Raw genomic sequence first — 226,072 nt, forward strand, 5'->3', positions numbered from 1 at the left:
CGTCGACCGCGACACGCGGCGGATGCCACGATCTTCCTGCATTCGAGGGCGGCTCAGCCGCGGACGACCGCCGGCACGCCCGGGTCCGGGAGGTCGGCGTCGACGGGAAGGACGGTGGCCTCGGACGGGGCGCCCACGAAGCGCGCCGCGTCGGAGACGGCGGCGGCGAGCAGCGCGACGAGTCGATCGTCGGGGTCCGCGACGCACGCTCGTGCGATCCCGTCGACGGCGCCCGTCACGATGCCCCGGCACTGCCGCGTCGTCATGCCCGGACGACGTCCGCGGCCGATCTCGTCGATGAACCGGGCGGCCCACTCGTCGGCGGACGGGGCGACCTGGAGCGCGGACTCCGCGAGCTCCCGCGAGTCCGCGACGACCGCGTCGTCACGATCCGCGAGGACCTCGAGGGCGACGCGCAGCCCGACCGCCTGCGAGCGCTGGCGCTCCTCGGCGGCGATCGGCAGGGCGGCGCTCGCGGCCCGCACCGCGAGGAGCACGTCCAGCAGCGGGTCGTCGCTGGTCAGCCCGATCACGGTCGGAATGAGCGGCGTGAGCCTCGCGCGGGCCGGGTCGCTCGTTCGGTCGTTCACCAAGCGGGCGAGGTGCGCGAGCGTGCCGTTCGTGCAGGCGGGATGGTCGCTCCAGCGTTCGCCCGCGAGGTACGACGCGAACTCCATGAAGCAGGCCCCGCGCCGCGGTGAGTGGTGCCGGCCCGGGGAGAGGATCGGCATGACAACCGGGTGAACCATCGAGTCGCGCATGGGACCTCCCTCGCTCCCTCCACTGTGCGCTCGTCTCGGCCGGGATTCAAGGGGGCGGGACCGGATATCGCGCGCCGCGGCCGACTAGACCTCGATCGCGCCGCCGCGCTCGGTGAGGTGCCGGCGCAGGGTGAGCTCGGGGTCGGCCGCCTGCCGCGCGCGGTAGCCGGCGAAGTCGAGTTGGGCGCGCAGGCTCTCGCCACGGCGCATCCGGTCGGCTTGGGCCGTCTCGGTCCGCTGGATCGCGAGCGCGGTCTCGACGATGGCGTCGACGTGCACGGATGCCACGACGAGCACGCCGTCGTCGTCGGCGAACACGTGGTCGTCCTCCCCCACCGCGACGCCGTCGAGCACCGCGGAGGCCATGCGGCGACCGGCCGGCGGCACCCGCCGCGGACCGTACGGGCACGCGCCGAGGCTGAACACCGGGAGTCCGATCTCGCGCAGCTGCGCGGTGTCGCGGTGCAGGCCCCAGATCACCATCCCGGCGAGCCCTGCGCGCTCGGCCTCGAGCACCATGAGGTCGCCGACGCACGCCTCGTCGAGCCGTCCGCCGTTGTCGACGACCATGATCGCGCCGGGCGGCGCGTCGTCGATCGTCTCGAGCAGCACGTCGACGCTGCCGAGGTGCGTCACCGGACGCGCGGGCCCGGCGATCGGCGGGGTCGGCAGCAGGGGCCGGAGCGACACGGGCGCGAGCCGGGCCTCGACCCCGAGGCGGAGCGCGGCGTCGGCGACGGCGGCGGTGGGCGGCACGATCTCGGTGGGCATGCCGCGATGCTACTGAGCGAGCGCGTGGCGGCAAGGCCCGCGCCTGCCGCCCTCCGTCGGCTTCCCGCCATCGCCGCGCACGGACGATTCGCACGCGTTGCAGGAACAATCGGCCGACCTGCCGAGCGCGAGTCGCCCGCGAACGGGGTGTCGCGCAGAAGTTCCTGCGGTTCGTCGGGTCCGACGCCCGCACGAGGAGGGGCCGGGAGTCGAACCCCCGGCCCTTCGTGTCGCGAGCGACGTACGCTCCTACGCCTGCGCGTTCGCGGCCGCGAGCAGCTGCTCCACCTGCTCGCGCCCGAACGGCATGCCCGGGAACGACGCGAGGCGCCCGATCGGGAACGACGCCATCATCTTGAACATCGACGGGTCGGCCATGAGCGATCCGGCCGTCGAGTCGCCGCCGGCGGCGAGCGCCTGCTGGATGAGCTGCGACGCCACCGGGTGCGCGAGCACCTCGCCCATCGACGACTCGAGGTCCAGCGGCACGCGCACGGCCTCGCCCTCGACGTCGACCGACGCGGTCGAGCGGATGTCGCGGCTCGACGCCCCGACCTCGACCGCGTACGTTCCGGGCTCGACGACCCATGCGCCGATGCGCGTGTCCCAGTACGCCAGGTCCTCGCGGCGCACGTGGACCACGACCTCGCGCGACTCGCCCGCCGCGAGGGCGACCTTCGCGAAGGCCTTGAGCTCGCGCGGCGCGCGGACCACGGCCGAGCCGAGCAGCGAGGTGTACACCTGCACGACCTCGGAGCCGGCGCGGTCGCCGGTGTTCGTCACGGTCACGCGCGCGGTGAGGCCCGCGTCATCCGATTCGACCGTCGCGTCGCCGTAGGCGAACGACGTGTACGAGAGCCCGTGCCCGAACGGGAAGGCGACCTCGAGCTCGCGCGCGTCGTACCAGCGGTAGCCCACGAACAGGCCCTCGCCGTAGCGCACGTGCGAGTGCTCGCCCGGGAAGTCGAGGTACGCGGGGCTGTCGGCGAGCCGCACCGGGATGGTCTCGGCCAGCCGGCCCGACGGGTTCACGACGCCGTACAGCACGTCGGCGATCGCGCCGCCGCCGGCCTGTCCGAGCAGCCATCCCTCGACGATCGCGGGCGCCGTCGACGCCAGGTCGGTGAGGCGCACGACGCCGCCGTTCGAGAGCACGACGACGGTGCGGGGGTTCGCCGCCACGACCGCCTCGGCGAGCGCGAGCTGCGCCGCCGGCAGCTCGATGTCGTCGCGGTCGAAGCCCTCCGACTCGAGGGCGGCGGGCACGCCGAGGAACAGCAGCACCGTCTCGGCCGCGGATGCCGCGGCGACGGCGTCGGCGACGAGCTCGTCGGAGACCACGCCGTCGTCGGCGTACCCGGCCGCGAACGGCACCTCGGCACCGGCGAGCAGGCGGATCTCGTCGAGCGCGCTGTCGAGGCGCGTCGGGATGATCTGCGAGGATCCGGCGCCCTGGTAGCGCGGGGAGCGCGCGAGCTCGCCGATGACGGCCACGGATGCCCCGGCCGCGAGCGGCAGCACGGCGTCGTCGTTCTTCAACAGCACGATCGACGCGCCGCCGACCTCGCGGGCGAGCGCGTGGTGCGCGTCGGCGTCGTACCCGGCGGTCCCCGAGCCCGTCGAAGGGCCGGCCTCCGCCGACCCGGTCCCTGAGCCCGTCGAAGGGCCGGCGCCGCGCACGACCTTCTGCACGAGCTCGACGTTGCGGCGCGCCGCCTGGTCGAGCAGGCGCTCGTCGAGCACGCCCGATCGCACGGCCGCCACGAGCTCGGCGTCGGTGCGTCCGCCGCTCGCGGGCATCTCGAGGTCGAGACCGGCGGCGAGCCCGGTGACGCGCTCGTTGACGGCGCCCCAGTCCGAGACGACGAGGCCCTCGAAGCCCCACTCGTCACGCAGCACTGTCGTGAGCAGCCACGGGTCCTCCGACGTGTACACGCCGTTCAGGCGGTTGTACGAGCACATGACGGTCCACGGCTGCTCGTCCTCGACCACGCGCTGGAAGCCGCGCAGGTAGATCTCGCGCAGCGGGCGCTCGTCGATGTCGGCCGAGACGCGCATGCGATCGGCCTCCTGGTTGTTCGCCGCGAAGTGCTTGAGCGACGCGCCGACGCCCTGCGACTGCAGGCCGCGCACGAGCGCGGAGCCGAGCACGCCCGACACGAGTGGGTCCTCCGAGAGGTACTCGAAGTTGCGGCCGCAGAGCGGCGAGCGCTTGATGTTGATGCCGGGGCCGAGCAGCACGCCCACGTGCTCCGCGCGTGCCTCCTCGCCGAGGGCGACGCCGACGCGCTCGAGCAGCTCGGGGTCGAACGACGACCCGAGCGCGACGGCGGGCGGGAAGCACGTCGCGGGAACGCTGTCGCCGATGCCGAGGTGGTCGGCGTCCTCGCGCTGCTTGCGCACGCCGTGCGGCCCGTCGGTGAGCATGATGGCGGGGATGCCCGCGCGCTCCAGTGGCTTGGTGGTCCAGAAGTCGGCGCCGCTCGTGAGCGAGGCCTTCTCCTCGAGGGTGAGGTCGGCGACCACGTCGGCCGCGGTCCGGTCGATGGCGGATGCCGCGGCATCCGTCGTGGGGTCGAGGGTGTCGGTCATGGTGCTCCTTCGATTGCGGGTGCGGGGTCGGTGACGGCGGTCGGTGCCGCCGACGGTCGGGCCGGCGCGGAGCTCGCGCGCCGGAAGAGGGGCCTGCCGTAGTCCTTCGCGAGCAGGGTCGAGAACGCCCACCAGATCACGAGGGTCGCGCTCGCGCCGCCGATGACGCCGACGACGGCGTCCGAGAACCAGTGCGCGTTGATGAGCGTGCGCTGCCAGACCATGCCGACGACGACGAGGGTGCCGACGATCCACCACACGAGCCGCTTCGCGGGCGGGAGGATCGCGGCGACGGCGATGAGCAGGATGCCGGCGCTCACGGCGTGGCCCGACGGGAACGACCCGTGGTCGACCGAGAACAGCGGACCGTAGAGCTGGTTCGCGACGTCGTCGGCGGGTCGCGGACGATCGACGAGGTTCTTCGTGAGCTGCGAGACGACCATGGTGCCCGCGAGCTCGGCCGTGAGGAAGAACAGTGCCGAGCGCCAGCGCCGCACGATGAACAGCCACGCAGGGATGAGGAGCAGCGTCAGCACGGCGCCCGGCAGCTCGCCGAGGTACTGGAAGAACATGGGCACGACCCAGCTCACCTGGTCGAGCGCGCTCGCGCCCACGAGCCGGCGCCAGGCGTCGTCGAGCGGCTGGGTGAACGGCTGCTCGACGTCCTGGAACACCGCGAGGCCGAAGGCGACGAACACGGCCAGGCCGATGAGGCCGACGATGAGCAAGGCCGGCGGACGGGCCGGTCGCGACGGCGTCGACGCGACGGGAACACGCGCGCTCGCGGCATCCGCTATCACTTCACCGCCTTGATGGGCCAGACCGCGAGCGCACCGAGCACCGAGAGGGCGATGCCGACCGGGAAGAGCGCGGCGTAGCCGCCGAACGCGAGCACGATCGCACCGCCGACGGCCGGGGCGAGGGTCTGCGGGAGGGTCGCGGCGATGTTCACGACGCCGAGGTCCTTCGCGTACGAGTCCTTCGACGGCAGCACCTCGCTCATGAGGGCCTGGTCGACCGACTGGAACATGCCGAAGCCGATGCCGGCGACGATCGTGTAGACGAGCCAGCCTTCGAAGGTCGGGCTCACGAGCGGCACGACGAGGGCGAGGCCGACGAGCACCGACGACGCGAAGACGAAGATCTTCCGGCGTCCGAGCTTGTCGGAGAGGGGCCCGCCCACGAGCATGGCGGCGATCATGCCGACGAGGCCGACGAGGCCGAACAGCGGGATCGACGCGACGGCGGCGTCGCCGAGCCCCACGTAGTCCTGGAGGATGAAGAGCTGGTAGCCCGTCACCGCGAAGTAGCCCGTGTAGAGCAGCAGGCGGCCCGTGAAGGCCCAGAAGAAGTCGGGGTGCTTGACCGGGTTCACCCAGAACGTGCCGAGGAAGACCCGGAGCGAGAACGGCGGGTTCTGCTGGTCGCGGCTCGAGTGGTCGGGGTTGAACACGACGAAGAGCACGGTGACGACGAGCGCGAGGCCGGCGAGGCCGAGGTAGGCCGCGGGGATGCTCGACGCGAGCGCGGAGCCGGCGACCTGGCCGCCGAGCGCGCCGAGCATGGCGCCCATTCCGGCGAGCGCGGCGAAGGTGCCGCGGGCGGCGCGGGGAACGCGATCGGGCAGGATGGCGCTGAGCGGGCCCTGCGCGAAGTTGTAGGCGACCTGGACGATGGTCCAGGCGATGGCGATCTGGGCGATGCCGTTCGCGAGCGCCATGCCGACGAGGGCGAGACCGCCGATGAGCACGCCCGCGACCATCCACGGCGCGCGGCGTCCGAAGCGGTTGCGCGTGCGGTCGGAGATCATGCCGGCGACGGGCTGGGCGATCATCGCGGCGAACGCGCCGATGGTCGTCACGACCGCGAGGTTGGCGACCTTGTTCGCCGGGTCGATGCCGGTGATCTGCAGCGGCAGCAGCACGCCGGGGATGGCGCCCCAGAGGATGAAGATGGCGAGGTTGGCGGGGATGATCCAGCCGAGCAGCCGCTTGACGGAGCCGCGGACGAGGGGGCGGGGTTCGTCGGTGCCGTCGGGCTCGACGAGTGATGCAGGCGCTGACGTCGTCGTCATGGTGGGGGTCCTTTCGACGCCTCTTCGGTGAGGCGGTCCGCAAAACCATACATCGCTCGGTTTTCGTTTGCAACGGCGAGTCCGTAGCATGCAGGTATGGCACGCAGGGGTTCGTACGCGAAGGGCATCGCGAAGCGCGAGGAGATCCTCACCGCGGCGCTCGACGTGATCGCCCGCAACGGCTACCGCCGCACCTCGGTGCGCGAGCTCGCCGACGCGGTGGGACTCAGCCAGGCCGGCCTGCTGCACTACTTCTCGTCGAAGGAGGAGCTCTTCCAGGAGATCCTCCGCAAGCGCGACGAGGTCGACGCCCAGGCGTTCGAGGGCCTGAACGAGACGCCGATGGAGGGGTTCTTCGCCGTCATCCGGCACAACTCCGAGGTCCCCGGGCTCGTCCAGCTCTACGCGCAGGTGTCGACGGAGGCGGGCGACCCCGACCACCCCGCCCACGACTTCTTCGTCGAGCGCTACGAGCAGTTCCGCGCGATGTTCTCGCAGCTCCTGCGCGACGAGCAGGCCGCGGGCCGCATCGACCCCGGGCTCGACCCCGAGCGCCTCGCGAACCTGTTCCTCGCCGCCGCCGACGGCCTGCAGACCCAGTGGATGCTCGACCCGTCGATCGACATGGCCGAGCACGTCGCCTACCTCTGGCAGCTCGTCACGCGGGCCTGAGCGGATGCCGCGCCGCAGCCTCGACTCCGCCGAAGTGCGACGACACAACCTCGGCCTCGTCGCCACCACGCTCGCCCGGCTCGGACCGCGCTCGCGCAGCGAGCTCGCCGACGCGACCGGACTCACCCGCGGCGCGGTGACGAGCCTCGTCGGCGCACTCGTGGACGCCGGGCTCGTGCGCGAGGCCGCCTCGGTCGCGGCAGAGGGCCGCGGTCGTCCGCGCACACTGCTCGAGCTCACGGGCGACGACCTCGCGCTCGTCGCGGCCGCAGTCGACGCCGATCACGTCACCGCGGTCGCCTCGACGCTGTCGTCGCAGCGCCTCGCCGACCACCGGCGGCGGCACGGCCGGCCGATGGGCGATCCGGCACCCGTCGCCGACGCGCTCGCCGCGGTGATCGCCGACACGCTCGACGACCTCCGCGCGTCGGGCCGACGGGCGGTCGCGCTCACGGTCATCGCGTACGCGCCGGTCGGCGGGGACCCGCCCGTCGTGCTCGCCGACACCGACCTCGCGTGGGGACAGGTCGACCTCGTCGGACTGCTGCGCGAGCGGCTGCCCGACCTCGACCCGACGCTCGCGGGCGGCATCCGCCTGGTGCCCGACGCGACGGTCGCGGCGCTCGCCGAGCACGCGGCCCAGGGCTCCCCCGCCGACCTGCTCTACCTGAAGAGCGACTCGGGCATCGGCGGCGCGCTCATCGCGGGTGGCGAGCTGGTGACAGGCGCGCACGGCATCGCGGGCGCACTCGGGCACCTGCCGATCGTCGCCGACGGCGTCGCCTGCGAGTGCGGCCAACGCGGATGCCTCGTCACGGTGGCCGGCCCCGACGTCGTGCTGGCCGCGGCCGGCCTCGACGCGCTCGCACACACCGACGGCCTCGATGCCGCACTCGTCGAGCTCGTGCAGCGCGTGCGCACGGGCGAGCCGCTGGCCGCAGCCGCGTGGGACGACGCCGCGGCGTGGATCGCGCGGGCGATGCAGGTCCTCGCCATGGCGACGGATCCCGGGCGCATCGTCGTGGGCGGCTACTGGGCCGAGCTGGCCGACGACCTCGCCGTGCGCTTCGCGGCGAACCGCCCGCGGGTCGACGGCCGCGGGCTCGACGGCCCGGCCGTCGTGCCGAGCGCGTTCGGCACGGACGCGCCCATGGTGGGGGCCGAACGGGCCATGCGCATCGCGGTGCTCGAGGACCCGCTCGCGCTCACGGCGCCAACGAGTTCTTAGTTCACGACTTGAACTTTTTCGTGAGCGGGGTCACAATGATCCCGAACAACGCTCGGTATTCGGATGCCGCGTGCGCCGCGGCCCCCCGCCGCATCGCACGACCGCCTCCGGTCCGGCCGAACGACCGCTCGACGAAGAGGAGTCCCGTTGTCCCTGTCCCCCGCCCCGGCCGGCGACCCCGCCGCCGCCATCGCCCCCACCGGCGCGATCAGCTCCACCGGTCCGATCGCCGGCGAGCCGCCGCAGAGCCCGCCGCCCACGCGGTCGCTGCTGCCCTCGATCCTCGTCGCGTCGCTCGCCCTGTTCGCCACCTACGCCGGCCTCATCGCCGTGCTCCTCCCGAACCAGGTCGCCCTGCTCGACGATGAGAACAAGGTCGGCAACCTCGCGATGGTGACCACGGTCTCGTTCGTGTTCACGCTCTTCGCGCAGCCGATCGTCGGCGCGTTCAGCGACCGCACCCGCTCGCGTCTCGGCCGACGCGCGCCGTGGATGCTCGGGGGCGCGATCATCGGCGGCGCCTTCCTCATGGGGCTGGGCTCGCTCACCTCGCTCGTGTGGATCACGGTGTTCTGGGTCGTCATCCAGGTCGCGCTGAACGCCCTCCAGGGCCCGCTGACGGCGATCACGCCCGACCGCTTCCCGCGCGAGCGACGCGGTGCGGCCAGCGCGATGGCCGGCGTCGGCATGCAGGTCGGCTCGACCATCGGCATCATGGCCGCGGGCGCGCTCGCGGCGAGCGTCGGCATCGGCTACACCGCCTTCGGTGTAGCGGTCATCGTCGTCGCGATCGTGTTCGTGCTCGTCAACCGCGACTGGTCCTCGAAGGACGCGAGCATCGAGCCGTGGAGCTGGAAGGCGTTCCTCGCCGGCTTCTGGATCGATCCGAGGCGCCACCCCGACTTCGCCTGGGCGTTCGCGGCCCGGTTCCTGTTCATCCTCGGCTACTTCGTCGTCACGGCGTTCCAGCTCTACATACTCACCGACTACATCGGCCTCAGCCTCGACGAGGCGAACGGCGCCATCGGCACGCTCGCGCTTGCCGCGGTCGTTCCCACCCTTTTGGCGATCGTGCTCGCGGGCTGGTGGAGCGACCGCGCCGGCCGCCGCAAGGTCTTCATCTACGCGGCATCCGCGGTCATGGTCGCGGCGCTGGCGGTGCCGCTCGTCATGCCGAACCTCACCGGCATGATCGTCATGAGCGTCGTGAACGGCGTGGGCTTCGGCCTCTACATGGCCACCGACACCGCGCTCATGACCGAGGTGCTGCCCGGCGGCGGCGCGGCCGCGGGCAAGGACCTCGGCATCCTCAACGTCGCCACGAACATCCCGCAGGCGATGAGCCCGGCGATCGCGGGCCTCATCATCGCGTCGTTCGGCGGCTACCCGATGCTGTTCGTCTTCGGTATCGTCGCGGTGGTCGCCGCGGCGCTCGTCCTCATCCCCATCAAGAGCGTCCGTTAGGAGCATCACCGTGACCCAGACCAGCACCGAGACCCTCGTCGAGGTCGACACCCGGGCGGGCCGCGTCCGCGGCCGGTGGCGGGCGGCGTTCCCTGAGCCCGTCGAAGGGGCGGCGCCGGTCGACGGGGCCGCGGGCCACCGCTCGGCGGCCTTCCTCGGCGTCCCGTTCGCCGAGCCGCCGGTCGGCGAGCTCCGGTTCGCGGCGCCGGCGCCGAAGGCACCCTGGGACGGCGTGCTCGACGCCCTCGAGTTCGGCGCGACCGCGCAGCGCGGCGACCCCGGCGTGACGCTCATCCCCGAGCCGTCGGTGCCGGGCGAGTCGACGCTCAACGTCAACGTCTTCACGCCGTCCCCCCTGGAGGCGGAGCCGGGCGAGGCGCTCCCGGTGCTGGTCTGGATCCACGGCGGCGGGTACTTCGCGGGGTCGCCCGCGAGCCCCTGGTACGACGGGCGCGCCTTCAACCGCGACGGGGTCGTCACCGTGACGATCTCCTACCGGCTCGGCTTCGACGGGTTCGGCTGGATCTCCGACGCGCCGATGAACCGCGGCGTGCTCGACTGGCTGCTCGCGCTCGAGTGGGTGCGCGACAACATCGCGGCGTTCGGTGGCGATCCCGGCCGGGTCACGATCGCCGGCCAGTCGGCCGGCGGCGGGGCGGTGCTCACGCTGCTCGGGATGCCGCGCGCCCAAGGCCTGTTCCACGGCGTCTACGCGATCTCGGGCGCCACCGCCGACGTCGCCGCCGATCGCGCTGAGCGCATCGGCCGCCGGGTCGCCGAGCTCGGCGGCGTGGAGCCGACCCGCGCCGGACTCTCGACGCTCGATCCCGACCGGATCATCGAGCTGCAGCAGCAGGCGACCCGGCCCGACGGCGACGACGCCTCCCAGCTCGGCGCCCTGCTCGAGGACGGCCTGACGCTCGGACCGGCCGTCGACGGCGACCTCATCCCGCGCCCGACGCGCGAATCCATCGCGGCCGGCGTCGGCGCAGGCATCCCGCTCGTGCTCGGCGCCACCGACGACGAGTTCACGATGGCGTTCACGCCCGCGAAGGCCAAGCTGCGCTGGGTCCCCGCCGGCCTCGCGCTCCGCCGCATGGGCATGCCGACGGCGACCCGGAAGGCGTGGCTCGCCGCGAACCGCGACGTGCGGTCGCGGGGCACCGCGTTCGTGCTCGGGCGCTACGTCACCGACCGGGTCTTCCGCACGACCGTTCCGCAGGTCGCGAGCCTGCGCGCGGATGCCCCGACCTGGGTGTACCGCTTCGCGTGGCGGTCGCCGGAATTCGCGGCATCCGTGCACTGCCTCGACGTGCCGTTCTTCTTCGACTGCCTCGACTCGGAACGCGTGGAGCCGCTCGCCGGGCCGAATCCGCCGCAAGCGCTCGCCGATTCCGTGCACGCGGCCGCCGTCGCGTTCGTCACGCGAGGGAACCCGGGGTGGGCGCGGTGGACCGATTCGGCACGGGTCATCCGCGTCTGGGACGACCCGGACATCGTCGACGCACGCGACGGCTACGCGGAGGTCTCGGCACTGCTCGACGCCTGACCCCCTGAACGGGGTACGTGACCGGCGGTGATGCGCGGTTGCATGCTTGCGACATGACGAACGTCGGCGAGACATCCGTTCCCACGTCGACCGGCCCGCTGGGCGTCCATCGGGAGCACTCCACCCTCGTCCTCGAACACCTCGTGGCCCACGGCAGTGCCACGCGCAGCGAACTCGCCCACGCGACGGGCCTCGGACGCGGGGCGATCGCCGGACTCACGGCCCGACTCATCGAAGCGGGCATCGTGCGACCGGTCGAGCATGATCCCACGGGCGACGGGCGGTCGACCCCGCTCTCGCTCGCCGCAGGCGACCACGTGGTCGTCACGAGCGTGCTCCGCGTCGACGAGGCGGTGGCGACGGTCGCCAGCCTGTCGGGCGACGAGCTCGCCCGGTTCGACGTCGCGATCGTGGTGGTCGACGACGAGCCCGCCCCCGTCGACGCCCCGCCCATGCCACCGGCGCCGCCGGCCTCGGCCCTCGCCCTCGACGCGAACGGCATCGCCCTGGCGCGAGCCCTCGGCTGGGCCGAGCGCGCCGAGCGCCCGATCGCCGACGTCACCGTGCTCGTCGACGGTGCGGTCGCGGGCACGCCGCCCGTGGTCGTGAACGACGGCAGGCTCGGCCCCGAGCCGGTCGACGTGCTCGGCGAGCTGCGCGCCCGCGTCCCGGGCCTCGCGCCGGTCGAGCCGTCGCTCCTCCTGCCCCTCACGCTGCAGTCGGCCGCCGTCGCGGCCGCGGTGGCCGAGCACGCCGAACTGCCCGGCGTCGACGACGTGCTCTACGTCTCGGGCGACACGGGCGTGACGGCGGCGGTCGTCGCGGGCGGTGTCCCGCTGCTCGGCGCACACGGGCTCGCCGCGACGTTCGGGCACCTGCCCGTGCTGCAGGACGGCGTGCGCTGCGAATGCGGTCAGCGCGGATGCCTCGTCACGGTCGCGTCGCCCGACGTCGTGCTCGAGCGGGCCGGACTCGACCACCTCGCGGCGACGCGCGGCCGCACGGCGGCGCTCGAGGAGCTCGTGACGCGCATCGCGGCCGCCGAGGACCGGTCGCGCTGGTCGTGGCTCGACGCCGCGCACTGGATCGGCCGCGCGCTGCAGCTCGTCGCCCCGACCGTGGATCCCGCGGTCGTCGTGGTCGGCGGCTACTGGGGCCGACTCATCGCCGACATCGACACCGCGTATCGCTCGAACCGCCCTGCGATCGGCGGCGGCGCGCTCGAGGCGATCCCCCTCATCGCGGCGGCGCGCGTCGGACCCGACGCCGCCCTCGTGGGTGCGCGCTGGCAGGCACGCGAGCGGCTGCTCGCCGAGCCGCTCCTGCTGGCCGGCTGAATCGCCGCGAACGCGTCAGGTGCGCGAGCGCCCGGCCGAGCCGCTGTTGTTCGCGGGCTGCGGGCGGCGCCCGAACAGCGACGTGAGCCCCCAGCCGGTCACCCGCAGCATCGCCTCGATCACGATCGCCGGACTCATCTTCGAGCTACCGAGCTTGCGCTCGACGAACGTCACGGGCACCTCGACGACCGTGAGGCCCGCCTCGCGGGCGTGCCAGAGCATGTCGACCTGGAACCCGTAGCCCCGCGTGTGCACGTCCTCGAGCCGGATGCGGCGGAGCGCGTCGGCGCGGAAGGCCCGGTACCCGGCCGTGGCGTCACGAGTGTCCAGCCGCAGCACCATCCGCGCGTAGGCACTCCCCCACCGCGACAGCAGCTCGCGGTGGCGCGGCCAGTTCTCGATGGACCCGCCCGGGATCCATCGAGAGCCGATGACGAGGTCGGCGCCGCCCGCGGCATCCGTCGGCTCGAGCGCCGCGAGCAGGCGCGGCAGCTGCTCGGGCAGGTGCGACCCGTCGGCGTCGAGCTGCACGATCGGGTCGAATCCGCGCTCGAGCGCCCAGCGGAACGCCTCGAGGTAGGCGGCGCCCAGGCCGTCCTTCGCGCTCCGGTGCAGCACGTGCACGGCGACGTCGGCGGCGGCGAGCCCGTCGGCGAGCTCGCCCGTGCCGTCGGGCGAGCTGTCGTCGACCACGAGCACGGATGCCTCGGGCACGGCCCCGCGCACGCGGGCGATCGTGTCGGCGAGGCTCTCGCGCTCGTTGTAGGTCGGGATCACGACGAGTGTGCCGGCCATTCGCTCCCTCACCTCGGCGGGCGTTCCGCGCTATCGTAGCCGCCCGCGGCATCCGCTCGCTGACCGCCCGGCGCCGGTGGGCCGGGCCGGTGGTCGCCGCCGGGCCCGCGCGGTACCATCGGCACGTCGGGGGGAAGTCGCCGACGAGCCCGAGGGGGGCCCTCATGAACCGGATGCTCCGTGCTGCCGTGGCGGCAGCGGCCACCGTCCTCGTTGCGGGCGCGCTCGGCGGGTGCGCGTTCCTCGCCCCGCCCAAGACCTTCAGCGATACGGCGACCGTCGAGGACGCGATCGCGACCGTCCAGATCTCCGACAACCAGGGCAGCGTCACCGTGCGCGGCGCCGAGGGCGCGACGGAGACCACCGTGGCGCGCAAGGTCTCGTACCGGGGCGAGCGCCCCGAGGGCGAGACCCACTCGGTGCAGGGCGACACGCTCGAGCTGCGCGGCTGCGGCCCCCGGTGCTCGGTCGAGTACACGATCGACGTGCCCGCCGGCGCCGACGTGCGCGGGCAGACCTCGAACGGGGCGATCAAGCTCCGCGACGTGGGCCAGGTCGAGGTGGGCACGAGCAACGGCCGCATCGAGCTCGAGGACGTCCAGGGGACGATCGACGTCGAGACCTCGAACGGGCGCATCGAGGGCGACGACCTGAACGGCGACGGCATCCGGGCCGAGTCGTCGAACGGCGCCATCGACCTGGAGCTCGGCACCGCGCAGGACGTGGAGGCGCGCACCTCGAACGGCGCGATCGAGCTCACCGTCCCGGCCGACAGCTACCGGATCGCGACGGAGACCTCGAACGGAGGCACCGACCTCCAGGTCGCGAACGATCCCGACGGCCGGTTCACGCTCGACCTCCGGACCTCGAACGGGTCGATCACGGTGCGGGAGGACTGAGCCGGGGACAGCGGCTCAGGCGCCCCGCAGCTCGTCGAGCGCCGCCTCGAGCTGGTCGACCGCCCAGTCGAGGTCGGCCGGCTCCACCACGATGGGCGGCGCGAGCCGGATCGTCGAGCCGTGCGTGTCCTTCGCGAGCACACCGCGGCGCATGAGTGCCTCGCACGCCCGCCGGCCGGTCGCGAGCTCGGGGTCGATGTCGATGCCCGCCCAGAGCCCAGCGCCGCGCAGCGCGACCACGCCGTGCCCGACGAGGCGCTCGAGGCGCGCGTGCAGGTGGGCGCCGAGCTCCCGTGCCCGTGCCTGCGGTTCCCCCGTCGCGAGCATGCGGACGACCTCGAGGCCGACCGCCGCGGCGAGCGGGTTGCCGCCGAACGTCGAGCCGTGCTGCCCCGGTCGGAGCACGCCGAGCACGTCGGCGTCGCCGACCACGGCCGAGACGGGCACGATGCCGCCGCCGAGCGCCTTGCCGAGCAGGTACAGGTCGGGCACGACGCCCAGGAGGTCGCACGCGAACGTGGCGCCGACGCGCCCGAGGCCCGACTGGATCTCGTCGGCGATGAGCAGCACGTTCCGCTCGGTGGTGATGCGGCGCACCTCGGGGAGGAAGTCGGCGGGCGGGACGATGATGCCCGACTCGCCCTGGATCGGCTCGACGAGCACGGCGACGGTGCTCTCGTCGATCGCCGCCGCGATCGCCGCCGCGTCGCCGTAGGGCACCATCCGGAAGCCGGGCGTGTACGGCCCGAAGTCGTCGTGCGCGTCGGGGTCGTCGCTGAATGAGATGATCGTCGTGGTGCGCCCGTGGAAGTTGCCGGCCATCACGATGATGTTCGCGGCATCCGGCGCCACGCCCTTCACGCGGTAGCCCCATGCGCGGGCGACCTTGATCGCCGACTCGACCGCCTCGGCACCCGTGTTCATGGGCAGGACCAGGTCCTTGCCGCAGAGCGCGGCGAGCTCGGTGACGAACGGCCCGAGCCGGTCGTTGTGGAACGCGCGGCTCGTCAGCGTGATGCGGTCGAGCTGCTCGCGCGCCGCGGCGACGAGACGCGGGTTGCCGTGCCCGAAGTTCACGGCGGAGTAGGCGGCGAGGCAGTCGAGGTACCGGCGGCCCTCGACGTCGGTGACCCACGCACCCTCGCCCGAGGCGACCACGACGGGGAGGGGGTGGTAGTTGTGGGCCGCGTGCTGGTCCTCCAGGGCGATCGCGTCGGCGGTCCCCGAATCGGTCCCTGAAGCGGTCCCTGAGCCCGTCGAAGGGGTCCCTGAGCTCGTCGCGGTCCCTGAGCTCGTCGAAGGGCGGTCGAATGCGGTGGTCATCGGCGCAGCTCCAGGGTGCAGCACTTCACGCCGCCCCCGCCGAGCAGCAGCTCGGAGAGGTCGACGCCGATCGGGTTGTAGCCGTGCTCGCACAGCTGCCGCTCGAAGTCGATGGCGCGCGAGGCGATCACGACGTTGCAGCCGTCGCTGAACGAGTTGAGGCCGAGCACCGCGGCATCCGTCTCGTTCACGATGATGGCGTCGGGGTAGCGCTCCTGCAGCACGGCGAGGGATGCCCCGTCGAACGCGCTCGGCAGGTAGGCGATGTGCTCGCGGCCGGGCGTGCCGTCGAGGACGGCGACCGCGGTGTCGAGGTGGTAGAAGCTCGGGTCCACGAGGCGGAGGGTGACCACCTCGCGGCCGAAGATGCGCTCGAGCTCGCCGTGCGACTGCGAGTCGCTGCGGAAGCCCGTGCCCGCGAGGATCACGTCGCCCACGAGGAGGAAGTCGCCCTCGCCCTCGTTCACCTCCTCGGGCTCGCGCACGTCGAAGCCCTGCTCGCGGAACCACCGCATGTACGCGGGTCCCTCGGGCTGGCGCTCGGGGTGGGTGAACTTCGCACCGTAGGCGATGCCGTCGATCACGAACCCGCCGTTGGCGGCGTAGACCATGTCGGGCAGCCCCGCGATCGGATCGATGAGGTGCACGTCGTAGCCGAGCTCGAGGTACGTGTCGTGCAGCACCTGCCACTGCGCCAGCGCGACGTCGGTGTCGGTCGGCTCGGCCGGGTTCATCCACGGGTTGATCCGGTAGACGACGGTGAAGTGCTCGGGGCGGCACATCAGCACGCTGCGTCCGGTGGGGCGCCGCTCGGGCCGCGTGGCCGCCTGTTCCTCGGTCTCGATCACGCTCGACATCTCACTCCTCAGGGCTCTGCGGATGTCACGGCGCACCGTTGCGGGGCGACATCGGCACTGTTCGCAATGTCGGCGGACCAGGTCGCTCTTGCGAGCCCCGACGACGATGTTCGGGTTGCACCGCCGTCGGGACGCCACTCTCAGTGTGACGCCGAAGTCGCCGAAGTTCCGAGCGTCACGCGCAATGTTCCTGCCCGTTCCGACCCGTTTCGCCGCTTTCGTGCGTATGCCGCACGGCGGATGCCGCGGGGCCCGCGTGAGAGCGGTTGCTCACGCGCCCGGAGTGGTGCATCCTGTTGGGCGACCCGGCTCCCTTCGGCCGGACGGACCGATGGAGGCCGCACTTGGACGATCCCGCCCACGACGATCGGCTGCGGCATCTCCAGCGGATCGCGTACGGCGCCGTCGCGAGCAGCGGGGAGCGGGCAGCCGCGCTGGCCGAGCTCGACGCGCTGCGGCACGCCGCCGCGGCCGCGGCCGCGGCGGACGGGCGGGACGGCGCGGCATCCGAGGCGCCCGAGCCCGTCCGGGAGAAGACGCCGACCGGCTCGACGCGTGCCGTATCCGAGTGGATCGCGGCGTCCGACGCGGCATCCGTGCGCCGGTTCCGCTGGGCGGTCGCGGCGGGCACGGCAGCCCTGCTCGTCGGCATCGCGGTCGGCTGGCAGCTCGGCACTCGCACGGCGCCATCCGAGCCCGCAGCCGTCGGCCAGCCCGTCGGAGCGGCAGCATCGATCGGCACGGGCACGCCCGACGGGTCCACGCTGTCGGTGATCGAGACGCCCGCGTACCGGGTGTTCGACCGGGCCGCGGAGCCCGCGGACACGCCTCCCCCGACTGCGGAGGAGGGCTGGGCCGACGGATGGCTCGACACGTCGACCCTGCGGCTGCTCGCGACCACCGCCGACGGCGTCGGCGTCTACGGCGCGAAGCCGGTGCCGGGCGGATCGTCCGGCGGCGGCCCGGACGACCTGTGCCTCCTGATCGTGCGCGACGGCGGAGCAGGCGGGACCTGCACGCAGCAGGGCGTCTTCCGCGACGGAATGCTCTGGACGGAGATGGGCATTCCTGGCCACCGCTCGGTGCGCGCCGAATGGCACGCCGACGGCGCCGTGCTGGTGACCGTGCCGGCCGACTGAGCGAGCGCGGCGGACCCCCTTGCCGCGGACCGCCACGCGAGGCATCCTGATCGCATGGCCGGTCCCTTCACCGGTCGGGACGACCGGAGCGGCACCAGCGGGCCGAGGCCGCCGGGGTGGGCGATCGCCGTGTTGGCGACCGCGCTGCTGCTCGGGGCGCTCGTGGGCTGGACGACGTCCCAGTCGACACCGTCGGGCGGTGAGGCCGCCGTCGTGCCGATCGCCGAGACGGCCGTGCTGAGCCCGTACGACGCAGCGCCGACGTCGGCGGACGCGCCACGCGACGCGTACCCCCGCGACCCCGTCGCGCCGACGGACTACCGACTGCTCCGCACGCGTCCCGACGGCGTCGCCCTCTACATCGCGCGACTGCGCGGCGGCTCCGCGGTCTGCGCCGTCATCTCGCGGCCCGGGCGGTTCACCACCTCGAGCTGCACGCACGACGGGCTGTTCCCCGTCGGTGGGCTCGAGGTCGAGGCATCCGTGCCCGGCAGCGGGCTCGTTCGCGGGATCATCCGGCCCGACGGCACCGCCGAGCTGACGCCGCGGTGACGCCGACGACCGCCCCGGTCAGCCGTTCTTCGCGTCGCGCCACGCGAGCCACTCGGGCACCGCGGACAGGTCGTAGCCGGGGCCCGAGACGCCGAGCGTGAACAGTCGCACGCCGGCGTCGTAGAGCGCATCGGCGTAGTCGAGGTCGACGTGGCGGCGGGTGAGCTCGTTCGACACCGTGATCTCCGACACGTCGCGGCCCACCTCGTCGCCCCAGCGCTTCAGCACGTCGAGCTTGTGGCCGAGCTCGTCGGGTGAGACGAACGAGTGCCAGATGTCGGCATGCCGCGCGACGATCTTGAGGGTCTTCTGCTCGCCCTTGCCGCCGATCATCACCGGGATCTTGCGGGTCGGCGCCGGGTTCAGCTTCGCCCAGCGGGCCTCGACCCGGGGCAGCGCCCTCGCGAGCGCGTTGAGGCGGGTGCCCGGCGTGCCGAACTCGTAGCCGTACTCGTCGTAGTCGCGTTCGAACCAGCCCGACCCGGTGCCGAAGATGAACCGGCCGACGCCGTCCTTCGCCGAGATGTGGTCGAGCGTGCGGGCCATGTCGGCCTGCAGGTCGGCGTTGCGGTACGAGTTGCAGCTCACGAGCGTGCCGAACTCGACGCGCTCGGTCTGCTCGGCCCAGGCGCCGAGCATCGTCCACGCCTCGAAGTGCAGGCCCTCGCGATCGCCCGAGAGCGGGAAGAAGTGGTCCCAGTTGAAGACGATGTCGACGCCGAGGTCCTCGAGGCGCAGGACGGTGTCGCGGATGGCCGGGTAGTGGGCGTGCTGCGGCTGCACCTGGATTCCGAGGCGCACGCGGGAGTCGACGGGCATGCCGTCCAGCCTAGGCGCGTTCCGGAAAGCGGCTGCCGGGGTTGCCATCGAGCGCAATGCAGGAAGAACCGGTCGACACGCCGGTGAAGCGGTGGGCCGCTCCGGCGTGTCGCAGGATTCTTCCTGCATTCGATCTCGCGCTCGAGCCCATGAGCGACACGGATGCCGCAGGCACACGGATGCCGCGAGCTCACGGATGCCGCAAGCAGACGGATGCCGCGGGCGCACGTCGGCCCGCGGCATCCGTTCCCCGCTTCCCCCGGGCCTACTCCTTCAGGTCGAGCATCGGCGTCGGACGCCGGAACCCGCGCGTCACGATCGCGAGCAGCACCACGCCGATCGCGAGCCACGACAGGCCCACGATGAAGGTCTCGACCGAGAGACTCGTCCACAGCCACACGGTGAGCGCGAAGCCGATGAGCGGCAGCACGAGATTGCGCAGCACCTGGATGCCGGCGCGCTCCTTGCGGTCGAGGTAGTAGTGCTTGATGACCGAGAGGTTCACGACCGAGAACGCGACCAGGGCGCCGAAGCTGATCATGCCGGCGAGGAGGCCGAGGTCGATCCAGATCGCGAGCAGCGACACCGCGGACACGCAGAGCACGGCGACCACCGGGGTCTTGAACCGCGCCGAGAGGCGGCCGAAGACGCGTGTGGGCAGCACGCCGTCGCGGCCCATGGCGTAGATGATGCGCGACACCGACGCCTGCGACGTGAGCGCCGAGCCTGCGGCACCCGCGACGTACGCCGCCGTGAAGAACACCGCGAGGAACTCGCCGCCCGCGGTCTGCATCACGTCGAGCGCGGCGGAGTCCACGTCGGTGAAGACATTCGACGGGAACACCAGCTGCGCGAGGTACGACAGCCCGATGAAGATGACGCCCGCCGCGATGGTGGTGATCATGATCGCGCGCGGCACGGAGCGGGTCGGCTCCTTCGCCTCCTCGGCGAGCGTCGACACCGAGTCGAAGCCGAGGAACGAGAGGCACAGCACGGCGGCGCCCGCGAAGAGCACGCCCGGTCCCTCGACCGTCCCGTCGCCGATGAACGGCGCGAGCGGGTCGACCTGCTGACCGGACAGCGACGCCAGGCCGAACACGACGAACGCGCCGATGAACACGGCCTGCACGGCGATGATCACGACGTTCGCCCGCGCCACCGAGACGATGCCGATGACGTTCAGCACGGTGACGATCACGATCGACGCGAGGATGAACACCCACGCCGGCACCGCCGGGAAGGCCGCCTCGAGGTAGATGCCGATGACGAGGTAGTTGATCATCGGCAGGAACAGGTAGTCGAGCATGAGCGACCAGCCCGCGAGGAAGCCGACCCCGCCGCCGAAGCTGCGCTGCGTGTAGACGTAGGCCGAGCCGGCGTAGGGGTACGCGACCGACATGCGGGCGTACGAGCGCGCCGTGAACAGCATGGCGACGAGGGTGATGAGGTACGAGACGGCGACGCGGCCGCCGGTCATCTCGGTCACGATGCCGTAGGTGGTGAACACCGTGAGCGGCACCATGTAGACGAGGCCGAAGAGCACCAGCGACGGGACGCCGAGTACTCGCTTCAGCTTGGGCGCGGCATCCGTTCCGACGTCGGTGGCGGGGATCGCGGCCTGGGACATGGGTGGTGACCTTTCAGGGGGTCGGGAGGCGTTCGCCTCGGTATCGGGGGATCCCCGCGAGCCAGGTCGCGCGCACGGGGAGGTCGGGGAGTTCGGCGGGATCGAGCTCCCGCGGGTCGGCCGCGAGGTGCACGAGGTCGGCGGCGGCGCCGGGCTCGATGCGGCCCCACGGGGCATCCGTCGCGTCGGCGAACGCCTGGTGCGCGACGGCGGTGCTGTACGCGTCGAGGGCGAGCGCCACGGGCAGGATCTCCTGCGGCGTCCACCCGCCGGCCGGGTCGCCCTCGGGCGTGCGGCGGCTCACGGCCACGGCGATGCCCTCGCGCGGGTCGCCCGACGAGACGGGCCAGTCCGAGCCGAACGCGAGCCGGGCACCGGATGCCTCGATCGAGCGCATGCGGTACTGCTTGTCGGCGCGCTCCGAACCGAGCCGCGGCACCGTCAGCACGGTCATGAGCGCGTCGAGCTGGGCCCACAGCGGCTGCATGTTCGGGATGACCCCGAGCCGCGCGAACCGGTCGAGGTCGGCGTCGTCGACGAGCTGGGCGTGCGCGATGACCGGGCGGCGGTCGCGCGGCCCGTTCGCTTCGACGGCGTGCTCGATGGCGTCGAGCGCCTGCCGCACCGCGGCGTCGCCGATCGCGTGGATGTGCACCTGGAGGCCGGCCGCGTCGACCGCGCGCACGGCCTCGGCGAGGTCCTCGGCGCTCCAGACCGACATCCCGTGCTTGTGCAGCGCCGAGCAATACGGCTCGAGCAGGGCACCCGTCTCGTTCTCGACGACGCCGTCGGCGAAGAACTTCACGGTGTTCGCAGTGAGCAGGGGCGACGCGGCATCCGTCACCCGGCGACGCGACTCGACGAACGCGGGCAGCTGGGTCGCGAAGCGGCGCGGGTCGGCGTAGAGCGCGAGGTTGAAGCGGATGCGCAGCCGGTCGCGCGCCGCGGCCTCGAGGTAGGTGTCGAGCTCGGCCGGCTCGACCCAGGCGTCCTGCACCCACGTCACACCACGAGCGAGGTAGTACTCGGCGGCGCGCTCGAGCGCCCGCAGGCGCTCCTCGACGGGACGCGCTGACGCGACATCGGTGACGAGCTCGACGGCGCCCCACTCGCGCAGCGTGCCGAACGGCGACCCGTCGGCGCGACGCGGGATCTCGCCCAGCACGGGCTCGGGGGTGTCGGCGTCGATGCCGGCGAGCTCGAGCGCTCGCGAGTTGCACCACACCGTGTGGTAGTCCCAGGCGCGCAGCACGACCGGACGGTCGGGCACCGCCTCGTCGAGCCAGCGCGCGTCGAAGAGGCCGTCCTCGGCGAGGCTGCCGTCGTACGAGGCGCCCTGGATCCACGCGACCTCGGGGTGGGCCTCGGCGTAGCGCCGCACCTCGTCGACGATCGCCGCGATGGAGGTGCACGAGCGCACGTCGGGACCCTCGGCCTCCAGCCCGCCGAACAGCGGGTGCGCGTGCCCGTCGCCGAACGCCGGCATGAGGAAGCCGCCGTCGAGGTCGACCTGCTCCACCTGCTCCCCCGCCGCCTCCGCATCGACAGCGAGGCGACGGGCGGCGGCGTCGAGCGCCTCGACGATGCCCTCGCGGACGAAGACCGCCGCGGCCGTCGGCTCGTCGGCTCCGCGCCAGATCGTGCCGCCGTGGAAGAGGGTCGAGGTCACTGCACCGGGTCCTTCGCGTTCATACGAACAGTGTTCGTATTCGAGTGAAGGTGACTGTACACTCTCGCCTCAAGCGAGGGAAGACCGAGGATGGAAATCGTGACACGTGTCAACCGCGACCAGCTCGTCACCACGGCGCTCGAGCTCATCGACGAGGAGGGCGGCGAGGCGCTCTCGATGCGCGCGCTCGCGAAGCGCGTCGACCGCCAGGTCTCCTCGCTCTACAACCACGTCGCGAGTCGCGGCGACCTCATCGAGGCCGTGCGCGCCCGCATCGTCGAGGAGATCGACACGAGGGCCTTCGCAGCCGAGCCGTGGGATGCCGCGCTCGAGGCCTGGGCCCGGTCGTACCTCGCGGCGTTCGCGGCGCACCCGAACGTCATCCTGCTGCTCGCGACGACCCCGATCCGCGACGTCTCCACGCTCGGCATGTACGACCGCGTCATCGGTGCGCTCGTCGAGGCGGGCTGGCCGGTCGGCGACGCCGTCGCCGTGATGCGTACCGTCGAGGCGCACGTGCTCGGCTCGGCGATCGACATCGTGGCGCCCGGCGACCTGCTCGAGCAGGGCTCGGTGCCGTCCGAGCACGCGGCGTTCCGGGCGGCGCTCGACCCGTCGCTCGGCGACGCGTTCGGCGCCCGCCGCGCCTTCGAGATCGGCCTCGCCGCGTTGCTCGCCGGCCTCCGGGTGCGGCACGCCGCCGGCGCGGGTCTCCACGCCTGACCAGGGGCGGTAACGTCGGCAGCCGCTTTCCGACGCGCCACGCAGGAATCCGGCGTCAACCCCTGGGTGAGCGCAACGAATCGGCGTACACTCCGAAGCATGGACAACCTCGACCGCGCCATCCTCGACCTGCTCCGACAGAACGCGCGAGCGGGGTACGGCGACATCGGGTCGTCCGTGGGCCTCTCGGCGTCGGCCGTGAAGCGTCGCGTCGACCGCCTGGTCGCCGACGGCGTCATCCGCTCGTTCACCATCCAGGTCGACCCGACCGTCGACGGCATGAGCACCGAGGCGTACGTCGAGCTGTTCTGCCGCGGCACCGTCGCGCCCGACGAGCTGCAGCGCATCCTGCAGGGCGTGCCCGAGGTCGTCTACGCCGGCACGGTCACCGGCAGCGCCGACGCGATCGTGCACATGCGCGCGCGCGACATCACCTCGCTCGAGGATGCGCTCGAACGCGTGCGCATCGCCCCCAACGTCGACCACACCCGCAGCGCGATCGTGCTCTCGCGACTCGTGAACCGCAACCGGGACTGACGATGGCGGATGCCGCGGGCGGCGCGGTCTCGTTCACGATCCGCCACGACGACGACGTGCCGCCCTTCGAGCAGCTGCGTCGCCAGGTCGTCGACGGCGTGGCATCCGGAGCACTCGCCCCAGGCACGCGGATGCCGACGGTGCGCGCCCTCGCGGTCGAGCTCGACCTCGCGGTGAACACCGTCGCGAAGGCCTACCGCGCCCTCGAGTCCGACCACGTCATCGAGACCCGCGGACGCGCCGGCACGTTCATCGCCGCGACCGGCGACCCCGCCACGCAGGAGGCGCAGCTCGCCGCGCTCGCCTTCGCCGACCGCGTGCACCACCTCGGCGTCGACCGGGCGACGGCCCTGGCGCTCGTCGCGTCCGCGCTCGACGCCCCGCGCTGAGCGCTGCCGGCCGCGGCATCCGCTCAGACGGCCTCGGGGATCGGCTCCTTCGGGAGCTTGCGCACCTTGGCGCGGCGGCGGCGGCGCTCGGGGATCATCGAGCGCATCTCCTCGAGCTTGCCGAAGCAGAGCAGGCGGTCCTCGGACTCGAGCACGACGCCCTTGCGCGGGTTCGGGATGACCGTCGTGCCGCGGTGCAGCGTGAGCACCGTGATGTCGCGGTCCCAGAGGCCCGACTCCCCGAGCGTCTTGCCGACGAGGTCGGCGGCGCCGTGCACGAGGAGCTCGGCGACGCCATACCCCGTCGAGACCGTGAGCCGCTGCCGCACGTCGATCTCGGGGAACGCCACCTGGTTCGCGATGTAGTCGATGATCGCGCCGGCCACGTCGAGCTTCGTCGCCGTCTCGATGCCCTGCAGGCCGGGCGACGAGTTCACCTCCATGACGAGCGGCCCGTCGTTGCCCTCGAGCATGTCGACGCCGGCCACCTTGAGGCCCATGATCTGCGCCGAGCGCACGGCGGCCTGCTCGTAGTCGGGCGTGAGCTCCACGGGCTCGACGGTGCCGCCGCGGTGCACGTTGGAGCGGAACTCGTCGCCGCTCGCGACGCGGCGCATGGCCGCGACGACTCGGTCGCCGATGACGAGCGCACGGATGTCTCGACCGCGGCTCTCCTTCACGAAGCGCTGGATGAGGACGTTCTGCTTCGTCGAGTGCAGCGTCTCGATGATCGCCTCCGCGATCTTCACCTCGGGCGCGAGGATCACGCCGATGCCCTGCGTGCCCTCGAGCAGCTTGATCACGACGGGCGCACCGCCCACCAGCTCGATCGCCGGGCGCACGTCGGCGCGGTTGCGCACGAACGCCGTGGCGGGCATGCCGATGTTGTGGCGGCTCAGGATCTGGTTCGCGCGGAGCTTGTCGCGGGCGTTCGTGATGCCGTTCGCGGTGTTCGGCGTGTAGACGTCCATCTGCTCGAACTGGCGCACCACGGCGGTGCCGAAGTACGTGATCGAGTTGCCGATGCGCGGCAGGATCGCGTCGTAGTCGGACAGCGGACGGCCGCGGTACTGGAGGTCGGGCTCGGGGCCCGTGAGGTCGATCGCGAAGCGCAGCGTGTTGAGGACCTTCACCTCATGCCCTCGTTGCTGCGCCGCCGCCCGGAGTCGCTGCGTGGAGTACGCCTGCGGGGCGCGCGAGAGGATCGCCAGTTTCATCCTTGAGTCCCTGCGAAGATGTTCGGGTGACAGAGCCCCCCTATTCAACCACCATCGTCGGATGGCGCGAATGGGTGACCCTGCCCGGTGCGGGAGTCCCATGGATCAAGGCGAAGATCGACACGGGGGCGCGCACGTCGTCGCTCCACGCGTTCGACGTCGAGGAGTTCCGCGCCGACGACGGCACCGATTCGGTGCGGTTCGGCGTGCGTCCCTGGCAGGAGAGCGACGAGGACGCAGTCGTCGTCGAGATCCCCGTGCACGACCGCCGCACGGTGCGCAGCTCGTCGGGCCACTCCGAGGAGCGCATCGTCGTGCTGATGGACGTGACGCTGCACGGACGCACGCGGACCGTCGAGATGACGCTCAGCAACCGCGACGAGATGGGCTTCCGCATGCTCATCGGCCGTGAGGCGCTGCGCGACGGGTTCCTCGTCGCCGCCGGCGAGTCGTTCCTCGGCGGACGCGCCCCTCGACGCGTCCGCCGCCAGAACCGCGGTCGCTGACCCTAGATCACCCCGTCGCTCAGCGTCGTCGGGTTGCCGAACCGGTGGTTCGTGATCGACACGGCCTGCTCGTGGAGGAACGGCAGCAGCTCCACGCGGCCCGAGGGCGTCACGGGGTGCGACCACACCGCGACATCCGGGGTGCCGCCGAGCGCCGTCGCGAGCTGGGACGCGCCACCGCCGATGAGGCGGACGCGGGTCGAGCCCACGCCCTCCCTCGCGACGCGCGCGAGCCACGCGGCATCCCCCTCGCGGATCAGCCGCATGTCACGGGCCTGGAGGAGCGTGCGCACGCCCTTCGGCAGCTCGATCGCCGTCGACACGGTGAGGTGCGACTTCGCGAGCAGGCCGGCCGCGATGACGCGCAGGCCCTCGGCGAGCGTCGACGCCTCGCCGATGCGCACGGTGACGGGCAGCGACCGGTAGCGGAACACGTTCCGCTCGACGCCGACGCCCGAGACGTCCTTGACCGTGCCGTACTCCTCGGCCCAGGCGACCTCGTCGGACAGTGCCGACCGGCGCAGCACCTCGAACGCCTCGTACTCGAGCGCCGGCTGCGACGCCTCGATGAGCTCGGACACGCGCTTCTCGAGCCCGCGCAGGTGCAGCGTGCTCGACATGGCGCCGTGCTGCGGCATCCACTCGCCGAGGCCGAACAGGTAGTTCGGGCCGCCGGCCTTGGCGCCGGCGCCGACGGCCGAGCGCTTCCAGCCGCCGAACGGCTGGCGCTGCACGATGGCGCCCGTGATGCCGCGGTTCACGTAGAGGTTGCCCGCCTCGACGCGGTCGAGCCAGTGCGCGACCTCCTCGGAGTCGAGCGAGTGCAGGCCGGCGGTGAGGCCGTAGTCGACGGCGTTCTGCAGGCGGATCGCCTCGTCGAGGTCCTTCGCGTGCATGACGCCGAGCACCGGGCCGAAGAACTCGGTGAGGTGGAAGTACGACCCGGGCGCGACGCCGTCGCGGATGCCGGGCGACCAGAGGCGTCCGGTGCCGTCGAGCTGCTTCGGCTCGACGAGCCACTCCTCGCCGATGCCGAGCTGGGTGAGCGCGTGCAGCAGCTTGCCGTTGGCGGGCTCGATGATCGGGCCCATGACGCTCTGGGGGTGCTCGGGGTAGCCGACGCGCAGCGACGTCGCGGCGTCGACGAGCTGGCGGCGGAACCGCTCCGACTTCGCGACCGAGCCGACCAGGATCACGAGCGACGCGGCCGAGCACTTCTGGCCGGCGTGGCCGAAGGCGCTCTTCACGACGTCGGATGCCGCGAGGTCGAGGTCGGCCGACGGCGTCACGATGATCGCGTTCTTGCCGCTCGTCTCCGCGAGCAGCGGGAGGTCGGGGCGGAACGAACGGAACAGCTGCGCCGTCTCGTACGCACCGGTGAGGATGACGCGGTCGACCGCGGGGTGCGAGACGAGCTCGCGGCCGAGCTCGCGCTCGCCGATGTCGACGAGGGCGAGGAGCTCGCGCGGCACGCCGGCCTCCCAGAGCGCCTCGACCATGACGGCGCCCGAGCGCTGCGCCAGCTTCGCGGGCTTGATGATGACCCCCGAGCCCGCGGCGAGCGCGGCGAGCACGCCGCCCGCCGGGATCGCGACGGGGAAGTTCCACGGCGGCGTCACGACGGTGAGCTTCGGCGGCACGAAGACGGCGCCCTGCACGTGGTCGAGCTCGCGGGCGCGCTCGGCGTAGTAGTGGGCGAAGTCGATCGCCTCCGAGATCTCGGGGTCGGCCTCGGCGATGGTCTTGCCGGTCTCGGCGGCCATGACCTCGATGAGGCGGTCGCGGTTCGCGGCGAGCGCGAGACCCGCACGGTGCAGCACCGCGGCGCGCTCGGCGCCGGGCAGCTCGCCCCACGCCCGACCGTTGGCGGCGACGGTGGCGATGATCGACTCGAGGGTGGCCTCGTCGTCGACGCGGGCCCGGGCGATGGTCTCGAGGCCGAGGCGCGTCTCGGGAACGCGGGCGAGGATGCGCCGGCCCCACTCGCGGTTCGCGGCGAGGGCCGGATCGGTGTCGGGCTCGTTCCGGAAGCCGGGGGTCGCGCCGGAGCCGGCCGCGCTCGGGGCCTCGAGGTCGCCCTCGATCTCGCCCGTGTCGCCGAACAGGCCCGGCTCGCCGCGGGAGCCGCGGGTGAGCTCGAGCACGGTGCTCGTGAGCGATGCGTCGTCCTCGTGCTCGGTGCCGGGCGCCGGGGCGTCGGGCACGGCGATGGCGGCCGCGAGCGACTCCTGCGACCACTCGGAGCGACGGTTCTGCGTGCGGTTCGGCGCGGGCACCCGACCGGAGTCGCCCTCGAGCGCGGCAAGCGAGCGCTCGTAGCGGCGCCGCTCCCGCTCGAAGAGGCCCTGGTCGCTGTCGAGCTCGAACACGGCCGACATGAAGTTGTCCTGGCTCGCGTTCTCCTCGAGCCGGCGGATGAGGTAGGCGATCGCCACGTCGAACTCGGTCGGGTTCACGACGGGCGTGTAGAGGAGCAGGTTGCCGACGTCGCGGCGCACCGCCTCGGCCTGCCCGGTGGCCATGCCGAGGAGCATCTCGAACTCGACGCGCGACTCGACGCCGCGCTCGCGGGCGGTCAGCCAGGCGTGCGCGACGTCGAACAGGTTGTGGCCTGCGACGCCGAGCTTCACGGCGTCGGTGCGCTCGGGGGTCATCGACCAGTGCAGCACGCGCTTGTAGTTGGTGTCGGAGTCCTGCTTGGTGCCGTAGGTCGCGGTGGGCCAGCCGTGGATCGCGGCGTCGACGTGTTCCATGGCGAGGTTCGCGCCCTTCACGACGCGCACCTTGATGGGAGCGCCGCCGGCCTGGCGTCGCGCGATCGCCCACGCGGTGAGCTCCTGCATCGCGCCGAGCGCGTCGGGCAGGTAGGTCTGCAGCACGATGCCGGCCTCGAGGCCGCGCAGCTGCGGCTGGTCGAGCAGCGTCGTGAAGACCGCGATGGTGAGGTCGAGGTCGCGGTACTCCTCCATGTCGAGGTTGATGAACTTCCCCCGACCGCCGGCTGAGCCCGTCGAAGCCTTGGCGGCGAGCTCGTAGAGCGGCGTGAGCTTCGAGACGACCTTCGTGACGGCCTCGTCGAACGACCACATCGAGAGCTGGCTCACGACGCTCGACACCTTGATCGACACGTAGTCGACGTCGTCGCGCGCGAGGAACTCGTAGGTGCCGCGCAGTCGGCGGTCGGCCTCGTCCTCGCCGAGGACGGCCTCGCCGAGCAGGTTGAGGTTGAGGCGGTTGCCGGACTCGCGCAGCATCGCGATCGAGGGGCCGAGCTTCGCCGGGGTGGCGTCGAGCACGAGGTGGCCGACCATCTGCCGCAGCACGCGGCGCGCGATGGGGATGACGGCCCACGGGAGCACCGGGGCGACGACGCCGCCGACGCGGATGGCCGCGCGCAGGTACCAGGGCAGGAACTTCGGCGTCAGCTTCGCGACCTGCTCGAGGTTGCGGCCGGCGACCCCGAGGTCTTCGGGGCGCATCACGCCGTCGACGAAGCCGACGGTGAAGGCGAGCCCGTTCGGGTCCTTCAGCACACCGGCCAGGCGCTCTGCGGCGGGGTCGACGGGGTGCTCTGCGCTCTCGGCGAGCCAGCGTCGCACCAGTGCGACGACGTGGTCGGTGGCCGGCGCGAGTCCCGTGGCGGCGTTGGTCATGGTCACGAGGCTAGTCTCCGTTGCTCCGGGCGCGCCGTGGTTCGCGCGCCTTGTCGCCTACCAGTGTGCGGTGCGATGTCTGTTCGGTACAGCGAACGAATCCGACGCATACTGTTCGGTATAGTCGAATGATCCGGTGAGGCTCCAGGAGGTCGCGATGCTCGACGTGCGACGGCTGCGACTGCTCGTCGAGCTCAGTCGTCGCGGCACGCTCGCGGCGGTCGCCGAGGCCCTCTCCTACAGCCCGTCGTCGGTGTCGCAGCAGCTGAGCCTGCTCGAGCGCGAGGCCGGCGTTCCGCTCCTCGTGCAGGTGGGCCGGCGGGTCCAGCTCACGCCGCAGGCGCTCGTGCTCGTCGAGCACGGCAAGGCGGTGCTCGACCGGCTCGAGGAGGCCGAGGCGGAGGTCGCGCGGTCGCTCACCTCGGTGGCCGGCACGGTGCGCATCGCGGTGTTCCAGTCCGCGGCGCACGCCGTCATGCCGCAGGCGCTCACGCTCCTCGCCGACGCCCATCCCGGCCTGCGCGTCGAGGTCACCGAACGCGAGCCAGAGGCCGGGCTGTTCGAGGTGGCCGCACGCGACTTCGACCTGGTCGTGGCCGAGCAGTACCCGGGGTACGCACGTCCGCGGCATCCCGAGCTCGACCGCGTTCCCCTCGCATCCGATGCGATCCGGCTCGCCGTGCCCACGAACACCCGGGAGGAGCGCCCGGCGGAGCCGGACGCTTCTCGAGACCCGAACGTTGCCCTCGCCGCGACGGCCGGGCGCCCGTGGGTCATGGAGCCCGCCGGCACCGCGTCGCGGGTGTGGGCCGAGCAGCTCTGCCGCGCGGCCGGGTTCGAGCCCGACGTGCGCTTTGAGACCGCCGACCTCATGGCGCACATCCGCCTCATCAGCTCGGGCAACGCCGTCGGGCTGCTCCCCGACCTCCTCTGGGCCGACGAGGGTCCGAGCGTGCTGCTCGCTCCCCTGCCCGGCGACCCCCACCGCGAGGTCTTCTCCTCCGCGCGTCACGCGGCGGCCGGACGACCCGCCGTGGTCGCCGTGCGCGACGCGCTCGCCCGCGCCGCGGCCCGCACGGGCCCGCCCCGGAACGGCCACGACGCCACCGCCGCCCACGCGTGAAGTGCGGGCCGGTCAGGTCTACGCTGCGAGCATGGCCAGCAAGCGGAAGTTGATCGGAGCCGGCGTCGCCGTGCTCGCCGTGCTCGCGCTCGCGGGCTGCCTGGGGGAGCAGGGTTCGGCCCGTGGCGGCTCGGTCGATGCGACCGGCACGTGGGGGGATCCGTCGAAGGACGCGTCGCCGTACCTCGAGCTCGAGGACGACGGCAGCTTCAGCGGCAGCGACGGTTGCAACAACCTGACCGGCTCCTGGTCGGTCGACGAGGGCGAGCAGGTGCTGTTCGAGGACGTCGCGTCGACCATGAAGGCGTGCGAGGACGTCGACGACTGGCTCGCCCACCTCGACGCCGCGACCATCTCGGGCGACACCATGACGGTGCTCGGGCAGGACGGCTCGGAGATCGGGCAGCTCGAGCGCACCTCGGACACGCCCGCCACCTAGTCCGGCCGAGGCCGTTCGCGCCCTCGTCGCAACCCGGCGGGTGCTCGCGGTGCGCCGTGCCCGCCGGACTACGCTGCGGCCATGACCAGGATGCGCAACGTCATCATCGGGGCCGGCGCGGCGATCGCCCTGCTCGCGCTCACGGGCTGCCTCGGCGTCCAGGGATCCGCCAAGGGCGGCGACATCGACCCGGTCGGCACCTGGGGCGACCCGTCGAAGGAGTCTGAGCCGTTCCTCTCGCTCGCCGACGGTGGAAAGCTCAGCGGCAGCGACGGCTGCAACACCCTGTCGGGCTCGTGGTCGGTCGACGAGGGCGAGCAGGTGCTCTTCGAGGACGTCGCCATGACGCGGATGTTCTGCGAGGGGGTCGACGACTGGCTCTCGGGCCTCACCGCCGCGACCATCGCCGACACGACCATGACCGTGCTCGGCCAGGACGGTTCGGAGATCGGGCAGCTCGAGCGCACGTCGGACGAGCCGACGGTCAACTAGGCGTGCCCGAGGCCCGCGCCGCCGTCGTCGAGCTCGGGGTCGTACCCGATCATCACGTTCCCTGCGGGCTCCACGTCGTGCATCCATGGCGTGTAGCTCACGCCGACGAGCAGCCCCTCTGGACTCATCAGGCGTGACGTCGTCTGCCCCCACGACTCCTCGTGGGCGCCGACCAGGATCTCGTGCCCGCCCGCGCGGAGCTCCTCGACCGCCTCGGCCACGGCCGCCGGCGAGTCGACGTCGAACTCGATCCACGCCTGCGGCACCGGGCGGTCGGCGGGCCACTCGGTGGTGCCGAAGGTCGCCTCGGCGGCCTGGCTCAGCGGCCAGATCGCGAACGCGTTGACGCCCCCGAGCTCTTCGGTGTGGAAGTACCCGCCGTCCTCGCTGAACGGGATCCCGAAGGCGCCGCGCCAGAAGTCGGCCGATGACGAGTCGGCACTGCCGATGGGGCCGAAGCCCGCCACGAATGCGATGTCCATGCGGCCAGCCAACGCCCAGCCGCCGACATCCGCAAGACATGTCGACTGACGAGCGAGCTCAGTCGGATGCCGCGGCCGCCGCGAACCGCCCGGCCTGCTCCGCGAGGAACGCCAGCACCTCCGGCGGCCCCTCGACACGGTAGGCCGCGCCGCGCGGCAGCCACATGAGCGCCATCACGAGGTTCTCGACCGCGTCGGCCTCGAGCGGCCAGACGCAGCGGTCGGGCCCGTCCTCCACGACGTCGCGGCCGTACCACCCGAGGCGGTCGACGAGCTCCGCTCGCGACAGCTCCACCACGACCCGGGCGCGCACGGTGCGGTCGCGGTAGCGGATCGCGGACTCCACCCGGGCGCGCGCCGCCTCGTCGGTCATCGGCCGCGGCTCGAAGTGCACGCGGGTCTGGAACACGTCGCTGATGCGGTCGAGCCGGAACGTGCGCCAGTCCTCGCGCTGGCGGTCCCAGGCGAGGAGGTACCAGCGCCGGGCGACCGGCACGAGGCGATACGGCTCGACGACCCGCGAGCTCGGCTCGCCCGCGGCATCCGTGTAGTTGAAGCGCAGCCGCTCGGAGTCGCGGCACCCGAGCGCGAGGAGGCCGAGGAGCTCGGTGTCGATCTCGGGGGCCGGGCGGCCCCTGCCGCCATCGCCGCCCGGTGCCCGGCCGACCGCGACCGTCGCGTGCGACTGCAGCGCGTCGATGCGCCGGCGCAGCGCGGGCGGCAGCACCTGCTCGATCTTCGCGAGCGCGCTCAGGGTCGTGTGCTCGGCGCCGCGGAGTCCGGCGGTGGCCTGCGAGCGCAGTCCGACGGCGATCGCGACGCCCTCGTCGTCGGTGAGCAGCAGCGGCGGGAGCCCGGTGCCGGCCTCGAGCCGGTATCCGCCCGCGCTCCCCCGCATCGACTCGATGCCGTAGCCGAGCTCGCGCAGGCGCTCGACGTCGCGGCGCAGCGTGCGCTCCGAGACGTCGAGCCGGTCGACGAGCTCACGAGCCGACCAGTGCCGATGGCTCTGCAGGAGGGAGAGGAGCTCGAGGGTCCTCGAGGTGGTCGCGGCCATGTTCCGAGTATCTCGCGCATCCGGTCAGAAAGTGACCGGATGCCTCGGAAGACTGGCGATATGACCGAACGAACGAACCAGATGATCACCGCCCGAGGCCTCACGAAGACGTTCCGCTCCAAGGGGCAGGTCGTCGAGGCCGTCCGAGCCGTCGACCTCGACGTGGCCGACGGCGAGCTCGTCGCCTTCCTCGGCCCGAACGGCGCCGGCAAGTCGACGACGCTCCGCATGCTGACCACGCTCCTCCCGCCGACCTCGGGCGAGGCGACGGTGGCCGGCTGCGACATCCGCCACGACCCCGCCGGCGTGCGCCGCCGCATCGGGTACGTCGGCCAGGGCAGCTCGGGCGGCCACACCCAGCGGGTGCGCGACGAGCTGCACGCGCAGGGCGCGTTCTACGGCCTCGGCCGTCGCGAGACCCGCGCGCGGGCCGCCGAGCTCATCGAGTCGCTCGAGCTCGGGCAGGTCGCGAGCCGCCAGGTGCAGTCGCTGTCGGGCGGCCAGAAGCGCCGGCTCGACATCGCGCTCGGCCTCATCCACCGGCCCGAGCTGCTGTTCCTCGACGAGCCGTCGACCGGCCTCGACCCGCACAGTCGCGCGAACCTGTGGGAGCACATCGTCGACCTGCGCCGCAGCACCGGCACCACGATCTTCCTCACCACGCACTACCTCGACGAGGCCGACCAGCTCGCCGAACGGGTCATGGTGATGGACCACGGCGCGGTCATCGCCGACGACACGGCATGGTCGCTCAAGGAGTCGCTCGCGGGCGACCGGGTCACGCTCGCCTTCGAGCGTGCGACGGATGCCACGGCCGCCGCGGCCCGCATCGGCGGGTCGGTCGACGGGGCCGTCGTCACCCTCACCGCGCCGGGCGGCGACCGCGCCCTCCCCCGCTGGATCCGCGAGCTCGCCGACGCCGGACTCGACGTCGTGGCGGCGACGCACCGCCAGCCCACGCTCGACGACGTCTTCCTCGCGCTCACCGGTCGCAGCCTCCGCGAGGAGGCGGCCTCGCGCGAGCCGGCCGCCGAGCCCGTGGACGCCGCGGCGTGACCCGCTCATCGATCACCACTTGCACCGCACGCCATCGAGTCACGTGTTCTCGTCGCTCGACCCGGCGCCAACCGACCATTTCCCGTGACTCGACGACTGATAAGCAACGAAGGAGCACATCCTCATGAACACCATCAGCCCCGCCGCCGCCCAGGCCGCCGCGATCGAGCGGCCCGCGGCATCCGCCCGCCCCACCGGGTTCGTGCACGACACCATGACGGTCTTCGCGCGCGAGTCGCGCCCGCTCGTGCGCGACCCGTTCAGCGTGGTCTTCTCGCTCGTGCAGCCGCTCGTCTTCCTCGGCCTGTTCGGACCCCTGCTCGTCGGCGCGGCCGGCGGCGACGTCGCGGCGACCCTGCAGTGGTTCGTCCCCGGCATCCTCGTGATGGTCGCGCTGTTCGGCACCGCGTCGACGGGCGCGAACCTGCTCTTCGAGATGCAGACCGGATCGCACGAGCGCACCCTCGTCGCGCCGCTCTCACGCAGCGCACTGCTCGTCGGACGCGCGCTGAAGGAGGTCGTGCCGCTCGTCATCCAGGGCACGATCGTCGTGCTCGTCGCCGTGCCGTTCGGGTTCCGGCTCGACGTGCCGGGCCTCGTCGTCGGCCTCGCGGTGCTCGCGGTGTTCGGCATCGGGTTCGGCGCCCTGAGCTACACCCTCGCGCTCGCCTGCCGCAACCGCGACTGGATGTTCTGGATGGTGCACCAGACGCTGCTGTTCCCGCTCATGATCCTGTCGGGCATGCTGCTGCCGCTCGAGGACGGCCCCGACTGGATGAAGGTCGCCGCCGCGGTGAACCCGCTGAGCTACCTCGTCGCGGCCGAGCGCGCGCTGCTCGCCGGCGACCTCGGCAGCCCGGCGGTGATCGGCGGCGCGATCGCCGCGATCGCGACCTGCGCCGTCGGCGTGTTCGTCGGCGTGCGGGCCATGCGCCGCGCCAGCTGATCGCCCCGGTCGTCGAGTAGCGCGCCGCTCAGCGGCACGCGTATCGAGACGCAGCGGTCCGGTCTCGATACGCGTCCGGCTCCGCCGGGAACTACTCGACCACCGGATCCAGACGGCGGATGCCGCGACCCACCGCACGAGGCGGGGGCCGCGGCATCCGTCGTGCCCTGCCCTACGGCGTCGGGTAGCTCACCACCGGCGACGTGCCGAAGCCGCCGACCACCGGCGCGCCGGTGTCGTTGATGGTGTGCTCGATGCCGCCCGAGCCGCTGAGGAACACCGAGATGAGCGACTCGAACTGGATGCCCGGACCGACCGGGGTCTGGATGCCGCTCGCGGCGCGGATGTCCTGGCCCTGGTTGAAGAACGAGTACACGCCCATGCCCGTGGCGTGGTGCTCGCTGACGCCGTCGGCCACGCGGTACGACGAGTACCCGAGGCGGTCGCCGTCCATCCACTCGGCCTGGCTCGGCACCTCGTAGGGGATCTCGGACTGGTAGAACACGGTGCGCCCGCGCTCGCCGTTCCAGATCACCTGGTTCTGCTGGTAGTGCTCGACGAACAGGCCGGTCGCGGTGACGTCGTCGCCGTTCACGATGAGGCCGTGCGCGCCGGTCGAACCGGTCCACGTGCCGCTGCCGTCGAGGCCGTGATCGCCGCGCCATGCCCAGATGTGGTCGAGCAGCACGTCGTCGCTGTTGACCTCGATCGAGGTGACCGCGTCGCCCGCCCACGGTCCGCCGACGCGGATGAACACGTCGGAGAGCGTCGTCGGGTCGGACGCGTCGGACTTCTTCGCGCCCTTGGGCCCGACCTTCACGAGCACGTCGGACTCGACGAGCCCGGCGTCGACCGTGATGCCCGCGATCTTCACGCCCGGGACGTCGGCGACCTCGATGGCCGCGTTGCCCTTCGTCGGGGTGAGCGATGCGTAGCCGAGGCCGAGCACGACCGTGTCGGCGCGCTTCACGTTGATCGGCTTGTCGAGGCGGTACACGCCCGGCGTGAGCAGCACGTGCTGCTTCTGCGAGATCGCGCGGTTGATCGACGTCGCGGTGTCGCGGTCGGCGTGGGCGATGTAGAAGTCGCCGATCGGGATGGACGTGCCGACCGAGGCATCCGTCGACCAGTCGACCCCCGCGCTCTCGGTGCGTGCGTTCGGCACGAACACCCTGTAGGCGTCGCCGTCGAGGTAGAGGAACGGCGCGGGCCGGCTGAGCGGGGTGGCCGCGAGGGTGGTCTTGTTGCCGACCGTGCCGTCGGCGTGCGGGCCGAAGTCGGTCGCGGGTGCGCCCTGCACGCCCGAGAACACCATGTTCCAGACGCCGCCGTTCCACGAGCCGACGCTCGAGTCGCGGGTGTACCACTGCTGCTGCGAGCCCGAGACGACCTGGCCGTCGATCACGGAGTCGGCGAGGTAGCCGCCCGACGAGTAGCCGCCGAAGCGCGGCATGAGCGTCAGGTTCCCCTGGATGTGCACGCGGCGCATGGGCGCCGCCTGCGACACCGCCCACCGCAGCTGGCCGGGGTCGGCCACGCCCTCGGGGAGCATGATGCCGGCGGGGTTCTCGGCCGACGGGAAGCAGACGCCGTAGACGCCGGTGTCGCCCTCGACGGGCCGCTGGATCGGGTTGATCGAGACGTTCGACAGCGAGCGCCAGAAGTTCGTGAGCGCGGTGTCGGCCTCGCCGCCGCCGTCCCACGGGCAGGAGGTCGCGGGCGGGCGACCCTCGGCGTGGATCGCGCCGTTGATCACCACGTCGTCGGGCGACGCGCCGAGGCCCGAGACCTGCGTGTAGTAGCCGACCTGGCCGTTCACGATGTCCGGCGCGGTGGCGGGGTCGGCGGCGCCCGCTGCGCTGCCGTAGACGCCGGGCTTGAACAGCACGGCGTGGCGGTTCTGGCTGAACTCGGGCTCATTGTCGATCGCGGCGAAGATCGCGTTGATCTCGTCGGTCGGCATCGACGGGTCGAGCACGACGACGTTCGGGCCGAAGTCGGGCTCGTCGGCCGCGACGGCGGGGGTCGCGGTGATGACGGCTCCTCCGAGGGCGAGTGCGGCGATGGCGGCGCCGGCGGCGAGGCGGCGGGCGCGGCGGGCGGGTCTCGCGGCGATGCTCGCGATCGGTCGGGCGGGCGGATGCTGCGCCCTGGTGCGGTGGGTCACGGGTTCTCCTTCGAACGTGGCCGGCCGGGGCGCATCACGCCTTCCGGCCGGTGACCGGATCAGTGCGGATGGTGCACGCCCGACGCCGTCATCGGCGTGGTCGCGAGCGTCAGCATAGCGAACGCTTACTTACTTGTCAGTAACTTTGTCTCGATCGCTCGGCTGCAGCGGCTCCTGCGCGCGCAAGGCCGCCCTCACCCATCACGTACGCTCGTGTGATGCCCCACGACGTCGTGATCATCGGCGGCGGCCACAACGGCCTCACCGCCGCCGCCTACCTCGCCCGCGCCGGACGCTCCGTGCTCCTCCTCGAGCGCGACGACCACCTCGGCGGCGCGGCGGTCTCGGCGCAGGCGTTCGACGGCGTCGAGGCGCGTCTCTCGCGCTACTCCTACCTCGTGAGCCTGCTCCCGCAGCGCATCATCGACGACCTCGGGCTCGACATCCGGCTCGTCCGCCGCCGCTACTCGTCGTACACGCCCGACCCGGCCGACCCGTCGCGCGGCCTGCTCGTCGACCGCGAGGCCGACGCCGAGGCATCCGCCGCCGCCTTCGCCCGGGTCGACGCCGAGGGCGACACCGCCGCGTGGGACACGTTCTACGGCGAGACCTCGCGCCTCGCCGAGCGGCTCTTCCCGACCCTCACCGAGCCGCTGCTCACCCGCTCGGAGGCCCGCGACCTCGTCGGTGACGACCGCATCTGGACCGACCTCGTGGAGCGCCCGCTCGGCGAGGTCATCGACGAGCGCTTCGCGAGCGACCTCGTGCGCGGCGTCGTCGCGACCGACGGCCTCATCGGCACGTTCACCGACCTCGACGATCCCGCGCTCGACGCGAACCGCTGCTTCCTGTACCACGTGATCGGCGGCGGCACGGGCGACTGGGACGTGCCGATCGGCGGCATGGGCGCCGTGAGCGGCGAGCTCGAGCGCGCCGCGCGCGAGGCGGGCGCGGAGCTGCTCGTCGACGCGGAGGTCGTCGCCGTCGGGCCCGACGGCCGCGTGCGCTACACGCGCGGCGGCGAGGACCAGGTCGTCGAGGCCGGCACCGTGCTCGCGAACGTCGCACCCGTCGTGCTCGATCGCCTGCTCGCGGCCGGGGCGACGGCGTTCCCTGAGCCTGCCGAAGGGGCCGCGGCGCGCGCCGCCGCGCAGCCCGTCGCGCCGCGCGACGAGCGCCCCTTCTCGCACGACGGACCGGTCGCCGTGCCGCCCGTCGTGCGCGAGCGCCTGCGCCGGCTCGCCGAGCCCGAGGGCGCCCAGGTCAAGGTGAACCTCATGCTCACGCGCCTCCCCCGGCTGCGCGACACCGAGGTCGCGCCCGAGGCGGCGTTCGCGGGCACCTTCCACATCAACGAGCTGCAGACCCAGCTCGACGCCGCGTTCGCGACGGCCGCGCGCGGCGGCATCCCCTCGCCGCTCCCGTGCGAGATCTACTGCCACACCCTCAGCGACCCGACGATCCTCGACCCCGAGCTCGCCGCCACGGGCGCTCACACGCTCACGATCTTCGGCCTGCACGTGCCGCACCGCCTCGTCGAGCGGTTCGGCAACGACGAGCTGCGTGCGCGACTGCGGGACGCGGTGCTCGCCTCCCTCGACTCGGTGCTCGCCGAGCCCATCGCCGACGTGCTGGCGACGGATGCCGCGGGCCGCCCCTGCGTCGAGGTGAAGACCACGCTCGACCTCGAGCACGCCCTGCGCATGCCGGGCGGCAACATCTTCCATGGACCGCTCTCCTGGCCGTGGGCCGAGGACGACGCCCCGCTCGCGACCCCCGCCCAGCGGTGGGGCGTCGCCACGGCGCATCCCCGGATCCTGCTCTGCGGCTCGGGCGCCGTGCGCGGCGGCGCGGTGAGCGGCATCGGCGGGCACAACGCGGCGATGGCCGTGCTCGAGGCCGCGGAGGACTGAGCCACCGCGCGGCATCCGTCAGCTGCGGGTCTTCGGCGGCTTCCGCGCCTTGGGCGCCTTCGGCGGCAGCGCCGCGACCTCCTCGAACGCGCGCGCGACCTGCTCGGCGATGCGGTCGGGCTCGTCGTCCCAGGCGACGGGCACCGAGACGTAGCCACCCATCGGCCGCTCGTCGGGTCCGAACGGCCCGGCGCCGTCGACCGCCGCGAGCTCCGCGCGCGCCGACTCGTCGAGGACGCGCACTCCGATGCGGTCGCCGAAGAGCCCGGCGAACATGTTGCCGTTCACGAACGCGCCGAGGTTGCCGAACATGGGCTTGACGACGACCCGCGGGTCGTCGGGCACCACCGATGCGAAGCGCGCCTTCGCGGCATCCGAGGCCTTGGGCACCTGCATGGCACCACCTCCCCGGATCAGGACCGGCCTCCCGGATCAGGACCGGTTCAGGACGGGATCAGAAGACGAACAGCTGGCCGAGCACCAGGACGGCGATCACGAACAGCGCGACCACCGCACCGAAGATCGCGAGCGAACGGCCCGAGAGGCGCGCGACCGCGTAGCCGACGAGGAACGGCAGCACGAAGAGGAAGATCGTCACGATCCACCAGAACGCCTGGTAGCCGCCCTGCGTCGCCTCGGAGAGCCGGCCGCCGAACAGCTGCTGCGTGCGCGGGTTCGTCGCGAACGCGAACGCCGCCGACAACGGCACCGCGATGAGCGCGAAGGTGAAGAGACCCGCAAGCGCCCCCCAGAGGCCCGACTTGCCCTCGGTGACGTTCATCGTCTCCTCGTGAACCTGTCCGCCGGACGGATGATTCGGCTTGCGCTTCGCGCCCCCACTCGATCCCATGGCGCCAACTCTAGTGGTTTGGCGTAGACCGGGTTTAGCCTGATTTCACGACGAGCGGGGGTAGAAGATGACCGCGAAAGCGACTGGCCACTACACGTTGAAGCCCGACGGGCTCTACCTGCAGTACGACCGCCTGTTCCATTCCCCGATCGAGGAGGTTTGGTTCAGCCTGACCAATCCGACGGCCATGCAGGCATGGATCGGCACGTACACCGGACGCCCCGAGACCGGCGCCGTGCGCTTCCGCATGACGTTCGAGGGCGAGGGCTCCGAGTGGATGAACGTGGGCATCCTCGAGTGCGATCCGCCGCACCGCTTCCTCGCGCATTCGGGTGAGGGCGCGACGGCCATGCGGGTGTTCGCGCACCTGCGCGAGGCCGGCGGAATGACGACGCTCACGTTCGGCCAGCGACTCGCGAACCCGGCGGATGCCGCGACGATGGGTCCCGGCTGGGACTACTACCTCGACCGGCTCGCCGCCGTGCGGCTGAGCCGTCCGCTCCCCGAGTGGGAGGCCTACTACCCCGCCCTCGCCGACCACTACAAGGAGCTGCACGTCCCCGAGGGCGCGCGCAACTGACGACGTCTCCGGGCCGGCTCGCGTCGGCGCGGGCCAGTGGAGCGCGGCTCGCCATGGCGCGGGCCGCCCCGGCGCGCTTCCCGGGTACGAGGCATCCTCAGCCCTAGGCTGGCGCCCGTGAAGAGCATCGAGCGGCGTGCCCGCGAGCACGCCACGGGCACGGGCGGCGGCCCCGACAGCGGGCGCGGGCGGGGCAGGAACTTCATGTCGGAACGGCCTCTCGTCTGGTCGTTCATCGCGACCCTCGGCGTGCTCTTGGGCCTCGCGCTCGCCTGGACGCTGCTCAGCCTCTCGGGAGTCCTCTTCTCCGTGTTCGCCGCGATGTTCATCACGCTCGGCCTCGACCCGCTCGTGCGCTGGTTCCAGCGCCGCGGCATGAAGCGCGGCGTCGCGATCCTCACCGTGATCATCCTGTTCATCCTCGTGATCGCGGGCCTGCTCTGGATCGTCCTCCCGCTCGTGATCACCCAGGCGGTCAGCCTCGTCCAGGCGCTCCCCCAGATGTACGCCAACCTGCAGCAGCAGCAGTGGTTCATCGACGCCTCCTCGGGCTCGGGCGGCGTCCTCACGACGATCTACAACTGGGTGGTCGGCGTCCTCAGCGATCCCAACACCTGGGCCACCATCGGAGGCGGCGCGCTCAACGTGGGCCTCGCGATCGTCGGCGGGATCTCGTCCGCGTTCTTCATCTTCATCCTGACGATCTACTTCATCGCCACGCTCGACGCCTCCAAGGCCGCCATCTACACGCTCATCTCCGCCTCGCACCGGGCGCGGGTCGTCGACTACGCCGAGCGGATCATGCAGAACGTGGGCCGCTACCTGAGCGGCATGGTCATCCTCGCGTTCTTCAACGCGACGTTCAGCTTCATCATCCTGCTCATCGCGCAGGTGCCGTTCGCGCTCGTGATCGCGGTCTCGGCGTTCTTCATCACGCTCATCCCGCTCATCGGAACGGTGCTCACGACCATCGTGATGACGGTGCTCGCGCTCTTCGTCTCGCCGCTGTCGGGCATCATCGTGCTCGGCGCGATGCTCGTCTACATGCAGGTGGAGGCGTACATCCTCACGCCCCGCGTCATGTCGAAGGCCGTACAGGTGCCCGGCTCGATCGTGCTCATCGCGGCCCTCGCCGGCGGCACGCTCGCGGGCCTCCCCGGCGCGCTCGTCGCGATCCCGGTGGCGGCCGGCATCCTCCTCATCATCAAGGAGGTCGTGGTCCCGGCGAAGGCGCGCTCGTAGCCTCCGGTGATCGAGTAGCGCCCGGCGAAGGCGCGCTCGTAGCCTCCGGTGATCGAGTAGCGCCCGGCGAAGCCGCGCTCGTAGCCTCCGGTGATCGAGTAGCGCCCGGCGAAGCCGGACGCGTATCGAGATCCGGCGACCGGATCCCGGAACGCGTGTGCGTCTCGATACGCGGCGCCTGCGGCGGCGCTACTCGACGACCGGCGGGGTCCGCGTCGCGATACGCGGCGCCTCCGGCGGCGCTCCTCGACGACCGGCGCGGTCTGCGTCTCGATACGCGGCGACTGCGGCGGCGCTACTCGACGACCGGCGGGGTCAGTGCCAGACCGAGGGCGCCTCGGCTCGCGTGGCCGGCAGCGCGACATCCTCGCCCCACCGCTCGATCCACTCGGGGATCCGCTCCCCCTCGAGCGCGCCGAACTCGGCCATGAGCTCTGACACGGGCACCGTGCCACCCGACTTCCGCAGGAAGCGCGCCCGGATGAACCCCTGCGCGTACACCTCGGCGGTGCCGTCGGGGCCGGGACGCACGAAGCGCTGCTCGACGTAGACCGCCTTGTCGTCGTAGCCGACGAGCTTCGACTCGATCGTGAAGCGCTGCCAGAGGCTCAGCGACTTGCGGAACGTGATGGTCTCGCTCGCGACCACCGGGTACCAGCCCTTGTCGCGGAACGCCCGCCACACGCCGTTCCGCACGAGCATGTCGAACCGTGCGACGTCCATGATCGAGAAGTACACGCCGTTGTTCATGTGCCGGTTGATGTCGAGGTCGGTCGGCAGCGTGATGAAGTTCGTGCGCGCGACGTCGTAGTGGTTCAGGTCGGGCTTGCGTCGCGCGAGGAAGAGCACGTGCAACAGCGTGCGGAACAACATGTGCATAACGCACGACTGTATGCCCGATCCATGGTCGATCCTCCATCGTTGGGGGGTCGCCACAGGTCGGCCGCGGATGCCGCGCGCCCGCCTTGTACGAAGCGTGAAGCCGCTACGGGCGCACCTTCGCCGTCGCCGCGCTCGTCTTCACGACCGAGGTGTACCCCGGCAGCGAGGCGGTGACGCGGACCTTGATCGCGGCGTTCACGTCGCTCGCGACCGGCGTGTACGTCGGTCCGACGGCGCCCGGGATCGGCACGCCAGCCCGCAGCCACTCGTACTGGAGGTCGACCTCCGGCGGCGTCCACGACCCGGGCGCGGCGACGAGTTCCTGGCCGACGAGCGGCGCGCCGCTGATCGACGGGAGCACCGTGTTCGTGATCTTGCCCGCGAGGATCGATGCTGTCGGGGCGCTCTCGCGCATCGCCGTGAGGTACCCGAGCTTCTGACCCGTGACGCGGACGGCGAGGGACGCGCCCACGTCGTCGGCGGTCAGCGAGTACGTGGCCGCGGTCGCATCGTCGATCGGCTGCCCGTTCCGCAACCACTGGTACGTCAGGACCACCGGGGCGGGACCCCACGTTCCCGTGGCGACGGTCAGCGGCGGGCTCCCGAGCCGCAAGGTGCCCTTGACGGCCGGCACGGGTGCCTTCGCGAATGCGGCCTCGGCGACCGGAGCCGTGGACGCGCTCGTTCGGCTGGTGACCTGGTAGCCGGGCTTCGACGCGGTCACGGTCACCGTGAGCTGCGAGCCCGCATCGGCGCCCTTCGGCGTGTAGCTCGCCGCCGTGGCCCCCGCGATCGGCGCCCCGTCGGCGTTCCACTGGATCGCCTTCGTCGTGGCCCCCGGGCCCCACGTGCCGACCATCGCCCGCAGCGGAACGCCGACCTGCGACGTGCCGCTGATGGTGGGCACCGGCGTCGGCGCCAGCGGCAGGAGCGTCGAGGCGGCGACCGGGCCGACCGGCGGTGTGGAGACCGACCGGTCGAAGTACCCGAGGAGCTGGGTGAACCGGGCGGTGGCCGTGATCGTGCCTCCCGCGGCGCCCGGCGGAACGGTCAGGCTCCTCCGGTGCTCTCCGGGCAGCGCGACGCCGTCTCGCCACCACTGGATGCCGCTCAGCACCTCGCTCCCGAGGAGGTCGGCCGAGTCGAACGGCAGTGGCGCGTCGAGCACGAGGGACAGCACGCCGCCCTCGACCGGGTCGCCCGAGATCGTGAGGAACTCGCCGGGCGTCGCCTCCGGGTCCGGCACGCCGAAGTGGGCGTCGAGGGCGGCGCGACCACCCGTGCCGTCCATCGCGAGCACGGCGGCCCGGCTGCGGTCGTCCTCGAACGGCCACCACTGCTCTGCGCCGTCCTGCGTGAATCGGAGCTGGAACTTCCCGTTCGGGACGTCGTCGAACACGTACGTGCCCTCGACGGTGGCCTGCGACATGAGCGGCGTCGCGGACCCGACCCGGAAGAGATCGACTTGGGCGTCGCCGTCCAGGTTGTCGTCGGCGGTGATCACGATCCCGCCGATGAAGGCGGCGGACCGACTGGCGAGGGCCACGACATGCGCGGGCTGGTCCGTCGACTCGTCGTCGGCCTCGACCTCGAGCACGGGCGCCGAGGCGAACGTCACGGTCGGGTGCAAGTCGTAGAACGCCGGAACGATGCCGGCGAACTGGTCGGGGGCGTCCGGCCCGCCGTCCTGCACGAGGCCGGCCCAGGCCGGGAGGTAGCCGTCCACGACCGTCCGGACCTTGTAGCGGCCGTCGGGCAGCGTGAGCCATTGCGTCTCGCCGAACAGCCCCTGGGCTTCGGCAGGCGTCGTCATGACCGGGCTCGATCCGTCGCCGTCGGCGTCGTAGACCTCGATGGTCGCCGCCGGCGCCACCCAGTCGGGCTTGCCCGCGCCGCCGAAGAAGTCCGACGAGGCGGGCATCACCGACACCCCGACGTTGCCGTCGGCGGCCTGCGCCGGCGACGAGATGCCCACGACCGCGACCGCGATCCCCGTGGCACCGATGACGGCGAGGACCCGACGCGATCGGCTCCCGGTTCGTGACCGACGATCGGACATGGTGCGACCCCCTGGGAGGTCCCGGACGGACGTCGGGTCGGCGTCGACCGCTGGCGGAGACGATACTCCGCTTCGCGAAGGCGCATGTCCCCCAGATCGGGGCGCAACGGCGCCGGCTGCGCGCAGCGGCGTGCGTCAGGCGCCGCGTTCGACGCGGTAGCGGAGGTGCATCGCCAGCGCCCCCTGCTCGGCGCCGAGCGGCTCGAGCTCGATGCGGCGTCCGGTCGCGTCGGGGAACAGGCGCGTGCCGCCGCCGAGCAGGATGGGCACGAGGTGGAGGCGCACCTCGTCGACGAGGCCCGCGGTGAGCGACTGGCGCGCGACATCCGCCCCGCCCATGATGCAGACGGATGCCGCGTGCGCGACGGTCATCGCGCGGTCGACCGCCTCGCCCACGCCACCCGTGACGAACTCGAACCGGGAACCGCCGCGCTCGATGGGCTCGCGGCCGCGGCTCGTGACCACGAAGACCGGACGGCCCTCGAACGCCTCGTCGTCGCCCCACGGCACTTCGCCGACATCGAATGTGCGGCGTCCGATCACGAACGCGCCGGTGGTGTCGAACATGCGGGCGGCCACGCTGAGGTCGATCTCGTCGGGCGTCGCGTCGGCCGCGCCCTCGGGGCCGAGGCCCACTTCCGCGGGGCCGTCGCCCCCGCGCAGCCAGTCGTGCACGCGCTCCCCGCCGATGCCGAGCGGATGCTCGATGCTGACGCCCGGTGCGGCGGTGAACCCGTCGAGCGTCATCGTCATCTCGAGGAAGACGTGCGACATCCGCTCAGCCCTTGACGGGGACGTGCCGTTCGTCGGGCCCGTTGTACACCGACAGCGGGCGGATGAGCGCGTTGGCCGCGAGCTGCTCCATGACGTGGGCGGTCCACCCCGTGACGCGGCTCGCCACGAAGAGCGGCGTGAACATCTCGGTGTCGAAGCCCATCAGGTGGTACGTGGGGCCGGCCGGGTAGTCGAGGTTCGGCTTGATGTTCTTGCGCTCCGCCATGGCGTCCTCGAGCGCGACGTAGAGCTCGAGCAGGTCGGGCCGGTCGTAGTACTCGACCATGCGCTCGAGCGAGTCGCGCATCGTGGGCACGCGCGAGTCGCCGTGCTTGTAGACGCGGTGACCGAAGCCCATGATCTTGCGCTTCTCGGCGAGCGCGGTGTCGAGCCAGGCGACCGCGCGGTCGGCGCCGCCCTCGCCCGGGCCGATCTCCTCGAACGCGTGCATGACGGCCTCATTGGCGCCGCCGTGCAGCGGGCCCTTGAGCGCGCCGATCGCGCCCGTGACGGCCGAGTACAGGTCGGACAGCGTCGACGCGATCACCCGCGCGGTGAACGTCGACGCGTTGAACGAGTGCTCGGCGTACAGGATCATCGACACGTCGAAGGCGTTCACGACGGGCAGTTCCTGCACCTCGCCGAAGGCCTGCCAGAGGAAGTTGGCGGAGTAGCCGAGGTCGTCGCGCGGCTCGACGAACTCGAGCTCGTGGCGTCGGCGCTGGTCGTACGTCACGATCGAGGGCAGCTTCGCGAACAGGCGGATCGCCTTGTCGAGGTTCGCCTCGGGCGAGTCGTCGGGCGTCATCGGGTCGCTCGCGCCGATGACGCTCACGGCGGTGCGGAGCACGTCCATCGGGTGCGCCGTCACCGGGATCTCGTCGACGATGCGCTTGGTCACGTGGTCGAGGCCGCGGAGCGAGCGCTCGCGCTCCTCGAACGCGGCGAGCTGGTCGTCGTCGGGCAGTTCGCCGTACCAGAGCAGGTACGCGACCTCCTCGAAGGTGACGGATGCCGCGAGCTCCTGCACGGGGTAGCCGCGGTAGAGCAGCGAGTTCGTCTCGGGGTTGACCTTCGAGATCGCGGTGTAGTCGACGGGGACTCCCGCCAGGCCCTTGTAGATGACCGGCTGCTGCGGTTGCGCGGCCTGCGTCTGGACGTCGCTCATCGTGCTCCTCATGGGATCTGCGGTTCGCCCCAGCGCGTCCGCCTGACCAGCCTACGGCGCGACCGCCGATCGTGCCGCCACCGGTGCCGTCAGCCCTGCGACGCGGCGCGGTTGGCGCGGGCGGCCGCCTCGGCCAGCGCGCTGAGCAGCGGGGGCACGTCGAGCGGCGGCACCACGGCCTGGATGACGGTGAGCCCGTCGCCCCGGGCGTCGTGCCGCGCGAACGCGTCGGCGACCTCGGCGGCGGTCGTCGCGCGCACGCCGACCGCGAATCCCGTCGGGTCGAACGCCGCGGGGAGCGCGGCCCAGTCCCAGCCGGCGATGTCGTTGTAGGCCGCGGTGCGCCCGTGGATGGCCCGCTCCACGGTGTAGCCGCCGTTGTCGACGACGAGGACGGCCGCCGGCACCCGGTCGCGGGCGAGCGTCCCGAGCTCCGCGATGGTGAGCTGGGCGGCGCCGTCGCCGATGAGCACGATCGGGCGGCGCGAGCGGTCGGCGAGCGCCGCGCCGAGCAGGGCGGGCAGCGTGTACCCGATCGACGCCCAGAGCGGCTGCCCGATGAACGTCACGCCCGCGGGCATCCGGTGCGTGCCCATGCCGTAGAACGCGGTGCCCTGGTCGGCGATCACCACGTCGCCGGCGCGCAGCTGCGCCGAGACGGCGTCCCAGAGCGCGGCCTGGGTGAGTGGGGCATCCGGTTCGTCGGATGCTGCGGGGCCGGTGCCTGCAGTGACCGGAGCAGTCGCGGCATCCGCTGCCGTCGTCGTCGAAGCCGCCGACGCCGACGTCGCCGCGCTTGGCAGCACGAGCCGCCCGGCCGCCCGGGCGTCGTCGATCGCGTCGGCGACGACGCCGAGCGCCTCGGCCATCGGGACGGGTCCGAACTCGCGGTCGCCGATCCGGGTCCGCCGCGGGCCGATGTCGATCGTGGTCTCGGGCAGGTGCTGGGAGAAGAACCCGGACATGAGGTCGGTGAACTGCACGCCGGCCATGACGAGCACGTCGGCGTCCTCGACGACGGACCTCGCGGCAGGTTCGCTCACCGCTCCGACGTAGGGGCCCGCGTAGTGCGGCACGCTCTCGTCGACGACCCGCCGGCCCCAGAGGGAGACCGCGTGCGGCACCCCGAGCGCGAGCAGGTCGTGCAGGGCGCGCTCGGCGCCCACGCGCTGCACGAGGATGTCGGCGAGCACGGCCACCGACGACGCACCCTCGAGCGCGGCCGCGACGGCGTCGCGGAGGTCGGCGAGCACCTCGGCGTCGGCGGCCTCCTCCTCGACGGCGGCGAGGTCCGCCGAGGGCGCGGCGAGCGGCGCCGCAGCGACGTCGGCCGGGATGAGGAGGTAGCCGGGGCGGCGAGCGGCCAGGGTTTCGCGGATGACCCGGTCGATCTCCTCGGCGGCGTTCTCGACGGTCAGCACCGCCTGCGCGTGCGTGACCTCGGCGGCCATGCGCGCGAAGTGGCCGAAGTCGCCGTCGCCGAGCGTGTGGTGGGTCGCCCGGGCGGCGGCCTGGGTCGCGGTGGCCGGCGAACCGACCACGTGCAGGACCGGCACGTGCTCGGCGAAGGCGCCGGCGACGGCGTTGATCGCGCTGAGCTCCCCGACGCCGAACGTGGTGCAGACCACGCCGAGCCCCCGGACGCGCGCGTAGCCGTCGGCGGCGTAGCCGGCGCCGAGCTCGTTCGCGCAGCCCACCCAGGCGACCGTCGCGTGCGCGTCGATGTCGTCGAGCATCGCGAGCGTGAAGTCGCCCGGGACGCCGAAGATGCGATCCACCCCGGCGGCGGCGAGGCGGTCGAGCAGGTACGTCGTCACGTTCGCGTCGCTCATGGGTTCATGATCGACGCGGGCGCGGGCAGCGTCAACGACGGACGTGCGCCTCGACGCCGGCTCGGTTCACGGGAACGACGGCACGGCCGACTCGGGGCGCGCCTGCTCCCACCACGACGTGAGGGCGAGCACCTGCCGGTCGGCGAACCGCGGACCCGCGACCTGCAGCGCGATCGCCCGCCCGTCGGGCGCGAACCCCGCGTTGATGCTCGAGGCCGGCTGGCCCGACATGTTGTACGGCATGGTGAACGCGATGTGCGCCATGCCGCGGTCGTCGTGGCCCCACGGCATCGGCCAGTCGGCGGGGAAGGCGAGCATCGGCGCGACCGGCGAGAGCACCGCGTCGAACGGCGCCGTCGCGAGCACCGTGCGGCGCCGCAGCTCGCCGATCGCCTCGTACGCCTCGAGCGCGCGGGTGCCGCTGACGTCGGCGCCCTTCGCCACCCACTCGACGATGTACGGGAGCACGAGCGCCCGCCGCGCGGCGCCGAGCTCGGCGTAGGTGCGCCAGAACCGCACCCGCCAGAACGTGTCGACGTCGTCGAGCACGCCCTCGTCGATGAAGCCGGGCAGCTCGACGATCTCGGCGCCCGCGTCGGCGAACCGGTCGGCGGCCGCGACCACGGCGGAGCGGATCGCGGGGTCGACCGGCATTCCGGCGCCGGCGTCGAGGTGCAGCGCGATCCGCAGGCCGGCCGGGTCGATCGCGAGGTCGTCCCAGTCGATGTCGGCGGGCGGCAGCGAGGTGTAGTCGCGCACGTCGGGTCGCGAGACGACCGCCATCCCGGCGGCGAGGTCGGCGACCGTGCGCGCGATCGGCCCGGCCGCGCGGCCGAGGTAGGGCGTGTCGATCGGGATGCGTCCTGCGCTCGGCTTCAGCGCCGCGAGCCCGAGCCAGGCCGCCGGGAACCGCACCGACCCGCCGATGTCGGTGCCCATGTTCACCACGCCGAACCCGGCCGCCGCGGCCGCACCGGCGCCGCTCGACGATCCACCCACGGTGAGGTCGCGGTCGAGCGGGCTCCGGGTGACGCCGTGCAGGCTCGAGACGCCCGATGACAGCATGCCCCAGTCGGGCATCGTCGTCGACCCGACGATCACGGCGCCGCCCTCGAGCAGGCGCGCGACGATCGGCGAATCCGCCTCGGGCACCACCGGGCTCGAGCCCGCGGTGCCGCCGCGCGCCGGGACGCCGGCCCGGTGCATGTTCTCCTTCACGGTGACCGGCACGCCGTCGAGCGGGCCGAGCGTCTCGCCCCGACGCCACCGGGCGGCGCTGGCGCGTGCAGCGGCACGCACGGATGCCGCGTCGAAGTCGGCGAACGCGTTCACCTCGTGCTCGCGGGCGGCGACGCGGGCGAGCACCTCCTCGGCGACCTCGACCGGACTCGTCGAGCCCGTCGCGTACGCCGACGCGAGCGCACCGGCGGTCTGCGGGAGCGGAGCGGCGCCGGTCATGTCGGGGTCAGCGGGCGACGTCGAAGTTGAAGATCGAGGTGTCGAACCGGTTGTAGCCCTCGTAGTCGATGAGCTCGTAGAGGTCGGCCCGGTGCTGCATCTCCTCGAGCTTCGCGTCGAGCGAACCCGTCGCCTGGAGTTCGTCGAGGGCACGCACGGAGGCGCCCATCGCGAGCCGGAGCAACGACACCGGCCAGATCACGATGTTCATGCCGATGTCGGCGAGCTGCTGCACCGTGAAGAGGTCGCTCTTGCCGAACTCGGTCATGTTGGCGAGCAGCGGCACGTCGACGGCCGCGCGGATCGCGGCGAACTCCTCGAGCGAGGCCATCGCCTCGGGGAAGATCGCGTCGGCACCGGCGTCGGCGAGCCGCTTCGCGCGGTCGACCGCGGCCTGCAGCCCGTCGACGGCGCGCACGTCGGTGCGCGCCATGATGAGGAAGTTCGGGTCGCGTCGCGCGTCGACCGCGGCGCGCACGCGCTGCAGCGCGGTGTGCTCGTCGACGACCTGCTTGCCGTCGAGGTGCCCGCAGCGCTTCGGGTTGACCTGGTCCTCGATGTGCAGCCCGACGAGCCCGGCGTCCTCCATCTCCTGCACGGTGCGGGCCACGTTCATCGGCTCGCCGAAGCCCGTGTCGGCGTCGACGATGGCCGGAAGCTCGGTCATCCGCGTGATCTGCTTCGCACGGCCGGCGACCTCGGTGAGCGTCGTGAGGCCGATGTCGGGCAGGCCGAGGTCGGCAGACAGCACGGCACCCGAGATGTAGACGCCCTCGAAGCCCTTCCGCTCGATGAGGCGGGCCGACAGCGGGTTGAACGCGCCGGGGAAGCGCATGATCCGCCCCGTGTCGAGCCGCTCTCGGAAGAGGCGGCGCTTCTCGGAAGGGGACTTCTGGGCGTAGAGCATGGTTGGGCCTCCTCCGATCCACCCTAATCGCGTGCGGGCGACGACCGGCCGGCTCGGTAGGGTTCGCACATGAGGCCTCCGGTGACGGTACGCCGCGCGCGCCCCGAGGACGCGACGGAGATGGCGCGGGTGATCGTGCGCTCCTGGCGCGAGACCTACCGGGGGCTCGTCCCCGACCACGTGCTCGACGACCCGAGCTTCGAGTCCGCGCGCGAGCGGTTCTGGACGGCGGCGCTCACCGACGAGCAGTACCGCCGGAACCGCATCGCGGTGGCCGAGCGCGGCGGCGAGGTGATCGGCGTTGCCATGTCGGGCCCCGTGGACGACCCCGCGCTCGAGTGGGACCACCACCTCTACGTGCTCTACGTCGTGGCGGCCGAGCACGGGTCGGGCGCGGGACTCGCGCTGCTCGACGCCGTCGTCCGTCCCGACGAGGACGTCGCGCTCTGGGTGGCCGACCCGAACCCGCGCGCGCAGGCGTTCTACCGCAGGCGCGGGTTCGTCGCCGACGGCACCGCGCAGGTCGACGAGAACGGCGTCCGCGACATCCGGATGCTGCGCCTCAGCGCGGACCGTAGGCCCGCATGATCGCCCAGTCGAACGCCCGGTCGGTCATGAGCCAGCGCAGCGCGAGGAGCGCCTTCGCGCCGAACGGCACCGCGTAGCGGATCCGCGGTCGGCGGTCGGTCGCGGCCCGCGCGATCGCCAGGGCGACGACCCGCGGCGAGGCGCCGACGCCCGGGCGGTCGGCGAGCTCGTACACCTGCGCGAGCCGCTTCGCCTGCCGCGCATAGGCGGTGCCGCCCGACCTGGCGGTCGCACTGTCGGCCGCGATCCCGCCCCACTCGGTGCGGATCGTGCCGGGCTCGATGATCACGACGTGCACGCCGAACGGGCGCAGCTCGAGCCGGAGCGAGTCGCTCAGCCCTTCGACCGCGAACTTCGTGGCGTGGTACCAGGCGCCGAGCGGCTCGTAGAACTTGCCGCCGATCGACGAGACGTTGATGATCCGGCCGCTCCGCTGCGCGCGCAGGTGCGGCAGGACGAGCTGGGCGAGCCGCGCCGGCCCGAACACGTTCACCTCGAACTGGCGGCGCGCCTCCTCGATCGGCACGTCCTCCAGTGCGCCGTACGATCCGTACCCGGCGTTGTTGACGAGCACGTCGATGCGGCCCTGCTCGCGGAGGATCCGCTCGACGCCCGACGCCATCGACGCGTCATCCGTGACGTCCATCTCGAACACGTGCACGCCGTGCGCGGTCAGGCCGGCCATGCGGTCGATCCGCCGCGCGACCCCGTAGACGGTGAAGCCGCGCGCTGCGAGCTCGAGCGCCGTCGCCTCGCCGATGCCCGAGGATGCCCCGGTGATCAGCGCGACGCGGCCCTCGGTCATGGCTAGAACAGGCCGGTCGGGATGTCGACGCCGACGAGGGCGCCGGGTGCCGCGGTGAAGGTGAGGCCACCGAGCTCGTCGGGGCCCAGCTCGGGCAGGCGCTGTGCCAGGTCGAGGAAGCGCTCGATCTCGGCCTCCTCGAGCACCCATTCCGCGAGCGTGCGGAACTTCTGCACGTACTGCTCGCGCGCGAACGGACGAGCTCCGAGCGGATGCGCGTCGGCGACGGCGATCTCGTCGACGATCTCGCCACCGTCGGCGAGCGTGATGACGACCTTGCCGCCGAACGCCTTCTCCTCGATGTCGTTCGAGTGGTAGCGACGCGTCCACTCGGGGTCCTCGACGGTCGACACCTTCTTCCACATGTCGACGGTGTCGGCCCGGTGCGCCCGCTCGGGCGTGTACGAGTCGTGGTGGTGCCAGGTGCCGTCCTGCAGGGCGACCGCGAAGATGTACGGGATCGAGTGGTCGAGCGTCTCGCGCGACGCGTCGGGGTCGTACTTCTGCGGGTCGTTCGCGCCCGAGCCGATCACGTGGTGCGTGTGGTGCGACGTGTGCAGCGTGATCGACTCGATGCGATCGGGGTCGTCGAGGATGAGCGGGTACTCCTCGTGCAGCTTGCGCGCGAGGTCGATCCACGCCTGGGCCTGGTACTCGGCCGAGTGCTCCTTCGTGTAGGAGTCGAGGATCGCGCGCTTCGCCTCGCCGGCCTCGGGCAGCGGCACCTCGTAGGTCGCCTCGGGCCCGCCGAGGAGCCAGGCGATCACGCCGTCCTCGCCCTCGTAGATCGGCACGGGGCTCGTCTCGCCGCGCATCGCGCGGTCGACCGCCTCGACCGCCATCTTGCCCGCGAACGCCGGGGCGTGCGCCTTCCAGGTGGAGATCTCGCCCTTGCGCGACTGACGCGTGGCAGTGGTGGTGTGCAGGGCCTGGCCGATGGCCTGGAAGATCGTCTCCTGGTCGAGGCCGAGGAGCGTGCCGATGCCGGCCGCGGCCGACGGTCCGAGGTGCGCCACGTGGTCGATCTTGTGCTTGTGCAGCGAGATCGCCTTCACGAGGTCGATCTGCACCTCGTAGCCCGTGGCGATGGCGCGCACGACGTCGCGGCCGGTGAGGCCGCGCCCGGCGGCGAGGTGCTGCGCCACGGCCACGATCGGCGGGATGTTGTCGCCCGGGTGCGAGTAGTCCGCGGCGAGGAACGTGTCGTGGAAGTCGAGCTCGCGCACGGCGACGCCGTTCGCCCAGGCAGCCCACTCGGGCGACGTGCGGCGCGCGGCATCCGCGCCGAAGACCGTGGCGCCGTCGCCGCCGATCGAGACCGGGTGCGCGAGCGCCTGGCTGCGGGCCGAGACCACGGGCTTGCGGGCGAGCGAGGCGGCCGCGACGGCCGCGTTGTCGATCACCCGGTTGACGACCATGTCGACGACCTCGTCGTCGAGCTCGACGGGATCGGTGGCGACCCCGGCGAGCTGCCAGGCGAGCTGGCCATCGCGGGCGAGGTGCTCGTCACTCCGGTGGGTGCGCAGGTGATGGTTCTTCACGCCCACAACCGTATCCCGTGGTCCCGGTCGTCGAGTAGCGCCGCCGGAGGCGACGCACCCCCCGGTCGTCGAGTAGCGCCGCCGCAGGCGACGCACCCCCCGGTCGTCGAGTAGCGCCGCCGGAGGCGACGCGTATCGAGACGCGGCGAGTTCCGGGGCCGGGTCACTGGGTCTCGATACGCGTCCGGCTTCGCCGGGCGCTACTCGACCACCGGGGGTCCGGCTCCGCCGGGCGCTACTCGACCACCGAGGTCCGGCTCCGCCGGGCGCTACTCGACCACCGGGGGTCCGGCTCCGCCGTGCGCTACTCGACCACCGGGGGTGTCCGGTCGGGCCAGACCGGCTCGTGCACCTGCGCCGTGATGACGTCGGACGCGAGGTGCGGGTCGACGCCCTCGAGCGTCGACGGGCTCCACTTGGGCGAGCGGTCCTTGTCGATCACCTGCGCGCGGATGCCCTCGCGCAGGTCGTGCTGCTCGATGAACCACGACACGAGGCGGAACTCCTGCTCGAGCGCGTCCTCGAGCCGCGGCAGCGTGCGGGCGCGGCGCACGGACTCGAGCGTGACGGTCAGCGCCGTGGGCGACAGGGTCTCGAGCTCGTCGGCGGCCGCGCCGGCGTACGCGGATGCCGCGGGGTCGAGCGGATGCGCCGGGAACGAGCTCGACGCAGCATCCGGCGTGCCCTCGGCGAATGCGCGCAGCCGCGTGATGATCTCGCGCACGGTGGGCGCGGAGTAGCAGGCGTCGACCCAGTCGCGCGCGAGCGCGAGCGCCGACGGGCCGGGGGTCTCGTCGAAGAGCATCACGATCTCGGCGGGGCTGCCGGGGTCGGCGCGCTCGGCGAGCGCCTGCAGCAGGTGCGGCAGCCGCTCCGACGGCACGAAGGCGTCGGCGAAGCCGGCGTGCAGTGCATCGGCGGCGTCCATGGTGCGCGAGTTGAGCGCGAGGTGCACGCCGAGCTCGCCCGGCGCCCTGGCCAGGAGCCACGAGCCGCCGACGTCGGGCGTGAAGCCGATGCGCGTCTCGGGCATCGCCACGCGGGAACGCTCGGTGACGATGCGGATCGCGGCGTGCCCGGCGAGGCCGATGCCGCCGCCCATGGTGATGCCGTCCATGATCGCGACGACGGGCTTCGGGTACCGCGCGATGAGCGCATCGAGGCGGTACTCCGACCGGAAGAAGTCGCGCGCCTCGCCCGCGTTGCCGTCGACGGCGTAGCCGTAGAGCTCGCGGATGTCGCCGCCGGCCGAGAAGCCCCGCTCCCCCGCGCCGTCCAGCACCACGATCCCGACCTCCGAGTCGTCGACCCACGACTCGAACACGTCGGTGAGCTCGTGGATCATCTCGTAGCTCAGGGCGTTGAGCGCCTGGGGGCGGTCGAGGGTGACGTGCCCGACCCCGTCGGCCACCGTCACCGAGATCTGGTCGCTCACGGTGCCACCGTAGCCGCATCCCCGCCGGTCGCGTAGCCTCCAGTTCTGGAGGAGGAGTCATGATCGAATCGGCGTTCCCGATCCTCGAGGTGTCCGACGTTCCGGCGGCCCTCGCGTTCTACCGCGACACGTTCGGCGGCGTGGTGACCTACGAGTTCCCGGGCGACGACGGCACACCGGTCTACGTCTCGCTCGCGGTGGGCTCCTCGTCGCTGGGGATCGGCCTCGCCGAGCAGCCGCCCCCGCCGGGCAACGTGCTGCTCTGGTTCTACGTCGACGACGTCGATCGGATGACGCGCGAGCTCGCCGCGGCCGGGGCATCCGTCGTCGAGGAGCCCGTCGACCAGCCGTGGGGCGAGCGCACCTCGCTCGTGACTGACCCGTTCGGCACGCGCATCCGGCTGGGCGCAGCGATCTCGCCGCCGCCCGAGGAGGAGTAGGCGAAGTTCGCGGCCCGTCGGCTCAGACGCCGGCGCCGGGGACCAGCCGCACGACGCCGACGTCGGTGCGCAGGCGGAAGCCGAGCCGCTCGTACAGGCCGATGGCTGCGGCGTTCGACGCGTACGCGTGCAGGAACGGCGTCTCGCCGCGGGCGAGGATGCGCTCGGCGACCGCCGTCGAGAGCATGGCCGCGTAGCCGTGCCCGCGATGGTCGGGGTGCGTGCAGACGCCGCTCACCTCGGTGAACCCCTCGGGCTTCATGCGCTCGCCGGCCATGGCGACGAGCCGCCCGTCGAGCTTCACGCCGAGGAAGCCGCCGAGCTCGTGCGTGCGCGGGCCGAACGGCCCGGGCTCGGTGAGCGTCGCGAGCGCGAGCATCTCGGGGGCGTCGGCTGCGCCCAGCGGCACGAGGTCGACGGATGCCGCGACGGGCGCCAGGCGGTCGAGCACGAGCTGCACGCCGGGGGCGTCGAGGGTGGTGCGCGTGCCGGGCGGGCGCGGGACCTCGCCGCGCTGCAGCAGCACGACCGGCCCGTGCGCGTCGACCAGCGCCGACAGCGCATCGAGGTGCGCCGCGTCGTCGTCGCCGATCGCGGCGAACGGACCGACCTCGCCGACGAAGCGGCGGGCGAGGCCGTCGCCGATGGAGAAGCCACGCTGCCGCGTCGCGAGCGCGCTCCAGATCGGCCGGTCGAGCGGATGCCGCGTCACCGCGCCACCTCCCCCGCGAGCGGCGCACCCTTCGCGAGCCGTGCCGCGCGGCGGTCGACGGGCTCGGCATCGAGCCGGGCCTCGAGCTCGGCGAGCTGCGCGAGCAGCGGACCCTCGAGCCCGGCGCAGGCCTCGGCGACCGCTGCCTCGACGTGCGGCCACACGGCCGTGCGGGCCCGGGACACCACGTCCTCACCGGCCTCGGTGAGCTGCACCGATCGGCGCCGACGATCGGATGCCTCGCTCGCCACGGTCACGAGTCCGTCGTGCGCGAGCCGCGTCACCGTGCGGGTGACGGCGGGCTGGCTCACGCCGATGGCGTCGGCGAGCTCCCCCACGGTGAGGCCGCCGGGACGATCGAGCGCGGCCAGGAGCGGGAATGCGCTCGCGGGCACCGCCAGGCCGTCGGCGGCGATGAACCGCGTGGTCTCGCCCTGCAGCCGCTCGCCGATGCGCTTGAGGCGGGTGCCGAGCGCGAGGTGGCCCAGCTGCTCCACGACGTCGTCGACCATCTCGCCTCCCTGCTCGATCGGTTACTGCATAACACGTTATATAACCTGTTATGTGAATGCAAGGGCGCGGAGATACCATGCTTCGGTGGTCCCCCTCGAGAACCTGGGTGCGTTCGTCCTCGCGTCGATCGTGCTCATCGTCATCCCCGGTCCGAGCGTGCTGTTCGTGATCGGGCGCTCCCTCGCGCTCGGGCGACTCGGCGGCCTGCTCAGCGTGCTGGGCAACGCCCTCGGCATGCTGCCCCTCGTGGCGGCCGTCGCCCTCGGCGTGGGCGCCATCGTCGCGCAGTCGGTCGTGATCTTCACGGTCATCAAGTTCGCCGGCGCGCTCTACCTCGTCTACCTCGGCATCCAGGCCATCCGGCACCGAGCGGATGCCGCGGCCGCCGTCAACGGCGAGGTCCCGACCCGCTCGCACTGGCGCCAGCTCGGCGAGGGATTCGTCGTGGGCATCACCAACCCGAAGACCATCGCGTTCTTCGTCGCGGTGCTGCCGCAGTTCGTGGACTTCTCCGCGGGGTCGATCCCGCTGCAGCTGTTCGAGCTCGGCGTCGTGTTCGTCGTGCTCGCCCTGCTCTGCGACTCGATCTGGGCCATCGCGGCGAGCGCCGCACGCGACTGGTTCGCGCGGTCGCCGAAGCGCGCCGCCCACCTCGCCGCGACCGGCGGCGTCATGATGATCGGGCTCGGCGGCGTGCTCGCCCTCAGCGGGAACAAGCACTGACCCACCACCGGAGGGAGCGGTCATGACCGACACCGAACCGCAGGACGTGGCACCCGGCGTGAAGAAGCCCGGGCGCCCGCCGAAGCGGACCTGGAAGGACCTCACGCCGCAGGAGCGGACCGGCTCCATCCTCACGGGACTGATCCAGCTCACGCTCGCGGCGATCGCGTGGACGGACCTCGCGCGGCGGCCCGCGAAGTACGTGCGCGGGCCGAAGCCCCTGTGGGCGCTCGCCATCACGATCAACTTCGTGGGGCCGGTCTCCTACTTCATCTTCGGACGGCTGCCCGATCGCGCCGCGCAGCGGCGCAAGCGTCGCGCGAAGCGCTGAACGACCGGTGGTCGAGGAGCGCACCGGTGGTCGAGTAGCGCCCGGCGGAGCCGGACGCGTATCGAGACCCGCTGGCTCGACCGGACCGTCATCACGTCTCGATACGCGTCGCCTCCGGCGGCGCTACTCGACGACCGGGTGCGCGTCGCCTTCGGCGGCGCTACTCGACGACCGGTGAACGCGTCGCCTTCGGCGGCGCATCTCGACGACCGTCATGAGCTCCAGAGTGCGGGCACGAGCACCCAGATGACCTCGGCGCCGCCGCCGTCGGCGACGCGCCAGCTGTGCGGCTCGTGCCCGTTGAACGTGAGGCTGTCGCCGGGTCCCAGCTCCCAGTCCTGGTCCGAGAAGCGCACCTCGATGCGGCCCGAGAGCACGTGCAGCACGTCGACGTCGGCGGCGACCGCGTAGAGCTCCTCACCGCCGTGCCCGCCGGGTTCGATCACCGAGCGGATGACCTGCACCCGCGACTCGGAGCGCGGCGAGAGCAGGCGCTCCTCGGTGTCGACGCCGCCGAGGTTGATGCGTGGACCCGTGCCGGCCGGCACGAACTGCACGTCGGGCGCCTCGAAGAGCGACCCGACGGAGATCGAGAGCACGTCGCACAGCGTGATGAGCGACGAGACGCTCGGCGAGGTCATGTCGCGCTCGACCCGAGAGAGGAACCCCTTGGTGAGCCCGGTGATGCGGGCGACCTCGTCGATCGTCAGCTGCTGCGTCTTCCGCGCCGCGCGCAGGCGCGATCCGATCGCCACCCGGCGGGTGTTCGGTTCCAGCGGCATCGGGCGCATGATGCTGCCACGCTAGCGGGTCAGTCGCGCGTGGCGGTGGGCGTGAGGATGCCGCGCGCGATCCCGTGGAAGAAGCACCGCGACCCGAGCTGGGCCGAGGTGGCCTCGGGATCGAGGTCGAGGCTCGGCACGTCGAGCGCGTGCACGACGAAGTGATAGCGGTGGACGCCCGTGCCGCGCGGCGGCGCTGCGCCGATGAAGCCGCGGGTGCCGTCCTCATTCCGCAGCACGATGACGCCGTCGGGGAGGGCCGGCCCGCCGGCGGACCCGGCACCCGACTCGAGGCTCGTGACCGACACGGGGATGTTCGCGACGGCCCAGTGCCACCATCCCGAGCCGCTCGGTGCATCGGGGTCGAGGCACGTGATCGCGAAGCTGCGGGTGCGCTCGGGGAACCCCGACCACGAGAGCTGCGGCGCGCGGTCGACGCCGCCGGCGGCGGTGCTCCACTGCGGGCGGGCGAGGGGTTCGCCTTCCGCGACATCGGTGCTCGTCACGGTGAACGACTCGACCGGTCGCAGTCGCTGGAGTGCCTCGTAGGGGTGGACGTCGAGCATCGCGAGCCTCCTCATCGGATGGGCGGGTGCCGTCGTCGCCAGCCTACGTCGCAGGCTCCGCGTCCGGGAGGCGGGCGCCGCGGGTCGGCGGATTCGCCGCGGGATCGCACCCACGCACCCGCTCGCACCCGCTCGCACTCGGCCGGCTCGCGGCATCCGCTCGTATGATCGCGGGATGCCCGTCGCGAAGATCCTGCTGTACTACGCCTTCACGCCGCTCGCCGACCCCGACGCCGTGCGGCTGTGGCAGCGCGACCTCGCCGAGTCGCTCGGGCTGCGCGGGCGCATCCTCGTCTCGAAGGACGGCCTCAACGGCACCCTCGGCGGCGAGCTGGGCGCACTCAAGCGCTACGTGCGCAAGACCCGCGACTACCCCGCGTTCAAGCACGTCGACTTCAAGTGGAGCGAGGGCACGGGCCTCGACGAGTCGGGCGCGAGCCTCGACTTCCCGAAGCTCAGCGTGAAGGTGCGCGACGAGATCGTCTCGTTCGGCGCGCCAGGCGAGCTGCAGGTCGACGACGACGGCGTGGTCGGCGGCGGCGCACGCCTGTCGCCCGACGATCTGCACGAACTCGTCGCGACGCGCGGCGACGAGGTCGTGTTCTTCGACGGGCGCAACGCACTCGAGGCGCAGATCGGCCGGTTCCGCGACGCGATCGTGCCGCCCTCCGAGACGACGCGCGACTTCGTCGGCTTGCTCGACGCCGGCGCGTACGATCACCTCAAGGGGCGGCCGGTCGTCACCTACTGCACCGGCGGCATCCGCTGCGAAGTGCTCTCGAGCCTCATGGCGAACCGCGGCTTCGGCGAGGTGTACCAGCTCGAGGGCGGCATCGTGACCTACGGCGAGCGCTTCGGCGACCGCGGCCTCTGGGAGGGCTCGCTCTACGTGTTCGATGGCCGCGGCTCGGTCGACTTCAGCGACGACGCCGCGGTGATCGGCCGCTGCGTGGGCTGCGACGAGCCGACGAACCGCACGGCCAACTGCCCGGATGCCGCGTGCCGCCGCCAGTTCGTCGTGTGCGCGTCGTGCGACACGGTCGCCTGCCACGAGCACGCGGGCTCGATCGTCGGCGCCACGGCCTGATCCCCGGCTGAGCTCGAGGAACCGGAGCGCGTCGGTGCGATCGACGGTATACGGCCGGTTCACGAGCGGATGGGCGCGGGCCGTGCCGATCCGCCGGATGCCTGCTCGCGGCCTGTCCCTCAGCCATCGGCGAACGCATTCAGGTAGCGCAGCGCATACTCCGAGACATCGGTGTCGGAGTTCACCAACACGATGGACGCATGACCGGCATCGCGGTCGATCAACAGGGCGGCCGAGAAGCCGTTCGTGAAGCCCAGCGTGTACGTGATGGTGCGTGCCGGCTCCTCCTGCACCTCCCAGAGGTAGCCGACGCTCGTGGGCCACTGGCCACCGGTCTCCGAGGCGGGATCTATCGCCGCGCTGTCGCTCATGGCGCCGTCGAGCACTGCCTCCGCCAGCGCGATCAGGTCGGGCAGGGTCGCGGTGACGCCGAGTGCCGGGCCGTAGGCGCCGACGACGGTCGGCTCGACTTCCGCCCCATCGACGTAGTGTCCACCTGCGTGCTCACTCGGCACCTCGTCGTCGGTTTCGACCACGATCGCGCCCTCCATTCCGAGCGGGCTCAGCACGCGCTCCTGCAGCAGGGACTCGTAGTCCGTGCGGGCCGCTGCGGCGAGCGCGTGGCCCAGCAGGGCGGCGCCGAACTCGCTGTACAGCGATTGGCCGGGATCCGTCACGGTCTCGAGTCGCGCCAGCTCGATCAACTGGTCGAGGGTGTACGAGAACGGATTGCCGTGCGTGGCGGCTGCCTCGTCGATCGCCGCTTCCGTCGCGGCATCCGTGGGGTGGCGCGGGAGCCCGCTCGAGTGGGTCGCGAGCGATCGCAGCGTCACGCCCGAGGCCGGCGTGTCGCCGAGCGGCAGGTAGGCGCCGAGCGGGTCGTCGGGGGCGACCTCCCCACGCTCGACCGCGATCGCGAACAGCTCGCCCGTCAGCGCCATGCTGATGTTGCCGATCTCGTAGACCGTCGTCTCGTCGGCCTCGACGAAGATCGCCTCGGTGCCGTCGCCATCGATCACGGCGACGGCCGCGCGTTCCCACGGCTGATCGAAGGTCGTCCGGACGTCGCGCTCCAGACCCGATTCCGCGTCGGTCGCGGCGGCTGACGACTCGGCAACCGGATCGGCCGGCGACGCGAAGCAGCCTGCCAACGCGAGCATCCCGGCCACCAGCACACCGGCGGTCGCGATGCGACGGAATCGATCAGTGCCGAACGTGCCCATGCGCCCTCAGTCCTCCGCGTAGCGGACCAGGTACCGCAGCGCTGGCTCGATCGGATCCGTGATCTGGTTCACCAGCAGGATCGAGGCGGTCCCGGCCTCGCGGTCGATGAGCAGCGCGCTCGAGAATCCGCCCGTCTGGCCCTCGTGGACGGTGAGGACGCGGGCCGGTCCGTCCTCGATCCACCAGAAGTAGCCGAACTGCCAGTTCTTGTTCCAGCCGGGCGCGATCGGCTCGAGCGCCGCACTGTCGCTCAATGGCCCGTCGAGCACGGCCTGTGCGTAGGTCACGAGGTCGTCGAGCGTCGCGTCGATTCCGCCAGCCGGGCTGTAGGCACCGATCGCCCACGCCTCCACGGGTCGGCCGTCCTGCCGGTGACCGCCGGCATGCATCCCGGGAACGTCGTCGGGCGCCTGGACCAGGACGGCGTCGTCCAAGCCGACCGGGTCGAGGAACCGCTCCTGCAGCAGGGTGTCGTAATCGGTCCCTGCGGCTGCGGCGAGCGCCTGCCCGAGGAGCGCGGCGGCGAAGTTGCTGTAGACCGGCTCGTCGGACGGCGTAAGGGTCTCCGTCCGCGCGAGCGCCAGCAACTCATCGAGGGAGTACTCGAAGGGATTCGCGCCGCTGACCTCCGCCTCCGTGAGCGCCGCGGTCGTCACAGGATCGGTGGGGTCGGTGGGAAGACCGCTCGAGTGCGTGGCGAGCGAGCGGAGCGTGACGCCGGCGGCGGGGGCGTCACCCAGCGGCAGGTGGTCGCCGAGCCGGTCGTCGAGGGTCACTTCGCCGCGATCGATCGCCTCGGCGAGCAGTTGACCGGTCATCGTCTTCGTGATGGAGCCGATCTCGAAGACGGTCTCCTCGTCGGCCCCGACGAACGCCCGCTCGACGCCGTCCTCGTTGATGACGGCGGCCGCCGCCTCCCGCCACTCGAAGCCGTCGTATTGGGTGCGCACGTCGCGCTCGAACTCCGATTCGGCGTCGGAGGCCGGGGGCGAGGACTGGGCGACGGGTTCGGCCGGCGACGCGACGCAGCCCGTGAGCGCGAACGCCCCCGCCACCAGCACCGCGGCTGCCGCGGTGCGCCGGATCCGATCGGCACGAGACGTGCCCATGCGCCGGATGCTACTCCCGCACCCCGTAGGCCCGTCAGCACGCGAACGAGTGACATCGTGCGGCCCGGGCCGCCAGCGTTCGGATGCCGCGGAGAGCGACGGTCGTCGTCGGTAACATCGCCCGCATGGTCGTCGAGCTGACCCTCGAGCAGGCGCGACGCATCGCCGTGCGCGCGCAGGCGCTCGAGGCGAAACGTCCGGCGGGCGTGCTCGACGCCATCGATCGACTCACGTTCGTGAAGGTCGATCCCGTGTCGGCCGTCGCACCCAGCGCCGACGTCGTGCTCTGGAGCCGGCTCGGCGAGGCCTACGACCCCGCCGACGTGACCGCAGGACTGGAGGTCGACCGCACGCTGTTCGAGCTGGACCTCATGGTCCGGCCGATGGACGACCTGCGCCTCTTCCGCCCGATGATGCGCCGCTGGCCGAAGCACGAGCGCACGCGGAACTGGATCGAGGCGAACGACGCGTTCCGCCGCGACATCCTCGTGCGGCTGAACGGCTCGGGCCCGCTGCCCGCGACCGAGATCCCCGACACCGCGGCCGTGCCGTGGTCGTCGACGGGATGGACGAACGACCGCAACGTCACGATCATGCTCGAGTGCCTCATGATGCGCGGGGACCTCGCGATGTCGGCCCGTCGCGACGGGCAGCGACTGTGGGATCTCGCCGAGCGCGTCTACCCCGAGGTGCCCGAGCTCGAGGCATCCGACGCGTACGTGCAGCGGAACGAGCGACGGCTCGCGTCCCTCGGCATCCTGCGCGAGCGCAAGGCGGGCGGATCTCCGGCCGAGCCCATCGACACGCGCGGCATCGGCGAGCCGGCGCACGTCGAGGGCCTCCGCGGCACCTGGCGGGTCGATCCCGGCGCACTCGAGCACGTCGACGAGCCGCTCGCCGAGCGCACCGCGCTGCTCTCGCCGCTCGATCGGCTCGTGTTCGACCGCAAGCGGCTCGAGGAGCTCTTCGGCTACGAGTACGTGCTCGAGATGTACAAGCCGCGCGACCAGCGCAGATGGGGGTACTGGGCGATGCCGATCCTGCACGGCGACCGGCTCATCGGCAAGGTCGACGCGACCGCCGACCGGGCCGCCGGGATGCTGCGGGTCGACGCGATCCACGAGGACGAGCCGTTCACTCGTGACCTCGTCGAGGCGGTGTTCGAGGAGCTCGACTCGCTGGCCGGATGGCTCGGGCTGGAGGTCGGCGGCCGGGCGGTGGGACTCGCGTGAGCGCGGCATGCGCTCGCGGCATCCGCCCGCTCAGGTCAGCAGCCCCCTGGCGGCGAGGTTCCGGTACAGCGCGTCGATGCCGAACGTCCACGGTGCCGCGGCCTCGCTCGACCGGACACGGTTGACCAGCGTGCCGAGCCTCGGCTCCGAGATGCGCACGAGGTCGCCGTCGTGGTGGGTGAAGCCGCGGCCGGGCGCGTCGCGGTCGTCGACGGGCGCGAACATCGTGCCGAGGTAGAGCACGAACCCGTCGGGGTACTGGTGGTGCGCACCGATCACGTGTCGCGCCAGGTCGGCGGGATCGCGGCTGATCCGGGCGAGCTCGCTGACCCCCTCGAGACGGAAGCCGTCATCCCCCTCGATCTCGAGTCGCACGACGGACTCGCGGAGCGCATCGAGGTCGTAGGACTCGTCGAAGAGCCGGACGAACGGCCCGACGGCCGCGGACGCGTTGTTGTCCTTCGCCTGGCCGAGCAGCAGCGCGCTGCGCCCTTCGATGTCGCGCAGGTTCACGTCGTTGCCGAGCGTCGCGCCGACGATGCGGCCATCGGATGCCACGACGAGCACGACCTCGGGCTCGGGATTGTTCCACTCCGACACCGAGTGCACGCCGACGTCGACGTGCGCACCTACCGTGGAGAGCACGGGCGCCTTCGTGAACACCTCCGCGTCGGGACCGATCCCGACCTCGAGGTACTGGCTCCACCAGCCGCGATCGACGAGGAACGCCTTGAGCTGGGCCGCCTCGGGGGACCCGGGTCGCAGCGCGTCGAGCGACCCGCCGATCGTCGCACCGATCTCCTCGCGGATCGCGGCCGCCGCATCCTGGTCGCCGCGGGCGCGCTCCTCGATCACGCGCTCGAGCATCGAGACCGGGAACGTCACGCCCGCCGCCTTCACGACGTGCAGGTCGATGGGCGACAGGAGCCAGGGCCGGTCGGGCCGCCGCAGCTCGGGCGGCGTGTTCGCCGCGAGCTCGTCGAGCGAGCCGAGCACCGGGCCGTCGGCCGCGCGCACCGCGGCCGACGGATCCGGGTGCTCGGTGAGGCTCCGCATGGTCGGGAACGTCGCCGACACGTCGACCACGCCGGACTCCCGCACGACGACGACGCTCGGGCCTGCGGCATCCGGCACCCACGCACGCCCCACGAGCGTGCCGGCGGAGCCGTCGACGGGCAGGAGCTCGGCTCCCGCCGGCCACGCGGTGGTCGAGGGCGTCGTCATCGTCGTCTCCGTTCGTCGGGTCGAGTCTGCCAGACATCCGATCAATCAGAGTCCCTGCACCGAAGATCACAGCCGACCGGCCCGCCTGAGCGCGAAATGGTCAGGCCGACGCCGTCGCCCGAGCCAGCCGCCGATCATTGCGCCGGGCGTAGTCGCGTGCGGCGCGGCTCGAGAGCGCCAGCATGATGAGGATGTCGAGCGCGAGGGTGAACAGCGTCTGGTCGAGCGCGATGTTCTGGTCGCCGGCCCACCAGGCCGCGAACACGCCGGTGATGCTCAGCGTCGAGAACACCATCACGACGATGCGCGGCCAGTTGAAGCCCAGGTAGATCAGCACCGCCATGACGAGGTCGAACAGCAGCAGCACGCCGCCGAACGCGAGGACGAACCACAGCGCGGCGCCCACAGCCGGGTCGTCGGGGTCGATCGGCACCTCCACGAACTGCTCGGCGATGAGGTCGTTCCACTGCGCGGCGAGCGCGATCAGCCAGGCGATGCCCGCGAGCACGCGCAGCAGCACGAGCGCGGCGCCCATGGTCGTGGGGACCGGTCGACGCATCCGCGGGTCGCGAGGCCCGGCCTGCGCGAGCTCCGACGCCGGCTCGAAGGCCGGTCGCTTGGTCGTGTCGCGGCTCACGGGGCGCCCCCGGCGACGGATGCCTCGGCGGGCTCGCCCACGCCAGCGGCATCCATCACCCCGACCTCGCGGAGGTCGATGACGGGCAGGTCGCCGTCGGTGCGGATCGTGTCGCCGCCGCCGTTGCGCGAGTGGTAGCCCGACGAGAAGTCCTTCAGCACGGTGACCGCGACGGCCGGATCCGCCGCGCCGAGCGTGGCCATGATGTGGTCGCGTTCGACGTCGGTGTCGGCGTCGATCTTGTGCGTCACCTGCAGCGTGAACAGCGAGAGGCCGACGGCCCGGTCGAACGTTCCGGCGGCGAGCCAGTCGACGCGCGCGCCTCCGGGAAGGAGCCAGCCATCGGGGCACCGCCAGAAGCGCACGTGGTGGCGCTTGGCGGGATTGCCCTCGACCTCCTGCTGGAACGCGTAGTCCTGCTTGCGCCCGAACAGGAAGAGCGGGCTGACGGGAGCCTCGTCGTAGCTGCGCCGCGTGATCGTGGACATGACGATGCGCCAACTCGACCTCAGGGTCACGTCGTCGGCGCGCGTCCACTTCGCCGCGTCCATCGCGGCCAGCAGTTGCGCGTCGTCCCCGAGCAGCGCGAGGTTCACGGGGTCGCCGAGCAGCCCGTCGCTCGTGCGCGTGCGGCCCATGAAGTAGTCGGGCACGTAGATCGTCGTGAGGATCCGGTGGATGCGCGGCAGCACGAGGTAGGCGAGCACGAGCCAGAACGCGAGGAAGACGAGGATGCCCCACCAGCCGAACGCGAACGACTCGCTGAGCAGCAGGTAGGCGAGCCACAGCGACGCGAGCCCGGCGAACACGAAGAAGAAGCCGTCGAGCATCGCGTTGAACGAGAACCGACGCCGCCGCGCCGGTTCGACCGTCGCGCCGTTCCCCTCGGCGCCCGCCCCGCCCATGCCTGCATCGTAGCCCCAGTCGGGGCGTGAGCCGGGGGTCGTCGTAGGCTCTCGCTCATGGCCTACGACGTCGCGCGCATCCGATCCATGTTCCCGTCGCTCGAGAGCGGCTGGGCTCACTTCGACGGGCCGGGCGGCACCCAGACACCGCGGCCGGTGGGCGACGCCGTGGCATCCGTGCTCACCGGGCCGCTCTCGAACCGCGGCACCGTGGGCGAGTCCGAGGAGCGCGCCGAGGCCGCCGTGCACGGCTTCCGGCTCGCGATGGCCGACCTGCTCGACGCGCACCCCCGCGGCATCGTGCACGGTCGCAGCGCGACCCAGCTGATCTACGACTTCTCGCGGAACCTCGCGCGCGACTGGCGCGAGGGCGACGAGGTGATCGTCACCCGGCTCGACCATGACGCGAACGTGCGGCCGTGGGTGCAGGCGGCCGACCACCGCGGCGCCACCGTGCGCTGGGCGGAGTTCGACCCGGCCACGGGCGAGCTGCCGACGGATGCCGTCGCCTCCCTGCTCTCGGATCGGACGCGTGCGGTCGCCGTCACGGGCGCCTCGAACCTGATCGGGACGATGCCCGACATCCCCGCGATCGCCGCGGCAGCACATCAGGCGGGCGCGCTCGTGTTCGTCGACGGCGTGCACCTGACCGCGCACGAGCTGCCCGACGTGGAGGAGTTCGGCGCGGACTTCTTCGTGTGCTCGCCGTACAAGTTCCTCGGGCCGCACTGCGGCGTGCTCGCGGCGCGCCCCGAGCTGCTCGAGGGCATCATGCCCGACAAGCTGCTGCCCGCCACGAACGTCGTGCCCGAGCGGTTCGAGTACGGCACGCTGCCGTACGAGCTGCTCGCGGGCGTCACCGCCGCGGTCGACGTGCTCGCGGGCCTCGACCCCGAGGCCGCCGAGGCGGCGGAGTCGCGGCGGGAACGCCTGGCGGCGTCGTACGCGTCGCTGCACGAGCACGAGGAGATCCTGCGGGCACGGCTCGAGGCCGGCCTGCGCGAGCTGCCCGGCGTCGACATCCGCTCGCGCGCGGGGCGGCGGACGCCCACCCTGCTCGTCACGTTCGAGGGCCGCGCGGCATCCGAGGTCACCAGCTCGCTCGCGGCGGGGAAGGTGCTCGCACCCTCCGGCAACTTCTACGCGCTCGAGGTGTCGCGGCACCTCGGACTCGGCGACGAGGGCGGGCTGCGCATGGGCCTCGCCCCGTATACCGACGAGTCCGACGTCGACCGGCTGCTCGAGGGGCTCGCCGGCGCGCTGCGCTGACGGCGCCGACGGCGCCGTCGTCGGAGGCGCCGCCTAGGCTATGCGGATGACCCTCGCCGACACCGCCCGAGAACTCCGCCGACTGCACGCCGACCCCGAGTTGCTGCAGGTCGTCAACGTCTGGGACGTGGCGACCGCAAGGGCCGTCGCCGCGCTGCCGGGCACGCGCGCGATCGCGACCGCGAGCCACTCGATCGCGGCCGCGTTCGGGTATCCGGACGGCGAGCAGATCCCGGTCGACCTGATGCTCGACATGGCCGGGCGCATCGCGCGGGCGGTGGACGTGCCCGTGACCGCCGACCTCGAGGCGGGGTACGGCGACGCGGGCGAGACGATCCGCCGCGCCGTCGGCGAGGGCATCGTCGGCGCCAACCTCGAGGACGAGCTCAAGCCGATCGCCGAGTCCGTCGCCGCGGTCGAGGCCGCCATCGCCGCCGCGGAGGCGGAGGGCGTGCCGTTCGCGCTCAACGCGCGCACCGACGCGTTCGTGCACGGACGCGATCGCGGACGCGACGCATGGATCGCCGACGCGGTCGAGCGCGGGCGCGCCTACCTCGACGCGGGCGCGACCACGGTGTTCGTGCCCGGGAACTTCGGCGAGGACGTCGTCGTCGAGCTCGTCGCCGGACTCGGCGAGCAGCGGGTGAGCCTCATCGGGCTGCCCGACATCCCCGCGCCCGCGCGCCTGCAGGAGCTCGGCGTCGCCCGCGTGTCGTACGGACCCCTCCCGCAGCGCGTCGTGCTCGCCGAGCTGCAGGACCTCGCGAGCTACCTCTACGACGGCGGCACCCTGCCGCTCGCACCCCGTCCGCGAGGCTGAGGCCCGCGGCATCCGCCCGCTGTTCGGGCCCGATTCGACCGGTCGCTCGCGCCACACTCGCCCGCTCGGCGGAGGCGACCTTCGGGTCTCCGCCGCGCGACGGATGCCCCGCGCCCGCGACCCTCGCTAGGGTGGCGATCATGGCGGCGGGTATCCCCATCGAGGTCACGGGGCTCAGCAAACGATTCGGACCGGTGACCGCGGTCGACGATCTCAGCTTCACGGTTCGACCGGGGCGGGTCACCGGGTTCCTCGGACCCAACGGGGCCGGCAAGACCACCACCCTGCGGGTGCTGCTCGGCCTGGTGCGTGCGAGCTCCGGCACGGCGACGTTCGGCGGCACCCGCTACCGCGACCTGCCCCGCCCGCTCGAGACGGTGGGTGCGGCGCTCGATGCGAACTTCCACCCCGGACGGACGGCGAAGCAGCACCTCGCCGTCTACGCGACCGCCGCCGGCATCCCGAAGTCGCGCGTGCCGGCCGTGCTCACGATGGTCGGGCTCTCGGAGTTCGCCGGCCGGCGCGTCGGCGGGTTCTCGCTCGGCATGCGCCAGCGCCTGTCGCTCGCGTACACGCTGCTCGGCGACCCGGGCGTGCTCGTGCTCGACGAGCCGATCAACGGGCTCGACCCCGAGGGCATCAAGTGGATCCGCGGCTTCCTGCAGAGCCTCGCCAAGGAGGGGCGCACGGTGCTCGTGAGCTCGCACCTGCTCAGCGAGGTGCAGCAGAGCGTCGACGACGTCGTGATCATCTCGCGCGGCCGGCTCGTGCGCAGCGGGCCGCTCTCGACCCTCCAGATCGGCGCCGCGCCGCGCACCGTCGTCGAGTCGCCCGACCTGCTCCGTCTCGCCGCCGCGCTCGACCAGGCCGGCCTCGAGTACGCGGAGGAGGGCGCCGGGTTCCTCGTTGAGGAGCCGGATCCGGGCCGGGTCGGGCACGCCGCGTTCGTCGGCGGCGTCGAGCTCAGCGGCCTGCGCCAAGTGGCGGAAGGGCTGGAGGACTCGTTCCTCTCGCTCGTCGGCGACGGCGGGAGCGAGGGCACGCCCGACATCGAACCCGTGCGCGTCGGCGGAGAGGAGCGATGACCGTGTTCCGTTCGATCGCCGCCGAGTTCCAGAAGGTCTTCACCACGCGCATGTGGTGGCTGCTCGCGATCCTGCTCGTCGTGTACGTCCTGTTCCTCGCGGGCGGCTTCGGCGCCTTCCTCGGGTGGGCCGTCGAGAACCCCGACGCCGCGGAGAACGTGGGCAACACGCAGCTGCCGCCCGGCATCCAGCTCGGCCCGCTGCTCTACAGCTTCGCCTCGTCGATCGGCTACGTCTTCCCGGTGCTGCTCGGTGCGCTCGCCGTCACGGGCGAGTTCCGGCACAAGACGCTGACGCCCACGTTCCTCGCCGTGCCGCACCGCTCGGTCGTGCTCGGCTCGAAGTACGTGTCGGAGCTCGTGCTCGGCGCGGGCCTCGGCGTCATCGCGTTCGCCACCTCGGTCGCCGGCGGGGCCGCGGCCCTCTCGGCGTTCGGCCTCGAGACGGGCCTCGACGATTCCGACACGTGGGCGCTCATCGGCCGCGGCGTGCTCGCGATGGCGCTCTGGGCCACGATCGGCGTCGGGCTCGGAGCGCTCGTGCCCAACCAGGTCGCCGCGATCGTGATCGTGCTGGCGTTCACGCAGTTCGTCGAGCCGATCCTCCGGCTCGGGGCATCCCTCAACGACGTGACCGCGCAGATCGGGCAGTACCTGCCGGGCGCGGCGAGCGACGCGCTCGTCGGCGCCTCGTTCTACACGATCGCCTCGGTCGGGTCGTCGGAGACGCTCGACTGGTGGCAGGGCGGCCTCGTGCTCCTCGCGATCGGCGCCGTCGCGACGATCATCGGCGGCGCGACCACGTGGCGGCGGGACGTGACCTGACGGTGGACCTCGCCGAGCTGCGGACGCTCCGGCTCCGTGTCCAGGGACTCCGGGCGCCGTTCGACGCCTCGGGCCCCGAGGTCGTGCGCCGGTTCGCGGCCGTGCAGGCGCAGGAGTTCCTGCCCGCGCAGTGGGGGCTCGCGGCTCGGGTTCCCGATGAGCGGCGTCCGGATGCCGCGACCCTCGCCGCGTCGCTCGACGACGGTGAGATCCTCCGCACGCACGTGCTCCGGCCCACGTGGCACTTCCTGCACCCCGACGATGCGCGCTGGATCATGGAGGTCTCGGCCGAGCGGGTCTACGGCGCAAGCCGCACCTACATCCGCCGCACCGGACTCGAGGGCGAGACGGGCGCTCGCGGCCTCGCGATCGTGGCCGCCTCGCTCGACGGCGGGCATCGCACCCGCGCCGAACTGAGCACGGCCCTCGAGGCGGGCGGCATGCCCCTCACCGGCCTCGCGTTCACGTACCTGCTCATGCTCGCCGAGTTGGAGCGCGTCGCGATCAGCGGTGCGAACGCCGGCAAGCAGCGCACGTACGCCGCGTTCGACGAGCGGGTGCCGGCGTCGGCGCCGCGGCCGCGCGAGGAGGCGCTGGCCGAGCTCGCCGCGCGGTTCATCGCGTCGCGGGGTCCGGTGACCGAGCGCGACTTCGCCGCGTGGTCGGGCTTCACGCTCGGCGACGCGCGTCGCGCGTTCGCCGACGCGGCCGATCCGCAGGGCCTGGGCGGCGGACGCGTCGAGGAGCTCGACGTCGACGGTGCGGTGCACGTGGTCGACGCGGCATCCGTGGCCTCGCTGGAACCGGTCGAGCCGGTGTCGGATGCCGCGGAGCGCGGGCCCGTCGTCGACCTGCTGCAGGCGTACGACGAGTACATCATGGGCTACGCGCCCCCGCGCTCGTACCTGCTGCCGTCCGGTCGCTCGGACCCCGTGCACCCCGAGTTCCCGCTGCACGCCCTCGTGATCGACGGCACCATGGCCGGGCGCTGGGCCCCGGTCGTCGAGGCGAAGCGCGCCCGGGTGCGGATCGTGCCGTGGCGCGAGTTCACGCGTGCCGAAGAGCGCGGGCTCGCGGCATCCGTCGCCGAGGTCGAGCGGTTCCTCGGGCTGCCGGTCACGGTCGAGCGCGAGCCGATCCCGTCCCTCTGACCCCCCGGACCCGCGCTGGCAAGCGTTGGGTCAGACCTTCCCCAGGCCTCATGTCGGATCCGCCTCACATGAGGCGGACTTCACACGTGCGATCGGGGAACGCGACGGCGTGCGAGAACATCCCGCGGGTTGAGGAGGCGCGCAGCGCCGTCTCGAAACCCGCACGCGCGGCACGCGCCCGCTACGATCGCGCCATGGCCGTCATCGCGAGCATCTTCGTCGCCCTCGCCGCGCTGCTGCACGGCTACATCTTCCTCATGGAGAGCGTGTGGTGGACGCGCCCCTCGACGTGGAAGCGCTTCGGCGTCGCCGACCAGGCGGCCGCCGACACGACGAAGCCGATGGCCTACAACCAGGGCTTCTACAACCTGTTCCTCGGCATCGGCGCGACGCTCGGCCTCGTGCTCTACTGGGCGGGCGCCATCGCGCCCGGCAAGACGCTCGTCCTGTTCACGATGGCCTGCATGGTGCTCGCCGCCGCCGTGCTCACGACGACCGGGCGGGGCTACATCCGGCCGGCGCTCATCCAGGGCACGCTGCCGCTCATCGGCTTCGTGCTGTTCGTCTTCGCCTGACGCGCCTCAGTCGCGCGGCGAGTCGGCCTCGGTCGGGGGCTCGGAGAGCTTCAGCTTGTCGATCAGGTTCGCCGACTGGTTCGTGCTCAGGATGATGCGGGTGAACTCGCCCGCGGCGAGCTCGAGCACGACCGCCTGCCGCTTGCCCTTGATGATCACGAAGTCGGTGCCGCCGTGGTACTTCCACACGCCGACCGCCACGACGAGCGGGATCTCGGTCCCCCGTCGACGGATGCCGCGGATCCACACCCAGGGATCGTCGGTGATGGTCGCCGACCGGATGTCGTCGCGCTGCACCACCAGGTCGTCCGAGCGCAGCGCGAGCGTCTTCTCGGCCGGAGTGAGGTGGACCTCGATCCGGTCGCTGTGCACGCGAAGCTGGGCCATGCTTCCATCCTGCCCGAGGCGGCCGACGCGCGCCGTGTCGCCACCCCACAAAGGCGTAACGGTTTCGCTGGCAAGGAGCCTCCGGTGGTCGAGTAGCGCCCGGCGAAGCCGGACGCGTATCGAGACCTGCGTCGGCGTCTCGATACGCGTCGCCTGCGGCGGCGCTACTCGACGACCGGGTGAGCCGGTTACCCGGGCCGAGCGGATGCCGCGGCGCGTGCGGCCGCGGGCAGCGCATCCACGATGCGACCGATAGCCGCGTCGTCGTGCGCGGCCGTGACGAACCACGCCTCGTACACCGACGGCGGCAGCGAGACGCCCGCGTCCAGCATCGCGTGGAAGAACGGTGCGTAGCGCCATCCCTCCTGCCGCTGCACGCCCGCGTAGTCGGTGACGCCGGATGCCATGTCCTCGCCGAACACGAAGCTGAAGAGGTTCCCCGCCCGCTGCACGGCATGCGGGACGCCCTCGGCGGCGAGCGCGTCGGAGACGGCGGAGCCGATTGTCGCGGCGGTCTCGTCGAGGTGCGCGTAGACCGCGGCATCCGCTGCTCGCAGGGTCGCGACGCCGGCGGCGACGGCGACGGGGTTCCCCGAGAGCGTACCGGCCTGGTACACCGGACCGACGGGCGCGAGCTGCTGCATGATCTCGGCGCGACCGCCGAGCGCGGCCACGGGCATGCCTCCGCCGATCACCTTGCCGAAGGTGAGCAGGTCGGGCGTGTACTCGCCGGCGGTGCCGCGCTCGACGCCCCACCAGCCGGCCTCCGAGACGCGGAAGCCCGTGAGCACCTCGTCGGAGATGACGAGCGAGCCGTTCGCGTGCGCGAGGTCGACGAGCGCGCGGTTGAAGCCGGGCTGGGGCGGCACGACGCCCATGTTCGCGGCGGCGGCCTCGACGATGACCGCCGCGATGCGGTCGCCGTACTCGGCGAACGCGGCGCGCAGCGCGTCGAGGTCGTTGTAGGGCAGCACGAGCGTGAGCGCGGCGATGTCGGCGGGCACGCCGGCCGAGCCGGGGAGCGCGAACGTCGCGAGGCCGGAGCCCGCCTCGGCGAGCAAGCCGTCGGAGTGGCCGTGGTAGTGCCCCGCGAACTTCACGAGCAGGTCGCGACCGGTGAAGCCGCGCGCGAGCCGGATGGCGCTCATCGTCGCCTCCGTGCCGGTCGACACGAGGCGGAGCTGCTCGACGGGCGCCACCCGCTGCTCGACGAGCTCGGCGAGCTCGGTCTCGGCGGGCGTCGAGGATCCGAACGAGAGGCCGCGGCGTGCGGCATCCGTCACCGCCTCGATGACGCGCGGGTCGGCGTGACCGAGGATCGCGGGACCCCAGCCGGCGACGAGGTCGACGTACTCGCGGCCCTCGGCGTCGGTCACGTACGGGCCGCGCGCCGACACGAGGAAGCGCGGCGTGCCGCCGACCGAGCGGAACGCGCGCACGGGCGAGTTCACGCCGCCCGGGATCGCGGCCCGCGCGCGGGCGAACAGGTCGGCGTTCGTCGTCATTCCGTGTCCCCGTTCCGGATCCAGCCGGCGAGCTCGGTCGCCCAGTACGTGAGCACCACGTCGGCACCGGCGCGGCGGATGCCCCGCACGGACTCGATCACGGCGCGCTTGCGGTCGATCCAGCCGTGCGCGGCGGCGGCCTCGATCATCGAGTACTCGCCCGACACCTGGTACGCCCAGACCGGCACCTCGGATGCCGCGGCGACGTCGGCGAGCACGTCGAGGTAGCTGCCCGCGGGCTTCACCATGACGACGTCGGCCCCCTCCTCGATGTCGATCATCGCTTCGCGGAGGCCCTCGCGACGGTTGCCGGGATCGAGCTGGTAGGTGCGGCGGTCGCCCTCGAGCGTCGATTCGACCGCGTCGCGGAACGGCCCGTAGTAGGCCGACGCGTACTTGGCCGAGTAGGCGAGGATCGCGACGTCCGTGTGCCCCTGGTCGTCGAGCGCGTCGCGCACGGCGGCGACCTGGCCGTCCATCATGCCCGAGAGGCCGAGCAACTGCGAGCCGGCGCGGGCCTGCTCGAGGCCCATCGCCCGGTAGCGCTCGAGCGTGGCGTCGTTATCGACGACAAACCCGGTCCCTGAGCTCGTCGAAGGGCTGAGCACCCCGCAGTGTCCGTGGTCGGTGAACTCGTCGAGGCACAGGTCGGTCTGCACGACGAGCCGGCCCGCGGATGCCTCGACGGCGACGCGCGTGGCCACGTTGAGGATGCCCTCGGGATCGGTCGCCCCTGAGCCGCGGGCGTCGCGCACCTCGGGCACGCCGAACAGCATCACCCCGCCGACGCCGGCCGCTGCAGCCTCGTCGATCGCGTCGGGCAGGCTCTCGAGCGAGTGCTGCACCACGCCGGGCATCGACGCGATCGGCATCGGGGCGGTGACGCCCTCGCGCACGAACAGCGGCAGCACGAGCTCGGACGGGTGCAGGCGGGTCTCCGACACGAGCCGCCGCAGCGCCGGCGTCCCGCGAAGACGGCGCGGACGAACTCGGGGAAGGGGCGTGGAAGTCACCCGAACAGCCTACGTTGCGCCGGCTGGGCGCTCGCCCGACGGGGGCGGGGCCGTCGCGGCATCCGCTCGGGTTGTACGCAATTCAGGTGCGGAGGCGTGTCGCAGGCCCGGATGCCGGCGCGTCGGCGCGACGCGCCGTGCGCCGACCTGAATTGCGCACCACGGGAACGCGCGTGGCGGGAGTCACCCAGAGGGGACGGGGCGGAGCGTCAGGCTCGCGCGGTGGCCGCCTCGACGAGCGCGTCGATGAGGGACTCGGCGCTGCGCTCGCGGGCAATGACGTCGACGCGGAGGCCGATCTGCGCGGCATCCCGCTGCGTCTGCGGGCCGATGGCCGCGACGAGGATCGACTCGGGAATGGGGCCGAGCTGCTGCTGCACCTGCTCGGCGACGCTGCCCGACGTGACGAGCACGGCGTGCACGTTGCCCGCACGCACGTCGTCGATCACCTTCGCCGCGACCGGCACGCCGATCGTGCGGTAGGCGACGACGGCCTCGACGTGGTGGCCGATGCGGGCGAGCCCGATCGAGAGCACCTGCTTCGCGATCGCGGAGCGCAGCGCGAGCACGCGCAGACCCTTCTCGCCCTCGGTCGCCGCCTCCCACTCCTCGAGCAGGCCGCGGGCGGAGTTGTCTTCGGAGGGGACGATGTCGGCGTGGTAGCCGGCCGCGACGAGGGCGGCCGCGGTGGTCTCGCCGACCGCGGCGACCTTCGTCGAGGCCGGAATGACCGCGCCGTACGACGCCAGCACGTCGACCGTGGTGGCGCTCGTGACGGTGACCCAATCGAATCCGCCGCCGGCGAGCTTGGCCAGGGCCGCCTCGAGGGCGGGCTGGTCGTCGGTGGGCGCGAAGTTGATCATCGGCGCCACGATCGGGGTCGCGCCGCGCGCGCGCAGCGCAGCGGCGACGCCGTCGCCCCAGGGTCCGCCCCTGGGCACGAGCACGCGCCATCCGGCGAGCGGCTTGCCGTCGTGGAACGGCAGTCCGATCGCGCCGGTCCATTCGAATTCGCTCACGGCGACTCCTCACGAGGTGCAAGATCGGCGGCGCCGTTGCCGAGGAGTTCTGCGACGACGCGATCGGCGACGTCACGGGCCGCGTCCGCCAGATCGGCGGCCGAGCGGCTGTCGGGGGTGGCGGCATGCGAACTGGTCAGCTGCCGCGTCCCGTCGGCACTGTACACGCTCGCGGACAGGAACAGAAGTTCGTCCTCGATGAACGCGCTTGCACCCACGGGGGCCGCGCAACCCGCCTCGAGGCCCGCGAGCACGAGCCGCTCGGCGAGCACCGTGGCGCGCGTCGTGGCGTGGTCGACGGCCTCGAGCCCGCGCTCCAGCGCGCGGTCGCCGCGCTCGCGCCGGACCTCGATCGCGAGGGCGCCCTGGCCGGGTGCCGTGGGCCACGAGCCGAGCGGGAGCAGCTCGGTCGCGGCATCCGATCGCCCGAGCCGGCCGAGGCCCGCGGCCGCGAGCAGGACGGCGTCGAGTTCGCCCGAGGCGACCTTGCCGAGCCGCGTGTCGACGTTGCCGCGGATGTCGACGGCGACGACGTCGGGGCGGGCGGCGGCGAGCTGCGCGATGCGGCGCGGCGACCCGGTGCCGACGCGGGCGCCCTCTGGCAGGTCGGCGAGCACGAGGCCGTCGCGGGCGCAGAGCGCGTCGCGGGCGTCGGCGCGCTTCGGGATCGCCCCGATGCGCAGGCCGGGGTGGTCGGCCGTCGGAAGGTCCTTCAGCGAGTGCACGACCATGTCGACCTCGCCGCGCAGCAGCGCCTCCCGCAGGGCCGCGGCGAACACGCCGGTGCCGCCGAGCGACGCGAGCGAGGCGCGGGAGGTGTCGCCCTCGGTCGTCACGGGCACGAGCTCGATGTCGGCCGTGGCGGCCTTCGCGATGCGCTCGGCGATCTGGGTCGTCTGCGCCATGGCGAGCGCGCTCGCGCGGGTGCCGACACGGATCACGTTCGAGCCGCTCACGGCGCGATCCCCGCCAGCGCCGGACGGAAGCCGAGGCGCACGTTCTCGCAGCACCCGGGGCGGCACACGTCGTACCAGGGACCGAGCTCGGTCATGGCTGGACGGTCGGCGACGGGCGTGCCCTGCACGCGCTCGAGCACGAGGTCGACGAGCCCGGCGACGTACGCCGGGTGGGTGCCCGGCGTCGGCACGCGCACGGCGGCGAGGCCGTGCTCCCCCGCGGTCTCGAGCGCCTCGTTGTCGAGGTCCCAGAGCACCTCCATGTGGTCGCTCACGAACCCGAGCGGCACGATCACGACCGCCTTGCGCCCCTCGGCGGGAAGCTGCTCGATGGCGTCGTTGATGTCGGGCTCGAGCCACGGCATCGAGGGCGGCCCCGACCGCGACTGGTAGACGAGCTGCCAGGGCACGTCGGTTGCGCCGGCCTCGCGCATGACCACCTCGGCCACGGCGCGGTGCTGGGCCGCGTAGGCGCCGCCCTCGCCGAACCCGCGCTCGGCGGGACCCGACTTCGCGGCATCCGTCGACGGGATCGAGTGCGTGGCGAACAGCACCTCGACCTCGGTCGTGCGGTCGAGACCCGGGTGCTCGGCCACGAGGCCGGCGATGCCGTCGCGCACGCCCTCGATGAACGGCTGCACGAAGCCGGGGTGGTCGAAGAACTGGCGCACCTTGTCGATCTGGATCTCGTCGCCGGCACCGGTGTCGGCCAGCGCGTCGGCGAAGTCCTCGCGGTACTGGCGGCAACTCGAGTACGAGCTGTAGGCGCTCGTCGCGATGGCGATGAGCTTCGCGAAGCCGCGCTCCCTCGCCTCGGCGAGGGCGTCGTTGAGGTACGGGTCCCAGTTGCGGTTGCCCCAGAGGACCGGCAGGTCGACGCCGCGCTGCGCGAGCTCCGCCTCGAGCGCCGCCTTCAGCTGTCGGTTCTGCTCGTTGATCGGGCTGACGCCGCCGAAGTGACGGTAGTGGTGCGCCACCTCCTCGAGCCGCTCGTCGGGGATGCCGCGGCCGCTCGTGACGTTGCGCAGGAACGGGATGACGTCGTCCTGGCCCTCGGGCCCGCCGAAGCCGGCGAGGAGGATCGCGTCGTAGGCGACGGGCTCCGTCACGTGCTCGGCGCCGCCCTGTGCGGCGGGCGTCGCGCCCGGCACGATCGCTCCGGGTGCACAGGGTGCGGATGCCGCGGGGGCGGGCTTGCGACCGCGATGCGCGGTGCTCGCCGCATCCGCTGCGCCCGTGGAGCCGAGGTTGACCGCCGCCATTACTGCAGCACCTCGACGAGCTCGGCCGTGGTGACGCGACGGCCCGTGTAGAACGGGACCTCCTCGCGCACGTGCCGGCGGGCGTCGGTGGCGCGCAGGTCGCGCATGAGGTCGACCAGGTCGGTGAGCTCGTCGGCTTCGAGCGGCAGGAGCCACTCGTAGTCGCCGAGCGAGAACGACGCGACGGTGTTGGCGATGACGCCCCGGAAGGCGGCGCCCTTGCGGCCGTGCTCGGCGAGCATGCGGCCGCGCTCCTCGGGCGCCAGGAGGTACCACTCGTAGCTGCGCACGAACGGGTACACCGTCAGCCACTGCTTCGGCTCGAGGCCGCGCAGGAAGCCGGGCACGTGCGCCTTGTTGAACTCGGCGTCGCGGTGCACGCCCATGGCGTTCCACGTCGGCAGGAGCGCGCGGAACAGGCGCGAGCGGCGCAGCTGGCGGATGCCCCATTGCAGGCCCTCCGCGGTGGGCCCGTGCAGCCACAGCATCACGTCGGCATCGGCGCGGAGTCCCGACACGTCGTAGATGCCGCGCACGGTGACGTCCTCGTCCTCGACGAGGGCGATGACCCCGTCGAGCTCTTCGACGAATCGGGGAACGTCGTGTCCGTCGAGGTCGTCGGGTCGTGCGGGGTCCTTGCGGAGCACGACGAACACCGTGTAGCCCTCGGGAGACTGCTCGGCGGTGGAATCGGTCTGGAGCGCGTCGGCTGCCGCTTCGGCAGCGGGGGAAGACATGCCTCCAGTCTCCCCCTTCCGGCCCCATCGGCCAAAAGGGGGCCGGCGTCAGGCGCCGAGCTCGTCGAGCGCGCCGGCAATCCGGTCGGCGACCTCGGCGGCCCCGATCACGTGGTCGGCGTCCGTCACGACGGCGAGCCAGAAGCGCCCGTCGTACGACGCGGCCGTCACGCCGATGCGCACGTTCCCCGCGAGGGGGCCGAGCGGCAGCAGCTCCACGAGCGGCGAGCCCGCGAGCGCGAGCCGGCGGCTCGGGCCGGGCACGTTCGACACCACGGCGGCGATGAGGTGCTGGTGCCGCGCGAACGCGTCGAACCCGCGCGCGGCCCTCGGGGAGCGGATGACCGTGCCCGCGGCGCGCGCGACCGGCTTGGCCGCGGTCGTCGTGCGCGCGATCCGCCGCATCGCGTCGGGCATCGTGCCGCCGAGCGGCACCGGCACGATCATCACGCCGACCGAATTGAGCTGTCCGTCGCGCGAGGCCAGGCGCACGGGTTGCGAGACCGTGATCGTCGCCGGCACGCGCTCCCCCGCCGCGCGCATCGCGTGCGCGAGTCCGCGTCCGACCGCGGCGAGGAACGCGTCGCCGATCGTGCCGCCGGCGGCGTGCGCCGCGTGATGCAGTCGCTCCAGGTCGACGGATGCCCCGGCCGCGTCGCGGCGCGGCCCGAGCGGGCCGAGCAGCGTCCGCGAGCGGATCCACGGGCGCACGAACTGGTGGATCCGATAGGCGAGCACGGCGGTGCGGGACGGCCGGCGGGACGGAGGCGCGGTCGGGGCCGTGCTCGGGGCGGCGGCCGGAGCTGCGGCTGGGGCGGCCGTCGGGCTCGCCGCCGGTCCGCCGGGCGGCTTCGCAGAGTCGTCCTCGGCGGGGTCGAAGAGCCCCTCGACGAGCGCCACCGCGTGCGCGCCGTCGGCGATCACGTGGTGGAAGCGGATCACGATGCCGCAGCCGCCGGGGCGGGCGCCGGGCACGAGCACGATCTCCCAGAGTGGGCGATCGGGCGGCAGCGGCCGCATCAGGAGGCGCCCGCACACCGCCTCGAATCCGCGAGCTCCCGGCCCGGGCTCCTCGACCCGCACGTGCGCCGCGAGGTCGGGATCGCGCGGCTCCCACCACCACGCGCCGTCGCGGAGCGCCGCACGCTGCGCGAGCCCCCGAACCGCCCCGATGCGGCCGGCCAGCAGCCGACGGATCGCCGCGGCATCCGGTCGCCCGGCCACGTCGACGTGCTCGCCCGGACCGAGGACGCCCGCCAGCGTGATGAAGTACGGCTGGCCGCCGTGCACGCTGATGCCCAGCGTCGCCGCGTCGATCGGCGAGATGCGTTCCGCCGCCTCGCTCCCCACGCGCCGGAGCCTACTCCGGCGGTGTCCGGGCCGCCGCCGCGCCACGTCCACGCGCATCGCGCCACCTGTACGGGCGCAGACCACGTCGAAATGGCGCAGCGGATGCCGCGGCCGCCCGTCAGTGCACGAGCCGCGTGAATCGGAACAGGGCGAAGCCCTCGATCGGCAGCTCCTCGATGCGCGAGAACCCGGCCCCGGTCGCGTACCGCTCGAGCGTGGACTGGCGCATGACCGTGCCGGTGCCGACCGAGCCCGGCGTCGCGAGGCTGTCGGGCAGGCACATGAGGATGCTGTACCCGTACATGAGCCGCTCGACGTCGTCGCCGTCGGGGGCGAACCCGGGTGCGACCGCCTCGTCCATGATCACGACCGCGCCATCGTCGCGCACGGCCCGACGCATCGCGTCCAGCACCTCGACGGGCCGCGGCATGTCGTGCAGCGCCTCGAACACGAAGGCGGCGTCGAACGCGCCCGGTTCGCTGAGCTCCTCGCCGCCCGCCAGCCGGAACTCGACCCGATCGGCGAGCCCCGCGGCCTCCGCGTTCTCGCGCGCGGCGGCGATCGAGGGCTCGTCCACGTCGATGCCGACCACACGCGCCGACGGGTACGCACGGGCGAGCGCGAGCGTCGACCAGCCGTGCCCGCAGCCGACGTCGGCGATGCGAGCGCCGGGTCGGGACAGCACGGCGTCGAGCTCGGCGACCGACGCGACGGCGTCGCCGAGGCGCCGCTCGAACCAGGGCCGGTTGACGTCGGCCTGCGACTCGTGGGCGTCGTCGCCGAACTGCTCCCACGTGACGCCGCCACCGCCGCGGTACGCCTCGACGAGCGACGCGGCCCGCATCCCGGCCGCCGTGATCATGCGCGCGACGGGCGCCAGGTAGTCGAGCGACGCGGCGTCGGTGAGCACCTCGGCGTGGGCGGCGGGCAGCGCGAACCGGCGCTCGGACGCGGGCGCCGCGGCATCCGCGTCGTCGACGGTGAGGATGCCGTTCACGGCCTGCTGCTCGAGCCACTCGCGGGCGTACCGCTCGACGGTGCCCGTGCGCTCGGCCAGCTCGGTCGACGACAGCGGCCCCGACTGGTCGAGCGCGCGGTACCAGCCGAGCCGATCGCCGAGGTGGATGCTCAGCAGCTCGATCGCGCCGAGCACCGAGCCGAAGACCCGGTCGGCGAACGCCTGGGTCGCGGCTTCGTCAGGGCGGCCGGGTGCGGCCCCGCCGGATGCCGCAGCGGAATCGTCGGTCATGTCGATCTCCTTCGATCGGGACGCCCGGGCGCGGCGTCAGTCCTCGACGAGCAGGCGCGTGGAGTGCTCGAGGTGCTCCCGCACCGACTCGGGGCCCTCGGACTGCACCGCGTCGAGCAGGTCGCGGTGCTCGACCACGAGCGACTCGATCGTGTAGTGCGGTCGCACGTGCAGCAGGAACAGCAGCAGCTCGCTGCCGAGCGCGGCGTGCGCCTCGATGATGCGGGGGCTCCCGGATGCCGCGACGAGCGCCCGGTGGAAGTCCGCGTGCACCCGCTCGGCCTCGAGCCAGTCGGCGGATGCCCCGAGCCGCTCGAGCGCGTCGCGGGCGGGCGCCAGCACGGCATCCGGCCAGTCGCTGCCGTAGCGCTGCCGCGCGATGCGCACCGCCTCGACCTCGAGCGCGGCGCGGAGCTGCTGGAGCGCCACGATCGTGTCGCGGTCGAAACTGGCCACGCGCACCCCGCGGTAGGGCAGGGCCACGGCGAGCCGCTCGGCCACGAGCCGTTGGAACGCGGCGCGCACGGTGTGCCGCGAGACGCCGTAGCGGGCGGCGGCGGCCTCCTCGCGCAGCGGAGCGTCGGCCGGGAGCTCGCCGCTCAGGATCTCGGCGCGCACCGCGTCGGCCACGCGCTCGACGGCCGTCGGCGCGGGATGCACGGCTTCAGCGCCCGTGGCGTCGAGCGGCGACATCGCGGCATCCGCTCGTCGGGATCAATTGTCGGAGACGACGGCGCGCACGATCAGCCAGACCGCCACGCCGACGACCGCGGCGACGGTCACGCCGGTGGCGATCGCCGCACCCGGCTGCTCCTTCGCGAAGCGGCGGAACTCGACCTTCGCCCGCGCGGTCTTGATGCGCACCTGCTTGGGCACGTTCAGCTTGTCTTCGAGCGCGTCGAGCGTGCCGGCGAACTCCTTGCGGGCGCGCTCGGAGTTGGCGCGCGCCTCGAGGCGCGTGAGGTTGCGCTGGCGCGTCTTGGCGTCGCGCCCCTTGACCTTGCCGGCGTCAGTCGCGGTCATACTCGCCCGTTCCCTTCACCACGTCGAGGTCCTTGCGCAGGCTCTCGATGGACTCGAGCGGCTCGCTGCCGCGCTTGAAGTTGACGACGCCGATCCAGACGAGGATCGCGATGATCAGCACCAGGATGCCCGAGACCGTCAGCGCGGCGGCCCAGGCCGGCATCACGAGCGCGAGCGCGAAGATCGCCGCCACGATGAGCGTGAAGAGCAGGAAGATGCCGACGACCGCCGCGGCGGCGAAGAGGCCCGACCCGATGCCGAAGTGCTTGAGCTTGTAGCTGATCTCGGCCTTGATCTGGTCGAGCTCGGCGCGGACGAGGTCGGAGACCCGGTCGGGCAGCTCGCCGACGAGGGTGAACAGCGAACGATCGTCGTTCGACGGTGCTGACATGATCGCCTCCGGGGGTCAGGAGCCGGACGTGGTCGAGCCGCGCGACGAGGAGTCGCCCTTCCCGGTCGACTTCGAGCTCGACGAGCCCGACGTCGAGGTGCCCGACGCAGCGGACTTCGATGCCACCTCGGCGGCGCCGTCGACGGCGTCCTCGAGCTTCGAGGCGGCGTCGTCGACCGCCGAGCGTGCGGCGGTCGCGGCCTTCGAGATGTTCTCCTTCGCGCTGCGTGCTGCACGGTTCACGTCGGCCTTGCTCGCTCCGGAGCTCTTCGTGGCGTTGCCGATGAGCCCCTTCACGTTGTCGAGCACCGTGTCGCTGAGGTCGCCGACGCGGCTCATCGCGAACTCCTTCACGGTGCCCACGCCCTGCTGCACCGTCGGCGCGTTCCAGACGTTCTCGGCCGCGCGCTTGATCTGCTCGTAGCGTTCGCGTCCGGCGCGCGTGCCAAGCACGTAGCCCACGCCGAGCCCGACGACGAAGAGGACCTTGCCCTTCATATGCACCCCATCTCCCCCTGCGGCCGGCCGTTGGATGACCACAGCGACCCCTCCAGCGTAGACCCCGAGCGAAGTGGCGCAAGGGGGTTGCGGAGAAAGTATGCCGTTCCGGCTATGCGTCGCCCGTCGAGCGGTCCCTCGGCGTCTCCCGGGCCGTGTCCGGCGCGTCGCCGGGGTTCACGGCGAGGTGGCGGATGCGGCGTGCCGCCTCGAGCGCGTGCGGGATCACTGACGCCAGGCCCGTGCCGGCGACCCACGAGCCGGTCGCCTCGATGCCGGGCTCGGCGGCGAGGACGTCCTCGAGCGCCCGCACGCGATCGCGTTGGCCGATCGTCGCCTGCGAGAGCGCGTCGCGCCACGCGCTGCGGCCGGACGCCAGGAGCATCGAGGCGTCGAGCGGCGTGCCGAGCAGGGCGCCCGCATCGGCGAGCGCGAGCTCCGCGACCTCGTCGTCGGTGCGGCCGTCGAGCGGGTTCGCCTCGCCGGCGCGCCCATACGACAGGCGGACGACGTGGCGCCCGGCGGCGAGTTCCGCGAGCCACGACCACTTCGCGGTCGAGTGGGTGAGGGCCTTCGCGGTCACGCCGGGCGTGCCGGCGGCGACGAGCACGCCGGTTCCGCGCGGTGCCGCGTCGAGCGCGGGCGCGTCGAGCACGAGCGTCACGAGCTCGACGGATGCCGCGCGCGGCCAGTCCGCGGCGTCCGACCACCCCAGCGCAGCTTGATCGAGCAGCCGGCGCGAGGCGTCGGCCGGCGCCGCGAGGATCACGTACGGCGCGTCCAGCACGAGCTCTCGCGGCTCCGCGTCGACGGGCTCGCCCGCGACGAGGACCTCGCCCGTCGCCGAGGGCTCCGCCGGTGCGGCGAGCGCGGTCGCGCGCACGCGCCATCCGGTCGACGCGGCCCCTCCTCCGCCCAGTCGTTCGAGGTCGGTCGCCTCCGGGCCGGTGCGCACGTCGACGCCGAAGCGCTCGAGCTGCGCGGCGAGCGCGTCGACGAGCGTGTGCATCCCGCCGCGGAGGCCCTGCACGGCGCCTCCGGCGCGGCGTTCCTCGACGAGCTGGCCGACGCCGCCCGACAGGGAACCGGTGCGCGTCATCGCCTCGTTGAGGCCCGGCGCGACGACGTCCAGGTCGAGGTCGTCGGGGTTCGTCGAGTACACGCCCGCCGAGATCGGGGTGACGAGCCGCTCGAGCACGGCGTCGCCCATGCGGCTGCGGACGAGCTTCCCGAGGCTGTGCGCCCGGCCGATCGTGAGGATCGGCATGAGGCGGTCGGCATACGCGCGCCAGGCGCCGCGCCACCCGATGATGCGGCGCACGTCGTCGCCGAGCGGGTTCGCGGGGATGCCGAGCATGCCCGTGCGCGGCAGCGGCGCGGCGTCCAGGCGGCGGCCCGATCCGGGCCACACGAGCCAGGCGCCGGCGGCGTTCGGCGACTCGACCGCGTCGGACAGTCCGAGCGACTCGACGAGCTCGGCGACCGTGCCGCCGCGGGTCGCGAACGACTCGGCCCCGCTGTCGAGCGAGAGCCCGTCGAGCTCGATGCGGCCGACGCATCCGCCGATCGACGCGCGCCGCTCGAGCACGGTGACCCGGAGGCCGACCTTCGCGCACTCGAGCGCGGCGACGAGGCCCGCGATGCCGGCGCCGACGACGATGACGTCGGCGGTGACGTCGGCGTCGGGTCTCGATACGCGTCCGGCTTCGCCGGGCGCTACTCGACCACCGGATGCTTCGCCGGGCGCTACTCGACCACCGGATCCTTCGCCGGGCGCGACTCGACCCCCGGTGGCGTCGCGACTCTCGGGGTCCGTCATGCGCCCGCCTCGTGCACGAGCTCCACGACCCGCGTGAGCACCGTGGGGTCGGTCTCGGGCGGCACGCCGTGGCCGAGGTTGAAGACGTGCGCCGGCGCCACGCGACCACGGGCGAGCACGTCGCGCACCGCGGCCTCGAGCACGGGCCACGGGGCCGCGAGCAGCGCCGGGTCGAGGTTGCCCTGGAGCGGCACGTCGCCGCCGACGCGCTGGGAGGCCACGTCGAGCGGCACGCGGTAGTCCACGCCGACGGTGTCCACGCCGATGCCGTGCATGGCGCCGAGCAGCTCACCGGTGCCGACGCCGAAGTGCACGACGGGCACGGCGCGGGTCACGGCGGCGCCAGCGGCATCCGCAGTCTGGTACTCGAGGTCGTGCACGTGGGCGAGCGCCTTCGCCGACGCGGGGGCCACGTGGGTCTCGTAGTCGGCGAGCGAGAGCGCGCCCGCCCAGGAGTCGAAGAGCTGCGCGGCCGAGGCGCCCGCGAGCACCTGGGTGCGCAGGAAGCGGCCGGTGAGCTCGGCGGTCCAGTCCATGAGGGCGCGCCAGGCGCCCGGATCGGCGTGCATGAGCGTGCGGGCGGCGAGGTGATCCTTCGACGGGCCGCCCTCGGCCAGGTACGCCGCGAGCGTGAAGGGCGCGCCCGCGAAGCCGATGAGCGGGGTCGCGGTCGCGGTCGCTGAGCCCGTCGAAGCGGACCCACCCCCTTCGACGGGCTCAGGGGGCGTGCGGTTCAGCTCCGCGACCGTGCGCGCGACCGCCTCGGTGATGGGGCCGGATGCCTCGTCGAGGCGTGCGGGGTCGACCGCCGTCAGCTCGGCGACGCCCGCGGCATCCGCGTACCCGCGCCCGAAGACCGGGCCGCGGCCGGGCTGGATCTCGACGTCGACGCCGACGAGCTTCAGCGGCACCACGATGTCGCTGAAGAAGATGCCCGCGTCGACCCTGTGCCGGCGCACCGGCTGGAGGGTGATCTCGCTCGCCATGGCCGGGTCGAGGCAGGCGTCGAGCATGCGCGTGCCGACGCGCAGGTCGCGGTACTCGGGCAGCGAGCGCCCGGCCTGGCGCATGAACCACACGGGCGTGGTGTCGCTGCGCTCCCCTCGGTAGGCACGCACGAGGCGCGAGTCGCCCGTGAGGCCGGCGGACAGGGGATGCTGCGGCGAGAGGATCACGCGTGACATTGTCGCGTATCGGGCTGGGCGTCCCGCCCTGCGGCCGGTCGGGCTGTGATCGGCGGTCGGTCGGGCTGTGATCCGCGGCCGCTCGCTGGGAGGATCGAGCATGGCCCGCGAACCACGGATGCTGCAGCCGCCCATCGAGCTCCCGGCGGATGCCGCGCTTCCGCCCGGCACCGTGCTGCGCCGGCCGCGCGTCGCCGACCACGCCGCTGTCGTCGACGCGATCCCCGAGTGGTGGGGCATGCCCGGTACGCCGCTGCCCCTGCTCCTGCCGCCGCTGTTCTTCCAGCACTTCAGCGATACGAGCCTGCTGGCCGAGGATGCCGCGGGGCTCGCCGCCTTCCTCATCGGGTTCCGCTCCCACGCGCAGCCCGGCGTCGCGTACGTCCACTTCGTCGGGGTGCGTCCCGACCTGCGCGGGAACGGCCTCGCCCGAACGCTCTACGAGGTGTTCTTCGCCGAAGCGCGCGCCGACGGATGCCACCGCGTCGACGCCATCACGGGCGTGCCGAACCGCCGATCGCAGGCGTTCCATGCCGCACTCGGGTTCGCGGCATCCGGCGACACCGACTTCGACGGCGTGCGCGCGTGGCGGGACTACGACGGGCCTGGCGAGCATCGGGTGGCGTTCTCGAAGGCGCTCTGAACCCTCGCCGGGCCGCTTCCGCTTCGCGGCGGAACGAGACTGAGGCTTCCTCGTCAAGAACGGATTCGCGCGTCGACCGGCACCATGACACGCGATTCCCCCCTGTTGCATGAGAGCGCTCGCACGATACAGTCGGTCACGTCGTGTCTCCCCGCACGACGACGTGCCGTCGCAGGCGCGCCTCCGCCCCCCACGGAGAAGAAGAACGACGTGTCCCCGATCGTTTCGAACACCAGGTCCACCATTCGTCGCGCTGCCTGGATGCGGCGAAGGCACCTGACGGCGGGGGGCGGAGGGGGCCGATGAACCCGGCCGCCCACCGTGTCAGCCTCACCGTCCTCGTCGCGCTCGCCGCCGTCGCGGTGGTCGCCGGCATCGTGGCCGGCACCCCGATGCTCGAGCAGCAGGTGCCGAGCATGCCGCCCGTTCCCACCACCCGGGTCGCCATGATCCTCGTCGGGATCGGCGCGATCGTGGTCGTCACCTGGGCGATCGCCCACCTCGGCCGGGCGACCCGCACCCGGGCCCGTCGCACCGCGCTCGAGTCGTCCGTCCGCGGCGAGCTCAGCTGCGGCATCCGGAGCCGGCTGCTCGGGCAGCGCCTCAACGAGCTGGCCGACGAGCGCGTGCGGCTCGGCGCGCGCTACTCGATCGTGGTCGACGAGCTCGGCATCGCGTTCTGGAACGGCGGTCGCCGTCCGCGCCGGGCCGCGCACTTCCCGTGGCGCGAGGTGCGCACGATCCGCGCCGACACGATGGTCGTCGGCGGCTCGAAGGTGCAGGTCGCGGCGCTCCGCATCCGCCACCACGGGCACAGCATCGAGCTCCCGATCATCCTCGCGTCCGACCGGGTGGGCCGGTACGCGCTCGCCGACGCGCCGTTCTACGCGACCGTCCGGAGCTGGAAGGCCATGCACCGAACGGCCCTCGCGTCCGAGGGGCTCGAGCTTCCGCCGCTCACGGCGCCGATCCCGATCATCACGCCGGCCATGCAGGCCGCCGCGTCCGCGAATCGCCGCTGAGGAGTCCTCGGCTTCCGAGTCGTTCAGCGTCCACCCTGATTCGAACCCCCGTTCGACGGCGGGTAGAATCCCCTTCGTGCTCATCTGCCTCACCGCGAGTCACAAGAACGCCGGGTTCGACATGCTCGAGCGTCTTTCGGCGAACGCGGAGCACGCCGCACCCCGCATCCTCGGCGGCCACGATTCGCTCCAGGGCGCGGTCGTCGTCGCGACGTGCAACCGATTCGAGGCCTACCTCGACCTCGACACCCCCGAGGGCGCCTCGCCCGTCGCCGCGGTGCACGAGGCGATCCGCGCGGTGGGCACGGTCGCGGGGCTCGAGGCCGAGGAGCTGCGCACCACCTTCGGCTTCGTGCACGGCAACGCTGTGGCCGGGCACCTGTTCTCCGTCGCCTCCGGGCTCGAGTCGGTCGTCGTCGGCGAGGGCGAGATCGCCGGCCAGGTGCGCCGCTCGCTCGAGCAGGCGCGCGCCGAGGGCACCACGACCCCCGAGCTCGAGCGCCTCTTCCAGCGCGCCTCGCAGACCTCCCGCCGCGTGAAGAACGAGACCGGCATCGGCGGCGAGGGCCGCTCGCTCGTGCGCCTTGCCCTCGACCTCGCCGAGAGCCGCGTCTCCGACTGGGCGCAGACCCGCGTGCTGCTCGTCGGCACGGGCCGGTTCGCCGGTGCCTCGCTCGCAGCCCTCCGCGACCGCGGCGTCACCGACGTGCGCGTGCACTCGCCCTCGGGTCGCGGCGCGAAGTTCGCGGCCAACCACGGCATCGCCGCTGTTCCGGGTGGCGAGTTCGCCGCGGCGGCCGCCGACGCCGACATCATCGTGACCTGCACCACGGCCGAGCACCACGTCGTCGACCGCGCGCTCATCGCCGTCGGACGCGAGGAGCTCGCGGCATCCGCCGGCACCGTGGCAACACTGCCCGGTGTGGCCTCGGCCGCCGACCCCGCCTCGGCCGCCGAGTCGCGCCAGCTCGTGATCGACCTCGGGCTCCCCCGCAACGTCGCCCCCGACGTCGTCGACATGCCGGGCGTCGAGCTGCTCGACCTCGAGACGATCAAGATCCATGCGCCGCTCGAGGAGCTGGGTGCCACGGATGCCGCGCGCGCGATCGTGGACCACGACGCCCGCGCGTTCGGCGACACCGGCGAGGAGCGCGACCTCGCGCCGGCCGTCGTCGCCCTGCGCCGCCACGTCTTCGACCTCATGGACGCCGAGATCGAGCGCGCGAAGTCCCGCGGCGACGACGACGGACGCACCGAGGCCGCCCTGCGCCACATGGCCGGCGTGCTGTTGCACACGCCGATGGTGCGCTCCCGCGAGCTCGCCCGGGCCGGCGAGCAGGCCGCCTGGATCGACGGGCTCGAGGCGCTCTTCGGCGTGAAGCCCGACGCGGGCGCGCAGGCGGTGCGGGCGGATGCTTCGGCGACGCCTTCGTCGACGCCCGGTTCGGCTGGTGCCGCATCGACGGATGCCGCGGGGCGGGCCGAGCAGGCCGACGCCTCGTGACCGGAGCGAAGTCCACCTCCGACCTGCTCGCCGATCCCGAGCGCCCCGCCGCGGCGGCCGCCGACGGACCGCCCGCCCTCCGGTTCCCGTTCGACGCCGCGACGCTGACCGAGCAGCCACTCCGGACCGAGCGGCTCGTGCTGCGGCCGCTCGAGGCATCCGACGCGGCCGAGGTGTACGAGTACCAGCGCATCCCCGAGGTGCTCCGCTACCTGCCGTGGCCGATGCGCGAGCGGGCCGAGGCCTACGCCCACACCGCGCGCCGCGCCGCCGGCCGGATGCTCGCCGCCGACGGGGACTTCGTCTTCCTCGCCGCGATCCTGCCGGCTGCCGCCGCCGACGGACCGGTGCCGGCCGACCGTGACCGCCTGATCGGCGACTTCATGATCCGCGTCTCGAGCGTGCAGCACGCGCAGCTCGAGCTCGGATGGGTGCTGCATCCCGACTTCCAGGGCCGCGGCTACGCCCGCGAGGCGGCGACCGCGGTGCGCGACTTCGCGTTCGAGCACCTGAACCCGCACCGCGTGCAGGCCTTCCTCGACGCGCGGAACGCGGCATCCGCTGCCCTCTGCGAGCGTCTCGGGATGCGTCGCGAGGCGACCCTCCTCGAGGAGGAGTTCAACGACGGCGAGTGGCAGGACACCGCGGTCTACGGGATCCTCCGCCGCGAGTGGGCGGCGCTGCGCGCGTAGCTTGGCGCGGAGCCGCAGCCGCGGAGCCCGCGCGCCGCGGCTCCGCTTGGGCGTCCTTGACCGACGTTGTGCGCGTGGAGCGCGGCGTTGGGCGTGGACCCAGTTCCCGATTCAGGCAAACGTCCGCGATCAGGCAGAAACCGATGCTTGCTGCCTGAATCTCGTTAGATCGCCTGATTCGCGCGGGAGTATCCGTCCGCAGAACCGGTAAACACGTCGACTTGTCGATCAGTCGACTTGTCAGCAAGTCGACGTGTCGAGGAGTCGATTTGTCGACTTGTGGCCGGATCGACCGATCAACCGGTTCCGCGAAGAGGAACTCCGCCGCCGAGCACCTCGGTGCGACGCCGCCGGGGCGGAACGAAAAGACGCGCCGCCCCGCTACGCGCCGAGCAGGCGCGCCGCGAGGTACCCCTCGAGCTCCGCGATCGGCACGCGGTCCTGGCCCATGGTGTCGCGCTCGCGCACGGTCACCGCGTCGTCGTCGAGCGAGTCGAAGTCGACCGTGACGCAGAACGGGGTGCCGATCTCGTCCTGGCGGCGATAGCGACGGCCGATCGCGCCGGCGTCGTCGAAGTCCACGTTCCAGTGCTTGCGCAGCGAGGCGGCGATGTCGCGGGCCAAAGGCGAGAGACGCTCGTTGCGGCTCAGCGGGAGCACGGCGGCCTTGACGGGCGCGAGACGCGGGTCGAGGCGGAGCACGGTGCGGCTGTCGGTGCCGCCCTTCGCGTTCGGCACCTCCTCGACGTGGTACGCGTCGACGAGGAACGCCATGAGCGAGCGGGTGAGGCCCGCCGCGGGCTCGATGACGTAGGGGACCCAGCGCTCGTTCTTCGACTGGTCGAAGTACGAGAGGTCTTTGCCGGAGTGCTCGGAGTGCGTCGAGAGGTCGAAGTCGGTGCGGTTCGCGACGCCCTCGAGCTCGCCCCAGTCGCCGCCCTGGAAGCCGAAGCGGTACTCGATGTCGATCGTGCGCTTCGAGTAGTGCGACAGCTTCTCCTTCGGGTGCTCGAAGAGCCGCAGGTTCTCGGGGTCGATGCCGAGGTCGACGTACCAGTTCCAGCGCTGGTCGACCCAGTACTGGAACCACTCGTCGTCGGTGCCGGGCTCGACGAAGAACTCCATCTCCATCTGCTCGAACTCGCGCGTGCGGAAGATGAAGTTGCCAGGCGTGATCTCGTTGCGGAACGACTTGCCGATCTGGCCGATGCCGAACGGCGGCTTCATGCGCGACGCCTGCAGCACGTTCGCGAAGTTCGTGAAGATGCCCTGCGCGGTCTCGGGGCGCAGGTAGTGCAGGCCGGACTCGTCCTGAACGGGCCCGAGGAACGTCTGCAGCATCATGTTGAAGTCGCGCGGCGGCGTCCACTGGCCGCGGGTGCCGCAGTTCGGGCACACGATGTCGGCCATGCCGTTCTCGGGCTCGCGGCCCTTCTTCGCCTCGTAGGCCTCGATGAGGTGGTCCTCGCGGAAGCGCTTGTGGCAGTGCAGGCACTCGACGAGGGGGTCGGTGAAGACGCCGACGTGACCGGATGCCACCCACACCTGCTTGGGCAGGATGACGCTCGAGTCGAGGCCGACGACGTCGGCGCGGCTCGTGACCATCGTGCGCCACCACTGGCGCTTGATGTTCTCCTTCAGCTCGACGCCGAGGGGTCCGTAGTCCCACGCGGACCGGGAACCGCCGTAGATCTCGCCGGCCTGGAAGACGAAGCCCCGGTGCTGGGCGAGGGCGATGACGGACTCGAGACGGCTGGGTGCGGCCACGGTGGCTCCAATGGTGCGGGGATCGGGCGAATTGCCCGGAGACGACACGGTTCCACCATCCTACGGGCGCTACGCTGTGCCCCATCACGTCCGGTGTCCGAGGGGGGCGACGGTGTGGAACTTCCTGCTTGACGTCAACATCGTCGACGGACCGTTCCTGTACACGGTGTACGCCATCGCGGCAGCCGTGTTCATCTACCTGCTCGGCCGCGGCCCCGGCTGGTCGTGGGTGCTCACCGCCATCGTCGTGCTCATCGTCGGCGCCCTCGTGGGCGCGGGCATCCTCTGGGTCAGCGTCAACGTGCTCGGCGCGATCCCCGGGCCGATCCTGCCCGAGGTCTGGTTCTGGGTGGCCGGCGCCTTCGCAGGCTGCGCGCTCGCCATCTGGAACCTCTGGTACTCCCGCTGGTGGCGCAAGCTGATCGCGATCCTCGCGGTGCCGATCTTCTCGCTCGCGGCCCTGTTCGGCATCAACGCCGCCTACGGCCTCGACCGCACGCTCGGCGCCCTGCTCGGCATCTCGACGGCGGGCACGATCGACCTCGACGACCCGAACGCGAGCCCGTCGGCCGACCCGACCGAGCCGCTCTACCTCACCTGGACGCCGCCCGCCGGGATGCCCGAGCAGGGGCGCGTCGGCACGCCCGAGGGCGGCGTGCCGAACACGCAGTCCGGGTTCGCCGCGCGCGACGCCGAGCTGTACCTGCCGCCCGCAGCGCTCGTCGACGACCCGCCGCGCCTGCCGCTCGTGATCATGATGATGGGCCAGCCGGGCGATCCCGACGCATCGTTCATCGCCCAGGTGCTCGACGACTTCGCGTCGCGCAACCAGGGCCTCGCGCCGATCGCGCTCGTCGTCGACCAGCTCGGCGATCCCAACGTCGATCCGCTCTGCCTCGACACGAGCATGGGCCACGTGGAGACGTACCTCATGCAGGACGTGGTGCCGTGGGCGAAGTCGCACCTGAACGTGCTGCAGGGCCCGCAGTTCACCACCGTCGCCGGCTACTCGAACGGCGGGCAATGCGCCGCGTACTTCGGGGCGAAGTACCCCGAGGTGTTCGGAAACCTCCTCGCCGTGTCGCCCACGGAGTACCAGGGCGCCGAGCAGCCCGCCGACGTGCTGGCCTCCGTGTTCAACGGCGACCAGGCGGCCTACGACGCCGTGAAGCCGTCGACGATCATGGCGCAGAAGGCGCCGTATCCGAACACGGTGGCGATCTTCACCGTCGGCGCGAACGACGGCACGTTCGCTCCCGGCGCGCAACGGCTGTCGGATGCCGCGCTGCAGGCCGGCATGCAGACGACGTTCTACCTGGTGCCCGACGCCGACCACGGCGTGAGCGGCCTGCTCGGCGGACTCGACAAGGGATTCGAGGTCCTCTACCCACGACTCGGATTGGCGGCCCCGTGACCGAGACCGACCCCACGATCACCGACGTCGAGCCGAAGGGGCGACTGCGCACGACCGGCGAGACGCTGGCGGGCTTCGCGCGGCGCGTGCCCTTCAGCATCGCGTTCGCGGTGCTGCTGCTCGTCACCTCCATCGTCACCGGCACGATCGTCGGCGAGGCATCGGATGCCACGGCGAACGCCTGGGCCGCCGGGGTCGTCACGACGATCGACGGGGCGCAGTGGTGGACCGTCGTCACGGCCCTGTTCATCCCGTTCGACCCGTTCCAGCTCGTGTTCGGCGTCGTGCTGTCGTTCCTGCTGCTCGGCATCGCCGAGCGCCGCATGGGCACGTGGCGCGCGATCGTCGCGTTCCTCGTGACCGGCATCCTCGGGGTCGCGCTCGGCACGTGGCTGCAGTGGTTCGGGTCGCTGTACGGCGAGTGGTGGGCGACGGGCACGTCCGCCGACCTCACGCTCGATCCGCTCGCGGGCATCGTCGGCGCGCTCATCACCTCGACGGCGTTCATGGGCGTCCTGTGGCGACGCCGCATCCGGATCGTGACGTTCGCGTTCATCCTCGTGTTCGTGCTCTACGACGGTGACTCGTCGAACGTCTACCGGCTCATCGCTGCGATCGTCGGCCTGTTCCTCGGGGCGCTCCTCACGCGCGACGCCTCCACGCTCCGGGCCCGCCGCAGTTCGCACGCCGAGACCCGAACGCTCGTCGCGGCCGTCGTCGCGGTGACCGCGATCGGTCCGATCGTCGCGTTCGTGAATCGCACCGAGCTCACGCCGTTCGGGTTCGGCTCCTACCTCTACGACGACGACCCGGTCGACATCGACGTGGTCATCTCGCAGTGCGGGGCCGCGGCATCCGCCGTCACCGAAGAGTGCCTGAAGCAGCTCGCGGTGCTGAGCTCGCAGGGCTTCGGGATGTTCCTGCTTTCGTTCGTGCCCGTGCTGCTGCTCCTGCTCGCGGCGTGGGGACTGCGCGCCGGCCGCCGCTTCGCCCGCTGGCTCGCGATCTCGGTGAACGTGGCGATCCTGCTGTTCGCCCGCACGGCGTTCGACGTCACGGTCACGACGGCCGACGTGGAGAGCGGCGATTGGACGGTGTTCGACATCGGCGAGCTGATCGTCTGGGCGCTGGCCGTGCTCGCGCTGCCGATCGGCATCATCGTGATGCTCACGGTGACCCGGCGGCATTTCCAGGTCCGTTCGCCGCGCGGCTCCTTCGCGCGGTTCGTCACGACGGTCGTCGTCTCGTTCGTCGTGCTCGCGGCGGCGTACTACGCGATCGGGTTCGCGACGATCGGCGAGTACTGGCCCGCGGCGAGCCCCGTCGACCTGCTCGTCGACACGCTCAAGCGGTTCGTGCCGCCGCACTTCCTCGCAGTGGTCGACCCGATCGTGATCCCGGCGCACGACCTCACGAGCATCGCCTACCAGGTGGTCGGGCCGCTGTTCTGGGCGATCTTCATCGTCGCGGCGATCCGGCTGATGCGGCACACGAAGGCCGAGCTCGGCTTCGCCGACCGCCTGAAGCTGCGCGCGATCATCCGGCGCAACGGCGGCGGCACCCTCGGGTTCATGGGCACCTGGCCGGGCAACGTGCCCTGGTTCAGTGCCGACGGCGAGTCGGCGGTGGCGTACCGCGTCATCACCGGGATCGCGATCACGATGTCGGACCCGATCTGCCGCCCGGAGGAGGCCGGCCGGGTCATCCGCGAGTTCGCCGCGTTCTGCGACGCGAACAGCTGGCTGCCCGTGTTCTACAGCGTGCACCCGCAGTACCTGCCCGTGTTCGAGGAGCTCGGCTGGCAGCACACGTCGGTGGGCGAGGAGACGCTCGTGCGGACGACCGGCCTCGAGCTCACGGGCAAGCCGTGGCAGAAGGTGCGCCAGGCGCTGAACCGCGGCATCAAGGAGGGCATGACCACGGTGTGGACGACGTGGGACGGGCTCCCACGGCCGACGGTCGCCGAGATCACCGCGATCTCCGAGGAGTGGGTCTCCGAGAAGGAGCTCCCCGAGATCGGCTTCACGCTCGGCGGCATGGACGAGCTGAAGGATCCCGACGTGCGGCTCATGCTCGCGGTCGGGCCCGACGGCCGCATCCAGGCGATCACGAGCTGGCTGCCGGTGTATCGCGATGGCGACGTGGTCGGCTGGACGATCGACTTCATGCGGCGCACCGACCACAGCATGAACGGCATCATGGAGTTCCTCATCGCGTCGGCCGCCCTGCACATGAAGGAGGAGGGCCACGAGGTCCTGAGCCTGTCGGGTGCGCCGCTCGCGACGAAGCCGCTCGCCGCCGGCGATGAGCCGCCCGAGCCGACGGCGATGACGCGCCTGCTCGAGTTCCTGGGACGCACGCTCGAGCCCGCCTACGGGTTCTCGTCGCTGTTCCGGTTCAAGGCCAAGTTCAATCCCGACTACGAGACCATCTCGATGGCCTACCCCGATCCGCTCGCACTGCCGACCATCGGCGTCGCGATCGGCCGGGCGTACCTGCCCGAGGTCTCGCCGAAGGAGGCGGTCGCACTCGTGCGGACGCTGACGAAGTAGCCCACGGACGCCTGGGAGGACGCATGGGAGACCTGACACGACGCGCGGCGCTGGCCGTGGGCGCATCCGCGGCGCTCGCCGCCCTGTCGGCGTGCGCGACGCCCGTCGCCGTCGGCGAGACGACCACGTCGACCGGGCCCGCGCCGCAGCCCACGATGCCGGATGCCCCGCCGCCGATCGCGGTCGAGGCCGGACCGCCGCCCGCGGTGCCGCCGCAGGGCGCACCGTCGATCGCGAAGGTCCCCGCGCCGTCCGGGACGATCGATCGACTCCCGGGCGAGGGCTCGCTGCTCGCCTGGACGATCGACGACGGCACCGACGCCGCGGTCATCGCCGCGTACGCCGCGTTCGCGGCCGCCACCGGCATCCGGCTGACGATGTTCGTGACCGGCACCTACTTCGCGTGGGACGAGAACGTCGGCACGCTCGCGCCGCTCATCGCGTCGGGGCAGGTGCAGCTCGCGAACCACACGTGGTCGCACCCCGACCTCACGACCCTCGACGACGCGGGCATCGCCGACGAGCTGCAGCGGACGCACGACTTCATCGGCGAGTCCTTCGGCGTCGACGCGCGGCCGTACTTCCGGCCGCCGTTCGGCTTCCACGACGAGCGGGTCGACGCGGTCGCCGCCGGCCTCGGCTACACCGTGCCGACGCTCTGGTACGGCTCGCTGTCGGACTCGGCCGAGCTCCCGCCCGAGAAGATCGTCGAGCTCGCGAACCAGTGGTTCCTGCCGCAGCACATCATCATCGGGCACCTGAACTGGAAGCCCGTGACGACAGTGTTCGACCAGCTCCGCTCCATCATCGTCGACCGCGGGCTGACGACGGTGACGCTGAACGACGTGTTCTCGAGCCAGTACCACCCGTGATCGGCGCGGGGCCGCGGGCGTCCGCGTCAGCCCGCCGCCCGCTCAGCCCGCCGCCCGCAGCATCTCGGGTCCGAGCTCGGCGACCGAGCGGTGGCCGGCGAGCCCCAGCGTGAGGTCGAGCTCGGCGATGTGGTTGCGCACGACCTCGCGCACGCCGACCTGTCCGGCGACGGCGAGCCCGTAGGCGTACGGGCGTCCGATGCCGACGGCCGTCGCGCCGAGCGCCAGCGCGATGGCGGCGTCGGCGCCGCCGCGGATGCCGCTGTCGAGCACGATCGGCACGCGGCCGGCGACGCGCTCGACGATGTCGGGCAGCGCGTCGAGCGTGGCGACCGAGCGGTCGACCTGGCGCCCGCCGTGGTTGGACACGACGACGCCGTCGACGCCGTGGTCGAGCGCCCGGCTCGCGTCGTCGGGATGGAGCACGCCCTTGAGGAGCACGGGCAGCGACGTCCACTCGCGCAGGCGGGCGAGGTCGTCCCAGGTGAGGCTCGGGTCGGAGAACACGTCGAGGAACGTCTCCACCGCGGCGCGCGGCAGCGGCGAGCGCAGGGCGTCGCGCACGCCGCCGTCGACGAGCTTCGTGCCGACGGCCGAGCGCGCGATCGAGAACGCGGAGCGGAGCAGCGTCGGCGTGACGCGCGGCCGCTCCCCCGGCCCGGTGGTGCGGGCGACGCGTTGGCGCACGAGCTCGGCGAAGACGGGGTCGCTCGTGTACTGCGCGATGCCCTGGCCACGCGTGAACGGCAGGAACGCGGCATCCAGGTCGCGCGTGCGCCAGCCGAGCAGGTGCGTGTCGAGCGTCACACGACGATCGCTTCGCAGCCGGCCGCCTCCGCACGGCGCAGGAACGAGGCGTTGAGCTCGTCGGACGCGCTCCAGTAGAGCTGGAACCACCGCGAGCCCTCCCCCATCGCGGCGGCGACCTCCTCCATGGGCCGCGACCCCTGGTTCGAGAGCACGTAGGGTACGTCGAGCTCGGATGCCGCGCGCCCGACGGCCACGTCGGCGCCGGCGTGCGCGAGCTCGGCGACGCCAATGGGCGACAGGATGAACGGGGTCGCGCGGCGCTTGCCGAGCAGCTCGATCGACAGGTCGCGCTCCGCGACGTCGCGGAGGACCCGCGGCCACACCTGCCAGCGTGAGAAGGCGGCACGGTTCGCCGCCATGGTCGCCTCGCCGCCCGCGCCGCCCGCAAGGTACGCGAACGCCTCGGCCGAGACGGCCTTGCGCGCGGCCTGCTCGAGCGCGGTGTTATCGACCGGCACGGCCGGCTTCGTGCCGCCCACGCCCGCGCGGTACACCTCCGACTGCACGACCCGTGCGTACCCGCGCTGCGCATCGCCCATCGTCCGGCTCCTCCGCTCCGACACCCAGTCGCCCCGTCGCGACCGGACTGCGAGCCAGCGTAGCCGCCGCCTAGGGTGGAGTGGATGTCCCAGCTGCCCGACCTGCTCGTCGCCGCGATCGCGCTCGTGCGCGACCGTCGCGTGCTCATGGTCACGGCGCGCGACCGCGACGTGCACTACATGCCGGGCGGCAAGATCGACCCCGGCGAGACGGCCGCCGAGGCGGCCGCCCGCGAGGCGTTCGAGGAGGTGGCGCTCGAACTCGATCCCGACGCGCTCGTCGAGCTCTTCGAGGTGGTCGTGCAGGCGCACGGCGAGCCCGAGGGCCGGCTCGTGCGCATGCGGGTGTTCCAGGCCGAGACGGATGCCGCGCCCGCCGCGTCGGCGGAGGTCGGCGAGCTGCACTGGGTCACGACCGCCGATGTCGACCGCTGCCCGCCCGCGGGCGCCGAGGTGCTGCGTCGGCTCGCGGCATCCGACGTCATCGACTGACGCGCGCCTAGACTGCGGTCATGTCGCCGACCCGCGAGTTCCGCCGCGGCGAGGACGTCGTCGTGATCCACGAGTCGGGCCGGCCCGACGGACCCGACTACGTGCTCGTGCACGGACTCGGCATGGCGCACGACTACTGGTCGGAGCTCGCCGGGGTGCTCGAACCGACGGGCACGGTGCACGCGCTCGACCTGCCCGGCTTCGGCGACGCGCCCGAGCCCCGCGAGCCGTTGAGCATGCCGGCCGCGGGCGAGCTCCTCGCGGAGCTGCTCGTCGCCGAGGGCATCGACCGGCCGGTGCTCGTCGGGCATTCGACGGGCGCTCAGGTCGCCGCGGAGACGGCGGCGCGGCATCCGGAGCTCGTCGACCGACTGGTGCTCATCGCGCCGACCGTGAACCCGCGGGAGCGCACGCTCGGCAAGCAGACCATGCGGTTCCTGCAGGACATCGCCCTGGTGCGTCCGAAGGCCCTCGGCTACGGCATCGCGCTCTACGCGAAGGCGGGCCCGCGCTGGTACGCGGCGAACCTGCGGCCGATGCTCGACCACAGGATCGAGCTGATCCTGCCCGAGATCGTGGCGCCGACCCTCGTCATCCGCGGCGAGCATGACCGCATCGTGCCGCGGGAGTGGGCGGAGGAGGTCGCGCGGCTCGTGCCCGACGGCCGCTACGCGGAGGTGCCGGGCCGCGGGCACGAGACCATGATCCGGGCCGGACGGCGCGTCGGCGAGCTCATCGTGCGGCACGCGCAGGGACTGCCGGCCGGGCGTCCCGTCTCGCTGGTCGACGCGCCCGCCGACGAGGCGCCGCACCTCGGCGTGCCGGCCGCGCTCGGCGTGATGGCCCGCGACTACGCGTTCGCGGGATGGCATCAGCTCGCGGTGTTCGGCGCCGGGCACGAGCCGGCCGGATGGCGCCACGGCGACCCCGGCAAGCCCCAGATCGTGCTGCTGCCGGGCGTGTACGAGCACTGGTCCTTCATGCGTCCCCTCGGCGACGCCCTCCACGCCGCGGGGCATCGCGTCGTCGTCGTGCACGGCATGCGCGCGAACCGGCGACCGATCGCCGAGACCGCCGCGCGGGTCGCGAAGGCGCTCGCGAGGTCGGCCCCACCGCCCGCCGGACGCGTGATCGTGGCGCACAGCAAGGGCGGGCTCATCGGCAAGCACGTGCTCATCGACGACGAAGGCGAGGCGCTCGGCGTGCGCGGGGTCGTGGCGATCTGCACGCCGTTCGCGGGCGCTCGGCGTGCGCGGCTCTTCGCCGACCCGAGCATCCGGGGGCTGCTGCCCAGCGACGAGACGATCGTGATGCTCGGGGACGCGGCATCCGTGAACGCGCGCATCGTCTCGGTGTTCGGCACGTTCGACCCGCACGTGCCCGACGGCAGCGCGCTCGAGGGCGCGACGAACGTGCGGGTGCCGGTCGCGGGCCACTTCCGCGTGCTCGCGGCGCCCGAGACACTGGAGGCGGTGCGCGAGGGGATCGCGTTGCTCACGCAGGACCCGACGCGCGCGGACGCGGCAGCGGGCCCGTCGTCGTCGCGGTGACGCGACGGCTCAGTGCACGTACTCGAGCAGGTCGAGCCCGACCTGGCGCATGCCGTCGAGCACGGCGAGACGCGAGGTGAGCATCGTGTCGGCGAAGTACATCGACACCGCGTAGGCGACGCTCGCACGCGGGCCGCGGAGCACGCCGACCTCGCTGCGCACGCCGCCGTCGGTGCCCGTCTTGTTCATGAGCAGCACGCCGTGGTCGGGCATGCGGTGCGCGAGCGGGTCGAGGCCGAACGCCGACGCGACCATCGAGAGGTCGGCGTTGAGCGACAGCCAGCCGACGACCCGCTGCGACACCTCGGGGCTCACGACCTCCCCGCGGGCGAGCGACGCGAAGAGCCACGTGAGCTCCTTCGCCGAGCCGATCGAGAGCTGCGGGGCGTCGTCGGGGCCGCGGTGGTCGCGCACGAGGTCGAGGAGCGCCGTTCGGGTGAGTCCGAGCGCCTCGGTGCGGGCGCGCACCGCCTCGAGGCCGACGTGGCGGATCAGGACGTTGGTGGCGAGGTTGTCGCTCGAGGCGCCGATGAGCGCAGCGAGGTCGGCGAGGGGCAGCGAGGGCGACTGCATGTGCTGCCAGATGCCCGAGTCGCCGACCGCGTCACGCGGTGCGCGGTCGAGCACCGTGAACGCCTCGGCCGTGGCACCTGCCAGCCGCGAGGCGACCTCGACGAGCAGCAGGACCTTGCCGATCGACGCGGTCGGCATCACGACGTGGTCGTCGACCGAGAAGAGCACCTTGCCGGTGGCGAGGTCGGTCGCGCGCGCCGAGACCTGCACGCCCGCGAGCGCGAGTTCGCCAAGCGCGTTGAACCCGCGGGTGAAGTCCTCGTTGTGCTCGTCCGTGCGGTGTCGTCCCCTCCGGATGTTCGCGTGGCGCGCTCGCCGCTCGGAGTTCTGCGACGACGTCACCACGGTGATTGCACGCTCTTCCTCGGACGGTCGGCGCTCCCCCACCGCGGTCAGCGGCGCGCTCGAGAAGGTCGGATGGGTTGGTTCTTCCGGGTGGCCTACCAGATGGTCACCCGCTCGGCCGGATCGAGCCAGAGGGCGTCGTCGTCAGTCACACCGAAGCCAGTGTAGAACTCGTCGATGTTCCTCACGATCTGGTTGCACCGGAACTCGTTCGGCGAGTGCGGATCGATCGCGAGGAGGCGGATGACCTCCTCGTCGCGACCCTTCATCTGCCACGCCTGCGCCCACGAGAGGAAGAACCGCTGGGCCCCCGAGAGGCCCTCGACGGCAGCCGGCTTCTTGCCGTCCAGCGACAGCAGGTAGGCCTTCCAAGCGATGGCGAGCCCCCCGAGGTCGCCGATGTTCTCGCCGATGGTGAGGGCGCCGTTCACGTGGTGATCGTCGCCGCCCTCGCCGTCGAGCTGTGCCGGCGTCAGCGCGTCGTACTGCGCGATGAGCGCCTTCGTGCGGTCCTCGAACGCGGCCCGGTCGGCCTCGCTCCACCAGTCGGTGAGCCGGCCGTCGCCGTCGTACTTCGAGCCCTGGTCGTCGAACCCGTGCCCGATCTCGTGGCCGATGACCGCGCCGATCGCGCCGTAATTGGCGGCGGCGTCGCGGTCGGCGTCGAAGAACGGGTACTGCAGGATGGCCGCCGGGAACACGATCTCGTTGAAGCCCGGGTTGTAGTACGCATTGATCGTCTGCGGCGTCATGAACCACTCGTCGCGGTCGATCGGCTTGCCGATCTTGCCGAGCTCGCGGTTGAACTCGAACTCCGCGGTCGCGCGCACGTTGCCCACGAGGTCGTCGGCGTCGATCTCGAGCGTCGAGTAGTCGCGCCACTTCACGGGGAAGCCGATCTTCGGCGTGAACTTCCCGAGCTTCTCGAGCGCCTTGGCGCGGGTCTCGTCGCCCATCCAGTCGAGCGCCGCGATCGACTCGCGGTAGGCCTCGACGAGGTTGGCGACGAGGTCGTCCATGGCCTCCTTCGCCGCGGGCGGGAAGTGGCGCTCGACGTAGATGCGGCCGACGGCCTCGCCCATGGCGCCCTCGACGAGCGAGACGCCGCGCTTCCACCGCTCGCGCATCTGCGGCGTGCCGGTCAGCGTGCGGCCGTAGAAGTCGAAGTTCGCCTCGACGAAGTCGTTCGACAGGTAGGCCGCCGTCGAGCGGATGACCTGCCAGGCCAGCCAGTCCTTCCACGCCTCGAGCCGCTCCTCGGTGAGCAGGCCGCCGAGCGCTTCCACGAACGACGGCTCGCGCAGCACGAGCTCGGCGAACGCGCCCTCGGGCACGCCCATGGCGTCGCGCCACACCTGCAGGTCGAGCAACGACGCGGCCGCGGCATCCGCCCACGCGTAGAGGTTGTAGGTCTTCTCGCTGTCGCGCGTGTCGACGTTGTTCCAGTGCGCCTTCGCGAGGTCGGTCTCGAGGTCGAACACGCGGACCGCGCGGTCGGCGGCGTCGGGGAGCTTCGCCAGCGCGAACATGCGCTCGAGGTGCGCGCCGTAGGCCGTGCGCACGGCGGCGAAGCGCTCCTCGCGGAAGTAGCTCTCGTCGGGCAGGCCGATGCCGCCCTGCTCGACGAAGACGAGGTAGCGCTCGGGGTCGCCCGGGTCGTTGTCGACGTAGAGCTGCACGAGCCCGGCCACGCCCTGGCGCTCGAGCCGGCCCAGCGTGTCGAGGAACGACTCGACCGAGTTCACGAGCGAGACCTCGACGAGCTGCGCGGCGATGGGCGTGGCGCCCAGCAGGTCGGCGCGCTGCTCGTTCATGAAGCTCGCGTAGAGGTCGCCGACCTTGCGGGCCTCGGTGCCCGACTCGGCCTGCTGCGCCTCCTCGATGATCTCGCGCACGGCCTTCTCGGCCTCCTCGTGCAGCACGAGGAACGAGCCGTAGCGGGCCTTGTCGGCCGGGATCTCCGTGCGTTCGATCCACTTGCCGTTGACGTGCCGGAAGAGGTCGTCCTGCGGGCGCACCTCGTCGTCGAGTTCGTCCTTCGCGATGCCTGAGGGGAGCTTCGTCATCCCCACAGCCTACGGTGGCCTCGGTGCCCGGCGGATGCCCCGACGGCGCGTCTCTCGGCGCACTCGCAGCCTCGGGCTCACCCGGTGGTCGAGGAGCGCCCGGCGGAGCCGGATCCGGTGGTTGAGGAGCGCCCGGCGGAGCCGGATCCGGTGGTTGAGGAGCGCCCGGCGGAGCCGGACGCGTCTCGAAACCCGTATACGCGCCGCCCAGCATCAGCCTCGCGGCATCCACTCGCTCAGCGCAGCTGCGCGAACCCCTCGGCCTTGCGCGTCGGCCCCACGATGAGGATCGTGTCGTCGGCACCGAGCACGGTCTCGGCGTCGGCGTTCGTCCAGTCGGCGCCCGGCTTCTTGTAGGCCGCGATGGTCACGCCGAACTCCTTGCGCAGGCCGGTCTTGCCGAGCGGGATGCCCCACAGGCGCTCGGGCGGCGCGGACTTCACGATCGCGTACCCGCGCTCGATCTCGATGTAGTCGAGCGCGGCGCCGCGCACGAGGTGCGCGACCTTGCGGCCCATGTCGCTCTCGGGCTGCACCACGTGGTGCACGCCGATCTGCTCGAGGATGACGGCGTGCTCCGCGCTGTCGGCCTTCGCCCAGATCGACGGCAGGCCCATCGAGAGCAGGGCCGACGACGTGAGGATCGACGCCTCGAGGTTGCCGCCGATCGCCACCACGACCCGGTCGAATTGGTCGATCGAAAGCTGGCGCAGCACCTCGGGCTTGGTCGGATCGGCGCGCACCACCTGCGTGAGCTGGCCGTTGAGGCTCTGCACGTTGTCCTCGCGGATGTCGACGCCGAGCACCTCGGTGCCGCCCGCCATGAGCTCGAGCGCGAGCGACCGGCCGAACCGGCCGAGCCCGATCACCGCGACCGAGTCGGCCTCGGCGATGCGTCGCGTGTACCCCTGGTCGCCGAACAACGATCGTCTAGCCAACGACGGGCCTCTCTCTCGGGAACTCGTACAGGATGCGGCGGTCGCGCAGGATGAGCGCGCTGCCGAGCGTGAGCGGACCGACGCGGCCGAGGAGCATGAGCAGGACGAGCAGCACCTTGGCGGAATCGGGCAGCTCGGGCGTGATCCCGGTCGACATCCCGGTCGTGCTGAACGCCGAGATCACCTCGAACAGGATGCGGTCGAGCGAGATCTCGGTGAGCTGGAGCAGCAGGAGCGTGGGCCCGACGACCGCGGCGACGGCGACGAGCACGACCGTGATGGCCTGGCGGTGCACCGCGCGCGACAGCCGCTTGCCGAAGATGTTCACCTGCGCCTCGCCGCGGAACTCGGCGATCATGACGAAGAACAGCACGAGGAAGGTGGTGATGCGGATGCCGCCGCCGACGCTCGCGGGCCCCGTGCCGATGAACATCAGCACGTCGGTCGCGAACCAGCTCTCGCCCGTCATGGCGTTGATGTCCACCGTGTTGAACCCGGCCGACCTCGTCATGACCGACGCGAAGAACCCTGCGAGCAGCTTCGTCCCCGGATCGAGCGGGCCCAGGGTGCCGGGATTCGACCACTCCACCGCCGTGAAGTAGGCCCACCCGCCGACGAGCAGCAGGATCGTGCCCACGACCACGAGGTTCGTGTTCATGCTCCAGCGCAGCGGACGTCGCCAGTCCTTCCAGAGCTGCACGATGACGGGGAAGCCCAGGCCGCCCAAGATGACCGCGGCGCAGACCGGCAGGCAGACGAACGGGTCGCCCACGAAGCCCATCATGCTGTCGGACTGCAGGGTGAAGCCCAGGTTCGTGAACGCCGAGATCGACGTGAACGAGGCGTTCCAGACGGCCTCGCCGACGTCCCAGTCGTAGTAGGTGACGAAGCGGAGGAACAGCAGCGCGGCGACGACCGCCTCGATGAGCAGCGTGATGCCGATGACCGATCGCACCAGGTGCCGCAGGTCGGTGAACCCCTCGGCCCGGAACTCGCCGGCGGCGTTCAGCCGCGTGCGCAGCGAGAGACGGCGCGCGAGCAGCACGCCGACGAGCGCCGCCGACACGAGGATGCCGAGGCCGCCGAGCTGGGTCAGCACGATGATGGTGAGCTGGCCGAGGAAGGTCCAGTGCGTCGCGGTGTCGACCGAGTTGAGCCCGGTGGTCGTCACGGCGGATGCCGCGGTGAACAGCGCGTCGACGAACGTCGTGGAGCGGCCGCGCATCGTCATCCCCGGCAGGAGCAGCAGCAGCGTGCCCGCGGTGATGGCGCCCAGGAACCCGACGACCACCACCTGCGCCGGGTGCAGTCTGAATCGACGGCGCAGTTGCTCTGCCGGGCCTTCTTCGGCCCGCCTGCGGGTGGCCACGGGCACACCATACGCCCGCGGGCGGACGTTCGGCAGCAGGTTGCCGCCGTGCCCGTCGGGCGAGCGGGTCGTCGGATGCCGCTCGGTATGCGTTTGCCGCGGGCTTCGACATCTCGCCCGAATTCGGGTTGACTGGGGTGCATCCGCATGGCCGCGGGTCGACGCCGGACCGGCGCTCGGCGGCGGTCCGGCGCATCGAACGAGGGAGCGGGATGACGGCGACGGGGCGACCACTGCGGCTTGGATTGGTGGTCGTGCTCGCACTCGGCCTGACCGCGTGCACGGTGGGCGGCGAGCCCGCATCGACCGATCCGGTCGTGCAGCTGGGGGCTCCCGGCCAGCCGAACCGCACGCTCACGCCCGAGGAGGCCGCGGAGCTCGAGGTTCCGGAGCACGTCGACGCCGACGTGACGTTCATGCTCGACATGATCGACCACCACTCCCAGGCACTCGTGATGACCGGCTACGTGAAGGCGCGCACCGACGACCGTGACATCCGGCTGCTCGCCGAGCGCATGGAGGTCAGCCAGGAGGACGAGATCGACCAGATGGCGCGCTGGCTCCAGGACCGCGCGCAGCCGCTGCGCGAGAACGGCCACGACGGTCACGGCGCGGGGCACGAGATGCCGGGCATGCTCACCGAGGAGCAGCTCGCGAAGCTCGAGGCGGCGAAGGGCGACGCGTTCGACACGCTGTTCCTCGAGTACATGATCCAGCACCACGAGGGCGCCCTGCAGATGGTGCAGGACCTCTACAAGGCGGGTGGCGGCCAAGAGGCCTCGATCGGCCAGTTCGCGTCGCACGTCGAGGGCGACCAGGGCATCGAGATCGCCCGCATGCAGTCGATGCTCGCGGAGCGCGCGTCCTGAGTCACGGCGACACGTGAAAGGAGGCCGGGCACGAAGCCCGGCCTCCCCTCATCCGATCAGTCGGACCCGGTCATCAGCTCGCCGCGGCAGCGAGCGCGTCGAGCGCCTGCACGAGGTTCGAATCGGCGGGCTGGCCCGACGTTCGAGCCGCGTTGCCGAGGTGCGTCGCGACCGCGTTGGCGCTCGCCGATCCGCCGGCCGACAGCTTCTCGGCCTGGTCGATCGACTTGCGCACCTGCTTGAGCGCGTTGCCGCTCAGGCTGCCGTCACGCTCGGCCTGGTCGACGAACGACCGCACCACCGCGAAGCTCGGGTCGTGCACGAGCTTCGACTGCAGCTGGGCGTTGAACTCGTCGAGCTGGATCTCCCCCGCAGCGGTGATCTCGTTGGCCGACAGGTGCTCGCTCGGCGTGAACGCCAGGCTCTCGAAGCCTCGCGCGATCTCGCTGCCGAGCACGTTGCCGTTGTACCAGTACGTCGACCAATACCCGCCGAGGTTGATCCCGCTCGGGTTCGGCTCGTCGATCGGCCCGCGGTCGAAGTATGCGATCTCGACCGGCTCGGCGGTGTCGGTGAAGTCGATCACCGACACGCCGCCCTGGTACCAGGCCTGCACCATGATGTCGCGACCCGGCACCGGCACGATCGAGCCGTTGTGCGCCACGCAGTTCTCCTGGACGGTCTGCACCGCCGGGAGCTTGTAGTAGCTCTGGAACACCATCTTGCCGTCGACGATGTCGAACAGCGCGTCGGCGCCCCACTCCGGACGGTCGGTCGCCCGGCAGCGAGCCGACGTGCCGCCGCCCCACTCGTCGGTGAAGATGACCTTGGTGCCGTCGTTGTTGAACGTCGCCGAGTGCCAGTACGAGAAGTTCGGATCGGCGACCGCGTCGAGGCGCACCGGGTTCACCGGATCGGAGATGTCGACGAGGATGCCGTTGCCCTGGCACGCGCCCGCGAGGAGCCCGATCTCGGGGAACGCCGTCACGTCGTGGCACGTGTTGGTGTTCGGTAACGGGCTGTACGCCGTGCCGCTCGGGTGCAGCGTGCCGGTCGGCGTGTTCTGCAGCCCGTTGAAGGCGCCCGTCGCCGGGTTGGTGAAGATGCGGGGCTGGCTCACGATCGCCGCCGTCTGGGGCGCCGCGAGCGGCACCTTGATGACGTCGATGCGCCACTGGGTCGGGTTGCCCGACGTGACCGGCGTCTGCGTGTTCGTGTTGGCGTTCTCGCAGCCCGCGAGCTCCGCGGCCGGCCGAACTCCCGAGGTGCCCGAGTTGTAGATGTACACGTTGTTCGGGTCGTCGGGGTCGGTCACGAGCGTGTGCGTGTGCGATCCGCGACAGGTCTGCACACCCGGCAGCTGCACCGGGTTGGAGATGTCGCTGATGTCGAAGATGCGCACGCCGCGGAACCGATCGGGATTGACCGTGCCGGTGGCGCCCTGCGAGCCGCAGTCGATGCGGCCGCGCGTCTCCTCGACCGACATGAAGAGCAGGTCGCCGTAGACGGAGACGTCGCCCTGGCCGCCCGGACACACGAACGACGACTGCAGGGTCGGCTCCGCGGGGTCCGAGATGTCGTAGACCTGGAACCCGTTGAAGTTGCCGACGATCGCGTGGTCGCCCGTGAACGCTAGGTCGGAGTTCACGAAGCCGAAGTTGCCGGGGGCCGCGTCGAACGGCGCCACGCGAGGCAGCTTCGCCAGCACATCGAGGTTGCTGATCGCTTCTCCCGCGTCGTGATACCCCGGCGCAAGGCCCTCGCGTGGGTCGTCCTCTTCGGCGCTCGCGCTCGTGGCGGCGAACAGCGACGTCCCGAGCACGAGTGCTCCGGCCGCCGCAAGCGCTCGTCTGCGCCATCGGACGGGTGTGGGTGATGTACTCATCGGTGGTGCCCTCTCTGTACTCGTGCGTTTCGTATCTTGTTCGCAGCGATCGACGCCCGCAGACGAGCGAGCGGCACCTCGTCGTGCCGCTCGCGGCCCGAAGGCCGACCTCGCATCAACGTATCGAGGAAAGCGGTTCCAATGCATCCGTTTTCAGATGATTGCGTTTCCCCACGCAGGATTTCGTCGTCGGCGCACGATTCGAGCGCAGAGCTCGGCGTCGGTCGCCGTCACGCGGTCGGTGGAGCGTCTCGTCCTCGACATCCGCCTGTCGCCCGACGCCCCGCCCGGCTGTCGGCGCCGACGCCTAGGCTCGAGAGCACATGAGCACCACCCTCTCCCGCCGCGCGGTCGACCGCGACATCCTCCGACTCGCCGTTCCCGCGCTCGGCGCCCTGATCGCCGAGCCCCTGTTCCTCCTCGCCGACACCGCGATGGTCGGACACCTCGGCGCGACCCCGCTGGCCGGGCTCGGCCTGGCGAGCGCCGTGCTGCAGACCATCATCGGGCTGATGGTGTTCCTCGCCTACGCGACGACGCCGTCGGTGGCGCGCCGACTGGGCGCCGGCGATGAGCGCGGTGCCGTGGCATCCGGAGTGGACGGGCTCTGGCTCGCGCTCGGGCTCGGCGCGGTGCTCGCGCTGGCCGGCTGGGCGGCGACGCCGTGGCTCGTCGAGGTGTTCGGGGCATCCGCCGAGGTCACGGCCGCGGCATCCACGTACCTCTCGATCTCGATGGCCGGGCTGCCGGCCATGCTCGTGGTGTTCGCGGCCACCGGCCTGCTGCGCGGCCTGCAGGACACGCGCACGCCACTCTGGGTCGCCGGCATCGGCTTCGCCGTGAACATCGCGCTCAACGCCCTCTTCATCTACGGGTTCGGTTGGGGCATCGCCGGGTCCGCCATCGGCACGGTCGTGGCGCAGTGGGGCATGGTCGCGGTGTACCTCGTGGTCGTCGCGCGGCACGTCGGCCGCGTGGGCGCGAGTCCGTGGCCGCATCACGCCGGCGTGCTGCGCGGAGCGGTGTCGGGCGGCTGGCTCTTCCTGCGCACGGCGAGCCTGCGCGTGGCGCTGCTGCTCGCGACGTGGGCGGCGACCTCACTCGGGTCCGACGAGCTCGCGGCCTACCAGGTGGCGATCACGATCTACTTCACGCTCGGGTTCGCGCTCGACGCCCTCGCGATCGCGGCGCAGGCGCTCATCGGCAAGGGCCTCGGCTCGGGCGACGTCGAGCAGGTGCGCGCGGTCCTGCGTCGCTGCGTGCAGTGGGGCATCGGCTCGGGCGTCGTGCTCGGCGCCGTGGTGATCGCGACGGCGTGGGTGCTGCCGGCGCTGTTCACGTCGTCGCCCGAGGTGGCGGCGCTCCTGCCGCCGTCGCTCGTCGTGCTCGGGCTGTCGGCGCCGCTCGGGGGGCTCGTCTTCGTGCTCGACGGGGTGCTCATCGGCGCGGGCGACGCCCGCTACCTCGCCTGGACCGGCCTCGTGAACCTCGCCGCGTTCGTGCCGCTGGCGCTCGGCACGGTCTGGTGGGCGGATGCCGCGGGCCTCCCCGGCGCGGCCTCGCTCGCGTGGCTCACTGCGTCGTTCGCGATCGGGTACCTCGCGGCGCGCGCGGTGACGCTGTCGCTGCGGGCACGCGGCACGCGCTGGATGGTCGTCGGCGCCACGGCCTGAGGCGCGGCGCGGCGCCTGCGGGCACTGTGCAACTCAGGCGATTCGGGGATGTGGGTCCCGCACGGAGGCACAGTTCGCGGATTCCCCTGAGTTACGAACCGTCCGCGTCAGTTGCGGCTGAATCGGCGCAGCAGCACGACGGCGAGCGTCACGATCGCGACGGGCACGAGCACGACGGCGCCCACGATCACGAGGTGCCAGCCGAGGAAGCCTTCGAGCATGTGCCGAATGTAGCGCCTTCCGTGTGCCCGGCAGGCGGACGTCCCCGTGCGGGGCCTTCGCGAAATGCATGAGATTCCGGGTCATGCGCCCGTATACGGACCCAGTGGGCCGATTCTCATGCAAACGCGTGCCGGCGTCCGTTCGATCGCGCGCCGTGGCCCTGGTACGACGCGGCGCCACCGCTGACGCGGCTGTGCGGCGACTCCCGCGCCTGCCCGGTCCGGGCTCAGGTGCGCGGCGGCGCCGTCGTGCTGCCGACGTGGAGCGTGCTCGTGAACTGCACCGATTCGGCGGGTTGGCCGGGCTCGCCGTCGAGCAGGCGCACGATGGCCTCGCCCGCGGCGCGGCCCTTGGCGACCGACGGCTGGACGAGCGTCGTGAGGTCGTGCTGCAGTCCGTCGACGCGGATGCCGTCGAAGCCCACGACGCTGAGCTCGGCGGGCACCGCGATACCGAGTTCCTCGGCCGCCCAGATCACGCCCGCGGCGAGCAGGTCGCTCTGCGCGAGGATCGCCGTCGGGCGATGCGACGGGTCGGCGAGCAGGGCGCGTCCGGCCTCGAGGCCCTCCTCGATCGAGCTCGCTGCGGTGACGCGGCCCGTCGCGTCGGGGAACACCTCGCGCGCACCGCGGAGTCGCTCCGTGGCGGTGTCGGCCGTGCTCGAGTCCACCAGCGTCGAGGTGAGCGGGCCACGCGTGCGGGCGGCGTCGAACGGGAGCGTGACGAGCGCGACATCCGTGTGCCCGAGCTCTCGCAGGTGCTCGGCGCCGCGACGCGTGGCGGCGCGGTTGTCGATGGAGATCTGCGGCACGTCCTCGCCGGGGTCGCCCTCGATGGCGACCGCCGGGATGCCGCGACGGCGGAGCGCGTCGACGGAGTGCCCGAGGCGCGGGCTGCAGCCGATCAGCACGACCGCGTCGACCGGCGCGGACTCGATGCCGACGGCGTTGCCGCCCGCCTCGCCCGTGTCGGTGAGCAGGAGCAAGCCGGCGCCGAGCGGCGCGATGCCCTCGGTGATGCCGTCGAGCATCTGGATCTTCACGGGGTCGAGGAAGGCCGCGCGGACGCGTTCCTCGAGCACGACGCCGACGATGCCCGAGCGGCCGCGGCGCAGCGAGCGCGCCCGCGGGTCGGGGCCGGCATAGCCGAGCTCGGCGGCGGCGGCGAGCACGCGCTCCTTCGTGGCATCCGACACCGGGCCGGAACCGCTGAAGGCGAGCGACGCGGTCGACGCGGAGACGCCGGCCTTCGCCGCGACGTCAGCGAGGGTGGGACGCGTTGCGGTCTCGGTCATGGGTCTGGTCGCTCCTCGGCGGCCGGCGGAACCGGCCTTCGCCCCTGATTGTAGGCCGAATCGATTCGATCCCGGCTGGAAGGCGCGGCTCGGGCGCGGCGAAGCGTCGAATCCTGCGGAGATACGATCCGGCGCGCCGGTGGAGTGAGGCCCCGGCCGGGGTGTCGGATCGTATCTCCGCCGTTCTCGACTCGCGGGCGCCCTCCGCCCGCATGCTCACTCGCGCTCGGCGAGCTCCTTCAGCTTCGCGAGCGCCGAGTCCCACATGCCCTGGGCGTGGTCGCGCGCCTCGGTGGTGCGGTTGCCGTCCTGCGAGAGCGTCAGCACCGTGCCGTCGCCGGCGTCCTCGAGCGTCCACGCGAGCGTGTGGTGGTTCTCGGGCACGTCCGCGTCGCCGCTCAGCGGGCTGAAGTGGGTGTTCACGAGCCGCCGCCCGGGCTCGCACTCGACGATCACGCCGTGGTCCGAGTACTCGCGCCCCTCCCAGACGCCGTGCCAGCGGATCGGCCCGCCGACCGTCCAGTCGGTCTCGAGCGTCGTCCCGAACATGAACTCGCGCGTGGCGACCGGGTCGGTCAGCACCGCCCAGACGCGCTCGCGCGGCGCATCGATCGTGATCGTCGACGTCGCGACGAATCCCTCGGACATGGTCGGCTCCCTTCGATCGGCCCCATCGGATGCCACGACGTCGCGTCGCGGCATCCGTCACCATCACGAGGCGGCGGCCATCACCTCGTCGCGCGCCGCGGCGAACGCCTCGACGCAGCGGCGGATCTCGTCCTCGGAGTGCGCCGCCGAGAGCTGCACGCGGATGCGAGCGAGCCCCCGCGGCACCACGGGGAAGCTGAACGCCGTGACGTACACGCCGCGCTCCTGCAGCGCGGCGGCGATGCGGGCGGTGAGCGCGGCGTCGCCGAACATGACGGGCACGATCGCGTGCTCGCCGGGCAGCAGGTCGAAACCGGCATCCGTCATCAGCGACCGGAACAGCGCCGCGTTCGCCTTCAGCCGCTCGCGCAACTCGCCCGACGACTCGAGCAGGTCGATCGCCTGCAGCGTGCCCGACACGATCGCGGGCGCGAGCGTGTTCGAGAAGAGGTACGGCCGCGCGCGCTGGCGCAGCAGGTCGACGATCTCCTGGCGGGCCGCGACGTAGCCGCCGGATGCTCCGCCGAGCGCCTTGCCGAACGTGCCGGTCGCGATGTCGACCCGGCCCTCGACGCCGCAGTACTCGGGCGTTCCGCGGCCGTGCTCGCCGACGAACCCGACGGCGTGGGAGTCGTCGACGAAGACGAGCGCGTCGTACCGCTCGGCGAGGTCGCAGATCTCCTGGAGCGGCGCGATGTATCCGTCCATCGAGAAGACGCCGTCGGTGACGATCACGCGGCGGCGCGCGCCGGATGCCTCCTGCAGCTTCGCCTCGAGGTCGGCCATGTCGCGGTTGCGGTAGCGGAACCGCTGCGCCTTCGACAGGCGGATCCCATCGATGATCGACGCGTGGTTGAGCTCGTCGGAGATGATCGCGTCATCCGGTCCGAAGAGCACTTCGAAGACGCCGCCGTTCGCGTCGAAGCACGACGAGAAGAGGATCGTGTCGTCGTAGCCCAGGAAGCCCGAGACCTTGCGCTCGAGCTCGAGGTGCAGCTCCTGCGTGCCGCAGATGAACCGCACGCTCGCGAGCCCGTAGCCCCAGTCGTCGAGGCCGCGGCGCGCGGCATCCTTGATGCGCTCGTCGTTCGCGAGGCCGAGGTAGTTGTTCGCGCAGAAGTTCAGCACGTCGCGGCCGGCGACCTCGATCTCCGAGGACTGCGGTCCGTGGATGCCGCGCTCGCGCTTGGTGAGCCCGGCGGCCTCGATCTCGTCGAGCTCCGCCCGGAGCTGCTCCTTCACCGATCCGTACACGCTCAGACCTCCGTCCAGTCGAGGATGACCTTGCCGACGCCGCCGGACGCGGCCGCGTCGAACGCCGCCCGCCACTCGTGCGCCGGGTAGCGGTCGCTGATGATGGATGCCACGCGCGAACGCAGCTCGGCGCTCGTCTGCAGCATCGCGCTCATGGAGTTCCACGTCTCGAACATCTCGCGCCCGTAGATGCCCTTGAGCGTGAGCATGTGGGTCACGACCTTGCCCCAGTCGATCGCGTAGGGCTCGCTCGGCAGGCCGAGCAGCGCGATGCGTCCGCCGTGGTTCATGTTCTCGATCATCTCGGGCAGCGCCTTCGCCGAGCCCGACATCTCGAAGCCCACGTCGAAGCCCTCGCGCATGCCGAGGCGCGGCTGCACGTCGCGGATGCGCTCGCGCGACACGTCGACCGCGGCATCCGCCCCCATCGCGAGCGCCAGCTCAAGCCGCGCCGCGCTCACGTCGCTCGCGACGATGAAGCGGGCGCCGACGTGGCGCGCGACCGCGATGGACATGAGGCCGATGGGCCCGCAGCCCGTGACGAGCACGTCCTCGCCGACGACCGAGAACGCCAGGGCGGTGTGCACCGCGTTGCCGAACGGGTCGAAGATGGCGCCGACCTCGGGGTCGACGTCGGCGTGGTGCACCCAGACGTTCTCGCCCGGGATCACGACGTACTCGGCGAACGCCCCGTCGCGGTGCAGGCCCAGGCCCTTGGTGCGGATGCACATCTGGCGGCGCCCGGCGCGGCAGTTGCGGCACATGCCGCACACGATGTGGCCCTCCCCCGAGACGCGGTCTCCGACCGAGACGTCGTGGACGAGGTCGCCCACCTCGACGACCTCGCCGTAGAACTCGTGGCCGGGGATCAGCGGCGTGCGGATCTCGGACGCGGCCCAGTCGTCCCACTGCTCGATGTGCAGGTCGGTGCCGCAGATGCCCGTGCGGAGCACCCGGATCTTGACCTCCTCGGGCCCGGTCTCGGGCTCGGGTCGATCGACGAGTTCGAGTCCCGCTGCGGGCGCGGGCTTGTACAGGGCCTTCATCGGCGATGCCTTCTTCGTACGGGCGCCTGCGGGGTGGGCCGGCGCCGGGCTCGTGCGCCGAGGGTCACGACGCACGTCGAGGTGACCCGTTCATCGTAATCGCGGGCGCGAGTCGATGACGCCGGGGCGGGGTCGTGGCCCGTGCGGGTGTGGCCGGTGGTGCTGGCGAATGGCGAGGGGATGCGGCGGCGCGGCGCTCGCGGCATCCGGCATCGTCGAGTCACGAGAAGTCGTCGCCTGGCCCGGCAGCGAGCGACGGAAACACGTGACTCGATGCATGTCGCGCCGCATCGAGCGCCGAGTCACGCGGTTTCGCCGCCCGAACGCGGACGCTCCGCGATTCGGGGTGACTCGCGGCATCCTGCGCGCCAATCACCCCCGATCGACCGCTCCTCAAATCCGAACGCAATTTGGTATTGGCAAATCGAATCGATTCGACTAGACTGGTCGAACTCCTTCCCGCATCCGGCCCGACGAGGCCCCTTCGACGACGAGGCAGTGATGTCGCAACACCGTGACGACGAATCCGTGCTGGCCGAGCGCCCCGAGGCATCCGTGCCCGCCGACGACGAGCGCGCCACCACGCGCCCAGACGGCACCGGCTCGACCGACGGCACCGGCTCGAACGACGGCACCGACGCCCCCCGCCCCCGCCGCGAGCTCACGGCCTGGCGCAACGCGGTCTTCGCGGTCTTCTTCCTGTCGGGCCTCAGCATGGCGAGCTGGGTCGCGCGCCTCCCCGCCGTGCGCGACTTCACCGAGCTCAGCACGCAGGGCGTCGGGCTCGTCATCATGGGCGGATCGATCGGCGCCGTGCTCGGCCTCATCGCCGCCCCGTGGCTGATGGCCCGCGTCGGCGCGCGCGCCGGCATGATCGGCGTGCTCGTGACCGTGTCGGTCGGCCTCGTGTCGGTCGGCATCGGCGGCTCGCTGCTGCCGTCCGTACCGCTCGTCGTGATCGGGCTCTTCCTCTTCGGCTTCGGCAACGGCGCGGTCGACGTGATGATGAACGTCGAGGGCGCCGAGGCCGAGCGTGAGATCGGCAAGACGCTGATGCCGCTCATGCACGCGTTCTTCAGCTTCGGCACGGTCGCCGGCGCCGGACTCGCCGCCGCGGCATCCGCCCTCGGCATCGCGGTCGCCGCGCACCTCGGCGTCATCGCACTGCTCATCGTCGGCGGCGTCATCGTCGCGGTGCGCTACGTGCCCGTACGCGAGGAGCTCGGCGACGGCCCGCACCCCGACGCGCCAAAGGTGCCGCTGTCGCAGCGCCTGCGCGAGAGCCTCGCGGTCTGGGCCGACGTGCGCCTGCTCCTCATCGGCGTGGTCATGCTCGGCATGTCGTTCGCCGAGGGCGGCGCCAACGACTGGCTGGCCCTCGCGGTCGTCGACGGCCACGGCTACGACGCGACGATCGGCGCGGCCGTGTTCACCGTCTTCACGATCGCCATCACCGGCGCGCGCATCGTCGGCGGCCCGCTCATCGACCGCTTCGGGCGCGTGCGGATGCTGCAGGCCCTCGCCGCGATCGGCGTCGTCGGCCTCTCCCTCTTCATCTTCAGCACCGAGCCGTGGACGCTCATCCTCGGCACCGTGCTCTGGGGCATCGGCTGCTCGCTCGGCTTCCCGGTCGGCATGTCCGCGGCGGCCGACGTGCCCGACCGTCGGCTCGCCGCCTCGCGCGTGAGCGCCGTGGCGATCATCGGCTACTGCGCGTTCCTCGCGGGCCCGCCGTTCCTCGGCTTCCTCGGTGAGCACTTCGGCATCCTCAATGCGCTCCTCGTGCTGCTCGGGCTCATGGTGCTCGCAGGCATCGCGGCGCCGGCAGCGCGCGAGCAGTCGGGGCCGCGGGCGCGCGTCAAGGGCTGAGGCGCGGGCGACCCACCGCGGCATCCGCGCCGGCTCGGAACTGATGCGCGTGGCATCCGTCGCCGACCGCTGCCCCGCAGCGTCCGCCGCTCGTCTCGCGCCTCCCGACCGGGACGACGTGCGCAATTCAGGTGCGCACCCGGCGCGTCGCGACGACACGCCGGCGAGCGATGGCGTGACACGCCTCCGCACCTGAATTGCGCACATGATCGGGGCGCGGTCACGGATGCCGCGGGCCCGAGCCGCGCGCAGGGCTGAGCGGGTCGGCGCCCCGCCGTACACTCGACAGGTGCGCCTCGTCATCGCCCGCTGCTCCGTCGACTACGCGGGGCGGCTCTCCGCCCACCTGCCGCTCGCGACGCGACTGCTCATGGTGAAGGGCGACGGCAGCCTGCTCGTCCACTCCGACGGCGGCAGTTACAAGCCGCTCAACTGGATGAGCCCGCCGTGCACGCTCGAGGCCGTCGCGCCCGACGACGAGCAGCAGGAGGCCGGCATCGTCGAGGTCTGGAGGGTCACGCACAAGAAGACCGCCGACCAGCTCGTCGTGTCGATCCACGAGGTGCTGCACGACTCCGCGCACGAGCTCGGCATCGACCCGGGCCTGCAGAAGGACGGCGTCGAGGCCCACCTGCAGCAGCTGCTCGCCGAGCAGATCGAGCTCCTCGGCGAGGGCCACCGGCTCGTGCGCCGCGAGTACATGACCGCGATCGGTCCCGTCGACATCCTCGCGACGGATGCCACGGGCGCCTCGGTCGCCGTCGAGCTCAAGCGCCGCGGCGACATCGACGGTGTCGAGCAGCTCACCCGCTACCTCGAGCTCATGAACCGCGACCCCCGGCTCGCGCCCGTCAGCGGGGTGTTCGCCGCGCAGGAGATCAAGCCCCAGGCGCGCACGCTCGCCGAGGACCGCGGCATCCGCTGCGTCGTGCTCGACTACGACGCCATGCGCGGTATCGACAGCGGGCACGCGAGATTGTTCTGAGACGTTTCAGCGGATTCGCAGGGTGGTGCACAAGGCGCGGAAACACGCGGATCCCATGCACTCGCATACATCACGATCGCCGAACGAGGCTCCGTACCTGAGAATGACTCAGGGTTTGCACCCGTAGGATGACACGGTGACTTCCACGATGCCCACCCAGACCCTGGCGCCCACGCGCACCTGGTCGACGGTGCTGTTCGACCTCGACGGCACGATCGTCGACTCGGCCGCCGATATCACGGCGTCGCTCGCGCACATGTTCACCGAGCTCGGACTCGACGTCCCCTCCGACGAGGTGCTGCGCTCCTACGTCGGCCCCCCGCTGCTCGACAGCCTCCGCCTCACCGCCGGCTTCGACGACGCCGAAGCGTGGGAGGCCCTGAACGTCTACCGCGACCACTACGGCGAGCACTTCCTGCGCTCCCCCGTCTTCCCCGGCGTCGCCGGGCTGCTCGAGCGGCTGCACGCCGCCGGCATCCCCATCGCCCTCGCGACCTCCAAGCCCGAGTCGATGGCCCGCCAGGTGCTCGACCACGCCGGGCTGTCGCAGTACTTCACCGAGATCACCGGCGCGAGCGACGACGAGGAGCTGAGCACCAAGGCCGACGTCGTGCGCGAGGCCCTGCGCCGCCTGCAGGCCAAGGGCATCGACACCTCGAACGCCGTCATGGTCGGCGATCGCGGCTACGACACGCTCGGCGCCGCCGCGAACGGCGTGCCGACGATCCTCGTCGAGTGGGGCTACGGGTCCCCCGCCGAGGCCGCCGACACGATCGCGGTCGTTCACTCGACCGACCAGCTGCGCAACCTGCTGCTGGGCTGACTCCGCCGCGACGCCCGGAGACGGGCGTCAGCCGTCAGTAGTCGTCGGACTTCGGCACGACGTCGACGGTGAACGTGACGGAGTCGCCGCTCTCGCTGTTGTCGAGCGTCACCTCGGTGGTCCCCACCGACTTCGCGGTGAGTCCCGGGTTGAACTGCGCGCTCCCGTCGTCGCGGCCGGGCACGAACTCCACCACCGACGGATCGGCGATGTCGGCCGTCCAGTCGGTGTAGGTCTCGTCGTCGCCGGTCAGGTCGACGGATCCGCCCTCGGGCACCTCGACGGTCGTGCCGTCGACATCGCCGAGGTCGACGATCACCGGCGGCAGCGCCGACGAATCCCCGCCGCTCGAGCCGCCCGACGCCGTGCATCCCGTCAGGCCGAAGCCGCCCAGGGCCACGCCGAGCATCACTGCGACGGATGCCGCCACGCGGCCCCGCATCGCCGAACCCCTGATTCCCGACATCGCGAACCACCCCCGCGACCGATCGTACGCGGCAGCGGGTGCGGCTACTGGATGAACCGCTGCACGAACGCCAGCGCCTCGTCGGCGACCGCCCGCCACCCCGAGTCGATCGTGAGCGAGTGTCCGCGCCCCGGCATGACGATCTCCTCGGTCGTGCCGGGGTTCCTCGACTGGATCCGGTAGCTCGCGTGCGAGATCGCGGGCGCCACGGTGTGGTCCTCCTCGCCGCCGATGATGAGCATCGGCCCGCGCTCGGGGTTCTTCGAGTCGACGGCGGTCTCGCCGCCGAACGGGTTGAAGTTCGCGAACGCGGCCTGGAACAGCGGGGCGCCGGCCGCCGGCACGTGGAACGTGTCGTAGAGGTGCCGGGCCTCGGCCTCGTCGAGCGCGTTCGCCCAGCCGTACTGGAACTGCTCGAACGTCAGCGCGACGCCGCGTTTGGCGTTCGCGGGGTTGGACAGCACCGGGGCCGCCGACTTGAGGGACGAGGCGGGCAGCGGCAGTACGCCCTTGAACGGCGCGTTGTCGATCGCCACCGTCGCGGCCGCGGCGCCCTCGCCCGCGATCTTCTGGGCGATGAGGCCGCCGAAGGAGTGGCCGATGACGACGGGCGCCTGGTCGAGCCGGGAGATGGCGTCGAGGTAGTGGTCGGTGACCTGCTGCACCATCTTGCGGGCGAACACCTCGGGATGCTCGCGAGCCTCGGCGACGGTGGCCGGGTCGTCGGGCCAGCCGGGGGCCAGCGTGACGAAGCCGTTGTCCTCGAACAGGTCGCGCCACGGCTGCCAGCTGCTGGAAAGCAGCCACAGCCCGTGCACGAACACCACGGGCGTGAGATCGGACGCGTTCGCGCGCTCGATCTCGGCCAGCTCCCAGTCCGCCAGGGTCGGACCCGTGTCGTCGCTCATCGCTGCCTCCCCACCTGTCGGCCGCCTCTGCGGCACCGGCTCAGGCTACGTCCGCCCGGCGACATCGGCCAGCACCCGCCGGATTCTGTTACGCCGTGTTCACGTCGTGAGATCCGTCGCACGAATGGGACCGACCCGAACCGATCGGAGCCGGTGCGGGGACTCAGCCCAGCAGCCGCAGCAGCCCGGCCGCTGTCGCCGACCACGTGAAGCTGCTCGCACGCTCGACCGCCGCGCGTTTCATTGCGGCGAGCTGCGTCCGGTCTCGAACCCACGAGGCGATCACGTCGGCGACCTGGTCGGGCGAGTCCGCGTCGACGTATGCGCCCGCCGACCCCACCGCCTCCGGGATGCCGCCTCGGCGTGTCGCGATGATCGCGCAGCCCGACGCCATGGCCTCGAGGTTCACGAGCCCGAAGGGCTCGTCGACGCGCGAGAGCACGCAGGCCACGTCGTGGCGTCGCAGCTGCTCGGCCAGCTCGGCATGCGGCATCCAGCCCAGCACGGTTCCGCCGGCGTCCTCCATCGCGGCCGTCACCCGGCGCCCGTACGCGGCCTCCTCCTCCGCACTGAAGCCGAACGTGCGCACCTGGCCGATGAGGGTGATCTCGACGGGAAGGCCGTCGGAGCGCACGCGCGCGACCGCGGCCGCGGCCACCTCGTGTCCCTTGTTGGGATCGATGCGCCCGTGGCAGATCACGCGGACCGGGTCGAGCGGCTCGAGCCAGTCGCCCCGCGGATGGAAGACCTCGTGGTCGACGCCGCTGTAGACGACAGGGATCTCGGTCGCCGGCAGGTAACGCTCGCGCGTCCAGTCGGCGACCGCCCGGCTCACGGCGACGACCGAGACCCGGTCGGGCAGGGTCGCGAACGGCCGGGTCTCGGGCCCTTCCAGACGGTTGTGCAGCCAGAGCACGGTCTGATCCGCAACGCCGTCCTCAGCCAGCCGTCCCGCCGTGCCCGGGTCGTTCGCCACGACCACGGCGTCGATCGGGGCGTCGAGCGAACCGAGCGCGCGCCGCACCTCGCGGAGGTACGGACCGTACTCGGGCCAGGTCCACCCGCGGAGGCGAGCCCGACCTGCCTCCGCCTTGCGTCGCAAAGGCGGCACGGGATGGGCCGACCCGTGACGGAGCCGGACGACCCGGCCCTCGGTGAACGGCGCGCCGCCGTCGTCGGGCGTGATGACGGTGACGGAATGGCCCTCCGCCGTCAACTCTCCCGCGAGGTGCCGGGTGATGGTGGCGATGGCACCCGTCCAGGCCTGGCTGTAGTACTCACCGATCGGCAGTACGAACACGAGGTGCATGGGCGTCTCAGTTCCCGCCGTCGGCGCGGAGCCCCGCCGCCCGGACCAGCCCGTCCCAGGTCCGCTCCCACGTGAGCGATTCCGCGCGGGCTCGCGCACGGGCACCCCAGGACGCGCGCGCCCCGGGATCGCGGATGAGTCCGTCCAGCACGTCCGCGAGAGCATCGATGTCGTCGCGCGGGAACAGCAGTCCCGCGCCGTCGAGCAGCTCGGGCGTTCCCCCGGTCGCGCTGCCGACCACGGCCTGCCCGCTCGCGAGGCCTTCGAGCGTCGTGAGACCGCACGGCTCGTCCCACCGGGAGGGGGTGACGTGGATGTCGCTGCCGGCGAGCGCGCCGGGGATCCCCGCGCGCTCGAGATGCCCCGTGCGGACCACCTCGATGCCGAGGCCCTCGAGTTCGGCGACGAGCGCGGAGACCCCGTCGATGAACGGGTTGCGGCCCGAGAACCCGAAGTTGGTGTCGCCGACGAGCTGCAGCCGGAAGCGCGTCCCGCGCTCCGCGACGCGGATGCAGGCCGCGACGAGCGTGTCGGGCGCCTTCTCCACCGCGAGCCTGCCGAGGTACCCCACGGTGACGAGCGGCGACGTGCGCTCCGTGCCGAATCGATCGGCCGCAACGCCGTTGAGCGCCGCCGTGACCGTGAGCGGCGTGAGCTGGTAGACCTGCTCGACCGCGCGGGCGAGGTAGCCGCTGACCGCGACCGAGCGGATGCCGCGATCGGCGGCGAACCGGCGACGGAACCGGTCGCTCGACATCTCGAGGTTGTGGAACCAGTGCACGATCCGCACTCCGGGCAGCTTCCGGCTCAGGAAGACGGCGACCTCGGGGTCGTTGTTCACGACGACGGCCCGCGGCCGAAGCTGCTCGAGCTCCGCGAGCGCCTCGCGCGCGAACACCCACTGGTCGGGACGCGCCCAGCCGTTGAGCCGCCGGCGCGCCCGGAGGGCCTTCGCGCTCGTCGCACCGTGCTGCCGGATCGGATCCAGCAGCCGCAGGTCGGGCCAGTCGTGGGGCGCGGCATCCGCCGGACGCGTGATGACCGGGCAGTCGAACCCTTCGGCGAGTGCGACCCGACCGACCTCGAGGACGCAGGTCGCGATCGCCCCGCTCACCGTCGGCGTGAACGTCTCGCGGCTGTTGTTCACGAACGCGACGGTCCGGCGGGCGGGCGACGCGCTCACGACTCCCCCACCCACTGCCGGCGACTCGGCGGCAGCGTGGTCAGGCGGAACCGGTTGTCCAACGGCTGGAAGGGCGCGCCCAGGGTGGTGAGCAGCGGATGCCGTGTGCGCCACCGCCAGGCGCGCATGCGGGCCGGCTCGGAGTAGGTGTCGGCGTGGCCCGACCACTCCGCCTTGCGACGCATGTGCTCCTCGCTGCGCACCCAGTAGTAGTGCAGGATCCCGGACTGCGGCCGGATGACGCGCTGCACGATGGCGTCCGACGGATGCCGTGGGTCGGTGTTGTTCGCTGCGAAGTCCACCCGGAACGGGCTGATGTCGGCCTGGCGGGCGTGGCGCGGAACCGTCCCCGCCACCACGGCCACCGGACCGGGGTAGTTGCCGATGGTCCCCCAGAGTCGCGACGACATCTCGAGGAACCGGCCCGAGCGAGTGCGGGTGTAGAGGTAGCGTGACGGGTATTCGAGCCCGGTGGCGCCGCGCTCGTCGGCCTCCTCGAGGCACGAGACGAACTCGGCGAGGTCGGCGATCACCTCGTCGGTGTCGAGTTGCAGCACCCAGTCTGCGCCGTCGGATGCCGCGGCGAGCGCCTCGGTGCGCTGGAAGGTGTCGTTCTCGAGCGGGTGCTCATCGAGCCGCGCATAGTGTCCGGGGCGGAAGTCGCACTTGCCCTCGACATCGATCGTGCGGAGCCGGGACAGGCACTCCTCGACGGGGATCGGGGTGCCCGTCCACGACGTCGAATCCTGGTCGTAGGACACGACGATGCGGTCGACGACGGGATAGTAGGCCCGCACGCTCGCCTCGAGCCACCACGGATCCGCGGCCAGTACGTAGGCGTTGATCCGAATCCGTCTCCCCATCGCGCCAAGGCTATGCCCCCGCCTCCGGCGTCGCCAACGCAGGCGGTCTTGAGGACCCCTCGGCTACTGCGAATCCGTGCCTCGTTCGAGGGTGATTCGCCGGATTCATGCTCGCTCGCGCAATGGAACTGCGCAGGCTCTCCACAGATTTCGGAAGGCCCTTCCATAGGACGGTGTGGCAGTGCAGGATTCCGCTTACGTCCGTCTACCCGGCGGACGTTGTTTCGTGTCTCGAGGGTCATCCCCCGGGGCACCTGGAGGGAGAAGCATGTTCGGAAACACCACTCGCGCCCGGAGGCGTGCGGTGGCGACGATCCCCGTGCTCGCGCTCGCGGCCGCCGGTCTGGCGACCCTGGGCACGTCTACGGCCACCGCCGCGCCATCGCACATCTCGGCGCCGGTGATCGGCGACGACGAGTACTACATGAACTACGTCGCGCCGCGCGCGGAGGAGGCCTTCGGCGCCGACCAGGAAGCCGTCGCCGGGTCCATCAAGGCCGGGGCATCCGCTCAGAGCACTGAGGCGACGCAGGCCGCCATCGAGAAGGCGGACGCGCTCGACCGCAAGTTCGGCCAGGGCAACCCGGTCGCGGCCGGCGGGCTCGCGAAGCTCGAGGCGAAGTCGGTCGAGACGGGCAAGAGCCCGAAGCAGATCAAGCAGAAGCAGCTCAAGCAGTCGAAGACGACGCAGGAGGCGAAGCTGCTGACCATCCTCGTGGAGTTCGACGAGAACGCGAACGACGACTTCACGAACTCCTACGTGCCGACGGCGTTCGGCTCGACGGAGTGCAAGCCCGGATCGGTGCAGAACGGCCCGCTCCACAACAACATCCCCGACCCGGCCAGCTACGACCTCGAGGACAACAACTCGATGTGGGTGCCGGACTTCTCCTCCGAGCACTACAACAAGATGCTCTTCACCGACGAGGGCATCACGGAGCGCGTGCGCACCGACCTCACCGGTCCCGACGGCAAGCCCGGCTTCGACATCTCGGGCTACACCATGAAGAACATGTACGAGGAGATGTCGCGCAACGCCTACACGGTGCACGGCTCGGCCACCCCGTGGGTGACCGTCCCGCACTCCGAGGCGTACTACGGCGCGAGCCTCTGCTTCAAGAACGAGCAGGGCCAGTACCAGGCCGGCGCGATCCAGGACATGCAGGGCCACCCCGACAACCCGCTCGGTCCCGGCCAGCTGCCCATCGACGCGGTGGCGGCGCTCGCGAAGGCGCAGCCGAACTTCCCGTGGGCCGACTACGACATCGAGGACCAGGGCGACCGAGACGGCGACGGCAACGTGCTCGAGCCCGACGGCGTGATCGACCACGTGGTGCTCGTGCACGCCGGTGAGGACAAGTCCGGCGGCGGCGGCGCGGAGAGCACCTACGCCATCTGGGCGCACTCGTCGGCCGTGGCCGGCGGCGCCGACATCCCCGGCACGAACCTCAAGCTGTCGAACTACATCGTGCAGCCCGAGGACTCGGGCGTCGGCGTGTTCGCGCACGAGTACGGCCACGACCTCGGCCTGCCCGACCTGTACGACACGTCGAACGCGGCGAGCTCGGACGTCGACTTCTGGGACCTCATGAGCTCCGGCTCGCACTCGGGCCCGATCTTCCAGTCGATGCCGACCCACATGGGCCTCTGGGACAAGTGGGTGCTCGGCTGGGTCGACCCCGTCGAGGTGGACCCGGGCGACGCTCCCTCCACCGTCAAGGTCGGCCAGACCTCGCGCCCGAAGAAGGGCACGCAGGACGGCATCAAGGTCAACCTGCCCGACAAGGTGGTGACCCTGGCCGCGCCGCACAGCGGCGAGAAGATGTGGTACACCGGCGCCGACCAGGACTGGGCCGACCTGCGCCTTGGCCGCTCGATCTCGAACGTCCCCGCCGACGCCAAGTTCTGGATGTGGAACAACTTCGTCATCGAGTCCGACTGGGACTACGGCTTCGTCGAGGTCTCGACCAACGGCGGTGCCGATTGGACCGAGCTGAAGGTTCGCGGCGAGGACGGCACGGAGGTCTCGACGCCCGACGGCTACGCCGACCCGAACGGTCGGATGGCGGACTACGGCAACAAGAAGTACGGCCTCACGGGTGACTCGCACGGCTGGGCCCACCAGTACGTCGACCTCTCGGCCTACGCCGGCCAGAACGTCCAGCTCCGCCTGCGCCTCGCCACCGACGCGGCGTACCAGGACCGCGGCTGGTTCAGCGACGACTTCGCGCTGACCAGCGGCGCCACCACGGTGTGGAGCGACGACGTCGAGAACGGCGACAACGGCTGGACGCCCCAGGTCGCCTCGTTCACGACGACGACCGGCCCCGGCTGGCGCGTCGACACCGGCACCTCGATCAAGGCGCAGTACTACCTGGTCGAGTGGCGCAACTTCGACGGGTTCGACGAGGGCCTGAAGTACGCCTACAACTCGACGTACAGCGTCGACGCGTGGAAGGTGGAGAAGCTGGCCTACAACGCGCCCGGCGCGCTGATCTGGTACCGCGACACCACCTACGGCAGCGCGAACCAGATCACGGCCAACGAGACGGCGCTGCCCGGCTACGGCGCCAAGGGCGGCCTGCTGATCGTCGACAGCCACTTCAACCCGCTGCAGCGCACGGGCGCAGCGGCCGACGCCGACCCGTCGACGCTCAACGTGATGCCCTCGCGTGCGCAGTCGTCGAACGCGGCGTTCGGGCTCACGAAGACGCACCCCTTCCGGGAGTGCTTCACCAACGCGGCGCTCACGGAGTTCTGCACCGACATCACGGCCCTCGACCCGGTGAGCACCTTCACCGACGACCAGGGCTGGGTGCCCGGATTCGCGCTGCGCGAGTCCGACGGTGCGCTGTTCTACCGCGACCGCGACGCGTCGACCGTCGTGCCGTCGGTCGGCAACGCGCTGTACACGACGCCGCTGTACGACCTGCAGGGCAACCGCCTGCCGGCCTACGACGGCCTCGACATCGGACTCGGGCCGTTCGGCTCGGGCAACCCGGCGGACTCGGGTGTCGGCTACGGCACCGTCATCCAGGTCAAGAAGTCCATGGACGACAACCGCGCCGCCCTGATCAGCGTCACCCCGCCGAGCGCGGAGTGAGCTGACCGGATGCACCGGCGAGGCGTCGGCCCTTCGGGGTCGGCGCCTCGCCGCGTTTCCGGTCGTCGAGTAGCGCCGCCGCAGGCGACGCGTATCGAGACGCGAACCCGTATCGGACGGGGAGCGAGGATCTCGATACGCGTCCGGCTACGCCGGGCGCTACTCGATCGCCGGCAGGGGGTCCTCAGGCGGCGCGGCGGCCGAACCCGTCGAGCAGCCGGTCGAGCCCCCACGCGAAGCCGTCGCCCGGGGCATCCGTCGTCGCCTCGGTGAGCGGGAACGCGGCGGCATCCGACCACAGGGTCTCGGAGACCGAATCGTCGGGCGTCTCGCGGCCCGCCCGCTCCGCGGCCTCGAGTGCGGCGACGCCGAGCACGTAGGCGCGCACGGCGACAGCGGCGCGAGCGGCCTCGGCGTGCGGCATCCCGTCGCCGGCGAAGCCCGAGATGAGCGCCTCGTTGAGGCCGAGCGCGTGCTTGCCGTCGAGCGGTCCGCTCGTGACGAGCACGAGCGATCCCGAGTGCTCGGCCAGCCGGTCGAGCAGGGCCGCGGCGAGCGCGTGCACCCGGTCGCGCCAGGCGACATCGGCGTCGGATGCCGCGGCGAGGTCGATCGTCGACAGGAGCTGCTCGACCATCGCGCGCAGCAGCGCGTTCTTCGACGGGAAGTACGTGTACATCGCGGTGGGCGTGAGCCCGAGCGAGGCGGCGACGCCGCGCACCGACACGGCCGCCATGCCCTTCTGCTCGAGGAGCTCGAACGCGGCGTCGACGATGTCGGCCTGGCTGATGCTGCGCCGGGGTCCGGGTCTCATGGTGCTCCTCGGGGTCCTCCCCACCGTACCCGCTCGGGTCGGACCCCGAGGTCGCGACGACTGGTCAGGAGAGCGGCGCGATGAACGTGAGGATGGACCCGTCTTCGACGATCAGCGGTCCGAGCGCCGCATTGAACTCGGCGCCGTACGGCGCGGCGAGGTGTTCGGCGAACGCCGCCTCGTCGCGATACGCCTCGAGCACCGTGAAGGCCGCGCCGGCTCGCTCGGGTCCGGCCGTCACCGCTGCGCCGGCGGGCGGAAGAGTCGCCCGGTACGGCTCGAAGGCGAGGCATCCGGGTTCCTCGCGCACCTTCGCGGTGAGGGCGAGGAGGAGCCCGGCGACCTCCTCCTCGCTCCCGGGCCGCGCTGTGAACCGTGCGATGAGCTCGACGCGGTCCTCCTCGCTCGACCAGCTCATGCGCGCGCCGCACCCGTCATGATCGCGACGGCGTCGGTCATCGAGTGGGTCTGCGGCGTGATCGTCGCCGCGCGCTTGCCGAGCCGCTGCACGTGGATGCGATCGGCCACGTCGAACACGTGCGGCATGTTGTGCGAGATGAGGATCACGGGGATCCCGCGGTCGCGCAGGTTCCGGATGAGCTCGAGCACCTGGTTGGACTCGCGCACGCCGAGCGCGGCCGTGGGCTCGTCGAGCACCACGACCTTCGAGCCGAAGGCGGCGGCGCGGGCGACCGCGACGGCCTGGCGTTGCCCGCCCGACAGGTTCTCGACGGGGACCGTCACGTCCTGCAGCGTCGAGATGCCGAGCGTGGTCAGCTCGGCCTTCGCCTTGTGCCGCATCCCCTTCTGGTCGACCATGCGGAAGACCGAGCCGAGCAGCCCCTTCCTGCGCTCCTCCCGACCGAGGAAGAGGTTCGACGCCACGTCGAGCGCCGGCGACACCGCGAGGTTCTGGTAGACCGTCTCGATCCCGGCGGCCCGCGCGTCCTGCGGGCGCTTGAAGTGCACCTGCCGGCCGTCGAGGAAGATCTCGCCCTCGTCGGGCACCTCGGCGCCCGTCAGGCACTTGATCAGCGTCGACTTGCCCGCGCCGTTGTCGCCGATCACGGCGAGCACCTCGCCCGGGTACAGCTCGAGGCTGACCCCGTCGAGGCCGACGACGCGGCCGAACGTCTTGACGAGCCGGCGGGCGCGGAGGATGGGGGTGCGGCTCTCGCCGGGCGCGGCGCCCGCGGCATCCGCTGCGATGGTGTCGGTCATTTGCGTACCTTTCGGATCCACTGGTCGACGGAGACGGCGACGATGATGAGCACGCCCACCGCGAAGGTCTGCCAGAGCACGTCGAGCCCGGCGAGCGAGAGGCCGTTGCGGAAGACGCCGACGATGAGCGCGCCGAGGAGGGTGCCCCACACCGTGCCACGGCCGCCGAAGAGGCTCGTGCCACCGATGACGACGGCGGTGATGGAGTCGAGATTGAGGTCGACGCCGGCGTTCGGCGAGGCGGCGTTGGTGCGGCCGATCTGGATCCACGCGCCGATCGCGAGGATGGCTCCAGCGGCGAGGTAGACGCTCAGGAGCACGCGGTTCACCCGGATGCCCGCGAGCCGCGCCGACTCGGGGTCGTCGCCCACGGCGTAGACATGGCGACCCCACGCGGTCTTGGCCAGGATGAAGGCGACCACCACGTAGAGGAGCAGCATCATCACCACGCCGACCGTGAAGTTCACGCCCAGCACGTTGAAGGTCGCACCCGTCCAGGTGAGCAGCTCGGGCATCTCGGCGCCGCGCACGGTGGCACCGCCCGAGTAGAGCAGCGTCAGCGCGACGAAGATGTTGAGCGTGCCGAGCGTCACGATGAACGGCGGCAGCTTCAGCCTCGTGACGAGGAAGCCGTTGAGGGCGCCGGCGCCGAGTCCGACGACGAGGCCCAGGAAGAGGCCGAGCACCGCGGGCAGGCCCAGCTGCGCGGTGGTCTGCGCCATCACCATCGAGCTCAGCACCATGACCGCGCCGACCGAGAGGTCGATGCCCGCGGTGAGGATGATGAGCGTCTGGGCGATCGCGAGCGTGCCGACCACCGCGACCTGCTGCGTGATGAGCGACAGGTTCGCCGGGTTGAGGAAGCGATCGTTGAGCAGGCCGAACACGATCACGGCGAGCACCAGCACGATGGCCGGGCTGAGGGCCGGGTAGCGGTGCAGCGTGCTGCGGATGCGGCTGAGGGGGGTTGTGCGGTCGAGGAACTCCTCGGCCAGGTCGAGCGCCGACGTCGGCGGCTCGCCCTGCGGAGTGCTGCCGGATGCCGCCGGCTCGGTCGTGTGCTGACTCACGTGATTACTCCCGTTGTGTGTGGAAAGGCGGTGAAGTGAGGCGGCGCGGGTCGGGCGGGGAGTCGACGGATGCCGCGGGGCTGCGCCCGCACGCGACATCCGCCACCGACCCGTACCGCCTCACGGTCGGGTGCCGGGACTCAGCCCCAGCAGATCTCGCCGCCCTCGGCGGTGTCGATCGATTCGACGCCGTCCTGCGGGTCGTCGGTGACGAGGGCGACACCCGTGTTGTAGAAGTCGAGGCCCTCGCTGACCTCGGGCGCCTTGCCGGTCTCCACCAGGTCGTGGATCGCCTGCACGCCGAGCTCCGCCATCTTCACCGGGTACTGCTGGCTGGTGGCGCCGATGATGCCGTCCTTCACGGCGTCGATGCCGGCGCAGCCGCCGTCGACCGAGACGACGATGAGCCCGTCGGTCTTGCCGGCGGCCTTGAACGCCTCGTACGCACCGTAGGCGGCCGGCTCGTTGATCGTGTACACGACGTTGATGTCGGGGTTCTTCGACAGCAGCGTCTCGGCCGCGGTGCGCCCGCCGTCCTCGGCGCCCTGCGAGGCCTCGTTGCCGACGATCTCGTAGTCGCCGCCGCTGTAGGTACCGGTGGGTGCCTCGTCGCCGTTCGCCTCGGCGTCGGCGGTGTCGATGCCCATGCCGTCGAGGAAGCCCTGGTCGCGGTTGTAGTCGACCGTGACGACCTTGTCGTCGAACAGGTCGATCAGCGCGATCGTCGCCTTCTCGCCGCCGAGCTTCGCCGCCGTCCACTCGCCGATCTCCTGGCCGGCCTGGAAGTTGTCGGTGGCGAACGTGATGTCCACCGACTCGGGGTCGGTGGGCGGCGTGTCGAGCGCGATCACGTACAGGCCGGCGTCGCGGGCCTTCACGAGCGCGTCCTCCACGGCGGGGCCGTTGGGGGTGATGAGGATGCCCGCGTCGCCCTTCGAGATCGCGTTCTCGATCGCCTGGATCTGCGTGTCCTCGTCGCCGTCCTCCTTGCCCGCCGCCATGGTGAGCTCGACGCCGAGGTCTTCGGCAGCCGCCTCCGCGCCCTCCTGCATCGCGATGAAGAACGGGTTGGTGGTGGTCTTGACGATGAGCGAGACGCCGATGGTCTCGTCGCCTCCGGCATCGGTCGAGCCGGCGGATCCGCCTGAGGCGCATCCGGTGAAGGCGAGTGCGGCGGCCGCGGCGAGCGAGCCGGCCATGATCATGCGGCGACGGAACGCCGCAGGTGCTGTGCGATTCATCGGTGAATCTCCTCCGGGTGTTGGGGCGACCGTTGTCACCCTGACAACGATGTCACGTTAGGTCTAATCCATGCCCGTGTGTATAGTCAAGTCGAACTTGCCAATTGGAGATCAGATCGTGACATCGTTGTCAGATGCGCCGCCCTCGGACGCCGGGAACCCGCGCTCCCGCCCGACCATGCGGCACGTCGCCGCGCTCGCCGGCGTGGGCGTCAAGACCGTCTCGCGCGTGATCAACGGTGAGCCGAACGTGTCCGCCGCCACGATCGCGAAGGTCACCGCGGCCGCGCGCACCCTCGACTACCAGCCCGACCTGCACGCCGGGAACCTGCGACGGGCCGACGGGCGCACCCGAACGCTCGGCCTGCTGGTCGGCAGCGTCGACAACCCGTTCGCCGGCGCCGTGCACCGCGCCGTCGAGGATGCCGCGCTCGAGCACGGCGTGGCGGTCTTCGCGTCGAGCCTCGACGACGATCCCGACCGCGAGCAGGAGGCGGTCAATGCGTTCCTGCGCAGGCGCGTGGACGGCCTCATCCTCACCACCGTCTCCGAGAGCCAGGCCTACCTCGCGCCAGAGCTGCGCCGCGGCACCCCGGTCGTGTTCGTCGACCGGGAGCCCGCCGGCATCACGTCCGATGCCGTCGTCAGTGACAACGCCGAGGGTGCGGCGCTCGCCATCCGCCACCTGCTCGAGCGGGGTCACCGGCGCCTCGCCTACCTCGGCGACCGGCACGTGATCCAGACGGCGCGGGAGCGCCGCCGCGGCTTCCTCGAGGAGCTCGGCCACGCCGGCGTCGCGACCCGCGACGTGCCCGTCGTAGAAGGACTCCACGACGAGGAGTCCGCTCGCGCGGCGACGATCGCGTTGTTCGACTCCCCGACGCCGCCCACCGCGATCTTCAGCGCCCAGAACCTCGTCACGATCGGCGTCATCCGCGCACTGCGCGAACTCGGCCGGCACCACGACACCGCGCTCGTCGGCTTCGACGACGTGCCGCTCGGCGACCTGCTCGAGCCCGGCGTCACCGTGGTCGCGCAGGACCCGCAGGCGATCGGGCGGATCGCGGCCGAGCGGGTGTTCGCCCGGCTCGACGGCGACCACTCCCCGGCGTCGCGTACGATCGTGCCGACCCGACTGATCGAGCGCGGCTCGGGCGAGCTCCCGCCGCGCCAGGAAGGCTGATCGTATGACCGACCCGACACCTTCGCCCAGGCGGGTCGCCGTCGTCGGCGACGCGCTCATCGACGAGCTCCGCGACGAGCACGGCTCCCGCGAGTTCGTCGGTGGCGCCGCCCTCAACGTGGCGGTCGGCCTCGCCCTGCTCGGAGAGGACGTGACGCTCGTGGCGATGCTCGGCGACGACGAGCCCGCCGAGCGCATCCGTGCCTACCTGCACGACTACGGCGTGCGGCTGGTCGAGAGCCCGTCGCCCTTCGGCACCTCCCGAGCCGTCTCGGACCGCAGCGAGGGCGGCGAGCCGCGCTACGAGTTCAACGAGGCGGCGAAGCGTCGTGCCCTGCGCTTCGACGACGCCACCCGTGCCGCGCTCGACGAGGCCGACCTCGTGGTCGTGAGCTGCTACCCGTTCGACGACGACGGGGAGGTCGCGTCGCTCGTCGCGGCGATCGAGCGTCCGGGCGAGCGGCTCATCGTCGACGGCAACCCGCGGTCGGGCATGATGGCGGACCGCGAGCGGTTCCTTGCGAACTTCGAGGACTTCGCGGCACGGTCGCTGCTGGTGAAGGTCGGCGACGAGGACGCCGACCTCCTCCTCGGCGACACGCTCGATGCGTTCGTGGAGCGCCTCCGCGGAGCCGACCGCGGCCGCGCGGTCCTCGCAACCGCAGGCCGGCACGGCGCGACCGTGCACGCCGGCGACGACGTCGTGCACGCCGACATCGTGGCGCTGCCCGGTGCGGTCATCGACACCATGGGCGCCGGCGACGCGACGCTGTCGGCGATCGTGCACCACATCGCGACGCAGGGCGTGCCGCAGAAGGCGGATGCCTGGGCTGCGACCCTGGGCGAGGCGATGACGATCGCCGCCGCCACGGTGCGCCACGAGGGGGCGCTGCTGCGCGTGCCGAACCACGAGACCGTCTATCCCAGCTGAGCGCGGCGCGTCGGAAGCGGCATCCGTCAGCGCACGAAGCGCACCTCGGTGACCTGCCAGAGGTCGTCGAACTGGTCGGCGCCGTCGAGCGCGAACCCGTTGCGCCGGTAGAACGCGTGGGCGCGCGGGTTGTCGTCGAGCGCCCACAGGTAGGCGGGCCGGTCGCCGATCGCGGCGTCGAGGAGCGCCTGGCCGACTCCCGTGCCGTGGTGCTCCTCGAGCACGTAGATCCCCTCGAGTTGCAGCTCGCGCGGGGCATCCGTCTCGTGCCCGAGGCTCGTGTTCGCCCAGCCGACGATCGCGCCGCCGACCTCGGCCACCCAGATCTCCATGCGGTGGAAGCCTTCGGGCACCGGGTACACGTCGTTGGCGATCGCCAGGTTGGCGGTCCACGACGAGATGCGGATGCGCATCGTCCACGCCTCGACCCGGTCGCGCGCGACCCGCCCGGGCAGCACGTAGGTCGTCTGGTGGCTGTCCCAGTGCACGCGCGCGATGCCCGGGGCATCCGCGACCTGCGCCCGGCGGATGACCGCGTCCATGCGTCGAGGCTACGGCACCGGTGCCCCTTGCAATGTCCGGCGGACACTGCGTAGCATCGCGCCCGTTGACTGACAACGATGTCACGGGAGACACGTGACTCGCGCGATGAAGGGCGAAGCAGACGATGACCACGAAATCACGATGGCGCGCGACGGTCGCGGCGGCGGCCGTTGCCGTGCTCGCGATGGGCGTTGCGGGTACCATGCCCGCCATGGCCGACGACGGACCTGATCCGGCGAGCGAGCAGTACCGGCCGTACCTGCACTTCTCGCCGGAGCGGAACTGGATGAACGATCCGAACGGCCTCGTGTACGACGACGGCACGTGGCACCTGTTCTTCCAGCACAACCCCTCCGGCACCCGCTGGGGCAACATGAGCTGGGGCCACGCGACGAGCACCGACCTCGTGCACTGGGAGGAGCAGCCGATCGCGATCCGGCAGGGGTTCGACGACGAGGGCCGCGCGGTCGAGGACATCTTCTCGGGCTCCGTCGTGGTCGACGAGCAGAACACGAGCGGCTTCGGCACAGCGGAGAACCCGCCGATGGTCGCGATCTACACGAGCGCCTACACGCCCGCACATCCGACGCTCGCGGGGAAGCAGGCGCAGTCCCTCGCCTACAGCACCGATGGCGGCACCACGTGGACGAAGTACGCCGGCAACCCTGTCCTCGATCGAGGGTCAGCGAACTTCCGCGACCCGAAGGTGTTCCGCTACACGAACCCCGCGACGGGCGAGTCGTACTGGGTCATGGTCGCGGTCGAGGCGCTGCAGTACCAGGTCGTGCTCTACCGTAGCGACGACCTGAAGACGTGGACTCACCTCAGCGACTTCGGCCCGGCCAACGCGACGGGCGGCATCTGGGAGTGCCCCGACCTGTTCCCCCTCGCGGTCGACGGTGACCCGGCGAACACCAAGTGGGTGCTCGTGGTGAACCTCAACCCGGGATCGGTCGCCGGGGGCTCGGGCGGCCAGTACTTCGTCGGCGACTTCGACGGCACGACGTTCACGTCCGAGAGCACGGTGGCGGACGACGCGCTGCCGGCCGGCGACGTCTTCGCCGGCTTCGACGACGGCACGTACGGTGGCTGGTCCGTCGCCAACGAGCCGGGCAACCGGCTGAACGGCCCGTGGACGGATGCCCCGGCGGCCGGCACGCTCGCCGGCCAGAACCCGGTCTCGGGCTTCGTCGGCGCCGGTCTCGTCAACGGCTTCACCGACGGCGACTGGCCGGTCGGCTCGATGGAATCGGCCACGTTCACGATCGGACGGCCGTACCTGAACCTGCTCGTCGGCGGCGGCAACCATCCGCACGTCGACGGCACGCAGCTCGGCAACGAGGCCCCAGCCGGTCGACTGCTCTTCGACGGCTTCGAACTGCCCGACGGCACCACCCTCGCCGATGCGGGGTGGGCGATCACGGGCGACTTCGCGACCGAGCCGTGGCGCAACCCGTCGACCGCCGGCGGCGACTACTACCTGGGGCGGAAGCGCGTGAACACGTGGGAGGGCGGCCCGAAGGGCGACGACAACCTCGGCGACCTCACGTCACCGTCGTTCACGATCCGGTCCGGTGAGGACCACCTGAGCTTCCTCGTCGGCGGCGGCAAGCGGTTCAACGGCACGCTCGAGGTGCGGCTCCTGGTCGACGGCGAGGTCGTGCGCACGGCCACCGGCCCCGAGGCGGGCCAGCTCAACTGGCAGTCGTGGGATGTGTCGGAGTTCGCCGGCCGCGATGCCCGCTTCCAGGTGCACGACGACGCGACCGGCGGCTGGGGGCACCTCACGGTCGACCACCTGGTGCTCGGCGCCGAGCCCGCGCAGGCGCGTTCCGAGGAGACCAGCGTGAGCCTCGTCGTCGACGGCGAGGTCGTGCGAACGGCGACCGGGCGCAACAGCGAGAACCTCGACTGGGTGAGCTGGGACGTCGTGGAGTACGCCGGGCGCGAGGCATCCGTGCGCATCGTCGACAACAACCGGTTCGGCTGGGGTCACGTGCTCGTCGACCAGGTGATGTTCGCGGATGCCCCGGCCGCACCGCGCATCGAGGGCTACGACTGGCTCGACTGGGGCCGCGACTACTACGCCACGGTGTCGTTCGCGAACGCGCCCGACGGCCGCCGCGTCATGCTCGGCTGGATGAACGACTGGGACTACGCGAACGACATCCCGACGGGCACGTGGCGGAGCGCCATGGCCCTGCCCCGCGACGTCTCGCTCGTGACCACGTCGAAGGGGCCGCGACTCGCACAGCACGTCGTGCCCGAGTTCGCGCAGCTCGAGCAGCGCGACCTGGCCTGGTCGGATGTCGCGCGGCCGATCGCGCCGGGCTCGGAGACGCTGCCCGTGACGGGCGACGTGGTGCGCATCGACGCCGTGCTCCGGCCGGGCGACGCGGACGCGGTGGGGATCAGCGTGCTCGGCGACGACGCCGCCGCAACGCGCATCGGGTACGACGCGGCATCCGGTCGCCTGTTCGTCGACCGTCGCGACTCGGGATCGACTGCGTTCCACCCGTCGTTCGCCTCGCTCGACGACGCCCCGGTGCCGCTCGTCGACGGCCGGATCGCGATCACCGCGTTCGTGGATCGCGCCTCGGTGGAGGTGTTCACCGCCGACGGACGCACGACGATCACCGACCAGGCGTTCCCGAACGCCGGCGCGGACGCGATCGGGCTCTGGGCCGAGGGTGCTGGCGCCTCGGTCGAATCGCTCACCGTGACGCCGCTGCACGGGGCGATGTACCGGGAGGCCGGGATCGACGGCGCGAAGGCGGCGCCACCCGCCGCCGAGGTCACCGCGCTCACCGGACCGAGGCGCGGGCCCGACGCCGACGGCGACTACGTCATCAAGGTGAAGGTCGGCAAGGGTGCCGCGCCCACGACCGTGGTGCGGCTCGTCGAGCACGGCTCGGTCATCGGCCGGGTGTACCGCTCGGCGTCCTCGGATCGGGTCGTCGCGTTCCCGATCACGGACGCAGTGCCGGGCGAGCACCGGTACACGGTCGAGCTGGAGAACTCGGCCGGCACCACCGACGGGGGGACCCTCGTCGTGCGCGTCGCCGGCTGAGCCACGCGGGCGGGGTGCGCGCTGCTGACCGTCGCACCCCGCTCGCAGTGGTCTCGCGTGCAAGGCCGTGTGACCACCCACCGGCCCGTGCGCGACATCCCCAGCTCGGGTGGTGGACGACGGCCCCGGCGCGCCCCACAATGTGTGAATGGGGCGCCGAGGCGGATGCACCCCGGTGAGGCCGAGGGTCTCGCCATGAGCGGCAGCGCGCCCGAAGCCCAGATCCGCACGCCCGACCAGCGGCTGCGGGTCTTCGTGAGCTCGACGCTGAAGGAGCTGGAGCCCGAGCGCAGGGTCGCACGGACCGCGATCGAGCGGCTGCGGCTCGCGCCGGTGATGTTCGAGCTCGGCGCGCGGCCGCACCCGCCGCAGCAGCTCTACCGCGCGTACCTCGAGCAGAGCGATGTCTTCGTGGGCATCTACTGGCAGCACTACGGCTGGATCGCGCCCGACGAGGAGATCTCGGGTCTCGAGGACGAGTACCGGCTCGCGCCGCGCGACATGCCGAAGCTCATCTACATCAAGCAGCCGGCCGAGCGCGATGAGCGCCTCGCGGAGCTCCTCGGCCGGATCCGCGACGACGACACCGCGTCGTACACGCCGTTCTCGACCGTCGAGGAGCTCGCCGACCTCGTGGAGGCCGACCTCGCGACCCTCCTCGCCGAGCGCTTCGACGCGTCGCGCGGGCCCGTCGCCGCGCACGAGCCGCTCGAGGCCGTCGACGCCGCGGAGCACCTGCCGGTGCCGTACACCGACGCCGTCGGCCGCGAGCAGGACGTCGCGACCCTGCTCGACTGGCTCACCGACGACGCCCGCCGAATCATCACGCTTGTCGGACCCGGCGGCATCGGCAAGAGCCGACTCGCGATCGAGGTCGCGCGCAGCGCGGGCGACCCGTTCGACCGCGTGACCTTCGTGCTGCTCGAGCACCTCCGCGAGCCGAGCGACGTCGTTCCCGCGATCGCGCGCGAGCTCGGCGTGCGCGACACCTCCGACCGGCCGCTGAGCGAGCAGCTCGGCGTCGCCCGCGCGGGTCGCCGCGACCTCATCGTGCTCGACAGCTTCGAACAGGTGCTCGGCGCCGCGCCCGAGGTGGTGCAGCTCCTCAACGACCTGCCCGACGCGTCGTTCCTCGTCACGAGCCGCGCGCGGCTCCGTGTCCGCGGCGAGCGCGTCTTCGACGTGGCGCCGCTGGTCGTGCCGCCCGATCCGATGCGCGCGTCGTTCGAGGCGATCCGGGATGCCTCGGCGGTCCGGCTGTTCGTCGACCGCGCCCGCGCGGCGGATCCGCGGTTCGAGCTCACACCCGACAACGCCGAGGGCATCGCGCGGATCTGCCGGGCGCTCGAGGGCGTCCCCCTCGCGATCGAGCTCGCCGCCGCCCGCATCCGTGCGCTCACGCCCTCGGCGATGCTCGGCCGCCTCGACCGGATGCTGCCGCTCCTCGTCACGGGCGCGCGCGACATCCCCGAGCGGCAGCGCACGATCGAGGCGACCGTCGCCTGGAGCCTCGACCTGCTCAGCGACGAGGCGCAGCGGCTCTTCGCGCGGCTCGGCGTGTTCGCGGGCGACTTCAGCCTCGACGCGATCGAGGCGGTGACGCGGGGCGAGGTCTGGGCCGAGGACCTCCTCGGCACGCTGCTCGAACTCGTCGACGGCAGTCTCGTGCGCCAGCACGACGACCACGGCGTGCCCCTGTTCTCGATGCTGGTGCCGGTGCGCGAGATCGCCGCCGGGCGGTTCGAACGCGAGCCGGGCGCCACGAAGGCGCGACGGGCCTTCGGCGACCACTACCTCCGGCTGGCGGCCGAGATCGGGCCGCAGCTGCAGGGCTCCGCACAGGCCGGCGGCCTCGCGCGCATCGAGGCCGAGCGCGACAACCTGCGTGCGGCGGCGCACTACCTCATCGGGATCGGCGCGGTCGACCAGGTCGCCGACGCGGTGTGGCGGCTCTTCCTCTACTGGTGGATCCGCAGCCAGCTGCCCGAGGCGAAGGTGTGGATGGACGAGATCCTCGCGACGGGCGCCCCGCTGCGCACGCGCACCCGGGCCATCGCGCTCGGGCTCTCGTCGTGGGTCTCGCTGTCGCAGCCGGGGTCGAAGGTCGACCTCGGCCCGATCGAGTGGAGCGTCGCGCTGTTCCACTCCGTGAGCGATGCGGTCGGCGAGGGTTGCGCACTCACGGTGCTGAGCATCGCCTCGACGAAGCTGTCGCCGCCCGACCTCGAGCGGGCCGAGAAGCTCCAGCGCCGGGCGCTCGAGCTCGTCACCGAGGCCGAGCAGCCCGTGTTCGAGGCGATGTTCCGCCTCAACCTGGGCGCCCTCACCACCCTGCGCGGCGACCCCGAGGGGGCGATCGAGCTCTTCGACACGGTGCTCGACGACGCACGGCGCATGGGCGACGTGTTCGTCGAGAGCCTCGCGCTCGCGAACGGCGGCTGGGCGCGCCTCGGTCACGGCGAGCCCCGCCCCGACCTCTTCGCCCGGCACCTCGACCTGTCGCTGCAGCTCGGGAACGAGGACGGCGTGGGCTTCGCGCTCGAGGGGCTCGCCGCCTGCGCGGCGGCGGTCGGCGAGATCGAGCGCGCCGGCCTGCTCCTCGGTGCGAGCGAGACCGTGCGCCTGCGCACCGGCCTCGTCGACCAGCGACCCGACCTCACCTACCGGCCGATCGTCGACCGGGTCCTCGCGTCCGATCGAGCCGACGAGTTCGAGTCGGCACGTGCGCGCGGTCGACGGATGCCGCGGCGCGCGGTGCTCGACCTCGTGCTCGATCCGGCGGAGACGGTGGTGCCGTGACCGACGGGGGCTCCGGGCCGCGGATCCGCACGCCCGACCAGCGCCTGCGCGTGTTCGTCAGTTCCACGCTCAAGGAGCTCGAGCCCGAGCGCCGGGCCGCGCGTGCCGCGATCGAGCGGCTGAAGCTCGCGCCCGTGATGTTCGAGCTCGGCGCGCGTCCGCATCCGCCACGCCAGCTGTATCGCGCGTACCTCGAGCAGAGCGACGTGTTCGTCGCCGTGTACTGGCAGGAGTACGGGTGGGTCGCACCGGGCGAGGAGATCTCGGGACTCGAGGACGAGTGGCGCCTCGCGCCCCGCGACATGCCCCGACTCATCTACGTGAAGCACGCACACGACCGCGAACAACGCCTCAACGCCCTCCTCACCCGCATCCGCGACGACGACCGCGCCTCCTACAAGCCCTTCACGGACGCCGCCGAACTCGCCGAACTCGTCGAAGCCGACCTCGCGACCCTCCTCGCCGAACGCTTCGACGCCTCACGCGCACCCGCAACCGTCGCACCGACCTCCGAGACCGCACCGGTCGGCCGCGTCCCCGTGCCCTTCTCCGATGCCGTCGGCCGCGAGCACGAGCTCGCGACGCTGCTCGGCTGGATCGGCCGGGACGCGCAGCGCCTCGTCACCCTCGTCGGACCCGGCGGCATCGGCAAGAGCCGGCTCGCGATCGAGGTGGCCCGCAACGCCGATGCCCGCTTCGACCGGGTGACGTTCGTGGCGCTCGCCCAGGTGCGCGACCCCGGTGAGCTGCTTCCCGCGATCGCACGGGAGCTCGGCGTCCGCGACACGGACGACCGCCCCATCAGCGAGCAGCTCGGCGTCGCGCGGGCGGGGCGGCGCGACCTCATCGTGCTCGACAACTTCGAGCAGATCATCGACGCCGCCACCGATGTCGTGTCGTTGCTCCCCGACCTTCCGGGCGCGACGTTCATCGTGACGAGCCGGGAGCGGCTGCGGGTGCGAGGCGAGCAGGTCTTCGATGTCGAACCCCTCGGCCTGCCGCCCGACCCCGACGAGGCCGGCGTCCACGACGTCCTCGAGGCGGCGGCGGTGCGGCTGTTCCGGGATCGCGCGAACGCCGCGGATCCGAGGTTCGCGGTGACCGACGACAACGCCGCGGACGTCGTCCGCATCTGCCGCGCGCTCGAGGGCGTGCCCCTGGCGATCGAGCTCGCAGCCGCCCGCATCCGGGCCCTCACGCCCACGGCCATGCTCGGCAGGCTCGACCGGGTGCTGCCGCTGCTCGTCACCGCGGCGAGGGACCTGCCCGAGCGCCAGCGCACGATCCGAGCGACGATCGAGTGGAGCATCGACCTGCTCGGGGCCGATGCGCGGATGCTGTTCGATCGGCTCGGCGTGTTCACCGGCGCCTTCAGCCTCGATGCGGTCGAGGCCGTAACGGCCGGTGAGCCGTGGGCCGCCGACCTGCTCGGCACGCTGCTCGAGCTCATCGACGGCAGCCTCCTACGACAGCACGACCACCACGGCCTGCCGCTCTACTCGATGCTCGTGCCCGTGCGTGAGCTCGCGACCGCGCGCTTCGAGCTCGACCCGGATGCCGCCGCGGTACGACGCACGCACGCCGAGTACTACGTCCGCCTGGCCGCCGAGACCGAAATGCTCCTTCGCGGCGCGATGCAGTCCACCGCGCTCGATCGGCTGGAGGCGGAACGCGACGACCTCCGCGCCGGATGCCGGCACCTGATCGCGGTCGGCGAGGTCGACGTCGTCGCCGACGTGGTGTGGCGCCTGTTCCTGTACTGGTGGGTCCGCAGCCTGCTGCCGGAGGTGAAGGCGTGGATGGAGGCCGTGCTCGAATCCGGCCGGCCGCTCTCACCCCGGACGAGGGCGATCGCGCTCGCGTTCTCGTCATGGGTCGCCCTCTGGCAGCCCGATTCCGAGATCAGGACCGAGCGTATCGACGAGGCCGTCGCGCTCTTCCGCGCGGTGGGCGACGAGTTCAGCGTCGGGTTGGCCCTCGCCATCGCGTCGCTCTCCTACACGTCGGCCATGCCCGCCGACCTCGACCGTGCGGAGGAGCGGCAGCGCTCGGCGCTCGCGCTGGATGCGGTTCGACACGATGCGACCTTCCACTCGCTGTTCGAGAGCGTGCTCGGGCGCATCCTGCACCTCCGTGGCGACTCCGCCGGAGCCGTCGAGTGCTACGAGCGAGCGCGGGAGCTCGCGGGGCGCGCGGGCGATGAGTTCGCCGAGCGCATCGCGCTCAATCAGATCGGCTGGTCGCGCATCGCGGCCGGCGAGCCGCAACCCGAGCTGTTCCGGCGCGCCTTGGAGCTCTCGATGCGACTGCGCAATGAGGATGGCGATGCGTACGCGCTCGAAGGGCTGGCCGGCTCGGCCGCCGTCGTCGGCGACTTCCAGCGCGCCGGCTTCCTGTTCGGCGCGGCCGAAGCGTTGCGCGCGCGCACCGGCCTCCACGAGCAACGCTCGTACAGCACGTACCAGCCGTTCATCGATGCCATGCTCGCCACCGATCGAGCCGCCGAGTTCGAGGCCGCGCGGGTCGTGGGTCGCCGGATGCCGCGTCGGACCGTGCTCGAGATCGCGCTCGACCGTGAGCCGGTGTCGGCCGACTCGGAAATCCCGCGGCCGTCGGAGGCGTCGTCGTGACGACGGAGGTGCGGGTGTGAGCGGCCCCGCCGACGTGCCGATCCGCACACCCGACCAGCGGCTGCGGGTGTTCGTGAGCTCGACGCTGAAGGAGCTCGAGCCCGAGCGGCGGGCCGCGCGCGCCGCGATCGAGCGGCTGCGCCTCGCGCCCGTGATGTTCGAGCTCGGCGCGCGGCCGCACCCGCCGCGCGAGCTCTATCGCGCGTACCTGGAGCAGAGCGACGTCTTCGTCGGCCTCTACTGGCAGGAATACGGCTGGGTCGCGCCCGGCGAGGAGGTCTCCGGCCTCGAGGACGAGTGGCGGTTGGCGCCGCGCGACATGCCCCGGCTCGTCTACGTGAAGCAGCCGGCAGAGCGCGAGCCGCGACTGGCCGAGCTCATGACCCGCATCCGCGACGCCGGCTCGACCTCGTACACGCCCTTCACGGATGCCGCGGAGCTCACCGAGCTCATCGAGGCCGACCTCGCGACGCTGCTCGCCGAGCGCTTCGACGCGTCGCGGCATCCGTCATCGGGTCAGGATGCGACGGCACCGGCGACCGAGACCGCGGCGGAGCCCGCACCCACGACTCGCCTGCCCGCGCCCTACACCGAGGCGGTCGGTCGCGAACGCGAGGTCGCGACGCTGCTCGAATGGCTCGGCGACGACGCGCACCGCCTGGTGACCCTCGTCGGGCCCGGCGGCATCGGCAAGAGCCGGCTCGCGATCGAGGTTGCGCGCAGCGTCGGCGCCCCCTTCGACCGGGTCACGTTCGTGCCGCTCGCCCAGGTGCGCGACCCCGCCGACGTGCTGCCGACCGTCGCCCGGGCACTCGGGCTGCGCGACACCGACGAGCGGCCGCTGAGCGAGCAGCTCGGCGTCGCGCGTGCGGGCCGGCACGACCTCGTCGTGCTCGACAACTTCGAGCAGGTGCTCGACGCCGCCCCCGACGTCGCCGCCCTCCTCACCGACCTGCCCGACGCGTTGTTCCTCGTGACGAGCCGCGCCCGCCTTCGCATCCGCGGCGAGCAGGTGTTCGACGTCGACCCGCTCGGGCTTCCGCCCGACCCGGTGCTCGACGACGTGGACGCGATCCTCGAGGCGCCCGCCGTGCAGCTCTTCCTCGACCGCGCGCAGGCCGCCGACGCGCGATTCGAGGTCACCGCCGAGAACGCCGGCGACGTCGCGCGGATCTGCCGCGCGCTCGAGGGCGTGCCGCTCGCGATCGAGCTCGCGTCCGCCCGCATCCGGGCCCTCACGCCGGCCGCGATGCTCGCGCGACTCGACCGGATGCTGCCGCTGCTCGTCACCTCGGCACGCGACGTGCCCGAGCGCCAGCGCACGATCCGCGCCACGGTCGAGTGGAGCGTCGACCTGCTCGGCCCCGAGGCGGAGACGCTGTTCGCGCGCCTCGGCGTGTTCGCCGGCGACTTCAGCCTCGACGCCGTCGAGTCGGTCACCGAGGGCGAGCCGTGGGCGACCGACCTGCTGGGCACGCTGCTCGAGCTCGTCGACGGGAGCCTGCTCCGCCAGCACGACGACGCGGGCACCTCGCTCTTCACGATGCTCGTGCCCGTGCGAGAGGTCGCCGCGGCCCGCTTCGAGCTCGACCCGGATGCCGCGGCGGTGCGCCGCGCGCACGCCGACCACTACGTCCGGCTCGCCGCCGCCATCGAGCCGCGACTGCGCGGCGCGACGCAGGCCGCGGCCCTCGAGCGCCTGGAGGCCGAGCAGGACGACGTGCGCGCGGGGTACCGGCATCTCATCGCGATCGGCGACGTCGAGCCGGTCGCCGACGCGGTCTGGCGGCTCCTGTTCTACTGGTGGATCCGCAACATGCTCCCCGAGGCGAAGGCGTGGATGACGGCGATCCTCGAGTCCGACGTGCCCCTCTCGGGACGCACGCGTGCGATCGCGATGACCTTCTCCTCGTGGGTGTCGCTGTGGCAGGCCGACGGCGAGCTGCGCGCCGAGCCGATGGAGGAGAGCGTCGCCCTGTTCCGGGAGGACGGCGACGAGCTCAGCGAGGGGCTCTCCCTCGCCATCCTCTCGCTCGTGTACCTGTCCGTCCTGCCGCCCGACCTCGAACGCGCGGAGGCGCGGGTGCGTTCGGCCCTCGAGCTCGAGGCGATCCGCCGCGACGGGCCGTACGACGCACTCTTCCGGGCCTCGCTCGGGCGCATCCGGCTCATGCGCGGCGATGCCGCGGACGCCGCGCGGATCCTCGAGGCGGCGTGGGACGACGCGGCACGCATCGGCGATCCGTTCATCGAGAGCATCGCGGTGAACCAGTTCGGCTGGGCGCATCTCGTGCTCGGGGATCCGAGGCCCGACGCGTTCGCGCGCAGCCTCGAGCTCGCGTACGGGCTCAACAGCGAGGACGGCGGCGCGTACGGCCTCGAGGGGCTCGCTGCGGCATCCGCGGCCCTCGGCGACTTCGAGCGCGCGGGCGTCATGCTCGGCATCGCCGACGCCATGCGCGCACGCACGGGCCTCAGCGACCAGCGCTCGATCGTGACCTACCAGCAGATCATCGCCCAGGTGCTCGAGGGTGACCACTCCGACGCCTTCGAGACGGGCCGAGCACGGGGCCGTCGGATGCCGCGGCGGGCCGCCGTCGCGCTCGCGCTCGGCCAGGAGCCGCCGGCATGAGCCCGCCCTCGGACGCCCCGATCCGCACGCCCGACCAGCGCCTGCGGGTGTTCGTCAGCTCCACGCTGAAGGAGCTGGAGCCCGAGCGCCGGGCAGCGCGCGCCGCGATCGAGCGGCTCCGGCTCGCGCCGGTCATGTTCGAGCTCGGCGCACGGCCGCACCCGCCGCGCGAGCTCTACCGCGCCTACCTCGACCAGAGCGACGTCTTCGTCGGCGTGTACTGGCGCGAGTACGGATGGGTCGCCCCCGGCGAGGAGATCTCGGGCCTCGAGGACGAGTGGCGCCTCGCGCCGCGCGACATGCCCCGGCTCATCTACGTGAAGCAGGCGCCCAAGCGCGAGGCGCGCTTGAACGGCCTCCTCGCGCGCATCCGGGACGACGACCGCGCGTCCTACAAGCCCTTCGCGGATGCCGCCGAGCTCGCCGAGCTCGTCGAGGCCGACCTCGCGACCCTCCTCGCCGAGCGCTTCGACGCCTCGCGCGCTCCCGCGACCGCGGCGCCTGCCTCCGCCCAGGCGCCGGCCCAGGAGACGCCGAGCCGCCTACCCGCGCCGTTCACCGACGCGGTCGGCCGCGATCGGGAGCTCGCGACGCTGCTCGACTGGGTGGGCGATGACGCCACGCGGCTCGTGACCCTCGCCGGCCCGGGCGGCATCGGCAAGAGCCGCCTCGCGATCGAGATCGCGCACGGCGTCGGCGCCGGCTTCGACCGGGTGACGTTCGTGACGCTCGAGCACCTCCGCGACGCCGGGGAGGTGCTGCCGGCCATCGCTCGCGCCCTCGGCGTGCGCGACACGGGCGACCGTCCGCTCTCGGAGCAGCTCGGCGTCGCGCGGGCGGGGAGGCGCGACCTCATCGTGCTCGACAACTTCGAGCAGGTGCTCGACGCCGCGACCGACGTCGTGTCGCTGCTCAACGACGTGCCCGGCGCGACCTTGCTCGTGACGAGCCGCTCGCGGCTGCGCGTCCGCGGCGAGCGCGTGTTCGACGTCGAGCCGCTCGCGCTGCCCGACGAGTACGCCCAGGCGACCGTGGAGGACGTGCTCGCGTCGCCGGCCGTGCAGCTGTTCCGCGATCGGGCGCAGTCAGCCGATCCGCGCTTCGAGGTCACGCCGGCGAACGCGGCCGACGTCGCGCGCATCTGCCGCGCGCTCGAGGGCGTGCCGCTCGCGATCGAGCTCGCGGCCGCGTGCATCCGGGCGCTCACCCCGGCGGCCATGCTCGCGAAGCTCGACCAGATGCTGCCGCTGCTCGTGAACGCGGCGCGCGACGTGCCCGAGCGGCAGCGCACCATCCAGGCCACGGTCGAGTGGAGCATCGACCTGCTCGAGCCCGAACCCCGCGAGCTCTTCGCCCGGCTCGGGGTGTTCGCCGGCGACTTCGGCCTCGACGCGGTGGAGGCGGTCACGGTCGGCGCGCCCTTCGCGACCGACCTGCTCGGCACGCTGCTCACGCTCGTCGACAGCAGCCTCCTGCGCCAGCACGCCGACGCGGGCATGCCGCTCTTCTCGATGCTCGCCCCGGTGCGCGAGATCGCGACGGCGCGATTCGCGAACGAGCCGGATGCCGCGGCGGTCCGCCGGGCGCACGCCGACCACTACGTGCGGCTCGCCGCCGAGACCGAGCCCCTGCTGCGCGGCCGCACCCAGATCGATGCCCTCGGACGGCTGGAGGCCGAACGCGACAACCTGCGCGCGGCCTACCGCCACCTCATCGCGATCGGCGAGGTGGATCCCGTCGCCGACGCGGTCTGGCGCCTCCTCCTCTACTGGTGGATCCGCGGGTTCCTGCCCGAGGCCAAGGCGTGGATGGACCTCATGCTCGATTCCGGGCAGCCGCTCTCCCCGCGCACGCGCGCGATCGCCCTCGCCTTCACGGCGTGGGTGCCGCTCTGGCAGACCGACGGCGAGGTGCGGGCCGAGCCGCTCGAGGAGAGCGCGGCGATCTTCCGCGGCCTCGGGGACGAGTTCAGCGAGGGTCTCGCGCTCACGGTGCTCGCGCTGGCCTACATGTCCGCGGAGCCGCCCGACCTCGCGCTCGCCGAGGAACGGCAGCGCACTGCGCTCGAGCTCGACGGCGTCCGCGGGGAGCCCTCCTTCGACGCGCTCTTCCGCGGCGCGCTCGGCCGGATCTACCTCGCCCGAGGCCGATTCGCCGAGTCCCTGCCGTTCTTCGAGGAGGCGAGGGACGACGCGGCGCGCATCGGCGACCTCTTCGTCGAGAGCATCGCGCTGACGCAGATCGGGTACGCGCATCTCGCCCTCGGCGAGCCCGATCGCGCCTCCTTCCTGCGGAACCTCGACCTCGCGGCGCGGCTCCGCAACGACGACGGCATGGCGTACGCCCTCGAGGGCCTCGCGGCGACCGACGGCGCGACCGGCGACCTCGCCCGCGCCGGCCTCTTCCTCGGCGCGTCCGAGGCGCTCCGCGCACGCACCGGCCTCAGCGAGCAGCGCTCTTACATCACCTACCAGCCGTTCGTCGATGCGGTGCTGGCGTCCGATCGGGCGGCCGAGTTCGAGGCGGCGCGAACGAGCGGTCGACGGATGCCGCGCCGCGCCGTGCTCGATCTCGCGCTCGGCCCCGAGCTCGCCGCCGAGGCCTGGGCGTAGCGCGCCACCCGTCCGGGTGCTGGACGGCGGCCACCGGCGCGCGGACAATGGCAGCATGGGGCGTCGCTGCGGATGCACCCAGTGGTCGAGGGAGCCGTCATGGTGAGCGGTGCTGCGGACGTGCGCGGCATCCGCACGCCCGACCAGCGCCTGCGGGTCTTCGTGAGCTCGACGCTGAAGGAGCTGCACCCCGAACGCCGGGCCGCTCGCACGGCGATCGAGCGGCTGCACCTCGCCCCGGTGATGTTCGAGCTGGGGGCGCGGCCGCATCCGCCGCGCGAGCTCTACCGCGCCTACCTCGACCAGAGCGATGTCTTCGTCGGCCTCTACTGGCAGGAGTACGGCTGGATCGCACCCGACGAGGAGTTCTCGGGCCTCGAGGACGAGTACCGCCTGGCGCCCCGCGACATGCCGAAGCTCATCTACCTGAAGCAGCCGGCCGAGCGCGAGGAACGGCTCGCGAAGCTCGTCGAGGAGATCCGTGGCGACGACTCGACCTCGTACAAGACCTTCGAGACGGCCGAGGAGCTCACCGAGCTCATCGAGGGCGACCTCGCGACGCTGCTCGCCGAGCGATTCGACGCATCGCGGGCGCCGGCGACGGACGACGCCGTGGACCCGACGGCGGTCGACTCGGGCACATCAGACGACGCCGCCGATCACCTGCCCGTCTCGCCCGACGAGGTGCTCGGCCGCGAGACGGACCTCATGACGCTGCACGAGTGGCTCGGCGGCGACGAGCCCCGCCGGCTCGTCACCCTCGTCGGCCCGGGCGGCATCGGCAAGACGCGGCTCGCCATCGAGGCCGGACGGCAGGCCCGCGAGCGGTTCGACCGGGTCACGTTCGTTCCGCTCGCGAACGTTCGCGACGGCGCGGGCGTGCTGCCCGCCGTCGCCCGTGAGCTCGGGGTGCGCGACGACGGCACGGCGCCCACGATCGAGCGGCTGGCCGTCGCACGGCGCGGTCGGCGCGACCTCATCGTGCTCGACAACTTCGAGCAGGTCGTCGCCGCGGCACCCGAGGTCACTGCGCTGCTCACCGAACTGCAGGGCGCCACCGTGCTCGTCACCAGCCGGACTCGGCTGCGCGTCCACGGGGAGCAGGTGTTCGACGTCGAGCCCCTCGGGCTGCCCGACGACCCCGAGGGCGGGACGCTCGGCGAGATCGGCGACGCGCCGGCGGTGCGCCTGTTCGTCGATCGCGCGCACGCCGCCGACTCGAGGTTCGACCTCACCGACGAGAACGCGCAGGACATCGCGCGCATCTGCGACGCGCTCGACGGCGTGCCGCTCGCGATCGAGCTCGCGGCGGCGTGCATCCGCGTGCTCACGCCCACGGCGATGCTGGAGAAGCTCCACAACGTCCTCCCCATCCTGACCACGTCCGACCGGGACATGCCCGAGCGCCAGCGCACGATCCGGGCGACCGTGGAGTGGAGCATCGACCTGCTCGGGCCGTTCGCGCGCGCCCTGTTCGTGCGGCTCGGCGTGTTCGCCGGCGACTTCAGCCTCGAGGCCGTCGAGGCCGTCGCAGGCGAGGAGCCGTGGGCGGTCGACCTGCCGGGAACGCTGCTCGAGCTCGTCGACGGCAGCCTGCTGCGGCAGCACGATGTCGCCGGCGTCTCGTTCTTCTCGATGCTCGTGCCGGTGCGCGAGCTCGCTGCCCTGCGCTTCGGGCGCGAGCCCGATGCCGACGCGGTCCGCATGGCCCATGCGACGTACTACGTCCGCCTCGCCGCCGAGGCCGAGCCGCTCCTGCGCGGCTTCACCCAGCAGGCCACGGTCGAGCGGCTGCAGGCCGAGCGCGACAACGTGCGCGCGGGCTACAAGCACCTCATCGCCGTCGGCGAGGTCGACATCGTCGCCGACGCGATCTGGCGCGTGCTCCTCTACTGGTGGATCCGCAACCAGCTGCCGGTCGCGAAGACCTGGATGGACCGGCTGCTCGACACGGGCGTGCCGCTGACCGACCGCAGCCGTGCGATCGCGATCACCTTCTCGTCGTGGGTCGCGCTGTCGCATCGCGGCACCGAGGTGGACCGCCGGCCACTGCAGGAGGCGGCCGAGCTGTTCCGCGCGGCGGGCGACCGGTTCGGCGAGGGCGCTGCGCTGACGGTGCAGGGCATCGCGTGCGCCACGGCCTCGAGTCCCGACCTCGAAGGCGCGGAGGAGCTCCAGCGCAAGGCCCTCGATCTCGTCGGTCCCGACGACGACTCGACGTTCAACGCCCTGTTCCGCGGTCAGCTCGGCAGCATCGAGCTCATGCGAGGCCGCCCGGTCGAGGCGCTCGAGATCTTCCACCAGGTCATCACCATCGCGGAACGCATCGGCGACCGCTTCGTCGAGATGATCGAGTACACGAATGCCGGGTGGGCCAAGCTCGCGATGGGCGAGGTCCGCCCCGAGCTCTTCGCCCGTCACCTCGAACTGACCCTCGAGCTCGGCAACGAGGAGGGCGTCGGCCACGCCGTCGAGGGGCTCGCCGCCTGCGCCGTGGTGCTCGGCGATCTCGAACGCGCGGGGATGCTCCTCGGCGCCGTCGACACGATGCGCACCCGCACGGGCAGCGTCGACCAGCGCACCTACGCCACGTCGGGCCCCATCGTCGAACGCGTACTCGCCTCCGAGTACGCGGGCGTGTTCGAGGCCGCGCGCGAGCGCGGACGCGGGATGTCGCGACGGGAAGCGCTGCGCTACGCGTTCGGGTCGGTCGAGGCCGAGACGACCGTGAGCGCCTGAGGGCGGGCGAGCGGATGCCCCGGGGAGCGGTACCCCGGGGCATCCGTCGTTCGATCGCCTACTTCAGCTTGCCGCCGTTGTTGACGTTCAGGTTCGCCGGGATGTCGGCCCAGCCGCCGAGCCCGCCGTTGCCGTAGGAGTAGTCCACGGCCGTGCTCGTCGGGTCGCCGCCCACGCCGATGTCCATCTTCACGGTCGGCGCGAGCGTGCCGCCACGCACGAAGTCGTCGTGCGTGCCGATGGTGTCGATGAAGGACTGCACCAGGCCGCCGGGCATCACGTAGTGGGAGTAGGCCTGGAAGTGGCCAGGGTGCTGGTTGTAGTCCGGCGCGAACGGCTGGCCGCCGAGGAAGTTGAGGTTCGTCGGGTTGCCGAGCGCGAGGCCCGAGCCGCCGTTCAGCGGCTGGAAGTCGCTGCGGATGCCGTCGCCGACGAAGCCGTACACGCCCTCGGGACCGTCGAGGCCGTTCGCGAACGTGCCGCGGTGGCTGATGGTGAAGAGGTACGACTTGCCGTCCTTGAAGATGAACTGCGGACGCTCGGTCTGGTCGGTCACGCAGTTGGCCGAGAGGATCGGCGGGAGGAACTCCCACTCGGTCAGCTCGTCGTTCTTCGCCTTCGCGAGGCCGATGTTGCCGATCTGGTAGGTCGCGCCCGAGGCGTTGACCTGCTCGACGGTCTCGGCGTGCGGGTCGCCCTCGCGGTAGCCGAGGTCGTCGGCCGTGCACTGCGCCGACTCGCGGGGCATGCCCGAGTTGCCCTCGAAGACCATGTAGGTCTCACCCGGGTGCGCCGGGTCCTCGAAGGTGAACGGGTCGCGGAAGTTGAAGAACTCGTTCTGCTCGCCGTTCTGGTAGTACGTGCCGTCGGCCTGCAGCAGGTCGGTGACGGTGTCGAAGCCCGTGAGCTTCACGCCCTGCTTGTTGGCGTGCACCTTGCCGACCGAGAGCGCGATGCGCGGGTCGTACGGCTTGATGTTGTTGCCGGCCGCGTCACGGTAGAACGCGACATCCGTGAAGAACAGCTTGATCTCGCCGCCCTTGAAGATGCGCGCAGAGCCCGACCACTGGGTCTGGTGGCTGTACGACTGGTCGTCGAAGATCTTGCCGGTCACGCCCTCCTTGAAGACGAGTCCACCGTAGGTCCAGCCGCCGTTCTCAGGGCGCTCGTCGGCCGGGATTCCGGCGGGCCGGAAGAAGTAGCCGATCTTCGCGAAGACGTGCCGGTCGTCGAAGCCGAGGCTGCGGTCGGCCACGAGCGAGAAGATGATCTCCTGGCCGTTCACGCTGTACTGGTTGCCGTCCTCGTCGGTCAGGGGCCAGGTGTCCCAGACCCAGACCTGCCCGTTCGACATGTCGGGGAAGTCCTGCGGGACCTCCGGCATGGTGAGCGCGGCGGGCATGGAGTTCTCCCGCGACGGGGCGTCGGGGTCGCTCAGCCGCTGCAGCTGGCGGGCGTCCGCTCGCGTCCACTTCGCCGTGAAATCGGCATCGGGCGCGTACGCCTCCTGCGTGTGCACGGTCGGCTCGGGGCCGGGCTGCAGCTCGTCGGGCGCGGCCTGCGCGGCCGCCGTGCCGGTGAAGAGGGTCGCGACCACGGCGCCGGCCGTGACGATCCCTCCGATGATCGGGCAATTCGTGCGCCGGGTCGTTGTCGACATGTTCGTCGCCTTTCGATGGTAGTTGGACGCCGCCGTGCGGCGGGTCCGTTCCGGTGGGTGCTGCCGCGCCGCCGATGCGGCGGCGAGGTCGGCACGGATGCCGCGGTGCGGCGTGCGCGGTCGCGGATCCGCGGTCGCGGATCTGCGGTCGCTCACGTGCGGTCGCGCCATCCGTGCCGGGCCCGAGCCGTCGGCATCAGCCGAGCGGTCGGGAGTCCTGGCGCGGTGCGGCGGCCCGGAACCTTCGGGCGCCTCCGCGGATGGCGTGACCGCGTGCTCGAAGCATGCGCGGTGCACGGTCTGATGGATTCACGTTCTTCGCTTTCGTCGGAACCGGTGGCCTCTGGCCCGGTCGGTCCTCGAGAACGTGGCGTTGCACTTCCCCCGGCACAGGAACCTATGCGCAGACTGACAACGATGTCAAGGCGGACTTCCGCCGCGATTCCCTGATGTATTCGCATCGAAATCTCTGGATCGGCGGCCCGTCGCGGATGGTCGCGCTTCCACGGATCGGAACACGAAGCGGGAGTTTGCAAATCGATTTGTGTCTCGCTAGCGTGGCCAGCGATTCCTCGAGTGGCGCTTGCGCTCCTCCCAGAACAGAACCGCTGCGAAGGCGCGCCGCCCGTTCCTCGGACCGCCCTCCGGCGAAGCCCTGGTCGATGCGGTGCGCGAACCACGACGGAGGATCATGAACCGAACACACCGACCCGGCCCCCGGCCGGATACGGGCACATCCGCGCCGACGCCCGGGTGGCGGCGGCCCATGATGTGGGCAATCGCGGCCGGAGCGGCCGTCGTCGCGACCGTCGCCGTGCTGATGGTCGTCGCGTTGGCGCCGCCGGCCGGCCGCGCGCCCGACGCGCGCCCCGGGGCATCCGGCAGCCCCGACGCCGGCCGCTTCGATCGACCGGCCGACTGGTCGACCTACCGGCCCGCCGTGCACCTCACGCCGGCCGATCGGTGGATGAACGACCCGCAACGGCCGTTCTGGCTCGACGGTCAATGGCACTACTACTACCTGTACAACGCCGACTTCCCCGACGGGAACGGCACAGAGTGGTACCACGCGACCTCGACCGACCTCGTGCACTGGCGCGAGGAGGGCGTCGCGATCGAGAAGTACGCGAACGGCCTGGGCGACATCGAGACGGGCAGCGCCGTCGTCGACACCGCGAACTCCGCGGGCTTCGGAGCCGGTGCCGTGATCGCGATCATGACCCAGCAGCACGAGGGCGTGCAGCGGCAGTCGCTGTTCGTCTCGACCGACGGGGGCTTCCGCTTCGAGCCGTACGACGGGAACCCCGTCATGGACAACCCCGGCGCGCCGCACTGGCGCGACCCGAAGATCGTCTGGGACGAGGCCCGCAGCGAATGGCTCATGGTGCTCGCCGAAGGCCACAAGCTCGGCTTCTACACGTCGCCCGACCTGAAGCACTGGACCTTCCGGTCCGGCTTCGAGCGCGACGACCTCGGGGTGCTCGAATGCCCCGACCTGTTCCGGATGTCGCTCGACGGCGACCCGTCGAAGACCACGTGGGTGCTCGTGGCCGGCGTCAACGGCGCCGAGCACGGCATGACCACGGGAACGGCGTACTGGACCGGCGAGTGGGACGGCGAGCGGTTCACGGCGGCATCCGCCGACCCGTCGTGGCTCGACCGTGGCGCGGACTTCTACGCAGCGGTCACCTGGGACGACCCGCGCCTGCCGGAGCCCGAGCGGCTCGCCTCCCGGTATGCGATCGGCTGGCTCAACAACTGGGCCTATGCCGGCGACCTGCCGACCGACGACTGGCACGGCGGCAGCGACTCGGTCGTGCGCGAGCTCGCGCTGCGCACGGTCGACGGGCGACCGACGCTCGTCTCCGCACCCGTCGCGAGACTGTCCGACCTCGAGGGGGGCGCACGCACCGTCGACGACGAGCGGGTGACGGATGACGCAGGCACCTCGCTGCCGCAGCCGTCGTCCGATGCCTACCGGCTCCGCGTCGACGTCGCGCCCGACCCGGCCGACCCGGCGTCGGAGGTGCGGTTCCGCGTGAAGGACGGATCCGGCGCATTCGCCACGGTGGGAGTCGACTTCGCGTCGGGCGTCGCGTTCGTCGCGCGCGACGCGGATGCCGCGGCGGCAACCATGCCCGAGGCGTACCGCGCCGTGCGCACCGCCTCCGCACCCCTGCGAGACGGGGTCGTGACCCTCGACGTCATCGTGGACGCGTCGTCGGTGGAGGTGTTCGTGAACGGAGGCGAGCAGGTGCTCTCGAGCCTCGTGTTCGGGGCGCCGGGCGCGAACGGCCTCGCGGTGGAGTCGGTGGGCGGCGCCACCGAGCTGCGCTCGCTCCGGCTCGCCCCGTTCGCCGTCGCGCCGGTGGAACGGCTCGGCTCCGCGGGTTGAGGAGCCCGCGCAGCGGGCGTCTCGAAACCCGATTGCCCGAACATCGGGTGTCGAGACGCGTCCGGCTCCGCCGGGCGCTCCTCAACCAGCGAAGGGCGGCGGGGCGACCGAACCGCGCTCGACGAGGGGGCACGCGAGCAGGACCGGCTCCGGCTCATCCGTCGTCGAGCCGTCGATGCGATCGAGCAGCGTCGCCATGCCCCAGCGACCCATCTCACGGTGCGGCAGCGCGATCGTCGTGAGCCCGGGCTCGAGCGCCGCGGCCACGATCTCGAGGTCGTCGACGCCGACCACCGAGCAGTCTCGCGGCACGTCGAGGCCGAGGTCGGATGCCGCCTGGAACACCCCCATCGCCATCTGGTCGTTGAAGCAGAACACCGCGGTCGGCCGCTCCTCGGGCGTGCGGTCGAGCAGCCGGCGTCCGGCGGCACGTCCCCCCGACGCATCGGAGCCGCCCCGCTCGATCGGTGCACGCGACGACTCGAGCCCGGCGGCTTGGAGCGCGGCCTGGAAGCCGGCCTCCCGGCCGCGGCTCGCCGGTCCGGCGTCCATCGTCGTGACCATGGCGATGCGGCGGTGGCCCGCGGCGACGAGGCGGGCGACGGCGGTCGCGGCGATCCCCGACTCGTCGGGCGCGACGGCGGGCACCCGCCAGCCGCCCGCCGGAACCCCGTCGACGAGCGCCGCGGGCGTGTCGCCGAGTGCCGCCGGTCGTTCGACCTCCTGGTGCGACATCCGGGCGAACAGGATGCCGTCGACGCGGTGGTCGAGCAGGGTGCGCAACTGCACGTCCTCGAGTCCGGCGTCCCCCTCGGAGTCGACGACCATGAGCACCATGTCCCGCTCGCGGGCGACCTCCTGCGCGCCCTGCACGATGCGGCCGGCGAAGGGCGTCGTGGCGATGCGATCGCTGGCGAGGCCGATCACGCCGGTGCGCCGGCGCCGCAGCCCGCTCGCGACGCGATCCGGCGTGTAGCCGAGCATCGCCGCGGCACGGACGACGCGCTCCCGCGTCTCGGCCCGCACCGGCCGGGTGCCGCTGAGCGCGTGCGAGACCGTCGTCGGCGAGACGCCGGCGACTGCAGCGACAGCGCGGATGCTCGGCCGACGTCGCGCCGGTTGCTCCTCACGCCGCTCCCCTGCGTGCTCCGAGTTCGTTCCGGCCATCTCCTCATGATGTCGGATGACCCGCCGGCCCGTTCCCCGCCGGACCCATGCGCAATACAGTGAGACCCGTCTGCACCGTCGCATCCACGTAGGAGGCGCTCATGACGCGCAACCCCGCCAAGCTCATCCCCGACGATTACACGGCGGTCCCCTCGCTCGACGCCGTCCCGGCGGTCGCGGTGGTCGACGAACTCGACGAGCAGCAGCTCGACGCGATCGGCGTCCTGGTGTCGAGCGACGGCGACCTGCCCGCCGGCGTGCCGATCGACCGGGAGGCGCAGGCGCGCGCCGGGTTCGAGGCCAAGCCCGGCACGGTGCTGGCGCTCCCCGGTCCGGGCACGCCGCTCATCGTCCTCGTGGGCGCCGGCGCGTCGGCCGAGCTCGGCGCGGCGGCGCTCCGCGACGCGGCGGCCGCCTTCACGCGCGCCACCTCGCGGTACGCACGAATCGGGCTCCGGGTGCCGACCATCGGGTCGACGGATGCCGCGGCCGCCGCCCAGGCGCTGGCCGAGGGCGCGATCCTCGCCCGGTACCGGTACTCCGCGCTGCAGCGGAAGCCGAAGGACACGCCGCTCGAGCGCGTGGAGCTGCTGCTCGACGGCGTCGACCGCACCGCGGCATCCGCCGGGGTGACGACCGGGGTCGTGACCGCGCGTGCCGCCGCCATCGCACGCGACCTCGCGAACACGCCGCCCGGGCACCTGACGGCGACCGACCTCGGCGATGTGGCCGTCGAGCTCGGCCGCCGGTTCGGGTTCGACGTCGAGGTGTTCGACCGGCAGCAGCTCATCGACCTCGGCTGCGGCGGGCTGCTCGGCGTCAACGCGGGCAGCGCGGAGGAGCCGCGCATGATCAAGCTCCGCTACACCCCGCCCGGCGCGTCCTCGGGTCACCTCGGGCTCGTCGGCAAGGGCATCATGTACGACTCCGGCGGCATCAGCCTCAAGCCGTCGGATCCCATGCACCTGCTCATGAAGATGGACATGGGCGGCGCGGCATCCGTGCTCGCGGTGTTCACGGCGCTGCGCGCGTTGCGGGCGACCGCGACCGTGACCGGCTGGCTCATGTGCACCGACAACATGCCGTCGGGGTCGGCCTACAAGCTCGGCGACGTGCTCACCGCCCACGGCGGCACGACCGTCGAGGTGAAGAACACCGACGCCGAGGGCCGCCTCGTGATGATGGACGCGCTCGTGCTCGCGAACGAGGAAGGGGTCGACGCCATCGTCGACATCGCCACGCTCACCGGCACGTCGCTGATGGCGCTCGGCCCGGCGCTCGCGGCCGTGATCGGCAACGACGCGACGATGATCCGGCTCGTGAAGGATGCCGCGACGACCACCGACGAACGCGTCTGGGAGCTGCCCCTCGAGCAGAAGTACCGCAAGCAGCTCGACTCGGATGTCGCGGACCTCGCGAACATCGGCGGTCCGTACGCCGGGGCGACCACGGCGGCGCTCTTCCTCGCGGAGTTCGTCGGCGAGACGCCGTGGGCGCACCTCGACATCGCGAGCACGATGCAGTCCGAGGCCGACGACTCCTGGCGGTCGAAGGGCGCGACGGGATTCGGCGCGCGCCTGCTCATCGAGGTGGCGCGCGGCTTCCAGCCGGCGAAGTAGCGGGGACGAACGAGAAGGGGGACATCATGCTCGGTGACCGGTTGGGCGAGATCACGGGGAGCGTCACGTACCAGCGCGTGCTCCGCGACGACGACGGACATATGAAGCTGGAGACGTCGTTCCAGGCGACCGGGACGTTCCTCGGGGTGAGCGTCCGAGACGTCGGGACCTACCTGACGGTCGTCCGTCCCGACGGGACCCAGTACAGCGAGGGCCGCGGCATCATGACGACCGAGGACGGGCGGACCGCGACGTGGACCGGCCACGGCCTCGGCCGGTCGGACCAGGGCGGCGCCGCCAGTCACCGCGGGTCGCTGTGCTACCAGACGGTGCCCGACGAATGGGCCCGGCTGGCCGACGTGCTGGTGCTGTTCGAGTACGGCGTCGGCGCCGACGGCACGACCACGTCGGAGTACTGGGAGTGGAAGTAGCGGCCGCCTGATCGCTGCGCACGGGCGCGACGCGCTCGGCTCTGGTCTGATGTGCGCAATTCAGGTGTCCCATCGGCGTGTCGTGGCGACACGCCGATGATCCGGGCGACGACACACCTCCGAACCTGAATTGCGTACGAGGCGAGGTGCGCACGGATGCCGCGGGGCTCGCCCTGCGGGCGAGCGGCGCCTCAGCGCAGGGCGCCCGCGCGGTAGGCGGCCTCGGTGCGCGTGGCGGCGCCGAGCTTGCGCAGGATCGCGGAGACGTGCACGCTCGCGGTCTTGCCGCTGATGAAGAGCCGCTCGCCGATCTGGCGATTGCTGAGGCCTTCGGCGATGAGCTCGAGCACCTGCCGCTCGCGAGCGGTGAGCTCCGCCGCGGCGAGCACGTCGGCGTCGGACGGCGTTCCGGCGACCCCGGTCTCGGGCGCGACCAGCCCCGCGCCGCCGCCCACGCCGTCGAGCGCGATACCGGCCGCCGCGGCGACCCGCACGACCCGATCGTGCACGGCGATGACCCCACCGGATTCGGCGACGTCGAGCGCCGCCTGCAGGGAGGTGCGCGCGGCCGCGCGGTCGGCGCCCGCCAGCTCGGCCTCGCCCTGGCGCAGCAGCGCGTAGGCGATGAGGAATCCGGGCGCCTCGGGAGCGGCCGCTGCTTCGACGGCGGCACGCCAGGCCGCGACGTCGGTGCCCGCGTCACCCGCTCCGGCACCCTCGGATGCCTCGGCGAGCTCGGCGTCGAACACGGCGGCCCACACCGGCTGCGTCGGCCAGTACGAGAGCTGCTCGAGCAGCGCGCGGAACTCGGGCACGGCGTCGGCGACCTCGGCGGCGACGGCCTCGCTCACGGCGTGGGGCCGCGCGCGGACCGCGGCGACCACGCGTGCGGCGACCCAGAGGAACGGCAGCGCGTAGCCCGCCAGTGGCGCGTGCCGCTCGTGGAGCAGCGGGCGCACCTCGCGCCACGCGGCCGGAAGGTCGTCGTTGGCGAGGGCGATCTCGGCGGCGACTCGACCGACGCCGAGGCGCGTCTGCATCTCGACCTCCATGACGGCCGCCATCGACGGGCGAGAGCTGTGCCAGAGCCGAGTGGCGCGCTCGGTCTCGCCGCGCCAGAGCAGGGCCCAGATGCGGGCGCGCAGCAGGTACACCGTGAACGGCGTCGGCGGGTCGAGCGCGAGGGCACGGTCGATGAGCTCCTCGGCGCGCTCCCACTCCCCGAGCGCGAACAGCGGGTCGACGGCGTTCGACGCGAGGATGACGCCCGAGCTGCGCTCGACGCCCTGCGCGCGCGCCTGCGCGAGCCCCTCTTCGGCCAGCCGCACGGCCTCGTGGTAGTGCCCGACGAGGTAGTGCTGGTCGGACGCGTTCACCCAGTAGCGGAGCAGGGCTGCGCCGTCGCCGTCGGCGAGCTCGCGGGCGCGCTCGAGGAGCGCGAGCCCCTCGTCGACGTCGCCCCGGTCGGCGCGGCTGATGCCGGCGATGTTCGTGGCGATGGAGGCGTAGCGCGCCGAGCCGATCTCGGTCGCGACGGCCAGGGCGCGATCGGCGGTCTCGACGGCGTCGTCGAGTCGCCCGTCGATCATCAGCCGGCCGGCGAGCGCGGTGAGGGTGGTCGCGCGGAGCTCGGTGGGCCCGGTGTCGCCGCGGGCGTCGAGGGCGGCCAGCGCCTCCTCGAGCACGGCGACCGAGCCGGGCTTGCCGACGTTGGCGAGGTAGAGCCCCTTGTCGCGCAGCAGCCGCGGGTAGTTGGGATCGTCGCGTGGGCACTCGGCGAGCGCCGCCTTCACGAGCGCGAGGCTGCGGTCGCCCTCGCCCGCATTGCGCAGGTGCGAGGCCGTGCGGCCCATGAGCTCGAGCTTGCTCATTCCCGCGAGCGCGGCCGCGTCGGGCACGACATCCCACAGCCCGAGCGCCCGCTCGCCGAGCTGGGCGGCGGTGCCGTAGGCGGCGGCGGCGCGCGCCTCGCGCATGGCCTGCATCGTGGCCGGGAACGCCTTCGCGGCGTCGTGGGCGCCGAGCCAGTGGTACGAGATCTCGGCGGCGAGCCGGCGAGCGCCGGCCGCAGCGGCAGCTTCGTAGGCCTCGGCGTACCGCGCGTGGAACCGCGCACGCTCGCCGGGCAGCAGGTCGGAGAGGATGGCCTCCCGCACGAGCGCGTGCCGGAACGCGTAGTCGTCGCCCTCGATGGTGAGCACGCCGAAGAGCACGCACTGGCGGGCGGCGGCGTCGAGCTCGTCGGCCGTGCCCGTGTAGACCGCCTCGAGCATCGTGTGCGAGATGCGCACGCCGCCCGTGGAGATGAGTCGCAGCAGCCCCTGCGCCGGCTCGGGCAGTCGCTCGTAGCGGGCGAGCAGCAGCTCGCGCAGCGTGTCGGGAACGAGGCCCTCCTCGCGGCATCCGTCGATGCCCACCAGCTCTTCGACGAAGAACGGCACGCCGTCGCTGCGGCGGAACACGGTGTCGAGCACGAGTTCGCTCGGCACCTCGTCGACGATGAGCGACCGCGTGAGCTTCTTGACCTGCGCCTTGGTGAGCCGGCCGAGCTCGCGGCGCTCGACCCAGCGGTCGCGCTCGGCCTCGGAGAGGAAGTCGCGCACCGGATGCCCCCGCGTCACGTCTTCGGTGCGGTAGCTCAGCACCGTGAGCACGCGGCTGGAACCGAGGGCGCGCATGAGGAAGCGGAGCAGCGCCAGGCTGGCCGCGTCGATCCAGTGGAGGTCTTCGATGACGAAGACGATGGGGTGGTCGCGCGAGAACGTCTCGAGCAGCACCGCGATGGCCTCGTGCAGCTGGCCCGTGGCGGAGCCGGCGGCGACCGGCGAGACGGGCGGCACGATGGTGGCGACCGATGCCGCGTCGGACACGAGCTCGGGCAGCAGCGCGATGAGCGCCGCACGGCCGGGGCCGACGGCGTCGAGCATGCGCTGGGCCCCCACCTCGGCGAGGAGCGTGCGCAGTGCGGTCTTGACCGGCGCATAGGGCGCCGCGACGCTGCCGAGGTCGACGGACTGGCCCGCGAGGAGGCGGACGTCGTCGGGGAGGCCGGCCTCGAACTCGCGGATCAGCCGTGTCTTGCCGATGCCCGCCTCGCCGCCGATGATCACGGTGAAGGGCGCGCCCGCGCGCACCTCGGCGAGGCGTTCGTTCAGGATCGCGAGGTCGGCATCGCGGCCGATCATGGCCGGCGCTGACGTGGTCACCCTCTCATGGTGCCACTCACCGCCGACACCGCGCGCGGCGCCGTCGGGACCGGGAACGGATCCGACGGCGCCGCGAAGGACGTCATCGCCGCGCATGGCGGCTGCGAGGCTCACAGGAGGGCGAGCTGCGGCGCACGGCGGTGCGCGCGACGGCGGCGGTGGACGCGGTGGGCGACCGGCGCGGGCGACGCCCCCGCGTCATCCGAGCCGCGCTCGTCGGCGGCCATGCGGCGGCTGATCTCGCGCTCGGCCGCGAGCACGTCGGCGCGGTGCGAGCCGATGACGACGAAGTCTGCCGAGAACTGCATGATTCCTCCTGAGTCGGTCCGATGCTTCCGATCGGATGCCTTCAGCGTGCGCGCTAAGGCACCCGGGGCCCATCGGGCGATCGCCCTATTTCCGGGCAGCGTGGGACGCAGGGCACCTGAGGTGCCTGCGGCGCCCGGGCGGCAGGGGGCCCGGGCGTGCCGGTCGACGGGGTCGATCGGCGAGGCGCGGTCGTTCGTCGGGTCGTGTCGGCTCAGTGCAGCAGCGTCGGCGTACGGTGGTAGCCGTCACGCCGGAACTGCACGAGCGAGGTCGTGATCGCCGCAGCGGCGAGCAGGCCCAGCACGAGCAAGGTCGCGAACATCGCGCACCTCCTTTCCATCAGAGCAGTCTGTCGACCCGTCCCCGCCCGGTCGTCAGGGCGAGCACGGAATCCGGGATCGGGGTCCCCTCTGGCGTGAGCGGGGACGGCTCGGGCGCACCCCAAGCGCGTCCGAGGGGCACGACGCCGGCCCAGACCGCGTGGTCCTCGCCGTCGTCGGGGTCCTCGGATGCCCCGGCCGCGCGCCGCTTCATGACGACGTCGTCCAGGGCGAGCCGCAGCACGCGCGTGGCCGCCGTCTCCTTGCGCGTCATCGCGCGCACCTCGGCGGACCGGCCGGGCATGAGCCGCTCGGAGAGCGCGAGGAGCGCGGCATCCGCCTGCTCGTCGTCGACCGGCTCGAGCACGCCGTAGACCACGGCGCTGCGGTAGTTCATGGAGCTGTCGAACAGCGACCGCGCGAACACGAGCCCGTCGAGGGCGGTCACCGAGAAGGCGACCGTCGAGCGCTCGGCCGCCGCGCGGAGCGCGAAGCCGCCGCCCGTCGAGCCGTGCACGTAGACGTGCTCCCCCACCCGTGCGAAGCCCATCGGCACGACGATCGGCGTGCCGTCGGCCACGGCCACGAGGTGCCCGACCAGCTCGGTGTCGAGCAGCTCGAAGAGCTCGTCGCGATCGGTGGTCTGGCGCTCGGCCAGGCGGCGGATGCGGCGGGGGGCGGTGGTGTTCGTCATGGTCACGCTGCTAGTCTCGCGACCATACTGGTTCGCCGTGCAGACCAGTTCTCGCAGCATCCGGCAGTCCAGTCGAGCGGATCGGAGGGCGCCGTGGACGGACCCATCCTCGTGATCGATCGCGGCGGCGGCCTGCCGATCGGCGTGCAGCTCGTCGACGGGCTGCGCCGCGGCATCCTCGGCGGCGCACTCCGGGCGGGCGACCAGATGCCCTCCACGCGTGGGCTCGCGTCGGAGCTCGGTGTCTCGCGCAGCGCCGTCGTGGGCGCCTACGAGCAGCTCGCGGGCGAGGGCTACCTCGAGATGCGGCAGGGCGCGCCCACGCGCGTGGCCGATCTCGCGCCGCACGACGCCGCCGCATCCGTCGCCACTGCGGCCGTCGGCACGGCGGTCACGCCGGGCGTCCGGCCGCAGGAGGGTCGGCCTGATGTCCGACGCGTGTCGCGCGTGACGGAGCGCCTCGCGCGGCCCGTGGGCGAGCGGGTCGCACCCCGCATCGACCTGCTGCCGGGCCGGCCCTCGACGTCCCGCATCGACACCCGCGCCTGGCGTTCGGCGTGGCGCGAGGCGGCCGCCCGCGACATCCCGTCGGAGTCGCCGCGGCCCTTCGGCATGCCACGCCTGCGCGAGGAGATCGCCGACCACCTGCGCATGGCGCGCGGCGTCGCGTGCGAGGCCGACGACATCGTCGTCACCGCCGGCACGAGCGAGGCGCTCTCGCTCAGCGCGTCCGCCCTGGCCGTCGCACTCGGTCGCCCGCCGGTCATCGCGGTCGAGCACCCCGGCTACCCGTCGGCGCGGCGCACGCTCGAGCTGCACGGCGCGAGCACGGTGCCCGTTCCGGTCGACGGCGACGGCGTCGTCGTCGAGGCGCTGCGACGGATGCCCCGCCCGCCCGACGCGGTCATGGTCACGCCGAGCCACCAGTACCCGCTCGGCGGGCGACTGCCGGTCGCGGCCCGCCTCGAGCTGCTCGAATGGGCCCGCGAGACCGGTGCCATCGTGCTCGAGGACGACTACGACAGCGAGTACCGGCACCTCGGCCCGCCGCTGCCCGCGCTGGCGTCGCTCGACGAGGCGGGCCGCGCGGTGCTCGTGGGGAGCTTCTCGAAGGTGCTCACGCCGTGGCTCCGCCTCGGCTACCTCGTGCTGCCCGACAACGCCGAGCTGCGCGACGCGTACGCGACCATGCGCGCCGACGACCGGTGCCCGGTGCCCGGCGTCGAGCAGGACGCCATGGCCGCCATGCTCGCGAGCGGCTCGGTGCGCCGGCACATCGCGGGCACCCGGCGCGACTACGCCCACCGGCGCAAGCTCGTGCTCGACGCCCTCGACGGGCTGCCCGGCGCACCGCTGAGCGGGCTCGACGGCGGGCTGCACGCCGTGGTGCGACTGCCCGACCACGCGGCATCCGCTGCCGTGCTCGCGCGGCTCGAGGCCGAGGGGGTCGCCGTCGCGCCGCTCGCCGACTACTCGGCGGTGCCGGGCCAGGAGGAGCCGGGCATCGTGATCGGCTACGCGGGCGTCTCCGATACGCAGCTGGTCGAGGGGCTGCAGCGCATCCGCGCGGCGGTCCTCGCCGCGGGCTGAACGGCTCCCGGCGCGGGCGGATCCGTCGCCCCAGGGATTGCGCTTCCCGGGACGGTCGATAGGCTGGCGCGAGCGGCGCGCCCGATGCTGACGCGCCGTTCGGCACGTCGATGGGGAGGCTCGGTGGGGAGAGGACTCGGCAGGTCGGCGCTGGTCGGTGGCGGCGTGATCGGCGCGATCGCCGTGATCGTCGGACTGAGCGGCTGCGTCGCGCAGCCCGCCGCGACCCCGCCCCCGGTCACCGTCTTCGCGACCGTCACGGCCACCCCTACGCCGCCGCCGGCCACGACGGCCCCGCCCGCGGCCGAGCCCGAGCCCGTCGCTCCCGAGCCCGTGCCCAATGCGCCCGCGCCGGTCGTCGAGTGGGGTCCGGCGTACGACACCGGTCCCCGACCCGGTGCCACCGCCACTCCCGTGCTCGACGGGAACGGCGTCCCCTTCAGCTACACCGTCGTCGAGGGCGACAGCTTCTTCGACATCGCGCAGCGCTTCGAACTGCCGCAGCAGCAGCTGCTCCGCATGAACCCGCAGATCCACGACTACGGCGACACGGTCTACATCGGCGATCTCATCAACCTCGACTGGACGAAGACGGGGTGACGCCGTGGTCCTGAGCGAGGTCGTGACCATCACGCCGTGGAATCCGTGGCCCCTGGTGTTCCCGGGCATCGCGCTCGTCGTGGCCATCATGGCGTCAGCGGTCGGCGGCCACTACCGCTCGAAGACCATGCGCGAGTCGGGCTACGCGCTGTTCGTGATCGGCGGACTCGCGGCCGCGTGGATGACCTGGTCGATGTCCGGCCTCTGGGACGCGAGCGCCCGCGAGGAGGCGCTCGTCGGCGCCGGGTACGAGTCGCCGACCTTCTCGGGCACCACCGACGTGGTCGGCGGCGAGCTGCCGCCGATCGGGTGGCAGGCGATCCGCGACGGCGAGCGTGTGCGCGGCGTGCTGGAACCCGTCGACGGCGACCGGTGGGAGATCCGCGAGCTGCCCGACTGAGGCCGGGCGGGCTCCGGTCTCCGTCATCGCAGCGCCAGCCGCGCGGTGCGGCGAGCGCGGCGGTGGTGCGAAAGGGGCGCGGCCGGCGCCTCGGGAGCGGACTGCGCCTCGAGCGCTCGGCGCTCCTCGGCGATGCGGCGGAATTCGAGCTCCCGCTCGCCGCGCGCGGCGTCGGCGCGGTGGCCGTGGAGCGACGTGAAGTCGGCCGAGAGCTGCATGGGATTCTCCTGTGGTGGCTGGTGACCCCAGCGTGCGCGCTGAGGCATCCGTCACCCATCGGACGATCGCCCTATTTCGCCCGCTCCACCGCGGACCGGATCGCCTGGGGCCGCCTGAGGTGCCTCAGATGCTTCAGGCCGCACCCGCAGCATCCGCCCACGCCCTCGAACCGGGTCGGCGCATGGGCGTAGCGTGGACTCGTGCTCACTCCTCCGAAGACCGAGAAGCGACCGATCGAACGAGAGCACCACGGCGACGTGGTGGTCGACGAGTACGAGTGGCTGCGCGCCAAGGACGATCCGGCCGTGCTCGCCCACCTGCACGAGGAGAACGCCTACACGAAGGCCCGCACCGAGCACCTCTCGCTGCTGCAGGAGCAGCTCTTCGAGGAGATCCGGGCGCGCACCAAGGAGACCGACCTGAGCGTTCCGACACGCGAGGGCGACTGGTGGTACTTCACGCGCACGGTCGAGGGTGCGCAGTACGGCATCCACTGCCGCGTGCCGGCGACGGGCGATGACTGGGAGCCGCCCGTGCTTCCTGAGACCACGGGCGACGAGCTGGTGGATGCCTCGTTCGAGCGCCTCCCCGGCGAGCAGGTGCTCCTCGACGACAACGTCGAGGCCGAGGGCCACGAGTACTACGCGCTCGGGAGCTTCGACGTGACCGGCGACGGGTCGACGCTGCTCTACGGCATCGACGTCGAGGGCGACGAGCGGTACACGATCCGCCTGCGCTCGCTCGACGGCTCCGGCCGCGAGTTCGACGACGTCATCGAGGGCACGGCCGCGGGCGCGGTGTTCGACCCGAGCGGGCGCTACCTCTTCTACGCGACGGTCGACGAGTCGTGGCGCCCCGACACGATCTGGCGGCACGAGGTCGGCACCGCGGCATCCGACGACGTCTCGGTCTTCACCGAGCCCGACGAGCGGTTCTGGCTCGGGGTGGGCGTCACGCGCAGCCGGAAGTTCCTCATGATCGAGGCCGGCTCGAACGTCACGAGCGAGACCTGGCTGCTCGACGCCGACGAGCCGGCGGGCGAGTTCCGCGTGGTCTGGCCGCGCAAGGACGGCGTGGAGTACGACGTCGAGCACGTCGTCGCGGGCGGCAAGGACCGCCTGCTCGTCGTGCACAACGACGGCGCGGTGAACTTCGAGCTCGTGAGCGTCGCGGCATCCGACCCGCAGGGCCCGCGACGGATGCTGCTGCCGCACAACCCCGCCGTGCGCCTCGAGGGCGTCGACGCGTTCCGCGACTTCGTGGCCGTCGAGTACCGGCGCGAGGGGCTCCCCCGGGTCGCGGTGGCGAAGGTCCCGGCGGCCGGGCTGCCGGCGGATGCCACGCCCGACGACACCCTGCACGAGCTGTCGTTCGACGAGGAGCTGTTCTCGGTCGGCATCGGGAGCAACGCCGACTGGGTGCAGCCGAGCCTGCGGATCGGGTTCTCGAGCTTCGTGACGCCGACCACGGTGTACGACGTCGTGATCGCGACCGGCGAGCGACGCCTGCGCAAGCAGCAGCCCGTGCTCGGCGGCTACGATCCCACGCGGTACTCGCAGCGCCGCGAGTGGGCGGTGGCCGACGACGGCACGCGGATCCCGATCTCGCTCGTGTACCGCGACGACCTCGTCGACCTCGGCGTGCCCGCGCCGACGCTGCTCTACGGCTACGGCTCCTACGAGCACTCGATCGACCCGGCGTTCGGCATCCCGCGCCTGTCGCTGCTCGACCGCGGCATGATCTTCGCGGTGGCGCACGTGCGCGGCGGCGGCGAGATGGGCCGGCTCTGGTACGAGCACGGCAAGAAGTTCGACAAGCGCAACACCTTCACCGACTTCGTCGCGGTGGCCAGGCACCTCATCGATGAGGACGTCACCGCGCCCGACCGCCTCGTGGCCCAGGGCGGCAGCGCGGGCGGCCTCCTCATGGGCGCGGTCGCGAACATGGGACCGCGATTCTTCTCCGGCATCCTCGCCGAGGTGCCGTTCGTCGACCCGCTGACGTCGATCCTCGACCCGTCGCTGCCGCTCACCGTGATCGAGTGGGACGAGTGGGGCAACCCGCTCGACGACGCCGAGGTCTACGCGTACATGAAGTCGTACTCGCCGTACGAGAACGTGCACGGCAACACCAATGGGGGTGGGCACTACCCGCCGATCCTCGCGGTCACCTCGCTCAACGACACCCGCGTGCTCTACGTCGAGCCCGCCAAGTGGGTCGCGCGACTCCGCGACGCGGGCGCCGACCCGCTGCTGAAGACCGAGATGGCGGCCGGGCACGGCGGCGTGTCGGGGCGGTACTCGGCGTGGCGCGAGCGCGCGTTCGCGTACGCGTGGGTCATCGACCGGGCGAAGGCCCACCCGACGGGCGAGTAGGGGCGGCCTGCGGCGCGGTGCGCGGCGGTGCCCGGCGGGCGCGCGGCCGGCTTCCGATGGCAGGAATCCGCCGTTCGCGGGCAGCGAGCACGGGTGACGGATGTCGGGGGCCGCTGCCAGACTGCCCCTCATGTCGATCCTCTCAGAGTTGAGCGAACGCCTTCCCGGCCGGGCATTCGGGCCCGGCTCCACCGAGTACGACGAGGGACGCACCGTCTTCTACGGCCCCGGAGACCCCGAGGTCGTCTTCCGCCCCACCACCGCCGAGGAGGTCGCGGCCGCCGTGCGCGCGGCGGTCGACGCGAACCTCTCCATCGCCGTCCGCAGCGGCGGCCACGGGAGCATGCCCGCGACCGGCGGCGCGGTCATCGACCTCGCGGAGTTCTCCGACGTCGAACTGCTCGACGGCGACCTCGTCCGGGTCGGCTGCGGCGCGCACTGGGGCGACGTCGCCGCCGCGATCGCGCCACACGGCCTCGCGATCACGTCGGGCGACACGCTCGACGTCGGCGTCGGCGGGCTCGCGCTGGGCGGCGGCATCGGGTGGCTGGTGCGCACGCACGGCCTCACGATCGACCTCGTGCGCGAGATCGAGTTCGTCACGGCCGCCGGTGCGGTGCTCACGGTCACGGCGGAGTCGCACCCCGACCTGTTCTGGGCGCTCCGCGGCGGCGGCGGCAACTTCGGCATCGCCACCCGCTTCGTGCTGCAGGCCTCGCCCGTCGGCGAGCTCGTCGGCGGCCACCTGCACTTCGACCAGTCGCAGGTCGGCGAGGTGCTGCGCGCCTGGCGCGACGTGACCATCGCCTCCCCCGACGAGCTCAACTCCACGCTGATCGTGATGCCCGCGATCATGCCCGAGTTCCCCGCCGGTCCGCAGCTCGCCGTGGCGCTCCGCGGCACGGAGGAGGAGCTCCGCAGCATGCTCGAGCCGCTGCTCTCGCTGCCGTCGATCACCGACGTGTCGCTCGGCCCCGTCGCGTATGCCGAGCTGCTCGAAGCGGCGCCGCCGGGTCGTCCGCCGTTCCAGTTCGTCGGCGGCAACGGGTTCGTCGCCGACCTCTCCGACGAGCTCCTCGCCGCGGCCGAGCGCGCCTACGGCGGACCCGCGCCGACCATGGTCATGCTGCGCGCGCTCGGGGGCGCGTACGCACGCGTCGCACCCGACGCGACCGCGGTCGCCTACCGCGACGCCCAGGCCTTCTTCATGGTCAACAGTCTGCTGCCGCTCGACGCGCCCGAAGCCGACGTGGCCGCCGTGCGCCTCGTCGTCGACGAGCCGCTCTCGTACACGGTCGGGCACTACTCCAACTTCACGCAGGAGTTCGGCGACGACGTCACCGCGATCATCTACCCGCCCGAGACGCTCGCGCGCCTCAAGCGGGTCAAGGCCGCCGTCGATCCGGGAGACGTGTTCCGGCCGGCGCACCACATCACGCCGGCGTAAGGAGCGCGCCGCCCTCGGATCATTCCAGGGGCGGGTCCTCGTGCAGCTCCTCGTCGGCGGGCGCGAGGACCCAGCTCGTGAACCGCACCTCGAGGTCGCCCCGCATGGGCGCGCACACCATGGGCCCCGCGGATGCCGCGGCGGCCGGGAACGGCGCGACGCGCAACGTGCGCCAGCCGCTCGAAGCCGTGCGGGCGCGCAGCGTGATGTCGTCGCCGAGCTCGCCGCTCCGGCTCGCCCGGATCGTGACGAGCTGCCCGGCCCACTCCGGCACGGGAGCCATCGACCAGTCGGACACCCCGTTCGTGACGACGGCGCCGAGGTGCAGCACGCCGTCGGAGACCTCGAGTCCGGCCTTGACCCACTGCTGGTCGCCGACCCAGAGCAGGAGGCCCGCCTGGTCGTAGAGTGCGGTGAGCGCCGACGCGTCGAAGGTCACCTCGACCGCGGCATCCGCCGGCCACTCGGCGAGCAGGCCATGGCCGTCGTCATGGATGAACCCGTAGTGGGTCGTGCGCCAGTAGTCGCTGCCCTCGGCGGCGCCGACCACGAGGGCGTCACCCTCCTGCCGGGCCGACACCGGCTCCCGCGTCCACCGTCCGGCCGCCCACTCCACCCGTCGTCGCTCCATGGTCCAACGCTAGTGCGGCGTCGGCCGCGTGCGCGGTATCAGCCCCAGGCGCCGAAGGCGTCGTCGAGCTCGTCGCGCTCCTCGCGCTTGCGGCGAGCCGCCTCGAGGTCGCGTGCGAGGTCGAGCGAGAGTCCCTCGAGGCGGTCGTCGCGCTCCCGCTCGTAGTCGTCGTCGACCTCGTAGCCCGTCCACTCGCGGGCGAGCCGCTGGTCGATGACCCCGGCGATCTCGTCCCACGCCTCGAGGCGGGCGCGCTCGGCGAAGGCGGCGAGGTAGGCGTCGTCGTTGCGGAGCTCGGTGAGTCGCTTCGCCACGGCGACGTTGATGCGCTCGCGCAGGCGGAGGTTCCAGGAATCAGCGCGGTGATAGTCGTGCTGGTGCTCGGAGCGGCCCTCGCGCTGCGCAGCCGACTCGCGCTCGGCCGCCGACCACTCGGCGACCTGGTCGAGTTCGACGATGAGCTCGTGCAGCACCTCGCGCGCGGCCGCGGCGGCCCGGTCCGAGTCCCACGGCTCCTCGCCCCGGAGCGCCTCGACGATGATGCGGTTCTTCAGGGCCATGCGCCCCGCGGCCTCGGCGACGAGCAGGCCTTCGGTGAAGGACTCCTCGAACGTGAGCGGCTCGACCTCGGGCAGGGCCTTGCGGTCGAACGGCGCGAACCGCTTCCGCTTCCGCCGCTGCCAGAACCGCATCGTGCTGCCCTTCGCCTCCGAACCCCCACGTCCACCCCGCCGGTCGGCGGTCGGAGAACGAGCCTATCGCGGCCGGGTGAACGCCCGTCGGGTGTCGGCGGTCGCGCGTAGCCTGCTCGCATGACGTGCGGGATCGTCCTCGCCGACGGGCGCGCGTGCGGCGAGCCCGTCGAGCCCGGCGCACCCCTGAACCTGTGCACCCGACACCTGTTGGAGGCGCACGACTGGGTCGCTCGAGAGGTCGGCACGACCGACCTGCTCCCCTCGCCATGCATGGCGTGCGGCTCGCGCGTCGGGGTGCGCTACCCCTCGGGATGGGTCTGCGCCGAGTGCGAGTGGCGCGTCGGCGAGGTGCCCGACGACGACCTCGATCGGCCGCGCGTCGAGGTGGTCTACTACATCCGCTACCGCGATCAGATCAAGATCGGCACGTCGGTCAACCCACGGCTGCGCCTCGCGAGCCTGCCCCACGACGAGGTGCTCGCGTTCGAGCGCGGCGGTCGTGCGGTCGAGCAGCGACGGCACGTGCAGTTCGCGGCGCACCGCTTCGCCGGCACGGAGTGGTTCGCGGTGCACGACGCGCTGCTCGCGCACATCGCGGAGGTCTCGGCGGGCGTCGACGATCCGTGGCGCGAGTACGAGCGGTGGGTGCTGCGGCGGGTGGCGCTGCGCACGTCGTGAGGGCGGATGCCGCGGGTGCTGTCGCAGCCGCGCCGCAGCCGCAGCCGGAGTCGCAACTGCAGTCGCAGTCGCGATCGCGACTGCAGGAACTTTCAGACGAAACGCCGTTCGGGCGGCCGCTCACCCCGGTGTGTCGGCGAGGTCTTCCTGCATTCGGGGTCGAGCAGGTCGACACCGGCGGATGCCTCGAGCCGGCGTCACGGGCAGCGGAGCTGGGTGCGCTCGAACGAGCGGTCGATGTCGTGCTCCGACATGGGCGCACCGCAGAGCGGGCAGGCCGCCGGACGCACCGGGACGGGCTCCTCGTCGTACGGGCCGAGCGGCGGCGGCCCGATGTACGGGAGCAGCCGGGCGTTGAGGCGTTCGATGAAGCCCGCGTAGCCGCGCGGGCGCGAGCGGTCGTCACCGGAGGGTCGTGTCATAATCATTAGTGTACTAACTATTTGCACACGATGCATACTGGAGCCATGGACGACCGAGCAGCGACGACGACGGGCGCACCCGCGACGCCGATCGAGGCGGCGAGCGACCGCGCGGCGACCGACCTTGCCGACGGCGCGGGCGTCGCGGCATCCGACGACCTGCTCGCCCTCGAGAACCAGGTCTGCTTCGCCCTGGCGGTCGCCGCGCGGGGCGTGATCGGCGTCTACCGGCCGATCCTCGAACCGTTCGGGCTCACGCACCCGCAGTACCTCGTGATGCTCGCGCTCTGGGGCAGCAGTCCGCGAACGGTGCGCGACCTCGGCGAGGCGCTGCAGCTCGAACCGGCGACGCTCTCGCCGCTGCTCAAGCGCCTCGAGGCGCAGGGCTACGTGACCCGCGAGCGCAGTGCCCGCGACGAGCGCGCGCTCGACGTCGCGCTGACGGATGCCGGGCGCGCCCTCCGCGAGCGGGCGCTCGGGATCCCGCCGCAGGTCGTCGACCGGCTCGGGATGAGCCTCGACGAGCTGAGCTCGCTGCGCGACCGCCTCACCGAGGTGATCGCCGCGGTGCAGCACGGCTGATCCGCGCCGGCGCGCCGGGCGCGCTCACGCCTCGGGATCGAACCCCTCGATGCGTCCTTCGGCGGAGGCGTACTTCACGATGAGGCTGCAGTCCTTGCCGCCGTAGCCCTCGTCGATGAGCCGGTCGAACTGGTCGAGCGCGATCCGAGACGCCGGCAGGTGCAACCCGGCGACGTCCCCCGCGGCGACCGCGAACGAGAGGTCCTTCTGCGCGAGCACGGTCGTGAACGTGGCGTCGAAGTTGCGGTTGGCGGGACTCGTCGGCACGACGCCCGGGACCGGATACCAGGTGCGCAGCGGCCAGGAGTCGCCCGATGACACCGACGCGACCCGGAAGAACGTCTCGGCGTCGAGTCCGAGCTCGGCCGCGAGCTGCGACCCCTCGGCGACGCCGAGCAGCGAGACGAAGAGCATGAGGTTGTTCGCGAGCTTCGCCGCGATGCCCATGGTGGGTCCGCCGACGCGGAAGACGTGCCCTGCCATCGGCTCGACGAGCTCGGCCGCCTCGGCGACGGCCGCCTCCTCGCCGCCGAGCATGAACGTGAGCGTGCCCGCGTGGGCGCCCGCGATGCCGCCCGACACGGGCGAGTCGACGAAGCGGAAGCCGCGCGCCGCGGACTCGTCGTGCGACCACCGTGACGTCTCGACGTCGACGGTCGAGGTGTCGAGCAGCAGCGCCGTCGTCGGCGCCGTCTCCCATACGCCGCCGGCGCCGCCGAGCACCTCGCGCACGTGTTCACCGCGGGGCAGCGACGTGAAGACGGCGTCGGCGCCCTCCACCGCCTCGGCGATGGAGTCGACCACCTGCACCCCGCGCTCGGCCGCCGCGGACCGGCACGCCGGATCGGGATCGACTCCGCGCACGTCGTGCCCCGCGGCGACGAGGTTGCCCGACATCGGGCTTCCCATGTGCCCCAGACCGATCCAGGCGATCGTCGCCATGGCCCCTCCCGACTTCATCGACGCGGAGTGCGGCAGGTGTCGCACCACAGGGTGCCCGCGTTCCCCACGATACGTTCGCGGCATCCGCCGGGCAACGGATGCCGCGGGGCGCCGCCGACCTTCAGAACCGGATCACCTGGCGGATCGCCCGGCCCTCGGCGAGCGTGTCCATCGCGTGGTCGATGTCGTCGAGCGCGATGTGGGACGAGATGAGCGCCTCGACCGGGAGCCGGCCCTCGCGCCAGAGCTCCGCATAACGCGGGATGTCGCGCGACGGCACGGCCGACCCCAGGTAGCTCCCGACGATGGTGCGCGCCTCGGCGGTGATCGTGAGCGGCGACACCTGCGCGAGCGCGGTGGGCGAGGGCAGCCCGACGGTCACGGTTCGCCCGCCCGGCGCGGTCAGCGCGAACGCCGTCTCGAAGGCCCGCGGATGCCCCGCCGCCTCCACCACGAGCGGCGCGCGCAGCCCGGCCGCGACCGCCTCGTCGGGCGTCATCGCGGCGGTCGCGCCGAGTTCGCGCGCACGGGCGAGCTTCGCCGGGACGGCGTCCACGCCGATCACCAGCCCGTGGCGCAGCGACACCGCGGTGATGAGCGCCGCCATGCCGACGCCGCCGAGGCCGACGATCACCACGTCCTGCCCGGGCTGCACCGCGCCGGCGTTCACGACCGCCCCGCCGCCGGTGAGCACCGCGCAGCCGAGGACCGCCGCGACATCCGCCGGTACATCGCGCCCGACGACGACCGCCGAGCGGCGATCGACCGCCGCGTGCGTCGCGAACCCCGAGACGCCGAGGTGGTGGTGCACGGGCTCGCCGTCGCGGTGCAGGCGGATCCCGCCGTCGAACAGCGTCCCCGCCGCGTTCGCCGCGGTGCCCGGCACGCACGGCATGACACCGCCGGTGCGGCATCCGTCGCAGTCGCCGCAGCGCGGCAGGAACGCCGTGACCACCCGGTCGCCGACCGCGAAGCCGGCAGCGGATGCCGCCGTGCCGACCTCCTCGACGATGCCCGCGGCCTCGTGGCCGAGCAGCATCGGCACCGGGCGCGGCCGGTTGCCGTCGACCACCGAGAGGTCCGAGTGGCAGACGCCCGCCGCCTCGATGCGCACGAGCAGCTCGTCGGGTCCCGGCGCGTCGAGCTGCAGCTGGGAGACGGTGATCGGCATCGAAGCGGCGTACGGGCGCTCGCGCCCGAGCTCCTCGAGCACGGCGCCGGTGATCGTCCGGGTGCCGTTGCGCGTGCGGGTCGCCGCGGTGGTCGCGGATTCGGTCATGGTGACTCCTGAATCGAAGGACACGACGAGTGGCGTGCGCCGAAGGACGCGAGTGGGCGATCTTGGCGAATCTGAACGCCGGTAACGCGCCAACATCGCCCACTCGCGGGAGGAAGGATCCGCGAGGGAGGACCCGCGGGTCGAAGGAGAAGTGCTGACGCGTCGGGCCGACGCAGACGCACGGATGCCGCGGCACGACCGACTCCGGAGAGCCGGCCGCCCGCGGCATCCGCTTGGCCCTTACGCCTCGACCCGCTCGGCGAGCTTCTCGCGGTCGGCCGCGTCGATCGAGCGGAGCGAGATGCCCACCGTCTCGCGGAGCGCGATGACCGCGACGAGCGTCACGGCCGCGGCGAGCGCGAGGTAGATCGCCACGGGCACCCACGAACCGTACGTCGAGAGCAGCAGGGTCGCGATGATCGGCGCGAGCGAGCCCGCGATGATCGAGGTGACCTGGTAGCCGAGCGAGACGCCCGAGTAGCGCATGCGCGTCGGGAACATCTCGGCCATGATCGCGGGCTGGCCGGCGTACATGAGCGCGTGGATCATGAGGCCGAGGATGAGCACGCCGACGATGAGCCAGTCGTTCTCGGTGTCGAACAGCGGGAAGGCGATGAAGCCCCAGACCGCGGCGAGCACGGCTCCGGCCGCGTAGACCGGCTTGCGGCCGAGCTTGTCGCTGAATCGCCCGACGACCGGGATCACGGCGAAGTGCACGACGTGCGCGAACAGGATGAGCGTCAGGATCGTCGACGTGTCCATGCCGAGGTGGGCCGACATGTAGGTGATCGAGAACGTCACGACGAGGTAGTACATGATGTTCTCGCCGAAGCGGAGGCCCATGGCGGTGAAGACGCCGCGCGGGTAGCGCTTGAGCACCTCGAGCACGCCGTAGCGGGTGCGCTTGTCCTGCTCGGCCTCGGCCTGCGCCTCGATGAAGATCGGCGCGTCGGTGACCTTGGTGCGGATGTAGTACCCGACCGCGACGATCACGACCGAGAGCCAGAACGCGACGCGCCAGCCCCAGCTGAGGAACGCCTCGTCCGAGAGCGTCCACGAGAGCACGAGCAGCACGACGGTGGCGATCAGGTTGCCGGCGGGCACGGCGGCCTGCGGCCAGCTCGCCCAGAAGCCGCGCTGCTTGTCGGGCGAGTGCTCGGCGACGAGGAGCACCGCGCCGCCCCACTCGCCGCCGACCGCGAAGCCCTGGAAGAAGCGGAGCACGACGAGCAGGATCGGCGCGGCATAGCCGATCGCGTCGAACGTCGGCAGGCAGCCCATGAGGAACGTGCTGACGCCCACGAGGATGATCGCGAGCTGGAGCAGACGCTTGCGGCCGTACTTGTCGCCGAAGTGGCCGAACACGATGCCGCCCAGCGGACGGGCGATGAAGCCCACGGCGTAGGTGAGGAACGCCTTGATGATGTTGTCGAGCGGGTTCTCGCTCGGCGGGAAGAAGATCACGTTGAAGACGAGCGTGGCGGCGGTGGCGTAGAGGAAGAACTCGTACCACTCGACGATCGTGCCGGCCATCGAGGCCGCGACGACCTTGCGCAGGCCGCTGGGTGCTCGGGAACCGGATGCCGCGGACGGCGGGGATTGTTGGGACGTGCCCTGGGTCGAATTGCCGACGGCCATGGTCGACTACCTCCTTGTAGTTGGCGACGCGGATCGGGGGACGCGCTGCAGGCGATTCTCACCATGTGCACGGGTGAGCGGCAATCGCGTATCCCGCACAGTGGGTGTGCATTCCTGCACACTGGCCGGACCGACGGGCAGCTCGGATCAGCTCGTCACGCCATGCCCACCGCCGTTCGCTCGAGGTCGCTCTTGGGTCGATCGCGCTGGGTCGCGATCGCGGTGCCCGCAGCCACGAAGCGGCGGCGGCGGAGCGCGGCATCCGTGTCGTGGTCGGGTCGGGTCACCAGTCGACGATACGCCGAGCGCTCGGCGGCCCCGACGCCTACAGCAGGATCTCGTCGAGCGCCTCGACCTGCCGCCAGCCGGCCGCCGCCACGGTCGCGGGCGTGCGGTCGGCGGCGACGAGTTCGGGCATGGCGAGCCGGGTGAGCGCGCCGATGTCGGCGATCGGCACCTGGAACGTGCGGAACGGCCCGAGTGGCGGCGCCTCGCCTGGCACGGCCTCGCGGAGCTCGGACGTCTCGATGAGCGGCGCCTGGTCGACCACGAACCCGACCGCGGCGAGGGTGTCGTCGACGCCGGTGTTCCATGCCGCGATCTTCCAGAACCGCAACGGCACCCGGATGCCGCGGTACGGCGGATCGCCCGCCGCGAGCACCGGCCCCGTGAACACGCTCAGCCGCAACCGGTGCGCCCGCGCGTGCTCGAGCACGTGGTCCTCGAGGCCGAGCCACAGCTCCTTCGACTGGTTGAACCCCGACGCCTGCGGGGCGGCGTTCGTGTAGCGGAACGTGTCGGCGTTGGCGCGGGCCGCGACGTCGGGCTGGCCCCACACCGGATCGCGACGACGCACGAGATGGCCGCGGTCGAGGTCGTTGTCGGCGTAGATCGCGGGACCGGCCTGCCAGTCGATCGGGATCCGGTCGTCGAAGCGCCATTGGTCTCCGCGCTCGAGCTCGACGAGCTCGGCGCCGTCGACGTTGACGCCGGTCACACGCGCGAGGCGCCGCACGGTGTCGAGCACCACGGTGAAGTGCACGTAGTCGAGCTCGACCGCGGTCGCGGCATCCGCCTCGTCGACTCGCGGCATCGCCGCGACCACCCCCAGGAAGCGCGCGTCGAAGCCCATGCGCCAACTCGACCACGAACCGCCGACACGTCGACGGAGAACCGCCGACACCCGACCGGTCCCCCCGGTCCGCCGGATGTCGGCGGTCGGTCCGAGCCCTCAGACGAGGATGTCCTCGGGCGACTCGATGGCACGCCAGCCCTCGACCCCGCGGGGCAGGTGCTCGGCGGCCACGAGGTCGGGCATGCTGAGGCCGGTCAGCGCGACGATGTCGGCGATGCGCACCTGGAACGTGCGGAACGGCCCGAGGGGCGGCACGGCGCCGAGTTCGCGCGGCAGCTTGTCGACGTCGACGAGCGGCGACTGGTCGACGACGAACCCGGTCGTGGCGAGGCCGGTGCCGTCGTGCCAGGCGGCGACCTTCCAGAACCGCAGCGGGATCCGGATGCCGCGATAGGGCGGGTCGTCGTCGGCGAGCACGGGGCCCGTGAACACGCTGAGCTTCAGCTCGTTGACGCGCGCATGCTCGAGGACGTGGTCCTCGAGGCCGAGCCACAGCTCGCGCGACTGGTTGAACCCCGACGCCTGCGGCGCCGCATTCGTGAACATGAACGTGTCGGTGTTCGCGCGTGCCGCCTCGTCGGGCTCGCCCCAGACCGGGTCGTTGCGGCGCACGAGGTGCCCGCGGTCGAGGTCGTTGTCGGCGTAGACCTCGGGCCCGGCCTGCAACTCCTCGGGCACCCGGTCGTCGAACACCCAGCGGTCGTCGCGCGGCACCTGCACGAGCCGGGCGCCGTCGATGTTGACGCCCGTCACGCCCGCGAACCGGCGGGTCGTGTCGAGCATCACCGTGAAGTGCTCGTAGACGAGCTCGACGGATGCCGCGGCCTGCGGGTCGGGCATGGTCGGCATCGTCGCCGGTACGCCCAGGAATCCGGGGTCGAAGCCGGCGGACTCCTCCGTCGCGGCGTCGGGGGGGACGTCCGGTGCTCCGGTCACGTCCGCGAGGGCCTGTGGCGAGCGCTCGTCGGTGTCCATGATGTGCCTCCGTATTCCGGGCCGCACCGGGCCCACGACTCTGAGGGTTCCTCAGCACAGGTCTACGCCCCTCGCGTGAAACCGGCATCAGGGGTTGCACGGAATCCGGGCTCGCGAACGCCGGCCGGGCGGTCTGCAGGGCCCTCGCGCGGAATCGCCACGCATGCCTCGGTTCGTTGCGCTGACCGGGTCTCGCTCGCCCGTTCCCTGCGCCCCGCGCAGCGATCGCTCGTGAATTTTGCGGACGCGTCCGCGTGTGTCACGCTGCTGGCTGCCCCCAGAACCCCACCCGCTCCGAGCGAGAGGATGCCGCGTGCACGCCGAGCCCCTGACGTCGAACCCGACCCGCATGCACGAGGTCTCGAGCGAGACGACCCGACTCGTCGACCTCGTGCTCGACTACTCGCGCCGCCGCATGCTCTCGGGCGACACGCCGCTCGACAAGCCGAGCACCCAGTCGGAACTGGCGCGCCTCGCCGGACGCACGATCGACGAGCGCGGCATCGGCGCGACCCGCGCCCTCTCGCTGTTCGAGCACGTGCTCGCGCCCGCCTGCATCACGACCGACCACCCGCAGTACCTGTCGTTCATCCCGACCGCGCCCACCAAGGCCGCGATCGCGTTCGACCTCGTCGTGTCGGCGAGCGCCCTCTACGGCGGCTCGTGGCTCGAGGGCGCCGGCGCCGTCTATGCCGAGAATGAGGTGCTCGCCTGGCTCGCGAGCGAGTTCGGCCTGCCCGCCACCGCCGGCGGCGTGTTCGTGCAGGGCGGCACGCTCGGCAACCTCTCCGCGCTCGTCGCGGCCCGCGACCACGCCCGGTCGACGCTGGCAGAGGCCGGCACGGATGCCCCGGGCCGCTGGAAGATCGTGTGCAGCGCCGAGGCGCACTCCTCGATCGCGTCCGCGGCGCGCGTCATGGACGTGGACGTCGTGCCCGTCGCCCCCGGGGAGGACGGCATGCTGCGGGGCGACGCCGTGCGTGCCGCGCTCGAGGAGCACGGGGCATCCGTGTTCGCCGTCGTGGCCACCGCCGGATCGACGAACTTCGGCATCGTCGACGACCTCGCCTCGATCGCCGCGCTCAAGGACCAGCACGACTTCTGGCTGCACGTCGACGGCGCCTACGGCCTCGCCGCGATGCTCTCTCCGCTCGCGCGCGACCGGTTCACCGGCGTGGAGCGCGCCGATTCCGTGATCGTCGACCCGCACAAGTGGCTCTTCGCGCCGTTCGACGCGTGCGCGCTCATCTACCGCGACCCCGAGACCGGCCGCCGCGCGCACACGCAGCACGCCGAGTACCTCGACACCCTCACCGAGACGAGCGAGTGGAGCCCGTCCGACTACGCCGCGCACCTCACGCGCCGGCCCCGCGGACTCCCGCTGTGGTTCTCGCTCGCGACGCACGGCGCGGCGGCCTACCGCGAGGCGATCACGAACTCGATCCGGCTCGCCCGCGACATCGCCGACGAGATCTCGTCGCGCGAGGGCTTCCGCCTCGTGCGCGACCCGCAGCTCTCGGTCGTCGTGTTCGAGCGCGACGGCTGGACGAAGGCCGACTACGACCGCTGGTCGGCCCGCCTGCTCGACGAGCAGCGCGCGTTCGTCACGCCGAGCTCGCACGCGGGCCGCACGAACACGCGCTTCGCGATCGTGAATCCGACCACGACGATCGATCAGCTGGTCGCGATCCTCGACACGATGGCCTGATCGGCGGGGCGCCCCGGCCGTCCGATCCGCGGATGCCGCGGGGCTCTCGATCGCGCTCCAGCTACTCGAGCTCGCGCAGCCGGGCCGCCACTCCGAGCCCCTGCGCGCTGCGACGCTCGTAGCCGACCGCGATCGTGAGCAGCACCGCGCCGGCGGTGGCGAGCGTTATCCACCACGGCATCGCCCCCACGGTGCGGTCGAGCTGCGCCGCGAACACGACGACGTTCTCGATCGGAAGCACCGCGATCCCGAGGATGAACGGCGCCGCGAGCTTGCGCATGGACCCGACCAGGATCGCGACGAGCGCGAACGCGATGACCATGATCGGGCGGTACAGCTGCGGATCCGTTCCCGTCGCGAGCACCGACGGGAGCAGCGTGAGCACGATGCCGGGGGCGAGCAGTCGCCAGGAACCGCGGAACCCCACGGGCCACGAGTCGAGGGTCGGCCGCACCTCCCGGTCGGCGGGCCGCATGCCGATGATGCCCGCGGCCAGCACGGCGAGCCCGAGCGGCAGCGAGAAGAACTCGACGCGGAGGTCGCGCATGCTCCACCCGGCCACGCCCGTGAGCCAGGCGAGCCCGTAGACGAACCAGAACGGCGGAAGCGCCGGTCGTCGGCGCAGCGCGACCATCACCGTCGTCAACCCAACGGCCAGCAGCGCCACCATGAGCGCCCAGAGCACCCAGATCGCGAACCATTCGGGCCGGATCGCCGTGACCGGGCCGGCCACGAGGTAGGCGAGCGCCGGCGCGTACAGCCACCGAGTGTCGCGGGCCGCGCGCTCCGCACGATTCGTCGGCTCGATCCGTCGGGCACCGAGCCGCGCCAGTGCGGCAGCGGCGACGGCGATCGCGGCGCCCGCTGCGGAGAGCGCGAGCGCCGGCACCATCACCACGACGACGCCTGGGGCTGCATCGAGGCCGGCGCCCAATCGGACCGCCTGGATCGGGCCGGCTGCAGCAGCGACGAGCGCCGACGCGAGCAACGGGAGGCGGAGCTCGTCGAGCCGACGGCGCGTGCCGTCCGGACGCGGGCGCAGCCAGGCGCCGCTGCCGAGCAGCGCCACGGATGCCGCGAGGAGCCCGACCACGCGCCAGGCCGAATCGCCGACGCCGTTCCCGACCCAGGTCAGGGCGATGAGCGACGGGAGGAGACCGCACGCGATCGCGCACGCGAAGAGGGTGACGCCTCGACGCCCGGAGGCGACGAGCACGGCGGCGACCACGACACCGGCGATCGCGGGTGGGAGCGTGTAGGGCTCGATCACGTCGACGCCGAGCATCGCCCAGACGCACCAGAGCGCGCCCGTCCAGCTCGCTCCGGCGAGCCACCATCCGTACCGACGACCGGCGAGCATGCTCGTCGCCGCCGCGCCGATGCCGATCGCCACCAGCACCGCGATCGCCGTGCCGAATCCGGCCGCCTCACGGACGAGGGCGAGCAGCACCGCGATGGCTCCGGTCAGGAGGGTCGACGTCTCGATCGCGAGGCGTACCGCGACGGCCGGCCCTTCGCCGAGCCCGCGGCGCACGAGCATCGATCCGATGGCGGCCGTGCTCGGGAGCGCGACGGCCACGATCCCGGCGATGATCGGGAGCGTCACCGGCGAGCCGCTGACCTCCAGGAACTCGGCGCCGAGGCAGACCACGACCACCGCCAGTGACGGGACGAGGAGCGCTGCCGCAGCCGCGCGCACGACGGCGTTGAGGCCCGGCCTACGGGTGAGCACCAGCGTGAGCGCCAGCAGGAACGCGACGCCGGTCGAGAGCGCGGTCCAGCCGCTCCGTTCCCAGATCACCACCGCCACGCCGATCAGGAACGGCACCGCCGTCACGACGAGGATCGCGTACCACTCGGGCGGTTCGATGCGGCGAACGAGCGTCGCGGCGAGGGCGGCGAGCGCGGCCGTCGTCGTGGTGAGGCACAGCACCGGGATCGATTCGAGTCCCGCCAGGTGGAGCGCCGTCGCCACGAGCACGAGCGAGTAGGCGTACGCGACGCCGACGTACGCCGGGCGTGCAGTCCGGCGCGCGGTGCGGGCGATGACGACGACGGATGCCACCGCCAGCGCGCCGATCGGAACGGTGACGGCGCTGTCGGTCCACGAGATGAGCGCGGCCTCGACGAGTGCCAGGTGCGCGAGCACGACGAAGGGGGCGCGCAGCGCCGGACGCGCGAGCGAGAACCTCGAGCGTCGCAGCACGACGATGAGCGCCGCCACGACGGCGATGCCGATCCCCAGCATTGAAGCGCCCAGCGGGACGAATCCCTGCCACGCGACCAACGTCGTCGCGGCGGCCACGCCCAGCCACAGCGCCAGGTCGAGGACGCCGATCGGGAACCGGCTCGATGCGCCGCCGGTTGCTCGTCGGGTCGCTCCGGCGAGGACGATGCAGCCGACAGCCGCGACGGCGAGCGCGACCGCGGCGACCACCTCCTGAAGCGGGCCGAAGGCACTCGTCGCACCCGTCGTGATCGAGTCGCGACCGAGCGCGAACGCCCTCAGCACCTGGTCCAGCGGCTGGAGCGACGCCACGAAGCCGACATACACCGCCGGGAGGAGCAGGACGAGCAGCACGGCGAGGGCGCCGAGCTGCACGGGCCGCGGGCCGAGCCAGCCGCGCGGCCCGTTCCCGAGGAGGCCCGACACGGCGACCGTCGCGGCTGCACCCGCGGGGATCAGGGCGGCGAGCCACACCGGGTCGACCGCCGTGAACGCAAGGGGCAGCACCGCGAGCGCTCCCGCGGCGAGCGCTCCGGCCGCGAAGCCCCAGGCGCGGGTCGCGCCGTGCTGCGCGCCGAGGACGGCACCGGACGCGAGCGCGAGCAGCACGGAGACGCGGAACATCGTGCCCACAACGTCGGTGGACCCGACGAAGGCCAGTTGGACGGTCGCGACGAGCGTCACGACGACCTGCAGCGAGCTGAGGGTCAGGTGCTCGGGCCGGAGGGCGCTCGCGAACCGCGTCGACACGCGATCGAGGAGCTCGTGGGCGAACAGCGTGACCGCCACCACGCCCACGTGTCCCATCACGGCACCGTCGCCGCCCACCGAGTAGCCGAGGAACGCGGGCACCAGGGCGAGCCCGACGACGGAGGCCCAGAGCCAGACCCGGATGCGGGCGAGCCAGGCCAGCCCGAGCAGGACAGCCGACCCGGCCAGCGTGCCCAGCGCCGCGAACACCCAGGGATCGCCGAATGGGACGAGTTCGGAAGCCGCCTGGGCGTCGAGAGCGAGGAACACCAGGGCCAGCGCGCCGATCGCCTCCGCCGAGAACGTCACCCCGCGCCGACGGAGCAGCCACGAGCCGGCGACGAACACCACCGTCACCGTCGCGATGACCGCAGTGCGCACGCCGAAGCCGACATCCGGGTTGAGGAGCGCGAACACGATCGCGGCGACCGCGATGAGTCCGGCACCGGCCACGGCGAGCACGGACTGCACGCTGACCTGCGAGGCCGGAGCCTCGGCAGTCGCCGTCACGGCGGCGATCGTGCTGCGCTCATCGGTCGGCGGTGTCGTCGACGTCGTTTCGTCCGCCACAACGGGCGTCGAGGCGACGGCCGTCGGCACGGCATCGGTCCGCGGGCTCAGCGTCGGCAGGGCCGTCGCTAGGCGATCCCGCTCGAGGATCGCGTCGGCCGCGCGTCGAGAGGCAGCCCAGACCTCGGCGCCCGCCGCGCCTCCCAGCACCGCGTGGCACTGGGGACAGGTCGCTGCGCCGAGGAGCTCGGCGTCGCAGCGCGGGCAGAGGGCGGTCTCCTGCAGGTACCTCACCGCGAGCGCGGTCCACGGCGTGGTCATTCGCGCAGTCTATTCAGGCGTGGCGGACGAACGCGGAGGGGCGCGACTGAGACCACCCGACTTGCATCTCCCCCCGATCCGCGAGGAGCCTTGGAGTGGAACGGAGGTGCCCGCCCAGACGCCTGTCGGGACGCCGTCCGGACGCGGGACGCGAGATGAGCGACACACGACTCCTCGCAGACCGGACCGTCGTGGTCACCGGCGGTACCGGCGGGATCGGCCGAGCCACGGCGCAGGGACTCGCGGCCCTCGGCGCTCGCGTCGCCATCGTCGGCCGCGATCGGGCACGCGCCGAGTCCGCTGCCGCGGACCTCCGCCGGATACCCTCGGCCGGTGAGGTCGACGTGTTCGAGGCCGACCTCTCGTCGCAGGCGCAGGTGCGTCGACTCGCGGCCGAGCTGCAGGAGCGCCTTCTCCGGCTGGACGTCCTCGTCAACAACGTCGGCGGGTTCTGGGCGCACCGCCACGTCACCGAGGACGGCATCGAGCTGACCTTCGCGCTGAACCACCTCGCCCCGTTCCTGCTCACGCGCCTCCTCGTCGATCGGTTGGTGGCACTCGGGCACGCCCGCATCGTCACCGTCACGTCGAGCGCGGAGGCGTTCGGCCGCATCGACTTCGACGACCTCCAATCGGAGCGGTACTCGGGCCAGCGCGCCTACAACCAGTCGAAGCTCGGCAACGTGCTCTTCACCTACGAGCTCGTGCGACGACTGGGCGACACGGGGGTCACCGCGAACCTCGTGCATCCGGGCGTCACCCGCACGGCGTTCGGCGCCGAGGACCAGGCAACGTGGTACGCGATGAGCGGGATCGGCCGCCCGTTCATGCGCTCGCCCGAGCGCGGTGCGGACACCGTCGTCTGGGCCGCCTCAGCGCCGGAGCTCGAGGGCGTCACGGGCGGCTACTTCCACGATCGGCGCCCGAAGCGCTCGTCACCGCGGTCGCGCGACGAGACGACGGCGAAGCACCTCTGGGAGGTGAGCGAGGCGCTCACCGGCATCTCCCGGTGACCCGCATGCCTCCACGGCGCGCGATAAACGTGCAAGCACCGCGGGCCCGTGCGGCGCGACTCGACTTGGAGTGACCTTTCCTCCGCAGAACCGGTCGATTTGTTTACCAATCGATTTCTCAACAAATCGTCTTCTCGACAAATCGACTACTCGACCAATCGACTCCCTTACAGTTCGCCGAGCGCACAAGTAAACAGATCGACCGGTTCTGCAGGGGAAACCTCCTCCCGTGCGGGCGAAGCGGTCTCGGGATTTTGAGCACCCATATTGAACTATTCGGTTCAGTGTTCTACACTGAACCACATGGTTCAGCAACAGATACTCGATCGGGCGTTCGCCGCCCTCTCCGACGAGACGCGGCGCAACATCCTGACGCGCCTCGGCGACGGCCCGGCGACGATCACCGAGCTGGCCGAGCCGGCGGGCATGACGCTCACCGGCATCCGCAAGCACGTCGACGTGCTCGAGGCCGCCGGCCTCGTCACCACCGAGAAGGTCGGCCGCGTTCGGCAGGTCCAGCTCGGCACCGAGCGCTTGGACGACGCCATGGCATGGATCAGCTTCTACCAGCGACTCTGGGAGCGCCGCCTGGACGGCCTCCAGGTCTACTTCACCCTCAGGAAGGGAACGGAATCATGAGCGACATCGACACGAGCGAGACCATTGGGCTCCGCCTGACCCGCGAGCTCCCGGCCATGCCCGAGGAGGTCTTCGACGCCTACACCGACGCCGAGCAGCAGAAGATCTGGTTCTCGATCCTCGACAAGGAGCCGGGCATCGTCGAGATCGAGGTCGACCTCCGCGTCGGCGGCAAGCAGGTCGCCGTGTGGGGGCCGAACCGCGACACCCTGTTCCGCGAGGAGCAGGTGTTCCTCGAGATCGACCGCCCGCACCGGCTCGTCACCGAGTCGTCGGGCAGCGATCCGAGCGGGCAGACCATGACCACGCACATCGTCGTGACGTTCGAGGCCATCGAATCGGGCACGCTCGTCACGGTCGAGCAGACCGGCTTCCCGACGCCCGAGGTGCGCGACTTCTTCTCGACCATGGTGTGGATCGGCGCGTTCGATCGCATCGAGGCGTTCCTCGTGCGCTCCTCAACGAGCGGATGACGCCGACGCGATGCGCGCGGCCAGGGCGCTCGTCGGGTCCACCCCGGCGAGCGCGGCCGCGCCGTCGAGGGGATGCGCCTCGCCGATCCGCACGTCGGCCGTCGGCACCTGCTCGAGCACCGCGGCCGTGAAGGCGCGGGCGAGCACGGTGCCCCCGAACACCCCGCCGATCCCCCGCACACGTGGCGCCGCGGCATCTGCCTCGCCCACACGGCGAAGGCCGGCGACCACGGATGCCGCGAGCTCGCGCCCCGCCGCCTCGACGATCGCCGCGGCGACCGCGTCCCCCGCCGCGGCGGCCTCCGCGACCGGGCGCGCGTACCTCGCGATGCGCTGCACACGCTCGGGATCGGTCTGGAGTTCGATGTACGCAGACTCCACGTCGGGAAACTCCTCGCGCACGACATCGGCCAGCGCCGTCGGCGCCCCGCGTCCGTCGTGCGCGCGCATGACCGCGTCGAGCGCGGCGCGTCCGAGCCAGTAGCCGCTGCCCGCGTCGCCGATGAGGTAGCCCCAGCCGTCGACGCGAGCCACCTCGTCGACACCGACCGCGAGCGTCACGACGCCCGTGCCCGACGCCACCACTGCACCGCGCTCGTCGCCGAGGGCGCCGAGGTAGGCGGTGATCGAGTCGTGCGCGAGGTGCACGTTGCGCACGCCGAACGCGGCGGCGGCCGCCAAGAGGTAGCCCGCGTCGGCGACGTCGTCGGTGAGGCCCGAGACGCCGAGGCCGACGGTCGTGGCGGCGCGATCCAGCTCGAGCGACTGCTCGATCACGCGCGCGAGCTGCGGCAGCAGCGGCAGGTCGGTACGGATGCCGGGTCCGGCCCATTCGCTCGCGCCCGCGGCATCCGCGTGGCGCACCTTGATGCCCGACTGGCCCGCGTCGATCGCGAGCGCCCCGTCGAGCCGGACGTCGCCCGCGCCATCCGTTCCCGTGAGCATGGCGTCATGCTATCGGCGGGGCTGCCGCGGCACGGGCCGTCGCTCCTATGCTGGTCCCGAACCGCAGGCGGCGCCGGGAGGGGGCGACATGCGCGACGAGGACGGCATCGAGCGACCGCGTCCGCCGAAGCGCGTCATCGTGGTCGTGGTGCTCACCTACATCGCGGGCATCCTCGACATCATCGCCGGGGTCCTGCTGATCCTGCTGCGCTACGACGACGTCGTGCAGGCCGACGGCGAGTCCTACTGGATCACGCTGTGGGGCGCCGCGATGATCCTGCTCGGCCTGCTCACGATCGCGATGGCGTCGGGCCTCACGCGCGGCCGCAACTCGGCGCGCATCTTCGTGACCGTGCTGCTGTCGATCTCGCTGGTGCTCTCCGTCGTCGACGTCGTCGTGAGCCCCACGGATGTCTCGAGCTGGTGGTCGCTCGGCATCGGCGGGCTGCTCTCGGCCCTCGTCATCCTCGCGCTGTGGGCGGGGCGGTCGGCGGAGTTCTTCCGCCGCTCGCGCGCGCTTCCTGCTGCCTGATCGCCGCGACCAGGGCCGGCGCCGACACGACCTCCATGCGCGCGACCGCCCTGCGGTGCACGAACCGCACCACCTCGACGCCGAGGATCGCGATGCCGGAGGACGCGATCACCAGCAGCGCGGTCGTGAGCGACGGGTCGTCGAACTGCAGGAAGTCGTTGATGAACGGAATCGCGTAGACGAGCACGACGCCGATCATCATCGCGCCGATGATGAGGATCTTCCAGCCGTCGATCGGTCGGGACAGCACGATGAGCACCCAGAGGCCGACGATCGCGAGGATGAGCGTGGAGCCGGTGCGCAGCTCGGTGACGGGGATGCCCGCGTCGGTCGCCATCTGGCTGTAGAGCGCGAGCGTGAGCGCGATGACCGCCCCCGCGGGCAGCGCGAAGCTCAGCGATCGGCGGAGGAAGCCCGGGATGTACCGGCGCTTGTTCGGCATGAGGGCGAGGAAGAAGGCCGGGATCCCGATCGTGAGTCCGTCGACGACCGAGAGCTGGCGCGGCAGGAACGGGAACGGCAGCAGCATCACGCCGAAGAGCAGGGCGAGCCCCGTGGCGTATGCGGTCTTGGTGAGGAACAGCATCGACACGCGCTCGATGTTCGCGATGACCTGACGGCCCTCGGCCACGACGCCCGGCAGCCGCGAGAACCGCCCGTCGAGCAGCACGAGTCGGGCCACGGCCTTGGTCGCCGCCGACCCCGACTCCATCGCGATCCCGATGTCGGCCTCCTTGATCGCGAGCGCGTCGTTCACGCCGTCGCCGGTCATCGCGACGGTGTGGCCGCGCTGCTGCAGCGCCAGCACGATGTCCTTCTTCTGCGACGGGGTGACCCGGCCGAACACGTTGTGCAGCTCGAGCACCTCGCCGAGTTCGTCGAGGTCGGCCGGGAGGTCGCGCGCGTCGTAGCCCTGCGGCGCGTCGACGCCGACCTCGCGGGCGATGGCGGCGACGGTCTGCGGGTTGTCGCCCGAGATGATCCGCACGGCGACGCCCTGCTCGGCGAAGAACTCGAGCGTCTCCTTCGCGTCGGGTCGCACCGACTCGCGGAAGGTCAGCAGGGTCACCGGCGTCAGTGCGCCGGGCAACCGCTCCGCGTCGGCACGCTCCTCGGTGAGCTCCTCGACGCTGTGCGCCAGCACGAGCGTGCGCCGGCCGGTGGCGGCGAGCTCGGCGGCCCGGTTGCGCAGGTCGGCGCGGCCCGCGGCATCCGCGCCGGCGTCGTCACCGGATGCCGCGAACACCATCTCCGGCCCGCCGAGCACCCAGGTGCCCCGGCCGGGGAACCCGACCGCGCTCCACTTGCGCGCCGACGAGAACGCGATGCGGGCGCCCGGATCGAGCACGCGCTGCACCGGATACGGCTCGACCAGGCACCGTGCGGTGGCGTTCGCCTCGGGCTCGGCGCCGTACCAGGCGAGCACGTCGGTCCACCCGTCGGGCGGCGTCGCGGCGAGCGGATGCGACGCGTCGAACACGATGTCGCCCTCGGTGAGCGTGCCCGTCTTGTCGAGGCAGATGAGGTCGACGCGCGCGAGCCCCTCGACGGCCGGCAGCTCCTGCACGAGCACCTTGCGGTTCGCGAGCTTCACGGCCCCGACGGCGAACGCGATGCTCGTCATGAGCACGAGGCCGAGCGGGACCATCGCGACGATCGCGGCGATCGTGCCGACCGCGGCATCCTGCCAGCCGCCCTGCTCGATCGCCTCGACCCAGCCGCCCGCGACGATCATCTGCGCGTTGAGCACGAGCAGGAAGACCGGCCCGATGATCCACGCGACCCAGCGCAGTACCTTGTTGATCGAATTGCGCAGCTCGGATGCCACGAGCGAGAACTGCTTGGCCTCGCTCGAGAGCTTGTTCGCGAACGAGTCGGCGCCGACCTTGTCGACGACCGCGGTGCCCCCGCCGCCGATCACGATCGAGCCCGAGAGCACGGCATCGCCGGGCTGCTTGTCGACGGCGTCGGACTCGCCCGTGAGCATGGACTCGTCGAGCTGCAGGCGCTCGGAGGTCGCCACCGCGGCATCCGCGGGCACCTGGTCGCCGGCGCGCAGCACAATGACGTCGCCGAGCACGACGTCGGCGATCGCGATCTCGGCCTCGGTGCCGTCGCGCACGACCCGCGCGCTCGGTGCGTGCAGCAGCGCGAGCTTGTCGAGCGAGCGCTTGGCGCGGAACTCCTGCACCGAGCCGATGATCGTGTTCGCGATGGCGCTGAAGCCGAAGAGCGCGTCCTGCCAGCGGCCGATGAGCAGCAGCACGAGGAAGCACGCGAACACGATGCCGTTGAAGAGCGTGAACACGTTGGCGCGGATGATGCTCCACGCGCTGCGACTCGTGGGGCTCTCGAACGCGTTGGTCTCGCCGCGCGCGATGCGCTCCGCGACCTCCGCGGAACTCAGGCCCGTTGCACTCGCGACGATCGCCCCCACGCAGTCATCCCACCACACCGGGCGGCCCGAGCGACAGGTTCGGCGCGTGCGCGGTGCGGTGGCGGCATCCGGCCTGCGGCGCTATCGTGGCCGCGCATTCGACTCGAGGAGGAGGTGGTGCCGGTGGTGCTCGTGCATGAGCGACCGGATGCCGCGACCGACGACGTGGGCTGGAACGAGTCCATCGAGGGCGAGACGATCGGCTCGCAGGTGTCGATCATCATGGTCTACTCGACCCGTGAGGGGGCCGGACCGCGGCTGCACCGGCATCCGTACACCGAGACGTTCGTCGTGCGGCACGGCCGCGCGCTCTTCACGGTCGGCGACGAGCGGCTCGAGGCCGTCGGCGGCCAGGTGCTCGTGGTGCCCGCGTTCACGCCGCACAAGTTCGCGTCGATCGGGTCGGAGCCGTTCGTCTCGACGAACATCCACGCGAACCCGACCTTCGAGACGGAGTGGCTGGAGTAGGCACCCCAGAATGGACGGGTGACCGACCACGTCCTCATCGCCGGGCCCGCCTCCTGGAACCGAATCGTCGAGCTCGACCGCCTGCCCGAGCCCGTGCCGCACATGCAGTTCGTGCTCGGCGACTGGGAGACGGTCGGGGGCACCTCGGCCGGCAAGGCGTTGAGCCTGGCAGCGCTCGGCCGACCCGTCACGCTGCACGCGCTGCTCGGCGGCGACGTCGAGGGTGATCGCGTGCGTGACGCGCTGACGGCCGCGGGCATCGACCTGCTCGTGGGCGACGGCGTCACGACCGAGCGTCACCTGAACCTCATGACGCGCCACGGCGGCCGGGTCTCGCTGTACCTCGCGACGCCCCAGCCCCGCGATGATGCACCCTCCCCCGAGGCGATCGTCGCGATGTCGGATGCCGCGGCCATCGTGCTCGACCTCGCACCGCTCTCGCTCGGCCTGATCCCGGCAGCGCGGGCCGCAGGCCGCCCGATCTGGACCGACATCCACGACTACGACGGCGGCGCGGAGTTCCATCGCCCCTTCATCGCGGCTGCCGACGCGATCTTCATGAACGCCGACCGCATCGGCGGCGATCCCCTCCCGTTCATGGAACGGTGCATCGCCGGCGGAGCCTCGCTAGTGGTCTGTACGCTCGGTGCCGGGGGCGCTGTCGCGGTCGACGCGCGGATGCGGCGGCACCGCGTCCCTGCGGAGCCGGTCGACGTGCTCGACACGAACGGCGCCGGCGACGCGTTCATGGCAGCCGTGCTCGATGCGACGCTCAGCGGTGCTGACATCCCCGACGCGCTGCGCGCCGGCGCCCGACACGCGGCATCCGTGCTCACGACCCGGCACCTGCACCCGAGCCTCGACGCGGTGCTCGGCTGAAGCCGCGTCGGTCGGCCGATCTCGGCCGCAGGCGACGGTCACGCTGCGCCGTGACTGAGGTCCGGTCTCGGGCTCCGGCGCCACAACGCCACAACGCCACAACGCCACGGTCGTCGCCAGAGGAAGACTCCTGTCCGCGTCGCCGATTCTCGGCCGGCTTGTCAGCGGCGCAGCTCGCTCGCGACCGCCTCGCGCAGCGCCGGCGCGACCTCGGCGGCGAAGCGCTCGATCGTCGCCGCGTCATCGCTCGCGAGGATGAAGGTCGCGATGCCGTCGTCGATCGCGTAGGGCAGCAGGTCGTCGACCCACTGCGCGGGCGGCCCGTCGAGGAACCCGCCGGCGCCCCCGTCGGAGAATCGCCCGCCCACGTTGAGCAGGCGCCGGATCTCGCTCGGATCGCGTCCGGCGTCGGCCGCCGCGTCGTCGATGCGCGCGTTCCCGTCGGCGAGCGCGCCTGGCTCGAGGCGGGCGAGCGACGGCACCCAGCCGTCGCCCTTGCGGCCGGTGAGGCGCAGCATCCGCGGCTTCACCGCACCGATCCAGATCGGGATGTCGTGCGCCGGAGCGGGTCCGCGCTTGGCTCCGCTCACGTGGTGGTACGCGCCGTCGACCTCGAGGCGCGTGCGATCCGCGGGGTCCCAGATGCCGCGGATGATGTCGATCGCCTCCGAGAGCGCGTCGACGGCCTGTCCGGGTGAAAGGCGGCGTCCGCCCATCGCCTCGATCGCGTCCCAGAAGGCGCCGGCGCCGAGGGCGAGCTCGAATCGGCCTTCCGAGAGCAGGTCGAGGCTCGCGGTCGCCCGGGCGAGCACGGCGGGCTGGCGCAGCGGCAGGTTGGCGACGTTCGCGGCGAGGTGCACCCGTTCGGTCCTCGCCGCCACCCACGCGAGCAGGGTCGACGTGTCGTGGAACCGCGGCTGGTACGGATGATCCTGGAACGTCACGAGGTCGTAGCCCGACGCCTCGGCGAGCACTGCGAGCCGCACCGCGAAGTCGGGCGGATCGTTGCGGGGCGTGACGAAGGTGCCGAACTGCAGCTCGTGTCCGTAGTGCATCGTGCTCCGATCGTGTCGGGGTGAGGCGGGTCGGCGAGGGTGCGGCGGGGGTACGGCGGTCAGATCGCCCGGTGGTCGACGAACGACATCCGCGGCCCGCGTCTCGGGCGGCCGCGGACGCCGGCCTCCTCGAGCAGGCGCACCACGCGGTAGCGGTGACCGGCCCAGGGCGTCATCGCCTCGAGCATCTCGTCGTCGGTCATGTCGCGGCCCCAGAGCGCGTGGCCGAGGTAGTTCGAGAGGTGGTAGTCGCCCACCGAGAGCGCGTCGGCGTCGCCGAACGCGCGCTGGGCGACCTCGGCCGCGGTCCACGCGCCCACGCCGGGCATGAGGGTCAGGCGAGCCGCGGCATCCGTGGTGCTCATGCCCGCCGCCTCCTCGAGGCGCGACGCGTACCGGGCGGCGTTCACGATCGTGCGAGACCGCCGCGGGTCGACGCCGGCCCGGTGCCACTCCCAGGACGGGATGGATGCCCAGCGGGACGGCGACGGCGCCACCCGCATGCGGCGCGGCGTCGGACCGGGCGCCTCGTCGCCGAATCGCCAGACGAGCGTGCGCCACGACTCGTGCGCCTGCAGCGTGATCACCTTCTGCTCCAGGATCGCGGGCACGAGCGACTCGAACACCCGACCGGTGCGCGGGATGCGCAGGCCGGGGTTGCGCCGGTGCGCGTCGTCGAGCAACCCGATCCGCGGCGTGAAGGTCGCGGGGTCGTCGCGTTCCCCGAGCACGTCGGGCGCCGTCGCGACCGCGGCCTTCGCGCCCGGTCCCCACGCCTCGCAGCGCAGCACGTCGGCGGCGGGCTGCGTGAAGCGCAGCGTCGCGACGCCCTCGTCGGTGCGCGTCGTTCGCCAGACCACGCCCGAGCCGTCACGGTGATACGTGGGGTCGGCCGGCCCGCGACGCAGGGTGCCGATCGTCTGCAGCAGGTCGGTCGGATGCCGCGGGCTCCAGGTCAGCTCGTGCTCGGCGATCACGCGTCCAGTGTGCACCACCGCGCTGACAGCCGGCCGCGGCATCCGCTCACCGGCCGTGCACGACGAGGACCGGGCAGTGCGCGTGCTCGGCGCACGCCGAGCTGACCGACCCGAGCAGGAGTCCGGCGAAGCCGCCGTGCCCGCGGCTGCCGAGCACGAGCATCTCGGCCGAGGTCGACTCGTCGATGAGCACCTCGGCCGCTCGCCCGCGACGCGTGCGGATGCCGAACCAGTCGGGCGCCTCCCCCTCGAAGACCTCCTCGGCGGCCCGCTTCACGATCTTCTCGGCGTCCTCCTCGGGCGTCCAGTCGGGTGTGGGGTAGTAGCCGCCGTACATGAACGACGGGTAGTTCCACACGGCGAGCGCCCGTACGCGCAGGTCGAGACGCGGCGCGAGTCCGACCGCGTAGCGCAGGGCTGCGACCGAGGACTCGGAACCGTCGACCCCGACGATCATCGGCGGCGGTCCGGGCTCGGGCTCGTGGTGCCGCTCAGGCGGGTGCGGATCCCGAAGGCTCTCGGGCATGTTCGCATCCTCCTCGGGGCGTCGGTGCGCCGCAAGAGGTCGCCGAGCGGAGTCGCGCTGGGCCGACGCGCGTGCTGCATACCCCGCCGACCCGCGCCCGGCAAGGCCCTCGACGCCGCGGCGGCAGGCGACCTAGCGTCGACGCATCCGTGCGAGAGGAGTCCCATGTCCGACCCCGAGATCACCCCCACCCGGCCCGAGGACGGCCCGGGCGAGAACCCCGACGACGGCAGGCGTCCCGACGAAGGCCGGCCGAGCGGCGACGAGATCCCGCTGCCCGAGGAGGTCCCCGCCGGAGACGAGACCGTCGCCGCGGACACCGCCTCGGGGGGTGCACCCGAACCCGCGCGAGACGACGCCGATGAGTGAGCGGAACGACCGCGACGACGAGGTCGGCGAGATCGTGGACCCGGCGGACCTGCCGGCACAGGTCGAGGTCTCGGAGCACGACGGCGTCACGCGCATCGACATCGCGGAGGACGCCCAGACGCGGCCCGGGGAGCCCGATCCGCCGGGACCACGCTGACCGTCGACGCGTAGGCTCGCTGCATGCGCTTCGGAACGCTCGACTTCGTGCCCGCTCTCGCCCGTCCCGACCTGCTCGCCGCCTCGACGGCCGAGGCCCTCGCCGCGACCGACGCCGAGTCGACGACGGATGCCGGGGGCGCCCTCGTCGCGGAGATCGACCCGGGCCTCGCCGACACGGCCGCCTTCTGCGAGCACTACGAGATCTCGATGGCCGACGGCGCCAACTGCGTCGTCGTGCAGGCCCGCCGCGGCGAGCGCACCTGGTACGCCGCGTGCCTCGTGCGCGGCTCCGACCGGGCCGACGTGAACGGCGTCGTGCGGCGCCACCTCGACGCACGCAAGCTCTCGTTCGCGTCGATGGACGACGCCGTCGCCCAGACCGCCATGGAGTACGGCGGGATCACGCCGATCGGGCTGCCCGCCGACTGGCCGCTCCTCATCGACGAGTCGGTCGCGACGCACGAGCGGCTCATCATCGGCAGCGGCATCCGCGGGTCGAAGCTGCTCGTGCCGGGGGCGTTCCTCGCGGCGCTGCCCAACGCCCGGGTGCTCGTGCTGGCGCAGGGCGCCTAGGACCTTCCCCCACGGGTACCCCGTGTCGGCGGCCGGGTGCAGACTGGCAGCATGTGCGGACGCTTCGCGAACGACGCCAAGGTCGACGAGATGATCCAGGAGTTCGTCGCCGAGGGCGGCGACTACCGCGACTGGAGGCCCTCCTACTCGATCGCGCCCACGCAGGTCGTGCCGATCGTGCGCGAGCGCAAGAACTCCGACACGGGCGAGGTCACGCGCTCGGTCGACGCCGCGGTGTGGAACTTCCATCCCTCCTTCATGAAGGACTCGAAGCGGCCGCAGTTCAACACGCGCATCGAGACGGTCGCCACGAACGGACTGTGGAAGGGCGCCTTCGCCTCCTCCCGCTGCCTCGTGCCGATGCGCGGCTACTACGAGTGGACGGGCGAGCCGGGGAGCAAGCAGGCGTGGTTCCTGCACGGCGATGCCCCCCTCCTCGCCGCCGCCGGCATCTACACGGCGCGCAAGGTCGACGACGAGTGGGAGGTCTCGATGTCGATCATCACCCGCGAGGCGAAGGATGCCTCGGGCGAGATCCACGACCGCATGCCGGTGTTCCTCGAGCCCGACGTGTGGGACGAGTACCTCGCTCCGGTGAAGCTCGACGACGCCGGCAAGGCGGACATGGTCGCGCTGCTCACGGGCGAGTCCGACAAGGTCGCGTCGTCGATCTCGAGCTACGAGGTCGACCGCAAGGTCAACAACTCGCGCACCGCGAACCCCGACGACGCGACGCTCATCGAGCCACTCGACTGAGGGGCGCGCGGCGCCGCGAACGCCGTACGTCTCGTCAGTCGCGCGCGTCGAGCCGCAGCGTGAGCGGATGCACCCGCTCGCCCACGACCGTCGCGACGATGCGCGGGCTGCTGATCGGGTCGTACTTCGCGTGGTACTCGTCGTCGATCGTCTCGGGGTCGGTGCCCGAGGCATCCGCGAAGTCGACCTCGCGTTCGACGCCACCGGCGGAGATCCGGCCGCGACCACGGGCCAGCGCGTTGACGTACCAGGGGTTGTCGGGCCCGTACGCGCTCCGCACGAAGAGGTCGTCGCCGACGCGCGCAACCCAGATGATGATCGGCTTGCTGAAGCTGCCGTCCCGGCGTCGGGAGGAGACGCGCAGCTCCTCCGCTCCCCCGATGCGGTCGAGCTCGTCGCTCGTCCAGGTGCTCATGCGTCGATCCTGACACCGGGCCTTGACAGCGGCGACCCCCTCGACGATAGTTAACCATAATGTTAACTAAGGAGCTCGCCGCCGAGGACGACCGGATCAGCCGGGTCTTCGGGGCGCTCTCCGACCCGATCCGCCGCGCGATGCTCTCGCGGCTCGCGCAGGGCGAGGCGACGGTGGGCGAGCTGTCGGCGCCGCATGCGGTGAGCGCTCCTGCGATCTCCCGGCACCTGCGCGTGCTCGAGTCGGCCGGGCTCATCACCAAGGGCCGCACCGGCACCTGGCGACCGTGCCGCCTCGACGTCGACGGGCTGCGCGCCGCCGACGCGTGGATGGCGCCGTTCCGCGAGTTCTTCGAGGACCGGTTCGACCGCCTCGCCGCGCAACTGGAGGAGGAACGATGACGACCACCGACCGGGGCTTCACGATCACCCGACTGCTCGGCGCCCGACGCGAGGCGGTCTGGCGCGCCTGGACGGATCCCGCGCACCTCGGCTGGTTCTTCAACCCCGACCACGACCCGGGCGCCGATCCGGTCGCGGTCGACCTCCGGGTCGGCGGCGCCTGGCGGCAGCGGATGGTGATCAGCGACGACACGTCCTACGTCACGGGCGGCGTCTACCGCGTGATCGACCCACCTCGGCGGCTCGTGTTCACCTGGGGTGCCGTGGGCGGATGGCCCGAGCTCGACCCGGCCGACCCCGAGGCCGCCGAGGCGCCGCTCGCGACCGTGCTGCTCAACGACCTCGGCGAGCGCACCGAGCTCGTGTTCCGCCTCGAGTTCCCGGCGGACGTCGACACCGAACGGCTGCAGGCATGGCTCGCCCGCGGCGTGCGCGAGGGCTGGACGGACACGATCGACCGGCTCGTCGTCGCCACCGGGGCATCCGTGGGCTGAGGCCGGCCCGACGCATCATCGCACGCGGTACGCGTCGTAGACCACGCGGTCCGCGCTGCGCGCGGCGGCCGCGACGAGCAGCGAGTCCTGCAGATGACGCAACTCGGGGATCGAGGTCTCGACGGTGACGACGATGCGGAAGTAGTAATCGGATGCCGCGACCGGCGCTCTGCGCAGCAGCGCTTCGAGCACGTCGGGCGGGCCCGAGCGGACGCCGCGCGTGCGCAGGTGCAGCAGGCCGCCGTCGGCGGTGCGCGCCGAGTACCTCGTGTCGATCTCGAGCACGCCGTCGTCGTGCACCACCTGCCAGTCGGCGCCAACGGGCAGGAGTTCGGCCTCGACGCCGTGCAAGAGGCGCCCGCCGAGGATGGGGATCACGCGGCGGTGGCCGGCGCGCGTGACGCCGTGGTCCTCGACCTCGCCGGCGACGACCTCGGCGCGGAACACCCGGTCGAGCCCGGTGGGCGGCGGTTCCGGGATCATCGGGGGCCTCCTTCGGCGCGGTGGTGCGACGCGTCCTCGACGGCGTCGCGCAGTCGCTCGAGTGCGGGCAGGGCGGCGTCGAGGGCGCGCCGGTCGTCGTCGCTGAGCCGTCCGAGCACCTCGGCGAGCACGTCGGCGCTGGCCCGGTCGAATCGCGCGAGCAGGTCGAGGGCCCGATCGGATGCCGCGACGACCACGCGGCGGCGGTCGTCGGTCGCGCCCCGCCGCGTCACGAGCTTCGCGCGCTCCATGTCGCGCAGCAGGTTGCTGATCGTCGGGCGGCTGAGGCCCAGCTCGTCGGCGAGTTCCCCCGGAGAGGACTCGCGCCCGGCGGGAAGTGCCCGGAGGACCTCGATCTGCGCGTCGGGGATCTCGGGCAGGTGCTCGGCCGACCTGGCGACCCGCAGCAGCGAACGTCGGAGCGGTGAGATGAGGCTGCCGAGCCTGGCGGCGGTGTGCGGCATCCGTCACACCCCCTGCGAGGACGTCGCCGACGCGCTGAGCGAGGATCGCTCGTTGAGGCGCGTCGGGTCGAAGCCCGCGGCGACCTTGTAGTCGCGAGCGATGTGCTCGAGCTGCACCTGCGGGATCACGTCGTGGATGTCGGCGAAGCCGCCCGGCGCACGTTCGTAGGCGAGCTGCATGACCTGCTCGGGTCCGAGGCGCCGGGTCATCTCGAGCAGGCGTGCCGTGGCCGGGCGGCGCTCGTCCTCGTAGGCGGCGAGCGCGCCCTCGACGGTCGGCTCGGTCGCCAACCGGTGCGCGAGGGTGCGCGCGTCGAGGATCGCCTGCGAGGCGCCGTTCGACCCGTTCGGGTACATCGCGTGCGCCGCGTCGCCGTGCAGCACGGTGCGCCCGAACGTCCACCGCGGGATCGGGTCGCGGTCGACCATCGGGTACTCGAGGATGCGCTCCGCCGAGGCGATGACCGACGGCACGTCGAGCCAGTCGAACCGCCAGTCGGCGAACAGGTCGACGATGGGCGCGGGGTCGACCGGGCGGTTCCAGTCGGACTGCGCCTCGGCGCCCTCGGCGGCGCGGCGTTCGGCGATGAAGTTGACCCGCGACCTCCCGGCCGGGGCATCCGGTGCCGCCAGCGGGTACGCGACGAACTTCTGCTCGCCGTCGCCCGCCATGATCATCGTGCGGCCGTCGAGGTAGGCGGGCACGACCGCCGTGCCGCGCCAGAGCACGAGCCCGTTCCACACGGGGTCGCCCTCGTCGGGATGGTGCTGCCGGCGGAGCGCGGAGTGGATGCCGTCGGCCGCGACGATCACGTCGGCCTCCATCGAGACCGTCGCACCGGATGCGTCGACGAAGCGCGCCACATCGGTGCGGCCGTCGCCGGCGCCATGGTCGACCGCGATCAGTCGCAGGCCCTGGCGTACCGTGCCGGCGCCGAGTCGTCGCTCGACCTCCTCGACGAGGAGCAGCTGGAACTCGCCGCGATGCACCGACAGCTGCGGCCAGCGATAGCCGGCCTCGAGGCCGCGCGGCTCGCTCCAGATCGGCTGGCCGTGGCGGTTGAAGTACGCGAGCCGGCCGGGTGCGACGCCGATGCCCGCCACCTGCTCCCCCATGCCGAGCTCGCTGAGCTCGCGCACCGCGTGCGGCAGCAGGTTGATGCCGACGCCGAGGGGCCGCAGCTCGCGCACCCGCTCGACGACCTGGATGTCCCGTTGTCCGGCGGCGTGCAGGCTGAGGGCGGCGACGAGTCCGCCGATCCCCGCTCCGACGATGACGATGCGCACTGGGGGCCTCCTTGCTCCATGGTGCAAACAGTTTTGCCACAAACGCATCGGCACTGTCAAGCGAGCGGATGGCGCGGCTAGTGTGTCCATCACCGCGATCCCGCGCGACGGGAGGGGGACCACGTGACCAGCGAGGCAGCACGGTTCGAGGGGGCCGTCGATCGCGATCCGTCGCGCGCGCACTGGATGGAGCTGTTCTTCGACCTCATCTTCGTCGCGCTCGTCGGCCAGCTCGCGCTCGGACTCCACGAGCATCCGAGCCTCGAGACGCTGCTGCTCTTCACGGCGCTCTTCGCGTCGGTGTGGTGGTCGTGGGTGAACCTGACGTTCACGGTGAACGTCATGCCGTGGCTCACGCGCAAGCAGCTCGCCGTCGTCATGCTCGCGGCGATGTTCGCGGTGGGGGCGATCGCGGTCGCCGCGCCCGAGGCGACCGGCGACCGGGCCTGGCTCTTCGCCGCCGGCAACGCGGCGCTGCGGTTCGTGCTGCTCGGGCTCTGGATCTCGCAGTCGTGGGGCGCCGGCACGGCGTCGCGGATCCGCCTGCTCGTCTACAACGGCGTGACCGCGCTGATCTGGCTGGTGTCGATCTGGGTGCCGAGCCCGTGGAACTTCGTGCTCTGGGGGCTCGTCATCGTCATCGAGGTGACGCTCCTCGTCACGAGCAGCCAGAGCTGGGCCGACCGCGTGCTCCCCAACATGAACGTGGAACACCTCTCGGAGCGCTTCGGGCTGCTCGTCGTCATCGTGCTCGGCGAGTCGGTGCTGTCGAGCGTCACGGCACTCGACGACGCGTTCACGGTCGCCTCCGGGCTCACCGCCCTCCTCGGTTTGGGCGTCATCTCGCTGCTCGCCTGGTCCTTCTTCATGTACGGCACGGATGCGATGCGCTCGGGGCTCGAGCACCTGCGGGAGGCGGGCGACTACCGGGCGATCCGCGACACCGTCGGCTTCCTGCCGTTCCTCATCGTGGTCGGCGTCACCGCGATCTCGGGCGCGCTCGTGAGCGCGATCCACGATCCGGGCGCGCCGCTGCCCGCGGCATCCGCCATCTCGCTCTGCGGCGGCATCGCGATCTTCTACGCGACGAACGCGATCATCTCGCTGCGCTTCGGACGGCCGCTCGGCGTGGTGCTGCGCTGGGCGGTGCCGGCGCTGGTGCTGACCCTCGCGCTCGTGCTCGCGTCGCTCGTGCTCGAATCCGGGCTCGTGATCCTCTGCGCCGTCGGCGTGCTGGCGATCATCGTGCTGATCGCCGAGCTCGCGGACCGGGCGAAGCCGAACGTCGCGACGTGATCAGTCGCGCTCGTCGAAGAACTCGATCGCGGCCTTCCGGAACACCCGCGACCCCGGCGCGTTGAAGTGGTGCCGGTCGGGCAGCTCGACGAACGTGCCGTTCGGCGTGGCCGCGGCGAGCGCCCGCGACCGCTCGAGGATCGCGTCCTCCGAGCCCGTGGCGAACAGGATCCGCTGCTCGGGCGGGTTCGACGGGTCGGGATCGGCGTCGCCGAGCCGCATCCCCTCGGCGAGTGCGATGAGCGCGCGCAGGTCGTTGCCCGCCACGCGCTCGGCGAGCGTCACGTAGTTCTGGGTGACCTTGTCGTCGACCGGGGTGCCGTGCTCGGCATAGGCGCGGGCCTGGTCGATCTGCAGGCGCGCGAGCGGACGCCCGTCGGGGATGCCGCCGAGCACCGCGCGCTCGACGTGGTGCGGCACCTGCACGGCGACCTGCCAGCCCACCCGCGCGCCGAGCGAGTAGCCGGCGTAGAGCACGGTGTCGAGCAGGTACGTGTCGAGCACGTTCACGATGTCGCCGACGAGGGCGTCCATCGTGTACTCCGCGGGGTCGTGCGGCTTGTCGCTCGCGCCGTGTCCCCGCTGATCGACGCCGAGCACCCGGAAGCCCGCGCGGGTGAGGTCGCGCACCCACCCCGTGCTCACCCAGTTGTCGCGGCAGCTCGACGCGAACCCGTGCACGGCGAGCACGGTCGGCGCATCCTCCTCGCCCCAGAGGTACGTCGCGAGGCGGTGTCCGTCGGCGCACATCACGTACTGCGGCGACGGCATCTCGGTGAGGGCGGGGATCGCGTCGATCATGTCGGCCATTCTCCCCCTCGGCCGCGGCCGGCGGCCTTTCGGGCTTCACACACCGACGCGGCGCCTACGATCGCAGGGTGTCCGCTCCCGTGCTCGCCGCCGTCCTGCTGTTCGCCAACGCGCTCTTCAACGTCGTCGCCTGGCCGCGGTTCTATCCGCGCATCGCGAACGATCCGCGCGCCCGCGACGCCGACGGACGTCGCACCCGCTTCTACACGGTGCACGTCGTGCTCATCGTGATCGCGCTCGTGCTCGCCGCGGCATCCGCGATCGCCGGCGTCGTCGTGCTGCTCTGAGCCCGCGCGACCGACGACCGCGGGCGGAGTCGCCTCACTGCCTGGGCAGGACCGTCAGGACGCGCTCGATGTGCACGCGGAACTCCCGCATGAACTCGGTCAGGAACGCCTCGGTGCTCTCCTTCGCGATGCCGCCGTCGTCGGTGAACACCTCGGGCGAGAACTGGATGTAGGCCTCGGGCGCGGTCATCTGCCGCGCGTTGCAGAAGCTCAGCACCGCGCGCAGGCTCTGCTGCGCGACGGCCGTGCCGATCGAACCGACGGATGCCCCGATGACGGCCGCCGGGATGTGGTCGAACGAGTTCTGGCCCCATGGTCGTGAGGCCCAGTCGATGGCGTTCTTCAGGGCACCTGGGATCGACCGGTTGTACTCGGGCGTGACGAACAGCACGGCATCCGACCGTCCGATCGCCGCCTTCAGGTCCATGGCCTCGGGCGGGTAGTCGTCGTCGTAGTCCTGGCTGTAGAGGGGCAGGCGCCCGATCGGGATCTCGGTGAACTCGAGGTCCGACGGCGCCACGCGGATGAGCGCCTTCGACAGCACGCGGTTGATCGAGGTCGACGACAGGCTCCCGACGAAGTAGCCGACGCGGTAGGTGGGCATGGTCTCTCCTCACTCTCCGTCGCCACGCTACGGCGAGGGGCGCGCGAGCAGCAGAGGGTTGCGGATGCCACGACGACGACCCTCGCGATGCATCCAAGCTTCCAAAGAAACGCTTGCAAATACTCCTTTGCAGCGATATCTTTGCATCATGAGCGAGCACGACGAGACCCCGAGACTGCATGAGGCGGTGCTCGATGCGGCGGCCCTGCGGGCGCTGGCGCACCCGCTCCGCATCCGCATCCTCGACGAGCTCTCGGCCTATGGCCCGCTCACCGCGACCGGCCTCGCCGATCGGCTGGGCGAGTCGAGCGGCGCCACCAGCTACCACCTCCGCCAGCTCGAGAAGCACGGCCTCGTGCGGGAGGTGAAGGGCCGCGGGACCGCGCGCGAGCGCTGGTGGGAGCGCCGGCCCGGCGGCATCGCCACTCCCGACGCCCGCGTCTTCGCACCGGGCAGCGCCGAGCGTCTCGCGACCCAGCTCATCACCAACGAGTGGGAGCGCGGACGCCAGCAGAACTACCACGAGTTCCTCGCCGAGGGCGAGGAGGCGTTCGGCCGCGAGTGGATCGACGCCGCGACGAGCGACACGGTGAACCTCCGCCTCACGGCCGACGAGCTGCGCGCGGTCGCGCGCGACGTCGAGGTCGTGGTGCAGGGCTACATCGACCGCTTCCGCGGCAACCCCTCACCGGGCGCTCGCCCGGTGCAGCTGCACCTCAATGCGTTCCCGCTCGTACGGGGCGCGGCATCCGACGACGACGCGCCGACCGAGATCGACGCACGAACCGAACACGACGCACGAACGGAGGACCCGTCATGAGTGCCACCCTGACCCGCCCCGCCTCCCCCGCCACGGGGATCGCCGCCGCCGCCATCCGCGCCGGCCGCGCGCTCGAGGCCTGGGGTCGAGCACACGCCGTGCGCCGTCGCGCGCAGCACCTCGAGGCGATCCGCCTCGCCGGCGAGGCCACCGAGGCCCGTCGCCGTCACGACGCGCTCATCGCGTCGACCACGCACGCGCCGCTCATCTGATGCGGATCACGGTCGCGGGCACGCACGCGAGCGGCAAGAGCACGCTCATCGCCGACTTCCTGGCGGCCCATCCCGAGTACGAGCACGAGCCCGAGCCGTACGAGTGGCTCGACGAGAACCTCGAGGCGCCCGACGCGGGCAGTTTCTTCCGCCAACTGCAGCTCGCGGTGCGGAGTTCGGGCGAACACCCTCCGGGCGCGCGAGTGATCGCCGAGCGATCGCCGCTCGACTTCCTCGCCTATCTCATGGCCCTCGACGAGCTCGGACGCAGCGGCCGGTCGGCCGGCCTCACCGCACGGGCCGAGCCGCTGGCGGCGGCAGGAATGCGCCACGTCGACCTGCTCGTCGTGCTCCCCCTCGGGTCCGGCCCCGATCGCATCGACGTCGACGGGTCCGAGGATCCCGCGCTCCGCGAGGCGATGAACGACCTCCTGCTCGAGCTCGTCGACGACGCCGGCCTCATCGGCGAGCACACGACCGTCGTGGAGGTCTCCGGCTCCCCCGCTCGGCGGCTCGCGGCGCTCGAGGCCGCCGTCGCGGCATCCGTCGCAGCCGATGACCTCAGGCGTGGATGAGGCTCGCCGACTGGCAGGCCCCTGTCGCTGCACGACGTCAGGCCAGCTGCCGCCGCGCCTGTGCGGCGAACCGACCGTCCAGCGCCATGAGCTCCTCGTACGTGCCCGACTCCATCACGCGCCCGCGCTCCAGGTAGTAGATGCGGTCGGCGTCGACCACCGTGCTGAGCCGGTGTGCGATGACGATGCGGGTCGCGGCCAGTCCCGCGAGGCTCTCGGCCACGATCGACTGGGTCGCGTTGTCGAGGGCGCTCGTCGCCTCGTCGAAGAGCAGGATCCGCGGGTCGCCCGCCAGCGCCCTCGCGATGAGCAGTCGCTGGCGCTGCCCGCCCGACAGCGTCGAGCCGCCCTCCGAGATCGACGTGTCCATGCCCATCGGCATCGCCTCGATGTCGGCGGCCAGCCCGGCTGCCGCGGCCGCTCGCCACGCGTCGTCGACCGTGAGGTCGACCGCGGAGCCGATGATGTTCGAGCCGATGGTGCCGGGCAGGAGCTCCACCGCCTGCAGCACCACTCCGAGCTGCCGCCGCACGGCTCGGACGTCGATGCCCGCGAGGTCCTGGTCGTCGTAGAACACGCGTCCCTCGTCGGGCTCCTCGAAGCCGAGCAGGAGCCGACCGAGCGTCGACTTGCCCGAACCCGACGGCCCGACGAGGGCGATCGAGCCGCCCGCCGGGATCCGGATCGACACGTCGTCGAGCACCAGCGGCCCGTCCTCCTGGTAGCGGAACGAGATCCGGCTGACCTCGACCGTGCCGCGGAGGCGACCGGGATCGGATTTCGCGAGGTCGTGCTCGGGCGGCTCGGTGATCACCGGCAGCACCCGCTGCAGGCCGGGGACCGTCCGCAGGACCAGGGTGGTCGACTGGGCCATCGCGAGCACGGCGACGACGACCTGGCCGTATGCCGCGTTGACCGCGAGGAACACGTCGGGCGCCACGGGCTGGGCCTGGCTCAGCCCGACGACCGCGAACAGCACGATCGACGACACCACCGGGAACACCGCGCTGACGACCGCCACGAGGTTCTCGACGGTCCGCACGCCGTTCCAGCGCTCCCGCTTCTGGCTGAACGACGACGCCCACGACTGGAAGGCCTGCTCCTGGGCGCCCGCGACGCGGAGCTTCCCGATGCCGCTCACGAACTCGAGCAGCATCCCGCTCAGCCGACCGGAGACGCGCTCGACCGCGCGCATGCGCCGGAGCTGCAGCCGGCCGGCCAGGAGCATCGTCAGCACCAGGGCCCCGATCAGGACCGTGGCGATGATCCCGAACGTGACGCTGTAGTACCAGATGAGTCCGAGGCTGACGAGGGAGAACACCCCGCCGAGCAGCGACGTGACCGCCGTGCCGCTGATCAACTGCACCACGGTGCCCACCGAGGTCACGCGGAAGGCGAGATCGCCGGCGGTGAAGCGACGGAAGAACGTGGTCGGCAGCGAGAGCAGGCGGCTCCAGATCGCCGGGCCCAGGTAGCGGTCGACCCTGCCCTGGATGCGGAGCACCGCGATCGCCGTCGTGAGCTGGAACGCGGCGCCGGCCAGCGCGGCGACGATCAGCGCCAGCGTCAGCTGCAGCAGCTCCGACAGGTCCGCCTCGGGGATGACGCTGCCCACGATCAGCCCGGTCACGATCGGGACGGCCAGCGCGAGCAGGGCGGTCGCGAGCGAGGTGGCCACGAGGCGCGCGAGGTCGCCCCTCGACTCGGCGAGCGCGCTCGTGACGAGTCGGCCGATGGACAGCGGGCCGTCGGGCAGCGGGCGGTACACGGCGAAGGCGCCGGGCTCGACCCCCGCCGCACGCCGCTCGTCGACGGCCACCCGCGTCCCGGCCGCCGTGTCCACGAGCTCGTACCGTCCCGACCCGACGGGCAGGATCGCGACCGGACGATGTCCGTCGGCGAGGAAGCCGAGCATGGGACCGGAGTCCTCCCGCCACCATCCCGCGCTGAGCGCCACCCGTCGGGTCCGCACGCCGGAGGCGCGCGCGAGCCCCTGGAGCGGATCCTCGCCGGGCGTGCTCGGTGGGGTGGGCACGCTCGCCACGCCCTGTGCCCTCGCGACGACGCGGAACGCGCCGAGCAGCGGGTCCTCGCCCGTGGGTCGTCGCAGCGACCCCTCGTCCTGCCCCACGAGCGCGCCGAGGGTCTCGAGCCCGTCGGCCATGGCGCCCTGGTGGTTCCTCCGCTGCAACTGGACCCGCTCGGCGTCGTCGCGGAACCGGCGCTCCCGGACCAGCGAGACCGCGCTGCCCAGCCGCTCGTCTGCGCCTTCCCGCTCGCCCGGTTCCGCGGCCCCCTGGGGCGCGTCGGCCGGTGCGAGGGCGTCGGCGAGCTCGCCGAGCCACCGCCGGCGGCGATCCCGGTCCGCCTGGGCGGCGATCGCATCGCGACGCACGGCCGAGTCGGCTCCGCCGACGGCGATGAGGCGGATGCCGCCCGCCCGCGTCTCGTCGACGCCGAACATCGTCGTCCCGGTCATCGCCGTGCCGACGTGCAGCCGCGGCCCGTCGCCCTCGCGGCCGACGGCGAACATCTCGATGGTGCCGCGGACGACCTGCCACGACGCCTCGGGTTCCGACAGCGCGAGCGGCCGGTTGGCGCCCAGCTCGAGGACGTCGCCGCCGTCGGGCGTGCGAGCGGTCTCCTCGACCCCCGTCATGTCGGCACCGTGCCGTCCGCCGCGAACAGGCTGGCGTAGGCGCCGCCGCGGCCGATCATCTCGTCGTGGGTCCCCCGCTCGGCGATGCGTCCGCGATCCATGACGACGATCTCGTCGCAGTCCCGGATCGTGCTGAGCCGGTGGGCCACGATGAGGGTCGTGCAGCCGCGTCGTCGGATGTTGCGGTCGATCTGCTCCTCGGTGGTGGGATCGAGCGCGCTCGTCGCCTCGTCCAGGATGAGGATCCGCGGCTCGCCCACCAGGGCGCGCGCGATCTCGAGCCGTTGCGCCTCGCCGCCGCTGAAGTTCGATCCGCTCTCGCGTACCGTCGTGAGGTAGCCGTCGGGCCGGCGGGCGATCTGGTCGTGGATGCAGGCATCGTGCGCCGCCTGCACCACGCGGTGCTCGGGGATCGACGTGTCCCACAGGGTGAGGTTGTCGCGCACCGTGCCACTGAAGAGCGTGATGTTCTGGTCGACGAGGGCCAGGGACGTCGTCACTGTGTCGCGCGGCCACTCGTCGCGCGGCACGCCGTCGAGGAGGACCTGCCCGCTCCACGGGCGGAAGAGGCCCGACACCAGTCGGGTGATCGTGGACTTGCCGCTGCCCGAGCCGCCGACGATCGCGACGCGGCTCCCGGGCCTCACCACGAGGCTCACGCCGTCGAGCAGCGGCGCCTCGAGCGGGCTGTAGCCGAAGGTCAGGTCGCGGAGCTCGAGCCACCCCGTCAGGCGCACGGGATGCGTCGCGGCCCCGGTCGAGCTCGGAGGCGACGGCGGGTCGGCGAGGTCGTCCACCGGGTTCGTGAGCACGTCGTCGAGCCGTTCGAGGTCGCCGCTGATCTCCTGCAGCGTGCCGCCGAGCTGGACGAACCGGCCGATCGGCTCGGTCGCGCGGGTCATCAGCAGCTGGAACGCGATCAGGGTGCCGAGGCTCATCGCCCCCGTAACGACCGTGAGCCCGCCCCAGCCCAGGATGGCCGCCGTGGTCAGCGCGGCCAGCAGCGGCGGCACCACGAACAGCGGGAGCGACGCCATGCCGAGATGCTGCGCGCCGCTGACGGTCTTCGCGTGCAGCCCGGCGATCCTGGCGAACAGGTCGGACTCGCGCCCGGCGGCCTTCACCGACTCGATCGACCGGATGCCGCTCATCGCGCTGCCGAGCAGGGCGCCCCGGTCCTGGAGCACGCGGAGGTTCTCGTCGCGTCGACGACGTCCGACCGCCCGCAGCAGTAGCACGTTGACGACGGCGGCGGCCACGCCGACGAGCGTGAGTCCGGGACTGTAGCCCGCCATCACGATGAAGTAGAAGACCACCACGACCGAGTCGATGAGCACGGCGGCGACCTCGCTCGACAGCAGGACGGCGACGCGGTCGTTCCGGGAGACCCTGCCCGAGACCTCGCCCGGCGATCGCTGGGCATAGAACGACACTGGAAGGCGGAGGACGTGCCAGAGGAACACGCCCGAGCTGTGCAGTGCGAGCTTCGTCTCGAGTCGCAGCAGGTAGTGCTGGCGCAGCACGCTCAGCACGAGGATGACCAGGGCGGCCCCCGTGAGCAGGCCCAGGAGTGGCCAGATCGCACCCGGCTGCTCCTCGACGAGCACCTGGTCGACGAACGCCTTCGTGGCCACGGCTGCGGCGAGGCCGGGGATGACGAGGAGCAGGCCCGCGAGCACCGCGAACAGGAGTCCGCCCATCGAGTGCCGCACGCGGCGGGCGAGGGCGGCGAGCACGCGCGGCGGCGTCCCGCCGGTCCGGAACCCGTCGCCCGGGCGCATCCGCAGCACGACGCCGGTGAACGACCGATCGAACTCCTCGTCGGTGACGGTCCGCGTGCCGTGCGCCGGATCGTTGAGGAACCAGCGCCCCGGGGCGTACCCCTCGACCACGACGAAGGTGTTGAACCCCCAGAAGACGATCACCGGAAGGTCCTCGGCGCGCAGCTCGTCGACCTCCTCGTCGACCTCCACCGCCTCCATGCCGTAGGCGCGCGCGGCCTGCAGGACGTTGGCCACCGTGACCCCGTCGCGCGAGACGCCGCTCGCCTGGCGCAGCTCGGTGAGCGGCACCCATCTGCCGTGGTACGCGAGGACCATCCGGAGCGACGCGGCACCGCATTCCGTCGCGTCCATCTGCAGCACGGTCGACGTGCGCACCCGACGTCGGCGAGGTGGCTCGAGCACCCGCCCGGTGGTCGCCCCACCCTCGTCGTTCATCCCGCCTGCCGATCCGAGGGGAACAGCAGCGAGATGGGTGGTTCGACGGCCGTGATCACCGAGGCGTTGATGAGCGTGCCGGGGATCAGCGGTTCCGGCGGACCCTCCCCCGACGTCCACGCGTAGCCCGACGGCGTCGACGCCGGGGTGAGCGTGACCTCGACCTGGATGACCGGTGCGCCGCCGACGACGATCTCGGTGATGTCGCGGTTGTTCAGCAGGGCGTTGACGCCCTCCCTCGTCGCCGGATAGCTCCCGACCCGTTCCACCGTGCCGAGCAGCAGCCCGTACTGCTCCGATGGGATGGTGGTCACCGAGATCTGCACCGGCATGCCCTCCCTGATCGGCTGGCGACCGCTGACGGGTACGTAGATGAAGCAGTGCAGGTCGTCGTCGTCGGGCTGGATCGTCACGATCGGTGCACCCGCCTCGATCCGGTCGCTCGGGAACGCCAGCATCTCCACCACGCGGCCGTCGTTCGCGGCCGTGACCGTCGTCTCGCCGGCATCCGCCGTCTCGACGGCCGCCAGCGGATCGCCCGCCGCCACGTCGTCGCCCGGTGCGACGAACACCGCCGTGACCTGGCCCGCCTGCGGTGACACGCTGTCGAAGGTGCCGTACTGCGTGAGCAGCACGCCGGCGCCGGGGAACGTGGTCTGCACGCTGCCGACCAGGCACCACACCACGAAGGCGACGAGCAGGAGCCCCACCGCGGCGAGGGCGATCCAGCTGCGGGGCCGGGTGACGCGCACCGCGGTGTCCAGCTGCTCAGGACTCGAGAGGTGCGCGACAGCGTTCTTGCGGTACGTCGGTGAGCTCACGGCATCGCCCCTCCGAGTCTCGAGCGCGAGGTCGGACGCGCTCGTAACCTGCATCACGGGTCACCACCGACGATGCCAGAGGGATGCTCGAGCGGTCGCTCCGCCACGCGCGGACCGCCCGCGTGCCCCGAGAATCTCGACGTCGGTCCAGTGAAGGGACGCATGTGAGGTCGATCTGGACCGCGGCGCGAACGCGCCCCATCCTGCTCGTCGCGGTTGCCGCGTTCATCCTGCTGGCGGTCGCGACGACGCTCGTCGTCACCCTCGGCGGGGGCGCCTCATCTGCGCTCGAGCCGACCTCCATCCCGACCTCGACCGAGGCCTCCCCGACACCGAAGCCGCGTGCGACGCCGACCCCGACGCCCGCACCCACGCCGGCTGCGGGCGTCGTCGAGGCGCCGCCGGCCCCGGCCCCGGGGCCCGTACCGGAGGACGCGGCGCCCGAACCTGCCCCGGCACCTGCCCCCGAGCCCGCCGCATGGCCGCCGCCCCGCGGCGCCACCGAGTTCGGATGGGTCGGAGGGGGCGACTACGTTCAATGCCCCGACATGACGGGTGACCAGGTCGTGGTGAAGGACTTCTACTGGACCGCCCCCCACGCGACGACCGTGGAACTCTACGTCGCGATCACGAACCGGGACGCGCAGGCGACCGACGGCTACACACTGGTGGCCTCCGTGCAGGGCCCCTCAGGTGTCGCGGGAGTCCCGATCGCCTGCGGAGCGGGCAACTCGTACACGATCAAGATCCTGACGATGAATGCCGCCGGCTCTGCCGCCACCCACATGTGGGGCGGCATCGGCCTCTAGCCGAGCGCATGGGACGCCGGGCCGCCCCGCCCGCCGCCTACGACGACAGCAGTTCCCGCCGGACCACTCCGGCACTCCAACGCCCGAGCAGCACACCGGCCACGGTGTCCGAGACGTGGTGCTGGCCGCGGTAGATCCGCGAGAGCGCGATGGCCCCCGGGATCCCGTAGCGCAGCAGCGGCCCGAGGACTCGGCTGCCCCGGACGCCGTGGCGGTCGAGCAGGTCGGCGAGCGTGGTGTGCAGCGCGACGGCCGCCGCCGTGTGCCCCGAGGGGAACGACGACGTCGCGTGTGGGTGCTCCGGCCGCCACACGCCCTGGGGTCGCGGCCGGCCCACGAGCGCCGCTGAGCCGACGAAGCAGGTCGTCTCGAGCGCGAGCGCAGCAGCGGGGGCGGCGGCGGAGCGCCAGTCGCGCGTGAGCCACCATGCCACGCCGCACCAGAGCGCCCCGTTCGCGATCGTCTGCGGCACCCCCGAGTACCAGGAGAGCGGAGCGGTGACCCGATCGAGCAGCTCGCGCGACTCGGTCGGATCGATCGGCGCGCCGTCGTCGACTGGTCCGTGGCCCAACGCCGCCTGCAACGCGCGCACGGGCCGGTCCTCGAGGGGATCGTCGCCGCCGACCAGCCGTGCGACACGACCGGCCGCAGCGAGGACGGCGATCGCTCCGAGCCCCGGGAGGACGAAACGAGCGGAGGACCCGGTGCATGCCCGCAGCCTAGTCGGCGCGTGTCGGCCACCGCGGCTCCGCCACCGAGGTGGGGAAAACGGCCCGGGTCGATGACCCGGGCCGTTTCGCTTCTGGTGCGCAAGGGGGGAGTTGAACCCCCACGCCCTTTCGGGCACACGGACCTGAACCGTGCGCGTCTGCCTATTCCGCCACTTGCGCATGCTGCGACGCACACAGGTGCGAACCAGCCAACCGAGACTAACATCTCGTCGCGGCGATCGCCATTCGGCGCCACCGCGCCGGCAGCACCCTCCCGAATGCAGGAAGAATCGCCCGACACGCCGGCCGCAGGAGCTCGACACGCCGCACCCGGGCCGGAACTTCCTGCAGAAGCCCCTGCCCCCCGGCGGAGGGCCGCCCATGCTCCCAGACCCGATCCCGACCCGCAACCACCCCGGCAACGTGGCACCAGGCCCTCGCGCTGACCCTCGATGCGGCCCTAGCATCGACAGAGGTTCTGGCGCCCGCACCGACCGAAGCGACGAGACGTTCCCCCCCACGACGCGACGAGACGAAAGGATCGCCCCCGTGACCCATTCCCCCATCGCCCCCGAGGCGGCCGACCTCAGCGGCATCCGCGGCTACCTGTTCGACCTCGACGGGGTGCTCACGCCCACCGCGGTCGTGCACATGCACGCGTGGTCGCGGCTGTTCACGCCCTTCCTCGAGTCGCATGGCGCGAAGCCCTACTCCGACGACGACTACTTCGCCTACATCGACGGCAAGCCGCGCTACGACGGGGTCCGGTCGCTGCTCGCGAGCCGGGGCATCGTCGTCGACGAGGGCGAGGTGACGGATGCCGCGACCGCCGACACGGTGCACGGCCTCGGCAACCGCAAGAACGACGCCTTCAACGCCACCCTCGCCGAGGAGGGCGTCGAGCCCTATCCGGCGAGCGTCGTGTTCCTCGACGCGGTCACCCGCGCAGGCGCGAAGGTCGCCGTGGTCTCGAGCTCGAAGAACGCGCCCTCGGTGCTCGCCGCGGCCGGCCTCGCCGACCGGTTCGAGATCGTCGTCGACGGCGCCGTGGCCGCACGCGACGGCCTGCCCGGCAAGCCCGAGCCCGACACGTTCGAGCGCGCCGCAGAGCTGCTCGGCCTCGACACCGCCGAGTGCGCCGTCGTCGAGGATGCGGAATCCGGCGTGAAAGCCGGCGCGGCCGGGGAATTCGGTATCGTCATCGGGGTCGACCGCGGCGTCGGCCGCGAGGCCCTCCGGGAGCTCGGGGCCGACGTGATCGTCGACGAGCTCGACGAGCTCATCCCCGCCGTCGAACGCGCGGCCGCGGCATCCGGCGCCGCATCGGACGACGCCCCCACGAACGCCACCGCCGCCCCCTCCCCCACCCCCAGCACCCGAGAGGAACCTGCATGAGGTTCGCCGACCACGACCCGCTGAACCGCAGCCGGTTCCCCATCGACGAGTGGGCGCTCACCGAGACCGAGTTCGGCGTCGATGACATGGGCCGCACCGAGACCCTGTTCGCCGTGGGCAACGGCTACCTCGGCCTGCGCGGCAACGTCGAGGAGGGCCGCGACGGCCACATGCACGGCACGTTCGTGAACGGCTTCCACGAGACGTGGCCCATCCGCCACGCCGAGGAGGCGTTCGGATTCGCCCGCGTGGGCCAGACGATCGTGAACGCGCCCGACGCGAAGGTCATCCGCCTCTACGTCGACGACGAGCCGCTCGTCATCACCGTCGCCGAGATCCTCGCCTACGAGCGTCGGCTCGACTTCCGCCTGGGCTCGCTCTCCCGCTCGATCGAGTGGCGCACCCCGTCGGGCAAGCGCGTGCTCATCACGAGCCGGCGCATGGTGTCGTTCACCGACCGGCACCTCGCGCTCATCGACTACGAGGTCGAACTGCTCGACGCGGATGCCGCGGTGACCATCTCGAGCCAGATCCTGAACCGCCAGGACGGCCGCGACGAGTACCGCTCGGGCGTGCAGGAGCCGCAGGGCGCCTTCGACCCGCGCAAGGCGGAGCAGTTCACCGAGCGCGTGCTGCAGCCGCGCGTGAAGCGCGCGGAGGGCTCGCGCTACATGCTCGGCTACCAGTGCACGAACTCGGGCATGACCCTCGCGATCGGCGCCGAGCACTCGATCGAGACCGAGAACGAGTTCACCGAGTCGGGCACCATCGGCGACGACCTCGCCAAGCACATCTACCGGGTGCACGCGAAGCAGGGCCAGCCGATCCGCATCACCAAGGCGATCAGCTACCACACGGCTCGCACCGTGCCGGCGCGCGAGCTCGTCGACCGCGCCGACCGCACGCTCGACCGGGCGGCCGAGCTCGGCGTCGCCGAGATCTTCGACCAGCAGCACTCGTGGCTCGACGACTACTGGGCGCGCTCGGACGTCGAGATCGAGGGCCACCCGTCGCTCCAGCAGGCCATTCGGTGGAACCTGTTCCAACTCGCGCAGGCCACCGCCCGCACCGACGGCGACGGCGTCGCCGCGAAGGGCGTCTCGGGCTCGGGCTACGGCGGCCACTACTTCTGGGACAGCGAGATCTACGTCCTGCCGTTCCTCAGCTACACGGCCCCCGTCGTCGCGCGCAACGTCCTGCGGTTCCGGCAGCGGATGCTCGACGCCGCCCGCGGCCGTGCGCTCGAGCTCAACCAGCGCGGGGCCCTCTTCCCCTGGCGCACCATCAACGGCCTCGAGTCGAGCGCGTACTACGCGGCCGGCACCGCGCAGTACCACATCGACGCGGACATCGCCTTCGCGCTCTGCCAGTACGTCGCGGCGACGGGTGACGTCGACTTCCTCGCCCGCGGCGCGATCGACATCCTCGTCGAGACGGCGCGCATGTGGGAGGACCTCGGGTTCTGGCGCACCGGCGCCGACGACGTGTTCCACATCCACGGCGTCACCGGGCCCGACGAGTACACGACGGTCGTGAACGACAACCTCTACACGAACGTCATGGCCCGGGCGAACCTCGCCGCGGCGGCATCCGCCGTCGACAACCTGCAGGTGAACGACCCGGTCGCGTACCACAAGCTCGTCGCCCGCCTCGAGGTCACGCCGGCCGAGGTCGCGAGCTGGCGCCGGGCGGCCGCGCACATGCACATCCCGTTCGACGAGCAGCTCGGCATCCACCCGCAGGACTCCGCGTTCCTCCAGAAGGAGCTGTGGGACCTCGAGAACACCCCCGAGGATCGCCGCCCGCTGCTGCTGCACTACCACCCGCTCGTCATCTACCGGTTCCAGGTGCTGAAGCAGGCCGACGTGGTGCTCGCCCTCTACCTGCAGGGCGACCGGTTCTCGACCGAGGCGAAGCGCGCGAACTTCGAGTACTACGACCCGCTGACCACGGGCGATTCGACGCTGTCGGCGGTCGTGCAGTCGATCATCGCGGCGGAGGTCGGCTACCACGAGCTCGCCATGCGGTACTTCCGCTCTGCGCTGTTCGTCGACCTCGCCGACCTGCACCACAACGCGGCCGACGGCGTGCACGTCGCCTCGACCGGCGGTGTGTGGGCCGCGCTCGTGTCGGGCTTCGGCGGCTTCCGCGACCACAACGGCGTCTTCTCCTTCGATCCGCGACTGCCCGACGACTGGCGCAAGCTCACCTACCGGCTCACGCTGCGCGGCACGCGCGTGCGGGTCGAGCTCGAGCCCGAGTCGATCACCTTCGTCGCCGAGGTCGGCGACGAGGTGCGGGTCAAGGTGCGCGGCGTCGACGTGGTCGTCACGGCGGATGCCCCGGTGACCGTGCCGCTCGACGGCCAGGGCCCCCGGCTCTACGGCGCGCCGACCATGCGCGACGTCACCGGATCGCGCCGCGCGGACGGCACGCTGCTCACCGCCTCGATCCCCACGCTGTCGCTCGACGTCGACGCGGAGGAAACGGCGATCCCCGTGGACTGACGGCAGGCGCTCACCAAGTGGTGAGCGCTGCCTCGGGCGCCTCCCGGGTGCGACCGAGCTGTTGCTCCACTTCCGGCGCGACGACGATCACGGCATCCGGTGCCGCGGCGGCCAGGCGTCGCACCGCCTCAGCCTCACTGCGCGGGCGGTCCACGATCGGAACGGCATCGCCCCAGATCTCGTCGACCACGCGGTACGCCGAGTTCGACCACTGCCCCGTGAGCGAGAACAGCCATTGGTTCTGCAATCGCGCCCGCGTCGACGTGTCGAGCCCCGAGGGCACCAGGAAGTGCTGGGTCTGAGGGTCGACGACCGACGCCGCCAGCAGGAGTTCACGTGCAGCGTCCGATGCGTCCGCGGCCGGCGCGTGGATCTCACGCAGCCAGGCCGCCCGTGCTTCGTATCCCGGCGATCGGCGCAGGGAGACACCCGTCGTGCTGACGCTGACGACGCCCGAGTACACCAGGAGCACGATGACCGCGGCGATCGCGGTGGCGGCGTACAGGGCCGGCCGTTTCAGGACGCCCCGTCGCCCGGTCGGTGCGGTCATCTCGGACGCGGCCCTCGAGCCGTCGGTCGAGAGGACCGCCACGGTCGCAACCGCCAGCACGATCGACGCCAGCTGCACGGCTGTTCCGAGTTTCACGAAGTAGTACCCGAATGTGCCGGTCGCCGCGATCTGCACCGCCGCCACGATCGCGAGCAGGACGAGACCGACGAAGGGAAGTACCACCTCGCCCGCGGTCCGAGCACGATCACCGCCGGGATCGTGCACATGACGTCGGGCCACCGTCCATCCGGCCAGGATGCACAGGATGACGGCGACGACAGGCGGCGACAACATCTCCACTCGCGAGCCGCTGATGAATCCACCGTCGACGACCAGGCGCGAGACCGTCGCAGCCTCGACGGATTCGTCGATGAGGATCTTGAATGCGACCAGACCCCCGATCACTGTGGCTGCGACGAGCCCCGCCATCAGGATCCAGGGTCGCGACGCCGAAGGCCAACGGCGACGGCGCAGCGGAACGACGGCGACGAGGACCGCAGCGACGGCGACGGGCAGGAGAAGCGCCCAGTTGTGCGCGATACCGAGCATCGCTCCGGACAGCGCGAGAAGGGGCGCGAGCGGCCCGATCGTTCGCAGGGGAATCACGATCAGCGGTATGCAGGCCAGCAGCGAAGCAGCCTGCAGGAAGTTGGGGAACCCGTACAGGACCAGGCTCCCGGCTGCCCCGGGACCGGTTGTGAAGCCGATCGTCGCCAACGCGACCAACGGCGAGGCGAGGATGGGCCGGCGCCGCAACTGAGGCAACGAAGCGAGCCCGGCGACGACCGAGATCACCGAGGCGATCGCGATGATCGCCATCGCATGCGTGTAGGCGACGAGTTCCGCCGAGGGGTCGCGGACCTCGAGGCCGACGGTCGTGTCCATGACGGTCGCGGCGAGTGCGTGGAAGCCCTTCGGGTAGTCCGCGTACATCCAGGAACCGAACGGGCCGTCGTCGGCGAGTCCGGTCATCGAGCCCGTCCGGCGGAGCATCTCGGCCATGTTGAAATGCGCGGCGTGGTCCCACCCGTGTGAAAGGACATTGAGTGCGGCCTCTCCGTTCGAGACGGCGAACAGGGGTGCGATCAGCCAGGCGGTGAAGGCGCCGGAAGCGGCCACGAGCCCGTCGACTGCCCGGAACCGAGGGAGGAGGCTTCGCAGCGGGACCGTGCCCGAGACGGCGAGCCCCGCGATGACGCCGACTGTGGCGCCGGCGACGACGCCCAGACGACTCACGGAACCGAGCTCGAAGGGCAAGACCCAGGTCAGTGGCAGCCACCCCAGGATGAGGCACCCCACGAAGAGCACCCGCCTCGATGCCTCTCGGGACGTCGGAAGGGCCATCGCCGCAACCAACCAGATCGCCGCGAGGGGCCACCCGCCGAGGGCGCCGACGAACTGCGCGCCGAGCAGTGCGCCGAACACGGCGAGTCCGACGCCGATCCCGACGATGAGCGACCGACCGGACCTCGCGGGAGCCCCGACGCCTCGGCGCACGCTGGCAGGCATGCGACCACCCTAGGAGGTCGGTTCATGCTCGGGTGCGACAGCTGACGGGCTGTCGCTCGACGTCGACGCCGGCGAAACCGCGATTCGCGTGGACTGACGGCGGTCGTTCACAGCCGCTGCGGCTACCATGACACCATCGACGAACGGGATCGGGAGACCTGTGGGCCTACTGGACAACTTCGAGAAGGGTCTCGAACGCGCCGTGAACGGCGCCTTCGCGAAGACCTTCCGCTCGGGGCTGCAGCCCGTGGAGATCACGGCGGCGCTGAAGCGCGAGATCGACACGAAGGCGGCGGTCGTCTCGCGCGACCGCGTGCTCGTGCCGAACACGTTCACGGTGCGCATGGCGCCGACCGATCATGACCGCATGGCGGGCCTCGGACCGGCGCTGATCGACGAGCTCACCGACCTCGTGCAGAAGCACGCCGCGAGCCAGCGCTTCCAGTTCGCCGGCGGCATCTCGATCACCCTCCAGCCCGACCCCGGCCTCTCCGAGGGCATGGTGCAGGTCGACTCCCGCAACGTGAAGGGCCAGGTCGCCTGGACGCCCGTGCTGGACGTGGGCGGCAAGCGGTACCCGATCCTCAAGGGCCGCACGGTCATCGGCCGCGGCAGCGACGCCGACCTCACGCTCGACGACTCCGGCGCGTCGCGCCGCCACGCCGAGGTGCAGTGGGACGGCACCCGCGCGCGCGTGCGCGACCTCGGCTCGACGAACGGCACCCAGCTCAACGGCGCGCCCGTGCGCGAGGCCGTGCTCGAGCCCGACTCCGTGATCACCATCGGCCGCTCCCGGATCGTCTTCCGCGTGTTGGCCCAGGCCTCCGCGCCCGCCGGCCGTGGCGCCGACCCCGCTACGCAGCGCCACGACATGGGCGGGTTCTGGGGGCCCGGCGAATGAGCGAACTCACCCTCCTGGTCCTCCAGCTCGGTTTCCTCGTCCTGCTCTGGGTCTTCATCTTCGCGATCGTCTATTCGCTGCGCAGCGATCTGTTCGGCCAGCGCGTCCGCAAGCTGCAACCGGATGCCGCAGCAGCCGCACCGGCGCCTGCGGCCGCGTTCCCCGTCGCAGCGCCCGCCTCCGCATCCGCCGTCACCTCGGCGCACCCCGCCGCGCCCGCCTCCGGCCCGGGCGGCGAGACCGCCTCGACCGAGAACGCGACCCGCCTCGTCATCACGAGCGGCCAGAAGGCCGGCGCGGAGTTCCCGCTCGGCCGCGACGAGATCACGATCGGCCGGTCCAGCGACTCCGCGATCATCATCCGCGACGACTACACCTCCACCCACCACGCCCGCCTCATGCTGTGGAACGGCCGCTGGATGATCCAGGACCTCGACTCCACGAACGGCACGTTCCTCAACGGCTCCCGAGTGACCGTGCCGACGCCCATCCCGCTCGGAGCCACCGTCAAGGTCGGAGCGACGACGTTCGAGCTGCGGCGGTAGCCCATGGCGAACGTCAAGGCGAGCGCGGCCGTCTCGCACGTCGGCCGGATCCGCTCGAACAACCAGGACTCCGGCTACGCCGGGCGGCGCCTCTTCCTCGTCGCCGACGGCATGGGCGGGCACGCCGGCGGCGACATCGCGAGCGCCATCGCGACGCGCCGCATCGCCGAGGCAGACGCCGACTACGGCACCGGGCCCGAGGCCGCCGCCGCCCTGGAGGGCGCGCTCGTCGCCGCGAACCGCCAGCTCGCCGAGACGGTCGCCGAGCACTCCGAGCTCACCGGCATGGGCACCACGGTCAGCTCGCTGCTGATGCAGGACGACCGGGTCGTCATCGCCCACATCGGCGACTCCCGCATCTACCTGCTGCGGTCCGGCGAGCTCAGCCAGATCACGACCGACCACACGTTCGTGCAGCGCCTCGTCGACGCCGGCCGCATCACGGCCGAGGAGGCCATGGTGCACCCCCGTCGCTCGGTGCTCATGCGCGTGCTCGGCGACGTCGAGAGCTCGCCCGAGATCGACTCGATGGTGCTCGACACGCGCCCGGGCGACCGATGGATGCTCTGCTCCGACGGCCTCTCGGGCGTCGTGTCGTTCGACGAGATCCAGGAGGTGCTCTCCGCCGACGCCGGCGCGAAGCAGGTCGCCGACCGGCTCGTGAAGGCCTCGCTGGACGGCGGTGCCCCCGACAACGTCACGGTGGTGGTCATCGACGTGGGGGAACCACCGGCCCCCGAGACGCCTGCCCTCGTCGTCGGGTCGGCGGCGGCCCCGCTCGCGTTCGGCGCGGCGGCCGAGCCGGTGCGCGGTCGCGGCATCCGCCTGCCCACCCTGCGACCCCACCCGGTGCAGGAGACGCACTTCGAGCCCGACTCGGAGGACTACTTCGACGAGCTGATCGAGGAGGACGCCCGTCGCCGGCGTCGGCGCCGCTGGATGTGGGGCTTCTGGATCGTGCTGCTCGTCGCGGCGATCGTGACGACGTTCGTGCTCGGCTACCAGTGGACGCAGACGCGCTACTACGTCGGCGAGTACAACGGCCGGGTGGCCATCTACCAGGGCATCCAGCAGGACCTCGGCCCGATCTCGCTGCACGAGCTGCACACCGAGACCACCATCGACGTGGCCGACCTGCGCACCTACGACCAGCAGCGCGTGGAGCAGACCATCAGCGCGAGCTCGTTCTCGGAGGCCTACCGCATCGTGCAGCGACTGGAGGACTCCGTTGACTGACGTTCCCGGCGGTCGAGCAGCCCCCGGCGAAGCCGGGGGCGTATCGAGACCCACCTCCCCGCCCACGGCTTCGGTGCGTCGCATCCGACTGCCGCAGAAGCTGCGGAACATGGAGCTCTGGCTCCTCATCGTCGCGTGCATCATCAACTCGGCCGCGATCGTGCTCGTGCAGCTCGGCGCGATGGGCCGCATCGACACGCAGCTCGTGCTCCTCGGCGCCGGCCTCTCGGCGCTGGTGTTCGGCCTGCACATCGCGATGCGGTTCGTGGCTCGCGACGCCGATCCGTTCCTGCTGCCGATCGCCACCGTGCTCAACGGACTCGGCATCGCGATGATCTACCGGATCGACATCGCCGACGGCGAGAGCGGATGGGAGAGCGCCTCGGTGCGCCAGATCGTGTGGAGCGCGATCGCGATCGTCGCCGCCATCGCGACGATCCTGCTGATCCGAAACCACCGCGTCCTGTTCCGCTACACGTACCTCTCGGGCCTCATCGCCATCGTGCTGCTCCTGCTGCCCCTCGTACCGGGCATCGGCCGCGAGGTGAGCGGCGCGCGGGTGTGGATCGGCGTGGGCGACTTCGCCACCTTCCAGCCCGGTGAGATCGCGAAGATCGCACTGGCGGTGTTCTTCGCCGGCTACCTCGTGCGCAACCGGGACTCGCTGTCGATGGTCGGCACGAAGTTCCTCGGCATGCAGTTCCCGCGCGCCCGCGACCTCGGTCCGCTGCTCGTGGTGTGGGCGCTGTCGATGGCCGTCATCGTGTTCCAGCGCGACCTCGGCACGGCCCTCCTCTACTTCGGGCTGTTCCTCGTCATGCTGTACGTCGCCACCAGCCGCATCTCCTGGGTCGTGCTCGGACTCACGCTGTTCATCGGCGGCGCGCTCGTGGCGAGCCAGACCCTCGACTACGTCAGCAACCGCTTCGCGAACTGGCTCGACCCGTTCAGCCCCGAGCGCTTCGACCAGGAGTTCGGCGGCAGCTACCAGCTCGTGCAGGGGCTCTTCGGCCTCGCCAACGGCGGGCTCATCGGCACCGGATGGGGCCAGGGCCGGCCCGACATCACGCCCGTCCCGCAGAGCGACTACATCATCGCGAGCCTCGGCGAGGAGCTCGGCCTCGCGGGCATCTTCGCGATCCTCGCGCTCTACGTGCTGCTCGTGGCCCGCGGCTTCCGCATCGGCTTCGCCGGGCAGGACGACTTCGGCAAGCTGCTCGGCGTCGGCCTCGCATTCGTCATCGCGCTGCAGGTCTTCATCGTCGTCGGCGGGGTCACCCGCGTCATCCCGCTGACCGGACTGACCACGCCGTTCCTGGCCGCGGGTGGTTCATCGCTCGTGGCGAACTGGATCATCGTCGCGCTGCTGCTCAGGCTGTCCGACACCGTGCGCAACCATCCGAGGCTGGTGATCGACGGATGAACCGCGAACTCAAGCGCGTCACGATCGTCGTACTGCTCATGTTCCTCACGCTGTTCGTCTCGTCGACGATCATCCAGTACGCGCAGGCGGACACGCTCGCCGCCGACCCCCGCAATTCGCGAACGCTCTACGAGAGCTACTCCGTGGAGCGCGGCCCGATCCTCGTCGGCGGCGATCCGATCGCGTACTCCCAGCCGTCCGACGACGTCTACCGGTTCCAGCGCGTCTACGCGAACGGGCCGCTCTACGCTCCCGTGACCGGGTACATCCCCGTCAACGGCGAGGCGACCGGCCTGGAGCGTTCGCTCAACTCCTACCTCAGCGGGCAGAGCTCGAGCCAGTTCTTCGACTCGCTCAACCGCATCATCTCCGGGCAGGACCCGATGGGCGCGTCCGTCGAGGTCGCCATCGACCCGGTTGCGCAGCAGGCGGCGTGGGACGCGCTCGGCGACTACACGGGCGCGGTCATCCTCACCGAACCGTCCACCGGACGCATCCTCGCCATGGTGACGAAGCCGACGTACGACCCCAACGCACTCGCGGTGCACGACAGCGAGCAGGTGCAGGCGACGTACGACGGCCTGCTCGCCGACCCGAGCGACCCGCTGTTCAACCGCGCGACGGGCGGCGACATGAACCCGCCCGGATCGACGTTCAAGCTCGTGGTCACCGCGGCGGCCCTCGAGTCGGGGCGCTACACGCCCGAGTCGACGTTCCCGAACCCGGCGACCCTCACGTTGCCCGGCACCGACGCCGTGGTGCGGAACTCGGGCGGCGGCACCTGCGGCCCCGGCGCCGAGGTCACGCTGGCCGACGCGCTCCGCCTCTCGTGCAACATCCCGATGGCGGAGCTCGGCATGGAGCTCGGCGACGCCGCGATCCGCGACCAGGCCGAGAAGTTCGGCTTCAACTCCGAGTTCGACATCCCGACCCTCACCGAGGTGAGCACCTACCCGCGCGTGCTCGACGAGCCGCAGACCGCCCTGACCGCGTTCGGGCAGGGCGACGTGCGGGCGACGCCGATGCAGATGGCGATGGTCTCCGCGGCGATCGCCAACGGCGGCATCGTGATGAACCCCAACCTCGTCGACGCCATCACGGCCCCCGACTTCACCCCGCTGCAGGAGTTCGAGCCCTCGGAATTCGGCCGTGCGATCAGCGAGGAGACGGCGAACACCATGGTGCAGATGATGGTGAACGGCGTCGAGAACGGGGCCGCGAGTAATGCAAGAATAGACGGCGTCAGCGTGGCCGGTAAGACCGGTACAGCGGAGAACGGAGAGAGTGACCCCTACACTCTCTGGTTCACAGGTTTTGCCCCCGCCGACAACCCTCAGTATGCGATCACGGTACTCGTGGAGGATGGCGGGGGACTTGGTCAGGAGGGGTACGGCAATCTCATCGCCGCACCCGTCGCAAAGCAGGTACTAGAGGCGGTGCTGAACAAATGAGACCGAGCGCAGGGCTCACCTTCGGAGGGCGCTACGAACTGCAGTCCCGGATCGCCATCGGCGGCATGGGCGAGGTGTGGCAGGCCACCGACCTCGTCATCGGGCGTCAGGTCGCGATCAAGATCCTGAAGGACGAGTACCTCGGCGACCCCGGCTTCCTCGAGCGGTTCCGCGCCGAGGCCCGTCACGCTGCGCTCGTCAACCACGAGGGCATCGCCAACGTCTTCGACTACGGCGAGGAGGAGGGCAGCGCCTACCTCGTGATGGAGCTCGTCCCCGGCGAGGCGCTCTCGACGATCCTCGAGCGAGAGCACGTGCTCTCCACCGACAAGGTGCTCGACATCGTCGCCCAGACCGCCGCCGCGCTCCAGGCCGCCCACGCGGCCGGCCTCGTGCACCGCGACATCAAGCCGGGCAACCTGCTCATCACGCCCGACGGGCGCGTGAAGATCACCGACTTCGGCATCGCGCGCATCGCCGACCAGGTGCCGCTCACCGCGACGGGCCAGGTCATGGGCACGGTCCAGTACCTCTCGCCCGAGCAGGCGTCGGGGCACCCCGCGTCGCCCACGACCGACATCTACTCCCTCGGCATCGTCGCGTACGAGGCCCTCGCCGGACGCCGTCCGTTCACTGGCGAGTCGCAGGTCGCCATCGCCATGGCGCAGATCAACGAGACGCCGCCCGACCTGCCGGTCACGGTGTCCGAGCCGGTGCGCAACCTCGTCTACGCGTGCATCGCGAAGAACCCGGCCGACCGTCCGCAGTCGGCAGCGCACCTCGCACGTGCCGCGCAGGCGCTGCGCCGGGGCGACGTGCAGGGCGCGGCCGCAGCGGTGCCCGCGGTGCTCGGCGCCGCCGGCGCGACCGCCGCGACCATGCTCATGCCGGCCGCCGCTGGTGCCACGGCGGCCACGACCGTGCTGCCCTCGGCGGGCGCGGGCGCGGCCGGCATCAGCGACGAGCAGGTGGTCGAAGAGGAGACTGCGCCCAAGAAACGCAGCCCCTGGACCTGGCCGCTCATCGTGCTCATCGCGATCCTCGCGATCGTGCTCATCGGCACGCTCATCGCCCTCGCGCTCAACCAGGGCAACGACAAGCCGCCGGCGTCGACGACCGGGAGGCCCACGTCCACGAGCGCCCCGCCGACGACGCAGACCCCGCCGCCCACCACCGAGGCGCCGCAGACGATCCAGATCGACCGCAACGCCTTCATCGGCATGAACGTCGACGAGGCGGCCGCGCAGATCGAGGCGCTCGGCCTGCCCGTGGTCCGTGAGGCCGGCGGCGCGGCGACCGAGCCCGGACTCGCCAACACGGTGTCCGAGGTGAACCCCAGCGGTCCGGTGCAGCCCGGCACGACGATCACGCTCACGTACCTCACCGACCCCGTGGCACCCAGCGCGCCCACGTCGCCGCCCACCACGAACACGAACCCGGTCAAGGCGAACGTCGGCCAGATCACGGTCAACTGGACAGCCCAGAGCTGCCCCGCTGGCCAGACCCTGAGCGGCTACGAGGTCGCGGTGACGGGCGACGCGTCGGTTCCGAACAACCCCGTGTTCGGACCGGGAACGACGAGCGCCCAGGTCAACGTGAACAACACCCCCGGTGGTTCGTTCGACGTCACGTTCCGCTACTTCTGCGGCCAGCTCGACTCGCCCTTCTCGCCTGCCCTCACGGTGGACATCGAGAACTGACTGAGACGATCAGGACGACGAAGGACGGAGCTGCAGGGTGACCGATGAGGGACGAGTGCTCGCGGGGCGGTATCGCGTGGGCGCGCTCATCGGTCGCGGCGGCATGTCCGACGTCCACGTCGGCTCCGACACGCGGCTCGGCCGAAAGGTCGCGATCAAGCTCCTGAAGCCGCAGCTCGCGACCGACCCGGCGTTCCGCATGCGGTTCCGGCAGGAGGCGCAGTCCGCGGCGCGCATGGCGCATCCCACGATCGTCCGCGTCTTCGACGCCGGCGAGGAGACCGTCGTCGACTCCGCCGGGCACGAAGTGCAACTGCCGTTCATCGTGATGGAGTTCGTCGAAGGTCGCCTGCTCAAGGACATCATCCACGACGGCCCGCTCGAGCCGGTCGCCGCCGTGCGCGTGATCGACGGCGTGCTCACCGCACTGGAGTACTCCCACCGGGCGGGGGTCGTGCACCGCGACATCAAGCCCGGCAACATCATGATCACCACCACCGGCCAGGTGAAGGTGATGGACTTCGGCATCGCCCGCGCGGTGTCCGACTCGTCGACGACAGTTGCGCAGACCACCGCGATCCTCGGCACGGCGTCGTACTTCTCCCCCGAGCAGGCCAAGGGCGAGACCGTCGACGCGCGCACCGACCTCTATTCGACCGGCGTCGTGCTGTTCGAGATGCTCACCGGCCGGCCGCCGTTCCGCGGCGACACCCCGGTCGCGGTCGCGTACCAGCACGTCAGCGAGCGCCCCGTGAAGCCGAGCATCATCAACCCCAAGGTCTCCCCCGCACTCGACGCCGTGGTGCTGCACGCCCTCACGAAGAACCGCGACGAGCGGTACCAGACCGCTGCCGAGTTCCGGGCCGACGTCGACACCGCGGCATCCGGTCGCGTGCCCGTGCACCGCCAGCCCGACGAGGCCACGCTGCTGTTCGGCGCGCCCACGAGCTCGCTGTCCAGCTCGGAGCTCGCGCTGCGCCAGCTCACGGAAGACGAGACGATGTCGCGCACGCAGCGGCGTCCTCCGGCCATCTGGATCTGGTCGGGCATCATCGGCGTCGTCGTCATCGTCATCGCGGTCATGTACTGGGCGTTCAACCTGCAGCCCACCGACGACCTGCCGTCGAACGCGCGCGAGATCCCGGCGCTGGCCGGCGTCACCTACGAGGACGCGGTCTCCCAGCTCCAGGAGCTCGGGCTGCCCGCCACCCGCATCGACGAGACGAACGACACCGTGGCCGCCGGCGCGGTGATCCGCACCGATCCGCCCGAGGGTGAGATCGTCGACAACGGCACCGCGGTCACCGTGTACGTCTCCTCCGGTCGAGAACCCGTGACCGTGCCCGACGTGCGCAACAAGACGCTCGAACAGGCGAAGGCCGACGTGCAGGCGGCCGGGCTCGTGCCCGGCACCGAGACGAGGGAGAACTCGCCCACGGTGCCCGCCGACACCATCATGGGCACGACGCCAGAGGCCGGGTCCTCGGTCGAGGCCGGATCCTCGGTCGACTTCCGCATCTCGAGCGGACTGGTGACGCTCACCGACCTGACGGGCCAGACGCTGGCGGCGGCGTCCTCGTACCTGTCGGCCGAGAACCTGCAGCTCACTCCGCTGCCGAAGCCCGACGGATCGTGCAAGTCGCAGCCCGGCTCCCCGGTCACGCAGCAGTCACTGCCGCCGGGCGACGTGCCCCAGCGTTCCGAGGTCGAGCTGACCTATTGCGCGGGCTGACCCTCAGTCCGCCCGCACCAGCGGATTCAGGTGCAGGGCCTTCTCGCGCGCCTCGGGCAGCCCGGCGACGGCGAGCCAGTTGCCGAGCATCCGGTAGCCGCCCTCGGTGAGCACGGACTCGGGGTGGAACTGCACGCCGTAGATCGGCGCCGACTCGTGGCGCAGCCCCATGATGACGCCGCCCTGGGTGCGACTCGTCACGACGAGCTCCGAGGGCACGGTGCCGTCGACCACGGCGAGCGAGTGATACCGCGTCGCCGTGAACGGCTGCGGCACGCCGTCGTAGAAGTCGCTGTCGTCGTGCGTGATCCGCGACGTCTTGCCGTGCATGAGCTCCTCGGCGTTCGTGACGGTGGCGCCGAACGCCTCGGCGATCGCCTGGTGCCCGAGGCACACGCCGAGCAACGGCTGCCCCGACGCGAGCGCCGCCTCGACGACGGGGATCGAGACGCCGGCATCGCCGGGCTTGCCGGGTCCGGGCGAGATGAGCACGGCGTCGTACTCCGCGATGCGCGCGGGCACGTCGGCGACCTCGATGTCGTCGTTGCGGATCACCTCCGTCTCGGCGCCGAGCTCCTGGAGGTAGCCGTTGAGCGTGTAGACGAAGCTGTCGTAGTTGTCGATGACGAGAACGCGGGTCATGAGTCCACCGTGACTTCGATCGGGTTGATGATGCCGTCCACCCAGGGGAACACCCAGGTGAAGAGGGCGAAGACCACCGCTGCGAGGAGCAGCAGGAGCAGGATGATCCGAACCCAGGCCGGGCCGGGCAGGATCCGCCACAGAGCAGCGTACATGTCAGGCCTCCCAGGTCGCGACGACGTCGGCGATCTCGGCGGGCGGACCGGTCGCCGTCGGCTGCCACGACTCGAGCACGCCGTAGGCCACGATGCGCTCCGCCGTCGAGTACAGCGGGTTGCAGCTCGTCAGCGTGACGAGGCGGTCGGCGGCCTGGAGGTCGGGATGGTGGGGCACGGGCGCCAGCACCTCGACGGTCTCGGGCCTGACGTACTCGAGGTCGCGGAAGCGGTACGTGTACCAGCCGTCGCGCGTCTGGATGTAGATGGCGTCGCCGAGCTGCAACTGCTCGATCTCGTGCATCCCGCCGCCGTAGGCGCTGCGGTGCGAGGCGATCGCGAAGTTGCCGACCTCGCCCGGCATCTGCGTGCCGGGATAGTGGCCGACTCCGAGCTCGGTGCTGTTCAGGACGTCGAGTCCGGTTCCCTCTGCGATGTTCCGTTGCGAGTCCGCCCCGAAGCGGGGCACGTACATGACGGCGAACGCCTCGCCGTTCGCGTGGTCCGCCGTGTCGACGACGGGTTCGCCGTAGTCGGCCGGCGCGGGCGGCTCGGCGTCGCCACGGGCGGCCCGGCCCTCCTCGAGCCACCGGGTGCTGAGATCGGATGCCGCGGTCGACTGCTGCCCCGCCATGATCGCGTCGTTCCAC

Annotated in this window: 203 protein-coding genes and 1 tRNA gene (1 of these 204 cut by a window edge); 93 read left to right on the plus strand and 111 right to left on the minus strand. The window is 72.1% G+C overall.

The window, feature by feature from the left end; all coding sequences use genetic code 11:
• Positions 1–53: 53 nt before the first annotated feature.
• The 5 genes from ACFVN5_RS00750 to ACFVN5_RS00770 all read right to left on the minus strand — a co-directional run bounded on the left by ACFVN5_RS00750 (position 54) and on the right by ACFVN5_RS00770 (position 6,198).
• Positions 54–731, minus strand: a complete 678-nt coding sequence (locus tag ACFVN5_RS00750; RefSeq protein WP_376952718.1) for a hypothetical protein — start codon at positions 729–731, stop codon at positions 54–56.
• A gap of 114 nt (positions 732–845) precedes the next feature.
• The gene (locus ACFVN5_RS00755; protein WP_376952719.1) at positions 846–1,532 is read right to left on the minus strand and encodes an RraA family protein; all 687 of its coding nucleotides are present in this window, start codon (positions 1,530–1,532) and stop codon (positions 846–848) included.
• A gap of 249 nt (positions 1,533–1,781) precedes the next feature.
• Positions 1,782–4,124: a glycoside hydrolase family 3 C-terminal domain-containing protein gene (locus ACFVN5_RS00760; protein ID WP_376952720.1), complete on the minus strand. Its 2,343-nt coding sequence runs from the start codon at positions 4,122–4,124 to the stop codon at positions 1,782–1,784.
• The gene (locus tag ACFVN5_RS00765; protein ID WP_376952721.1) at positions 4,121–4,924 is read right to left on the minus strand and encodes a phosphatase PAP2 family protein; all 804 of its coding nucleotides are present in this window, start codon (positions 4,922–4,924) and stop codon (positions 4,121–4,123) included. The genes ACFVN5_RS00760 and ACFVN5_RS00765 overlap by 4 nt, the downstream gene beginning before the upstream one ends.
• Complete coding sequence (locus tag ACFVN5_RS00770; protein WP_376952722.1) at positions 4,921–6,198, minus strand: MFS transporter; 1,278 nt, start codon at positions 6,196–6,198, stop codon at positions 4,921–4,923. The genes ACFVN5_RS00765 and ACFVN5_RS00770 overlap by 4 nt, the downstream gene beginning before the upstream one ends.
• Before the next feature lie 96 nt (positions 6,199–6,294).
• Between ACFVN5_RS00770 and ACFVN5_RS00775 the strand changes: the two genes are divergently transcribed.
• From ACFVN5_RS00775 to ACFVN5_RS00795, 5 genes are all read left to right on the plus strand, one after another.
• Positions 6,295–6,870: a TetR/AcrR family transcriptional regulator gene (locus tag ACFVN5_RS00775; RefSeq protein ID WP_376952723.1), complete on the plus strand. Its 576-nt coding sequence runs from the start codon at positions 6,295–6,297 to the stop codon at positions 6,868–6,870.
• A 34-nt stretch (positions 6,871–6,904) separates the two neighbouring features.
• Complete coding sequence (locus ACFVN5_RS00780; RefSeq protein WP_376952724.1) at positions 6,905–8,098, plus strand: ROK family protein; 1,194 nt, start codon at positions 6,905–6,907, stop codon at positions 8,096–8,098.
• 147 nt (positions 8,099–8,245) lie between these two features.
• Entirely contained in the window at positions 8,246–9,562 is a 1,317-nt protein-coding gene (locus tag ACFVN5_RS00785; RefSeq protein ID WP_376952725.1) for an MFS transporter, read from the plus strand.
• A 10-nt stretch (positions 9,563–9,572) separates the two neighbouring features.
• Positions 9,573–11,111: a carboxylesterase/lipase family protein gene (locus tag ACFVN5_RS00790; protein WP_376952726.1), complete on the plus strand. Its 1,539-nt coding sequence runs from the start codon at positions 9,573–9,575 to the stop codon at positions 11,109–11,111.
• Between the two features lie 53 nt (positions 11,112–11,164).
• Entirely contained in the window at positions 11,165–12,448 is a 1,284-nt protein-coding gene (locus tag ACFVN5_RS00795; protein ID WP_376952728.1) for an ROK family protein, read from the plus strand.
• A 15-nt stretch (positions 12,449–12,463) separates the two neighbouring features.
• Here the strand turns inward: ACFVN5_RS00795 and ACFVN5_RS00800 are convergent, their stop codons facing one another.
• A complete protein-coding gene (locus ACFVN5_RS00800; RefSeq protein ID WP_376952730.1) occupies positions 12,464–13,243 on the minus strand; it encodes a polyprenol monophosphomannose synthase in 780 nt (259 codons plus the stop codon).
• Between the two features lie 164 nt (positions 13,244–13,407).
• On the opposite strand from ACFVN5_RS00800, the gene ACFVN5_RS00805 reads away from it, so the two are divergent.
• Positions 13,408–14,142 (plus strand): DUF4097 domain-containing protein, encoded by a 735-nt coding sequence (locus ACFVN5_RS00805; RefSeq protein ID WP_376952731.1) that lies wholly within the window; start codon positions 13,408–13,410, stop codon positions 14,140–14,142.
• Between the two features lie 15 nt (positions 14,143–14,157).
• On the opposite strand, the gene rocD is transcribed toward ACFVN5_RS00805, so the two are convergent.
• On the minus strand, positions 14,158–15,465 hold the full coding sequence (gene rocD, locus ACFVN5_RS00810; protein ID WP_376952732.1) for an ornithine--oxo-acid transaminase: 1,308 nt from the start codon (positions 15,463–15,465) through the stop codon (positions 14,158–14,160).
• Positions 15,462–16,322 (minus strand): dimethylargininase, encoded by an 861-nt coding sequence (ddaH, locus tag ACFVN5_RS00815; RefSeq protein ID WP_376952733.1) that lies wholly within the window; start codon positions 16,320–16,322, stop codon positions 15,462–15,464. Before ddaH ends, rocD begins: the two co-directional genes overlap by 4 nt.
• A 344-nt stretch (positions 16,323–16,666) precedes the next feature.
• Between ddaH and ACFVN5_RS00820 the strand changes: the two genes are divergently transcribed.
• Both ACFVN5_RS00820 and ACFVN5_RS00825 read left to right on the plus strand, forming a co-directional pair.
• Positions 16,667–17,461 (plus strand): hypothetical protein, encoded by a 795-nt coding sequence (locus ACFVN5_RS00820; RefSeq protein ID WP_376952734.1) that lies wholly within the window; start codon positions 16,667–16,669, stop codon positions 17,459–17,461.
• 54 nt (positions 17,462–17,515) lie between these two features.
• Positions 17,516–18,013, plus strand: a complete 498-nt coding sequence (locus ACFVN5_RS00825) for a hypothetical protein (protein WP_376952735.1) — start codon at positions 17,516–17,518, stop codon at positions 18,011–18,013.
• Between the two features lie 18 nt (positions 18,014–18,031).
• Here ACFVN5_RS00825 and ACFVN5_RS00830 read toward each other — a convergent pair whose 3' ends face one another.
• The 3 genes from ACFVN5_RS00830 to ACFVN5_RS00840 all read right to left on the minus strand — a co-directional run bounded on the left by ACFVN5_RS00830 (position 18,032) and on the right by ACFVN5_RS00840 (position 22,128).
• A complete protein-coding gene (locus ACFVN5_RS00830; RefSeq protein ID WP_376952736.1) occupies positions 18,032–18,832 on the minus strand; it encodes an LLM class F420-dependent oxidoreductase in 801 nt (266 codons plus the stop codon).
• A gap of 265 nt (positions 18,833–19,097) precedes the next feature.
• The gene (locus tag ACFVN5_RS00835) at positions 19,098–20,459 is read right to left on the minus strand and encodes an APC family permease (RefSeq protein WP_376952737.1); all 1,362 of its coding nucleotides are present in this window, start codon (positions 20,457–20,459) and stop codon (positions 19,098–19,100) included.
• Between the two features lie 13 nt (positions 20,460–20,472).
• Positions 20,473–22,128: an amidohydrolase gene (locus ACFVN5_RS00840; protein WP_376952738.1), complete on the minus strand. Its 1,656-nt coding sequence runs from the start codon at positions 22,126–22,128 to the stop codon at positions 20,473–20,475.
• A 90-nt stretch (positions 22,129–22,218) separates the two neighbouring features.
• On the opposite strand from ACFVN5_RS00840, the gene ACFVN5_RS00845 reads away from it, so the two are divergent.
• The 3 genes from ACFVN5_RS00845 to ACFVN5_RS00855 all read left to right on the plus strand — a co-directional run bounded on the left by ACFVN5_RS00845 (position 22,219) and on the right by ACFVN5_RS00855 (position 23,777).
• The gene (locus tag ACFVN5_RS00845; protein WP_376952739.1) at positions 22,219–22,851 is read left to right on the plus strand and encodes a TetR/AcrR family transcriptional regulator; all 633 of its coding nucleotides are present in this window, start codon (positions 22,219–22,221) and stop codon (positions 22,849–22,851) included.
• Between the two features lie 99 nt (positions 22,852–22,950).
• The gene (locus ACFVN5_RS00850; RefSeq protein ID WP_148732865.1) at positions 22,951–23,388 is read left to right on the plus strand and encodes an Lrp/AsnC family transcriptional regulator; all 438 of its coding nucleotides are present in this window, start codon (positions 22,951–22,953) and stop codon (positions 23,386–23,388) included.
• A 2-nt stretch (positions 23,389–23,390) separates the two neighbouring features.
• A complete protein-coding gene (locus ACFVN5_RS00855; protein ID WP_376952740.1) occupies positions 23,391–23,777 on the plus strand; it encodes a GntR family transcriptional regulator in 387 nt (128 codons plus the stop codon).
• 23 nt (positions 23,778–23,800) lie between these two features.
• Here ACFVN5_RS00855 and ACFVN5_RS00860 read toward each other — a convergent pair whose 3' ends face one another.
• Positions 23,801–24,994, minus strand: a complete 1,194-nt coding sequence (locus ACFVN5_RS00860) for a RimK family alpha-L-glutamate ligase (RefSeq protein WP_376952741.1) — start codon at positions 24,992–24,994, stop codon at positions 23,801–23,803.
• A 26-nt stretch (positions 24,995–25,020) separates the two neighbouring features.
• On the opposite strand from ACFVN5_RS00860, the gene ACFVN5_RS00865 reads away from it, so the two are divergent.
• A complete protein-coding gene (locus ACFVN5_RS00865) occupies positions 25,021–25,500 on the plus strand; it encodes an ATP-dependent zinc protease (RefSeq protein WP_376952742.1) in 480 nt (159 codons plus the stop codon).
• Between the two features lie 2 nt (positions 25,501–25,502).
• Here the strand turns inward: ACFVN5_RS00865 and ACFVN5_RS00870 are convergent, their stop codons facing one another.
• Positions 25,503–29,153, minus strand: coding sequence for a proline dehydrogenase family protein (locus tag ACFVN5_RS00870; RefSeq protein WP_376952743.1), 3,651 nt, complete (start codon positions 29,151–29,153; stop codon positions 25,503–25,505).
• A gap of 157 nt (positions 29,154–29,310) precedes the next feature.
• On the opposite strand from ACFVN5_RS00870, the gene ACFVN5_RS00875 reads away from it, so the two are divergent.
• From ACFVN5_RS00875 to ACFVN5_RS00885, 3 genes are all read left to right on the plus strand, one after another.
• Entirely contained in the window at positions 29,311–30,276 is a 966-nt protein-coding gene (locus tag ACFVN5_RS00875) for a LysR substrate-binding domain-containing protein (RefSeq protein ID WP_376954278.1), read from the plus strand.
• Between the two features lie 31 nt (positions 30,277–30,307).
• Complete coding sequence (locus tag ACFVN5_RS00880; protein WP_376952744.1) at positions 30,308–30,715, plus strand: META domain-containing protein; 408 nt, start codon at positions 30,308–30,310, stop codon at positions 30,713–30,715.
• An 81-nt stretch (positions 30,716–30,796) separates the two neighbouring features.
• Entirely contained in the window at positions 30,797–31,207 is a 411-nt protein-coding gene (locus ACFVN5_RS00885) for an META domain-containing protein (RefSeq protein ID WP_376952745.1), read from the plus strand.
• Here ACFVN5_RS00885 and ACFVN5_RS00890 read toward each other — a convergent pair.
• Together ACFVN5_RS00890 and ACFVN5_RS00895 are read right to left on the minus strand one after the other, a co-directional pair.
• The gene (locus tag ACFVN5_RS00890) at positions 31,204–31,689 is read right to left on the minus strand and encodes a glyoxalase (RefSeq protein ID WP_376952746.1); all 486 of its coding nucleotides are present in this window, start codon (positions 31,687–31,689) and stop codon (positions 31,204–31,206) included. The genes ACFVN5_RS00885 and ACFVN5_RS00890 overlap by 4 nt on opposite strands.
• 58 nt (positions 31,690–31,747) lie before the next feature.
• The gene (locus ACFVN5_RS00895) at positions 31,748–32,746 is read right to left on the minus strand and encodes a helix-turn-helix transcriptional regulator (protein WP_376952747.1); all 999 of its coding nucleotides are present in this window, start codon (positions 32,744–32,746) and stop codon (positions 31,748–31,750) included.
• Between the two features lie 60 nt (positions 32,747–32,806).
• Between ACFVN5_RS00895 and ACFVN5_RS00900 the strand changes: the two genes are divergently transcribed.
• Complete coding sequence (locus tag ACFVN5_RS00900) at positions 32,807–33,802, plus strand: ATP-binding cassette domain-containing protein (RefSeq protein WP_376952748.1); 996 nt, start codon at positions 32,807–32,809, stop codon at positions 33,800–33,802.
• A gap of 124 nt (positions 33,803–33,926) precedes the next feature.
• On the plus strand, positions 33,927–34,748 hold the full coding sequence (locus ACFVN5_RS00905) for an ABC transporter permease (RefSeq protein WP_376952749.1): 822 nt from the start codon (positions 33,927–33,929) through the stop codon (positions 34,746–34,748).
• A gap of 172 nt (positions 34,749–34,920) precedes the next feature.
• On the opposite strand, the gene ACFVN5_RS00910 is transcribed toward ACFVN5_RS00905, so the two are convergent.
• Entirely contained in the window at positions 34,921–36,915 is a 1,995-nt protein-coding gene (locus tag ACFVN5_RS00910) for an adenylyl cyclase (RefSeq protein WP_376952750.1), read from the minus strand.
• Between the two features lie 218 nt (positions 36,916–37,133).
• Between ACFVN5_RS00910 and ACFVN5_RS00915 the strand changes: the two genes are divergently transcribed.
• Positions 37,134–38,828: a phytoene desaturase family protein gene (locus tag ACFVN5_RS00915; protein WP_376952751.1), complete on the plus strand. Its 1,695-nt coding sequence runs from the start codon at positions 37,134–37,136 to the stop codon at positions 38,826–38,828.
• An 18-nt stretch (positions 38,829–38,846) separates the two neighbouring features.
• On the opposite strand, the gene ACFVN5_RS00920 is transcribed toward ACFVN5_RS00915, so the two are convergent.
• Positions 38,847–39,224, minus strand: a complete 378-nt coding sequence (locus ACFVN5_RS00920; protein WP_376952752.1) for a TfoX/Sxy family protein — start codon at positions 39,222–39,224, stop codon at positions 38,847–38,849.
• A 58-nt stretch (positions 39,225–39,282) separates the two neighbouring features.
• On the minus strand, positions 39,283–39,609 hold the full coding sequence (locus ACFVN5_RS00925; protein WP_376952753.1) for a hypothetical protein: 327 nt from the start codon (positions 39,607–39,609) through the stop codon (positions 39,283–39,285).
• Positions 39,610–39,745: 136 nt separating this feature from the next.
• Between ACFVN5_RS00925 and ACFVN5_RS00930 the strand changes: the two genes are divergently transcribed.
• Positions 39,746–40,258 carry an SRPBCC domain-containing protein gene (locus ACFVN5_RS00930; protein WP_376952755.1) on the plus strand — a complete coding sequence of 171 codons (513 nt, stop codon included), beginning with the start codon at positions 39,746–39,748 and terminating at the stop codon, positions 40,256–40,258.
• Positions 40,259–40,375: 117 nt separating this feature from the next.
• Positions 40,376–41,500 (plus strand): AI-2E family transporter, encoded by a 1,125-nt coding sequence (locus tag ACFVN5_RS00935; protein WP_376952756.1) that lies wholly within the window; start codon positions 40,376–40,378, stop codon positions 41,498–41,500.
• A gap of 315 nt (positions 41,501–41,815) precedes the next feature.
• Here ACFVN5_RS00935 and ACFVN5_RS00940 read toward each other — a convergent pair whose 3' ends face one another.
• The 7 genes from ACFVN5_RS00940 to prpB all read right to left on the minus strand — a co-directional run bounded on the left by ACFVN5_RS00940 (position 41,816) and on the right by prpB (position 50,580).
• The gene (locus tag ACFVN5_RS00940) at positions 41,816–42,373 is read right to left on the minus strand and encodes a thioesterase family protein (RefSeq protein ID WP_376952757.1); all 558 of its coding nucleotides are present in this window, start codon (positions 42,371–42,373) and stop codon (positions 41,816–41,818) included.
• A 112-nt stretch (positions 42,374–42,485) separates the two neighbouring features.
• The gene (locus ACFVN5_RS00945) at positions 42,486–44,441 is read right to left on the minus strand and encodes a hypothetical protein (protein WP_376952758.1); all 1,956 of its coding nucleotides are present in this window, start codon (positions 44,439–44,441) and stop codon (positions 42,486–42,488) included.
• A 135-nt stretch (positions 44,442–44,576) separates the two neighbouring features.
• On the minus strand, positions 44,577–45,215 hold the full coding sequence (locus ACFVN5_RS00950) for a dihydrofolate reductase family protein (RefSeq protein ID WP_376952759.1): 639 nt from the start codon (positions 45,213–45,215) through the stop codon (positions 44,577–44,579).
• Positions 45,216–45,219: 4 nt separating this feature from the next.
• Complete coding sequence (locus ACFVN5_RS00955; RefSeq protein WP_376952760.1) at positions 45,220–46,383, minus strand: bifunctional 2-methylcitrate synthase/citrate synthase; 1,164 nt, start codon at positions 46,381–46,383, stop codon at positions 45,220–45,222.
• An 89-nt stretch (positions 46,384–46,472) separates the two neighbouring features.
• Complete coding sequence (locus ACFVN5_RS00960) at positions 46,473–48,215, minus strand: alpha-keto acid decarboxylase family protein (RefSeq protein WP_376952761.1); 1,743 nt, start codon at positions 48,213–48,215, stop codon at positions 46,473–46,475.
• 66 nt (positions 48,216–48,281) lie between these two features.
• Positions 48,282–49,673, minus strand: coding sequence for an amidase (locus ACFVN5_RS00965; protein ID WP_376952762.1), 1,392 nt, complete (start codon positions 49,671–49,673; stop codon positions 48,282–48,284).
• 7 nt (positions 49,674–49,680) lie between these two features.
• Positions 49,681–50,580: a methylisocitrate lyase gene (gene prpB / locus ACFVN5_RS00970; protein WP_376952763.1), complete on the minus strand. Its 900-nt coding sequence runs from the start codon at positions 50,578–50,580 to the stop codon at positions 49,681–49,683.
• Positions 50,581–50,649: 69 nt separating this feature from the next.
• Here prpB and ACFVN5_RS00975 point away from each other — a divergent pair, with 69 nt between their 5' ends.
• A complete protein-coding gene (locus ACFVN5_RS00975) occupies positions 50,650–51,168 on the plus strand; it encodes a GNAT family N-acetyltransferase (RefSeq protein ID WP_376952764.1) in 519 nt (172 codons plus the stop codon).
• Here ACFVN5_RS00975 and ACFVN5_RS00980 read toward each other — a convergent pair.
• From ACFVN5_RS00980 to ACFVN5_RS00990, 3 genes are all read right to left on the minus strand, one after another.
• Positions 51,143–51,973 (minus strand): oxidoreductase, encoded by an 831-nt coding sequence (locus ACFVN5_RS00980; protein ID WP_376952765.1) that lies wholly within the window; start codon positions 51,971–51,973, stop codon positions 51,143–51,145. The genes ACFVN5_RS00975 and ACFVN5_RS00980 overlap by 26 nt on opposite strands.
• Positions 51,974–51,975: 2 nt before the next feature.
• Positions 51,976–53,514, minus strand: coding sequence for an MmgE/PrpD family protein (locus ACFVN5_RS00985; RefSeq protein WP_376952766.1), 1,539 nt, complete (start codon positions 53,512–53,514; stop codon positions 51,976–51,978).
• Positions 53,515–53,818: 304 nt separating this feature from the next.
• The gene (locus ACFVN5_RS00990) at positions 53,819–54,949 is read right to left on the minus strand and encodes an enoyl-CoA hydratase/isomerase family protein (RefSeq protein WP_376952767.1); all 1,131 of its coding nucleotides are present in this window, start codon (positions 54,947–54,949) and stop codon (positions 53,819–53,821) included.
• Between the two features lie 59 nt (positions 54,950–55,008).
• Between ACFVN5_RS00990 and ACFVN5_RS00995 the strand changes: the two genes are divergently transcribed.
• Entirely contained in the window at positions 55,009–55,389 is a 381-nt protein-coding gene (locus tag ACFVN5_RS00995; RefSeq protein WP_376952768.1) for a VOC family protein, read from the plus strand.
• Between the two features lie 22 nt (positions 55,390–55,411).
• Here ACFVN5_RS00995 and ACFVN5_RS01000 read toward each other — a convergent pair whose 3' ends face one another.
• Positions 55,412–56,101: a GNAT family N-acetyltransferase gene (locus ACFVN5_RS01000; RefSeq protein ID WP_376952769.1), complete on the minus strand. Its 690-nt coding sequence runs from the start codon at positions 56,099–56,101 to the stop codon at positions 55,412–55,414.
• A complete protein-coding gene (locus ACFVN5_RS01005; RefSeq protein ID WP_376952770.1) occupies positions 56,098–56,613 on the minus strand; it encodes a MarR family winged helix-turn-helix transcriptional regulator in 516 nt (171 codons plus the stop codon). The genes ACFVN5_RS01000 and ACFVN5_RS01005 overlap by 4 nt, the downstream gene beginning before the upstream one ends.
• A gap of 85 nt (positions 56,614–56,698) precedes the next feature.
• Between ACFVN5_RS01005 and ACFVN5_RS01010 the strand changes: the two genes are divergently transcribed.
• Both ACFVN5_RS01010 and ACFVN5_RS01015 read left to right on the plus strand, forming a co-directional pair.
• Entirely contained in the window at positions 56,699–57,337 is a 639-nt protein-coding gene (locus tag ACFVN5_RS01010; RefSeq protein WP_376952771.1) for a LysE family translocator, read from the plus strand.
• 22 nt (positions 57,338–57,359) lie between these two features.
• Positions 57,360–57,668, plus strand: a complete 309-nt coding sequence (locus ACFVN5_RS01015) for a PLD nuclease N-terminal domain-containing protein (protein WP_376952772.1) — start codon at positions 57,360–57,362, stop codon at positions 57,666–57,668.
• Between the two features lie 212 nt (positions 57,669–57,880).
• Here ACFVN5_RS01015 and ACFVN5_RS01020 read toward each other — a convergent pair whose 3' ends face one another.
• Both ACFVN5_RS01020 and ACFVN5_RS01025 read right to left on the minus strand, forming a co-directional pair.
• A complete protein-coding gene (locus ACFVN5_RS01020; protein ID WP_376952773.1) occupies positions 57,881–58,459 on the minus strand; it encodes a helix-turn-helix domain-containing protein in 579 nt (192 codons plus the stop codon).
• A gap of 20 nt (positions 58,460–58,479) precedes the next feature.
• Positions 58,480–59,016, minus strand: coding sequence for a YbhB/YbcL family Raf kinase inhibitor-like protein (locus ACFVN5_RS01025; protein WP_376952774.1), 537 nt, complete (start codon positions 59,014–59,016; stop codon positions 58,480–58,482).
• Positions 59,017–59,191: 175 nt separating this feature from the next.
• On the opposite strand from ACFVN5_RS01025, the gene ACFVN5_RS01030 reads away from it, so the two are divergent.
• Complete coding sequence (locus ACFVN5_RS01030) at positions 59,192–60,103, plus strand: rhodanese-related sulfurtransferase (protein WP_376952775.1); 912 nt, start codon at positions 59,192–59,194, stop codon at positions 60,101–60,103.
• Positions 60,104–60,222: 119 nt separating this feature from the next.
• Here ACFVN5_RS01030 and ACFVN5_RS01035 read toward each other — a convergent pair whose 3' ends face one another.
• Both ACFVN5_RS01035 and ACFVN5_RS01040 read right to left on the minus strand, forming a co-directional pair.
• Positions 60,223–61,326: a serine hydrolase domain-containing protein gene (locus ACFVN5_RS01035; RefSeq protein WP_376952776.1), complete on the minus strand. Its 1,104-nt coding sequence runs from the start codon at positions 61,324–61,326 to the stop codon at positions 60,223–60,225.
• A 6-nt stretch (positions 61,327–61,332) separates the two neighbouring features.
• Positions 61,333–62,436 (minus strand): serine hydrolase domain-containing protein, encoded by a 1,104-nt coding sequence (locus ACFVN5_RS01040; RefSeq protein WP_376952777.1) that lies wholly within the window; start codon positions 62,434–62,436, stop codon positions 61,333–61,335.
• A 125-nt stretch (positions 62,437–62,561) separates the two neighbouring features.
• Here ACFVN5_RS01040 and ACFVN5_RS01045 point away from each other — a divergent pair, with 125 nt between their 5' ends.
• On the plus strand, positions 62,562–63,668 hold the full coding sequence (locus tag ACFVN5_RS01045; RefSeq protein ID WP_376952778.1) for a DNA glycosylase AlkZ-like family protein: 1,107 nt from the start codon (positions 62,562–62,564) through the stop codon (positions 63,666–63,668).
• A gap of 30 nt (positions 63,669–63,698) precedes the next feature.
• On the opposite strand, the gene ACFVN5_RS01050 is transcribed toward ACFVN5_RS01045, so the two are convergent.
• From ACFVN5_RS01050 to ACFVN5_RS01060, 3 genes are all read right to left on the minus strand, one after another.
• Complete coding sequence (locus ACFVN5_RS01050; RefSeq protein WP_376952779.1) at positions 63,699–64,892, minus strand: fumarylacetoacetate hydrolase family protein; 1,194 nt, start codon at positions 64,890–64,892, stop codon at positions 63,699–63,701.
• A gap of 100 nt (positions 64,893–64,992) precedes the next feature.
• Complete coding sequence (locus ACFVN5_RS01055; protein WP_376952780.1) at positions 64,993–65,529, minus strand: hypothetical protein; 537 nt, start codon at positions 65,527–65,529, stop codon at positions 64,993–64,995.
• Positions 65,526–66,434, minus strand: coding sequence for an LssY C-terminal domain-containing protein (locus tag ACFVN5_RS01060; RefSeq protein WP_376952781.1), 909 nt, complete (start codon positions 66,432–66,434; stop codon positions 65,526–65,528). The genes ACFVN5_RS01055 and ACFVN5_RS01060 overlap by 4 nt, the downstream gene beginning before the upstream one ends.
• A gap of 57 nt (positions 66,435–66,491) precedes the next feature.
• On the opposite strand from ACFVN5_RS01060, the gene ACFVN5_RS01065 reads away from it, so the two are divergent.
• From ACFVN5_RS01065 to ACFVN5_RS01090, 6 genes are all read left to right on the plus strand, one after another.
• On the plus strand, positions 66,492–67,703 hold the full coding sequence (locus ACFVN5_RS01065; RefSeq protein ID WP_376952782.1) for a cysteine desulfurase-like protein: 1,212 nt from the start codon (positions 66,492–66,494) through the stop codon (positions 67,701–67,703).
• Positions 67,704–67,749: 46 nt separating this feature from the next.
• Positions 67,750–68,523, plus strand: a complete 774-nt coding sequence (locus tag ACFVN5_RS01070; RefSeq protein ID WP_376952783.1) for an isocitrate lyase/phosphoenolpyruvate mutase family protein — start codon at positions 67,750–67,752, stop codon at positions 68,521–68,523.
• A gap of 140 nt (positions 68,524–68,663) precedes the next feature.
• Entirely contained in the window at positions 68,664–69,608 is a 945-nt protein-coding gene (locus ACFVN5_RS01075) for an ABC transporter ATP-binding protein (RefSeq protein ID WP_376952784.1), read from the plus strand.
• Positions 69,605–70,432: an ABC transporter permease gene (locus ACFVN5_RS01080; protein WP_376952785.1), complete on the plus strand. Its 828-nt coding sequence runs from the start codon at positions 69,605–69,607 to the stop codon at positions 70,430–70,432. The genes ACFVN5_RS01075 and ACFVN5_RS01080 overlap by 4 nt, the downstream gene beginning before the upstream one ends.
• A complete protein-coding gene (locus ACFVN5_RS01085) occupies positions 70,411–71,583 on the plus strand; it encodes a winged helix DNA-binding domain-containing protein (protein ID WP_376952786.1) in 1,173 nt (390 codons plus the stop codon). The genes ACFVN5_RS01080 and ACFVN5_RS01085 overlap by 22 nt, the downstream gene beginning before the upstream one ends.
• A 194-nt stretch (positions 71,584–71,777) precedes the next feature.
• On the plus strand, positions 71,778–72,158 hold the full coding sequence (locus ACFVN5_RS01090) for a DUF1304 domain-containing protein (RefSeq protein WP_376952787.1): 381 nt from the start codon (positions 71,778–71,780) through the stop codon (positions 72,156–72,158).
• A 6-nt stretch (positions 72,159–72,164) separates the two neighbouring features.
• Here the strand turns inward: ACFVN5_RS01090 and ACFVN5_RS01095 are convergent, their stop codons facing one another.
• From ACFVN5_RS01095 to ACFVN5_RS01165, 15 genes are all read right to left on the minus strand, one after another.
• Positions 72,165–72,545 carry a hypothetical protein gene (locus tag ACFVN5_RS01095; protein WP_376952788.1) on the minus strand — a complete coding sequence of 127 codons (381 nt, stop codon included), beginning with the start codon at positions 72,543–72,545 and terminating at the stop codon, positions 72,165–72,167.
• Between the two features lie 188 nt (positions 72,546–72,733).
• Positions 72,734–74,050: a glutamate-1-semialdehyde 2,1-aminomutase gene (gene hemL / locus ACFVN5_RS01100; RefSeq protein WP_376952789.1), complete on the minus strand. Its 1,317-nt coding sequence runs from the start codon at positions 74,048–74,050 to the stop codon at positions 72,734–72,736.
• Positions 74,047–75,063: a porphobilinogen synthase gene (gene hemB / locus ACFVN5_RS01105; protein WP_376952790.1), complete on the minus strand. Its 1,017-nt coding sequence runs from the start codon at positions 75,061–75,063 to the stop codon at positions 74,047–74,049. Before hemB ends, hemL begins: the two co-directional genes overlap by 4 nt.
• 209 nt (positions 75,064–75,272) lie before the next feature.
• Positions 75,273–76,082 (minus strand): uroporphyrinogen-III synthase, encoded by an 810-nt coding sequence (locus ACFVN5_RS01110; protein WP_376952791.1) that lies wholly within the window; start codon positions 76,080–76,082, stop codon positions 75,273–75,275.
• Entirely contained in the window at positions 76,079–77,038 is a 960-nt protein-coding gene (hemC, locus tag ACFVN5_RS01115; protein ID WP_376952792.1) for a hydroxymethylbilane synthase, read from the minus strand. Before hemC ends, ACFVN5_RS01110 begins: the two co-directional genes overlap by 4 nt.
• Positions 77,035–78,300, minus strand: a complete 1,266-nt coding sequence (locus tag ACFVN5_RS01120; protein ID WP_376952793.1) for a ferrochelatase — start codon at positions 78,298–78,300, stop codon at positions 77,035–77,037. Before ACFVN5_RS01120 ends, hemC begins: the two co-directional genes overlap by 4 nt.
• A complete protein-coding gene (hemQ, locus tag ACFVN5_RS01125; RefSeq protein ID WP_376952794.1) occupies positions 78,300–79,037 on the minus strand; it encodes a hydrogen peroxide-dependent heme synthase in 738 nt (245 codons plus the stop codon). The genes ACFVN5_RS01120 and hemQ overlap by 1 nt, the downstream gene beginning before the upstream one ends.
• Positions 79,038–79,085: 48 nt before the next feature.
• On the minus strand, positions 79,086–80,387 hold the full coding sequence (locus tag ACFVN5_RS01130; protein WP_376952795.1) for a wax ester/triacylglycerol synthase domain-containing protein: 1,302 nt from the start codon (positions 80,385–80,387) through the stop codon (positions 79,086–79,088).
• Positions 80,388–80,505: 118 nt separating this feature from the next.
• Positions 80,506–81,636 carry a class I SAM-dependent methyltransferase gene (locus ACFVN5_RS01135; RefSeq protein ID WP_376952796.1) on the minus strand — a complete coding sequence of 377 codons (1,131 nt, stop codon included), beginning with the start codon at positions 81,634–81,636 and terminating at the stop codon, positions 80,506–80,508.
• Between the two features lie 36 nt (positions 81,637–81,672).
• Entirely contained in the window at positions 81,673–82,329 is a 657-nt protein-coding gene (locus ACFVN5_RS01140; protein ID WP_376952797.1) for a GntR family transcriptional regulator, read from the minus strand.
• A gap of 21 nt (positions 82,330–82,350) precedes the next feature.
• The gene (locus ACFVN5_RS01145) at positions 82,351–82,659 is read right to left on the minus strand and encodes a hypothetical protein (protein ID WP_376952798.1); all 309 of its coding nucleotides are present in this window, start codon (positions 82,657–82,659) and stop codon (positions 82,351–82,353) included.
• Complete coding sequence (locus ACFVN5_RS01150) at positions 82,646–83,050, minus strand: phage holin family protein (protein ID WP_376952799.1); 405 nt, start codon at positions 83,048–83,050, stop codon at positions 82,646–82,648. The genes ACFVN5_RS01145 and ACFVN5_RS01150 overlap by 14 nt, the downstream gene beginning before the upstream one ends.
• Before the next feature lie 15 nt (positions 83,051–83,065).
• The gene (locus ACFVN5_RS01155) at positions 83,066–83,548 is read right to left on the minus strand and encodes a hypothetical protein (protein ID WP_376952800.1); all 483 of its coding nucleotides are present in this window, start codon (positions 83,546–83,548) and stop codon (positions 83,066–83,068) included.
• Positions 83,549–83,660: 112 nt separating this feature from the next.
• On the minus strand, positions 83,661–85,367 hold the full coding sequence (locus ACFVN5_RS01160; RefSeq protein ID WP_376952801.1) for a protoporphyrinogen/coproporphyrinogen oxidase: 1,707 nt from the start codon (positions 85,365–85,367) through the stop codon (positions 83,661–83,663).
• Positions 85,364–86,551 (minus strand): uroporphyrinogen decarboxylase, encoded by a 1,188-nt coding sequence (locus ACFVN5_RS01165; RefSeq protein ID WP_376952802.1) that lies wholly within the window; start codon positions 86,549–86,551, stop codon positions 85,364–85,366. Before ACFVN5_RS01165 ends, ACFVN5_RS01160 begins: the two co-directional genes overlap by 4 nt.
• A 100-nt stretch (positions 86,552–86,651) precedes the next feature.
• On the opposite strand from ACFVN5_RS01165, the gene ACFVN5_RS01170 reads away from it, so the two are divergent.
• The 4 genes from ACFVN5_RS01170 to ACFVN5_RS01185 all read left to right on the plus strand — a co-directional run bounded on the left by ACFVN5_RS01170 (position 86,652) and on the right by ACFVN5_RS01185 (position 90,412).
• Entirely contained in the window at positions 86,652–87,194 is a 543-nt protein-coding gene (locus tag ACFVN5_RS01170) for a GNAT family N-acetyltransferase (protein WP_376952803.1), read from the plus strand.
• Between the two features lie 302 nt (positions 87,195–87,496).
• Positions 87,497–88,216 carry a hypothetical protein gene (locus ACFVN5_RS01175; RefSeq protein ID WP_376952804.1) on the plus strand — a complete coding sequence of 240 codons (720 nt, stop codon included), beginning with the start codon at positions 87,497–87,499 and terminating at the stop codon, positions 88,214–88,216.
• 76 nt (positions 88,217–88,292) lie between these two features.
• The gene (locus ACFVN5_RS01180; RefSeq protein WP_376952805.1) at positions 88,293–89,720 is read left to right on the plus strand and encodes a glutamyl-tRNA reductase; all 1,428 of its coding nucleotides are present in this window, start codon (positions 88,293–88,295) and stop codon (positions 89,718–89,720) included.
• Complete coding sequence (locus ACFVN5_RS01185; RefSeq protein ID WP_376952806.1) at positions 89,717–90,412, plus strand: GNAT family N-acetyltransferase; 696 nt, start codon at positions 89,717–89,719, stop codon at positions 90,410–90,412. Before ACFVN5_RS01180 ends, ACFVN5_RS01185 begins: the two co-directional genes overlap by 4 nt.
• A gap of 381 nt (positions 90,413–90,793) precedes the next feature.
• Here the strand turns inward: ACFVN5_RS01185 and ACFVN5_RS01190 are convergent, their stop codons facing one another.
• Complete coding sequence (locus ACFVN5_RS01190) at positions 90,794–92,179, minus strand: glycine--tRNA ligase (RefSeq protein ID WP_376952807.1); 1,386 nt, start codon at positions 92,177–92,179, stop codon at positions 90,794–90,796.
• Positions 92,180–92,291: 112 nt separating this feature from the next.
• On the opposite strand from ACFVN5_RS01190, the gene ACFVN5_RS01195 reads away from it, so the two are divergent.
• Genes ACFVN5_RS01195 through ACFVN5_RS01205 form a run of 3 tightly spaced genes read left to right on the plus strand, consistent with a single transcriptional unit; the run spans position 92,292 to position 97,017 of the window.
• Positions 92,292–93,593, plus strand: coding sequence for an alpha/beta hydrolase-fold protein (locus tag ACFVN5_RS01195; protein WP_376952808.1), 1,302 nt, complete (start codon positions 92,292–92,294; stop codon positions 93,591–93,593).
• Complete coding sequence (locus ACFVN5_RS01200) at positions 93,590–96,145, plus strand: rhomboid family intramembrane serine protease (RefSeq protein WP_376952809.1); 2,556 nt, start codon at positions 93,590–93,592, stop codon at positions 96,143–96,145. The genes ACFVN5_RS01195 and ACFVN5_RS01200 overlap by 4 nt, the downstream gene beginning before the upstream one ends.
• 23 nt (positions 96,146–96,168) lie before the next feature.
• A complete protein-coding gene (locus ACFVN5_RS01205) occupies positions 96,169–97,017 on the plus strand; it encodes a polysaccharide deacetylase family protein (protein ID WP_376952810.1) in 849 nt (282 codons plus the stop codon).
• 42 nt (positions 97,018–97,059) lie between these two features.
• Here ACFVN5_RS01205 and ACFVN5_RS01210 read toward each other — a convergent pair whose 3' ends face one another.
• Both ACFVN5_RS01210 and ACFVN5_RS01215 read right to left on the minus strand, forming a co-directional pair.
• A complete protein-coding gene (locus ACFVN5_RS01210; protein WP_376952811.1) occupies positions 97,060–97,824 on the minus strand; it encodes an alpha-hydroxy-acid oxidizing protein in 765 nt (254 codons plus the stop codon).
• The gene (locus tag ACFVN5_RS01215) at positions 97,821–98,366 is read right to left on the minus strand and encodes an alpha-hydroxy-acid oxidizing protein (protein WP_376952812.1); all 546 of its coding nucleotides are present in this window, start codon (positions 98,364–98,366) and stop codon (positions 97,821–97,823) included. Before ACFVN5_RS01215 ends, ACFVN5_RS01210 begins: the two co-directional genes overlap by 4 nt.
• An 84-nt stretch (positions 98,367–98,450) precedes the next feature.
• Here ACFVN5_RS01215 and ACFVN5_RS01220 point away from each other — a divergent pair, with 84 nt between their 5' ends.
• Complete coding sequence (locus ACFVN5_RS01220; RefSeq protein WP_376952813.1) at positions 98,451–98,858, plus strand: NUDIX domain-containing protein; 408 nt, start codon at positions 98,451–98,453, stop codon at positions 98,856–98,858.
• Positions 98,859–98,878: 20 nt separating this feature from the next.
• Complete coding sequence (locus tag ACFVN5_RS01225; RefSeq protein ID WP_376952814.1) at positions 98,879–100,408, plus strand: alpha/beta fold hydrolase; 1,530 nt, start codon at positions 98,879–98,881, stop codon at positions 100,406–100,408.
• A gap of 9 nt (positions 100,409–100,417) precedes the next feature.
• On the opposite strand, the gene ACFVN5_RS01230 is transcribed toward ACFVN5_RS01225, so the two are convergent.
• The 4 genes from ACFVN5_RS01230 to ACFVN5_RS01245 form a co-directional block, all read right to left on the minus strand.
• The gene (locus ACFVN5_RS01230) at positions 100,418–101,323 is read right to left on the minus strand and encodes a serine hydrolase (RefSeq protein WP_376952815.1); all 906 of its coding nucleotides are present in this window, start codon (positions 101,321–101,323) and stop codon (positions 100,418–100,420) included.
• Positions 101,324–101,421: 98 nt separating this feature from the next.
• Positions 101,422–103,392, minus strand: a complete 1,971-nt coding sequence (locus ACFVN5_RS01235; protein ID WP_376952816.1) for a M13 family metallopeptidase — start codon at positions 103,390–103,392, stop codon at positions 101,422–101,424.
• Between the two features lie 236 nt (positions 103,393–103,628).
• Positions 103,629–104,330 (minus strand): potassium channel family protein, encoded by a 702-nt coding sequence (locus ACFVN5_RS01240; RefSeq protein WP_376952817.1) that lies wholly within the window; start codon positions 104,328–104,330, stop codon positions 103,629–103,631.
• Complete coding sequence (locus ACFVN5_RS01245) at positions 104,323–105,699, minus strand: TrkH family potassium uptake protein (protein ID WP_376952818.1); 1,377 nt, start codon at positions 105,697–105,699, stop codon at positions 104,323–104,325. The genes ACFVN5_RS01240 and ACFVN5_RS01245 overlap by 8 nt, the downstream gene beginning before the upstream one ends.
• 254 nt (positions 105,700–105,953) lie before the next feature.
• On the opposite strand from ACFVN5_RS01245, the gene ACFVN5_RS01250 reads away from it, so the two are divergent.
• Positions 105,954–106,568, plus strand: a complete 615-nt coding sequence (locus ACFVN5_RS01250) for a DUF305 domain-containing protein (protein WP_376952819.1) — start codon at positions 105,954–105,956, stop codon at positions 106,566–106,568.
• Positions 106,569–106,641: 73 nt separating this feature from the next.
• Here ACFVN5_RS01250 and ACFVN5_RS01255 read toward each other — a convergent pair whose 3' ends face one another.
• Positions 106,642–108,390, minus strand: coding sequence for an LVIVD repeat-containing protein (locus ACFVN5_RS01255; protein WP_376952820.1), 1,749 nt, complete (start codon positions 108,388–108,390; stop codon positions 106,642–106,644).
• A gap of 386 nt (positions 108,391–108,776) precedes the next feature.
• Between ACFVN5_RS01255 and ACFVN5_RS01260 the strand changes: the two genes are divergently transcribed.
• Positions 108,777–110,126 (plus strand): MATE family efflux transporter, encoded by a 1,350-nt coding sequence (locus ACFVN5_RS01260; protein ID WP_376952821.1) that lies wholly within the window; start codon positions 108,777–108,779, stop codon positions 110,124–110,126.
• A gap of 448 nt (positions 110,127–110,574) precedes the next feature.
• Here the strand turns inward: ACFVN5_RS01260 and ACFVN5_RS01265 are convergent, their stop codons facing one another.
• The 4 genes from ACFVN5_RS01265 to tdh form a co-directional block, all read right to left on the minus strand.
• A complete protein-coding gene (locus tag ACFVN5_RS01265) occupies positions 110,575–111,642 on the minus strand; it encodes a LacI family DNA-binding transcriptional regulator (RefSeq protein ID WP_376952822.1) in 1,068 nt (355 codons plus the stop codon).
• Positions 111,643–111,858: 216 nt separating this feature from the next.
• Positions 111,859–112,290: an SRPBCC domain-containing protein gene (locus ACFVN5_RS01270; RefSeq protein ID WP_376952823.1), complete on the minus strand. Its 432-nt coding sequence runs from the start codon at positions 112,288–112,290 to the stop codon at positions 111,859–111,861.
• Positions 112,291–112,353: 63 nt separating this feature from the next.
• Positions 112,354–113,544, minus strand: coding sequence for a glycine C-acetyltransferase (locus tag ACFVN5_RS01275; RefSeq protein WP_376952824.1), 1,191 nt, complete (start codon positions 113,542–113,544; stop codon positions 112,354–112,356).
• A gap of 2 nt (positions 113,545–113,546) precedes the next feature.
• On the minus strand, positions 113,547–114,590 hold the full coding sequence (gene tdh / locus ACFVN5_RS01280; RefSeq protein WP_376952825.1) for an L-threonine 3-dehydrogenase: 1,044 nt from the start codon (positions 114,588–114,590) through the stop codon (positions 113,547–113,549).
• A 501-nt stretch (positions 114,591–115,091) separates the two neighbouring features.
• On the opposite strand from tdh, the gene ACFVN5_RS01285 reads away from it, so the two are divergent.
• The 3 genes from ACFVN5_RS01285 to ACFVN5_RS01295 all read left to right on the plus strand — a co-directional run bounded on the left by ACFVN5_RS01285 (position 115,092) and on the right by ACFVN5_RS01295 (position 118,267).
• On the plus strand, positions 115,092–116,459 hold the full coding sequence (locus ACFVN5_RS01285) for an MFS transporter (RefSeq protein WP_376952826.1): 1,368 nt from the start codon (positions 115,092–115,094) through the stop codon (positions 116,457–116,459).
• Between the two features lie 289 nt (positions 116,460–116,748).
• A complete protein-coding gene (gene nucS, locus ACFVN5_RS01290) occupies positions 116,749–117,444 on the plus strand; it encodes an endonuclease NucS (protein ID WP_376952827.1) in 696 nt (231 codons plus the stop codon).
• A 136-nt stretch (positions 117,445–117,580) separates the two neighbouring features.
• Positions 117,581–118,267 carry an HAD hydrolase-like protein gene (locus ACFVN5_RS01295; RefSeq protein WP_376952828.1) on the plus strand — a complete coding sequence of 229 codons (687 nt, stop codon included), beginning with the start codon at positions 117,581–117,583 and terminating at the stop codon, positions 118,265–118,267.
• Positions 118,268–118,301: 34 nt separating this feature from the next.
• On the opposite strand, the gene ACFVN5_RS01300 is transcribed toward ACFVN5_RS01295, so the two are convergent.
• From ACFVN5_RS01300 to ACFVN5_RS01320, 5 genes are all read right to left on the minus strand, one after another.
• Positions 118,302–118,709 carry a hypothetical protein gene (locus ACFVN5_RS01300; RefSeq protein ID WP_376952829.1) on the minus strand — a complete coding sequence of 136 codons (408 nt, stop codon included), beginning with the start codon at positions 118,707–118,709 and terminating at the stop codon, positions 118,302–118,304.
• Between the two features lie 68 nt (positions 118,710–118,777).
• Complete coding sequence (locus ACFVN5_RS01305; RefSeq protein ID WP_376952830.1) at positions 118,778–119,641, minus strand: alpha/beta hydrolase; 864 nt, start codon at positions 119,639–119,641, stop codon at positions 118,778–118,780.
• 163 nt (positions 119,642–119,804) lie between these two features.
• Positions 119,805–120,950 carry a glycosyltransferase family 4 protein gene (locus ACFVN5_RS01310; protein WP_376952831.1) on the minus strand — a complete coding sequence of 382 codons (1,146 nt, stop codon included), beginning with the start codon at positions 120,948–120,950 and terminating at the stop codon, positions 119,805–119,807.
• A gap of 7 nt (positions 120,951–120,957) precedes the next feature.
• A complete protein-coding gene (locus tag ACFVN5_RS01315) occupies positions 120,958–122,133 on the minus strand; it encodes a glycosyltransferase family 4 protein (protein ID WP_376952832.1) in 1,176 nt (391 codons plus the stop codon).
• Entirely contained in the window at positions 122,130–122,996 is an 867-nt protein-coding gene (locus ACFVN5_RS01320; protein ID WP_376952833.1) for a hypothetical protein, read from the minus strand. Before ACFVN5_RS01320 ends, ACFVN5_RS01315 begins: the two co-directional genes overlap by 4 nt.
• Before the next feature lie 304 nt (positions 122,997–123,300).
• Between ACFVN5_RS01320 and ACFVN5_RS01325 the strand changes: the two genes are divergently transcribed.
• Positions 123,301–126,099 carry an immune inhibitor A domain-containing protein gene (locus tag ACFVN5_RS01325; protein WP_376952834.1) on the plus strand — a complete coding sequence of 933 codons (2,799 nt, stop codon included), beginning with the start codon at positions 123,301–123,303 and terminating at the stop codon, positions 126,097–126,099.
• A gap of 184 nt (positions 126,100–126,283) precedes the next feature.
• Here ACFVN5_RS01325 and ACFVN5_RS01330 read toward each other — a convergent pair whose 3' ends face one another.
• From ACFVN5_RS01330 to ACFVN5_RS01350, 5 genes are all read right to left on the minus strand, one after another.
• Complete coding sequence (locus tag ACFVN5_RS01330) at positions 126,284–126,913, minus strand: TetR/AcrR family transcriptional regulator (protein WP_376952835.1); 630 nt, start codon at positions 126,911–126,913, stop codon at positions 126,284–126,286.
• Positions 126,914–126,977: 64 nt separating this feature from the next.
• Positions 126,978–127,331 (minus strand): putative quinol monooxygenase, encoded by a 354-nt coding sequence (locus tag ACFVN5_RS01335; RefSeq protein WP_376952836.1) that lies wholly within the window; start codon positions 127,329–127,331, stop codon positions 126,978–126,980.
• Entirely contained in the window at positions 127,328–128,134 is an 807-nt protein-coding gene (locus ACFVN5_RS01340; protein ID WP_376952837.1) for an ATP-binding cassette domain-containing protein, read from the minus strand. Before ACFVN5_RS01340 ends, ACFVN5_RS01335 begins: the two co-directional genes overlap by 4 nt.
• On the minus strand, positions 128,131–129,129 hold the full coding sequence (locus ACFVN5_RS01345) for an ABC transporter permease (protein WP_376954279.1): 999 nt from the start codon (positions 129,127–129,129) through the stop codon (positions 128,131–128,133). The genes ACFVN5_RS01340 and ACFVN5_RS01345 overlap by 4 nt, the downstream gene beginning before the upstream one ends.
• Before the next feature lie 215 nt (positions 129,130–129,344).
• Positions 129,345–130,445: a substrate-binding domain-containing protein gene (locus ACFVN5_RS01350; RefSeq protein ID WP_376952838.1), complete on the minus strand. Its 1,101-nt coding sequence runs from the start codon at positions 130,443–130,445 to the stop codon at positions 129,345–129,347.
• A 178-nt stretch (positions 130,446–130,623) separates the two neighbouring features.
• Here ACFVN5_RS01350 and ACFVN5_RS01355 point away from each other — a divergent pair, with 178 nt between their 5' ends.
• Both ACFVN5_RS01355 and ACFVN5_RS01360 read left to right on the plus strand, forming a co-directional pair.
• Positions 130,624–131,628, plus strand: a complete 1,005-nt coding sequence (locus ACFVN5_RS01355; RefSeq protein WP_376954280.1) for a LacI family DNA-binding transcriptional regulator — start codon at positions 130,624–130,626, stop codon at positions 131,626–131,628.
• A gap of 4 nt (positions 131,629–131,632) precedes the next feature.
• Positions 131,633–132,559, plus strand: a complete 927-nt coding sequence (locus ACFVN5_RS01360) for a carbohydrate kinase family protein (RefSeq protein ID WP_376952839.1) — start codon at positions 131,633–131,635, stop codon at positions 132,557–132,559.
• A 26-nt stretch (positions 132,560–132,585) separates the two neighbouring features.
• Here the strand turns inward: ACFVN5_RS01360 and ACFVN5_RS01365 are convergent, their stop codons facing one another.
• Complete coding sequence (locus ACFVN5_RS01365; RefSeq protein ID WP_376952840.1) at positions 132,586–133,101, minus strand: GNAT family N-acetyltransferase; 516 nt, start codon at positions 133,099–133,101, stop codon at positions 132,586–132,588.
• 203 nt (positions 133,102–133,304) lie between these two features.
• Between ACFVN5_RS01365 and ACFVN5_RS01370 the strand changes: the two genes are divergently transcribed.
• The 6 genes from ACFVN5_RS01370 (at position 133,305) to ACFVN5_RS01395 (ending at position 149,584) form a co-directional block, all read left to right on the plus strand.
• Complete coding sequence (locus ACFVN5_RS01370; RefSeq protein WP_376954281.1) at positions 133,305–136,172, plus strand: GH32 C-terminal domain-containing protein; 2,868 nt, start codon at positions 133,305–133,307, stop codon at positions 136,170–136,172.
• A 195-nt stretch (positions 136,173–136,367) separates the two neighbouring features.
• Positions 136,368–138,971, plus strand: a complete 2,604-nt coding sequence (locus tag ACFVN5_RS01375; protein ID WP_376952841.1) for an ATP-binding protein — start codon at positions 136,368–136,370, stop codon at positions 138,969–138,971.
• Positions 138,968–141,601, plus strand: a complete 2,634-nt coding sequence (locus ACFVN5_RS01380; RefSeq protein WP_376952842.1) for a DUF4062 domain-containing protein — start codon at positions 138,968–138,970, stop codon at positions 141,599–141,601. The genes ACFVN5_RS01375 and ACFVN5_RS01380 overlap by 4 nt, the downstream gene beginning before the upstream one ends.
• A gap of 16 nt (positions 141,602–141,617) precedes the next feature.
• The gene (locus tag ACFVN5_RS01385) at positions 141,618–144,233 is read left to right on the plus strand and encodes an ATP-binding protein (RefSeq protein WP_376952843.1); all 2,616 of its coding nucleotides are present in this window, start codon (positions 141,618–141,620) and stop codon (positions 144,231–144,233) included.
• Positions 144,230–146,845 carry an ATP-binding protein gene (locus tag ACFVN5_RS01390; protein ID WP_376952844.1) on the plus strand — a complete coding sequence of 872 codons (2,616 nt, stop codon included), beginning with the start codon at positions 144,230–144,232 and terminating at the stop codon, positions 146,843–146,845. The genes ACFVN5_RS01385 and ACFVN5_RS01390 overlap by 4 nt, the downstream gene beginning before the upstream one ends.
• A gap of 81 nt (positions 146,846–146,926) precedes the next feature.
• On the plus strand, positions 146,927–149,584 hold the full coding sequence (locus ACFVN5_RS01395; protein ID WP_376952845.1) for an ATP-binding protein: 2,658 nt from the start codon (positions 146,927–146,929) through the stop codon (positions 149,582–149,584).
• A 58-nt stretch (positions 149,585–149,642) separates the two neighbouring features.
• Here ACFVN5_RS01395 and ACFVN5_RS01400 read toward each other — a convergent pair whose 3' ends face one another.
• Positions 149,643–151,244, minus strand: a complete 1,602-nt coding sequence (locus ACFVN5_RS01400) for a glycoside hydrolase family 68 protein (RefSeq protein ID WP_376952846.1) — start codon at positions 151,242–151,244, stop codon at positions 149,643–149,645.
• A 766-nt stretch (positions 151,245–152,010) separates the two neighbouring features.
• Here ACFVN5_RS01400 and ACFVN5_RS01405 point away from each other — a divergent pair.
• On the plus strand, positions 152,011–153,639 hold the full coding sequence (locus tag ACFVN5_RS01405) for a glycoside hydrolase family 32 protein (RefSeq protein ID WP_376952847.1): 1,629 nt from the start codon (positions 152,011–152,013) through the stop codon (positions 153,637–153,639).
• A gap of 81 nt (positions 153,640–153,720) precedes the next feature.
• Here ACFVN5_RS01405 and ACFVN5_RS01410 read toward each other — a convergent pair whose 3' ends face one another.
• Positions 153,721–154,806, minus strand: a complete 1,086-nt coding sequence (locus ACFVN5_RS01410; RefSeq protein ID WP_376952848.1) for a LacI family DNA-binding transcriptional regulator — start codon at positions 154,804–154,806, stop codon at positions 153,721–153,723.
• A gap of 101 nt (positions 154,807–154,907) precedes the next feature.
• Here ACFVN5_RS01410 and ACFVN5_RS01415 point away from each other — a divergent pair, with 101 nt between their 5' ends.
• Both ACFVN5_RS01415 and ACFVN5_RS01420 read left to right on the plus strand, forming a co-directional pair.
• On the plus strand, positions 154,908–156,425 hold the full coding sequence (locus tag ACFVN5_RS01415; protein ID WP_376952849.1) for a leucyl aminopeptidase: 1,518 nt from the start codon (positions 154,908–154,910) through the stop codon (positions 156,423–156,425).
• Positions 156,426–156,451: 26 nt separating this feature from the next.
• Positions 156,452–156,856: a hypothetical protein gene (locus tag ACFVN5_RS01420; RefSeq protein WP_376952850.1), complete on the plus strand. Its 405-nt coding sequence runs from the start codon at positions 156,452–156,454 to the stop codon at positions 156,854–156,856.
• A 191-nt stretch (positions 156,857–157,047) separates the two neighbouring features.
• Here ACFVN5_RS01420 and ACFVN5_RS01425 read toward each other — a convergent pair whose 3' ends face one another.
• The 3 genes from ACFVN5_RS01425 to ACFVN5_RS01435 form a co-directional block, all read right to left on the minus strand.
• Positions 157,048–160,062 carry an AAA family ATPase gene (locus ACFVN5_RS01425; RefSeq protein WP_376952851.1) on the minus strand — a complete coding sequence of 1,005 codons (3,015 nt, stop codon included), beginning with the start codon at positions 160,060–160,062 and terminating at the stop codon, positions 157,048–157,050.
• A gap of 110 nt (positions 160,063–160,172) precedes the next feature.
• Positions 160,173–160,370 carry a hypothetical protein gene (locus tag ACFVN5_RS01430; protein WP_376952852.1) on the minus strand — a complete coding sequence of 66 codons (198 nt, stop codon included), beginning with the start codon at positions 160,368–160,370 and terminating at the stop codon, positions 160,173–160,175.
• A 340-nt stretch (positions 160,371–160,710) separates the two neighbouring features.
• The gene (locus tag ACFVN5_RS01435) at positions 160,711–161,385 is read right to left on the minus strand and encodes a pyridoxamine 5'-phosphate oxidase family protein (RefSeq protein ID WP_376952853.1); all 675 of its coding nucleotides are present in this window, start codon (positions 161,383–161,385) and stop codon (positions 160,711–160,713) included.
• Between the two features lie 93 nt (positions 161,386–161,478).
• On the opposite strand from ACFVN5_RS01435, the gene ACFVN5_RS01440 reads away from it, so the two are divergent.
• The 3 genes from ACFVN5_RS01440 to ACFVN5_RS01450 all read left to right on the plus strand — a co-directional run bounded on the left by ACFVN5_RS01440 (position 161,479) and on the right by ACFVN5_RS01450 (position 163,975).
• On the plus strand, positions 161,479–162,975 hold the full coding sequence (locus ACFVN5_RS01440) for a PLP-dependent aminotransferase family protein (protein ID WP_376952854.1): 1,497 nt from the start codon (positions 161,479–161,481) through the stop codon (positions 162,973–162,975).
• 123 nt (positions 162,976–163,098) lie between these two features.
• Positions 163,099–163,575: a LysM peptidoglycan-binding domain-containing protein gene (locus tag ACFVN5_RS01445; protein WP_376952855.1), complete on the plus strand. Its 477-nt coding sequence runs from the start codon at positions 163,099–163,101 to the stop codon at positions 163,573–163,575.
• A gap of 4 nt (positions 163,576–163,579) precedes the next feature.
• Entirely contained in the window at positions 163,580–163,975 is a 396-nt protein-coding gene (locus tag ACFVN5_RS01450; protein WP_376952856.1) for a hypothetical protein, read from the plus strand.
• Positions 163,976–163,998: 23 nt separating this feature from the next.
• Here the strand turns inward: ACFVN5_RS01450 and ACFVN5_RS01455 are convergent, their stop codons facing one another.
• Complete coding sequence (locus tag ACFVN5_RS01455) at positions 163,999–164,193, minus strand: hypothetical protein (protein ID WP_376952857.1); 195 nt, start codon at positions 164,191–164,193, stop codon at positions 163,999–164,001.
• A gap of 201 nt (positions 164,194–164,394) precedes the next feature.
• Here ACFVN5_RS01455 and ACFVN5_RS01460 point away from each other — a divergent pair, with 201 nt between their 5' ends.
• Both ACFVN5_RS01460 and ACFVN5_RS01465 read left to right on the plus strand, forming a co-directional pair.
• Entirely contained in the window at positions 164,395–166,569 is a 2,175-nt protein-coding gene (locus ACFVN5_RS01460; RefSeq protein ID WP_376952858.1) for a S9 family peptidase, read from the plus strand.
• A gap of 130 nt (positions 166,570–166,699) precedes the next feature.
• On the plus strand, positions 166,700–168,016 hold the full coding sequence (locus ACFVN5_RS01465; protein ID WP_376952859.1) for an FAD-binding oxidoreductase: 1,317 nt from the start codon (positions 166,700–166,702) through the stop codon (positions 168,014–168,016).
• A 19-nt stretch (positions 168,017–168,035) separates the two neighbouring features.
• Here the strand turns inward: ACFVN5_RS01465 and ACFVN5_RS01470 are convergent, their stop codons facing one another.
• Positions 168,036–168,647, minus strand: coding sequence for a DUF1349 domain-containing protein (locus ACFVN5_RS01470; RefSeq protein WP_376952860.1), 612 nt, complete (start codon positions 168,645–168,647; stop codon positions 168,036–168,038).
• A 38-nt stretch (positions 168,648–168,685) separates the two neighbouring features.
• Positions 168,686–169,339, minus strand: coding sequence for a hypothetical protein (locus ACFVN5_RS01475; protein WP_376952861.1), 654 nt, complete (start codon positions 169,337–169,339; stop codon positions 168,686–168,688).
• A gap of 120 nt (positions 169,340–169,459) precedes the next feature.
• Here ACFVN5_RS01475 and ACFVN5_RS01480 point away from each other — a divergent pair, with 120 nt between their 5' ends.
• The gene (locus ACFVN5_RS01480) at positions 169,460–170,020 is read left to right on the plus strand and encodes a GIY-YIG nuclease family protein (RefSeq protein ID WP_376952862.1); all 561 of its coding nucleotides are present in this window, start codon (positions 169,460–169,462) and stop codon (positions 170,018–170,020) included.
• 197 nt (positions 170,021–170,217) lie between these two features.
• Here the strand turns inward: ACFVN5_RS01480 and ACFVN5_RS01485 are convergent, their stop codons facing one another.
• On the minus strand, positions 170,218–170,442 hold the full coding sequence (locus tag ACFVN5_RS01485; protein ID WP_376952863.1) for a hypothetical protein: 225 nt from the start codon (positions 170,440–170,442) through the stop codon (positions 170,218–170,220).
• Positions 170,443–170,487: 45 nt separating this feature from the next.
• On the opposite strand from ACFVN5_RS01485, the gene ACFVN5_RS01490 reads away from it, so the two are divergent.
• The gene (locus ACFVN5_RS01490) at positions 170,488–171,024 is read left to right on the plus strand and encodes a MarR family winged helix-turn-helix transcriptional regulator (protein ID WP_376952864.1); all 537 of its coding nucleotides are present in this window, start codon (positions 170,488–170,490) and stop codon (positions 171,022–171,024) included.
• Between the two features lie 24 nt (positions 171,025–171,048).
• On the opposite strand, the gene ACFVN5_RS01495 is transcribed toward ACFVN5_RS01490, so the two are convergent.
• The 6 genes from ACFVN5_RS01495 to ACFVN5_RS01520 form a co-directional block, all read right to left on the minus strand.
• Positions 171,049–171,966 (minus strand): NAD(P)-dependent oxidoreductase, encoded by a 918-nt coding sequence (locus ACFVN5_RS01495; protein ID WP_376952865.1) that lies wholly within the window; start codon positions 171,964–171,966, stop codon positions 171,049–171,051.
• A gap of 121 nt (positions 171,967–172,087) precedes the next feature.
• On the minus strand, positions 172,088–173,245 hold the full coding sequence (locus ACFVN5_RS01500) for an alcohol dehydrogenase catalytic domain-containing protein (protein ID WP_376952866.1): 1,158 nt from the start codon (positions 173,243–173,245) through the stop codon (positions 172,088–172,090).
• A 240-nt stretch (positions 173,246–173,485) separates the two neighbouring features.
• Positions 173,486–174,883, minus strand: a complete 1,398-nt coding sequence (locus tag ACFVN5_RS01505) for an MFS transporter (protein ID WP_376952867.1) — start codon at positions 174,881–174,883, stop codon at positions 173,486–173,488.
• Positions 174,884–175,038: 155 nt separating this feature from the next.
• A complete protein-coding gene (locus tag ACFVN5_RS01510; RefSeq protein ID WP_376952868.1) occupies positions 175,039–175,170 on the minus strand; it encodes a hypothetical protein in 132 nt (43 codons plus the stop codon).
• Between the two features lie 38 nt (positions 175,171–175,208).
• Positions 175,209–176,015, minus strand: a complete 807-nt coding sequence (locus ACFVN5_RS01515) for a DNA/RNA non-specific endonuclease (RefSeq protein WP_376952869.1) — start codon at positions 176,013–176,015, stop codon at positions 175,209–175,211.
• Between the two features lie 99 nt (positions 176,016–176,114).
• Entirely contained in the window at positions 176,115–176,993 is an 879-nt protein-coding gene (locus ACFVN5_RS01520) for a DNA/RNA non-specific endonuclease (RefSeq protein WP_376952870.1), read from the minus strand.
• A gap of 349 nt (positions 176,994–177,342) precedes the next feature.
• On the opposite strand from ACFVN5_RS01520, the gene ACFVN5_RS01525 reads away from it, so the two are divergent.
• On the plus strand, positions 177,343–178,701 hold the full coding sequence (locus ACFVN5_RS01525; protein WP_376954283.1) for a pyridoxal phosphate-dependent decarboxylase family protein: 1,359 nt from the start codon (positions 177,343–177,345) through the stop codon (positions 178,699–178,701).
• Positions 178,702–178,762: 61 nt separating this feature from the next.
• Here the strand turns inward: ACFVN5_RS01525 and ACFVN5_RS01530 are convergent, their stop codons facing one another.
• Positions 178,763–182,509 (minus strand): SCO7613 C-terminal domain-containing membrane protein, encoded by a 3,747-nt coding sequence (locus ACFVN5_RS01530; protein ID WP_376952871.1) that lies wholly within the window; start codon positions 182,507–182,509, stop codon positions 178,763–178,765.
• A 155-nt stretch (positions 182,510–182,664) separates the two neighbouring features.
• Between ACFVN5_RS01530 and ACFVN5_RS01535 the strand changes: the two genes are divergently transcribed.
• The 3 genes from ACFVN5_RS01535 to ACFVN5_RS01545 all read left to right on the plus strand — a co-directional run bounded on the left by ACFVN5_RS01535 (position 182,665) and on the right by ACFVN5_RS01545 (position 184,634).
• Positions 182,665–183,522 carry an SDR family oxidoreductase gene (locus ACFVN5_RS01535; protein ID WP_376952872.1) on the plus strand — a complete coding sequence of 286 codons (858 nt, stop codon included), beginning with the start codon at positions 182,665–182,667 and terminating at the stop codon, positions 183,520–183,522.
• Positions 183,523–183,825: 303 nt separating this feature from the next.
• Positions 183,826–184,161 (plus strand): ArsR/SmtB family transcription factor, encoded by a 336-nt coding sequence (locus tag ACFVN5_RS01540; RefSeq protein WP_376952873.1) that lies wholly within the window; start codon positions 183,826–183,828, stop codon positions 184,159–184,161.
• Positions 184,158–184,634: an SRPBCC domain-containing protein gene (locus tag ACFVN5_RS01545; protein WP_376952874.1), complete on the plus strand. Its 477-nt coding sequence runs from the start codon at positions 184,158–184,160 to the stop codon at positions 184,632–184,634. Before ACFVN5_RS01540 ends, ACFVN5_RS01545 begins: the two co-directional genes overlap by 4 nt.
• Here ACFVN5_RS01545 and ACFVN5_RS01550 read toward each other — a convergent pair.
• A complete protein-coding gene (locus ACFVN5_RS01550) occupies positions 184,620–185,579 on the minus strand; it encodes an N-acetylglucosamine kinase (RefSeq protein ID WP_376952875.1) in 960 nt (319 codons plus the stop codon). The genes ACFVN5_RS01545 and ACFVN5_RS01550 overlap by 15 nt on opposite strands.
• Positions 185,580–185,667: 88 nt before the next feature.
• On the opposite strand from ACFVN5_RS01550, the gene ACFVN5_RS01555 reads away from it, so the two are divergent.
• Positions 185,668–186,111: a hypothetical protein gene (locus ACFVN5_RS01555; protein WP_376952876.1), complete on the plus strand. Its 444-nt coding sequence runs from the start codon at positions 185,668–185,670 to the stop codon at positions 186,109–186,111.
• Here the strand turns inward: ACFVN5_RS01555 and ACFVN5_RS01560 are convergent.
• A complete protein-coding gene (locus ACFVN5_RS01560) occupies positions 186,041–188,548 on the minus strand; it encodes an HAD-IC family P-type ATPase (RefSeq protein ID WP_376952877.1) in 2,508 nt (835 codons plus the stop codon). The genes ACFVN5_RS01555 and ACFVN5_RS01560 overlap by 71 nt on opposite strands.
• Positions 188,549–188,665: 117 nt before the next feature.
• Between ACFVN5_RS01560 and ACFVN5_RS01565 the strand changes: the two genes are divergently transcribed.
• Positions 188,666–189,016: a cupin domain-containing protein gene (locus ACFVN5_RS01565; RefSeq protein ID WP_376952878.1), complete on the plus strand. Its 351-nt coding sequence runs from the start codon at positions 188,666–188,668 to the stop codon at positions 189,014–189,016.
• Between the two features lie 18 nt (positions 189,017–189,034).
• Positions 189,035–189,895: a carbohydrate kinase family protein gene (locus ACFVN5_RS01570; protein WP_376952879.1), complete on the plus strand. Its 861-nt coding sequence runs from the start codon at positions 189,035–189,037 to the stop codon at positions 189,893–189,895.
• 161 nt (positions 189,896–190,056) lie between these two features.
• Here the strand turns inward: ACFVN5_RS01570 and ACFVN5_RS01575 are convergent, their stop codons facing one another.
• From ACFVN5_RS01575 to ACFVN5_RS01585, 3 genes are read right to left on the minus strand one after another with little or no spacing between them, the layout of a single operon-like run.
• Positions 190,057–190,950, minus strand: a complete 894-nt coding sequence (locus ACFVN5_RS01575) for an LLM class flavin-dependent oxidoreductase (RefSeq protein ID WP_376952880.1) — start codon at positions 190,948–190,950, stop codon at positions 190,057–190,059.
• A gap of 59 nt (positions 190,951–191,009) precedes the next feature.
• On the minus strand, positions 191,010–191,927 hold the full coding sequence (locus tag ACFVN5_RS01580) for a DNA-3-methyladenine glycosylase family protein (protein ID WP_376952881.1): 918 nt from the start codon (positions 191,925–191,927) through the stop codon (positions 191,010–191,012).
• A gap of 46 nt (positions 191,928–191,973) precedes the next feature.
• The gene (locus ACFVN5_RS01585) at positions 191,974–192,453 is read right to left on the minus strand and encodes a universal stress protein (RefSeq protein WP_376952882.1); all 480 of its coding nucleotides are present in this window, start codon (positions 192,451–192,453) and stop codon (positions 191,974–191,976) included.
• Positions 192,454–192,618: 165 nt separating this feature from the next.
• Between ACFVN5_RS01585 and ACFVN5_RS01590 the strand changes: the two genes are divergently transcribed.
• The 4 genes from ACFVN5_RS01590 to ACFVN5_RS01605 are packed head-to-tail and all read left to right on the plus strand — an operon-like array spanning position 192,619 to position 194,310.
• Positions 192,619–192,822: a hypothetical protein gene (locus ACFVN5_RS01590; RefSeq protein ID WP_376952883.1), complete on the plus strand. Its 204-nt coding sequence runs from the start codon at positions 192,619–192,621 to the stop codon at positions 192,820–192,822.
• On the plus strand, positions 192,815–192,979 hold the full coding sequence (locus tag ACFVN5_RS01595; RefSeq protein WP_376952884.1) for a hypothetical protein: 165 nt from the start codon (positions 192,815–192,817) through the stop codon (positions 192,977–192,979). The genes ACFVN5_RS01590 and ACFVN5_RS01595 overlap by 8 nt, the downstream gene beginning before the upstream one ends.
• A 23-nt stretch (positions 192,980–193,002) precedes the next feature.
• Positions 193,003–193,554: a YbaK/EbsC family protein gene (locus tag ACFVN5_RS01600; RefSeq protein WP_376952885.1), complete on the plus strand. Its 552-nt coding sequence runs from the start codon at positions 193,003–193,005 to the stop codon at positions 193,552–193,554.
• A gap of 51 nt (positions 193,555–193,605) precedes the next feature.
• Positions 193,606–194,310, plus strand: coding sequence for an SOS response-associated peptidase (locus ACFVN5_RS01605; protein WP_376952886.1), 705 nt, complete (start codon positions 193,606–193,608; stop codon positions 194,308–194,310).
• A gap of 34 nt (positions 194,311–194,344) precedes the next feature.
• Here ACFVN5_RS01605 and ACFVN5_RS01610 read toward each other — a convergent pair whose 3' ends face one another.
• Entirely contained in the window at positions 194,345–194,725 is a 381-nt protein-coding gene (locus ACFVN5_RS01610; RefSeq protein ID WP_376952887.1) for a DUF2255 family protein, read from the minus strand.
• Positions 194,726–194,784: 59 nt separating this feature from the next.
• Here ACFVN5_RS01610 and ACFVN5_RS01615 point away from each other — a divergent pair, with 59 nt between their 5' ends.
• Both ACFVN5_RS01615 and ACFVN5_RS01620 read left to right on the plus strand, forming a co-directional pair.
• On the plus strand, positions 194,785–195,126 hold the full coding sequence (locus ACFVN5_RS01615; protein ID WP_376952888.1) for an ArsR/SmtB family transcription factor: 342 nt from the start codon (positions 194,785–194,787) through the stop codon (positions 195,124–195,126).
• The gene (locus tag ACFVN5_RS01620; protein ID WP_376952889.1) at positions 195,123–195,620 is read left to right on the plus strand and encodes an SRPBCC domain-containing protein; all 498 of its coding nucleotides are present in this window, start codon (positions 195,123–195,125) and stop codon (positions 195,618–195,620) included. Before ACFVN5_RS01615 ends, ACFVN5_RS01620 begins: the two co-directional genes overlap by 4 nt.
• A gap of 15 nt (positions 195,621–195,635) precedes the next feature.
• Here the strand turns inward: ACFVN5_RS01620 and ACFVN5_RS01625 are convergent, their stop codons facing one another.
• The 3 genes from ACFVN5_RS01625 to ACFVN5_RS01635 are packed head-to-tail and all read right to left on the minus strand — an operon-like array spanning position 195,636 to position 197,854.
• Positions 195,636–196,103 (minus strand): DUF3237 domain-containing protein, encoded by a 468-nt coding sequence (locus ACFVN5_RS01625; protein ID WP_376952890.1) that lies wholly within the window; start codon positions 196,101–196,103, stop codon positions 195,636–195,638.
• Positions 196,100–196,567 carry a MarR family winged helix-turn-helix transcriptional regulator gene (locus tag ACFVN5_RS01630; protein WP_376952892.1) on the minus strand — a complete coding sequence of 156 codons (468 nt, stop codon included), beginning with the start codon at positions 196,565–196,567 and terminating at the stop codon, positions 196,100–196,102. Before ACFVN5_RS01630 ends, ACFVN5_RS01625 begins: the two co-directional genes overlap by 4 nt.
• A gap of 3 nt (positions 196,568–196,570) precedes the next feature.
• Positions 196,571–197,854 (minus strand): flavin-dependent oxidoreductase, encoded by a 1,284-nt coding sequence (locus ACFVN5_RS01635; protein WP_376952894.1) that lies wholly within the window; start codon positions 197,852–197,854, stop codon positions 196,571–196,573.
• A 123-nt stretch (positions 197,855–197,977) separates the two neighbouring features.
• On the opposite strand from ACFVN5_RS01635, the gene ACFVN5_RS01640 reads away from it, so the two are divergent.
• Complete coding sequence (locus ACFVN5_RS01640; protein ID WP_376952896.1) at positions 197,978–199,150, plus strand: low temperature requirement protein A; 1,173 nt, start codon at positions 197,978–197,980, stop codon at positions 199,148–199,150.
• Here the strand turns inward: ACFVN5_RS01640 and ACFVN5_RS01645 are convergent, their stop codons facing one another.
• Positions 199,151–199,951: an alpha/beta fold hydrolase gene (locus ACFVN5_RS01645; RefSeq protein ID WP_376952897.1), complete on the minus strand. Its 801-nt coding sequence runs from the start codon at positions 199,949–199,951 to the stop codon at positions 199,151–199,153. It abuts the gene before it with no gap.
• A gap of 77 nt (positions 199,952–200,028) precedes the next feature.
• Here ACFVN5_RS01645 and ACFVN5_RS01650 point away from each other — a divergent pair, with 77 nt between their 5' ends.
• Positions 200,029–200,247: an SCO4848 family membrane protein gene (locus tag ACFVN5_RS01650; protein ID WP_376952898.1), complete on the plus strand. Its 219-nt coding sequence runs from the start codon at positions 200,029–200,031 to the stop codon at positions 200,245–200,247.
• 34 nt (positions 200,248–200,281) lie between these two features.
• Here ACFVN5_RS01650 and ACFVN5_RS01655 read toward each other — a convergent pair whose 3' ends face one another.
• A complete protein-coding gene (locus ACFVN5_RS01655; protein WP_376952899.1) occupies positions 200,282–200,851 on the minus strand; it encodes an NADPH-dependent FMN reductase in 570 nt (189 codons plus the stop codon).
• A 148-nt stretch (positions 200,852–200,999) separates the two neighbouring features.
• Between ACFVN5_RS01655 and ACFVN5_RS01660 the strand changes: the two genes are divergently transcribed.
• Genes ACFVN5_RS01660 through ACFVN5_RS01670 form a run of 3 tightly spaced genes read left to right on the plus strand, consistent with a single transcriptional unit; the run spans position 201,000 to position 202,458 of the window.
• Positions 201,000–201,671 carry a helix-turn-helix domain-containing protein gene (locus tag ACFVN5_RS01660; protein ID WP_376952900.1) on the plus strand — a complete coding sequence of 224 codons (672 nt, stop codon included), beginning with the start codon at positions 201,000–201,002 and terminating at the stop codon, positions 201,669–201,671.
• Entirely contained in the window at positions 201,668–201,883 is a 216-nt protein-coding gene (locus ACFVN5_RS01665) for a hypothetical protein (protein ID WP_376952901.1), read from the plus strand. The genes ACFVN5_RS01660 and ACFVN5_RS01665 overlap by 4 nt, the downstream gene beginning before the upstream one ends.
• The gene (locus ACFVN5_RS01670; protein ID WP_376952902.1) at positions 201,883–202,458 is read left to right on the plus strand and encodes a hypothetical protein; all 576 of its coding nucleotides are present in this window, start codon (positions 201,883–201,885) and stop codon (positions 202,456–202,458) included. Before ACFVN5_RS01665 ends, ACFVN5_RS01670 begins: the two co-directional genes overlap by 1 nt.
• Positions 202,459–202,495: 37 nt before the next feature.
• Here ACFVN5_RS01670 and ACFVN5_RS01675 read toward each other — a convergent pair whose 3' ends face one another.
• From ACFVN5_RS01675 to ACFVN5_RS01685, 3 genes are read right to left on the minus strand one after another with little or no spacing between them, the layout of a single operon-like run.
• Positions 202,496–205,117, minus strand: coding sequence for an NHLP bacteriocin export ABC transporter permease/ATPase subunit (locus ACFVN5_RS01675; protein ID WP_376952903.1), 2,622 nt, complete (start codon positions 205,115–205,117; stop codon positions 202,496–202,498).
• On the minus strand, positions 205,114–207,336 hold the full coding sequence (locus tag ACFVN5_RS01680; RefSeq protein WP_376952904.1) for an NHLP family bacteriocin export ABC transporter peptidase/permease/ATPase subunit: 2,223 nt from the start codon (positions 207,334–207,336) through the stop codon (positions 205,114–205,116). Before ACFVN5_RS01680 ends, ACFVN5_RS01675 begins: the two co-directional genes overlap by 4 nt.
• A complete protein-coding gene (locus tag ACFVN5_RS01685) occupies positions 207,333–208,157 on the minus strand; it encodes an HlyD family efflux transporter periplasmic adaptor subunit (RefSeq protein ID WP_376952905.1) in 825 nt (274 codons plus the stop codon). Before ACFVN5_RS01685 ends, ACFVN5_RS01680 begins: the two co-directional genes overlap by 4 nt.
• A 164-nt stretch (positions 208,158–208,321) precedes the next feature.
• Between ACFVN5_RS01685 and ACFVN5_RS01690 the strand changes: the two genes are divergently transcribed.
• Positions 208,322–208,966, plus strand: coding sequence for a hypothetical protein (locus ACFVN5_RS01690; protein WP_376952906.1), 645 nt, complete (start codon positions 208,322–208,324; stop codon positions 208,964–208,966).
• Positions 208,967–209,003: 37 nt separating this feature from the next.
• Here the strand turns inward: ACFVN5_RS01690 and ACFVN5_RS01695 are convergent, their stop codons facing one another.
• A complete protein-coding gene (locus ACFVN5_RS01695; RefSeq protein WP_376952907.1) occupies positions 209,004–209,558 on the minus strand; it encodes a phosphatase PAP2 family protein in 555 nt (184 codons plus the stop codon).
• Positions 209,559–209,769: 211 nt separating this feature from the next.
• Positions 209,770–209,856 (minus strand) — tRNA-Leu (locus ACFVN5_RS01700).
• A 369-nt stretch (positions 209,857–210,225) separates the two neighbouring features.
• On the opposite strand from ACFVN5_RS01700, the gene ACFVN5_RS01705 reads away from it, so the two are divergent.
• Both ACFVN5_RS01705 and ACFVN5_RS01710 read left to right on the plus strand, forming a co-directional pair.
• On the plus strand, positions 210,226–211,071 hold the full coding sequence (locus tag ACFVN5_RS01705) for an HAD family hydrolase (protein WP_376952908.1): 846 nt from the start codon (positions 210,226–210,228) through the stop codon (positions 211,069–211,071).
• On the plus strand, positions 211,068–213,578 hold the full coding sequence (locus tag ACFVN5_RS01710; protein WP_376952909.1) for a glycoside hydrolase family 65 protein: 2,511 nt from the start codon (positions 211,068–211,070) through the stop codon (positions 213,576–213,578). Before ACFVN5_RS01705 ends, ACFVN5_RS01710 begins: the two co-directional genes overlap by 4 nt.
• Before the next feature lie 10 nt (positions 213,579–213,588).
• On the opposite strand, the gene ACFVN5_RS01715 is transcribed toward ACFVN5_RS01710, so the two are convergent.
• On the minus strand, positions 213,589–215,013 hold the full coding sequence (locus tag ACFVN5_RS01715; RefSeq protein WP_376952910.1) for a hypothetical protein: 1,425 nt from the start codon (positions 215,011–215,013) through the stop codon (positions 213,589–213,591).
• 784 nt (positions 215,014–215,797) lie between these two features.
• On the opposite strand from ACFVN5_RS01715, the gene ACFVN5_RS01720 reads away from it, so the two are divergent.
• From ACFVN5_RS01720 to pknB, 7 genes are all read left to right on the plus strand, one after another.
• On the plus strand, positions 215,798–216,538 hold the full coding sequence (locus tag ACFVN5_RS01720) for an FhaA domain-containing protein (protein WP_376952911.1): 741 nt from the start codon (positions 215,798–215,800) through the stop codon (positions 216,536–216,538).
• Positions 216,535–217,083 (plus strand): FHA domain-containing protein, encoded by a 549-nt coding sequence (locus ACFVN5_RS01725; protein WP_376952912.1) that lies wholly within the window; start codon positions 216,535–216,537, stop codon positions 217,081–217,083. The genes ACFVN5_RS01720 and ACFVN5_RS01725 overlap by 4 nt, the downstream gene beginning before the upstream one ends.
• Positions 217,084–217,086: 3 nt before the next feature.
• The gene (locus ACFVN5_RS01730) at positions 217,087–218,319 is read left to right on the plus strand and encodes a PP2C family protein-serine/threonine phosphatase (RefSeq protein WP_376952913.1); all 1,233 of its coding nucleotides are present in this window, start codon (positions 217,087–217,089) and stop codon (positions 218,317–218,319) included.
• A 73-nt stretch (positions 218,320–218,392) separates the two neighbouring features.
• A complete protein-coding gene (locus ACFVN5_RS01735) occupies positions 218,393–219,742 on the plus strand; it encodes an FtsW/RodA/SpoVE family cell cycle protein (RefSeq protein WP_376952914.1) in 1,350 nt (449 codons plus the stop codon).
• Entirely contained in the window at positions 219,739–221,193 is a 1,455-nt protein-coding gene (locus tag ACFVN5_RS01740) for a peptidoglycan D,D-transpeptidase FtsI family protein (RefSeq protein ID WP_376952915.1), read from the plus strand. The genes ACFVN5_RS01735 and ACFVN5_RS01740 overlap by 4 nt, the downstream gene beginning before the upstream one ends.
• On the plus strand, positions 221,190–222,893 hold the full coding sequence (locus ACFVN5_RS01745) for a protein kinase (protein ID WP_376952916.1): 1,704 nt from the start codon (positions 221,190–221,192) through the stop codon (positions 222,891–222,893). The genes ACFVN5_RS01740 and ACFVN5_RS01745 overlap by 4 nt, the downstream gene beginning before the upstream one ends.
• A 37-nt stretch (positions 222,894–222,930) precedes the next feature.
• A complete protein-coding gene (gene pknB, locus ACFVN5_RS01750; protein ID WP_376952917.1) occupies positions 222,931–224,625 on the plus strand; it encodes a Stk1 family PASTA domain-containing Ser/Thr kinase in 1,695 nt (564 codons plus the stop codon).
• Positions 224,626–224,628: 3 nt separating this feature from the next.
• Here the strand turns inward: pknB and ACFVN5_RS01755 are convergent, their stop codons facing one another.
• The 3 genes in view from ACFVN5_RS01755 to ACFVN5_RS01765 are tightly spaced (at most 1 nt apart) and all read right to left on the minus strand, a layout consistent with a single transcriptional unit that may run on beyond the window.
• Positions 224,629–225,267 (minus strand): anthranilate synthase component II, encoded by a 639-nt coding sequence (locus tag ACFVN5_RS01755; RefSeq protein WP_376952918.1) that lies wholly within the window; start codon positions 225,265–225,267, stop codon positions 224,629–224,631.
• Positions 225,264–225,422, minus strand: coding sequence for a hypothetical protein (locus ACFVN5_RS01760; RefSeq protein ID WP_376952919.1), 159 nt, complete (start codon positions 225,420–225,422; stop codon positions 225,264–225,266). Before ACFVN5_RS01760 ends, ACFVN5_RS01755 begins: the two co-directional genes overlap by 4 nt.
• Before the next feature lies 1 nt (position 225,423).
• Positions 225,424–226,072, minus strand: the 3' portion of a protein-coding gene (locus ACFVN5_RS01765; protein ID WP_376952920.1) for a class E sortase. Its footprint extends 149 nt past the window's final position; only the last 649 of its 798 coding nucleotides appear in the window; its start codon lies beyond the right edge, outside the window — the gene reads right to left on this strand; its stop codon occupies positions 225,424–225,426.

The organism is Agromyces sp. NPDC057865, assembly GCF_042796995.1.
GTDB lineage: Bacteria > Actinomycetota > Actinomycetes > Actinomycetales > Microbacteriaceae > Agromyces.

Excerpts from the sequence above, each read along its gene's own strand:
- ACFVN5_RS01090 (WP_376952787.1), top strand. The coding sequence starts at position 71,778 with ATGGCCGTCATCGCGAGCATCTTCGTCGCCCTCGCCGCGCTGCTGCAC.
- ACFVN5_RS01225 (WP_376952814.1), top strand. The coding sequence starts at position 98,879 with ATGTCGCCGACCCGCGAGTTCCGCCGCGGCGAGGACGTCGTCGTGATC.
- ACFVN5_RS01360 (WP_376952839.1), top strand. The coding sequence starts at position 131,633 with ATGACCGACCCGACACCTTCGCCCAGGCGGGTCGCCGTCGTCGGCGAC.
- ACFVN5_RS01475 (WP_376952861.1), bottom strand. The coding sequence starts at position 169,339 with ATGCGGTTCTGGCAGCGGCGGAAGCGGAAGCGGTTCGCGCCGTTCGAC.
- ACFVN5_RS00975 (WP_376952764.1), top strand. The coding sequence starts at position 50,650 with ATGAGGCCTCCGGTGACGGTACGCCGCGCGCGCCCCGAGGACGCGACG.
- ACFVN5_RS00845 (WP_376952739.1), top strand. The coding sequence starts at position 22,219 with ATGGAAATCGTGACACGTGTCAACCGCGACCAGCTCGTCACCACGGCG.
- ACFVN5_RS00905 (WP_376952749.1), top strand. The coding sequence starts at position 33,927 with ATGAACACCATCAGCCCCGCCGCCGCCCAGGCCGCCGCGATCGAGCGG.
- ACFVN5_RS01095 (WP_376952788.1), bottom strand. The coding sequence starts at position 72,545 with ATGGCCCAGCTTCGCGTGCACAGCGACCGGATCGAGGTCCACCTCACT.
- ACFVN5_RS00895 (WP_376952747.1), bottom strand. The coding sequence starts at position 32,746 with ATGGCCGCGACCACCTCGAGGACCCTCGAGCTCCTCTCCCTCCTGCAG.
- ACFVN5_RS01170 (WP_376952803.1), top strand. The coding sequence starts at position 86,652 with ATGGCCCGCGAACCACGGATGCTGCAGCCGCCCATCGAGCTCCCGGCG.
- hemL (WP_376952789.1), bottom strand. The coding sequence starts at position 74,050 with ATGACGACGAACGCCGACCTGTTCGCCCGCGCGCGGGCCGCGATCCCG.
- ACFVN5_RS01140 (WP_376952797.1), bottom strand. The coding sequence starts at position 82,329 with ATGTCGCCGCTCGACGCCACGGGCGCTGAAGCCGTGCATCCCGCGCCG.
- ACFVN5_RS01550 (WP_376952875.1), bottom strand. The coding sequence starts at position 185,579 with ATGCTCACGGGAACGGATGGCGCGGGCGACGTCCGGCTCGACGGGGCG.
- ACFVN5_RS01535 (WP_376952872.1), top strand. The coding sequence starts at position 182,665 with ATGAGCGACACACGACTCCTCGCAGACCGGACCGTCGTGGTCACCGGC.
- ACFVN5_RS01755 (WP_376952918.1), bottom strand. The coding sequence starts at position 225,267 with ATGACCCGCGTTCTCGTCATCGACAACTACGACAGCTTCGTCTACACG.
- ACFVN5_RS00920 (WP_376952752.1), bottom strand. The coding sequence starts at position 39,224 with ATGCAGGTGCCCAAGGCCTCGGATGCCGCGAAGGCGCGCTTCGCATCG.
- ACFVN5_RS00835 (WP_376952737.1), bottom strand. The coding sequence starts at position 20,459 with ATGTCCCAGGCCGCGATCCCCGCCACCGACGTCGGAACGGATGCCGCG.
- ACFVN5_RS01610 (WP_376952887.1), bottom strand. The coding sequence starts at position 194,725 with ATGAGCACCTGGACGAGCGACGAGCTCGACCGCATCGGGGGAGCGGAG.
- ACFVN5_RS01145 (WP_376952798.1), bottom strand. The coding sequence starts at position 82,659 with ATGACCGCGACTGACGCCGGCAAGGTCAAGGGGCGCGACGCCAAGACG.
- ACFVN5_RS01415 (WP_376952849.1), top strand. The coding sequence starts at position 154,908 with ATGACGCGCAACCCCGCCAAGCTCATCCCCGACGATTACACGGCGGTC.
- ACFVN5_RS00915 (WP_376952751.1), top strand. The coding sequence starts at position 37,134 with ATGCCCCACGACGTCGTGATCATCGGCGGCGGCCACAACGGCCTCACC.
- ACFVN5_RS00995 (WP_376952768.1), top strand. The coding sequence starts at position 55,009 with ATGATCGAATCGGCGTTCCCGATCCTCGAGGTGTCCGACGTTCCGGCG.
- ACFVN5_RS01335 (WP_376952836.1), bottom strand. The coding sequence starts at position 127,331 with ATGAGCTGGTCGAGCGAGGAGGACCGCGTCGAGCTCATCGCACGGTTC.
- ACFVN5_RS01760 (WP_376952919.1), bottom strand. The coding sequence starts at position 225,422 with ATGTACGCTGCTCTGTGGCGGATCCTGCCCGGCCCGGCCTGGGTTCGG.
- ACFVN5_RS01490 (WP_376952864.1), top strand. The coding sequence starts at position 170,488 with ATGGACGACCGAGCAGCGACGACGACGGGCGCACCCGCGACGCCGATC.
- ACFVN5_RS01260 (WP_376952821.1), top strand. The coding sequence starts at position 108,777 with ATGAGCACCACCCTCTCCCGCCGCGCGGTCGACCGCGACATCCTCCGA.
- ACFVN5_RS01620 (WP_376952889.1), top strand. The coding sequence starts at position 195,123 with ATGACGACCACCGACCGGGGCTTCACGATCACCCGACTGCTCGGCGCC.
- ACFVN5_RS01585 (WP_376952882.1), bottom strand. The coding sequence starts at position 192,453 with ATGCCCGAGAGCCTTCGGGATCCGCACCCGCCTGAGCGGCACCACGAG.
- ACFVN5_RS01265 (WP_376952822.1), bottom strand. The coding sequence starts at position 111,642 with ATGACCGAGACCGCAACGCGTCCCACCCTCGCTGACGTCGCGGCGAAG.
- ACFVN5_RS00860 (WP_376952741.1), bottom strand. The coding sequence starts at position 24,994 with ATGAAACTGGCGATCCTCTCGCGCGCCCCGCAGGCGTACTCCACGCAG.
- rocD (WP_376952732.1), bottom strand. The coding sequence starts at position 15,465 with ATGACCACCGCATTCGACCGCCCTTCGACGAGCTCAGGGACCGCGACG.
- ACFVN5_RS00805 (WP_376952731.1), top strand. The coding sequence starts at position 13,408 with ATGAACCGGATGCTCCGTGCTGCCGTGGCGGCAGCGGCCACCGTCCTC.
- ACFVN5_RS01730 (WP_376952913.1), top strand. The coding sequence starts at position 217,087 with ATGGCGAACGTCAAGGCGAGCGCGGCCGTCTCGCACGTCGGCCGGATC.
- ACFVN5_RS01520 (WP_376952870.1), bottom strand. The coding sequence starts at position 176,993 with ATGGACACCGACGAGCGCTCGCCACAGGCCCTCGCGGACGTGACCGGA.
- ACFVN5_RS01665 (WP_376952901.1), top strand. The coding sequence starts at position 201,668 with ATGAGTGCCACCCTGACCCGCCCCGCCTCCCCCGCCACGGGGATCGCC.
- ACFVN5_RS01375 (WP_376952841.1), top strand. The coding sequence starts at position 136,368 with ATGAGCGGCAGCGCGCCCGAAGCCCAGATCCGCACGCCCGACCAGCGG.
- ACFVN5_RS01590 (WP_376952883.1), top strand. The coding sequence starts at position 192,619 with ATGTCCGACCCCGAGATCACCCCCACCCGGCCCGAGGACGGCCCGGGC.
- ACFVN5_RS00800 (WP_376952730.1), bottom strand. The coding sequence starts at position 13,243 with ATGGCCGGCACACTCGTCGTGATCCCGACCTACAACGAGCGCGAGAGC.
- ACFVN5_RS01005 (WP_376952770.1), bottom strand. The coding sequence starts at position 56,613 with ATGGTCGACGACGTCGTGGAGCAGCTGGGCCACCTCGCGCTCGGCACC.
- ACFVN5_RS01670 (WP_376952902.1), top strand. The coding sequence starts at position 201,883 with ATGCGGATCACGGTCGCGGGCACGCACGCGAGCGGCAAGAGCACGCTC.
- ACFVN5_RS01075 (WP_376952784.1), top strand. The coding sequence starts at position 68,664 with ATGGCGGCGGGTATCCCCATCGAGGTCACGGGGCTCAGCAAACGATTC.
- ACFVN5_RS00870 (WP_376952743.1), bottom strand. The coding sequence starts at position 29,153 with ATGACCAACGCCGCCACGGGACTCGCGCCGGCCACCGACCACGTCGTC.
- ACFVN5_RS00930 (WP_376952755.1), top strand. The coding sequence starts at position 39,746 with ATGACCGCGAAAGCGACTGGCCACTACACGTTGAAGCCCGACGGGCTC.
- ACFVN5_RS00825 (WP_376952735.1), top strand. The coding sequence starts at position 17,516 with ATGGCCGGTCCCTTCACCGGTCGGGACGACCGGAGCGGCACCAGCGGG.
- tdh (WP_376952825.1), bottom strand. The coding sequence starts at position 114,590 with ATGAAGGCCCTGTACAAGCCCGCGCCCGCAGCGGGACTCGAACTCGTC.
- ACFVN5_RS01455 (WP_376952857.1), bottom strand. The coding sequence starts at position 164,193 with ATGCAGCTCTCGGCCGACTTCACGTCGCTCCACGGCCACCGCGCCGAC.
- ACFVN5_RS01470 (WP_376952860.1), bottom strand. The coding sequence starts at position 168,647 with ATGGAGCGACGACGGGTGGAGTGGGCGGCCGGACGGTGGACGCGGGAG.
- ACFVN5_RS01710 (WP_376952909.1), top strand. The coding sequence starts at position 211,068 with ATGAGGTTCGCCGACCACGACCCGCTGAACCGCAGCCGGTTCCCCATC.
- ACFVN5_RS01330 (WP_376952835.1), bottom strand. The coding sequence starts at position 126,913 with ATGAGACCCGGACCCCGGCGCAGCATCAGCCAGGCCGACATCGTCGAC.
- ACFVN5_RS00900 (WP_376952748.1), top strand. The coding sequence starts at position 32,807 with ATGACCGAACGAACGAACCAGATGATCACCGCCCGAGGCCTCACGAAG.
- ACFVN5_RS00760 (WP_376952720.1), bottom strand. The coding sequence starts at position 4,124 with ATGACCGACACCCTCGACCCCACGACGGATGCCGCGGCATCCGCCATC.
- ACFVN5_RS01035 (WP_376952776.1), bottom strand. The coding sequence starts at position 61,326 with ATGGGCACGTTCGGCACTGATCGATTCCGTCGCATCGCGACCGCCGGT.
- ACFVN5_RS01025 (WP_376952774.1), bottom strand. The coding sequence starts at position 59,016 with ATGCTCGACGTCCACCCCTACGAGGCACTCCAGCGACTGCGACCGGTC.
- ACFVN5_RS00880 (WP_376952744.1), top strand. The coding sequence starts at position 30,308 with ATGGCCAGCAAGCGGAAGTTGATCGGAGCCGGCGTCGCCGTGCTCGCC.
- ACFVN5_RS01715 (WP_376952910.1), bottom strand. The coding sequence starts at position 215,013 with ATGGACACGACCGTCGGCCTCGAGGTCCGCGACCCCTCGGCGGAACTC.
- hemQ (WP_376952794.1), bottom strand. The coding sequence starts at position 79,037 with ATGTCTTCCCCCGCTGCCGAAGCGGCAGCCGACGCGCTCCAGACCGAT.
- ACFVN5_RS01515 (WP_376952869.1), bottom strand. The coding sequence starts at position 176,015 with ATGGGCTTCGACGCGCGCTTCCTGGGGGTGGTCGCGGCGATGCCGCGA.
- ACFVN5_RS01070 (WP_376952783.1), top strand. The coding sequence starts at position 67,750 with ATGACCCTCGCCGACACCGCCCGAGAACTCCGCCGACTGCACGCCGAC.
- ACFVN5_RS01030 (WP_376952775.1), top strand. The coding sequence starts at position 59,192 with ATGCCCGTCGCGAAGATCCTGCTGTACTACGCCTTCACGCCGCTCGCC.
- ACFVN5_RS01045 (WP_376952778.1), top strand. The coding sequence starts at position 62,562 with ATGGTCGTCGAGCTGACCCTCGAGCAGGCGCGACGCATCGCCGTGCGC.
- ACFVN5_RS01465 (WP_376952859.1), top strand. The coding sequence starts at position 166,700 with ATGTCGATCCTCTCAGAGTTGAGCGAACGCCTTCCCGGCCGGGCATTC.
- ACFVN5_RS01410 (WP_376952848.1), bottom strand. The coding sequence starts at position 154,806 with ATGGCCGGAACGAACTCGGAGCACGCAGGGGAGCGGCGTGAGGAGCAA.
- ACFVN5_RS01300 (WP_376952829.1), bottom strand. The coding sequence starts at position 118,709 with ATGCGGGGCCGCGTGGCGGCATCCGTCGCAGTGATGCTCGGCGTGGCC.
- ACFVN5_RS01625 (WP_376952890.1), bottom strand. The coding sequence starts at position 196,103 with ATGATCCCGGAACCGCCGCCCACCGGGCTCGACCGGGTGTTCCGCGCC.
- ACFVN5_RS00830 (WP_376952736.1), bottom strand. The coding sequence starts at position 18,832 with ATGCCCGTCGACTCCCGCGTGCGCCTCGGAATCCAGGTGCAGCCGCAG.
- prpB (WP_376952763.1), bottom strand. The coding sequence starts at position 50,580 with ATGCTCTACGCCCAGAAGTCCCCTTCCGAGAAGCGCCGCCTCTTCCGA.
- ACFVN5_RS01390 (WP_376952844.1), top strand. The coding sequence starts at position 144,230 with ATGAGCCCGCCCTCGGACGCCCCGATCCGCACGCCCGACCAGCGCCTG.
- ACFVN5_RS01495 (WP_376952865.1), bottom strand. The coding sequence starts at position 171,966 with ATGGCGACGATCGCCTGGATCGGTCTGGGGCACATGGGAAGCCCGATG.
- ACFVN5_RS01270 (WP_376952823.1), bottom strand. The coding sequence starts at position 112,290 with ATGTCCGAGGGATTCGTCGCGACGTCGACGATCACGATCGATGCGCCG.
- ACFVN5_RS00955 (WP_376952760.1), bottom strand. The coding sequence starts at position 46,383 with ATGAGCGACGTCCAGACGCAGGCCGCGCAACCGCAGCAGCCGGTCATC.
- ACFVN5_RS01545 (WP_376952874.1), top strand. The coding sequence starts at position 184,158 with ATGAGCGACATCGACACGAGCGAGACCATTGGGCTCCGCCTGACCCGC.
- ACFVN5_RS01220 (WP_376952813.1), top strand. The coding sequence starts at position 98,451 with ATGTCCCAGCTGCCCGACCTGCTCGTCGCCGCGATCGCGCTCGTGCGC.
- ACFVN5_RS01135 (WP_376952796.1), bottom strand. The coding sequence starts at position 81,636 with ATGACCGACGATTCCGCTGCGGCATCCGGCGGGGCCGCACCCGGCCGC.
- ACFVN5_RS01155 (WP_376952800.1), bottom strand. The coding sequence starts at position 83,548 with ATGAAGGGCAAGGTCCTCTTCGTCGTCGGGCTCGGCGTGGGCTACGTG.
- ACFVN5_RS01355 (WP_376954280.1), top strand. The coding sequence starts at position 130,624 with ATGCGGCACGTCGCCGCGCTCGCCGGCGTGGGCGTCAAGACCGTCTCG.
- ACFVN5_RS01020 (WP_376952773.1), bottom strand. The coding sequence starts at position 58,459 with ATGCGCCCGATGCCGCTGGAACCGAACACCCGCCGGGTGGCGATCGGA.
- ACFVN5_RS01595 (WP_376952884.1), top strand. The coding sequence starts at position 192,815 with ATGAGTGAGCGGAACGACCGCGACGACGAGGTCGGCGAGATCGTGGAC.
- ACFVN5_RS01320 (WP_376952833.1), bottom strand. The coding sequence starts at position 122,996 with ATGGGGAGACGGATTCGGATCAACGCCTACGTACTGGCCGCGGATCCG.
- ACFVN5_RS01040 (WP_376952777.1), bottom strand. The coding sequence starts at position 62,436 with ATGGGCACGTCTCGTGCCGATCGGATCCGGCGCACCGCGGCAGCCGCG.
- ACFVN5_RS01235 (WP_376952816.1), bottom strand. The coding sequence starts at position 103,392 with ATGACGAAGCTCCCCTCAGGCATCGCGAAGGACGAACTCGACGACGAG.
- ACFVN5_RS01530 (WP_376952871.1), bottom strand. The coding sequence starts at position 182,509 with ATGACCACGCCGTGGACCGCGCTCGCGGTGAGGTACCTGCAGGAGACC.
- ACFVN5_RS01060 (WP_376952781.1), bottom strand. The coding sequence starts at position 66,434 with ATGGGCGGGGCGGGCGCCGAGGGGAACGGCGCGACGGTCGAACCGGCG.
- ACFVN5_RS01165 (WP_376952802.1), bottom strand. The coding sequence starts at position 86,551 with ATGTCACGCGTGATCCTCTCGCCGCAGCATCCCCTGTCCGCCGGCCTC.
- ACFVN5_RS00795 (WP_376952728.1), top strand. The coding sequence starts at position 11,165 with ATGACGAACGTCGGCGAGACATCCGTTCCCACGTCGACCGGCCCGCTG.
- ACFVN5_RS00750 (WP_376952718.1), bottom strand. The coding sequence starts at position 731 with ATGCCGATCCTCTCCCCGGGCCGGCACCACTCACCGCGGCGCGGGGCC.
- ACFVN5_RS01420 (WP_376952850.1), top strand. The coding sequence starts at position 156,452 with ATGCTCGGTGACCGGTTGGGCGAGATCACGGGGAGCGTCACGTACCAG.
- ACFVN5_RS01485 (WP_376952863.1), bottom strand. The coding sequence starts at position 170,442 with ATGACACGACCCTCCGGTGACGACCGCTCGCGCCCGCGCGGCTACGCG.
- ACFVN5_RS01350 (WP_376952838.1), bottom strand. The coding sequence starts at position 130,445 with ATGAATCGCACAGCACCTGCGGCGTTCCGTCGCCGCATGATCATGGCC.
- ACFVN5_RS01340 (WP_376952837.1), bottom strand. The coding sequence starts at position 128,134 with ATGACCGACACCATCGCAGCGGATGCCGCGGGCGCCGCGCCCGGCGAG.
- ACFVN5_RS01120 (WP_376952793.1), bottom strand. The coding sequence starts at position 78,300 with ATGGCGGCGGTCAACCTCGGCTCCACGGGCGCAGCGGATGCGGCGAGC.
- ACFVN5_RS00950 (WP_376952759.1), bottom strand. The coding sequence starts at position 45,215 with ATGTCGCACGTCTTCCTCGAGATGACGATGACGCTCGACGGGTTCACC.
- ACFVN5_RS01365 (WP_376952840.1), bottom strand. The coding sequence starts at position 133,101 with ATGGACGCGGTCATCCGCCGGGCGCAGGTCGCGGATGCCCCGGGCATC.
- ACFVN5_RS01740 (WP_376952915.1), top strand. The coding sequence starts at position 219,739 with ATGAACCGCGAACTCAAGCGCGTCACGATCGTCGTACTGCTCATGTTC.
- ACFVN5_RS01605 (WP_376952886.1), top strand. The coding sequence starts at position 193,606 with ATGTGCGGACGCTTCGCGAACGACGCCAAGGTCGACGAGATGATCCAG.
- ACFVN5_RS01175 (WP_376952804.1), top strand. The coding sequence starts at position 87,497 with ATGAACCCGGCCGCCCACCGTGTCAGCCTCACCGTCCTCGTCGCGCTC.
- ACFVN5_RS01645 (WP_376952897.1), bottom strand. The coding sequence starts at position 199,951 with ATGATCGACGCGATCCCCGCCCTCACCGAGATGCCGTCGCCGCAGTAC.
- ACFVN5_RS01655 (WP_376952899.1), bottom strand. The coding sequence starts at position 200,851 with ATGCCCACCTACCGCGTCGGCTACTTCGTCGGGAGCCTGTCGTCGACC.
- ACFVN5_RS01630 (WP_376952892.1), bottom strand. The coding sequence starts at position 196,567 with ATGCCGCACACCGCCGCCAGGCTCGGCAGCCTCATCTCACCGCTCCGA.
- ACFVN5_RS01050 (WP_376952779.1), bottom strand. The coding sequence starts at position 64,892 with ATGACGACGCCCTCGACCACCGCGTGGCCGGCGGGAGCCGAGCTCCTG.
- ACFVN5_RS00965 (WP_376952762.1), bottom strand. The coding sequence starts at position 49,673 with ATGACCGGCGCCGCTCCGCTCCCGCAGACCGCCGGTGCGCTCGCGTCG.
- ACFVN5_RS00875 (WP_376954278.1), top strand. The coding sequence starts at position 29,311 with ATGCTCGACGTGCGACGGCTGCGACTGCTCGTCGAGCTCAGTCGTCGC.
- ACFVN5_RS00775 (WP_376952723.1), top strand. The coding sequence starts at position 6,295 with ATGGCACGCAGGGGTTCGTACGCGAAGGGCATCGCGAAGCGCGAGGAG.
- ACFVN5_RS01725 (WP_376952912.1), top strand. The coding sequence starts at position 216,535 with ATGAGCGAACTCACCCTCCTGGTCCTCCAGCTCGGTTTCCTCGTCCTG.
- ACFVN5_RS01370 (WP_376954281.1), top strand. The coding sequence starts at position 133,305 with ATGCCCGCCATGGCCGACGACGGACCTGATCCGGCGAGCGAGCAGTAC.
- ACFVN5_RS01745 (WP_376952916.1), top strand. The coding sequence starts at position 221,190 with ATGAGACCGAGCGCAGGGCTCACCTTCGGAGGGCGCTACGAACTGCAG.
- ACFVN5_RS00890 (WP_376952746.1), bottom strand. The coding sequence starts at position 31,689 with ATGGACATCGCATTCGTGGCGGGCTTCGGCCCCATCGGCAGTGCCGAC.
- ACFVN5_RS01615 (WP_376952888.1), top strand. The coding sequence starts at position 194,785 with ATGTTAACTAAGGAGCTCGCCGCCGAGGACGACCGGATCAGCCGGGTC.
- ACFVN5_RS01215 (WP_376952812.1), bottom strand. The coding sequence starts at position 98,366 with ATGGGCGATGCGCAGCGCGGGTACGCACGGGTCGTGCAGTCGGAGGTG.
- ACFVN5_RS01405 (WP_376952847.1), top strand. The coding sequence starts at position 152,011 with ATGATGTGGGCAATCGCGGCCGGAGCGGCCGTCGTCGCGACCGTCGCC.
- ACFVN5_RS01435 (WP_376952853.1), bottom strand. The coding sequence starts at position 161,385 with ATGACGAACACCACCGCCCCCCGCCGCATCCGCCGCCTGGCCGAGCGC.
- ACFVN5_RS01150 (WP_376952799.1), bottom strand. The coding sequence starts at position 83,050 with ATGTCAGCACCGTCGAACGACGATCGTTCGCTGTTCACCCTCGTCGGC.
- ACFVN5_RS01080 (WP_376952785.1), top strand. The coding sequence starts at position 69,605 with ATGACCGTGTTCCGTTCGATCGCCGCCGAGTTCCAGAAGGTCTTCACC.
- ACFVN5_RS01555 (WP_376952876.1), top strand. The coding sequence starts at position 185,668 with ATGCGCGACGAGGACGGCATCGAGCGACCGCGTCCGCCGAAGCGCGTC.
- ACFVN5_RS00925 (WP_376952753.1), bottom strand. The coding sequence starts at position 39,609 with ATGAACGTCACCGAGGGCAAGTCGGGCCTCTGGGGGGCGCTTGCGGGT.
- ACFVN5_RS00940 (WP_376952757.1), bottom strand. The coding sequence starts at position 42,373 with ATGTTGTTCCGCACGCTGTTGCACGTGCTCTTCCTCGCGCGACGCAAG.
- ACFVN5_RS01500 (WP_376952866.1), bottom strand. The coding sequence starts at position 173,245 with ATGACCGAATCCGCGACCACCGCGGCGACCCGCACGCGCAACGGCACC.
- ACFVN5_RS01505 (WP_376952867.1), bottom strand. The coding sequence starts at position 174,883 with ATGGCCGTCGGCAATTCGACCCAGGGCACGTCCCAACAATCCCCGCCG.
- ACFVN5_RS01430 (WP_376952852.1), bottom strand. The coding sequence starts at position 160,370 with ATGCAGTTCTCGGCAGACTTCGTCGTCATCGGCTCGCACCGCGCCGAC.
- ACFVN5_RS00770 (WP_376952722.1), bottom strand. The coding sequence starts at position 6,198 with ATGACGACGACGTCAGCGCCTGCATCACTCGTCGAGCCCGACGGCACC.
- ACFVN5_RS01675 (WP_376952903.1), bottom strand. The coding sequence starts at position 205,117 with ATGACGGGGGTCGAGGAGACCGCTCGCACGCCCGACGGCGGCGACGTC.
- ACFVN5_RS01660 (WP_376952900.1), top strand. The coding sequence starts at position 201,000 with ATGAGCGAGCACGACGAGACCCCGAGACTGCATGAGGCGGTGCTCGAT.
- ACFVN5_RS01680 (WP_376952904.1), bottom strand. The coding sequence starts at position 207,336 with ATGAACGACGAGGGTGGGGCGACCACCGGGCGGGTGCTCGAGCCACCT.
- ACFVN5_RS01310 (WP_376952831.1), bottom strand. The coding sequence starts at position 120,950 with ATGCACCTCGTGTTCGTACTGCCGATCGGTGAGTACTACAGCCAGGCC.
- ACFVN5_RS01600 (WP_376952885.1), top strand. The coding sequence starts at position 193,003 with ATGCGCTTCGGAACGCTCGACTTCGTGCCCGCTCTCGCCCGTCCCGAC.
- ACFVN5_RS00980 (WP_376952765.1), bottom strand. The coding sequence starts at position 51,973 with ATGACCGAGGGCCGCGTCGCGCTGATCACCGGGGCATCCTCGGGCATC.
- ACFVN5_RS01575 (WP_376952880.1), bottom strand. The coding sequence starts at position 190,950 with ATGCACTACGGACACGAGCTGCAGTTCGGCACCTTCGTCACGCCCCGC.
- ACFVN5_RS00755 (WP_376952719.1), bottom strand. The coding sequence starts at position 1,532 with ATGCCCACCGAGATCGTGCCGCCCACCGCCGCCGTCGCCGACGCCGCG.
- ACFVN5_RS01400 (WP_376952846.1), bottom strand. The coding sequence starts at position 151,244 with ATGTCGACAACGACCCGGCGCACGAATTGCCCGATCATCGGAGGGATC.
- ACFVN5_RS01540 (WP_376952873.1), top strand. The coding sequence starts at position 183,826 with ATGGTTCAGCAACAGATACTCGATCGGGCGTTCGCCGCCCTCTCCGAC.
- ACFVN5_RS00855 (WP_376952740.1), top strand. The coding sequence starts at position 23,391 with ATGGCGGATGCCGCGGGCGGCGCGGTCTCGTTCACGATCCGCCACGAC.
- ACFVN5_RS01160 (WP_376952801.1), bottom strand. The coding sequence starts at position 85,367 with ATGACGGACCCCGAGAGTCGCGACGCCACCGGGGGTCGAGTCGCGCCC.
- ACFVN5_RS01205 (WP_376952810.1), top strand. The coding sequence starts at position 96,169 with ATGGGAGACCTGACACGACGCGCGGCGCTGGCCGTGGGCGCATCCGCG.
- ACFVN5_RS01285 (WP_376952826.1), top strand. The coding sequence starts at position 115,092 with ATGTCGCAACACCGTGACGACGAATCCGTGCTGGCCGAGCGCCCCGAG.
- ACFVN5_RS01480 (WP_376952862.1), top strand. The coding sequence starts at position 169,460 with ATGACGTGCGGGATCGTCCTCGCCGACGGGCGCGCGTGCGGCGAGCCC.
- ACFVN5_RS00850 (WP_148732865.1), top strand. The coding sequence starts at position 22,951 with ATGGACAACCTCGACCGCGCCATCCTCGACCTGCTCCGACAGAACGCG.
- ACFVN5_RS01065 (WP_376952782.1), top strand. The coding sequence starts at position 66,492 with ATGGCCTACGACGTCGCGCGCATCCGATCCATGTTCCCGTCGCTCGAG.
- ACFVN5_RS00960 (WP_376952761.1), bottom strand. The coding sequence starts at position 48,215 with ATGAGCGACGCGAACGTGACGACGTACCTGCTCGACCGCCTCGCCGCC.
- ACFVN5_RS01015 (WP_376952772.1), top strand. The coding sequence starts at position 57,360 with ATGACCGACACCGAACCGCAGGACGTGGCACCCGGCGTGAAGAAGCCC.
- ACFVN5_RS00945 (WP_376952758.1), bottom strand. The coding sequence starts at position 44,441 with ATGTCCGATCGTCGGTCACGAACCGGGAGCCGATCGCGTCGGGTCCTC.
- ACFVN5_RS01305 (WP_376952830.1), bottom strand. The coding sequence starts at position 119,641 with ATGAGCGACGACACGGGTCCGACCCTGGCGGACTGGGAGCTGGCCGAG.
- ddaH (WP_376952733.1), bottom strand. The coding sequence starts at position 16,322 with ATGTCGAGCGTGATCGAGACCGAGGAACAGGCGGCCACGCGGCCCGAG.
- ACFVN5_RS01525 (WP_376954283.1), top strand. The coding sequence starts at position 177,343 with ATGCACGAGGTCTCGAGCGAGACGACCCGACTCGTCGACCTCGTGCTC.
- ACFVN5_RS00885 (WP_376952745.1), top strand. The coding sequence starts at position 30,797 with ATGACCAGGATGCGCAACGTCATCATCGGGGCCGGCGCGGCGATCGCC.